Here is a 230,686-nt window from a genome sequence, read left to right as displayed (position 1 = left end):
TTTAAATCAAGACTTCCGACGACCGGTACAACTGCGACTAACAACTCACCTTTTTCACTGCTGACCAACAATGTCTTGAACACCTGTGCCGGGGCAAGACCGAGCTTTTCTGCGGCCTCCAACCCGTAGGAAGCAGCCTTGGGGTCGTGTTCATAGCTGTGCACCCGATGTTCGGCGCGAACTTTTTTCAGCAGGTCCAGTGCAGGCGTCATAAGAGCTCCAGTCGGGAATCGGACAAAGTGAATCAGGGCCGAATTTTAGGCTATTGAGCGACAAAAAGGCGCTGGAACGGGCCTCTTGGCCCCCTCTGAAGCTGAAACGGTACGCTCTTGCCTACCAATTTGTGCTCTTTGCTTACATAAAAACAAGTACCAAACCGGCAGTAAAAAGTCAGAATATGAATCACCGTTCACTTTCGACCTTTGACAGCAGTGTTTCTTGTCTATATTTTTTCGAATATGAATATGCTCGGCTTTTACACATAATCCATTACTAACCCATGAAAAGCCGGATCAATGCTTTCCGGTTTTAGTGCAGCTTCTACAGCCCCCCAGACCGACAACGTCAAAAAACAAAAAAAACGAGGTTTCAAATGACGACCGCAACCCAGCATCCCACGCTTTCCGGCCAGTGCATGGCCGAGTTTCTCGGCACCGCACTTTTGATATTTTTTGGTACAGGCTGTGTTGCGGCTCTCAAGGTAGGGGGCGCCAGCTTAGGCTTATGGGAAATCAGCATCATCTGGGGTATAGGGGTGAGCATGGCGATTTACCTGACAGCGGGCGTATCGGGTGCACACCTGAACCCGGCCGTCAGCATTGCACTCTGCCTGTTCACCGATTTTGAAAAGCGCAAACTTCCTTTCTACATCATCGCCCAGGTCGCGGGTGCCTTCTGCGCAGCTGCATTGGTGTACACGCTCTACAGCAATTTATTTTTCGATTACGAACAAACTCATCAATTGGTTCGCGGCAGCCAGGCCAGCCTGGACACGGCCTCGGTTTTCTCGACCTATCCGCACCCGGCACTCTCCACCCTGCAAGCCTTCCTCGTCGAAATGGTCATTACCGCTATTCTCATGGGCGTGATCATGGCCCTCACCGATGACAAGAATGGTTTGCCTCGCGGCCCGATGGCGCCGCTGCTGATAGGCTTGCTGATTGCCGTAATTGGCAGCTCGATGGGCCCGCTGACAGGATTTGCAATGAACCCCGCACGTGATTTCGGGCCCAAGCTGATGACGTTCTTTGCTGGCTGGGGTGAGATTTCGCTTACCGGCGGGCGCGATATCCCTTATTTCCTGATTCCGATTTTTGCACCGATCGTGGGTGCCTGCCTCGGCGCAGCCATTTATCGCGGAATGATTGCCCGCCATTTGCCTGCTGTCGAACCTCTGGCAACGCAGACCCAAGCCATCCCAGAGGTGAAAACCCAGGCTTCCTGATAGAACCGTTGAAACGGGGCTCACGAGACTACTGCCCGTACCCTTCTCGAGCCCTGAACCTATTACTTAATTCTGCAAGGCACTCAAATGACCGACATTCAGAATAAGAACTACATCATTGCGCTGGACCAAGGCACCACCAGTTCGCGAGCGATCATCTTCGATCGTGACGCAAACGTGGTCTGCACCGCGCAACGCGAGTTCCAGCAGCACTATCCGCAACCAGGCTGGGTTGAACATGACCCGATGGAAATCTTCGCCACCCAAAGCGCGGTGATGGTCGAAGCTCTGGCCCAGGCCGGCCTGCATCATGATCAAGTGGCTGCTATCGGCATCACTAACCAGCGGGAAACCACCGTTGTCTGGGACAAAATCAGCGGGCGTCCGATCTACAACGCTATCGTCTGGCAGTGCCGACGCAGTACAGAGATCTGCGAGCAGCTCAAGCGCGACGGCCACGAGCAATACATCAGCGACACCACCGGCCTGGTAACCGACCCGTACTTTTCGGGCACCAAGCTGAAGTGGATCCTGGACAACGTCGAAGGCAGCCGCGAACGTGCACGTAATGGCGAACTGCTGTTCGGCACCATCGACAGCTGGCTGATCTGGAAATTTACCGGCGGCAAAACCCACGTCACCGACTACACCAACGCTTCGCGCACCATGCTCTTCAACATCCACACGCTGGAGTGGGATGCCAAGATGCTGGAGGTGCTGGACGTCCCGCGCGAAATGTTGCCTGAAGTCAAATCGTCTTCGGAAATCTACGGCCGCACTAAAAGCGGTATCGCCATCGGCGGTATTGCCGGTGACCAACAGGCCGCGCTGTTTGGCCAGATGTGCGTTGAGCCGGGCCAGGCCAAAAACACCTACGGAACTGGCTGCTTCCTCCTGATGAACACCGGTTCCAAGGCCGTCAAATCTTCACACGGCATGCTGACCACCATTGCCTGCGGCCCACGAGGCGAAGTGGCTTACGCGCTGGAAGGCGCAGTATTCAACGGTGGCTCCACCGTGCAGTGGCTGCGCGACGAGTTGAAAATAATCAACGACGCGCATGACACCGAGTATTTCGCCAACAAGGTCAAAGACAGCAATGGCGTGTACCTGGTACCGGCTTTCACCGGCCTGGGCGCTCCCTACTGGGACCCGTATGCACGCGGCGCATTGTTCGGTCTGACCCGCGGAGTACGCGTGGATCACATCATTCGTGCAGCGCTCGAATCAATTGCCTACCAGACACGCGACGTGCTGGATGCCATGCAGCAAGACTCGGGCGAGCGTCTCAAAGCCTTGCGCGTAGATGGCGGCGCTGTAGCCAACAACTTCCTGATGCAGTTCCAGGCCGACATTCTCGGCACCATGGTCGAGCGTCCGAAAATGCGTGAAACCACTGCCTTGGGCGCAGCCTATCTGGCGGGTCTGGCCTGCGGTTTCTGGGGCAGCCTGGAAGAGTTGCGAGGTAAAGCCGTGATTGAACGCGAGTTCGAACCTACGCTTGAGGAAGCCTGTAAAGAGAAGCTCTACGCTGGCTGGAAAAAGGCCGTGAGCCGTACACGCGACTGGGAACCCCACGAAGAAAGCAACTAAGCACTTTGCAGTACGCAAGCAGCGAACACTTCAGGTGTTCACTGCTTGCGCCTGTGTTTCATGGCACCTGCGAGTAGCAGGCGACGCTTTCCTGCGGCATCATGGGCGAATTTTGCTTCGCCGCCCAAAGGAAACTCCATGAATCTGCCTCCACGCCAACAGCAGATCCTCGAACTCGTTCGCGAGCGCGGCTACGTCAGCATCGAGGAAATGGCTCAGTTGTTCGTCGTTACACCGCAGACCATCCGTCGCGACATCAATCAATTGGCAGAAGCCGATCTGTTACGTCGTTATCACGGTGGCGCAGCCTATGACTCCAGCGTTGAAAACACCGCCTACGCCATGCGCGCCGACCAGATGCGCGATGAAAAGCGCCGCATTGGCGAAGCCATCGCTGCCCAGATTCCTGATCACGCCTCGATTTTCATCAATATCGGCACCACCACCGAGTCGATAGCCCGGGCGCTGCTCAACCATAACCACCTGAAAATCATCACCAACAACCTGCATGTCGCTTCGATCCTGAGCGCCAAGGATGATTTCGAAGTCCTGATAGCCGGCGGCAACGTGCGTCGTGATGGCGGCATCGTGGGCCAGGCCAGCGTCGACTTTATCAACCAGTTCAAGTTTGACTTTGCTCTGGTAGGTATCAGCGGTATCGATTCAGACGGTAGCCTGCTGGATTTCGACTACCAGGAAGTGCGCGTTTCCCAGGCCATTATCGCCAATGCCCGACAGACCATCCTCGCCGCTGACTCCAGTAAATTTGGCCGCAACGCGATGGTTCGCCTTGGCCCGATCAGCCTGATTGATTGCCTGGTCACCGACCAGCCGCCGGTACCGGAGCTGGCGCAACTGCTCGCCCAGCACAAGATCCGGCTGGAAGTGGTGTAACACCAGCGCTCCATCTTCCCTTCAGAAGCGAGCTTGCCTCGCGATAGCAGCAACGCGGTCAGGTCAAACCCTGCGTTGCCTGAATCGCGGGGCAAGCTCGCGCCTACAGTAAATGTTCGAAATTCTTCTTTTCATCATCCTTCGATGAGTTTTTTCAATCGAAGCAGGCTGGCCGTGGGCGCATTTATCCGCTACCATTTTCGAAAATGAACATTAATGTTCGAATTCAAATAAGCGTAAAGAACGCGAGGCCTACATATGTCCCTGACCACCTTGCCTGCCACTCCCCTCTCCGAGGTTTATGATGTTGCCGTGATTGGCGGTGGAATCAACGGCGTAGGAATCGCGGCAGACGCTGCCGGTCGCGGCTTGTCTGTGTTCCTTTGCGAAAAAGACGATCTGGCCAGCCACACCTCGTCTGCCAGCAGCAAGTTGATTCACGGTGGCCTGCGCTACCTGGAGCATTACGAATTCCGCCTGGTGCGCGAAGCACTGGCCGAACGCGAAGTGTTGCTGGCCAAAGCCCCGCACATCGTTAAACCCATGCGCTTTGTCTTGCCTCACCGCCCGCACCTGCGCCCGGCCTGGATGATTCGTGCCGGCCTGTTTCTGTATGACCATTTGGGCAAGCGTGAAAAGCTCGCCGGTTCTACCAGTCTCAAGTTCGGTGCCGACAGCCCGTTAAAAGCAGAAATCACCAAGGGCTTTGAATACTCGGACTGCTGGGTGGATGACGCTCGCCTTGTAGTACTGAACGCCATGGCAGCGCGGGAAAAAGGTGCGCATGTTCACACCCAAACCCGCTGCGTCGGTGCTCGTCGCAGCAAAGGCTTGTGGGAGCTGAACCTGGAGCGGGCCGACGGCAGCCTGTTCTCGATTCGCGCCAAGGCGTTGGTAAACGCCGCAGGGCCCTGGGTCGCCAAATTCATCAAAGACGATCTCAAGCTCGACTCGCCCTACGGCATTCGCCTGATTCAGGGCAGCCACCTGATCGTTCCGAAACTGTATGACGCACCAAACGCATTCATCCTGCAGAACGAAGACCAGCGGATCGTCTTCACCATTCCGTACATGGACCAGTTCACCATCATTGGTACCACTGACCGCGAATACACCGGCGACCCGGCCAAAGTCAGCATCACCGAAGAAGAAACCGACTATCTGCTCAATGTGGTCAATGCTCACTTCAAACAACAGGTAAGCCGTGCCGATATTCTGCGCACCTACTCCGGCGTTCGCCCGCTGTGCAATGACGAGTCGGACAACCCGTCGGCGGTCACTCGTGATTACACCCTGGCACTGTCCGGCGTACCGGGCGAAGCACCATTGCTGTCTGTGTTTGGCGGCAAGCTGACCACCTACCGCAAACTGGCCGAGTCGGCCATGGCGCAACTGGCCCCGTTCTTCAGCCAGATCAAGCCAAGCTGGACCGCCAAAGCAACACTGCCGGGCGCAGAGAACATGACGACCCCGCAAGCCCTGAGCGCTGCTCTGACCAGCAAATACAGCTGGCTGGATGCTGCCATTGCCAAGCGCTGGGCTATCACCTATGGCAGCCGCTCATGGAACCTGCTGGAGGGCATGCAGGGCTTGAGCGACATGGGTGAGCACATCGGCAGCGGTCTCTACAGCCGTGAAGTCGATTACCTGTGCAGCCAGGAATGGGCACTGGATGCGCAAGACATCCTATGGCGCCGGACCAAACTGGGGTTGTTCACCACTGCCCAGGAGCAGGAACACCTGGTGCAATACATGGCCACGCTGGACTTGAAGCATCGCAAGGTCGAAGCCGCTTAAAACTTGACGCCCCCTGCAGGAGCAAGCCTGCAGGGGGACGTAGTGCACCGTTTCAACTGTCAACCGGGTACCTTCATCGCGAGCAGGTTTGCTCCTGCAGGCACCCTGCCCCATTCGGTTTTCCGAACAGCCCGACGCGCATTGATTCGGCTTTCCGGGCATTCTCTCCTAAAGCCTCTCCCTTATATATTTAAAAACCCTTATAAATCAGCTAGTTAACTATAACTCGCACGATTGGCATGACTCATGCTCTACACTCAGGGCCGAATGCTTAAACAGCGCTAAAGCCTGTTGGGTCATTCCTAGTACAAAAAGGGTCCGTAAACGGGCTCAATAAAAAAAACAATGTCGAGGAAACACCGATGCGCATCGTTCCGCAACTTTTGAGCGCAGCAATTGCTGCAGCTCTGATTAGCACTCCAGTTTTTGCAGCCGAATTGACCGGCACACTGAAGAAAATCAAAGAATCCGGCACCATCACCCTCGGGCATCGTGACTCCTCCATCCCGTTCTCTTACATCGCAGACGGCTCCGGCAAGCCGGTTGGCTACTCCCACGATGTGCAACTGGCAATCGTCGAAGGGCTGAAAAAGCAACTCGACATGCCCGACCTCAAGGTCAAGTACAACCTGGTCACCTCCCAGACCCGTATCCCGCTGGTACAGAACGGCACCGTTGACGTTGAGTGTGGTTCCACCACCAACAATGCTGAACGCGCCCAGCAAGTGGATTTTTCGGTCGGCATCTTCGAAATCGGTACTCGCCTGCTGTCCAAAAAAGACTCGCCTTACAAGGACTTCGCTGACCTGAAAGGTAAAAACGTAGTCACCACCGCAGGCACTACTTCCGAGCGCATCCTCAAGGCGATGAACGCCGACAAGCAGATGGGCATGAACGTGATCTCGGCAAAAGACCACGGCGAAGCCTTCAACATGCTTGAGTCGGGCCGCGCTGTAGCCTTCATGATGGACGACGCCCTGCTGGCCGGTGAAATGGCCAAGGCCAAGAAGCCAACTGACTGGGCCGTGACCGGTACGCCACAGTCGTACGAAATTTATGGCTGCATGCTGCGCAAAGGCGATCCAGACTTCAAGAAAGCGGTGGATGACGCCATTGTTGGGTATTACAAGTCGGGCGACGTCAATAAATCCTATGCCAAATGGTTCCAGTCGCCGATCCCGCCTAAAGGCCTGAATCTCGACTTCCCGATGAGCAAAGAGCTCAAAGAGCTGATCGCCAACCCGAACGACAAACCAGCACCTGAAGAAAAACCGGCGGCCTGATTACTGACCGCTGAGTCTCCCGGGCGTGAGTCATCGCGCCCGGGACTTGCTGACCACCTGTTGTACTGGCTTCTTACTGCATTAGAGAGCACTCGAACCCCTGGTTATCGAGCGGGTTGAGTGTGCCCGGCGACCCTGTCGGGTGAGAACGGATTCCCTGAAGCAAGTGCTTTTTTATAGACCCATCTGAGGGGAGACCCTGCATGAATTACAACTGGGACTGGAGCGTATTTTTCAAGTCCACCGGCATAGGCAGCGAGACGTATCTCGACTGGTTTATCTCCGGCCTGGGCTGGACCATCGCGATCGCTGTTGTCGCCTGGATTGTTGCCCTGATACTGGGTTCACTGCTGGGCGTGATGCGCACCATGCCGAACCGTCTGGTATCGGGCATCGCCACGGTTTACGTGGAAATTTTCCGTAACGTACCGCTTCTGGTGCAGCTGTTTATCTGGTACTTCCTGGTACCCGATCTGCTGCCTGCCAATCTGCAGGAGTGGTACAAACAAGACCTCAACCCGACCACCTCGGCTTACTTGAGCGTTGTTGTGTGTCTGGGGCTGTTCACTGCGGCACGGGTTTGCGAGCAAGTACGTACCGGTATTCAGGCGCTACCCCACGGGCAAGAAGCCGCCGCACGCGCCATGGGCTTTAGCCTGTCGCAGATCTACTGGAACGTGCTGCTGCCACAAGCCTACCGAATCATCATTCCACCGCTCACCTCTGAATTCCTCAACGTGTTCAAGAACTCGTCAGTGGCTTCATTGATCGGCTTGATGGAACTGCTGGCGCAAACCAAACAGACAGCTGAATTCTCCGCCAACCTGTTTGAGGCGTTCACCCTGGCTACGCTGATTTACTTCACCCTGAACATGAGCCTGATGCTGCTGATGCGCCTAATCGAGAAGAAAGTCGCGGTGCCCGGCCTGATGTCATTGGGGGGCAAATAATGGACTTCTTCGATTTCAGCGGGATTGTTCCTGCCCTGCCCGGCCTGTGGAACGGCATGATCATGACCTTGAAGCTCATGGTTCTGGGGGTTATCGGTGGTATTGCTCTGGGTACCGTGCTGGCACTGATGCGGTTGTCGTCGAGCAAGTGGCTGGCCAACCTGGCCGGCGCTTATGTGAACTACTTCCGCTCCATCCCGTTGCTGCTGGTCATTACCTGGTTCTACCTGGCAGTGCCGTTCGTACTGCGCTGGATCACCGGCAAAGACACCCCGATCGGTGCGTTCGAGTCGTGCATGGTGGCGTTCGTCATGTTCGAAGCCGCTTACTTCTGCGAAATCGTGCGGGCCGGCGTACAGGCCATACCAAAAGGCCAGATGGGCGCCGCCAAAGCGCTGGGCATGAGTTACGGCCAGGCCATGCGCCTGATCATCCTGCCTCAGGCCTTTCGCAAAATGACTCCGCTGCTGCTGCAACAGAGCATCATTTTGTTTCAGGACACCTCGCTGGTTTACACCGTTGGCCTTGTGGACTTCCTCAATGCTGCTCGCTCCAATGGCGATATTATCGGCCGCTCCAATGAGTTCCTGATCTTCGCCGGTCTGGTGTATTTCATCATCAGCTTTTCCGCCTCGCTGCTGGTCAAGCGTCTGCAAAAAAGGTTTGCCGTATGATCTCGATCAAGAACATCAACAAGTGGTACGGGGACTTCCAGGTACTGACCGATTGCAGTACTGAAGTCAAAAAAGGCGAAGTGGTTGTAGTCTGCGGCCCGTCCGGCTCCGGTAAATCGACCCTGATCAAGTGCGTCAATGCCCTTGAACCGTTCCAGAAAGGCGACATCGTGGTCGATGGCACTTCGATTGCCGATCCGAAGACCAACCTGCCAAAACTGCGCTCGCGGGTTGGCATGGTGTTCCAGCATTTCGAACTGTTCCCGCACATGACCATCACCGAAAACCTGACGATCGCGCAGATCAAGGTATTGGGGCGCAGCAAGGAAGAAGCCACCAAAAAAGGCCTCGAACTGCTGGAACGCGTTGGCCTGTCGGCGCATGCCCACAAGCACCCGGGGCAACTCTCCGGTGGCCAGCAACAGCGTGTCGCCATTGCCCGCGCGTTGGCCATGGACCCGATCGTGATGCTGTTTGACGAGCCGACCTCTGCCCTCGACCCGGAAATGGTTAACGAAGTACTCGACGTGATGGTGCAACTGGCCCACGAAGGCATGACCATGATGTGCGTCACCCATGAAATGGGTTTTGCACGCAAGGTCGCCAACCGGGTGATCTTCATGGACCAGGGCAAGATCGTCGAAGACTGTGAGAAAGAAGAGTTCTTCGGTGATGTATCGGCCCGTTCCGAGCGGGCCCAGCACTTCCTCGCCAAGATCCTGCAGCACTAAGCAGCACCATTCCCCGCAGGAGCGGGCTTGTCTCGCGAAGATGCGACGCGGTCAATTGGTTAACCGTGTGGCGATCATCGCAAGGCAAGCCCGCTCCTGAAGGAGATTTCTGTTAATCGGCTGCCCTTGCGCAGTGGTTGACCCAAGGCATCTGTGATGAAATGCGACCCCACTCTTTATCGCGGTGCCCCGCCATCACTTGCCGTGAAACCTCGTCTGCTCCGTCATTTGCTGCTACCGCCATTGATCCTGCTGCTAACCGTCGGGCTCGGTTATGCCGGCTATCGCATCAGCGAACACTTTGGCATCCGCAGCCTCAGCGAGAACGGCGAGCGCCAGCTAGAACTCCACGCACGCACTGTCGAGAGCGAACTCGGCAAATACACCTACCTGCCCAGCCTGCTGGAGCTGGAGTCCAGCGTTTCGCAACTGCTGGCTGATCCGACCGCGCAGAACCGGGTTACCGTTAATCAATACCTTGAAGGCCTGAACCGACGCAGCCGCAGCCGGGCAATCTATGTGCTCGACACTACGGGCCGTGTAATGGCCACCAGCAACTGGCGCGATACCGACAGCTATCTGGGTGAAGACCTGTCCTTCCGCGCCTACTTTCAAGACGCAGTACGCGGTCAGCCGGGACGTTTCTACGGGATCGGCAGTACCTCCGGCGAGCCGGGCTACTATCTGGCACATGGCCTGGAAGAACACGGCAAGATCATTGGCGTGGCGGTCATCAAAGTCCGCCTCGAAGCCCTTGAAGAACGCTGGCAACGCGCTCGCCTCGAAGCTTATGTCAGTGATGAAAACGGCATCATCATTCTGTCGAGTGACCCGACCCGTCGCCTGAAATCGGTCCGTCCCCTGACTGCCGACACCAAAGAGCGGCTGGCGCGCAGCCTGCAGTATTACTGGTGGCCGCTTAACGAACTGCAGCCACTTGAGCGCGAGCAACTGGCCGAAGGCGTAGAAACCGTCACCTTTGCCGCCAATAGCGAACTGGTCAAGGATGATAAAGAAGTCAGTTATCTGGCCCAGACCCGAAAACTGAACGACACACCCTGGGAAATAACCCTGCTGACCCCGTTGCAGGATTTGCGTCGAGCAGCCGCCAATCAGGGCATGTTGGTCGCCGTCGCCTTTGCCCTGCTGGCCTTCTTGCTGATTGCCTGGAATGAGCGGCGCAAAGTGATTGCCACCAGGCTTGCAGCCCGCGAAGCCCTGCAAGAGGCCAACAATCAGCTGGAACGCAAAATCACTGAGCGCACCGCCCACCTGCGCGCCAGCAACGAACGGCTCAAAGGCCAGATTCGTGAACGCCGCCAGGCCGAAGACACACTGCGCCACGCACAGGACGAACTGGTCCAGGCCGGCAAGCTGGCCGCCATCGGGCAAATGTCTACCAGCATTGCCCATGAACTGAATCAGCCATTGGCCGCCTTGCGCACGCTGTCGGGCAACACCATACGGTTTCTCCAGCGCGGCGACCTGAAGGTAGCGGCGGACAATCTCAACACCATCAACAATCTGGTCGACCGCATGGGCCGCATCACTGCCAACCTGCGCTCTTTTGCCCGGCGCGGCGATGATCAGGGCCAGGCAAGCCTGGAAAAGGCGGTCGACGCGACCTTGCAACTGCTGGCCGTTCGCCTTGAAGCGTCAGCTGTCGAGCTGCATCGCGACTTCAGTGATGTCCAGCTCAAGATCGATCAGACTCGACTGGAGCAAATCCTCGTCAACCTGATCGGCAATGCGCTGGACGCCATGCAAGACCAGGCAGATCCCCCCCGGCTGTGGCTGGAAGGCGAATCCGGCGACGGTAAATATCGCCTGCGTGTTCGCGATAACGGTCCCGGTATTGACCCCGAAAGCCGAAAACACCTGTTTGAACCTTTCTTCACCACCAAACCAGGCGAGCAGGGCCTGGGCCTGGGCTTGACCCTGTCGGCCAGTCTGGCCGCCGCCGCCGGAGGTAACCTCAGTGTCGAATTCCCGGCCACCGGTGGTGCCGCGTTTGTCCTCTTATTACCGCTGTTGCAACCCGCTAAGGCCGAGCCGATATGAATAACGAGCTGACCGTCCTGATTGTCGAAGACGACCCCCATGTCCTGCTCGGATGCCAGCAGGCGCTGGCACTGGAAGATATTCGCAGCGAAGGCGTGAGCAGTGCCGAACAGGCACTGGCAATGGTCGGGGACAATTTCCCCGGCATTGTCATCAGTGACATCCGACTGCCGGGAATTGATGGCCTGGAGCTGCTTAAACGGCTCAAGGCGCGTGATCGCAGTCTGCCGGTGGTCCTGATTACAGGCCACGGCGATATTTCGATGGCCGTGGGAGCCATGCGCGATGGCGCCTATGACTTTATGGAAAAACCGTTTTCTCCGGAACGGCTGGTCGATATCGCCCGCCGGGCACTGGAGCAACGCGGCTTGGCCCGTGAAGTGTGGTCACTACGCCGGCAACTGGCCGAGCGTGACTCCCTTGAAGGCCGGATCATCGGCCGCTCGCCTGCCATGCAGCAATTACGCGAATTGATCGCCAACGTCGCCGACACCTCTGCCAACGTGCTGATTGAAGGCGAAACCGGTACTGGCAAGGAGCTGGTCGCCCGCTGTCTGCATGACTTCAGCCGCCGCCAGCCCCGGCAGTTTGTTGCGCTTAACTGCGGCGGGCTACCGGAAAACCTGTTTGAAAGCGAGATATTCGGCCACGAAGCCAATGCCTTCACCGGGGCCGGGAAACGCCGGATCGGCAAGATCGAACATGCCGACGGCGGCACCCTGTTTCTCGACGAAGTTGAAAGCATGCCGCTCAACCTGCAGATCAAACTGCTGCGGGTATTGCAGGAGCGCTCGCTGGAACGCCTGGGCTCCAACCAAAGCATCGATGTCGACTGCCGGGTGATCGCCGCCACCAAGTCCGACCTGGATCAACTGAGCAAAGCCAGCCAGTTTCGCAGCGACCTCTATTACCGCTTGAATGTAGTGACGCTCGAGCTACCGCCTCTGCGCGAACGGCGCGAAGACATCCTGCAACTGTTCGAATACTTCCTGCAGCAATCATCCCTGCGCTTCGACCGGGAGGCCCCCGAACTGGACAACCAGACCCTGTCCAACCTGATGAGCCATGACTGGCCGGGCAACGTGCGCGAACTGCGCAACGTGGCAGAGCGCTTTGCCCTAGGCCTGCCGGCCTTCAAAAAATCGGGCAGCAACGCAGCCCAGGGGTTGGGTTTTTCAGAAGCGGTGGAAGCGTTCGAGCGCAACCTGCTCAATGATGCGCTACAACGCAGCGGCGGTAACCTGACCCAGGCCAGCCAGGAATTGGGCATGGCTAAAACCACGCTATTCGACAAAGTAAAAAAATACGGGCTGGCTCACTGATGGATCTGATTCTAAAAGCTGCACTGGGCGCCGCCGTGGTCATCATCCTGGCGATGCTGGCAAAAACCAGAAACTACTACATCGCAGGGCTGGTCCCACTGTTCCCGACCTTCGCCCTGATTGCCCATTACATCGTCGGCAAAGGGCGATCGCTGGACGACCTGAAAACCACCATCGTCTTCGGCATGTGGTCGATCATTCCCTACTTCGTCTACCTCGCGGCGCTCTACGTACTGGTGGACCGCATGCGCCTAGAAGCGTCACTGGCACTCGCCGCCGTAGCCTGGCTGATTGCCGCGACCATACTGGTCAGTGTCTGGGTGCGGTTGCACTGACCAGGAGTGGGTGTTCGCGATAGCAAAGCCGAACAAGCTCCCTCCCGCAGAAACCCACTCCCGCAAATATTCTGGCCCGTCCCTTGCATTTACCCCCTAAAGCCCGCCCGGCCTGACCTGGCGGCGAATACACGGGGGTAGATAACACATTGAATATTCTAGATCTTGATCACAGCCTGACTGCTCAAGCGCCTATTGCGCTGCGGTTGGCCGATGGTCGTGCCACTCGCCTTGATTTACTGGAGCTGGGCCCGAAATTGCGGCTATGGTCCAGCGAACGCAACTATCAACGCTTCATCAAAGCCTTGCAAAACCTCCCCGAACGACCGGCACACAAGCCAGAGATATTCTTCGTCGGCTCCGGTGATTACCACCATCTGACACCGGCTTTGCTGGCAGACCTTGCAGAGCCGGTCACGCTGATCCACTTCGACAATCACCCTGACTGGGTACGCTTTGCCCCCCGCCGGCATTGCGGTTCATGGATCAACCGGGCCCTGAAGCTGCCAAACATCCAGCGTATCGTCACCCTTGGCCCCTGCAGCGATGACCTGCAAAGTCCGCAGTTCAAGGGCGCCAACCTGGGGGCCTTGCGCAGCGGGGCTCTGCAATTGTTCCCCTGGCAACACGCGCCCACCAAAGTCTGGGGCCGAATCGGCGATGGCGCGGGCCATGAGCAACACGAAAATCATCTGCACTGGCGCAACCTGGCCGATCTGGACTGGCCAACCTTTATCGACGGCCTGATCCAGAGCCTGCCAACCCCCGCCGTGTGGATCACCATCGACAAAGACGTGCTGGCCAGCGAAGACGCTGCCACCAATTGGGATCAGGGCGGCATGCGCCTTACCCACTTGCTGCATGCCATCCGTGCCCTGGCCGCCAGCAAGCGCGTACTGGGAATCGACGTATGCGGCGAGTTCGCCAGGGCGCCCCACCGCAACCTGCTCAAACGCTGGGAGGCCAGGTCCGATCAGCCTGCACCAGAGCGCTGGAGTGAGGCCGACTTGCTGCGCAACTCCACCACCAACAAAGCCCTTATTTCACTGTTTGAGGAACTGTTCCCGTGACTTTGATTGTTATTGCGCTAGTAGCGTTTTCTATCGTGCTCGATGTAATCGGCCAACTGTGTTTCAAAATCGGCCTCGACCGATTACCCGAACTCGAAGGCGGCTTTCGCCTGAATGCCTTCTGGGGCCAAGTCTTCCAGGCGCCCATGCTGTGGGCGGGCATCGGCGCCTACGTGATCGAGTTTTTCATCTGGCTCGAAGCGTTGTCGCGGGCACCGCTGAGTTTGTTGTTTCCGGCCGCGGCGCTGGCGTATTGCGGAGTGGTCTACGCCGGCAAGGTGTTTCTTGGCGAGCACGTCAGCCGTCGCCGCTGGATGGGCACTCTGGTGATTACCCTCGGCGTGTTGCTGGTCTGCATCGCCGGAGCTTAGGAGATAAATCATGCAAAACACTGAACCGATGAATCAGCCACATAATGGATGGCTGCATGGCCGTCTGGGTACCGTTGTACTGTGGGCTCTGCTGATCTTCCTCGAAAGCGCTGGGCAGATCGCGACCAAAGTCGGCGGCGATCAGTTGGGCAATATGGATTTCACCCTGCAATGGCTGCAAGACGTCATGCTGAACCCCGGGGTATGGGCAGCCATTGCCTGCTATATCGGGGCATTTTTCGTATGGATGCTGATATTGCGCCGCAGCAGTCTGTCGCTGGCATTTCCACTGAGTTCGTTGGTATTCGTAGGAGTGTTGCTGGGGTCATGGCTGTGCCTGGGCGAGCACATCAGCACACTGCACTGGGTGGGCGTGGCGGTGATCATTGGCGGAATTGCCTTGCTGGCTGACGGCGAGCCGGAGCACTGAGAGATCGACCGCACAGCTGAGGGAGCCGGCGTGCCGGCCCCCTCAAAAACAAGGGTGCCTGTGCTTTAGAATTTATAACTGACCGCGGTCTGCACCGAGCCCTGATTCACATCGCCTTGCTCTCTGACGATGCTGCTGTCGGCCGCCGAGCCCACCAGGCGAACCCAGCTGACGCTGGCCACCAGCGACCAATGCTGCGCCAGCGGGAATTCCACGTTCTGGGTCAGCGTCACATTCTGGAAGCCACCGCTGGCGTGATAGGCAGAGATCCCTGAAGCCTGGGCTTCACTGGCGCTGACGCCAAAGAAAGTCGACATTTGCCGACCATCTGCAAAGTGCGCCGCCAACTGGCTGCTGCCAATAATCCCCAGCCCCAGGGGATAACCCAGCTCACCGCCCACTTGGCCCAGTAACCCGCCCTGCCCGCCGCTACCGCCTACGGCCTGGCCCAGTTGCGCATACACACGCCAGAACTCGGCAGGGCTGTATTGCACAAATCCGCCCAGCAGGGCCATATCCGATACATCGCGCAATCCTCGCAGCGAACCGTTGGCGTTACGCCCCGACAAGTAATTGATAAAGGGCCCCGCACTCCAGCCATCCGTCTTTAAGGCGCTCCAGGTCAGGCCATCGTCGGTATCAAGGCTGACATCGCCCCAGTCCACATCGAAATACGGCAACGGCACCGTCTGATAGCGACTGCCACTTGGATCGGACGGCTGATAGCCAATCCCGACCCCGACTTCTCCACTGGGACCATCCGCAGCATGTGCCCCAGCACCAACACTCAACAATGTGAGAAACAAAAAAACAGGCGCTGAGGTTTTCATTACGAAACTTCCATAAAAATTCATGCGCGCATAAATCCATTTTTTGAACATTCGGCGCAAGCACTGATGTTGTTTGTAGCAAGCTACAAAAATTGTAGCTTGCTGCTGCCTTTTTACCGCACCCCATTGCCAAAGCCCCGGCCCATGGGGCTTTGGCAAGTTGGCACAGTCCATGCTCTGTCCTGTATATGCGCAAAGTGCGCGTCTCCTCAACAGGACAATGCAGATGATGCAATGGCATATCGTGTGTGATTTCGACGGGACCATCACCCGTACCGATGTCATCGACAACATTCTTCAACGCTTCGCCGACCCCAGCTGGGAAGCGATCGAAGATCAATGGGTCAAAGGTGAAATTGGTTCGCGGGAATGCCTCAGCCGCCAGCTGTCGCTGGTTAAAGCTTCCCCAGCCGAACTGCTGGCTTATTTCGATACGGTTGAGATTGACCCGGACTTTCCGGACTTCGTTGACCACGTCATTGGCCTCGGAGCCTCTATCGAAGTGGTCAGTGACGGTATCGAACAGGGCATCGCGCGCATTCTGGCCCGTAACTACGTGAGCCTGCTGCCGATCCTCGCCAACCGCCTGCGCCAGGTCGACCACAACAGTTGGCGCATCGACTTCCCGCATGCAAGCGATGCCTGCCGTGCGGCCTCAGGCAACTGCAAATGCAAAACCACTCCCGGCGGCAAACGCGTGCTGGTGATTGGTGACGGCCGCTCCGACATGTGTGTGGCTGCAAGCGCCGATTTCGTGTTTGCCAAAGACAGCCTCGCCGACCATTGCGAGCGCAACGGCATTCCCTATGCCCGCTTCGACACATTCTCCGAACTGGCGGCCCTGTTCGCCGAATTGCCTAGCAATGCCGCCAACGCACCCCACTATTCTCGTGAACAGCAGGAACTCTTCAATCATGTCTGATATCCGAATCGCTACACCTGAAGACCAGATTCTTCTGGAAAAAGAAGCCAAGTACTGCTCGTACGGCGACACCGTTCATTACATCGAACCGCCACGTATTTTCAGCCGCTGCGAAGGCTCCTACGTGTGGGACACCAGCGACCAGGCTTATCTGGATCTGCAAATGTGGTACTCGGCAGTTAACTTCGGTTACTCCAATCCGCGCTTGAACAACGCACTGAAACAACAGATAGATACCCTGCCGCAGATCGCCAGCCAATACCTGCACAAAGGCAAGATCGAGCTGTCGGAGCGCATCGCGGTCGATGCCAAAAACAAGTTCGGCCTCGACGGTCGCGTGCACTTCAACGTCGGCGGCTCACAGTCCATCGAGGATTCGTTGAAAGTGGTACGTAACGCCACCAACGGTAAAAGCCTGATGTTTGCCTTCGAAGGCGGCTACCACGGCCGAACACTCGGCGCCTCATCGATTACTTCCAGCTACCGCTACCGCCGTCGCTACGGCCACTTCGGCGAACGTGCCAACTTCATCCCCTTCCCGTATCACTTCCGCGGCCCGAAAGGCATGACCAAAGAAGAATATGGCAGCCACTGCGTGCAGCAATTCGCCCGCTTGTTTGAAACCGAATACAACGGCGTATGGGATCCGAAAGTCGGTCAGAGCGAATATGCAGCGTTTTACGTGGAACCGATCCAGGGCACCGGCGGCTATGTGATTCCACCGATGAACTTCTACAGCGAACTCAAGCATGTGCTGGATCAACACGGCATTTTGATGGTGGTCGATGAAATCCAGATGGGCTTCTGGCGCACCGGCAAGCTGTGGTCCATTGAGCACTTCGACGTCAAACCCGACGTGATCGTGTTTGGTAAAGCACTGACCAACGGTCTCAACCCGCTGGGCGGTATCTGGGCCCGTGAGGAGTTGATCAACCCGAAAATTTTCCCGCCTGGCTCGACCCACTCGACCTTCGCCTCCAACCCGCTGGGCACTGCGGTCGGTCTGGAAATGTTCAAAATGACCAGCGAAATCGACTACGGCGCGATGGTCATGGAAAAAGGCAAATACTTCCTGGCAGGTCTGCAGGACTTGCAGAAACGCTACCCGATCATCGGCGACGTCGACGGCCTGGGCCTGGCACTGCGCTGCGAAATCTGCGGCCCGGATGGCTTCACGCCAGACAAAGCAACCCTGGACTACATGGTTGAAGAAGGCATGAAAGGCGACATCGAAATCGACGGCAAGCGCCTGGGTCTGATTCTGGACGTTGGCGGCTACTACAAAAACGTCATCACCCTGGCTCCGTCGCTGGAAATCAGCTACGCCGAAATCGATCTGGGCATCGCCCTGCTCGACCGCCTGCTGCATCGGGCCATGAAACGGTGAACAGTGCAGGGATCGATCTGGGCGAAGGCGACGCCGGTTTCGTTCTCGGCACGGGCGAGGTCGGGATCCTGTTGATCCACGGCCTCACCGGCACCCCGACGGAGTTGCGTCGGGTGGCCCAGGGGCTGGCCAAGGACGGGACGTGCACGGTGTACGTACCGACCCTGGCTGGCCATTGCGGAGACAACAGCGACCTGCAGGCCACCGGCTGGCAAGACTGGTACGAAGGGGTGCGTAAAACCTTCGCCGATGTGCGCCAGCGCCATAGCCAGGTTTTCGTCGGCGGCTTGTCGATGGGGGCCGTGATGTCGATGTACGTAGCCTCCGAGCATCCGGGGCAAGTGGCGGGCTTGTTGATGTATTCCACCACCTTGCGGTACGACGGCTGGAGCATTAACAAACTGGCATTCCTGACTCCGTTGCTGATGGCAATTCCGTTCGGCGTCCACCTGTGCAATTTTGAGGAGAAACCGCCTTACGGGATCAAGAACGAGCGCTTGCGGGCAATCGTTGAACGGCAGATGAAAGCGGGTGAAAGCAGTAATGCCGGGCTACTGACGATGGAAGGCATCACCGTGCGCGAACTGCACCGGATGAACGCCGTGGTAAAAAAACGCATGCCGTCGATCACCACGCCCGCACTGGTGCTGCACTCCATCGAAGACGACATCACCAGCCGCTGGAACGCCGATTACGTGGAGCGCCATCTGGGCGGTCCGGTGACCAAGGTTCTGCTCGACAACTGTTACCACATGATCACCGTCGATCTGCAATACCGTCGCGTGATTGAACTGAGTGCCGCCTTCATCAAGAAAAACAGCACCGTCTCACAGGAACCTGTCGAGTACCTGCAGCAGGCCTGACCCAAGGAAGATCCATGATTACAGCCCAAGCCTTTTCATCAATCCAGGCCATTAAACGCGAGGCCTGGAATGACTGTTTCCCAGGTTCTCTGGAGGATTGGGACTACATCATGGCCGTCGAAAACGCTGGCATTGAGGGTTTCGAATGGCGCTACCTGGCGCTGTTCAAAGGTTCTGACCTGATTGCCGCCGCCACCGCATTCACCACCAGCTATCGCCTCGACACCACGGTTCAGGGTATTGGTAAACGATTCACCGAAAAACTGAACCGTGCAGTGCCGGGGCTGATGCAATTGCATCTATACGCCATCGGCTCGCCGGTGACCGAACAATGCACCGCTGGCACCGCCAGCCATATTCAACCTGCCCAGCGGCCGGCCCTGCTGGCACAACTGCTTAGTCTGGCCCAGCAAGATGCCAGCCGACTGGGTATCGGCCTGATAGCGGTCAAGGATGTCTCCAGCAACGACGATGACTGGTCGCAAAGCTGCAAGGCGGCGGGGTTTCAGTCCATGCCCAGCCTTCCCAGTGCCATGTTGCCGGTGCCTTTTGGCTCGGTTGACTGTTACCTCGGCTCCCTGGGTAAATCCACCCGCAAAGACTTGCGCCGCAAATTGCGCTCGCCCGGCCCCCGGGTGGAATGGCGCAGCGCCATTGACGATGTCTTGCCCGAAATCATGCGGTTGTATGAAGCGAGCCTGGCGCGCAGCGACCTGCAATTCGAACGCTTACCACCCGCTTATTTCACAGGTATCCTCCGGCAACTTGGGGACCGGGCACTCTGCGTGCTGTATTGGCTCGACGACCAACTGGTAGCATTCAATCTGGTATTGATTAACGAACATCGGCTGATCGACAAGTTTTTCGGTCACGACCTTGAACTGACGCGCGAGTACAGTTTGTATTTCAGAAGCTGGATGGTAAACGTCGACTACTGCATCCGTAACGGGATCGAGCTATACGAGTGCGGCCAGGCCGGATACGCCAGCAAAGTTCGACTGGGGTGCAGCTTCCAGAGCAATACACTGTTTTTCCGCCATCGCAACCGACTGATCAATAACGTGCTCAAACTGGTCAAACTGTTCATCCGCCCCGACCGTCATGACCCCGCCCTTGCGGCAGCAATAAGCGAGCATTAATGCCAATCACGCCTGAATCAACGCGCAATGCCCAACCGTTCAAGGTCTCGCGCTGGACGGTTCAGCGCAAACTGGTCCTGGCTTTTTGGCTGGTCAGCGTCATCCCCACCATGATCGCTGCCGAACTGGCCGCCACCACACTGTCGCATATTTTCGACAGCAACGTGCGGGTCTGGCTGCAGGAGTCGACCAAGATCGTCAAAGACGAAATTGGTGAAATCGTTCACGACAATGCCCGCGCCGCACAGTTGTTCCTGCGCTATACCCACCCGCCCTCTTCCCATGCCGCGCTGCGCCACGACAAGCTGACCGCTGATATTGCAGGCGCGATGGACATTGACGTCGTAGCGCTGATTCGCAGCAGTGATCACAAAGTAGTTTTCAGCACGGCCAGCGAAGACATCGTTGACCAGATCAGCCTTGCGCCCAACGCAGTGCTGCAAACCATCGACGTGGGCGGCGTGCCTACAGGTACTGTGGTTTCGACTTTCCCTACCACTCAGGATGGCGAGGCCTATCAACTGCTGGTTGCCACTTATATGGACAACAGTTTTCTGACCAGCGTCGCTGACGTGCACTCCCTGGACTTGCGCCTTTATCTGTCCAATCCCGATGGCTTTTCCGAGATTTTCTCCAGTCAGCACTTTGATGACCGCCAGCCCCAGGTGCCGCATGCGATCGAACAAATATTGCGTGAAACCAAGCAGCCCAGCGAGCAATTCACCAGCCGCTACAGCGGGCTGTACTGGCCAATCCTCAACAATACCGGTGAACTGCAAGGCGTGATCTACAGTGGTCTTCTACGCCATACCAGCCTTGTCGGCCTGGTCAATCAGAGCAACCTGTTTGCACTGATTTTCCTGGTCGGCTCAATGCTTTCGCTGAGCGTTGGCTGGCTGGTTTCCGCGCGCCTGACCCGGCCGTTGCGGGGGCTGTCTGAAGGTGTGCGAGCTGTGACCGCCGGGGATTACACACGACTGGTGACAGTGTCAGGGCGCGATGAACTGGCAGAGTTAAGCAGCACCTTCAACCACATGACCGTGCGCCTGGCGCAACTGCATCACCTTGAGGCCCAGTTACGGCGCCGTGATCGCCTGCATGCACTGGGCGAAGTCGCGATGGGCCTGGCCCATGAAATTCGCAATCCCTTGGGTATTATCAAAACCGCCACCCAGCTGCTGCACCGGCGGGCCAATCTGGACGAAACTGACAAGCGCCATCTGGAGTACGTGGTCAGCGAGGTATCACGAATCAACGAACTGATCACTGACTTCCTCGACTTTGCCAAACCCAGTGCACCGGTGCGTTCAGTCCAGCCGGCACGACCTCTGGTCGAAGATATTCTGGGCTTCTGCAAGCCCGAGCTGGACAGCCACAACATCAAAACCGATATAGACGACAAAGCCCCCGGGGCGACGATTTACGCGGACACCCGGCAACTGAAACAGGCCTGCCTGAACCTGATCATCAATGCCATCGACGCCATGCCCGACGGCGGGCACCTGACATTACGCATCGCCCGTGATGACAACGATGACACTGTGATCAGCATTATCGATACCGGCCAAGGTGTTGAACCTGACATGATCGAGCGAATTTTCACGCCCTTTGTCACCACCAAGGCCTCAGGCACAGGTTTGGGTTTGCCCAAGGTTTTCTCAATCATGGATAACCACGACGGTCGTGTTGAATGCATCAGCGAGAAAGACGCAGGAACCACCTTCAACTTGTATATTCCGGCCCATGGAGGGGATGAGTCATGAGTCACAACATCCTGGTGGTCGATGACGAGCCGAAACTGTGCGACCTGCTCAGTTCGGCGCTGAGCCAGAACGAAGTGCAGGTATTTACCGCAGGCAATGGCCTGCAAGCACTGGCCATTCTGGAGCAGGAAGACATCGACCTGATCATCAGCGACTGGCGCATGCCCGGTATGGACGGCCCGCAACTGCTGGCTGAGGTCAAACTGCGTTATCCGCAACTGCCCGTCATTGTGATGACTGCCTACAGCACGGTGAAAAACGCCGTACAGTCGATGCGCAATGGTGCTTACGACTACATAGCCAAGCCCTTCGATATCGATGAACTGGATGTCTCGGTCAGCAAAGCCCTGCAGTTTCGCGACATCCTGCGCGACAACGCGCGCATGCGCGCCGAACTCGACGAACACCGACATATCGAGAACCTGATAGGTGACAGCCCGAGTTTTCGTCGGGTGCTGCACGCCATCGACTCGGTACGTGACAGCAACGCTACTATCCTGCTGACCGGTGAAAGCGGTACCGGCAAAGAGATGGTTGCCCGGGCCATCCACAAACACGGTAGCCGGGCCGACAAACCCTTTGTCGCGGTCAACTGTGCGGCCATTCCCGAGGGGCTGCTGGAAAGCGAGATGTTCGGTCATCGCAAAGGCGCATTTACCGGCGCGGTCGCCGATCGTGTCGGGCGCTTCATGCAGGCAGACAAAGGCACGTTGTTTCTCGATGAAGTCGGCGATATGCCCCTGGCACTGCAAGCCAAGATTTTGCGTGCACTGCAAGAACGGGTGATTGAGCCCGTGGGTGATCCGCGAGAGCGCAAGGTCGATGTACGGGTAATTGCGGCCACCAATAAAAACCTGCTGGAAGCAGTGGCCAACAAAGAGTTTCGCGAGGATTTGTATTACCGGCTGAATGTATTTCCGATCCCGCTGCCCGCCCTGCGCGAGCGCGTTGAGGACATCGCCCCGCTGGCGCGACACTTCGCCCACAATCTGGGGGCAACTGCGGGCAAACGGATTACCGGCTTCAGCCCAAGTGCCTTGCAGGCCATGGCCGAATACAACTGGCCGGGCAACATTCGCGAACTGCAAAACTGTGTCGAACGCGCCACCATTGTGGCCACCAGCAACACGATCCAGGACAGTGACTTGCCGCCCTACCTGTTCAGCGCCCAACCGAGCCAGGCCAGCGCCCTGCTGAGCCCGGGGCCAGCCGTACCGCCCGATCTGGAAGCGGCGCTGGCAGAGGTGGAAAAAGCCTACATCCTTGCGGCCTTGCAACAAGCCCAGGGCGTACAGGCTGCTGCTGCACAGTTGATTGGTATTTCAGAGCGCAGCTTTTGGTATCGACTGAAAAAGCTCGATATCCACGTGGATAAAATTATCCGATAAAGCCAAACCCCTGTTTCAACATCCAATGCTCGCGAGCAAGCTCGCTCCTACAAAGTTGTGCCGAGGGTTCAGGCTACTTACGCACGCAACTGCCACGCCGCCGCCATGAAGATAAAATCATCCGGTAACCCAAAGCCCTGTAGGAGCGAGCTTGCTCGCGAGCTTTCAAGATCCAATGCTCGCGAGCAAGCTCGCTCCTACAAGGTTGTGCCGAGGGTTCAGGCTACCTGCGCACGCAACTGCCGCGCCGCCGCCACCATGTTAATCAAGGCCGCTTCGGTCTCGACCCAGGCACGGGTTTTGAGGCCGCAATCAGGGTTGACCCACAGTCGCTCAGCGGGAATACGTCGGGCCGCCTTGCTCAGCAACTTGACCATCTCGGCCGTGTCCGGAACCCGTGGCGAGTGGATGTCATACACACCCGGGCCGATATCGTTCGGGTAATCGAACGCTTCAAACGCATCCAGCAGTTCCATGTCCGAACGCGAGGTTTCGATGGTGATGACATCAGCGTCCATTTCGGCAATCGACTTGATCACGTCGTTGAACTCGCTGTAGCACATGTGGGTATGAATCTGCGTTTCATCCCCGACTCCCGAAGCACAAAGACGGAAAGCCTCGACGGCCCAGTCCAGATATTCCTGCCACTGCGCACGACGTAACGGCAAGCCTTCACGAAAGGCCGCTTCGTCAATCTGCACAATCTTGATCCCGGCTTTTTCCAGGTCCACTACTTCGTCACGAATCGCCAGCGCAAGTTGTTGCGCCTGTACCTTGCGCGATACGTCTTCGCGGGGGAATGACCACATCAGCATGGTCACCGGGCCTGTCAGCATGCCCTTCATCACCTTGTCGGTCAGCCCTTGAGCGTATTTGATCCACTCTACGGTCATGGCCCGGGGACGGCTCAGGTCGCCAAAAATGATCGCCGGTTTCACGCATCGGGAACCGTAGCTCTGAACCCAGCCGTATTGGGTGAACACGTAACCATCCAACTGCTCGGCGAAGTATTCGACCATGTCGTTACGCTCCGCCTCACCGTGGACCAGCACATCCAGGCCCAAACGCTCCTGGGTTTGTACGGCATTGCGAATCTCGCTGTGCATGGCGTCGGTGTATTCACTGACCGATAACTTGCCCTGCTTGTAGGACTGACGCGCCAGACGAATCGATGCGGTCTGCGGAAACGAACCAATGGTGGTGGTCGGGAACGCCGGCAGATTCAGGCGGGCGCGCTGCACTTCAATACGGGTAGCAAACGGCGACTGACGCTGGCTGTCAGCTGCAGTAATCGCGTCGATACGCGCTTGCACGGCGGGCTTGTGAATCCGCGGCGAGTTGGCGCGGCTGGCCTGCACGGCGCGGCTTTGGGCCAGTGCCTGTTGTACTTTGGCATCCTGGGGAATATTCAGCGCATCACGCAGCACGGCAATCTCGCCGCACTTTTGCTTGGCAAACGCCAGCCAGCTTTTAAGTTCGGCATCCAGTTGGGTTTCGCGGTCCAGATCAACCGGGCTATGCAGCAGCGAGCAAGAGCCGGCTACCCAAAGGTTGTCACCAAAACGCTCTTCGGCTGCCTGCAACTGGGCCAGTGCGTTTTCCAGATCGCAGCGCCATACGTTTCGACCGTTCACCAGCCCCAACGACAACACTTTATAAGTTGGCAGACGATCCAGAATGGCATGCAACTGATCAGGGGCACGCACCAGGTCCACGTGCAAACCTTCCACGGGCAGGCTGACAGCCAGACCCAGGTTGTCTTCCAGGCCGCTGAAATAGGTGGCGACCAACTTCTTCAGCGGTGAGTACTGAAGAATGTGGTAAGCGCGCTCAAAGGCGTTTTTCCATTCCTGAGGCAGGTCCAGCGACAGAATCGGTTCGTCAATCTGTACCCATTCCACGCCTTGCTCGGCCAGACGGGAAAGAATCCCGGCGTACACCGGCAACAGGTTTTCCAGCAGCTCGAGTTTGTTGAACTCCTGACCTTTGGCTTTACCCAGCCACAGATAAGTCAGCGGGCCAATGATCACCGGCTTGACCTTGTGGCCGAGCGCCAGCGCCTCGGCGGTTTCTTCGAACAACTGGTTCCAGCTCAGTTCAAAGCGCTGATCCTGGCTGAACTCGGGCACCAGGTAGTGGTAGTTGGTATCAAACCACTTGGTCAGTTCTTGCGCATACTGACCTTTACTGTGCTCCCCCCCGCAGCAGCTCTGGCTCGCACCCCGGGCCATGCCGAACAGGGTGTCCAGGGTTGGATGGCCTTCAGCGTCGAGGGTGCTGGCGAAACGTTCGGGAATGACACCGAAAGTCAGCGAGTGGGTCAGCACCTGGTCATACCAGGCAAAGTCACCAACCGGCAGCAAGTCAATGCCGGCGTCTTTTTGCAGTTGCCAGTGGGTGGCGCGTAATTCACGACCCACGGCTTGCAGGGCGGCCTGGTCAATATCGCCTTTCCAGTACGCTTCGAGTGCTTTTTTCAGTTCACGATCCGCACCGATACGCGGGAAACCAAGATTGTGTGCCAGGGCCATAACGACATTCCTTCGTGTAAGTAATGGCACAATTATCGACACGCACCACAACATGAGACAAACTCAACGTTTTCGTGTTGATCATCAAATTTACTCATGGAGCCACCGTGCTGGAAATTCGTCACCTCAAAACCCTGCACGCTTTACGCGAGTCCGACAGCCTGGTCGAAGCGGCTGAACGTCTGCACCTGACACAATCTGCTTTATCCCACCAGTTCAAAGAGCTGGAAGAGCGCATGGGCATGCCGCTGTTCGTACGCAAAACCAAGCCGGTTCGTTTCACCAGCGGCGGTTTGCGTCTGTTGCAACTGGCCGACGCCATGCTGCCGCTGCTACGGGGCGCCGAGCGCGATATCGCCCGCTTGGTCGGAGGTACGGCCGGACGTTTGCACATGGCCATTGAGTGCCACAGTTGCTTCCAGTGGCTGATGCCCACTATCGATCAGTTCCGCGACGCCTGGCCCGAGGTTGAACTGGACCTGGCTTCGGGCTTTGCATTCGCGCCCTTGCCTGCACTGGCCCGTGGCGATCTGGACCTGGTGGTTACTTCTGACCCGCAAGAGATTGCAGGGCTGACGTACGTACCGCTGTTTACCTACGAAGCCATGCTGGCAGTTGCCAATCAGCATGCTCTGGCGAGCAAGCCATTTATCGTGCCTGAGGACTTGAGCAGCGAAATTCTCATCACCTACCCGGTGGAGCGCGACCGCCTCGACATCTTCACCCGCTTCCTGGAACCGGCTGACGTTGAACCGGCGCAAGTACGCACCTCCGAGCTGACGGTCATGATGATGCAGCTCGTGGCCAGTGGCCGCGGTGTGTGCGGGATGCCGCACTGGGCCTTGCATGAATACAGCTCACGCGGCTATGTAAAAGCCAAGCGTCTGGGTGAGAAAGGGTTGTTTGCCACGCTATATGCGGCGGTACGTGCCGACATGCTCGATGCACCTTATATGCGCGACTTTTTGCTGACGGCCAAAGACACATCGTTCTCGACCCTGGACGGGGTAAGTGCCGTTCGCTAAACCTGTAAAACCTGTAGGAGCGAGCTTGCTCACGAGCTCTTGATAACGGCTCGCGAGCAAGCTCGCGCCTACAGGTCCGGGGTGTTGGCCGGTTGTACCAGCCGGCGCATATGCACCCGGTCGTAATACTCCTCCCCTACCCGGATCGCACAGTCTTCAAGCCCCGACTGTTCAAACCCGCAGCGGCGATACAGCGCCAGCGCCCCGAGGCTGTTGGCACTCACAGTCAGTTCCAGCACTTTGATTTCAGGCTCCTCTTCGGCCAGTGACAGCACCGCCTGCACCAGGTGCTCGCCCAGCCCTTGTCCGCGAAAGGCCGGAGTAACGTACAAGCCAAACAACGTGGCTTTGTGCCGGGCGTCTTCCCATGGCTCAAAAGCCAGACCGACTATCCCGGCCAGCCGGGCATCGACAAAGGCGCCGAACAGCGTACTCAGCTCATCATCCAGCTGCCCTTGCCACCAACTCAGCGGCAACTTTTCACGGTTTGACAGGCTGGAAACAAAAGCCTGCGGGTGCAGCGCGTAGGCTTCCAGCATCAACTGGCGATAAGCGCTGGCGTGTGAGGGGTCAAGCAGTTCTATAGCCATTGAGGGTCCAGGTCATAGGGTTTTACGTTGTTCCAGCATCAATTTAACCGCCAGCCCGGCCAATACAAAGCCCATCACGTAACGCTGTACGGCCAGCCACAACGGGTTACGCACAAACCAGAAGGCGATGCCTGAAGCAAACAGCGCAATCAACAGGTTCACGGTGAAACTGACGCTGATCTGGGTCAGGCCCAACAGTACGCTCTGGGAAAACATCGAGCCATGCTCAGGGCTGATGAATTGCGGAAACACCGACAGGTAAAACACCGCTACCTTGGGGTTCAGCACGCTGGTCATAAACCCCATCAGCACCAGTTTGGGGGATGAATCCGGCGTCAGTTCCTGCGCTTCAAAAGGCGAACGGGCGCCCGGTTTTAGCGCCTGCCAGGCCATCCACAGCAGGTACAGGGCACCCGCCCATTTCAATAGTTCATAGGCCATCGGCACGGCCAGAAATACCGCCGTCAGCCCGGCAGCTGCGGCAAACATGTGCACAAAAAAACCTGCGACCACACCGAGCAGTGACGTAACCCCGGCTTTTCGCCCCTGACAGATCGAACGCGAAATCAGGTAAATCATGTTTGGCCCCGGTGTCAAAACCATCAGCAAACATGCCGCAGCGAAAATCAGCAGATCTTGAGCAGGAATCATGGTCAGTCCTTGTCAGCCAGGGGCTCAGGCAGAAGTCAGCACGCTGTCGCGATAAAAAGGCAGGATCAGATCACGGGTCAAGGGCGCCAATTCCAGACCGCCGTCACCGCACGGATCAATCCACTGCACTTCTTCAATCTCGGCAGCCGGGCTGACTGATTGCTGGATGTGCAACAGAAACAACTCGGCCTGCACTTCAAAACCCGGCTCATTGACCGCAGGTGCCGAAAAATGCCCCAGATAAGTGGCGCTGGCCGGATCAATGTTCAACGCTAGCTCCTCTTCCAGCTCTCGGGCCAGGGCATTGACCGGCTGCTCATGGGCTTCGATCTTGCCACCTGGCTGCATGAAAGCCCGGGTGCCACGCTTGCGCACCAGCAAGGTTCGGCCATCAGGGCCTATCAGTACGGCAGCGGCAATCCGGATGATTTTGGGGTTTGCGCAGAAATGTTCAGAAGACGTCACAAGAGTTGGCCAGCAGAGTAGACAGGGCCAGAAGGATCACATGGCTTCACGCCAATGCACAGACACAGATGACAGGCATAATCGAGCCATCTGTATGGACTTTCGCCGGGTATAAGACACTAAATGCCGTGCAATGGGTAAGATGCCTGATCAGCAAACCTCCAGTTCAGAGAGAGACCTGACGACACCCAAGACAGCGAGCCGACTGCAGCCGCTATATCGCCGGGGGTTTACCGCCCCGTTTCTTCTGTTCGACGCCCGCCTGAACAGACAAGCCTGAAACAGGAAACCGTATGAGCCTGTCACTGTTAAGCCGCTATGCGTTTTTTGCCTTCTGCGTAATCTTCACTCTCGCCAGCCTGCCGTTTATGCACTACGAGTGGTTATGGCCCTTCACCACTGTGACCCTGATCTTGAGTGTGCTGGGCATTTTCGACCTGCTGCAAAGCCCCCATGCGGTGCGCCGCAACTACCCGATCCTGGGCAATATCCGCTATCTGGTGGAGGCCATCCGCCCGGAGATCCGCCAATACCTGCTGGAGTCCGACAGCGATGCGCTGCCCTTCTCACGCGCCCAACGCTCCCTGGTCTATTCACGCGCCAAGAATGAAAGCGCCGACAAACCTTTCGGCACCCTGATTGACGTGTACCAGCCCGGCTTCGAGTTTATCGGCCACTCCATGCGTCCGGCCCCGCTCACTGACCCCGCCAGCTTCCGCATCATTGTCGGTGGCCCGCAATGCACCCAGCCGTACTCGGCCTCCATCTTCAATATTTCGGCGATGAGTTTTGGCTCATTGAGTGCCAATGCGATTCGCGCCCTGAACCAGGGCGCCAAGCTCGGTAACTTTGCCCACGATACCGGCGAAGGCAGCATCAGTTCCTATCACCGTGAAAACGGCGGCGACCTGACCTGGGAACTGGGTAGCGGCTATTTCGGCTGCCGGACCTCTGACGGTCGTTTCGACCCCGAGCGCTTTGCCGAGCAAGCACGCACACCGCAAGTTCGAATGATCGAAATCAAGATGAGCCAGGGTGCCAAACCGGGCCATGGCGGTATTTTGCCCAAGCACAAGGTCACCCCGGAAATTGCAGAAACACGCGGTGTCCCCATGGGCGAAGACTGCGTCTCGCCGTCGCGCCACAGTGCATTTTCAACGCCACTGGAACTGATGCAATTCATCGCCCAACTGCGCGAGTTGTCCGGCGGCAAGCCTGTCGGTTTCAAGTTTTGCCTGGGCCACCCGTGGGAGTTCATGGGGATTGCCAAGGCCATGCTCGAAACGGGGATCCTCCCCGACTTTATCGTGATCGATGGCAAGGAAGGCGGCACCGGCGCAGCCCCCGTGGAGTTCACCGACCACATCGGCGCACCGATGCGCGAAGGCTTGCTGTTCGTCCACAACACCCTGGTGGGCTTGAATCTGCGAGACAAAATCAAGCTGGGGGCCAGCGGCAAGATTGTCAGCGCATTCGATATTGCCAGCGTGCTGGCCATTGGCGCCGACTGGGCCAACTCGGCCCGGGGCTTCATGTTTGCCGTCGGCTGCATTCAGTCCCAGTCCTGCCACACCAACAAGTGCCCGACCGGTGTCGCCACCCAGGACCCTTTGCGCCAGCGGGCACTGGTGGTTCCCGACAAGGCCCAGCGGGTGTTGCAGTTCCACACCAACACACTCAAGGCACTTGCCGAAATGCTTGCGGCAGCAGGCCTGGAACATCCGGCGCAACTCTCGGCCAAACACCTGGTTCGGCGCGTGACGGCCACCGAAATCAAACTCTTCTCGCAACTGCACGTATTCCTCAAACCCGGCGAGTTGCTGACCGGCGAAATCAATGGCGAGTTCTACTCGCGCATGTGGCAAATGGCCCGGGCCGACAGCTTTGAGCCCAATGAAATTACCGTGGCCTGACAAGGACTGATCAACATGTTGAAAGTGATTGCCGAAGACTTCATCAAACCCGAACACCTTGAAACGGTGCGCCCGTGGTACGCCGAACTGGTGGAAAAAACCCGCCTGGAGCCAGACTGCATCGCTTACGACCTGTATGTGGATCATCAGGACCCGGGGCATTTCATTTTTGTCGAGCAATGGCCCGATCAGGCCGCTCTGGATGCTCACTGTCAAAGTGAGCATTTCAGGCGGTTGGTACCGCAGATCAACGCCTGTCAGGCGCGGGAATGTACGTTTATGTTTATGAGTGCTTTTTGACGACACACCTTGCCGCCAGGAACCTGCAGCCCTTGTGACATTCTGCAATATCCAACCTTTGCAATTAGCCTCCAATACCCGCACCCTGCGCGCCGCCGATGTACGGCGCGCATCATCTGTTACGCGCGCCGGTCTTAATTAAACCTTTCGTTTGAGTACTCACCGTGACGATTAACGGACGCGACCACCGCATCGATTTCTTTCGCGGGCTGGCGCTGATCTTTATCTTCTGGGATCACATCCCGCATAACCCGCTGGCTGAACTGACCGTGCGTAATTTCGGCTTCAGTGATGCCGCGGAAATCTTTGTATTCCTGGCCGGTTATGCCGCGGTACTGGCCTACGGAAAAATCGCACAGCGTGATGGTCTGCTGATCGCCGGGGTAAAAATCCTGCGCCGCGCCTGGGTACTGTATGTAGTGCACATCTTCTTGCTCGCAGTGCTGATGGGGATCGTGTTCTTTGCCAACAGTCATGTAGAGACCCGGGATCTGGTGCAAGAGATGGGCTTGCAGTACTTCTTGAGCAACCCGCAACAGGCGCTGACCGATGAGCTGCTCCTGCGCTTCAAACCCAACCTGATGGACCCGCTGCCACTGTATATCGTGCTGTTGCTCGGTTTGCCGCTGGTGCTGCCGTTGTTGCTGCGCAAAGCCCACTACGTCGTTGCCCTGTCTTTCGCGCTGTACCTGATGGCACCGGTGTGGAACTTCGCCGCTCAAGAAGGCGGGGTGTGGTTCTTCAACCCGATGGCCTGGCAGTTCCTGTTTGTTCTGGGGGGCGCCGCTGCACTTCACGGCCAGCAAACCAAAGCGCCTGAAACCCGGCCGCTGTGGCATCAACCGCTGTTTATATCGGCTGTGGTGTACCTGTTGCTCACAGGTCTGCTGGCGTTGTCATGGAAGTGGCCTCAGTTGCACGACGCCGTCATGCCGCTATGGCTGGGGGAATACCTGTACCCGATCAGCAAAACCAATCTCTCGCCGGTGCGCTTGCTGCACTTTCTGGCGTTAGCGTATGTGGTTGCCAAATGTGTGCCGCACAGTGGCTGGCTGAACAACTGGTTCGCCCGTCAAACTTGCCGCATGGGACGGTATTCTCTTGAAGTGTTTTGTCTGGGTGTGATTCTGGCGCCATTGGCCGACATGCTGAATGCACTGGGTGGTGACCGGGTCGTCATGCAGGTTTTCAGCGCACTGATGGGCGCAGGAATCATGGCCGTGCTGGCCGCATGGCTGGACTGGAACAAGCGCCTGGCCCAACCGGCCAGGTAAGCAGCACTGCGGGAGCTGGCAGAAACCTCGGTTTAACTGCTTGAGCGAGGTGCTGCCATCGCGAGGCAAGCTCGCTCCTACAGAGCTGTGGGAGCTGGGTTGCCAGCGATACAGACGCTTCGGTTTAACGAATTGACCGAGGTGATTGCATCGCGAGCAAGCTCGCTCCTACAGGATGAGCGGTGCAGGGGGAGAGTTAGCTACGGACCGCTGCCGATGTTGCTTGAGTCGGCTTCAGCTTGAACACGTAAAACAGCACCGTCAGCAGAATCAGGAACGCCGGGCCTACGAACAGGGCGATCCGGGTTTCCTCGAAGTAGGCCATCAGCCCTACAACCATCAGCAAGAAGCCCAAAGCGGCGTATGAACTGTATGGATACAGCCACATGCGGTACTTCAGGCCAGCAGCCTCCTCCGGGCTCAGGCTTTTGCGAAAGCGCAGTTGAGCCAGCAGGATCATCAGCCAGGTCCAGATCGCACCGAAGGTCGCAATCGCAGTCACCCATACGAACACTTGGCCCGGTGCCAGGTAGTTAAGCAGTACACCTAACAGCAATACGGCAATCGACAGCAGCAAAGCTTGACGCGGAACACCATTTTTCGAGGTAGTGCCAAAGTTGGCCGGGGCCTGACCGTTTTGCGCGAGGCTGTAGAGCATGCGACCCGTGCTGAAAATCCCGCCGTTGCAGGATGACAGTGCTGCGGTAATCACCACAAAGTTGATGATGCCGGCAGCTGTCTTGATGCCCAGGCGCTCGAAAGTCATGACAAACGGGCTGCCCGAGGTTCCGATTTCGTTCCACGGGTAGATCGACAGAATTACAAACAACGCGCCGACATAGAACAGCAGGATGCGCCAGAACACCGAGCCAATCGCGCTGGGGATGGTCTTTTGCGGGTTCTTGGCTTCGCCGGCAGTAAGGCCGATCATTTCGACGCCGAGGTAGGCGAACATCACCATTTGCAGGGACATCAGCACGCCCTGAATACCATTGGGCAAGAAGCCGCCATGGGTCCAGAGGTTGGAAATACCCAACGCGACGCCATCATTGCCGAAGCCGAACGCGATAATGCCGATCCCGCCGATAACCATCGCAATGATGGTGACAATCTTGATCAGGGCGAACCAGAACTCAAACTCACCGAAAGCCTTGACCGCGATCAGGTTGATCGAGCCCATGCTGATCAGTGCCGCCAGCGCCCAGATCCAGCGCGGCACATCGGGAAACCAGACCCCCATGTACACCGCAACCGCAGTGATTTCTGCAACGCAGGTCACCAGCCACAGGAACCAGTAGTTCCAGCCAGTCAGAAATCCGGCCAATGGGCCCAGGTAATCCTGGGCGTAGCGGCTGAACGAGCCGGCTACCGGGTTGTGCACGGCCATTTCGCCCAGTGCGCGCATGATCACCAGAATGGCCAGGCCACCGATGATGTAGGACAGCATGATGGCCGGACCGGCCATTTCGATTGCTTTGGCCGAGCCCAGAAACAGGCCGACACCGATGCATGCACCGAGTGCCATCAAGCGAATGTGGCGTTCGCCCAGTTCGCGTTTGAGCGGACCGCCCTGTACGGTTTCACCGTGGGGCTGGTGGTTGCCGACTGGCATAAATGTACAACCTCGTCTTGTTATTGGATGTGCATCAATTGAGCGCTCGATCAAGCCGGGTACTTAACCAGACTTGCCTCTTGATCGGCCCTGACCTTGTAGGTCGATAGACCAAAAGGGAAATGCCCTATTGAGATCGGCGGCGAGTATTGCACAGGGTTGGTACACAGTCATGCCCCGCCCAAAGACGTATTTACCTGCCGGAACGCTCTATTCCTACGCTTTGGGACTAATACCACTTAGCAATCGGGTGGCCGCACCCGTCGGGAAAATCTGTTCGTGTGGTTCTGCACAAATTTTTTCGCCTGCTTGCGCCAGCGACTACGCTTCACTCAAGCGCAGCCAATATGCGTAGGTGGATCTGTTAACTATGGGCGTACTGTGGAATTCCAATTCAAATAAAACTGCAGAGCCATCAGTAACAATGGCGGATCCTGTGCCCCCGCCAAAAAAGGGTAAATCGGGGCGTTATGGTTGGGGGTTGTTCTGGCTGCTGGTGTTCATTGCACTGGTCGTACTCGGGTTTGCCATTGCCAACGAAGTGCGCACCTCCAAACTCCAGTCCAGGGAGTTCAGCCGTTTTGCTGCCGCCCTGAGCTACTCCATGCATGATGGCCCCAGCGACGCAATGCGCTATCCCGGCGCCGGCCCTTTCGATCAGCGACTGGGCTACAGCTCCCTGGGTGATTTCCTGCCGCGCCTCTTAAAGCGTGACTACATCATCGCTCAGCAAACCCGCTTCTCCCCTGAGCTAATGAGCTACAGCCAAAAAGGCTTTTTCGTACCCTATTCGGAAAAAATCCAGGCAGGCCTTTCCATCACCGACTGTGCGGGCAGCCCGCTGTATCAATTCAACTACCCGCAGCAGCTGTACTCCAGCTTTGCCAGTATTCCGCCGCTGGTGGTTCACAGCTTGCTGTTCATTGAAAACCGCGACCTGCTGGACCCCAAAGAGCCGCTTACCAACCCCGCGGTCGACTGGCCCCGCTTTGGCATGGCCGCCTACTCCCAGGTGGCCAAGCTGCTGCACTTGCCCGGCCAGTCCGCAGGGGGCAGCACCCTGGCCACCCAACTCGAGAAGTACCGCCACTCTCCGGATGGCCTGACCGTCTCCGGTGGCGAAAAACTCAGGCAAATGATTTCAGCGAGTGTGCGGGCGTACCAGAGCGGTCCGCAAACCCTGGAAGCACGGCAAAAAGTAGTACGCGACTACCTCAACAGCGTGCCGCTGTCAGCCGTACCCGGCCATGGCGAAGTGCATGGAATGGCTGAGGGTTTGCGCGTGTGGTACGGCGCCGATTTCAATCAGGTCAATCAGCAGTTGGCCAGCACCGCCACTGACCCGAAAAGCCTGGCCGGCAAAGGCCTGGCCCTGCGCGAGGTGTTGTCACTGATGATTGCCCAGCGTCGCCCTTCACATTATTTGACCAAGGGCCACGACGAACTGGCGCAACTGACCGACAGCCACATACGCTTACTCGCACAGAATAATGTGATCGATCCCGCACTGACCGCCGCCGCCCTAGCCAGCCGTGTCACTTATCGCGACTGGCAACAGGCTCCGACGATTCAACCCATCGAAACCAACAAAGGCATCAGCCTTGCCCGCAGCCGGCTTTCGGTTCTGCTCAAACGCCCGCTGTATGACCTCGACCGTCTTGATCTGTCAGCCACCAGCACCCTGCAGGGCGACTTGCAGCAGCAAGCCAGCGACTATCTGCGCAAACTGGCTGACCCTGTCGTTGCCGGCAAGCTCGGCCTGTTGGGCCCAAGCTTGCTGACGCCTGCCAGCACGGCTCAGGTGCGCTACAGCTTCACCCTGTTTGAACTGACTCCCGACGGCGCGCGCGCGCGAGTTCAGACCGACAGCACCGACCAACCGTTTGATATCAATGAAGGCAGCAAGCTGGAACTGGGCTCAACGGCAAAACTGCGGGTCATGACCACCTACCTGCAGATCATTTCCGAATTGCATGACCGCTATGGCAGCCAGCCAAGCGCCAATCTGAAAAAAATCCAGATTACCGACCAGGATCCGCTGACTCGCTGGGCCCTGACTTACATGATCCAGAACCCCGGCGCCAGCCTCGCCAAAATGCTCGATGCGGCTCTGGATCGCCAATACTCAGCCAATCCGGGAGAAGGCTTCTTCACTGGCGGCGGCATGCATCACTTCCACAACTTCCGCAATCAGGACAACAACCGCAGCCCCTCCCTGCGCGACGCAATACGGGAATCGATCAACCTGCCGTTCGTGCGTCTTATGCGCGACGTGGTGCGCTACACCTCTTATCAGGCACCCAGCAATAATGCTGAATTGCTGCGCGACGACCAGAACCCGCGCCGTCAGGAATACCTGAGCCGCTTCGCCGACCGCGAAGGGACGACCTACATGCTCAAGTTCTGGAAAAAATACAAAGGCAAGGATTCCAAGGCGCGGCTGGAGACCTTTCTCGACAGCATGCACCCGACCGCCATTCGCATGTCCGCGGTACACCGGTATCTGTTCCCGCGCGCCGATCAAACCACCTTCAACAGGTTCGTACGCTCGCACCTGAGCAGCGACAAAATCACTGACGAACGTCTGGCCAAGCTTTACCAAAGCTACGGCCCGGGCACCTACGACCTGCCGGACCAGGGCTACATTGCCAAAGTCCATCCGCTGGACCTGTGGCTGCTGGGCTATCTGCTGAATAACCCGCAAGCCACCTTCCAGCAAGCGGTTACCGCCAGTGAGTTCGAGCGCCAGGAAGTTTACAGCTGGCTGTTTAAAAGCAAGCACCGAAGCGCCCGTGACAGCCGGATTCGCACCATGCTAGAGATCGAAGCCTTCCTTGATATTCATCAGCGCTGGCAACAGGTGGGCTATCCGTTCGACCACCTGGTGCCGTCCCTCGCCACGGCGCTTGGCAGCTCCGGGGACCGCCCGGCTGCACTCTCGGAACTGATGGGCATCATCCTTAACGATGGCGTCCGTTTGCCGGTGTTACGCATTGATACCCTGCATTTCGCTGCAGATACGCCGTACGAGACACGCTTGATAAACGACCCCGACAAAGGGGTGCGGGTGATGCCCAGCGAAGTCGCGACCGCAATGCGCGATGCCCTGTCGCAAGTGGTCGACGCGGGAACAGCGCGGCGAGTATCGGGCAGTTTCAAAGTGGACGATGGCACCCCGCTGGCCATGGGAGGCAAAACCGGTACCGGCGACAACCGGATCGAAAGCATGGGCGCCGGCGGACGAATCCTCAGTTCAAAATCGATCAACCGCACCGCCACTTTCGTGTTCTACATCGGCGATCACCACTTCGGCACGTTGACCGCCTTCGTACCCGGGCGCTCGGCCGAAGCCTTCAAGTTCACCTCGGCGTTACCGGTGCAAGTGCTCAAGGGCATGGCCCCCATTCTCACGCCCTACCTGCAACCCGGCACCCAAACCCTGTGCCAGATCCCCAAACCCATACAAACCCTCTGAACCAGCTCCCCTGCTTCCCATGGCTACCCTGGCTACCCTGCGTACCCTGGCTACCCTGCTTACCCTGCTTACCCTGCTTACCCTACAGTTTGTCGGCAGTTCATCGGCGAGTTGTCGGCGGGTTTGTCGGCAGTTCATCGGTAGGGTGTTGATAGCCTGCCAGCTGAGAATCATTACCGTTCGTCTACTGCACTTGCGCACTTCTTAAGATATATCTTAAGTTGTATCTAACTTGCAGAGAGGACTAAGAGAAATGAGAGAACATCATCCCCATCACCGCGACCATGGCGCGGGCCAGGACGGTTTCGAGAAACGCTCCGGCCGCGAGCGCGGCGGGCGCGGACCACGGGTATTTGCACCCGGCGATCTGAAATTGCTGCTGCTGGCCCTGATCGCTGAACAGCCTTGCCACGGCTACGACCTGATCCGCCAGATCGAGACCATGTTCGACGGCGCCTACAGCCCCAGCCCCGGCGTGATCTACCCCACGCTGACCTTCCTTGAAGAAAGTGAAATGATTCAGGGCGACGCTGAAGGCGGGAAAAAACGCTATTGCGTGACCGACCTGGGCCGCCAGTCCCTGAGCGATCAATCCATCGCCCTGGATGGCGTGCGTATGCGCATCGATGTCAGCAAGCGCTCACTGCGCGGCCATGATCGCCCGGCAGAAATTCACGAAGCGGTGCACAACTTGCGCCACGCCTTGCAAATGCACCACGGCCGCTGGAGCCCGGCGGAAATAGTGCGGGTCCGCGATTTGCTCAATAACACCGCCAAAGCCATCGTCGATGGCCCTGTCACTTCGCAGGAGCACGCTGAATGAATGCCACTGATACCCAGACCATTCACCGGGTCACGCATGAAATCAAACGCCGCAAACTGGAAGTGCTACGCGTGGTCGATCTGACTCCGCGCATGCGCCGCATCACTGTTGGCGGTGCGCAACTGGCAGGCTTTATCAGTCTGGGCAGCGATGACCACGTCAAACTGTTTTTCCCGCAGACAGCCGAAGAACTGGCGACTCTGGAAAACCTGGAGCTGAGTGCAGGCATGAAGAGCAAGACCATGCCCCCGATGCGCGACTACACCCCGCGTCGCTATGACCTGGACACACTTGAGCTGGACATCGATTTTGTCTTGCACGGCGACGGCCCGGCAGCCACATGGGCGGATCAGGCCAGGCCGGGGCAATGGTTGTATATCGGCGGCCCGCGAGGTTCGATGGTGGTGCCTGACATGTTCGACAGCTACCTGCTGATCGGCGACGAAACGGCACTGCCTGCGATTGCCAGGCGCCTGGAAGAACTGCCCGCCAATCGCCGCGCTCTGGTAGTGGTCGAAGTGGAAAATGCCGCTGAAGAGCAAACCTTGAACAGTGCAGCCTCAGTCGACGTGATTTGGGTTCATCGCGACGGCTCAAACAATTTGCTGGAGATCGTCCAAGGGCTGAGCATTCCCCAGGGCAAGCTCTATGCCTGGGTCGCCACCGAAACGGCGTTATCGCGCAAAGTGCGCAGAGTGTTGCTGGATACCCACGGTCTGAATGAAGAATTCGTCAAAGCTGCAGGTTACTGGCGGCTGGACAGCAGCACCGAAGACTAAACCCGCACACACCTGACCTGCAGGAGCGGGCTTGCTCGCGAGCTGTTAGCGTTTCAAAGAGCTCGCTCCTACAGCAACAGGTTTGTTCGACCCCTCCAGCGATCCAGCCCGACCACAACCAGCGCTACCAGCACAAACCCCGCCAAAATCCCGCACGCATTTACAAACACCTGTGCATAACCGAGTTTCTCAACGTCAATAAACGGATACGGATACGCACCCAGCAAGTGCCCGCGCAGCAGGATGTAAGCGAAATACAGCACCGGGTACAAAACCCATAACCCGATGTGGCGCAGGCGCAGCGTGCCTTTGGGCACGTAAAACCACCAGTACAACGCGAACAGCACAGGCATCACATCGTGCAGCAGTTCATTGGCCAGCCACTGCAGTCCCTGCGGTTGCCACAGCTGGCGCAGTAACAGGCTATACGCCACGCCCACCACAATAATGCTCACGGCAATGCCGCTGCTGACCCATGGCTGCAGGAAATACGCCTTGCCTGTGGAATTGCGCGTGCCAGCTGCAAAGGTCAGAACTGACGCGGCCAGCGTGTTGCTAAGGATGGTAAAAAAACTGAAGTAGGTCACCAGACCGCCCACCACACTCGCCCCCGACGTCCAGCGCGCAATCAGCAGCAGTTCGAGCTGAATGGCCAGCCCTGCCCATCCCAGTGTCGCGACTACCGTGCACAGCGTGCGCTGCCGGGCAGCACTCAATCTCAACGTGGCTTCTTTCATGCGCCAATCAAAGTTCGCGCTTGGTACGGGCGTATTTCACATACAGCTTCTCGACCTTTTCCCGCGCCCAAGGTGTTTTACGCAGGAACGTCAGGCTCGACTTGATGCTCGGGTCGCTCTTGAAACAGCGAATATCGATGCGCTCGGCCAGCCCTTCCCATTCGTAGTGCGCCACCAGCGCAGTAAGGATCTGTTCCAGCGTCACGCCGTGCAGTGGGTTGTTGTTGGGTTCAGTCATGCCGAGCCTTTAAGCAATAGAGGAAAGTCGCGCACCTTATCCGAGCACCTGCTCAGGGGGAAGTGCATTCGGCGGGGCACCACTTTAGCGCTGACCTGACACCGAAATGAAAGTTCCGCTTGGAGACCCTAAAGGAGATGTTATATTGTAACTATAACTTTCGAATCAAAGAGCGCTCAACGCGCCTTTCTCCCCTCTCGTTGCCAAGGAACCTGCAATGTCCTCCCCTGCTTTCCCACGTCGCCTGCGACGTCTGCGCCTGACGCCGCTGGCTACCGCCCTGCTCATCGCCTCCCCGGCCTATGCCCTCGAACTGCAACCGCAAGTGATCACCGGCAATCCTCTGGGCAGCAGCCAACTGGCCTCGCCGACCACGGTGCTGGAGGGCGACGACTTGACCCTGCAACAACAAGGAAGTCTGGGAGAAACCCTGAACAAGCAACCCGGTGTGTCTTCGTCCTACTTCGGCCCGGGCGCCAGCCGACCGATCATTCGCGGACTGGATGGCGACCGCATCCGCATCCTGCGCAACGGAGTCGGGGCGCTGGATGCCTCGTCGTTGTCATACGATCACGCTGTGCCACTGGACCCGGTCAACGTTGAGCGTATCGAAATCGTCCGCGGTCCGGCGGCCCTGTTATATGGCGGCAATGCCATCGGCGGCGTGGTCAATACCTTCGACAATCGCATCCCGACCGAAGCCATCGACGGGATTCATGGCGCCGGTGAACTGCGTTATGGCGGCGCCGCGACCACCCGCAGCAGTGCCGGCAAACTGGAAGCGGGCGACGGCACTTTCGCCTTGCACCTGGATGCCAACGCCCGCGAGTTCAACGACCTGAAAATCCCGGGCGAGGCCCGCAGCCGTCACGCACCGCAAAGTGACGATGACGATAATAAAAAGGGCCGCCTGGGTAACAGTAACGGGCGTCAGGATGGCGGCGCCGTGGGCGGCTCGTACACCTGGGATGACGGTTACGCGGGGCTGTCCTACAGCACTTACGACGCCAATTACGGCTCGCCTGCCGAGCAGGACGTACGCATCCGCATGAAGCAGGATCATTACGCCTTCGCCTCGGAAATACGCAACCTGCAAGGTCCGTTCAGCTCCGTGAAATTGAACGCCGGGTACACCGACTACGAGCACCGCGAGATCGAGGGTGGCGAAGTGGGTACCACCTTCAAGAACAAGGGTTACGAAGCCCGGGTCGAAGCACGTCACCTGCCGCTCGGGCCGTTGAACGGGGTAGTCGGCGCTCAGGTCAACCGCAACGAGTTCTCGGCGCTGGGCGAGGAAGCTTTCGTGCCCCAGACCGACACCCACAGCGGCGCGCTGTTTATTCTCGAAGAGCTGCAGGCCACTGACAGGCTGAAACTCAGCCTCGGCGGGCGCCTGGAACATACCGTGGTCGATCCGGATGCCAAGGGTAACGAGCGTTTTTCTGCCGCCGACACCTCCAAAAGCTTCACCGCCACCAGCCTGTCGTCAGGCGCCGTGTTTACCCTCACGCCCATCTGGTCGCTGGCCGCCACCCTCGGCTACACCGAGCGGGCCCCAACCTTCTATGAGCTTTACGCCAATGGCGCTCACGTCGCTACCGGCACTTATGAGGTGGGCAACGCCAACCTGTCGAAAGAGAAAGCCGTGTCCAGCGACCTGGCCCTGCGCTTTGACAATGGCACCCACAAAGGCAGCTTCGGGGTGTTTTACAGCCACTTCTCCAACTACATCGGCTTGTTGGGCACAGGTCGTACCCTGAACGACGAAGGTCAGCCCGATGCGCACGGCATTCCGGAGTACACCTACTCCGGGGTACGGGCACGTTTCACTGGCTTTGAGGCCAAGGATCACTGGACGCTAGGGGAAAGTGCCTACGGTAAGTTTGCTCTGGAACTGTCGGGCGACTACACCCGCGCCACCAACCTCGACACAGGTGAAGCCCTGCCGCGAATCGCACCGCTGCGCCTGAGCAGCGGCCTGCTGTGGGAGCTGGATCGCTGGCAGGCCCGGGTAGACATCGAGCATGCCAGCGACCAGGGCCGGGTTCCGGCCAATGAATCCGGTACCGACGGCTACACCACTCTGGGCGCCAGTGCCGGCTATCACTTTGATGTGGGCCGCAGCCAATGGCTGGCGTTCGTCAAAGGCGACAACCTGACCAACCAGACCGTGCGTTATGCCAGCTCGATTTTGCGAGACATTGCCCCCGCCCCGGGCCGAGGAGTCGAGTTCGGTCTGCGTACCACCTTCTAACGCTCTGGCCTCTGTGCCCGACCCTGCTTCCCTGAACTGCGCCTGCGCAGGGAAACAGGGTCGCCTGCATCGCTGGCATGCCAGCTCCCACAGTTAAATATCCATTTCTGCCCCGGCTCAGCACGGCCGGGGGCTCATTATTTAGACGTATTTCAAAAAAATATCTGGTACGCATATACCGCTATCAGCCTCGAACATGAGGCAAAAAGCCTCTGTGTCGAACGGTCGCAGCGCACTGTTACAGAATCCGAAATGATCCATGTCATTTAAAGTGCTGTTTCTAAACGTTTCATAGCTTTATCATTTCCCGATCGAGGCTGAATCGATTCATTACGACTTCGAATCCCCAAGTGCTAATCCTGTCGCCAAAGACAGCGCTACCCACTGCCATAGCCCTATTAATAAAGACTCACATCTCGACCATGTCTACATTCCAGATTTTGCGCAAACCCGGCGCGCGACGCCCTATTGCCGGGCAAAAGGCCTTTAGCCTGCTCGGTGGCCTGACTGTTTTGGGCCTGGCCTCCTGCGTTCAGGCGGCCCCGGCTTTTGACAGTGATTCCAAATGGATGCTTGGCGATTGGGACGGCAAACGAAGCGAGCTTGAAAAACAAGGCTACGCATTCTCCCTCGATTACGTGGGCGAAGTGGGTTCAAACCTGCATGGCGGTTATGACCATGACCGCACTGCGCGCTACAGCGATCAATTCGGCCTGGGCACGCACCTGGACTTGCAGAAAATTCTGGGTTGGGAAGATGCTGAGTTTCAGCTGACCATTACCCAGCGCAGCGGCAACAACATCAGCAATGACCGGATCAACGATCCGCGCGTAGGCGGCTTCACCTCGGCCCAGGAAGTCTGGGGCCGTGGCCAGACCACACGCCTGACACAGATGTGGTACCAGCAGAAATTTTTCGATCAGAAGCTGGACATCAAGGTCGGTCGTTTCGGTCAGGGCGAAGACTTCAACACCTTCCCTTGCGACTTCCAGAACCTTGCGTTCTGCGGCTCGCAGGTCGGTAACTGGGCAGGCAGCATTTGGTACAACTGGCCCGTCAGCCAGTGGGCGCTGCGGGTCAAATACCACCTGACGCCCGAGTTGTACGCCCAGGTCGGCGCCTATGAGCAAAACCCCTCCAACCTGGATCGCGGCAACGGCTTCAAGCTCAGCGGCAGTGGTACACAAGGCGCAGTGTTGCCGATCGAACTGGTGTGGACGCCAAAAATTAATGGCCTGCCAGGGGAATATCGAGCGGGTTACTACTACAGTAATGCCAAGGCAACAAATGTTTACAAAGATACAAATGGTCAACCGGCCGCTTTAACCGGCGAAGCATATCGCAGCAGTTCAAGCAAAAACGGGATGTGGCTGGGCGTGCAACAACAGCTCACTTCCCGCGCCAGCGACCAGTCAAGGGGGTTGAGTGTTTTTGCCAATGCCACCGCTCACGACAAGAAAACCAACGCCGTGGACAACTATGTTCAGGCCGGTCTCATCTACAAAGGCGTGTTCGATGCCCGTCCCAAGGACGACATCGGTTTCGCCATGGCCCGGGTACATGTCAACCCGGCCTACCGCAAAAATGCCCAGGCCACCAACCAGGCCCGCGCCGTCTACGATTTCGATAACCCGGACTACCTGCCACCTCAGGATACCGAGTACAGCGCCGAGCTTTATTACGGCGTGCATGTCACCAATTGGCTGACCGTTCGACCGAATCTGCAGTACATCCGCCACCCCGGTGGTGTCAGCAAGTTAGATGACGCCCTGATCGGCGGTTTGAAGATTCAAAGCTCGTTCTAAATGACGAGTTGCAACGCCCGTAATTGAAAGTTGAAACAAAGAACTTATTTCCATGAATCATCCCGCCTTGAATCGTCCTTAAAAGGCAGCCTGGGCGGGAACACCTCAAACGTAACGGAGAACCACACTATGAGCACTGATGGTGCTTTCAGTCGAGGCCGCCTGCTACCGAGCCTACTCGGTATCTTGCTGCTGCTAATGGGCCTGGCCATGTTGGTCGGGGGTATCAAGCTGCTGACGCTCGGCGGGTCGAGTTATTACCTGCTGGCCGGTATCGGCTTTGGCTTATCGGGCGCCTTGCTGATAGCCGCGCGCCGCGCGGCGCTGGGTCTGTACGCGCTGGTGCTGTTTGCAAGCACCGTTTGGGCGCTGATGGAAGTAGGTCTGGACTGGTGGCAGTTAGTGCCACGTCTGGCCTTGTGGTTTGCTATCGGCATCGTGCTGCTGCTGCCATGGTTCCGTCGTCCACTGCTGCGCGGTCAGCCAGCTCCGGTTGCTACCGGCGCGCTGGGCGTTGCCGTGGTGCTGGCCGGTGCGGCCGCACTGGCTAGCCAGTTCACCAACCCGGGCGAAATCAAAGGCCAACTGGACCGTGATGCCGTACCTGGCATGACCAACACTGCTCCGGCCATGCCTGATGGTGACTGGCAGTCCTACGGGCGTACTGCCCATGGCGACCGCTACTCGCCGCTTAAAGAAATCACCCCGCAAAATGTCCACAAGCTGGTTCCAGCCTGGACATACCGCACCGGTGACATTCCTGGCGCTGGCGATCCGGGCGAAACGACTGCCGAGAACACCCCGCTGAAAGTCAACGGCATGGTGTACGTGTGTACCCCACACAGCCAGGTGATTGCCCTTGACCCGGATACCGGCAAGGAAATCTGGCGCTTCGATCCGAAGATCAGCACCATGAACGAAGCCAACTTCAAGGGTTGGGCGCACATGACTTGCCGTGGCGTGAGCTATCACGACGAAGCGGCCTACACCAAAGTCAGCACTGAACAAAGCCCTGCCGAGCCTGCGGCCGCTACTGCCAGCAACTCGTGCCCGCGCCGCCTGTTCGTGCCGACTGCCGACACCCGTCTGATCGCCATCAATGCCGACACCGGTAAAATGTGTGAAGACTTCGGTGACCATGGCCAGGTTGACCTGCGCCACAACATCGGTGAGTTCACTCCGGGTGGCTACTACTCCACCTCGCCACCTGCCGTGACCAAAGACCTGGTTGTGATTGGTGGTCACGTAACCGACAACCTGTCCACCAACGAGCCATCCGGCGTGATCCGCGCGTACGACGTACGTACCGGCAAACTGGTATGGAACTGGGACAGCGGCAATCCGGACGACACTACGCCGATTGCTGAAGGCAAAACCTACACTCGCAACTCGCCTAACATGTGGTCGATGTTCGCAGTGGACGAAAACCTCGGCATGCTTTACCTGCCGATGGGCAACCAGATGCCGGACCAATATGGCGGCGACCGTACAGAGGACTCCGAGAAGTACAGCGCAGGCGTAACTGCACTGGACATCAATACCGGTAAAGTTCGCTGGACCCGTCAGTTCACTCACCATGACCTGTGGGACATGGACGTTGGTGGTCAACCGACCCTGATGGACATGAAAACAGCCGATGGCGTGAAACCGGCACTGCTGGCTTCGACCAAGCAAGGCAGCATCTACGTGCTGGACCGTCGCACTGGCGAAGACATCGTTCCGATCCATGAAGTGCCAGCACCTGGCGGCGCGGTAAAAGGCGACCATACCTCGCCAACCCAGCCTCGCTCGGAATTGAACCTGAGCCCGCCGACCCTGACTGAACGCGACATGTGGGGTGTAACCCCGTTCGACCAGATGTTGTGCCGGATCAACTTCAAATCCCTGCGTTATGACGGCATGTACACCCCGCCATCGCTGCAAGGTTCGATCGTTTATCCAGGTAACTTCGGCGTGTTTGACTGGGGCGGTATCTCGGTCGATCCGGTTCGCCAGATCGCCTTCCTGAACCCAAGCTACATGGCGTTCACTTCCAAGCTGATCCCGCGTGAAGAAATTGCTGCACTGGGTCCGCGTGTCAGTGAAACCGAAGGCGTTCAACCTAACGCAGGCGCTCCTTACGGCGTGGTACTTGAACCACTGCTGTCGCCACTGGGCTTGCCTTGCCAGGCACCGGCCTGGGGTTATGTGGCTGCAGTCGACCTGACCAACAACCAGCTGATCTGGAAACACAAAAACGGCACCGTGCGTGACAGCTCGCCGGTTCCACTGCCACTGCCAATGGGTGTTCCAAGCCTGGGCGGGACCTTCACCACTGCCGGTGGTGTAGCCTTCCTCAGCGGCACCCTTGACCAGTACTTGCGCGCTTACGATGTAAGCAACGGCAAGCTGCTGTGGGAAGGTCGCCTGCCTGCTGGCGGTCAAGCCACACCGATGACCTACACCGGCAAGGACGGCACCCAGTACGTGCTCGTTGTCGCTGGCGGCCACGGCTCGCTGGGCACCAAACAAGGTGACTACGTGGTAGCGTTTAAACTGGCTGAGTAACTTTACAGCCGGTTCCGAAAAAGGCGGCCATCTTGCGATGGCCGCCTTTTTTTGTGGGCGCAATCAAGCCCGGTCTGATGGCAAAACCCGCTCCAGAGACTGTCGCAGGCACGAGCCTTTGACGATGAAAATCACTTCACCTTGAAACCACTGGCTGCGCGCCCCATCTAAGACACATACCCCATTGCGCAGGTGCCCCATGAGCGACCAGCAAGAATTCCCGGACAACACAGCTGAGTACACCGATGTAGAGCACACTGAGACCGAATCAACCGAACACGCAGCGGGTACTGAACTGGCTTTGCCAGGGCAGAATCTGCCGGACAAGGTGTACATCATCCCGATTCACAATCGGCCGTTCTTCCCGGCGCAAGTGCTGCCGGTCATCGTCAACGAAGAGCCGTGGGCCGAAACCCTGGAGCTGGTCAGCAAGTCGCCGCATCATTCGCTGGCGCTGTTTTTTGTCGACACCCCTCCCGATGACCCTCGCCACTTCAACACCGACAGCCTCCCGGAATACGGCACGCTGGTGAAGGTGCATCACGCCAGCCGCGAAAACGGCAAATTGCAGTTTGTGGCCCAGGGCCTGACCCGCGTACGCATCAGCATGTGGCTCAAACATCACCGTCCGCCGTATCTGGTGGAGGTGGAATACCCGAAAGAAAATACCGCCCCCACCGATGAGGTGAAGGCATATGGCATGGCGCTGATCAACGCGATCAAGGAGCTGCTGCCGCTCAACCCGCTGTACAGCGAAGAGCTGAAGAACTATCTCAACCGCTTCAGCCCGAACGACCCGTCGCCGCTCACCGACTTTGCAGCGGCCCTGACCTCGGCCACCGGCAACGAGCTGCAAGAAGTGCTCGATTGCGTACCGATGCTCAAGCGCATGGAAAAAGTCCTGCCGATGCTGCGCAAGGAAGTCGAAGTCGCACGGTTGCAGAAAGAGATTTCGGCCGAGGTCAATCTCAAGATCGGCGAGCATCAGCGCGAATTCTTCCTCAAGGAACAGCTCAAGGTGATCCAGCAAGAGCTGGGGCTGACCAAAGATGATCGCAGCGCCGATATCGAGCAGTTCAAACAACGCCTTGAAGGCAAGACCCTGCCCCCTCAGGCACACAAACGCATCGACGAAGAATTGAACAAGCTGTCGATCCTCGAAACCGGATCGCCCGAGTACGCGGTAACCCGCAACTATCTGGACTGGGCGACATCAGTGCCGTGGGGCGTGTTCGGTCAGGACAAACTCGACCTCAAGCACGCGCGAAAAGTGCTGGATGCCCACCATGCCGGGCTCGATGACATTAAAAGCCGCATCCTGGAGTTCCTTGCCGTAGGCGCCTACAAAGGCTCGGTCAGCGGCTCGATCGTGTTGCTGGTCGGTCCGCCGGGGGTGGGTAAAACCAGTGTCGGCAAGTCCATTGCCGAATCACTGGGGCGCCCTTTCTATCGCTTCAGCGTTGGCGGCATGCGCGATGAAGCCGAGATCAAAGGCCACCGCCGCACCTATATCGGTGCCCAACCGGGCAAGCTGGTGCAGGCGCTCAAAGATGTTGAAGTGATGAACCCGGTCATCATGCTCGACGAGATCGACAAAATGGGCCAGAGCTTCCAGGGCGACCCGGCCTCGGCGCTGCTCGAAACCCTGGACCCGGAACAAAACGTCGACTTCCTCGACCACTATCTGGACCTGCGCCTGGATCTGTCCAAAGTGCTGTTCGTGTGTACCGCCAACACCCTGGACTCGATCCCCGGACCCTTGCTCGACCGCATGGAAGTGATTCGCCTGTCCGGCTACATCACCGAAGAAAAGATCGCGATTGCAAAGCGTCACCTGTGGCCCAAGCAACTGGAGAAAGCCGGCGTATCAAAAAACAGCCTGAGTATCAGCGACAGCGCCCTGCGCGCCGTGATCGATGGCTACGCCCGTGAAGCCGGTGTGCGCCAGCTTGAAAAACAACTGGGCAAACTGGTACGCAAAGCTGTGGTCAAGTTGCTGGACGACCCCAAGACCGTCATCAAGATCGGCCCCAAGGATCTCGAAGCATCGCTGGGCATGCCGCCGTTTCGCAACGAGCAGGTCATCAGCGGTACCGGAGTCATCACTGGCCTGGCCTGGACCAGCATGGGCGGTGCGACACTGCCAATTGAGGCGACACGTATCCACACCCTCAATCGCGGCTTCAAACTGACCGGGCAACTGGGCGATGTGATGAAAGAGTCGGCCGAAATTGCCTACAGCTACATCAGCGCCAACCTCCAGCAATTTGGTGGCGACCCGCGCTTCTTCGATGAAGCCTTTGTGCACTTGCACGTACCGGAAGGTGCGACCCCCAAAGACGGTCCGAGCGCAGGCGTAACCATGGCCAGTGCCCTGTTATCGCTGGCCCGTAATCAGGCGCCGAAAAAGGGCATCGCCATGACCGGCGAGCTGACGCTGACCGGGTATGTATTACCGATTGGCGGGGTGCGTGAAAAAGTGATTGCGGCACGCAGGCAGAAGATTCACGAACTGATCCTGCCCGAACCTAACCGGGGCAACTTTGAGGAACTGCCGGACTACTTGAAAGAAGGCATCACCGTGCACTTTGCCAAACGCTTTACCGACGTGGCCAAAGTGCTGTTCTGAAACTAGGGGAAATTTGGCGGCCCTCATCGCTACAGGATTTCCGTTTTCGTAGCAGTTGCCGAAGGCTACGTCCCTACGACGGCTGCGCCGCCGGACGCAGTCTCGTTTCACTCGCCAGCTGCTACAGGAATCCGGTCGTTATAACGCCCGACTACTGGATTTGCGCTTTCGTAGCAGTTGCCGAAGGCTAGGTCCCTACGACGGCTGCGCCGCCGGACGCAGTCTCGTTTCACTCGCCAGCTGCTACGGGAATCGGGTCGCTATAACGCCCGAATCCTCTGTAGTCGCTGACGAGGCACGAGGCTGCGATGGACGGCGCAGCAGGCCCATCCCTCGTCAGCGATTACGGGAAGCTACAGGAATCATGGGGTATGCTGCGCCCTTGTATTTGTCCGACCGGAGCCATCAATGCCCCACGCACGTCTTCTCTCCCTGCTCAGCCTCAGCCTGCTGACGGCCTGTGCGCACCAGCCTGCGAACAACGTGACCGTTGAAGAGCAAAGCGACTGTCCGATACAACTGCACACCGGGCAAAATTTGACCCTCTCGCTTCCGAGCAATCCCACAACAGGTTATCGCTGGGCAATTCAGGACTCCGCCGGGGGCGTTCTGCACAGCCTCGGCCCTGAGGTTTACAGCAGTACCGACGATGGCCAGTTGCTGGGTAGCGGCGGCCAGTCCACCTGGCGCTTTCAGGCGTTTGCCACCGGCAACGGGCGCCTGCGCCTGACCTCTCAGCAACCCTGGGAACCAGAAGCCGAACCCGCGCAAGCATTCGATTGCCAGATCACGGTGAACTGACATGCCATGGCTGATTCTCGCGGCCATGGGTGCCGGCGCGTACCTGTACGGCCTAAGCATGCACGCCACGCTCCTGTGCCTGATCAGCAAAGCAGTGCCGGTACTGGCGCTGCTCGGCTGGCTGCAAGATGCTCCACCCGGCCCTTATCGGCGCTGGATCAGCATTGGCCTGATGTTTTCCCTGCTCGGCGACATTCTGCTGGCCTGGCCCGTAGACCTTTTTGTATTTGGCCTGGGAGCGTTTTTGTTCGCCCACCTGGCATACCTCAAGGCCTATCTGGTGGACTGCCGCCGCCCGGCCTTGCCTGCATTGGCCCTGGCACTGCTGGCCGGCATCAGCCTGCTGAGCGTGATGGCCGGCAAGGGGCTGGGGGATTTATTGATCCCGGTGTGCATCTACGCCCTGGCCATCAGCGCCATGCTCTGGCGTGCCCTTGCCCGAGTGGGCAGCCACGTGCCCACGTGCTCGGCCTGGCTGGCAGCGGCCGGGGCGCTGGCGTTCGTCGCATCCGACAGCATGATTGGCATCAACCGCTTTGTCCTGCCATTCGATGCCGCGCCGTACCTGATCATCCTCACTTACTGGCTCGGGCAATGGGGTATTGCAGCTTCGGTGTTTGGCCAGAACAAACGCGATTACTGACGCGCCCCTGCTCTTTGAAGATGCGCGGTTTATCAGACAGACCGCGCATCCCGGCGCCAACTTGGCTAAAATGCGCGCCCTTTCAAATATTCCAGTGCCGGAACCGTCGTGAGCAAAGAACCTGACCGTATTTTCGCCCAGCCCCTGGCCCAGGTGCCGGACTTCGCCTTTAACGAGGACGTGGTGCGGGTGTTCCCGGACATGATCAAGCGCTCGGTGCCCGGCTACCCGACCATTGTCGAAAACCTCGGCGTGCTCGCAGCCCAGTTTGCCCAGCCCGACAGCGTCTTGTACGACCTCGGCTGCTCGTTGGGTGCGGTCACCCAGGCACTGCGCCGCCATGTTCGCAGCGAAGGTTGCCAGGTGATTGCGGTAGATAACTCGCCAGCCATGGTCGAGCGCTGCCGCGAATACCTCAACGCCCAGAACTCGATGTTCCAGGAGCTGTTGGCGGTTGAGGTGATCGAAGGCGACATCCTCGCGCTGGAGTTCAAGCCCGCCTCGGTGGTGGCATTGAACTTCACCCTGCAATTTATCGCCCCTGACCAGCGCCTGGCCCTGCTCGCCCGGATTCGCCAGTCATTGCTGCCCGGCGGCGCACTGATCCTCTCGGAGAAGCTGCGCTTCAATGATGCAGAGGAACACGCCCTGCTCACTGATTTGCACGTCGCGTTCAAGCGTGCCAATGGCTACAGCGATCTGGAAATCTCGCAAAAGCGCAGCGCCATCGAAAACGTCATGAAGCCCGACAGCCTCGAAGAACACCGCGAGCGCCTGCTGGCGGCCGGGTTCTCGAAAGTCGTGCCGTGGTTCCAGTGTCTTAACTTTGCCTCGTTGATTGCCTTGCCATGATTGATCTGTCCCCCCTCGCCCGGCGTCTGGCCGGCACTCCACTGGCTGCATGGGCCAACACCCTGCAAGCACAACTCGACGTCAAAATGGAGAAAGGCCACGGCGACCTGGAACGCTGGCAAAGCGCGCTGGATGCCTTGCCCGACGTAAAGCCGACCGAGATCGACCTGCTCAACGGCCTGACCCTGGACACCGACTGCGACGACGAAACCCGTGCGCAAATGCGTCAGGCACTGATGGGCCTGTCGCCGTGGCGCAAGGGCCCGTTCGACCTGTTCGGGGTGCATGTCGACACCGAATGGCACTCGGACTGGAAATGGTCTCGGGTCGCACCGCATATCAACCTCAAGCACAAACGCATCCTCGATGTCGGCTGCGGCAACGGTTACTACATGTGGCGCATGCTGGGCGCCGGTGCCCACAGCGTGATCGGGGTCGATCCGAACTGGTTGTTCTTCTGCCAGTTCCAGGCCGTGCAGCGCTTCCTGCAACAAGAAGCCGTGTGGCACCTGCCCTTCCCGTTCGAAGACTTGCCGCCAAACCTGGAAGGCTTCGACACCGTGTTTTCCATGGGCGTGTTTTACCACCGCCGCTCGCCGATCGAACACTTGCTGGCACTCAAGGATTGCCTGGTCAAGGGGGGCGAGCTGGTTCTGGAAACCCTGGTCATTGAAGGCGACGTCAATCAGGTGCTGGTGCCTGAAGACCGTTACGCGCAGATGCGCAACGTGTGGTTCCTGCCATCGATCCCGGCGCTGGAGCGCTGGCTGCGCCGTGCCGGTTTCAGCGACGTACGCTGCGTGGACGTGAGCACCACCACGGTAGAAGAACAGCGCGCCACGGAGTGGATGAAGTTCCAGTCCCTGAGCGACTACCTGGACCCGAACGACCCCGGCAAAACCGTCGAAGGCCTGCCGGCGCCGATGCGCGCAGTGATCATCGCCAGAAAATAAAAAAACCAAACGCTGTAGGAGCGAGCTTGCCTCGCGATGCAGGCTACGCGGTTCTTCTATGAATCTGCGTTGAGCCTATCGCGAGGCAAGCTCGCTCCCACAGGGATAGAGGGGGAGTTATTTGGCCCGACGGGCCCTGAAGAATTCGCTGAGGATCGCGCCGCACTCTTCGGCCAATACCCCGCCTTCGAACAGCACCCGGTGATTCAGAAAACCCTGGGTGAAGAACTGCCCCTGACTTTGCACAATCCCCGCTTTGGGCTCCAGCGCCCCGTAGACCACCCGGGCCACGCGCGAGTGCACGATCAGGCCCGCGCACATGCTGCACGGCTCAAGGGTGACGTACAGCGTGCTGCCGGGCAGACGATAGTTGCTGGCCGCCGCCGCGGCCGCACGGATGGCAACCATCTCGGCATGGGCGCTGGGGTCGCTGGCGCTGATCGGGCAATTAAACCCGCGACCGATAATTTCACCGTCTTGCACCAGCACCGCGCCCACCGGCACTTCGCCCAGCGCCGCGCCCCGGGCCGCCAGCGCCAGTGCTTCGCGCATGAAGTCTTGATCGCGGCTGCGGTCGATGATTTGCGGTTGACGCCCTTGTCGCATCAGGAAACCTCAATTGCGGCCATCAGGCCGGTTTCCATGTGGTCAATCACATGGCAGTGGAACATCCACACGCCGGGATTATCCGCCACCAGGGCCACGCGGGCACGTTCGTTTTTCCCCAGCAGGTAGGTGTCGGTGAAATACGGGATGATTTTTCTGCGATTGGACGCCAGCACCTTGAAGCTCATGCCGTGCAGGTGGATCGGGTGCTGGTACTGGGTCATGTTCTTCAATTCGAAGATGTAGCTCTGGCCCAGTTTGAGTTTGGCTATCGGCCGATCGGCGCAGGTTTTGTCCTTGATGTCCCAGGCCACGCCATTGATCTGCCACAGGCTCGGCGGCTGGTCGGGGCCCAGGTCTTCGGAGACCGAGCCGACCCATTCAAAATTGAAGTTGAGCTTTTCTGCGTTCGCCACATCAGGCTCGGCAATCGGGTTGGCGGGCAACGCCGGGGGCCACTGGCCCGGTGCATCGGTGCTGGCAACCGAACGCAGCGTGCCCAGACGCACGGGCCCGTCGCGCAACGACAACTCTTGCCCTGGCGCCGGAGCCTTGATCGCCAGACAAATACGCATGCCGGGGCCCAGCCAGTATTCCTTGCCCAAAGGCCTTGGCTCGATGGGGTTGCCGTCCAGTGCATAGATTTTGGCGTCGATGCCGGGGATGTTCAGGCGATAGGTCAAGGTGTTGTCGAGGTTGAGGATGCGCACCCGGGTGATCTGCCCGGCAGGCAAATCAATGGTCGGCACGTGGCTGCCGTTAATCGTCGACAGGCGTCCCGGTGTACCGCCACGTGCGGCTTCACGGGTGATGCTGAACGGCAGGAAACCGCCCTCTTCGTCCACGTGCCAGTTTTTAATGCTCAGGGTCCGTTCGTGCCTGAAACCGGTGGGCTCGCGCTCCTCGACAATCAGCGGCCCGACCAGCCCGCGGCCCAGCTCTTCGCTGCTGTTGACGTGGGGGTGGTACCAGTAACTGCCGGCATCCGGCACGCGGAACTTGTAGTCGAAGTATTCACCGGGCAAAACCGGCAATTGCGAGACATAGGGTACGCCGTCCATTTCCAGCGGCAGACGGATACCGTGCCAGTGAATGGTGGTGGCGACCGGCAGGTGATTGATAAAACGCACCCGCAGCCATTCTCCCTGACGAACCCGCAGCTCGGTGCCCGGTGCCGAAGGGCCGAATGCCCAGGCCTCGGTTTGATGACCGGGCACCAACTCAACGTCCAGTGGCGCAGCAATCAGCTCATAGTCGTGGCCAGCCTCGGCGTCGGCCATTTTGCCCAACCAGTAACGCGAAGCGCCTCCTGCGCCAACACCCACCACTACCAGGCCGGCCAGACCTCCGAGTATTTGTCGACGGGTAAAGGACATTGACTCAACTACCTCTCATATCCGGCGCAGGCGTGCAGCCCGCAAAAGGCGAATACGATACACCTGCAAATGCGAAACAGTAAGGGCCGCATCCTGCTTCTGCAGGAGCGAGCTGTTGAAAAGCTCGCGCCTACAGGTTGGGGGGCGTGATGCACAAATAAAAAAAGGCGGCCAACACCAGGTGTTGACCGCCTTTTTTAAATCAGACCGGTTGCCCGGCCAGACTTATTCCCACTCAATCGTTGCTGGCGGCTTGCTCGACACGTCGTAAGTAACGCGGGAGATGCCTTCGATCTCATTGATGATGCGACCGCTGACGGTTTCAAGCAGCTCGTAAGGCAGGTGTGCCCAACGCGCGGTCATGAAGTCGATGGTTTCAACGGCACGCAGGGCCACAACCCAGGCGTAACGACGACCATCACCTACCACGCCAACCGATTTCACCGGCTGGAACACCACGAATGCCTGGCTGACCTTGTGATACCAGTCGGCCTTGCGCAGCTCTTCGATGAAGATGTGGTCAGCACGACGCAGGATGTCGGCGTATTCCTTCTTCACTTCACCCAGGATGCGCACGCCCAGGCCCGGGCCCGGGAACGGGTGACGGTAGACCATGTCGTACGGCAGGCCGAGTTCCAGACCCAGACGGCGGACTTCGTCCTTGAACAGTTCGCGCAGAGGCTCGACCAGTTTGAGGTTCATCTCGTCCGGCAGGCCGCCCACGTTGTGGTGCGACTTGATGACGTGAGCCTTGCCGCTTTTGGCGCCAGCCGACTCGATCACGTCCGGGTAGATGGTGCCCTGGGCCAGGTACTTGATGTTGTCCAGCTTGCAGGATTCGGCATCGAATACGTCGATGAAGGTACGGCCGATGATCTTGCGCTTTTTCTCTGGATCGCTTTCGCCGGCCAGGTTGTTCAGGAACTGGTCCGCCGCGTTGGCGCGGATCACTTTAACGCCCATGTTCTCGGCGAACATGGCCATGACCTGCTCGCCTTCGTGCAGGCGCAACAAGCCGTTGTCCACGAACACGCACGTCAGCTGGTCGCCGATCGCTTTATGCAGCAATGCTGCAACCACCGAGGAGTCAACGCCGCCGGACAAGCCGAGCAAAACGTTGTCGGTGCCGACCTGGGCGCGGATGTTGGCGATTGCGTCTTCAGCGATTTTCGACGGCGTCCACAAGGCTTCGCAGCCGCAGATGTCGAGGATAAAACGCGACAGGATGCGGCCGCCTTGCTTGGTGTGGGTCACTTCCGGGTGGAACTGGACGCCGTAGTAACCGCGGGCATCGTTGAACATGCCGGCAATCGGGCAGCTCGGGGTGCTGGCCAGAATGCTGAAGTCGGACGGCATTCTGGTGACCTTGTCACCGTGGCTCATCCATACATCCAGACCGAACAGGCCGTCTGCGTCGATGTGGTCTTCGATACCGTCAAGCAGGCGGCTTTTGCCGACTACGTCTACGCGGGCATAACCGAATTCGCGCAGTTCGGAACCTTCAACCTTGCCGCCCAGTTGCTCGGCCATGGTCTGCATGCCGTAGCAGATACCGAAAACCGGTACGCCCAGGTCAAACACGGCTTGTGGCGCGCGCGGGCTATCGGCTTCGTGCACGGATTCCGGGCCACCGGCAAGGATGATGCCTTTAGGTGCGAATTCGCGGATCGCTGCGTCATCCATGTCGAACGGGTGCAGTTCGCAGTAAACGCCGATTTCGCGAACGCGACGGGCGATCAGCTGGGTGTACTGGGAACCGAAGTCCAGAATCAGGATGCGGTGAGCGTGAATGTCGAGGGCCATGACAAAATCTCGATTAATTTCAGAAACAACTCGGGGCTGAATCAAACAGCCCCGGTGACTTAATTCGTATCGCACCCGGGTTTTGGCCCCGGGCGCGACCACTATCAACTTACGCGATAGTTTGGCGCTTCCTTGGTGATCTGCACGTCGTGGACGTGGGATTCAGCCATACCGGCGCCGGTGATACGTACAAACTCGGGTTTGGTGCGCATTTGTTCGATGTCGGCACAGCCGGTGTAACCCATCGAAGAACGCAGACCGCCCATCAGTTGGTGCACGATTGCGGTCAAAGAACCTTTGTACGCAACGCGACCTTCAATACCTTCCGGCACCAGCTTCTCGGCACCCGCAGAGGAGTCCTGGAAGTAGCGGTCGGAGGAACCCTGGGATTGCGACATCGCACCCAGCGAACCCATGCCGCGGTAAGCCTTGTACGAACGGCCCTGGTACAGCTCGATTTCGCCCGGTGCTTCTTCGGTACCGGCAAACATCGAACCCATCATCACGCACGATGCACCGGCCACGATGGCTTTGGACAGGTCACCCGAGAAACGGATGCCGCCATCGGCGATCAACGGTACACCGGTGCCTTCAAGGGCAGCGGCAACATTGGCAATGGCACTGATTTGCGGAACACCGACACCGGCAACGATGCGGGTGGTGCAGATCGAGCCTGGGCCGATACCGACCTTGACCGCGTCGGCACCGGCTTCGGCCAGGGCCAGCGCAGCAGCGCCGGTGGCGATGTTGCCGCCAATCACCTGAACTTCAGGGAAGTTCTGCTTGACCCAGCGAACGCGATCGATCACGCCTTTGGAGTGACCGTGTGCGGTGTCGACAACCACTACGTCAACGCCTGCAGCCACGAGGGCGGCAACACGGTCGGCGGTGTCTTTGCCGGTACCCACTGCAGCGCCTACGCGCAGACGACCCTGGTCGTCCTTGCTGGCCAGCGGGTAAGCCTTGGCTTTCTCGATGTCGTTGACGGTCATCATGCCTTTGAGGGCAAATTTGTCGTCGACGATCAGTACGCGTTCGATGCGGTGCTTGTGCAACAGTTCGCGGGCTTCGTTCTTGTCGGCGCCTTCCTTAACCGTGACCAGACGCTCTTTAGGCGTCATCACTTCACGAACGGTGGCTTCCAGACGGTTTTCGAAACGCACGTCACGGGACGTCACGATGCCAACCAGGTCGCCACGGTGCAGTACAGGAACGCCGGAGATGTTGTGCAGGCGGGTCAGTTCGAACAATTCACGAACAGTGGCGTCAGCTTCGATAGTGATGGGCTCTTTAACCACACCGGCTTCGTAGCGCTTTACCTTGCGCACTTCGTGAGCTTGTTGCTCGATGGTCATGTTCTTGTGGATGATGCCGATACCGCCTTCCTGAGCCATGGCGATTGCCAGACGGGCTTCAGTCACGGTGTCCATTGCAGCGGAAACCAGAGGAATATTCAGTTCAATGCCACGGGTCAAACGAGTCTTAAGGCTGACTTCGTTCGGGAGAACCTCGGAATAACCGGGGACGAGAAGGATGTCATCGAATGTGAGTGCTTCTTGGCTGATACGCAGCATCGCTGGGGCTCCCGAGCGGGAAAATGGAAGCGCGCCATTGTACTCAAAACACCTGCATCTCTCAACGGAAACCTTTAGAGAGTTTTGCGCTAAAGGCCATGATTTATTGACTCTGAGGGCAGATTCTCGCTGATATTGCGGCCTTGATTCCTGTGGGGGCTGGCTTGCCAGCGATTCCGGCGACCCCGCGTGCCTGGGCCAGCGCAATGATGGCATCGCTGGCGAGCCAGCTCCCACAGGTTCAGAGCTCGACTTTGACCCACGCCACCGGCTGGTCGAGCCAGTCGGCAAACTCGTCAAGGAAGCTCTGTTTGAAGCCCGCCTCGGCCCAGTTGTTGAAAATGAAACCCAGGTTGGAGAATGCACACGGCTGCAAAAACAGAAAACCGTTGATGTCATCTTCATGGGCGCACAGGGGGCAAATGAAGTTGTCGGTACGGCCCGGCATCCACTCTTCCAGGCTGTCGAACAGGGCCTCACCCACTTCCTTGCGACACTCGGCACAGCCGGCCTCTTCAAGAAAACCCTTGGCCGGGGTGTATATGCAGCGCTTGGTGATGATCTCCAGACCATTGACCGGCTGACCGAATGGCAGCGCTTCAGGATGCAGCACCACGCTGGCTGCGCCCGGAGCGATGGCGTAGGCCATGCGGCTGCCGCCACGCCCGCAGGTGGTCAGCTCTTGCTCAATGATGTTCTTGCGCACCAGCCAGCGCACGATGGCCCGGGCCCGGGGTTCGTGAACCGGCAAGGTGGAGATTTTAGGAACGATGATGCTTTGCGAATTCATGGGTACGGCACATGTGTGTGAGGGAGGATAACCCGCCTCCTCGTGTAGGAGCGAGCTTGCTCGCGAGCTCTGCGTTATGTTGAAAGGCTCGCGAGCACGCTCGCTCCTACAGAGGTGAGGGCGCAGCTTAAAGCCTCACTGTGCGAGGTCAAGCACTCAGATAACGCGCTATCGGCGCAGCACCCACTATGTCGCCAGCCGGACAAAGGGCACGCGGGGCAATTGGCGACCGATCCATAACCCCAGCGCCATGGCCGGTAACAGACAAGCGGCAAGCAACAGCGGCGCACCACCGAGCTGCATCTTCAGGTACAGCGTGTAGAGATGGCGTTGTTCTTTTTTTAGGGGCGCGAGCTTAACCAGACAGGTGCAGCGATCACATTCCGCCCTTATGATGGCGCGCATGATTAAAGATCCTTTTGCACGACTCAACCTCGATCGAGAAGTCCTGACTGTCAGCCAGCTCAATGGCCGGGCGCGGGTCTTGCTCGAAGACGTGTTCAGCAATATCTGGGTAGAGGGCGAAATCTCCAACCTCGCCCGCCCCGCCTCCGGCCACATTTACTTCACCCTCAAGGACAGCGGCGCCCAGGTGCGCTGCGCACTGTTCCGCAATAACGCGGCACGGGTGCGCCAGGCACTCAAGGATGGCCTGGCGGTAAAAGTACGCGGCAAGGTCTCGCTGTTTGAAGGCCGCGGCGACTACCAGCTGATCCTGGATACCGTTGAACCGGCCGGCGATGGCGCGCTGCGGCTGGCCTTCGATGCCTTGAAAGAGAAACTCAGCGCCGAAGGCCTGTTCAGTGCCGAGCGCAAGGTACCCTTACCGGCTCATCCGCAGCGGATCGGGATCATCAGTTCGCCTACCGGGGCGGTGATTCGCGACATCATCAGTGTATTCCGCCGCCGTGCACCGCAAGTTGAGCTGACGCTGATCCCCACTGCCGTGCAAGGGCGCGAAGCCACAGCGCAAATTGTGCGGGCACTCAAGCTTGCCGATGCGCGGGGTTTCGACGCACTGATCCTGGCCCGTGGCGGCGGTTCGCTGGAAGACCTGTGGTGCTTCAACGAAGAAGCCGTAGCCCGCGCCGTGGATGCCTGCGTGACGCCTATTGTCAGTGCGGTCGGTCATGAAACCGATGTTTCGATCAGTGACTTTGTGGCCGATGTACGCGCACCAACCCCCTCGGCGGCTGCGGAGTTGCTGGCCCCGGACTCCAGCGACCTGCAACGGCGTGTCGAAAGCCTGCATCGACGCCTGGTAATGCGCATCCGCGACCGATTGATGCGTGACCGCCTGCGCCTGGACGGTCTGGCCCGCCGCCTGCGCCACCCGGGTGAGCGGCTGCGCCAGCAGGCTCAGCGTCTGGACGACCTGGACATGCGCATGCGGCGCGCCTTTGAGCGCAGCCTCAATACCCGCCGCGAACGCCTGATCCGGCTCGAAACACGTCTGGCTGCACAACATCCAGGACGGCAACTGGCCATGTTGCGCCAGCGTCTGGACAGCCTGGCCGAGCGCTTGCCACGGGCCATGCGTGAAGGCCTGAAAAGCCGTCGACTGCAACTGCAAAGCCAAATGCAGACCCTGCATGTGGTCAGCCCGCTGGCCACCCTGGGCCGGGGTTACAGCATCTTGCTGGATGAGCGTGGCAACGCCATTCGCAGCGCCGGACAAACCCGTACCGGCCAGCGCCTGAAGGCCAGGCTGGGCGAAGGCGAACTGCATGTACGCGTAGAAGACAACCACCTCACGCCTGTCACCCTTTCATTACTGGATTGATCAATGCCGCGTTTTCTCTCTGCCCTGTTACTGCTGTGTCTGACCCTCAACGCACATGCAGCTGACAGCTACATCACCCGTTTGCTGAACAAGCCGGTCCCTGGCGGTGTCGCCGTGATTGAGCTGGGTACCGGTGCCCAGGCCCCCAAGGCCAGCTATCAGGGCAAGCCGGTGCTGGTGGTCAAGGAGCAAGACACATGGCGGGCGATTGTCGGTATTCCGCTGACCGTAAAGCCCGGGCGCCAGCAGATCAGCTCCGGAGGACGCGACCTGAACTTTACGGTCGGCAGCAAGAAATACCCTGAGCAGCGCATCACCCTGAAGAACAAGCGCCAGGTCAATCCGAACCCGGCTGACATCAAGCGTATCGACAACGAACTGGCGGTGCAGATCAAGGCGTATCGCACGTTCAGCCCCACTACACCGAGCAACCTGTTGCTGGATAAACCGGTGAACGGGCCGCTGTCGAGCAAGTTTGGCGTACGTCGCTTCTTCAACGGCGAAGAGCGTAACCCCCATGCCGGGCTGGATTTCGCGGTACCCGCCGGGACACCGATCAAGACGCCGGCAGCTGGCAAGGTCATTCTGATCGGCAATTATTTCTTCAACGGCAACACGGTGTTTGTCGATCATGGCCAGGGGTTTATTAGCATGTTTTGCCACATGTCGAAGATCGATACCAAGGTTGGTCAGCAATTGGCCCGGGGTGATGTGGTCGGTAAAGTCGGCTCGACCGGTCGCGCTACGGGCCCGCATATGCACTGGAATGTCAGCCTTAACGATGCACGGGTTGACCCGGCGATTTTTATTGGCGCCTTCCAACCTTGAGCGAGTCCTTACCGGGATGATTGGCAGCAGCACCAGACGCTTAACAGCCGTCATGCAGCGCAATAATAATCACCACTACCACTAAAGCCCGCAATTAACGCTCGAATATCCATGATATTCGAGCATTTCTCTCAATGTTTTTTCGCCGCTTGCCATCCTTCAACCCAATGGTTAGGGTTGAAGCCATGAAAACCTCTCACACCCTCATTCTGCTCCGCCAGCACCGCAGCCTTTGCCTCGTCAGCGCACGACTGCAAAGCTAATCGCAGTGCCTCGCCCTTGTGCTTTGTATTTCTTCGGCTGGCCGCCTCCTGATAGTCGGCAAGCAAAATAAGGATTGCCTGATGACCATGCTCAAAGACCCGTCTTCCAAATACCGCGCCTTCCCGGTCATTGATTTACCTGACCGTACCTGGCCATCGAAAACCATCACCAGCGCGCCGATCTGGTGCAGCTCGGACCTTCGCGACGGCAACCAGTCGCTGATCGAGCCGATGGATGCGGTAAAGAAGCTGCGCTTCTGGAAGACCCTGGTCAGCGTTGGCGTTAAAGAGATTGAGGCTTCGTTCCCGGCGGCATCCCAGACTGACTTCGACTTCGTGCGCACCTTGATCGAAGACGGTCATATCCCGGACGACACCACCATTCAGGTGTTGACCCAGGGCCGTGAAGATTTGATTGCCCGCACGTTTGAATCCCTGCGCGGGGCGAAAAAGGCCATCGTTCACCTGTACAACGCGACCTGCCCGGCTTTCCGCCGCATCGTGTTCAACCAGGACAAGGAGGGGATCAAAGAAATCGCCGTCAGCGCTGCCAAACTGTTCGTCAAATATGCCGCTCAGCAGCCTGAAACCCACTGGACGTTCGAGTACTCGCCCGAGACCTTCAGTGCCACCGAACTGGAGTTCGCCAAGGAAGTCTGTGACGCCGTGATCGAGGTCTGGAACCCGACGCCCGAGCACAAGATGATCCTCAACTTGCCAGCCACCGTTGAGTGCGCAACGCCAAACATTTATGCCGACCAGATCGAATGGTTCGGTCGTCATATCAATCGCCGTGACAGCGTGCTGATCAGCTTGCACACCCATAACGACCGTGGCACTGGCGTTGCCGCCACCGAGCTGGGCCTGATGGCCGGGGCCGATCGCGTCGAAGGCTGCCTGTTCGGTAACGGCGAGCGCACCGGTAACGTCGATCTGGTAACCGTGGCCCTGAACATGTACACCCAGGGTCTGAACCCGGAACTGGACTTCTCGGACATCGATGGCGTGCGCAAGGTCGTCGAAGAGTGCAACCAGATCCCGGTTCACCCGCGTCATCCGTATGTGGGCGACCTGGTTCACACCGCGTTCTCCGGCTCGCACCAGGACGCAATTCGCAAAGGCTTCGCTCAGCAAAAGCCGGATGCCTTGTGGGAAGTGCCGTACTTGCCGATCGACCCGGCCGACATTGGCCGCAGCTATGAAGCGGTGATCCGGGTCAACAGCCAGTCCGGCAAAGGCGGCATTGCCTACTTGCTGGAGCAGGAGTACGGCATCAGCCTGCCGCGCCGGATGCAAATCGAGTTCAGCCAGGTGGTTCAGCGTGAAACCGACCGTCTTGGCCTTGAGATGACCGCCCAGCAGATCCACAGCTTGTTGCACAGCGAGTATCTGCAGGCCAACACGCCTTACGCACTGGTCAGCCATCGCCTGCAGGAAGAGAACGGCCATAGCGCAGTAGAAGTTGAAGTGTCTGCCAAAGGCGCTGGCGAGACCAATCTGCGCTGGAGCGGAAAAGGCAACGGCGCACTGGAAGCGCTGGTGGCGGGTCTGCCCGTGCAAGCCGAAATCATGGACTATAACGAGCACGCCATCGGTGCAGGCACCAACGCCAAGGCTGCGGCCTATATCGAGCTGCGGGTCAATGGTGAGCGCGCAGTGCACGGTGTGGGCATCGATGAAAACATCACCACCGCCAGCTTCAAGGCCCTGTTCAGCGCCCTGAACCGTTCGCTGAGTGAAGCACAAGCCAAGGCCGCGTAAGCGCCGGCCTGAAACGCAAAAGCCCCCAAGGTGAAGGCCTTGGGGGCTTTTTTGTGCCGGATACTCAGCCCTCTGCAGGAGCGAGCTTTTCAATGCGCAGAGCTCGCTCCTGCAGATACCGTTTAGTGCAGGTCGAACGTGTCCGCATCCAGGTTGGCCGGGAAGCGTTCGCGGTACGCCGCCAGTTCACCCGCAGTCAGGCATACCTGGAACACACCGTCTGCTTCGCCAGCACTGAGCAGCGGTTCGCCCTGGAAGTCGAAGACATGGCTGTCGCCGGTATAAACCATGCCTTTATCGTCCGTACCCACCCGGTTAACCGCAGCCACGTAGCAGAGGTTCTCGATGGCACGCGCCGGCAGCAAGCGGTTCCAGTGCAAACGACGCGCGCCCGGCCAATTGGCGGTGTACAGCAGCAGGTCGGTATCGTGCGGGTCGTAACTCCACGCCGGGAAACGCAGGTCATAGCAAATCAGCGGGCGAACGCGCCAGCCCTTCACTTCGAACTGAACCTGACGCTCGCCCGGCGTGAAATGCTCATGCTCGCCGGCCATACGGAACAGGTGGCGTTTGTCGTAGTGCAGCACCTCGCCATCCGGACGCGCCCACAGCAGTCGATTGCGATGGCTGCCGTCGGCGGCCTGGACAATCACGCTGCCAGTCACCACGGCATTGAGTTTTTTGGCCTGAGCCTGCAACCACTTGCTGGTGGGACCGTGCTCGGGTTCCGCCAGGGCTTCGGACTGCATGCTGAATCCGGTGGTGAACATCTCGGGCAAGACCACCAGGTCTGCCCCCCTGGCCTGTTCGAGCAGCTCGTCAAAGTGTGCAAAATTGGCTTCGCGGTCGTGCCAGACCAGTGTGGTCTGCACCAGGGCAACGGTTAAATCGGGTAAACCAGTTAGATCACGCATAGTTTTTCTGCTGCATCACGCAGCGTCTCCTCGCGTTTGGCGAAACACAGGCGGACCAGCCGCTGCCCTTCGGGCGGGGACTGGTAGAACACCGAAACCGGAATCGTCGCCACGCCGTGTTCGCGGGTCAGCCATACGGCCATGTCGACGTCATTGAGGTCCGGACGAATATGGGAATAGTCCACCAACTGGAAATAAGTGCCGGCCACCGGCTTGAAGGTAAAGCGCGACGGGCTCAGCAAATCACAAAACAGGTCGCGCTTGGCCTGATAAAACGCCGGCAGTTCTTCAACATGCTCAGGATGGGTCTCCATGAAGTCGGCCAATGCATACTGCAAAGGCGTAACACCACAAAAGCTGACGTACTGGTGAACCTTGCGCAGCTCTGCCGTCAGGGCCGCAGGGGCCACCACATAGCCGGTTTTCCAGCCCGTGACGTGATACGTCTTGCCGAAAGAGCTGACAACAAAGGCACGATGGTACAACTCGGGATGGGACAAAACACTGACATGGGGCATGCCATCGAACACCAGGTGTTCATAAACCTCATCGCTGATGATGTAGATGTCGCGGTCCGCAATCAGCCCAGCCAGCGTGTCCAGCTCGGCGCGGCTGATCAGGGCGCCGCTCGGGTTGTGCGGGCTGTTGAGGATGATCATTCGGGTGCGGGGCGTCAGTGCCTCTTCGAGCTTTTGCCAATCGATCGAAAAATCATCCAGCCCCAGCTGCACGTGAACACAACGCCCACCGGCCAGCTCGACCGATGGCTCGTAGCTGTCGTAGCACGGGTCGAACACAATGACTTCATCACCGGCGTGAATCACTGCCTGAATCGCGCAAAAAATGGCCTGGGTGGCGCCGGGGGTGATGGTGACCTCGGTATCGGCATCGACGTTCACCCCATAACTACGGGCAATTTTCGCCGCTACCTGCACCCGCAGGGCTGGCAAGCCGGTCATGGGCGAGTATTGATTGTGGCCACTGGCGATGTGATGTCCGACGGCATCGCGCAAGGCTTGCGGGCCATCGAAGTCAGGGAAACCCTGAGACAAGTTGAGCGCGCCGGTTTCAGTGGCGAGCTGCGACATGCGCGTGAAAATAGTGGTGCCGACATTCGGCAACTTGCTGGTAATCATGGCCGTTCCCTGTGATGTCCCCGGCTCTGACTACGGCACAGGACCTACCGAGGATAGCCCAAACGCCAGACACGAAAAAGGGCCGATCAAGGCCCTTTTTCGTTGCTGCGAGAGGTTGCGTATCAACGCTTGTCTTTGCGCTTCTTCTCGGCTTTCTTGTGGTGCGACATCATGCGGCGCTTCTTGTTGACCTGACGGTCGGTCAGCGAGTTCTTGTTGGCTTCGTACGGGTTCTCGCCACCTTTGAACTCGATGCGGATCGGTGTACCGACCAGCTTCAAGACACGACGGTAGGTGTTTTCGAGATAACGGACGTAAGACTTTGGAACCTTCTCGACCTGGTTACCGTGGATCACGATGATCGGCGGGTTGGCACCACCCAGGTGGGCATAGCGCAACTTGATCCGGCGGTTGTTGACCATCGGTGGTGCGTGCTCGCCTACCGCGTCTTCCAGGATCTGGGTCAGACGGTTGGTCGGCCAGCGGGTAACCGCTGACTTGAAGGAGTTTTGCACCGACTGGTACAAGTTCCCTACGCCCGTGCCGTGCAGAGCCGAGATGAAGTGGATGTCGGCGAAGTCGACAAAGAACAACCGACGGGTCAACTCGACCTTGACGAACTCGCGCTCGCTCGGGGTCATGCCGTCCCACTTGTTGATCGCGATGACCAGAGCCCGACCGGCCTCCAGCGCAAAGCCCAGCAGGTTGAGGTCATGGTCTACCACGCCTTCGCGGGCATCCATGACAAAGATCACCACGTTGGCGTCCTTGATGGCCTGCAAGGTTTTGACCACGGAGAATTTTTCTACTTCTTCGTGGATCTTGCCGCGCTTGCGCACACCCGCGGTGTCGATCAGCGTGTACTTCTCGTCGTTACGCTCAAACGGGATGTAGATACTGTCGCGCGTGGTGCCCGGCTCGTCATAAACGATGACCCGGTCTTCGCCCAGCATGCGGTTGACCAGCGTTGACTTACCAACGTTAGGACGACCGATGATGGCGATCTTGATGCCGTCTTTTTCACTCGGGCCCGGGATGCGCTTGGCTTCCTGACCTTCAAGAACGACTTCGGCTTCGCCTTCTTCTTCCTCTTCCGGATCTTTCGGGAAATCGCTCAGGGCGATTTCCAGCATCTGGGTGATACCACGGCCATGGGCACCGGCGATCGGAATCGCATGACCCATACCCAAGGGGGCAAATTCTGCACGTGCCAATTCAGGATCGATGTTGTCGACCTTGTTGGCGACAACGTACGAGCGCTTGTTACGTTTGCGAAGGTGTTCGCCAATCATCTGGTCAGCGGCTGTGAAACCCGCTTTTGCATCTACCAGGAACAGAACGACGTCAGCTTCTTCGATAGCCAGCAGCGACTGCTCGGCCATCTTTTCGTCCATACCATGCTCGTCACCGGAGATACCGCCGGTGTCGACCAGAATGTAGGAACGCCCTTGCCACTTGGCCTCACCGTATTGGCGATCACGGGTCAGACCGGACAAGTCGCCGACGATGGCGTCGCGAGTCCTGGTCAGGCGGTTGAACAAGGTGGACTTGCCGACGTTAGGTCGGCCCACCAGGGCGATTACGGGAACCATGCGGCTCTCCACTTCGTTATTTCAGAAAATACAAAAGCCGCTGCAAGGCAGCGGCCAGAGTTCGGAACAGCACAAATGTGCCGCAAGCCTTGCCAGGGCAAGGCTGCCTGAGACCCTAGAGCCTCAAGCATAGACGCCTTAGCGAATGGTCAGGGCTTCCAGTTTGCCGCTGTTACCAAACACGTAAATCATGTCACCGACCACCAGCGGACGCGCCCGAAGACCATCACTGTCTATGCGAGTACGGCCCACGAAACGACCATCGACCTGGCTTAGCAGATGCAGATAGCCTTCCATGTCACCGACTGCCACATAGCTGGAGAAGACTTCCGGAGCCGACAATTGACGGCGTGCCAGAGCATCGTTGCTCCATAGTGAGGTGGTCGAACGTTCATCGATGCCTTCAACAGTACCGGACGCCAGACTGACGTAGACGTTGCCAAAACCTTGGGCGACACCTGCGTAGCTGGAAGCATCACGCTGCCAGAGCACGCGACCGGTATCCATCTCCAGCGCGGCCATGCGGCCCTGGTAGCTGGCGACATACAGCGTGCCACCGGAGAGCAGCAGGCCACCGTCAATATCGACGATACGCTCAAGCTCCGAGCGGCCTTGCGGAATGGCAACACGTTGCTCCCACACCGGCACGCCGTTTCGAGTATCGAGGGCAACGACTTTACCGGTCGAAAGACCAGCAATTGCCAGGTGGTTGGTCACCAGCGGTGCACCGGTACCACGCAAGGTCAGAACACCTGGCGTGCTGTCGTAAATCCAGCGCTGGTCACCGGTTGAAGCATCCAGACCTACCAGATGGTCGTCCTGGGTTTGAACCACGACGATGTCACCATTGGTCTGTGGTGGAGCAAGCACTTCGCTGTTAACACGAGAGCGCCATTTTTCTTCACCCGTGCTGGCGTCCAGGGCTACGACGTCACCTTGCAGGGTGCCGAGCATCACCAGGCCATAGCCAACACCAACGGCGCCAGAAACAGGCAGTTCGAGATCTTTTTTCCACTGAACGTCGCCGTTCATGCGGTCCAAGGACATCACTACACCGGTCACGTCAGCCGCGTAGATGTTATTACCTTCAACAGCCGGAACCAGCATGTTGTAGGTTTTGCCCTGACCGTCACCGATCGAGCGATCCCACTGCTTTTGCAAAACGACTTCTTCTTTGAAGTCAGTCAGCTCGGCTGGCGGAAGTTCTTTTTTGCTGTTGCTGCTGCAACCCGCGGCCAAAATGACCAGAGCCAGCAATGCCGCATGTTTCCAACGCATCACTTCACGCATCTCCTTTGGCCAGGTCGTCCAGCTTGATTTGCAGGCCACCGACAGCGGCTTCGTCAGAGAGCGCTGCCTTGGCTTTTTCGTAGGCGGCACGTGCGTCGTCAGCACGACCCTGCTGTACCAGCAAGTCGCCCTTCAACTCTTCACGGCTGGCCAGGAATGCCTTGTCCGAATCGCCTTCGAGCAACTTCAGGGCATCATCAACCTTGCCCTGTGCTGCCAGAACCTGAGCCAGACGCTGACGCGCCACTTCACCCAGGGTCGGGTTTGCCGGCTTGTCGGCAATGGCTTTCAACTCGGTGGCGGCGTCATCAAGCTTACCGTTGTCCACAGCAACCTTGGCCACAAAAAGACCGCCAAATTGTGCGTAGGCCGTACCTGCGTACTCGCCTTTCAACTTGTTAGCCAGATCCGCCACACGGGCCACATCGGGCTGACCGTCAGGCGTGAGGGTGGTTTCCAGCAATTGCTGATACAGAGCCGACGCCCCTTGCGACTGGCCGCTCTGATATTTGTGCCAGGCCTGCCAGCCGAACACCACCACCAGCGCCAGCAAGCCGCCAGTGACCAGGGGTTTGCCGTTACGCTGCCACCAGTCTTTCAACTCGCCCAGCTGATCATCATCGTTACTCGACACCCCAACACTCCTTATTCGCTAATTCGGCTGATTTACAGCTTCAACCCTGCACGATGCAGGTGGCCAAGTGCTCGGAAAGAGCATCCCAGGCAATCGTTTGTTGTTCGCCCTGGCCACGCAGGGGTTTGACGCCTACTACTTGCTGGGCCAATTCGTCGTCACCCAGGATCAGCGCAAACAGCGCACCGCTCTTGTCGGCCTTCTTGAACTGACTTTTGAAGCTGCCAGCGCCGGCATTGATCTGCAAGCGCAGGTTTGGCAGTTGATCACGAACACGTTCGCTCAATGTCAGGGCAGCCAGTTCAGCAGCCTCGCCGAAAGCACACAGGTAAACATCAACCTGACGCGCGATTTCTTCCGGTACTTGCTCAAGGGTTTCGAGCAGCAGGATCAGGCGCTCGATGCCCATTGCAAAGCCGACACCCGAAGTGGGTTTGCCACCCATTTGTTCAACCAGACCGTCATAACGACCACCGGCACATACGGTGCCCTGGGCGCCCAGTTTGTCAGTGACCCACTCAAATACGGTTTTGCTGTAGTAATCGAGCCCGCGAACCAGCTTGGGGTTGATGACGTATGGAATCCCGGCAGCATCCAGACGAGCCTTGAGGCCCTCGAAGTGCACACGGGATTCTTCATCCAGGTAATCCACCAGCTTCGGTGCATCGACCAGAACCGCCTGGGTATCAGCGTTTTTGGTATCGAGCACGCGCAGCGGGTTGGATTTCAAGCGACGCTGGCTGTCTTCGTCAAGCTCGCTCAGACGCGAGGACAGGTATTCGACCAGCGCGGCACGGTAGCGCGCGCGGGCTTCGCTGGTACCCAGGCTGTTGAGCTCAAGCTTGACCGCGTCGCGGATACCCAGCTCGCCCCACAGGCGCCAGGTGAGCACGATCAGTTCGGCGTCGATATCCGGACCATCGAGGTTGAACACTTCAACCCCGATCTGATGAAACTGCCGGTAGCGGCCTTTTTGCGGTCGCTCGTGGCGGAACATCGGGCCGATATACCACAGTTTCTGAACCTGGCCGCCGCCGGTTATGCCGTGCTCAAGCACCGCACGTACGCAGGCAGCAGTGCCTTCTGGACGCAAGGTCAGCGAATCGCCGTTGCGGTCTTCGAAGGTGTACATCTCTTTTTCGACAATATCGGTCACTTCACCGATCGAGCGCTTGAACAGCTCGGTGAACTCAACGACAGGCATGCGGATTTGCTTGTAACCGTAGTTATCCAGCAAACGCGACACCGTGCTCTCAAAGTAGCGCCACAGAGGCGTCTGCTCCGGCAGGATGTCATTCATGCCACGAATGGCTTGCAAAGACTTGCTCACAGAAAATCCTTTATTCGTTTGATTAGCCGCGCGCGATAACTGCTGCGTCAGCTTCGACCTTTTCGGCCGCCTTCTGCCGGATCAGCCTTTCGAGCTCGTCCACCAGGTTTTCATTCGTTAACTTCTGCGACGGCTTGCCGTCGATGTAAATCAGGTTCGGGGTGCCGCCGGTCAAGCCCACATGAGCTTCCTTCGCCTCGCCGGGACCGTTGACCACGCAACCGATCACCGCCACATCCAGCGGTACCAGCAAGTCTTCAAGCCGCACTTCGAGTTCGTTCATGGTTTTCACCACGTCGAAGTTCTGCCGTGAGCAGCTAGGACACGCAATAAAGTTGATACCACGCGAGCGCAGGTGCAGGGATTTGAGGATGTCGTAACCGACTTTTACCTCTTCTACCGGGTCTGCCGCCAGAGAGATGCGAATAGTATCGCCAATCCCTTCGGCGAGCAGCATACCTAGGCCCACCGCAGATTTCACTGTGCCTGAACGCAAACCGCCGGCTTCAGTGATACCCAAATGCAGTGGCTGGACGATTTCCTTGGCCAGCAAGCGATACGCTTCAACCGCCATGAACACGTCCGAGGCCTTTACGCTGACCTTGAAGTCCCTGAAATTCAGGCGCTCAAGGTGTTCAACGTGACGCAGTGCCGACTCAACCAGAGCGGCAGGCGTAGGCTCGCCGTATTTCTTTTGCAGGTCTTTTTCCAGAGAACCGGCGTTGACGCCGATACGGATCGGAATACCACGGTCACGCGCAGCATCAACCACTGCACGCACACGGTCTTCGCGACCGATATTGCCCGGGTTGATCCGCAGGCAATCCACACCCAGTTCCGCTACGCGCAAGGCGATCCGGTAATCGAAGTGGATGTCGGCAACCAGGGGCACCTTGACCAGTTGCTTGATGCGGCCAAAGGCTTCGGCTGCGTCCATGTCCGGCACGGAAATGCGCACGATATCGACGCCAGCGGCTTCCAGTCGGTTAATTTGGGCAACAGTGGCAGCCACATCATTGGTGTCGCTGTTGGTCATGCTCTGTACGGCAATAGGGGCATCGCCACCTACTGGCACCGAGCCAACCCAGATTTTTCGCGATTCGCGACGTTTGATTGGTGATTCGCCGTGCATGACTTATTGACCTAACTTCAGGCGAGCAGTCTCGCCACTGGTGAAAGGAGCCACATCCACAGGCTGACCGTTGTAGGTCACCTGCGCGCCACGGGCATAACCCAGACGCAGGGTCAGTGGAGGCTTGCCGCTCAGTTCAAGATTCTCGCCCTTGCGCTTCAGGCCACCAAACAGCACTTTACCCGTGCCGTCGGTGACTTGAGTCCAGCAGTCAGCGGTAAATTGCAGAGCGACCTTGCCAGCACCCGCAACAGGTGCTGTGGCCGCGGGTGCTGCAGGCGCAGCAGCCGGCGTTGCCGGGGTTGCTGTCGGGGCAACAGCTGCCTGGGCAACCGGCGCCGGCGCAGCGCCGGACGTCAAGGGTGCAACCGGCAACACCGGCGCAGCCGTTGTGTCTTGCTCTGGAGCTGCCTCAGCGGCCACAGGTGCCTCGCCTTCAACCTTGGCCTCTGCTACAGCCTGATCTTCCGGCTCGTCGAGCGGGTGGATGCGGGTGGTACCGTCTGCGCCTTCAACTTCGACGTGTTCCGGGTTCAGACCGATCAGGTCCTTGGCGCGCATGGACGTCTGGTCCTGCCACCAGATGAAACCGCCGCCGATTACGGCGATCAGCAACAGCAAGCTGACAATACGCAAGATGGTATGCGAAACCCGCACGGGTTCTTCTATACGGCCAAGGCTGTGCACATTACTGCCGTTGGCATCAGTCCCGGTGTACAGGTCAAACTCATGGACCAGACTGGTCTGGTCCATGCCAAGCAATTTGGCATAGGCACGGATGTAACCACGCGCAAACGTATGGCCTGGCAGCTTGTCGAACGCCCCGGTCTCAAGGTTGCTCAAGGAACTGGCCGTGAGATTGAGTTTCAAGGCGACTTCAGCCAACGTCCATCCATTGTTTTCACGGGCCTGACGCAGGGTCTCACCGGGATTGACACGAGTCGCTGCTAGAACTTCGGGTTGCGCCGCTTTCATCATTGCTCCGACAGGTATTGCTGATATTCCGGCGTGCCGGGATAGAGTCGTTTTAGTTGCTGGCCATAATTGGCTGTTGGGGTGCGGTCGTCGAATACATTCGCCAGTCGCGCACCGAGCAATAGACTACGTGCATTTTGCCCGCTAAGCAGGCTAAAACGATCGTAAAAGTCACGTGCGGGCACATAATGCCTGTCTTCGTAAGACAACTCAGCCATTTCGAGCAGTGCGCGAGGCTGCTGACGGTTCAGGCGCAAGGCTTTTTCGAGCTGCTGGCGACCTGCATCCCGCAGGCCCAGCTTGAGCGAGGCGACACCCAGGTTCTCGTAGATCCGCGAACGCTCAGGGTAAAGGTTGTCGGCCAGTGCTTTGCTGAACTGGTCAGAGGCTTCCTGATAGCGCTGCTGGCCGAAAAGCAGACTGCCATAGTTGTTCAGGATGCGGGCATCGTTCGGCCGCGCCCGCAGTGCTGTGCGAAAGGCCTGTTCGGCCAGCTCAAACTCCATTTCAGACTGAAACACCAATGCCAGTGCGGCATTGGTGTCCGGGTCGTTTCTGTCGAGTTCGAGGGCTTTACTCAGGGGAATCCGGGCCTGCTCGGTCATCCCCTGCTGAAGATAACCAAGGCCCAATTGAACATAGGCATCCCGCGCCTCGTCACGCCCCTTGTCGGTAGCCATCGGGTTTGAGCCACCCGATGACACGCAGCCAGCCAAACAGCTGACCAGCCCGAAAGAAAGCGCGGCGCGCAGGATCATGGATGTCCTCTCTCAGGGAGCCGGCGAAGCGTTTGGCGCTACATCGCCTTCAGCGCTCTGCTCATGCCCGGCAACCCAGCGTTCGCTACGGCGGGTGCGGTCATTGACCTGACCGACCAGTTGCCCGCACGCCGCGTCGATGTCTTCACCGCGAGTGGTACGCACTGTCACGTTATAACCGGCTTGATGCAGCAGATCCTGGAAACGGCGAATGGCGTTATTGCTTGGACGCTCATAGCCCGAATGCGGGAACGGGTTAAACGGGATCAGGTTGATCTTACAAGGCGTGTCCTTGAGCAATTCGATCATTTCCACGGCATGCTCGACGTGGTCATTGATGTCTTTGAGCATGGTGTACTCAACGGTCAAGACACGCTTTTCGCCCAAGGTCGCCATGTAGCGACGGCAGGACTCGAGCAGCATTTTGAGCGGGTACTTTTTGTTGATCGGCACCAACTGGCTGCGCAATGCATCGTTGGGTGCATGCAGCGACAACGCCAGGGATACGTCGATGTGCTTGGCCAGCTCATCGATCATCGGCACTACGCCTGAGGTGGACAGTGTCACCCGGCGCTTGGAAATACCGTAGCCCAGGTCATCCATCATCAGATGCATGGCGGCAATCACGTTGTCAAAGTTCAGCAGCGGCTCACCCATGCCCATCATCACCACGTTGGTGATGGCACGGTCGGCAGTTGCCGGGACGCTACCAAAGGATTTATTGGCAATCCACACCTGGCCGATTACTTCAGCGGCGGTGAGATTGCTATTGAAACCTTGCTTGCCGGTGGAGCAGAAACTGCAGTCCAGGGCACAGCCAGCCTGGGACGAAACGCACAATGTGCCGCGCTTGCCCTGGGGTATATAAACTGTTTCGACGCAGCTGCCGGACTCGACACGAACCACCCATTTACGGGTGCCATCGGTGGAGATGTCCTCGCTGACGACTTCAGGTCCACGAACCTCAGCAATAGCCTTGAGCTTGTCGCGCAAGGCCTTGCTGACGTTAGTCATGGCGTCGAAATCATCGACGCCAAAGTGGTGAATCCACTTCATGACCTGACCGGCACGGAAACGCTTCTCCCCGATTGAGTCGAAGAATTTCTCCATTTGGGGCTGAGTCAGGCCCAGCAGGTTTGTTTTGCCAGTCGTTGCAATCATGTCTTCACCCTCACTCACAAGCCGATGCTTATCGAGTGGTTACTTCAGTAGCTGCGAAAAAGTAGGAGATTTCGCGAGCAGCTGCTGCTTCAGAATCCGAACCGTGAACAGCGTTGGCGTCGATGGATTCAGCGAAGTCAGCACGGATAGTGCCGGCAGCTGCTTCTTTAGGGTTGGTAGCGCCCATCAGCTCGCGGTTCAGAGCGATAGCGTTTTCGCCTTCCAGAACCTGAACAACAACCGGGCCGGAGATCATGAAAGCAACCAGATCGCCGAAGAAGCCACGAGCGCTGTGCTCAGCGTAGAAGCCTTCAGCTTCAGCTTTGGACAGTTGCTTCAGTTTGGAAGCTACAACCTTCAGGCCGGCTTTTTCAAAACGGGTGGTGATCTCGCCGATAACGTTTTTTGCAACAGCGTCAGGCTTGATGATGGAGAAAGTGCGTTGAACAGCCATGGTGTAACTCCAGAAACAGTGATTTAAGCGAAAAATTAAACCCGCGAATTATACGCGGGTTCTTGGGTATTTCATAATTACGTGCGTTGCAATTTTAGTCAGCTTCTTCGATCCACAAGCCCTGAATGGCTTCTAGGACCTTCTCTCCACCACGATCAGGGATGTCGTCGAAGTCAGGCAACGCCATGACCAAGTTGCGCAGCTTGACGAAATTCACCGTCAACGGATCGACATCCGGGTGAGCTTCGGCCAGCTGGATAGCGATTTCCTGCACATCAACCCATTTAAGGCTCATGACAATTCCTTATCAGTGCGGCGCTTCAGCGGCGTGGTTGAGCGAGTACTTCGGAATTTCGACTGTGATGTCTTCAGTGCCGACCCGGGCCTGACAGCTCAGACGCGAGGTAGGCTCCAGCCCCCAGGCCCTGTCGAGGTAGTCTTCTTCCAGCTCGTCAGCCTCATTGAGGGAGTTGAAGCCCTCACGAATCACACAATGACAAGTGGTACAGGCACAAACACCGCCGCACGCGCTTTCGATTTCGATGTGATTGTCGTGGGCCACTTCGAGAATGGTTTTGCCGGTCTCAGCCTCAACAACCATACCGTCCGGGCAATGCTCGGCGTGTGGCAGAAAAATGATCTGCGGCATCAGTTATTCCTCGATTTCATTCAGGTTGCGTCCCGACAGGGCGGCTTTAACCGTCAAGTCCATGCGTCGGGCTGCGAAGGCATCGGTCACTTGCGACAGACGCTTGGTCTGCTGCTCGATGGCATAACCATCGGTGCCTTTCAACAATTGGGCCAGTTCCTGCATTTGCAGCTCGATGACCATCCGCTCTTCGGCGTCCAGCAAACGATCGCCATCAACATCCAGCGCCGCCTGTACCGCCTCGATCAGACGCTGAGCATCGACCTGCTGCTCACGCAACACCCGTGCGACCTTGTCGTCACTGGCGTACTGGAATGAATCCTTGAGCATTTTGGCGATTTCGCCATCGGTCAGACCGTAAGACGGCTTGACCTGAATCGTTGCCTCCACGCCCGACCCCAACTCGCGGGCCGTGACATTGAGCAAGCCATCGGCATCGACCTGGAAGGTGACGCGGATTTTGGCAGCACCGGCCACCATCGGCGGAATACCGCGCAATTCAAAACGCGCCAGGGAGCGGCAATCGCTGATCAGCTCGCGCTCACCCTGCAGCACATGAATCATCATGGCCGTCTGGCCGTCTTTGTAAGTGGTGAAGTCTTGCGCGCGAGCCACAGGAATCGTGGTGTTGCGCGGAATGACTTTCTCCATCAGGCCGCCCATGGTCTCAAGACCGAGCGACAACGGAATCACGTCCAGCAACAACAACTCGCCACCATCACGCTTATTACCGGCCAGGGTATCGGCCTGAATCGCAGCGCCAATGGCAACCACCTGATCGGGGTCGATATCGGTCAATGGCTGACGGCCAAACATCTCGGCAACGGCTTCACGCACACGCGGCACGCGAGTCGAACCACCGACCATCACCACCGCCTGAACTTCATCAAGCTCAATGTTGGAGTCACGTACCGCCCGACGACAAGCCTTCAGACTGCGGGCAATCATCGGTTCGATAAGAGCATCGAAAGCTTCACGGGTCAGCTCTGCCTGCCAGTCGCCATAAGCAACAGACACGGATGAGGCATCGGTCAGCCCCTCTTTGGCAGCACAGGCAATTTGCAACAATTGGCGCTGAGTGCCCGGATCAAGATCTGCGGACAAACCTGCCTGCTCGACAATCCAGCTGGCAATGGCATGGTCAAAGTCATCGCCACCCAGCGCGCTGTCGCCGCCGGTCGCCAGGACTTCAAACACGCCGCCGGTCAAACGCAGGATCGAGATATCGAAGGTACCGCCACCCAGGTCATAGATGGCAACCACGCCTTCAGCGTGCTGATCAAGACCGTAAGCCACAGCGGCGGCAGTCGGCTCGTTGAGCAGGCGCAATACATTGAGCCCGGCAAGCCGCGCCGCATCCTTGGTCGCCTGGCGCTGAGCGTCATCGAAATAAGCCGGCACGGTAATCACCGCCCCCACCAGTTCGCCGCCCAAGGTTTTTTCAGCACGCTCGCGCAACACTTTCAAAATGTCGGCTGACACTTCTACCGGGCTTTTGGGGCCCTGAACGGTGTCAATGAACGGCATATGCGACTCACCGCCAACAAAGCGGTAAGGCAGCTGCTCGCCCAATTGCTTGACGTCGGACAGACCACGACCCATCAAGCGCTTGACCGACAGTACGGTATTGAAAGGATCGCTTGAGGCCGCCAGACGGGCAGATTCGCCCACCTCGATGCGATCTGCGTGATAACGCACCGCAGACGGCAGGATGACCTTGCCGTCAGCATCGGCCAGCGGCTCGGAAAGACCGCTGCGCAATGCAGCGACCAGCGAATTGGTAGTGCCCAAGTCGATCCCCACAGCCAGACGTCGCTGGTGCGGTTGAGGACTTTGGCCGGGTTCGGCGATCTGCAGTAGGGCCATCGTAATCAGGACTTATCTGTATATCAGGCGTGCAACCGTGGCGGCACTGGGTTAATCGTCGAGGCGCTCTTCTAACTGGCGCACTTCGTAAGTGAGCTTGTCGAGGAACTGCATGCGGCGCATCAGGCGCTCGGCCTGTTCGCGCTGCGCTGCATCATTCCAGCAAGCAGCGAAGCTGTCGTTCAACTGATCCTGAGCGACTTTGAGCCGACGCTTGAATGCAGCAATACCTGCCATATCGGCGCTGTCTTGCAAGTCTTCAAGCTCTTCGCGCCATTGCATCTGCTGCATCAGAAACTCGGGATCATGCACCGTCACTTCCAGCGGCATCTCACGCCCATTCATCGCAAGCAGGTAACGCGCGCGCTTGGGTGGGCTTTTGAGCGTCTGGTAGGCCTCATTGAGGCTGGCGGATTGCTCCAGCGCCAGTCGTTGCTCACGCTCGGAAGCATCAGCAAATCGATCCGGGTGCACACCACGCGCCAACTCACGGTAGCGCGTGGCCAACTGCTCTAGATCCAGCGTGAAGCCGGGCTGCAGTTCAAATAATGCGAAATGACAAGGAGTGCCCACGAGTAGCCTCAGATGTTGAAGCTTTCGCCGCAGCCACATTCACCGCGCACGTTGGGATTGTTGAACTTGAAGCCTTCGTTCAACCCTTCCTTGGTGAAATCGAGTTCGGTACCGTCGAGATAGGTCAGGCTTTTAGGATCAATGATCACTTTTTCGCCATGACTCTCAAAGACCTGGTCCTCACTGCCGACCTCATCAACGAACTCCATCACATAGGCGAGACCGGAACAGCCCGTGGTGCGAACACCCAGACGAATCCCCTCACCTTTGCCGCGCCCGTCAAGGGAACGACGAATATGCCGGGCCGCCGCTTCTGTCATGCTGATAGCCATCAGGACTCCTTACGAATCGCCAGTATCATCACCCTGCTCACGCCACTGCTCGCAGCGAGCAAACGGATCAGATCAAACCTTTCTTCTGCTTGTAATCGCGAACAGCCGCCTTGATGGCGTCTTCTGCGAGTACCGAGCAGTGAATTTTTACCGGTGGCAAGGCCAACTCTTCAGCCAGCTGAGTGTTTTTGATGGTCTCTGCTTCATCCAGAGTCTTGCCCTTCATCCACTCGGTAGCCAGGGAGCTGGAAGCGATTGCCGAACCGCAACCATAGGTCTTGAACTTGGCATCTTCAATGATGCCCTGCTCGTTGACCTTGATCTGCAAACGCATCACGTCGCCGCACGCCGGTGCGCCAACCATGCCGGTGCCGACATCCGGGTCTTCCGCGTCCATCTTGCCGACGTTGCGCGGGTTCTCGTAGTGGTCAATGACCTTTTCGCTGTAAGCCATGGTACTAATCCTCACTCATCAGAGAGTCACTCTTGAGGCGCTGTAAAAGCTGCTGTTCGCTGCGTTTACGGCGCCTGCCTGTGGCGACTTAAATTGTTAGTGCGCCGCCCATTCGATTTTCGAAATGTCGATGCCGTCTTTGTACATGTCCCACAGCGGCGACAAGGCGCGCAGCTTGGTAACAGCCTCGCAGACCTTCTGCGCGGCATAATCGATTTCTTCTTCAGTGGTAAAACGACCGAAGGTAAAGCGGATCGAGCTGTGTGCCAGTTCGTCATTGCGGCCCAGGGCGCGCAATACGTAGGACGGCTCAAGGGAAGCAGAAGTACAGGCCGAACCGGACGACACTGCCAGATCCTTGAGCGCCATGATCAGCGACTCGCCTTCAACATAGTTGAAGCTCAGGTTCAGGTTGTGCGGAACGCGGGCGGTCATGCTGCCGTTGACGTACAGCTCTTCAAGGTGTTCAACCTGCTTGAAGAAACGGTCGCTCAGGGCTTTGATGCGGATGTTCTCGGCTGCCATTTCTTCTTTGGCGATCTGGAACGCTTCGCCCATGCCCACGATCTGGTGGGTAGCCAGGGTGCCCGAACGCATGCCGCGCTCGTGACCGCCGCCGTGCATGGTGGCTTCGATGCGTACGCGTGGCTTGCGGCTTACATACAGTGCGCCGATACCTTTAGGGCCGTAAGTCTTGTGAGCCGAGAAGGACATCAGGTCGACTTTCAGTTTGGCCAGGTCGATTTCAACCTTGCCAGTGGACTGGGCCGCATCGACATGGAACAACACGCCGCGCGAGCGAGTCAGCTCACCAATGGCAGCGATGTCGTTGATGGTGCCGATTTCGTTGTTCACGTGCATGATCGAAACCAGAATGGTGTCATCACGCATGGCCGCTTCAACCATGGCTGGCGTCACCAGACCGTCGGTACCCGGCTCGATATACGTCACTTCAAAGCCTTCACGCTCCAGCTGACGCATGGTGTCGAGGACGGCCTTGTGTTCAATCTTGTCGGTGATCAGGTGCTTGCCTTTGGTGGCATAGAAATGCGCAGCACCCTTGATCGCCAGGTTGTTGGCCTCGGTCGCGCCGGAGGTCCAGACAATTTCACGCGGGTCGGCGTTAACCAGATCAGCAACCTGACGACGGCCATTCTCAACCGCTTCTTCAGCCTTCCAGCCAAATACGTGAGAACGCGACGCCGGGTTACCGAAGTTGCCGTCAACCAGCAGGCAGTCGCTCATTTTTTGAGCAACACGCGGATCAACCGGGGTAGTGGCTGAATAATCGAGGTAAATTGGCAATTTCATGGACTATCTCCTAAATCAGGCTGGCTGGCGCACCGTCGTTTTTATGCAATCACTCGACGGCGGACGCTTCGATCTTATCCAGGTGCGGCGCCTTGCCATTACAGCGGCGCTGATCCTGACGCTGGGCTACTTCTTGTACCTCACGGCGAGTGACAAGATCAGCCAAGCTGATACCGCTGAGAAAATCGTGGATTTGCAGGCTCAGGTCGCACCACAGGTGATGGGTGAGGCACGTGTCGCCGGCATGGCAGTCGCCAAGCCCCTGGCAACGCGTGGCATCGACAGACTCGTTCACTGCATCGATAACCTGGGCTACCTGAATACCCTGCATGTCACGCGACAGCTGATAGCCGCCACCCGGGCCACGCACACTGGAAACCAGGCTGCTGCGGCGCAACTTTGCAAACAGTTGCTCAAGGTAGGATAGGGAGATGCCCTGGCGCTCGGAAATATCAGCCAGGGACACCGGCCCGTGCTGTGCATGCAACGCCAAATCAAGCATTGCAGTAACGGCGTAACGGCCTTTTGTAGTCAGTCTCATGGACAGGTACCACGGAATTCGGAATGGAGGCGAGTATGCTATTCCCGACTATTTAAGTCAAGTATTAGACCTAGTACTTTAGTCGGGATTACCCGCAAAAGAGCGCGCGCATTGTAGCAGGGTATGCGGCGTAATGGCACACGAGGCATCAAGACCTGACGCACAAGCCTTCAGCATCCGGCTTGCCAGCGATTGCTCAGCGCAGCGCTAAAACGCATCGCCGGCAAGCCGGCTCCCACAAGGTTAAAGCAAGGCCTAGACCGCTTTGCTTTCATCCTTGCCCTTGACGCAGGCGAAGTCTTCTTCGCGCAGTTCCGGCAAGTCCTTGGCGCAATACGTGCTACCCAGATCCTTGAGCGCTCCGCACATGCCATCAAGCTTGCCATCGACCGCCTGCAGGTGATCCAGCAGCTGCCCAATCGCCCGCGCCACCGGATCAGGCATATCCTCACCGACACCGTAAGCATCAAAGCCAATCTTCTCGGCCATTGCCTTGCGCTTGGCTTCCGCCTCATCACCACCCTTGATGATGATACGACCCGGAATACCGACAACCGTCGCGCCGGCAGGCACCGCCTTGGTCACTACGGCATTGGAACCGACTTTGGCACCGGCACCGACAGTAAATGGCCCAAGAACCTTGGCGCCCGCACCCACCACCACACCGTTCTCCAGAGTCGGATGGCGCTTGCCCTTGTTCCAGCTGGTGCCGCCCAGCGTCACACCCTGATAAAGGGTCACGTCGTCGCCGATTTCAGCCGTCTCACCAATGACGATACCCATACCGTGATCGATGAAAAACCGACGCCCGACCTTTGCCCCTGGATGAATCTCGATCCCGGTCAGCCAGCGCCCGAAGTTCGATACCAGGCGCGCCAGCCATTTCCAGCCAGCCCCCCACAGCAAAGCGGACAAGCGATGAATCCAGATGGCATGCATGCCCGGATAGCAGGTCAACACTTCAAAAGCATTACGCGCAGCAGGGTCACGATGAAAAACACTTTGGATATCTTCACGCAGACGCTCGAACATCATTAATCCTTGCGCTTGAGCAACTCGCCACGAGCTGCTTTTTGAGTTTCGGTGAGAATGCCACGCAAAATGTTCATTTCTGCGCGACTGACCGAGCTACGCCCATACAGCCGACGCAAGCGCGCCATAAGATGGCGCGGCTTTTCCGGATCCATAAATTCGATGGCTACGAGCGTCTGCTCCAGATGCTCGTAGAAGCGCTCCAGCTCATCCATGGTCGCCAGCTCACCACTCTTAGTGGAAGCCACTTCCTCTTTTTCGATTTTGCTCGGTTGACCCTGAGCAGCAAGCCACGACATGCGGATCTCGTAGCTCAACACCTGCACGGCCGCACCGAGATTCAGAGAGCTGAATTCGGGATCCGAAGGAATATGCACATGGAAATGGCAGCGTTGCAGCTCTTCATTGGTCAGGCCCGAATCTTCACGACCGAACACCAAAGCGATTTCAGCCCCCTGAGCGGCCTCTTCGACCACTTTTTGCCCGCACTCGCGCGGATCCAGTAGCGGCCAGGGAATACGACGATCTCGAGCACTGGTGCCAAGCACCAGATTACAGCCCACCAGAGCATCTTCCAGGGTGGCGACGACTTGCGCATTTTCAAGAATGTCACCCGCCCCCGACGCCCGGGCATCAGCTTCATGGTGCGGAAACAACCTGGGCTCCACCAGAACCAGCCGCGACAACCCCATGTTTTTCATGGCACGCGCAGCACCACCGATGTTCCCGGGATGACTGGTATTAACCAGAACGACACGAATATTAGGCAGCAAAGGAAGTGCTCACAGGCCAACAAAAGGGAGCAAATCTTACCTAAGCGAAACGCCATAAGCTACGAAAGCTAATGCAAACCTTCATCTACCGAACTTTTCTGATAGAATATTCGGCTTTCTTTAACGACCTAGGTGAAACGTCCATGCAGCCCATGCTGAATATCGCGCTGCGCGCCGCCCGCAGCGCCAGTGAATTGATTTTCCGCTCCATCGAGCGCCTGGATACCATCAAGGTCGACGAAAAAGACGCCAAGGATTACGTCTCTGAAGTCGATCGTGCTGCTGAACAGAAAATCATCGACGCCTTGCGCAAGGCCTACCCGACACACGGCATCCGCGGTGAAGAAACCGGCATGCACCCAGGCAGCGGTGAAGGTGAAGACTACCTGTGGATCATCGATCCGCTGGATGGCACCACCAACTTCCTGCGCGGCGTTCCACACTTCGCAGTAAGCATCGCCTGTAAATATCGCGGTCGCCTCGAGCACGCAGTGGTTCTCGACCCGGTTCGCCAGGAAGAATTCACCGCCAGCCGTGGCCGTGGCGCCCAACTCAACGGTCGCCGCCTGCGTGTCAGCGGTCGCACCAGCCTTGAAGGCGCCCTGCTGGGCACCGGCTTCCCGTTCCGCGACAACCAGATGGACAACCTGGATAACTATCTGGGCATGTTCCGCAGCCTGGTTGGCCAGACCGCCGGCATCCGCCGCGCCGGTGCTGCCAGCCTGGATCTGGCTTACGTTGCAGCCGGCCGTTATGACGCATTCTGGGAGTCGGGCCTGTCCGAATGGGACATGGCAGCAGGCGCCCTGCTGATTCAAGAAGCCGGCGGTCTCGTCAGCGACTTCACCGGCGGCCACGATTTCCTTGAAAAAGGCCACATCGTTGCCGGTAACACCAAGTGCTTCAAAGCTGTACTGACTGCTATCCAGCCACACCTGCCGGCCTCGCTGAAACGCTAAGCGAAACCCGCGCACAAAAAAAAAAGCACCCCTCGGGGTGCTTTTTTTTTGACTGCAATTAGGACAAAGACCTAACAAACCTTTGACCAAACTCCAAACACGAACCTTGCGAATACCTGTAGGAGCGAGCTGTTCACCAGCAGACTCGATATCTGGAATATCCCGATGTAAAGGCTCGCTCCTGCAGCGGCATTAATTCAGGATCAACTTACCCTGCTTGTCGACGGCAATTTCGCTGCCAGGCTCGTGATCCATCCGCACCTTGCCTTCCTTGCCATCCAGCGAGTAACGCACGTCGTAACCGACAACCTTGTCACTGATGTCGTTGACCGTGTTGCAGCGCGTTTGAGTCGTGGTGTAGGTATCGCGGTTCTGCATGCCTTCCTGAACCTTGTTACCGGCATAGCCACCACCGACCGCACCGGCCACCGTGGCGATCTTCTTGCCGTTACCACCACCCACCTGATTACCCAGCAAACCGCCGGCTACCGCGCCAAGCACGCTACCGACAATCTGATGTTGATCCTTGACCGGCGCCTGACGCGTCACAGTCACATCCTTGCACACTTCACGCGGTGTCTTGATCTGTTGCGTGACCGGCTGAACAGCCAGTACCTGCGCAGACTCAGGGCCTTTAACCAGGGTGTAGGTGGCAAAAGCGCCCCCGGCGGTCACAGCCACCGCACCTAAAACAGCACCTACCAGCAAAGACTTGTTCACTTGAACCTCCAAACCATCACAGATGGGAAAAATCCCACGCTAATCCCAGCCTTGGAGCACAAAAAAAGGCGCGAGTTCAATACTCGCGCCTTTTTAGATTGCAACCCGAAGATGATTAACCGTTATGGACGGTCATCGATCTCCTTGTCAGTCACAACAGGAGGAATCAAATCCTCCGCACTCAGGTTCAGCCAGATCAACACCACGTTCGCGATGTAGATCGACGAGTAAGTACCCGCCAATACACCCACGAACAGTGCGATCGAGAAGCCCCACAGGTTATCGCCACCGAAGATCAGCAGTGCCGCGATCGCCAATAGGGTGGAGATCGAAGTTGCCATGGTGCGCAACAGGGTTTGCGTGGTCGAGATGTTGATGTTCTCGATCAGGCTGGCCTTGCGCAGCACCCGGAAGTTCTCCCGCACCCGGTCGAATACCACGATGGTGTCGTTGAGCGAATAACCAATGATGGCCAGCACCGCCGCGAGCACCGTCAGGTCGAAGGTGATCTGGAAGAACGACAGCACACCCATGGTCACGATCACGTCGTGAACCAGGGACACGATCGCGCCCACCGCGAACTTCCACTGAAAGCGGAAAGCCAGGTAAAGCATGATGCCGCCCAGCGCCATCAGCATGCCGAGGCCGCCCTGATCGCGCAGCTCTTCACCTACTTGCGGGCCCACGAATTCAACGCGCTTGATGACCGCAGGGTTAGCCGTATCGGCCTGCCCCAATGCCGCCGCTACCTTGTTGCCCAGCAGCGGATCATCACCGGGCATACGCACCAGCAGGTCGGTGGTAGCACCAAAGCTCTGTACCACAGCATCATGGAAACCTGCCGAAGCAAGCTCGGTACGCACCTTGGTCAGGTCTGCCGGCTTCTCGTAGGTCAGCTCGATGAGCGTACCGCCAGTGAAGTCCAGGCCGTAGTTCATGCCCTTGTGGAACATGCTGAACAAAGCCAGCACGGTGAGTACTACAGTGACGCCGAACGCAACGTTGCGAACGCCCATGAAGTTGATTGTACGTAACATGGCAGCCCCTTAAATCCACAACTTCTTGAAGTCCCGACCGCCATACACAAGGTTGACCATAGCGCGGGTCACCATAATGGCCGTGAACATCGAGGTAAAGATCCCGAGGGACATGGTTACCGCAAAGCCTTTAACCGGCCCGGTGCCCATGGCAAAAAGAATCCCGCCGACCAGCAGAGTTGTCAGGTTGGAGTCGACAATCGCCGTGAATGCGCGACTGAAGCCTTCATTGATCGCTCGCTGCACCGTCATGCCATTGGCAATTTCTTCACGGATCCGCGAGAAGATCAGCACGTTGGCATCGACCGCCATACCCATCGTCAAGACGATACCGGCAATGCCCGGCAGGGTCAGCGTTGCACCCAGTACCGACATCAAGGCCAGCAGCAAGACCATGTTGCCCGCCAGCGCCACCGTCGCAATCACACCGAAGAAACGGTAGATGGCGATGATGAAGATCGACACGAACAGCATGCCCCACAGCGAAGCATCAATACCCTTGGTGATGTTGTCAGCACCCAGGCTCGGGCCAATAGTGCGCTCTTCAGCGAAGTACATTGGCGCTGCCAGACCACCGGCACGCAACAGCAAGGCAAGCTCGGAAGCCTCACCCTGGCCATTCAGACCGGTAATCCGGAACTGGCTGCCCAGCGGCGACTGAATGGTCGCCAAACTGATGATCTTCTTGTCTTCCTTGAACGTCTGGGTCGGCACGTCCTTCTCGACACCGTCGACCACTTGCTTGGTGTAAGTCGTCACCGGGCGCTGCTCGATGAAGATTACCGCCATGCTGCGGCCCACGTTGCTGCGAGTCGAACGGCTCATCAACTCGCCACCGTGACCATCAAGCTTGATGTTCACCTGTGGACGACCGTGCTCGTCAAAGCCTGCCTGAGCGTCTGTCACCTGGTCACCGGTGATGATCAGACCGCGCTCGATTTGCGCGGCAGGACGATTGCCCTCGCGGAATTCAAACGTCTCAGAAGTGGCTTTGGAAGCGCCCGGCTCTGCTGCCAGACGGAACTCAAGGTTGGCCGTCTTGCCCAGGATACGCTTGGCTTCGGCGGTGTCTTGCACGCCCGGCAGTTCAACCACGATGCGATTGGCACCCTGACGCTGAACCAAAGGCTCGGCAACACCCAACTCGTTGACCCGGTTACGGACCGTTGTCAGGTTTTGCTTGATGGAATATTCACGGATTTCCGCCAGCTTGGCCGGGGTCATCGCCAGACGCAGAACCGGCTGACCATTGAGATCGGCTGTGGTTACGTCAAAGTCATTGAAGTTCTTGCGGATCAGGCTACGCGCTTGCTCACGGACAGCTTCATCAGTGAAACCCAACTGAATGGCGCCATTGAGTTGCGGCAGGCTGCGATAACGCACTTTCTCTTTACGCAGCAGGCTTTTGACATCGCCTTCGTACACTTTCATACGTGCGTCGACGGCTTTATCCATGTCCACTTCCAACAGGAAATGCACACCACCGGACAAGTCCAGACCCAGCTTCATGGGGTGAGCACCCAGACTACGCAACCATTGCGGCGTGGTCTGTGCCAGGTTCAGAGCTACGACATAGTCGTCACCCAAAGCCTTGCGTACGACATCCTTGGCTGGCAACTGGTCGTCTTTCTTGACCAGACGCAGCAAACCACCTTTGCCGTTTTGGGCCAAAGTAGCGCCCTTCACTTCAATGCCTGCATCCGTCAGTGCCTTGCTTGCACGATCCAGATCAGCTTGAGTGACCTGCAAAGCCGTGCTTGCACCCGAAATCTGGATTGCCGGGTCATCAGGGTACAGATTGGGAGCGGAATAAATAAAACCGATCGCCAGCACAGCCAGGATCAGTATGTATTTCCACAGAGGGTATTTGTTCAGCATCAATCACGCCGCCCGCTTAAAACGCGGGGCGCCTTGCGCGCCCCGTCGATTGTTAAAAGTTGAAACTTTAGATCGCTTTCAGCGTGCCTTTAGGCAACGTGGCTGCAACAGAGCCTTTCTGAATTTTCAGTTCAACAGTGTCCGACACTTCAATCACAACAAACGCATCGGAAACTTTGACGATTTTGCCGGCGATGCCACCGGTAGTTACGATCTCGTCACCTTTTTGCAGGTTACCCAACAGGGCTTTCTGCTCTTTGGCGCGCTTGGCCTGTGGACGCCAGATCATCAGATAGAAGATGACCAGGAAGCCGACCAGGAAAATCCATTCAAAACCGCCACCCATAGGGCCAGCAGCGGCAGGTGCAGCAGCGTCCGCGAAAGCGGAAGAGATGAAAAAGCTCATTAAGCACTCCAGTTGCAATGTTGTTTCTTAAAGGTCCGAAACTCAGTCCAAAGGCGGCACAGGCAGCCCGCGCTTGGCATAGAAGGCGTCGACAAAGGTGGCCAATGTACCCTGTTGAATAGACTCGCGCAAACCAGCCATGAGCACCTGATAGTGCCGTAAATTGTGGATGGTATTGAGCATGCTTCCCAGCATTTCGCCGCACTTGTCCAGATGATGCAGATAAGCGCGGGAGAAGTTCTGGCAGGTATAGCAGTCACAGGTCGGATCCAGCGGCGAATCATCATGGCGATGGAACGCGTTGCGGATCTTGATTACACCGGTATCAATAAACAGATGCCCGTTGCGGGCATTGCGGGTTGGCATCACGCAATCGAACATGTCCACACCGCGGCGCACACCCTCAACCAGATCTTCCGGCTTGCCAACTCCCATAAGGTAACGAGGTTTGTCAGCAGGCATCATCGCTGGCAGGTAATCCAGCACCTTGATCATTTCGTGCTTGGGCTCGCCTACCGACAAGCCGCCGATGGCCAGACCATCAAAACCAATCTTGTTCAGACCTTCGAGCGAACGCTCGCGCAGGTTCTGGTGCATGCCGCCCTGAACGATACCGAACAAGGCCGCCGTGTTGTCACCATGGGCATTCTTGGAACGCTGGGCCCAGCGCAACGACAGCTCCATGGAGACACGCGCCACGTCTTCGTCTGCCGGGTACGGCGTGCACTCGTCAAAAATCATCACCACATCGGAGCCCAGATCGCGCTGGACCTGCATCGACTCTTCAGGGCCCATGAACACCTTGGCGCCATCAACCGGCGAAGCAAAGGTCACGCCCTCTTCCTTGATCTTGCGCATGGCCCCCAGGCTGAACACCTGGAAACCACCCGAGTCAGTCAGGATCGGACCTTGCCACTTCATGAAGTCGTGCAGGTCGCCGTGCTTCTTGATCACTTCAGTGCCAGGACGCAACCACAGGTGAAAGGTGTTACCCAGAATCATCTGCGCGCCGGTATCGACGATATCGCGCGGCAGCATCCCCTTGACCGTGCCGTAGGTACCGACCGGCATGAAGGCCGGGGTCTCGACCACACCGCGGGGAAAGGTCAGACGACCGCGACGAGCCTTGCCATCAGTGGCAAGCAGCTCGAAAGACATACGACAGTTGCTCATGCTTGATCCTCAGGGGCCGGGGCAGGAGCCGTCGGCGCAGGATTGCGGGTGATGAACATTGCATCACCGTAACTAAAGAAGCGGTACCCATGCTCAACCGCAGCCTTATAGGCCGCCATGGTTTCGGGATAACCGGCGAACGCCGAAACCAGCATCAGCAGCGTGGATTCAGGCAAATGGAAATTAGTCACCAGGGCATCGACCACATGGAACGGCCGGCCCGGGAAGATAAAGATGTCGGTATCGCCACTGAACGGCTTGAGCACGCCATCGCGGGCTGCACTCTCCAGCGAACGGACGCTGGTAGTACCCACCGCAATCACCCGCCCGCCCCGTGCACGGCACGCCGCCACGGCATCGACCACATCCTGGCCGACTTCCAGCCATTCAGTGTGCATATGGTGATCTTCAAGACGCTCGACCCGCACCGGCTGGAATGTACCGGCGCCGACATGCAGGGTCACAAATGTCGTCTCGACACCCTTGGCGGCAATGGCCTGCATCAGCGGCTCATCAAAGTGCAGCCCTGCCGTCGGCGCAGCAACAGCGCCGAGGCGCTCGGCGTACACCGTCTGATAGCGCTCACGGTCCGAACCTTCATCCGGACGGTCGATATAAGGCGGCAACGGCATATGCCCGACGCGGTCCAGCAGAGGCAAAACCTCCTCGGCAAAGCCCAGCTCGAACAACGCATCGTGGCGCGCCAGCATCTGGGCTTCGCCACCGCCATCAATCAGGATTTTCGACCCGGGTTTAGGTGACTTGCTGGAGCGCACATGCGCCAGCACCCGATGACTGTCGAGCACCCGCTCAACCAGAATTTCCAGCTTGCCGCCCGACGCCTTTTGGCCGAACAAGCGAGCCGGAATCACCCGGGTATTGTTAAACACCATCAGATCGCCCGGGCGTAAATGCTCAAGCAAATCAGTGAATTGACGATGTGCCAGTGCCCCGCTCTCCCCATCCAGGGTCAGCAGGCGACTGTTACGGCGCTCCGCCAAAGGATGGCGTGCGATGAGTGAATCGGGGAGCTCGAAAGTGAAGTCAGCAACGCGCATGATAGGTTTCGTCTAGCAGGGCCGGGAAGTTTAACGGACTTAGTAAAAATAGACCAATAAGTTGTTGACCGACCTAAACCTCATCTCTATACTTCGCCGCCATTGAGCCCTGATGGCGGAATTGGTAGACGCGGCGGATTCAAAATCCGTTTTCGCAAGAAGTGGGAGTTCGAGTCTCCCTCGGGGCACCATCTAGCAGTATCTGCAAGTCTCTTACAGGACTCGCAGCACAGGAAAACCGGCCACTGAGCCGGTTTTTTTGTGCCTGACGATCTACCCCTGCCTGCCCTATGCGTCGTATCCCTGTCTCCCCACTTGTGTCCTGAGAGAAATACCGAACTTTGGGATACAAGAATCAAACTACCCCCCGGCGAAAATCGCCTGATCAAGCTCAAATAAGGCTAACACTGCTGTCGGCAAATTTTTCGAAGTGCAGCCGTACCGAGCTCAGTGCCTGCCCCTGCAGCCAGTCCTTGATCGACTCCACCATCGGCGGCGGCCCGCAGACGTAGATGTCCGCCGGGGCCTGGGCCAATGCTCGCGCATCCATGTGGTCGACGATATACCCGCGCTTTCCGGCCCAGGCTGCCTGTTCATCACTGACCACCGGGATGAATCTGAACTCCGGTATCTGCTGACTGAGGGCATCAAGGCGTTTCAGTTCGCACAAGTCCTGCGCGTTGCGCACGCCGTAATAGAGGTGCACGGGCTGTCCACAGCCGCCCCTGGCAGCCATCTGCTCCAGCATGCCGAGAAACGCCGACAACCCCGTCCCGCCTGCCACCAGGGTCAATGGCCGGTCGACATGGCGCAGGTAAAATGTCCCCAGGGGAGCCTCGAAAGGGATGACATCACCGACCTGGCACCGCTCGCGCAGATAATTGCTCATCACCCCGTCAGGTAGCAGTCGAACCAGAAATTCGAGGGTATTTCCTCCCGGTGCATTGGCGAATGAATACGAACGGCTCAGATCCGTACCGGGAACCCGCAACCGCGCGTATTGACCCGGCAAGTAATCCAGCCCGCCCTCCAGACCCTCGAGCATCAGGTGAAGGATGGCGGTACTGTCAGAGACCCGATCGAGCCGGCTGACTTTGCCTTGATGCTGGGTCGGGCCGGTGCTGTTACACAGGCTGGAATCAAAATCGAAGTAGAACGCCGCGTCGGATTTCACGCGAGTCTGACAACTGAGCATTTTGCGCTGGGCCAGATCGTTTGCCGACAACGCCTCATCGTCCACATAGTCTTGTGTGTATTGCCCCGAGTCGCATCGACCCTGACAGGTAGCGCACACGCCCTCGCGGCAATCCATCGGCAGCGTGATACCGCTGCGCAACGCGGCATCCAGCAACAGCTCGTTGTTCTGCACGTTGCAGAACAGTGTCTTGCCGTCAGCAAAACTGAAAGCGACCTTGTAAGTCATACGCTACCCGCAACATCAGAGGTGATAGAAGTCGAGCACCGAATTGATGGTGTCGTTGAGAAGGACCACGTGTTTGCGCCTGACTTTCCAGCTATCCCCTTGCGGGCACAGGCGATAACTGGCGCGCCCGAAGAACTGCTCGGCGACCTGCAGGCGGTAGTACAACGTATGCCAGTTGACCTGCACCTCCAGTTCATCGCCCTCTCCCGCAGGCGCGATGCGCACGTTGCTGATCAGGTGCAGCGTGCGCGGCATGGGGATGGTTGAGGCGGCCTTGCCGGTGCGCAGGCGATAGACACGATCCTCCAGACCGCCCCGGTTGGCGTAATAGATAAGCGACATGGCCTTTTTCGGATCGAGGGTGTAGATGTGCTCCGAATCCCACTGTGGCAAGTGAAACTCGCTGTCTTCGCTGAAAAAATCCAGATATCGATCCCAGTCCTGGGCATCGCACGCTTGTGCAATGGCGTACAGGAACTGCTCGACGCGGTATTGCAGTTGGGCATCCATAATCAAACCTCACGCAGCTTCAGGGCATTTTCTTCGGCCGTCTTGCGCGCCAGCCCCTCAAGCAGAAAGCGTTGCCAGTTGCCGTGCTGATTGACGTAAAGCCCCTCATGGGTGAACTCGGTGCCCGTAAGCACAGGGGAGATACCTATGGCTTCGCTGTTTGACGTGGGGCCTTCGATCCATTTGTCATGGCCTCGCGAAATGTCGCTCCAGCGTTCCAGACGTGCCTGAAAACCGCGCTGGGCCTCGCGAAACTCCACCAGATCATCCGGCGTTCCCAACCCTGAGACGTTGAAGAAATCCTCGAACTGACGAATCCGGTTCTCCCGGTCGGCGTCCGATTCACCTTTAACCCCCAGACAGAAACTGTTGATCTCGGTCTTGTTCCAGGCCAACGGCCGGATAATCCGCAACTGCGAGCTGATCTGATCGAGGAAGAACATGCTCGGGTAGATGTTCAGGTTGCGCAGGCGATGCATCATCCATTCGGCCTGGCTTTGCCCGTACTCCTCGATCAACCGCGGCATGATACTGGCGTAACCGGGGCGCACGGCCGGGTTGGGCATTTCGCTGAATAGCAGACTGTGGCCGTTGTGGAATGAAAACCAGCCGTCATCGGTTTCGGCATCACCGGCACCGAGCTTGCTGTAGTCCAGAGTGATGCTGGCGGCTGCGCCCTTCTCGGCATTGACTTGCTGGCGGTGTTGCACGGTTGCCACGTAGTTGTAGTGCACGGTACTGACGTGATATCCGTCCAGGCCGTTCTCGTTCTGCAGCTTCCAATTGCCGTCGTAGGTATAGGCGGACTTGCCCGGCAGCACTTCAAGCTCGCCGGTGGGTGACTGCGCCACCATCATGTCGAAGAACAATCTGGCGTCACCCAGGTAATCCGCGAGGCTATCGGTGGCCTGCACATTGAGGCTGATGAAGACAAAACCCTTGTAGCTCTCGATACGGGCTTTTTTCAGGCCGCGGGCGGCCTTGTCGAAACCCTCCGAGTATTCGCCAGGCGCCTTGACCTTCACCAGCCGGCCGTCACTTTTGTAGCACCAGGCATGGAAAGGACAGGTGAAGGTCGACTGGTTGCCCTTACCGACGCGGGTCAGGGTAGTACCGCGGTGCTGGCAGGCATTGATCAGGGCATTGAGCCTGCCCTCGCCGTCACGGGTGATTATCATCGGCTGGCGCCCGGCGCGCAGGGTCATGAAGTCATGCTTGTTGGCAATCTCGCTTTCGTGACAGGCGTAGATCCAGTTCTTCTCGAAGATCAGCTCCATCTCCAGATCAAACAGTTCAGGTTCGGTGAACATTTCCCGAGCGATGCGATACACACCTTCGACGGGACGGAAATCCAGACAGCCTTCAATGAAGTGTTGCCATTGGCTTGAGGTTCTTGCAGTGCTCATCATCGGGTTCCTTTTTCGAAGATCAGAAGTGGTGCACGTAGCGGACCTGTACCCGACTGCCGTCAGGGCGGTTTTCCACGTCCTGCTCGAGATAGGCGTTCACAAATAAATGGTCATTCGCCGAAAAGCTGTACATCCCGCCCGGTCCGATGGCCCAGACTTTCTCCCTGCGCCCCGAGACATCGTGACCATCGATCCGGGTGTCAGTGATCTGCTTGAGCCAGTAACCGTTGATGCCTAATCGAAAGTGGTCAGTGACGGCATAGTCCGTAGCGAAGTTGGCATGCAGCGCCTGCCCCGCCTGAATATCGCTGACATCGCCTAACGACTGCGCCGGGTCGTTATTCTTGCCGTTGTACAGGTAGTGGGCGCGGACAGAGGCCGTCCACTTCGGCGTGAACCAGTAGGTTGCCGCCCAGTAAGGATCGAACGACCACGCGTTATTACCGGGGTTGATGGCATGCTTGTCGTCGTAATCTCCGGTCGGCAAGTTGACCTGCAATTCAATGCGGTGCACGAAGCGCGGCCCGTCGGGGCCCATGACCGGATCGAACTGAATGAAGGGGCCGATCAACAGATCGCCCACGCCGGTCTGGCCTCTTAACGCTGCGTTATCCAGCCCGTCGTCGACCTTCATGCGGGTAACCACGGGTAGTACGGCGTTCAAACCCAGACTGGCGTTGCCCCAGCGCACATTGGACAGGTAGCTGAGTTGCGTCACGGCCACCTGGTAGTCCAGGTTCTCTTCAGGCAGCCCCAGGCTCTTACCATCCTTGTCCCGCAGGCGATTGGCACTGTAGTTCTGGAAGTACTCCTGCAGATACCACCCCGGCCCCGCCGGCAGACCACCGTCCATGAAGCTGGTCAGCCCGAGGTTGACCACCGGCAAGTCATAGGCATGGGCTCCCTGGGCGATCATCAAGCCAGCCCCGCACACATACATCAGTTGCGTTCTCATATGTTTCTCTCCCCTGGTTGCATCACGTGCGGCAGCGTTATTGAGCCAATCCCGGGTGCGCCGCGGCGATGCGGTACTGGCCAGCGTGAAACACCAGCGGTTCTGCGCCGCTGTATCGGTAGTGCTCGATTTCGCCGATGAAGATCAAGTGATCGCCCCCCTCGTACTGGGTGACATTGCGGCACACCAGTGTGGCGACCACGCCTTCGATCAACGGAACACCCGCCGTGCCGGGGGTATGAGGCACCCCCGCGAACTTGTCGCAGGAGGGCCGGGAAAAGTGCCTTGAAAGGCCATGCTGTTCAGCGCTGAGCACGTTGATCGCAAAATGGCTGGCGCCGCAGAAGTCGCTCAGGCTGGGGGCCGTCAGCGCCAGGCTCCAGAGCACCAGCGCGGGCTCTAGCGACACTGACGAGAACGAGTTGGCGGTCATCCCCACCTTGCGACCATCGGCGGTGCAGGTGGTGATCACCGTCACGCCCGTGGCGAACTGCCCCAGCAGACTGCGCAAATCCCTGGGATCACCGCCTTTGGCTTCGCGCAGCGAAGGGCTGGTTTCAATTTCAATACTCATGGTGTCTGCCTCAGGCAACGGTCTTATGCCGCATGCTGGTGATGGTTCTGGATGAAGGCCTGGCATTGCCCGGCATCGAACCACCAGGGTGCGAACTGCCGCGGATCGTCAAAGGCATTGGCAATGGCCGAGGCTATCGGCTGGGACTGGCTGGCAGCGCCAAGCAACTCGAGCACATGGGCAGGCGGCGGCAGGAGCATGCTGTTGGTCCACTCCACCACATGGCGGGCGTAGCCCCAGTACTGCTCGAAGGTCTGTTCCATCCATGACCGGCCGAATACTCGATCGCCGTGATCGAGGATCGATTGCAGGTACACCTTGGCGCACTTGGCCGCGTTATTAGAGCCCTGCCCGGTAATCGGGTCATTGACCACCAGCGCATCCGCCATGCCCAGCACCTGGCGCCCGGACGGCAGGGTCAGGACCGGACGACGGACCATCGGCGTGAAGCGACCGCAGAGGAAACCCTGATCGTCAGTCAGGCTGATGTCACGGCAGCGTTCGGCCTCCCATGGCAGGTACTCACGAACGATATCCAGACTTTTTTGCAAGTGCGCTTGCGGGGTCTTGATGTCCTGCCAGCAATCCATCGGACCTCCGGGAATGCCTTCGAACACCATGATTTCGCAGGGGCCGGTGGTGGTCAGCGCCGGGAACACGAAGTACTCACCCACACCAGGAATAAGATTGAATGCCACCCGCGAAAACGGCGACACCGGTGTCATCCCTTTAACGTACGTCAGGGCCAGCGCACGCTGCGGCTGGCTGAAACGGCTGCGTTCAGCATCCTGTTCGAACTGGTTGACCACCTCCCCCTTGCCGGCCGCCAGCAGCACCAGATCGTGACTGAGCGACAGGGTTTCCAGCTCGCATATCCCGACGTCCTGAATGATCAATTCGCCGCCGCGCTTGACGAATTCGTCCATCCAAACCGGCATCTTCAGACGCTGATCAACCGACTGGGCGTAGCGGTCCAGACGCGCACTCCAGCTGAACAACCGTTCCCCCGGCTGTTCAGGGTGCGGTACGGTCAGGCCAATGCCTTCAACCGCCGGGCATTGCTGCTCCCAGAAGTTGAGCCCCAGATCTCGTTCCGTCTGCAGTGAGGTATTGAACATGCACTGGCTGGACATGACTTTGCCGCTGCGGATCTGCTCACCGGTGCGATTGGTCGTCAGGGTGACGTGATAACCCTGTGCGAGCAGCCCCAAGGCGAGTTGCAGGCCGGCCTGACCGGCACCAACGATAGCGATACGACGCATGGTGGTATTCCTGTTGTGGACAATGGATGAGCGCAAGGCGCCATGATTCAACGTGGGTGAGTGCAACGCGGGCCGCTGCCGTGTCTCATTGCGCAAGACGCGGGATCGCGGGGATGTTCTGCTCAGGCCCCATGACCGAATAGCCTCCGTCAACTGCGTAGTCGGCGCCGGTCACGAAACTGGCTGCGGGTGAACACAGGAAGGTCACGACATTGGCCACTTCATGGGGCTCCCCCAGCCTCCCCGACAGGTGATACGACGCGGCCACCTGATCGGCCTTGCTGCGATTCCCCCCGCAGGCCCCTGCAATCACACGTGACCAGATCCAGCCCGGCGACACCGAGTTGACGCGAATACCGTCGGGGGCCAGGTCCAAGGCCATGCTGCGGGTCAGTTGCCTGACGGCCGCCTTGGACACTGGATAGAGCCAGCGACCGGTCTGGGCACAGCTGGCAGAGATCGAGGAGAAATTGACGATCACCCCGCCTGAGGCCGCAAGGTCTTGATGCACGGCCTGCGTCAGTACCACGGCCGACACCAGATTGACGTTCAAGGCCTGCAACCACTCCTGGCGACCGGAGGCAAAACCATCGTCTTGATAGGTACATGCCAGATTGATCAGCAGGTTGACGGGCCCCAGCGACCGGCGAACGCCTGACAGCGCTTCACTGATTTGCGCATCCTGAGTAATGTCGACCGGGAAGAAACGCGCCTGCTGACCCAGCTGCTCAGCGGCGTGCTGCCCGGCCCGGGCGTCGATGTCGAACAACGCCACGCGCGCTCCCGCCTCGATCAGGCCGCGCGCCACAGCCATTCCGATCAGCGTGGCACCGCCGCTGATCAATGCGACTTTGCCCTGCAGGGCGTCGGCACAAAAAAACTTGGACATGGGAACTCCTCAGGCACTCTTGCCGGCACTGTTCGCCCAGTTGGGCATCAGGGTGTTGGAAGGCAGGCTTTCGTCGAGCAGCTTGTTCGCCGTCTCGACGCCTGCTGCCGGTAGCCCCTCGGGATCGAGCCGGCCGATCTGCACCAGCACGCTGGCCTGGTCCCAATAGATGTGCTCATGGCAGAGTTTGGGGCCGCGAAACTTCACGACACCGAGCATGGGGATGCGCACCTTGCACCCTGTCGGTGCGATACCCGGCAGCATCCAGTCGATCTCGCTGTCGTGGGTGAAGGACATCACAAACTCATCAACGATCTGGGTCACACCCACCGTGCGCGAAATGGCCGTCAGTGCCATGTCTGCCGGGTTGCCGTGGACGAAATGGTGCTGGTAGAAACGGCTCAGCTGCGCGTATCCCACCCCGCCGGTCATGGTAGGAATATGATTGACGTAAGGCTCGGCCACCATCGTCGCCATGGTGGCAGGCACATCCCGAGTGTCGAACTCATGACGGATGTGCTCTTCCCAAAGCGCCGACAGATCGTATTCGGGCCCTATGGTTCGTCGCAGCGCCGTCACCGTGCGTTCATGGGCCATCAGCGTGGCAGGCTTGTTGAAATGATGGCCATTGGGGCGGGCGAACGCATGTTCGACGCCCGGGTACAGGTAAGTTTCGACCCCGGGGGTACGCCGCCCTGCCGCGAAAATGTCGACGCGCGCCTCAGGCGGGCAAAGCTGATCCAGCTCGGCTGCGTGCAACACCAGGCGGCGTCCTTGCAACCCTTCCAGCTCGGCCAGCGCCTTCTCGATACCCACGCCGTAGTAACCCACGGCACACGCCACTTCAGGCAATCGGCAGGCCGCCAGATACGCCAACTTGCCCCCCAGGCAATAGCCCACAACGCCCTGGGCTGTGCCTGTGCACTCCGGTAACTGACGCAGAGCCGCCAGGCTGGCGCGAATATCCTCGACACCCGCCGCTTCATCGAAAGTCTGATAAAGCCCGAACGCCTGGGCGAAGTCTTCCTCGCTGTATCCAAGCTCGATGCGAGGGGCCTGACGCCAGTACAGGTCTGGCACCAGTACGCTGTAGCCCTCCTCTGCAAGATAATCGGCCACGTCGCGCATAGCCTGATTGACCCCGAATATTTCCTGGCACAGCACCACCCCCGGGCCGCTACCACCTGTCGCAGGTGCCAGGTAGGCCTGAAACTGTCTTCCGTCTTTTGCAGTGACGCTGACATAGCGACCGTTCATGTGTGAGTCCCCAACATCATGTGAAGTTGGGGCCATCTTGCGAGCATCGAGACAGACTCACTATCCGTCTGGCGCAAGCTATGTCCGGGGGCTGCACAAAGTTGCGTACAGCAGTTTCTGCGCTCCAGGGCGCAGAAACCGGGAAAGACAAGCTGGCGTGGCGATTGCTACGCAAGACTCAAGGCCACACAAAAGTGGTCAAAAAGAAACAGCAGAAGAGCCTCAGTATCCAGATACTGCAAGCGTTATCCGGCGAGTGAAAATGTCGGGTAACGTTCTGGCCCACACTGCCTTGAAACCGTGCACAAGTGAGGTAGCCATGAATACTGAGTCGGGTGGTGCCCGTTTTGCCAACACGCCGTTATTCACCCTGCAGAATCGGCTGTTTCTGCTGCACGATCGCGAACATATCCGTGATCGGGTGGGCAACGTGTTCAAGCCTCACGACCTGAAGGTGGCGACGCCGGTACAGGACGTCAGCGCCTCGATGCACCATGTGCGGCACGGCCGACTGTCACTGAGCCGTCTGGAATACGGGGTGCCCGTAGCGATTGACCCGGGGCGGCTGGAGGACTTTTTCCTGATTCAGATTCCAACCCGTGGCAGCGCCGAAATCAATTGCGACGGCAAGCACTTCACCTCATCAACACACTGTGCATCGATCATCTCACCAGACACACCTGTGTCCATGCGCTGGGACGCCGATGCACCGCAGTTGGCACTGCGTCTGGACCGTGAAGACGTGGAAAAACACTGCGAGCTGCACCTGGGGCATCGTCTGGACAAACCTCTGAGGTTCGAACCGGCACTGTCGCTGATCACCCCCGGCGCGATCTATTTTCTACAACTGCTCAGCGTGCTTGCCGATGCCCTGGCGTGCGACGCGCACCCGGTTCATCACCCGCTGCTCCTCAACCAGTTTGAAGCGACGTTGATTAACGCCCTGATCTACGGTCAGCCAAACAACCTGCAAATAGCGCTGAGTGCTCCGACCAGCACTCGCAAAATCTCGCCGTTTTTCGTTAAGCGTGCCGAGGAGTACATCTTCGCCCACGCCCACGAGCCGCTATCGATAGAGCAACTGGCAGAACATGCGGGGGTCAGCGTCCGGACATTGTTTTCCGGATTCAGAAAATTCCGCGACATCAGCCCCATGGCATTCCTGCGCGACGTACGCATGGAGCACGTGCATCAGGAGCTGCGTAACCCGGGGAGCAACTCGGTCACCGACATTGCGCTTAAGTGGGGCTTCCCCCACCTGGGCCGCTTCGCCCAGGAATATCGAAAACACTACGGTGAGTTGCCATCCGCCACCTTTCGGTTTCGCCAGTAGTTGCATGCCGGCAAACATGAAATGCTCAAACTGAAAGAAAAAACGAACTTCGGGATACAAGAAACAACCATCCCCCTGGCTGACAGGGGTTAACGGGGCCTGGGCAACATCAATATATGTCGACCGTGATAAAACCTTGTGGACTGTAACTGCAGAAAAAAAGAAGATGCACAGCGGTTGAGTGAAATCCTCCCGGTAAACCCTGGAAAACTCTCCTCTGCTTCATATCGCAGCTTCTATTAATAGTCAGACCGCTCCGAGTCCATTCACGGCGCTCTACTGGACGGCTTTGATAACTCTACCCTCTACGATGCAGCAAGGCCTGCGTGGCCAGAACTCATGACTCCCCATTCACTGCATTCGTATCAGGACTGCACGGGGCCGGAAAAATAAACGGCCGTGCGCCCCTCCAGCGCCGCACGCGCGAAGGGCTTATTACCACGCCACAAAAAAAATATTTCTGTCGAGCGCTGTGCTCAACGGGAATAACCAAGCAAACAAATTTTTAAAGCCGTCCACTTTTTGGCGAGCCGGTTCGTTTCAGACAGACTGCGCAAGTGCCTCAACTCAGCTGTTACCGCCTTGTCCAATATAGATATTACGGATTATCTGTCTCGCGCAACGTGATTTAAACACAACTCGCCTTATGCACAAGCGCATAAAAAATATCATGCCCACCCTTATATAACGTCAAAAAAACGGCGATTGCCTCAACAACTAGCAGGCCCGCCATTGTATTGACATGGCACTTTGGCCTCGGTAATAATCCGCCCAGCTCATAGAGCATGTTGATGTAATCCCACTAATAAGTGCGCCCTTCAACATTCAGCAATCTTAAATACCGTAATAGATAGTTCCTGGACGCAATGGTTCTTTGCCGTTGCTGTAGACGCTCGTATGGTGATAACTGATTTTTTGCAATTCTTATGACCGCTTAGTTACGAGCTCACGCTGGGTAGTTGTGCTGGCTGTTTACTTGACCCCCTATTTGATGAGTAAAAGAATATGAAAAAAATCGTATTGTCTCTGGCTGCACTGTCATTGTCGGTTACTGCATACACTGCAGTCGCTGCCAGCGGTAACGTAGCCTTTACCGGTGAAATCGTGCAGTCCACCTGTAAAGTTTCCGACCGCGACCAAAACAAACAAGTTTACCTGGGCAAGTACCCAACTACCGCCTTCCCGACCTCGGGTTCTACAAGCGGTGCCAAAGCGTTCGATATCAACCTGGAAAAGTGCGAAGCGGGTGATTACACCTTGCGCTTTGATGGCAACACTCCTGCCGGCCACCCGGAACTGCTGGCCGTTACTGGCGGCGCTGCCGGTGTAGGTATTGAAGTACTGGATCACAATGGCGCCACCCTGCCAATCAGCCAGGATGTTACCAGCCCGGCGCTCGTGACAGTTGCCGCTGACGGCGCCAATCCGGGTTCTGCCACGTTTAACTTGCGCGCTCGCTACAAATCCTTCCAGGACGTGGTAACGGCTGGCCAGGCAAACTCTACTGCTACCTTCTCGATCGAATACAAGTAACTCAACCCGCTGGAGCCGTATTGGCCAAGGATGGCCTATATATGAGCGCTGAATTATTTATGAAAAAAGTACTCTTGTGTGCTTTGCTCGCCTGTTCCGCGAACACGTTTGCTGGCATTCAGGTGGATGCAACACGTGTCATTTATGACAGTGAAAGTAAATCAGCCTCACTCTCCCTCCATAACGACAGCGATGACACCTATATGGTTCAAACCTGGCTGGACACGGGGGATGCGAGTCAGGTACCAAAAAACATACCGATTATTGTGACACCACCTATTTTAAAACTGGCACCCGACAAAGATGCCATCTTGCGTTTTATCTACTCAGGTAAAGGGTTGCCACAGGATCGCGAATCCTTGTTCTGGATCAATGTGCAAGAAATCCCCCCGGCGCCGAAACAGGACAACGTACTGCAAGTTGCAATCCGTACCCGAATCAAATTGTTTTACCGGCCAGAAGCATTGAAGACTAACTTGCAAGTTCAGGCCGAGGCATTGAAATGGCAACATCAAGGTCAGACGTTAATCGTGACCAACAACGGCCCCATGCATGTAACGCTCGGCGTGCTAACCCTCAAAAGCGGTGACAAAACCTGGAAAGTAAATGCCGACATGGTCAAGCCTTACGACAGTCTGACTATGACATTGCCACCCGACGCTCAGTCCGCCAATGGCCTGTCGTTTACCTATATCAATAATTATGGTGGCCATACCGAGATTAAAAATGTCTCGTTAAATTGAGTCATGTTATTCAGGGGATAGAGAAAGTGGCACACAAGAAAACAGCAACATCCACGCTGGCAGGCAAGACCAAGATGGTTAACAGCGCAGGTTATTTTTGTATGGTGCCCTTTTTGATATCTCCTCTTGCCATGGCCACGGAGCAATTCAATACTTCCTTTATTCGTGGCAACGATAATATCGCGCAGGTGGCTGCGTTGTCCGGCAGCGACGACATCCTGCCCGGGCACTACCCGTTCGATATTTTCTTGAATGGCCAGCGCATAGACCATCGCGATGTCGAATTCAGGAAAGAAGCCGCAGACCAGCCGATAGTGCCCTGCCTGACAGCTCAAGATTACCTGGACTACGGGGTTAAACTCAGTGATCGCCAACTGCAGGCCCCCACCGACTGCTTTGCGTTGAACAAAGAAATCCAGGGCGCAAAGTTGAGCTACGACGCCGCGCTGCTGCACATGGATATCGACGTGCCGCAGTTGTTTCTGGTGCCGCGCCCACAAGGCTCCATTTCACCCAAGGTCTATGACCGCGGTATTAATGCGGGTTTCGTTAACTATAACTTCAACGGCAGCCACAACACTTACGGTAACCATCAGGCGGACAAGTCCTCGGACTACTCTTTCCTGAGCCTTAACAGCGGGCTCAACCTTGGCGACTGGCGGTTGCGCAATAACTCTACGCTTAGCCAGCAGTCAGGTGCCGGTTCCAGCTTCGATAACATTTCGACCTGGGCAGAGACCGATATTGTGGCCTTGCGCAGCCGCCTGGTAATCGGCCAGACCAACACCGACAGTAATGTCTTTGACAGTGTCCAGTTCCGGGGCGTGCAGTTGTCGAGCGCCAATGACATGTTGCCGGAAAGTCTGCGCGGCTATGCCCCGGTCGTACATGGCATGGCGCAAACCAGTGCGCGGGTTGAGGTTCGCCAGAACGGGTACACCATCTACAGCACCAACGTGCCTCCAGGGCCCTTTGCCCTGAGCGATATTTACCCGAGCACCTTGAGTGGCAACCTGGATGTCACCGTCATTGAAGCCAATGGTTCCAGAAGCAGTTTTACCGTGCCCTTTTCTTCGGTGCCCAATATGTTGCGTGAGGGGATCTGGGACTATCAGCTGACCGTGGGCAAGTATCACGATGGAACCACCCGCTATAAACCCAACTTTATGCAAGGCACCTTGTCCGTTGGCGCGCCTTACGACGTCACGCCCTACGGCGGCCTGATGGTTGCGCAAAACTATCGCTCGGCCGTGGCAGGCTTGGGTAAAAACCTGGGTAACTGGGGCGCAGTATCCTTCGATGCGTCTTACTCCGACACCGACCTGGCCAATGGTGACAGTAAGCAGGGGCAGAGCGTGCGCTTCCTGTACTCCAAATCGCTCAACACACTGGGGACCGAGTTTCGCATTGCCGGCTACCGCTACTCGACCTCGGGCTATTACGATTTCAGTGATGCAGTGGCCGAGCGTGACCGCTACGAAAACGGCGCTTACCGTAACGAGTACTACGATGAAAATGATTATGACAACCTGGGTGTTCCGGGCTGGGCCGAATCACGTCGCCGCACTTATTACACCGATAGCTTCGGCAACAAACGCCAGCGTGTGGAGTTGTCGATCAATCAGCGCCTTGGCGCCAGTTCGACCTTGTATGCCAACCTGAGCAATCAGTCGTACTGGGGCGGGACCAGTCAGGACCGAACCCTGCAGACCGGTTTCAACAGCACCTACAAAAACACCAGCTATGGCATTTTCTATCAGGACAGCCGCAGCAACTATGGCTACAAGGACCGTAGCGTCAACTTGACCGTATCGATTCCGTTCAGCTTTTTCAGCAAGGAATCGTCAGACATGACCGCCAGTTTCAATGTCGGTCACAGCAAGCAGACGGGAAATACCTACAGCACTAGCCTGAGTGCCAATGCGCTGGACGACAACCGGCTTAATTACGTCCTGCAGACCGGACATGACCAATACTCCGGGCAAACGTCCTCGGCCAACATCGGTTATCAGGGCAGCAAGGCCATGATCAACGCGGGGTACAGTTACAGCAACGACTATCAGCAGACATCATTGGGCGTGTCCGGCGGGATCGTGGCGCACGCGGGCGGGGTCACACTGACCCAGCCGCTGCAAAATACGTTCGTGCTGGTCGAAGCCGAAGATGCCAAGGGCGTGCGTCTGGAAAACCAGCCAGGCGTGGCAATTGACGGCGCCGGTTATGCGGTCATGAGCTCCGCCACCCCGTATCGACACAATCGCATCGCGTTGCGCACTGAAGACATTGGCAGCGGCCTGGACATTCCTCTGGCCGCCCGGGATGTGGTCCCCACACGCGGGGCCATTGCCCGTGTGAAGTTCGATACACACACCGGCCAAAGCCTGTTGGTACACAGCAAGATGCACGACGGCAACTCGCCCCCTCTGGGCGCAAATATATTTAGCGCGACCGGCAAAAATACCGGCACCGTGGGCACTAACGGAGATATTTATATCTCGGGTGCCTCTTCAGGTGACCGCCTGCTCGTCAAGTGGGGCTCTGAAGATGACGAAAGTTGCGCATTGCTCGTGCCTGAATTGAAAGCACTGGAAAAACAAGCCATCGGTTATCAAGAGCTGTCACTGGCCTGCGCGAAACCATAAAAGGACACTATATGTTTTTTCTGTTAAAGCATAAAAATCCGGGACTGATCGCCGGGTTAATGGTCATGATGAGTATTTTTTCGCAGACCAGCTTCGCCCTGTCATGTAAAAAGAATGGCAGTGTTCGTCAGGATATTGTGCTGGCCGAAGTTATCAAAGTGTCGACTGCCAACACAGCACCGGGTGCATTGTTGTGGCGTTCCCCTACGTTCACTTCTACGTTCCAGTGTATCGATGACAGGAATAAGCCCGAAGGCGAAAATGCCTATCTGTATTGGGACCCGAAAATGAATTTGAAAAATATTCATAACTCAATTGAAGTCGGGGTCAACTACAACAGTATCGATTACAAAATGGTCAACTCGGCGAGGCAAGATGTCGGCCCCGGAACACGCTGCCGCAAACAGGGAAGCCGCTGTTTGTCGCCTGCTCAATCACAGAGCATAACCGTGTCGTACTCGATATATATCAAGGCGACAGGTGCCGCACCGCCGGCAGGAGGGAGGATCACCAACACCGGTTCTTATTCCCTGTTCCAGGTCGATGGCGTGGGAGGACTGAACAATGTCGCCGACAGCAACTTCAATGCTTACATTTCCGGGTTAGGCAATATCCGTTTCATCTCGTGCAACCCGAAAGTTACGGTCACGGCCAATAATGGCTCGGCCGTGAACTTTGGTAGCATCCCGCGTCAGAATGCCAAAGTTGGCTATATCGAGAAGCAGGTGCCCTTTTCCGTGTCCGCCGACACCTCGGGCCCCGAAAGTGGTCAGGATTGCCAGGGTCAGGTGTTGAACGCCAGCTTCAGCTCCACTTACCCGGTGCAGGACACTACGACCATTCTGCCGAGCAGCGACAGTGGCTTCGGCATTCTGCTGTCACAACAAGAGGCGCCGACCAGCTACATTCCCATGAACACCCCGGTGGAAATGGGGCTAGTCAATGGCACTCGGGTCACCAGAAACTTTCTGGCGAGCTTGAAGTGGCTCAGCACCAGTCCAAAAGTCGGGCCCTTTCGAGCCTCTGCGAATATTGACGTTACCTTCAAGTAATTAACACCCGCACGAGAGTTAAATATGAGACCCGAAATGGGAGTCACCAGCACTTAAATACCCGCATTTTATATGTTTGGATTAAGAATTTTTCTTAAGTTATAGTGGGCGCGCCCCGCCCTAAACAATATTCACAACAAAAAACTTTTAGATGTCAAGCACCCCTACAACGGTGCCCAAGATCATCATATCTGCATGAAATAAATAGATTCCCGGTCAGCCATTCAATTCGATAATTTTTATTGCGACGTATCTTTACTGGCTGCGCAACGGATTTTCCTAACTCGCGACTCCTATAAAAATAATGCGACATCAGGAAAGCATTAAACACTCAAGGAGGAAGAAGCGCCATGAATAGCATCACCGCTTTAAAAACTGAATCTGCTGACAAACTCGAACTGTGTATTCCACAAAACCTCTATGAATCCCTCGCCTTTCTGGCCGCCCGACATGACCGCAGTATTAACGGCGAAATCAAACAAGCCTGGCTGCAATGGACCGATCAGCTGTCCGACCTCAAGGTAATACTGGCACTTTTAACGTCCCAGTATGGCAATGAATCCAAAGCAGAGGTCACCCGTATTGATCTGCGCACCCCACCCGGCAATATCAAGCATCTACCGTGCAAGTTCAAAAGTGGACAAGTTCATCAAATAACGGAACAAGCGAATATTTTAATGGTGTCGATGAATTCAGTCATTTTGAAGGCATTAACGTGGTGGGTTAATACCTGGCGACAGGTCGACAGCCTGAATGCCGGTGCCGCGGGCACTCCCCAAACCTATCCGTGCTGGTAATAAGGAGGGAGCAGTGAAGCCCTATCGTGTACTGGTGGTTGATGGCTGTAGTTCTCAGCATGAGCACTTGCTGAATGTATTCAGTCAAGCGGGTGGATTTACAGTCGAGAGCGTCCGCGATGGTGAGGGTGCGCTGGAGCGTCTGGCAGGCAATGACTACGACCTGCTTCTCAGCGATTTAGTGATGCCCGTCATGGATGGCGTGCAATTGATCCAGAAGATCGGGGCCCTGAACAATCCGCCGGCACTGGCATTGATGGGTGCCTCCTCACGTCGAATGTTGATCAGTGCCGGGCTGGCGGCTAAAAACCTGGGAATTTCAGTGGTCGGCCTGCTGTGCAAACCGATTGAGATCAATGGCCTCATGCGCCTGAAAGAGCAGATGGCGATTTTCCGTCTCAAGGGTGAGATGGACCCCGCACGTATCCTCGAAGTCGACCCGCAAAGCATCGAACAGGCCATGGACAATGGCCAGATTCAGGCCTGGTTCCAACCCAAGAAATCACCGCGTAACGGCACGATCCTCAGTGCTGAAGCCCTCGTCCGCTGGGCACACCCTGAAGTCGGACTGCTATTGCCCAAGGACTTTCTACCCGTATTGATAAGCCTGGGGCTCGAAGAGCGACTGTTATGGCTGATGCTGGAGCAAACCCTGCAAGCGCAAAGACAGTGGCGTGTGCAAGGCCGGGAAATTCCCGTATCGATCAACTTGCCCACCCATTTGCTGGACAAGCATGATCTGGTCGACCGCTTGCGCGACTATGTGGTGGCCGCTGACGCCCAGACCCACAGCATCGTGTTTGAACTGATGGAAAGCTCAACCACCGAGGAGCCGGGCAGTTACTACGCTGGCGCGTGCCGCTTACGCATGATGGGCTTTGGCTTGGCTCAGGATGATTTCGGTAAAGGCTTCAGTTCATATTTCAATCTGGTTTCCACACCTTTCAGCGAACTTAAGATTGATCGTTCTCTGGTGCACGGCTGTGCCGAAAATGAAAACCAGGCCTGCGCTCTGCGCAGCCTAGTGGAGTTGAGCCGAAAGCTGGGGCTGACGGTCGTCGCCGAAGGTGTCGAGACCCCGGAGGAACTCGCATTTCTGCGCAGTATCAAGTGCGACCAGGTCCAGGGTTTCCTCATTTGCGGCGCTATTTCATGCACCGACTTTGAAACGCTGTTACTCGAGCAAAGCTCACAGCCGTCATGGGCAGCGTTCAAATATTGACTGATCCGCAAGCCCCAAAACCCACCGCCAATCCGCAGCAGAGTGATGTTAGGTGAAGAGCAGAAAAAACAAGGCTGGCTGTTGGGGTACTCATCCTTGACCGCGCATGAAATCGAGGTGGCCATGCAGCGTCTGGCCAGGGCATTGAAAACCGGGTAGCCGGTGCCGCGCTTACTCCGCTTCCAGCGCCACCATCCAGCGCGCTTCGGAGCACAGCAAATGCTGGCGCATGGCAGTTTGCGCGGCGATCACGTCCTTGCATTGCAGGGCACGCAGAATCGCTTCGTGCTCTATGACTGCCGCATCCCAGGTGCCGGGGTTTTCCGAGTGTTCGCTCAGGTGCGATGAAATCGGGCTGTGACGCTCGTCGAACAGCGAGGTGATGATCCGCACCAGCGCCGAGTTACCGGTCATTGTTGCCAGGCGGTGATGAAACTTGCGGTCATCCGCCAGGGGCGGGCGACTGGCTTCGATGCTCGCGCGCATGGCATCGATGCAATCCTGCAGGTAGCGGTAATCGCTTTTTTTGCCGTGCAGGCAGGCCAGCACCACGGCTTCACCCTCGATCAGCGCGCGGGCCTGCATCAGTTCGTTGGGGCTCTCGCCGAGGGTCACAGTGCGTGCGCCACCCTCTTGCAGGCGCGCAGCGACGTAGACCCCCGAACCCATCCTGATCTCGATACTGCCTTCGATCTCCAGCGCGATCAGCGCCTCGCGCAACGACGGCCGCGACACCCCCAGCAACTGCGTCAGATCGCGTTCGGCCGGCAAGCGCGAACCCACCTTGAAATCGCCCTGGGCGATGTATTCACGCAGCCGGTCGGCGATTTTCTGGTAGAGCTTGCGCTCTATATGAGGAGACGAGGAGACCATCGGGGCAGAGTCCGGGAAATGATGCCGAAGGCTATCACACAGGCCCGGGCACACTGGAGAAACCTCGGAAGGCACTGACAAACCATCTCCGGATCTGCCCCGTGGCGTCGCCTCAAGTACCGACTGCACTCAACGCAACGGCAACGTCATCTCCCGGGCTCAGTACCCGTAAGGATGAGCGTGCAAGGTTCATGGTGGATCCTCAACAGTTCTGGTGCGCCGCTCAATGCTGGCTGAGCAGGACGGCCCGCAGTACCGGTTGCTCAAGGCCCGGCGCAACCCGCGCGGCGAGCTCGATCAGGGGCTGCAGGCGACGCTGTTTCTTGTCTTTATGGTTAGTGGCAATGTCGGCCAGGCGGTGTTGTAAAAACGGGTTGGCGAAGCGCTCACGCACACTGTCGACATAGCGCCGGGCGGCATCCAGCTGGCCGAGGGCAGCGAATACCGGGAGCACTTCACCGGCCCACAGGGTTTCCAGATCGGCGCGCAGTGCCGGGCTATGCATCGCCTGGTATACGGTCTCGTCATCGGGGCGCCCGTCACTGAGCCAGCGCTCGGCCAGATAGCTGTGGCCCAGATTGAGGGTGAACAGTTTGAGGCGCTCGTAATGATCGAGGTCATCGGTCAGCACAATGGCTTCGTGGCTGCAGGGCAGCGTCAGCCCCTCCTGACGCTCGATCGCCCACAGGGCATAGGGTTCGGCCACCGCCCCCACCGGCTCCAGAGCCCGGGAAACAATACGGTCGACCAACGAGTTGGCCCAACGGCAGTTCTGCGTCAGGTAAGCCTGGAATCCTTCGCCCAGCGCCCAGCTACGTGCCAGCGCCACCAGCAAGTCACGCAACACATCGCCATTGCGCGCCACCAGTTCACAGGGAAACAGCGACAGCGTGGAGCGAGCATCGTGTTGCCAGCGGTCGTGGAGCAAAACCAGAAGCTTGGCCGGGAAGCTGATCGGCGCCGCAGCCTGTGGGGCGAGCAGCGCGGACGTGTCCCGTGGATCCAACAGATAACCACGGTCACCGGTATTGGAAACCACCACCTTGACCTGTTCGACAAAGCCCTGACGCAGTGCCGGCCACTGCTCGCCAGCATGCAGCGCGTGACTGATCGCCGAAGCCTGGAGGTTTTGCTCGACCACCTGACCCTTGTCGCCCCCCTGGATCAGCACCCGGTATGGCGTGCCGCTGGCCAGCGCCGCAGTGCGGGCAGTGCTGGCCGGGCTGTCGGTGGTCTGCACCACGGCAATGCGGCCCAGGGCAGCGCCGCGCTCCAGCGCCTGGGACACGAACAGATCGACATGGGCCTGGAGAAAACGGCTGGTGCCAAACTGCAGGATCGGCGGGAATTGATGGCTATCGCTCATGGCCTAGCACTCGATAATGGCTTTGACCACGCCTTGCTGCGGGTCGAGCAAGGTGGGGAACAGATCGACCACCTCGCTGAGCGCAATGCGGTGAGTATTCAGTGCCTGATCGGGGATCAAGCCGTCGCGCAGGCATTGCTCGACGTAGCGGAAGTCTTCGACGGTGGCATTGCGGCTGCCCATCAGGGTGGCTTCGCGCTTGTGAAACTCGGGGTCGGAGAAGGTGATCGAATCACGCACCACCGAGATCATCACGTAGGTGCCGCCGTGGGCGATAAATTCGAAGCCGCGCTCCATGGCCCGGGCGTTACCGGTGGCGTCGAACACCACATCATAAAAGTCGCCCTCAGTGAGGTCGGCCAGCGCTTGCTTATCGCCCTCGCCGATTTTCACTGCGGCGTGAATGGCCAGGTGCTTGCGGCAAAAATCCAGGCGGTCGTCACGGGTATCGAGCACGGTGACTCTGGCCCCGCGCAACCCGGCGAAAATCGCCGCCGCCATACCGATGGGACCGGTGCCGACCACCAGCACCCGTTGCCCGGCCTGAAGGTTAGAGCGGCGCACCGCATGGGCACCGATGGACAGGAACTCGATCATTGCCGCCTGATCCAGGGACACCCCGTCAGCCTTGTGGATGAACGGGTGGGCGACGCTCAGGTACTGGGTAAAGGCGCCGTCGCAGTGCACGCCGAGCACCTGGATCCGGGTGCAGCAGTTGGTCTTGCCTTTGCTGCAGGCAATACAGGTGCCGCATGAGATATACGGCATCACGTAGACCACATCACCGGCCACCAGACCGCTGCCTTCGTCGCTCGCTTCGACGATGCCGGAAAACTCGTGGCCCATGACCCGAGGGTATTCAAGGTAGGGCTGATTGCCGGTGAAGATATGCAGGTCAGTGCCACACACCCCCACGCGCTTGACCCGGATCAGGGTTTCACCGGGCTGGCGCACGGGTATCGGGCTCTGGACAGCCGTGAGCGAACGCGGCTCGTTACAGATCACAGTCAGCATTTTTATTCTCCGGCAATAGCACGCGGGCTACGGGTTTTGGCCAAGGCGGACCAGGGGGCGGGAAGCGGCGGGAGCTGCAGCAACGGGAGATAGAACCAGGGCATGCGGATCTCCTCTTATTGTGTGCAGCGTGAATGCCGCCTGGATGATCACGGCTCGAAAACTACACGCCGAAAAAAATATTGGCAAGACCAATTTATAAATATTGAAAAGTGGCCTTACCAAATAAAAACGGGCGCGAGTGCGCTCGAGAGCACTCGATGCTTCTGGAGGTGGCTTTGATAAGGGCTTGGGGGGGAGCGCAGTTTCAATTTTTCATGGACGACTATTTTTCAGAGGGCTCTGATTTATTTTCGACGGTTACGGCTTCAAAGTGCAGCGCTGCTGACACCCTTGGACCTGGAGCATCAACGTGAATGGATCGCTGCCCCCGTTTTATACCCACCAACTCTCCCCGAAACTTGCGCGCACGCGAGACAACTCGTCCTTCACAGAACATCAGGCTAACGGCTTAAAAACCATAAAGCCTGGCCATTGAGATCTGAGCCAGCAGCGCTGACTGATTTGGAGCGCCGGGCTCTTCAACCGCTTTCAAAACTGATGATCAATTTGCGGTCGCACATATCCTGGACGCGACCGGATTAAATGGAGAGAAGTCATGAGTAAGGGTTATTTCATTGGCCTGGATGATAAAACCACCTGCGGCGGCAAAGTGCTGGATGGTGATAACAGGGTCACTATGTTTGGCCTCCTGCACGCCTGCGAAGGTGACCGGGTTTCTTGTGGCAAGGACGGTGGAACTTACCGGATCCGGGGTGGCATTGCCCATATCGTGAGCCATGGCAGGCATGTGGCTGGCACGCTGGACAGTTTCAGCGATTGCCCCTGTAAAGCCCGACTGATTCCCTCGATATTCTCGGCCTACTACGAGAACGAAAATACTCCACCGCAAACCACCAGAAGCACCGCACCGCCTGCGCCTTCAGCGGTTAGCAGCCCCCCGGTAGCGCCGCGCCAGTCTACTTTCGCCCCGTCGGGCCAGCCTGCTCCTAAGCTATTTAACCGCCCGCAACCCCAGGAGCCGGGCTTCTATGTCGTGCCCAAAAGCATGACCCGCGAAGCGCTGGAGGCCACGCTTTTTCCCATGCGCGATTCGGCCGTAATGCGCAAGTTTCAGGCACTCAATCCCGATTCCGGCGACATCAAGGCCGGCACGATGATTGTGCTGGGCGACCCGGATAACACCGTCTGTACCTACCAGGAAGCACAGTTGATGCAGGCGGCCCGGCACGTCAGCGAGTCCCTGGATCCGTTGACGCCGCAAGAGGCCGAATTTCTGCTGCGCCACGGTGCTGAAATCGCCAGCTTTAGCGGCCATACCTCGACCTGGCTTGGCGTCAGCGCAGTGGTAATGGAAACCCACCTGAGCAGGCTGCGCGACACCCTTCAAGCCATGGAACGCTTGCATCAGGAAAGTTATCGCCAGCATGGGCATCTAAAATCGCCGCAATTTTTCGCCGATCGTAAACACCTGCTCACCCAGCTGGATTCACACCTGCTGAACTCCACTCGCCTGCGGGGCCAGACCAGCCTGGGCGATCATCCCAAGTTGAAAACCGCCCTTGGCATTTCCAGTCGAAGCCTGGTGCACCACTGGGACAAAGCCGGATTAGCGGGGCACATTCCGGGATATGCCAACCACGTGGAGGCGACCAGTCGGGCTGCCCGGTATATGAAGACCGGCGGTTATATCGGCATCGGCATTGGCGGCGTGTCGTCGCTGCTGGCTATCCAGCAGGTGTGTAACGGCGATTCCGGGGCGGCTTGCGAGAAGGTCAAGTTTACTGAAGGGGGGAAGTTTAGTTTGTCCACCGCTGTTGGTGCTGCGGGAGGAAGGATAGGCCAATTTGCCAGTGTTCCGATATGTCTGGCTCTTGGCGTCTCTACAGGTATCGGGGGTGTTGTCTGTGTCGCAGCCATCGTAGGTACTGGCGCATGGGTAGGTACGACTGTGGGTACTTTAGGTGGCGAATACATAGGCGAGACAATTTACGAGGTTACACAACCATGACCAGTATCGACACTTGGTCGCCGTGGATTGTGATTTTTTTTATTGGGACTCCAGGTCTGCTTGCAGTTGCGGGTCTTGCGTTCAGCCTGTACCTCACCCACCGCCACCTGGACGCCATAAAAGAAGCATTGAAGAACAGCCGTTATATTTATATTTGGGGGCCGAGCCTGGGGAAACGGGGAGTGATCTGGTCCCTCCTGGAAATGTCCAAAATCACCCAAATGATCATCATGCCCAGATCATCACTTATCATCGGGGAGCTGGACCCGGGCGATCTGGAAAAATTTCCGCCCTGCCTGAGACGTCTTCTGATCATCGACATGACCATAATGATTACCTCTGTTGCCTGGATGGCTGTTGCAGCCCTGCTGATCAAGTTTAAGTGACTTGATGTGCAACGAGGCAGGCCAACTTGCCAGTGCTCCGATCTGCCTGGCGCTTGGCTTTTCTACAGGCATATTGGGTGTTGCCTGTGTTGCAGCAATAGTAGGTACTGGCGCATGGGTGGGAACGACTGTCGGTGGTGAGATAGGTGAAAGAACGGGTGAAATACTGTACGAGCAATCTTCTCGATGACAGCAGAGGAGTTTTGGAGGTCCTGGCTACTTTTCTGGCTCTTGGCGGGACCACTTTTACTTGCAGCTGTAAATTTTGCCTACAGCCTGTACCTAAGCCGCCGTCATCTGGACGCCATAAAAGAGGCCTTGAAGAACAGCCGTTATATTTATCTTTGGGGCCCGAGTCTGGGAAAACGAGGTTTGATTTGGTCCCTGCTGGAGATAGCAAAAATCACCCAGATAATCATCTACCCGAGGTCATCACTTCACATCGGCGAACTGGACCCGGACGATCTTGAAAAATTTCCTCCCCGCCTTAGACGTCTACTGAAAATAAAATCAATCATGCTGATTGTTAATGGTGTCTGGGTAGTGGCTGTTTTTGTACTGCTGAAGTTTGAGTAATTTGATGGACGACTGTTCCATCTTGAAAAAAGCCTTCGGAACGCAAAGCAGGGCCTTGGCACACTTGCGTTCCGTTGGACTTCATCCCTGCGCTCAACAGATTCAATCGCTGGCAAGCCAGGCGCCTACAGGGGGGCAGCGTTACTCAGTGTTTACTGCGCACCCTGCCCCGCCATCATCAAATCCAGATTCTGCACCGCAGCTCCGGCAGCGCCCTTGCCGAGGTTGTCGAATACAGCAGCCAGCAACACCTGGCCGGTCTGCTGGTTTTCACACACCACCAATTGCAAATCATCAGTCCCGTTCAGCGCCTGAGGATCAAGGTAGGTCAACGCTTTGGATTGCTGCAGCGCCATCACCTGGACATGGGCCGTATCGGCGTAGTGCTGCACAAGGCATTCATGCAACCGCTGCCCGTCCACGCCCGGCGCCAACAGGCGCAGTTGCAAAGGTATGGTCAGCACGATGCCCTGGCGAAAAGCACCATAGGCCGGGATAAACATCGGCCGCTCCAGCAGGCCGCTTTGTTGCTGGATCTCCGCAACATGTTTATGCGCCAGGCCCAGACCATAAACCTGAAATGCCGGCACCTGCGCGGCACCCTCCCCTTCAAATTCCTCCACCCCGACCCGCCCTTTGCCGGAATAACCCGACACGGCGTGAATGGTCATCGGGTAGTCCGCGGGCAGTAAACCGGCCTCCAGCAATGGACGCAGCAGCCCTATCGCGCCAGTGGGATAGCAACCCGGGTTACTGACCCGACGCGCCGTGGCAATACGCCGGGCCTGTTGCGGGTTCATCTCGGCGAAACCATAGGTCCAGTCCGGATGGGTACGGTGCGCCGAGCTGGCGTCAATGACCCGCACGCCAGGGTTTTCGATGCTCGCTACAGCGTCCCGTGCCGCGTCATCGGGCAAACACAAAATCGCGATGTCGCAGGCGTTGATGATTTCGGCACGACGCCGGGCATCCTTACGGTACTCGGGGTCGAGCGTGATCAAGCGCAGATCGGAACGTCCGCGCAGCCGTTGATGGATTTGCAACCCGGTGGTGCCTTGGTCGCCGTCGATGAAGATCAGAGGACTTGCCATGGAATGCTCTCGGACTCAGGAAATCAGGAGCGGCAATCTTCAGCGAGGGGCTAAGATAGGAAAAGTTGAATTTCCAAACGATGAACTTCAGATTTTCTGAACAAGGACCGCTCCAATGCGTGAAATCAGCCTGGACCGGCTGCGCACACTTGTCGCTATTGCTGACCTGGGCTCGTTTGCCGAGGCGGCCCGAGTGCTGAACCTGGCCCCGCCCACGGTCAGTCTGCATATCGCCGACCTGGAGTCGCGAGTAGGCGCCAGGCTGTTGTCGCGCACCCGCGGCCGGGTCCAGCCCTCGGCCATTGGCGCAACCCTGGTGGAACGTGCACGCGCTCTGTTGGCGGATGCGCAGCAGGCACTTGAGGACGTGCAACGACAGGTGCAAGGGCTGGCCGGACGCGTGCGCCTGGGCGCTTCCACCGGCGCCATCGCCCAGTTGCTGCCGCAAGCGCTGGAGACCTTGAATCAACGCCATCCTGCTATCGATGTGCAGGTCGCAGTGCTCACCTCGCGGGAAACCTTGCACAGGCTGGCCGAAGGCTCTCTGGAGATCGGTCTGGTGGCGCTGCCACAGACCGCGGTCAAACACTTGCGGATCGAGCCGTGGCGCCGGGACCCGGTCATGGCCTTCCTGCCGGCCCGAGGGCAATGCCCCGATGTAGTGACCCCCGCCTGGCTGGCCGCTCAGCCCTTGATTCTGAATGACAACACGACCCGTCTTTCGCGCCTGACCTCGGACTGGTTCGCCAGTGATGGGCACCAGCCCGCTCCACGTATTCAGCTGAACTACAACGATGCAATCAAGAGCCTGGTGGCGGCCGGTTATGGTGCGACCTTGTTGCCCCATGAAGCCTGCACCCCGTTGCCTGACAGCCGGATCGCCATGCGCCCGTTACAGCCCTTGTTGTGGCGCCAGCTCGGGATTGCCCACCGTGACGGTGATGTCGAGCGCTCCACGCAACATGTACTGGATGTGTTGTGGGGTTTGAGCTCGGAGCGGGCCGATGGTGTCACTTGTTAAGCATCCCCCGGTTTCTCGGGGGGCGCAGGTCCAAGGCTTTTTTTTCACGGACAGAACAGCGATGATCGCCGCCCCGCACCCCAGCACAGGAACCCGTTTCATGGAATTGCCACTGGAAACAGTCGCCCTTTTCGCGCTCAAACTGGCCTATGAGACCGAAGGCTCAAGCCCGATATTGCGCGACGACCTGGTCATGGCGGACTACGAGCGCGAGGTCTTTGCCCTGCTGGTACGCAAGGGAGATATCGCGGCCATTCAGGCCAAGCTCGATGCTTGCCTGGGCCTCGCCATGAACGCCCTGGGCGGCACCGACAAGCCCATGGGCCGCGAGCTCGGGCGCCTGTCGCTGGATGTGCAAAGCGCCCGCACGCTGGAGCAACTCAACGCCCCGCTGCTGACACTCAGGGACTACCTCAAAGACATTCTGTGATCACTGCCCCTGAAAGGTTTCAAGGTACGCCAGCAAGTTGTCGATCTTCTGCGGGTCGCTGATGCCCCAGAAAATCATCCGCGTACCGCTCACCACTTTCTTCGGCGCCTCGATGTACGCGGCCAGCTTGTCCCGCGTCCACACCACACCCGAATTTTTCATCGCGTCGGAGTACTGGTAGTCCGCCGTGGTCCCGGCTGGCCGGCCGATTATGCCGTTGAGCTGCGGTCCGAACCCGCCCCGGGCGTTTTCGCCGACGCTGTGACAGCCGCCACAGGTTTTGCTGAACAGTCTGGCTCCCGCCTCGGCATCGCCAGCCGCGACAGCGGCGGTGCCGGTGAACCCGGTTGCAAGGATCAGGGCCAGGGTCAGTAACGCTGCTGGTTTCATCGGCGGTTCCACATTCAGGTGTCAGGATCGGGCTCGCCGGCAATCTTACAGGCTCAATGTAAAACCTGCTCCGCCAGCAGGACCAGGGCAATGATGATCATCACCGCCCCGGACACCCGGCTGACGTTTTTCGCCGCCCCCGGACGGGTCTGCAACACTGCCCGGGCGCTGAACCCCACCAATAGATACACCACGGCGCAACTCACCCCATGCAACGCGCCCAGGGCCATGATTTGCGCCGGGACCGGCCATGTCGACAGCGGGTCGGTGAACTGCGGCAACAGGGCCAGAAACAGCAGAAACACCTTGGGGTTCATGCCACTGACGCACGTGCCCTTCCACACCCAGCGAAACCACGAGTCCGCCACCTGCACCTGTCCGGCCTGCGGGGTGGAAGGCTGGCGGATCATGCCAATCCCCAACCAGAGCAAATACAGGGCGCCGGCAAGGGTGAGCAGCGACATGATCAGCGGGCTTTTGGCCAGCAGCGCGCCGATACCTGCGGCCACAATCAGGGTCGCCAGCAAATGCCCCGAGAGCAGGCCCGCCACAGCCGGCGCAACCCGGCGTTCGCGCATCCCGGCAGAAATCGCGTAAGCCCAGTCCGCGCCGGGGGTGATGATGAACAGAAACGACACCGCCCAAAAGGCGGCCACTATGCTGAGAGTCACGGAATGTCTGCCTTCTATGAGCTAACCGGGAGGTTGTGCATTGCGCCGGGTCAAGCGAATGCTGCCAGTAGAAGATTAGAGAATTGCTGATAGGATTATCTTTCGTTTATCCCAACCAGCCGCGTCGCCATTAGAAGGATCTTCCGGATGGATCGAATTGATCGAAAGATTCTTGCTGAGCTGCATGCGGACGGCCGCCTTTCTCTCACTGAACTGGCGGACCGCGTCGGGCTCAGCCTCTCGCCTTGCCATCGGCGGGTGCGGGCACTGGAAGAGTCGGGGGTGATCCTGGGCTACCGGGCCCTGCTGGCGCCGAAAGAACTGGGCCTGGGCTTTTCTGCGATTGTGTTCGTGACATTGCGCGAAGTGACCCGCCAGGCAGTCGCAGACTTTGAGGCAGCCTTACCGCAGATCCCGCAAATCATCGAAGCGCAAAGGCTGTTCGGCGATCCGGACTACCTGCTGCAAGTCATCGCCAAAGACCTGCAGGCCTTTCAGCAACTGTACGACGAGCGCCTGACCTCGCTGCCCAACGTACAACGGCTGGTCTCCACCCTGGTGATGAAAAGCGTGATCCACGACCGGGTGCTGCCGCTGTCGTAGTCGCTGCCATTACCCGTCCAGCGGCATCAACCCGGCCGCTAGGGCATCCAGCAAGGCACTGACCTTGGGCAACGCCTGGCGGCTTTTTGGCCACACCAGATTGATCGCCAGGCCTTCGCTGGCCAAATGCGGCAGCACCTGCACCAATGAACCGTCGGCCAGTTGCTGCTTGATCAGCCAGGTCGGCAACTGCGCAATCCCGCACCCCGCCAGCACCGTCATTACCTGCCCCTCGCCATCACCGACGATGTATTTGGCAGACATCACCCGGCGCTCGGTCTCACCGGGCCGGCTGCCGGAAAAACGCCAGGGGCTGACCGTACCGTCTGCCCGGCCATAGGCCACACACTGATGGTGCTCCAGGTCGCGATCGGTCTCAGGTGTGCCGTGGATTTTCAAGTAAGCCGGGGCGGCGCAGAACACATGCCGTTCACGCCCCAGGTAACGATGCCCGAGCGCTGCAGGCCATACATCCGAACCACCGACCCGGACGACGATATCAACCCCCTCTTCAACCGGGTCGATAAAGCGGTCTGAAAACGAAATGTGCGGCAGCAACAGCGCATGCTCCTTCACGAATTGCAGCACTACCGGCAACGCCAGCAACCGCCCGAACGCTGCCGGCAGATCAATCCGCAGCCTGCCACGCGGCTCGGTATTTTCCGCCTGGATGGATAACTCGGCCTCCTCCAGCTCCGCCAGCACCCCGGTACAGGTCCGATAGAAAGCCGCCCCGGCATCGGTCAATGCCAAACGCCGCGTGGTGCGATTGAACAAGCGCACATCCAGCCTGCTTTCCAGCCGGGCAATACCTTTGCTGATTGCCGAAGCGCTCAGGTTCAGGCGCTCGGCAGCGGCTTTGAAGCTGCCGGCTTCGGTGACACACACAAACACATCGATGCCCTTCAAGCGCTCGGAAGAAAACATGGCCGCCCCGCATTAGTGAATTAAATTCAATCAATTCGGTAAAATGTATCGCATATATGACTAATTTTCCCCAGTAAGCTGAAGGCCAAGACCTACCTCTACCAACAGGCGCTCCCATGACCCAGCACAAACCTGTCGTTCTGATTACCGGGGCCACCGGCCAGATCGGCGGCGACACCCTGCGAAACCTGCTGAACGATGACAGCATCACCCTGGTGGCGGCCGTGCGCTCCCCGGCCAAGGCCGAGCCATTCGAGGCCCAAGGCATTCGTACGGTGATTCTGGATTTCGACAAGGAAGAAACCTTGGCCCCGGCACTTCAAGGGATTGATCGCGCGTTTCTGGTGACGGGCTACACCGTCCACATGCTGCGCCAGAGCAAGGCCTTTGTGGATCAGGCGAAAAAAGCGGGGGTGCAACACATCGTGCATCTGGGTGCCTGCGGACGGGATGACACCACCATCGGACACTGGGCCTGGCACCAGTTCGTTGAACGCTACATCGAGTGGTCAGGCTTTTCGTTCACCCACCTGCGCCCTGAATGCTTCATGCAAAATCTGCTCAGCTACGACGGCACCCAGGCAGTGAAAGAAGGCGTTATCGAGCAATACACCGGCGATGCGCGTTTCAGCTGGGTCGATGGCGAAGACGTCGCCCGCGTCGCTGCACAAACCTTGCTGCACCCGCTCAAACACGCTGGCAAGACCTACCGCCTGGGCTACGACGTGCAGTCCTACGGCGACATCGCCGCCATCATGACCCGAGTCCTGGGCCAGCCGTTCCGTTACAACGCGAAGTCACCTGACGTGTTCCTGGAAAACATGCGCGCGGCCGGAGCCGAAATGGCCTACATGACCTGCGTGCATGACAACTTCACGCGCATGGCTGCACGGCAGATTCCCGGGGTTGAAGAGACCTTCGACAACTTCCCCGGCATCACCGGCCGCCAGCCCGTGACCTGGGAAGATTTCGTGCAAAAACACCGCAGCGCTTTTGCCTATTGAGCACCTCGCACCACCCCTGACTTCAAAGCAAAGCTCGCTGGCAAGCCAGCGCCTACAGAAAAACACCGCAATCTGCCCCCCCCCCCTGTGGGAGCGGGCTTGCCCGCGATGGCAGCGCCGCTGTCTTCAAGGCAGAACTCGCTGGCAAGCCAGCGCCTACAGAAAAACACCGCAATCTGCCCCTCCCCCTGTGGGAGCGGGCTTGCCCGCGATGGCAGCGCCGCTAGTGCCCAGCAAACCGCGGCGCCTGAATCGCCCCCCCAACCCCATTTCCGGATTGCCTGACAGAAGTCTGCGATTGCAGTGGCCATCATGTGGCCGCTACTATTGAGAACTATTCGCACTAACATCTGGAAACCCGACCGGTGCACCCTCTTGCGACCCAAAAACTGGGCTTTTTTTTCAGCAGCCACCATCGCTGGCTGCTGCAACATATTCAGCGCCGCCTGCGTAATCACGCCGACGCAGAGGACACCGCCGCCGATACTTTTTGCCAGATGCTGGCGGCGCGGGTAGATCCGGACAGCATTGAACAGCCCCGGGCGTACCTGTCCACCATTGCCCGGCGCCTGATTTTCGACCGTCACCGTCGGCGCAAACTGGAAACCGCCTATCTCGATCGCCTGGCCTTGCTGCCCGAGGCCGTGGCGCCGTCCCCCGAAGAACAGTTGCAGTTGATCGAAGCTCTGGTTGCCATCGATCGGGCGATCGACGGTTTGCCGATGATCGTCAAAGCCACCTTTCTTTACAGCCAGCTGGACGGCCTGAGTTACGTGGCAATTGCGCAAAAACTGGGGCTGTCCGAACGCACTGTCAGCCGCTACATGAAACAGGCATTGCGCCAGTGCTACCTGAGCGAGGCCGGCCTGTGAGCAAGCAGCGGCTGGACCCGGTGAGCGAACAGACCATCGACTGGATGGTGCAACTGCGCGCCGGCACTCCCGACGCAATGCTGCAAGAGCGCTTCAACGCCTGGCTGGCCAAAGACCCCGCACATGTTCAGGCCTGGGACAAATTGCAGCAGCGCCTCAGCGGCTCCTTCAGCCCTCTGCGTTCACTGGATAATCGGCTGCCCGGACAAGCCGGTGAAGCCCGTCAATTGCTCTTGCAACCCCATGCAACCCGGCGCGACACGCTGCGCGCTATTGCCGGCCTGGGCCTGCTCGGTGGCGGTTTGTGGCTAGGGGCGCGCAGCCCGATGGGTGATTCGCTGCTGGCCGATCTGTCCACCGGCCGTGGCCAGCGCCAGGACTTCAACCTGGCTGACGGCAGCCGCCTGCGCCTGAACGCCAACAGTGCCGTGGACCTGAGGTTCGATGACCGACAACGGCTGCTGATTCTGCGTCACGGCGAGTTGGTGATTGAGGTGGCCGCCGATGCGGGCCGGCCCTTTTGCGTACGCACCGCAGAAGGTGAAATCCGTGCTTCGGCAAGTCGCTTTCTGGTGGCTCAGGAGCCCGCAGCAAGCCGGGTGGTGGTGCTGCAACACTCCGTGCAGGCACAGCTGTTCAACGGCATGTCCCTGAACCTGGACGAAGGTCAGTCGGCACTGCTCTATGCCCGGCAGATCGTTCCTGTGGAGGGTGACCAGCGCCGTCGCGCTGACTGGCTTAACGGCAAACTGAACGTGCTGGACGATCCGCTGGAGCAAGTGGTCGCGGCCCTGCGCCCTTACACCCGTGGTTTGGTGCGCGTTGCCCCCCAGGTTCGCGGCCTGCGGGTGCAGGGCGTCTACCCGCTCAACGATCCCGACCGGGCCTTCACCGCACTGGCTGAAACCCTGCCGATTCGCGTGGATCGTTACAGTCCGTGGCTGACCCTGATCGGGGCGGTTTAACGGCCGTGGAAAGTTTTTTTTGATAATTGTTCGCATCGGTGTCCGGTTTTGATTTCTCGGCGCACCTATCTCCTGAGACTTTCACACGATCAGGAGAATGCTGTGCTCAACCCGTGGCCCCAAACCCTTTGCCTCGCCGTTGCCCTGGCAACCATGGCCAGTCCTGCCCTGGCGCAAGACCTGAGCTTCAATCTGCCGGCCGGCAACCTGGCCAGTACCCTTAACACCATCGCCAGTCAGAGCGGCCAGATCGTGTCGCTGGAACCGGCGCTGGTGCAGGGCAAGCAGGCACCGGCGGTGATCGGCCACATGTCACCCGAACAGGCCATGGAGGCCGCACTGCGGGGCAGCGGTTTGCAATTGCGTATCACCGGGCAGGGCAACTTCAGTGTCGAACCGGCACCGCAAACCGGCGAAGCATTGCAACTGGGGGTCACCAGCATCACCGAGCGCAGCACCGACGCCACGACCGAAGGCTCGGGCTCCTACACCGCACAGGCGGTGACCATCGGCAAGGGTTCACACACCCTCAAACAGACCCCGCAATCGGTTACCGTCATCACCCGCAAAATGCTCGATGACCAGAACCTGAATACCATTGAACAGGTCATGGAAAAGACCCCGGGCATTACCGTTTATGACTCCCCCATGGGCGGCAAGTACTTCTACTCTCGGGGCTTTCGCATGACCGGCCAGTACCAGTACGACGGCGTGCCGCTGGACATCGGCAGCAGCTACGTCCAGGCCGACAGCTTCAACAGCGACATGGCGATCTACGACCGGGTCGAGGTACTGCGCGGTGCCGCAGGCATGATGAAAGGCGCGGGCGGCACGGCCGGGGCGGTGAACTTCATCCGCAAACGCGGCGAATCCACCCCTCACACCCAGCTGTCACTGTCTGCAGGCACCTGGGACAACTATCGGGGCCAGGTTGATACCGGCGGCCCTTTGAATGATTCCGGCACCCTGCGCGGCCGGGCGGTGCTGACCCAACAGACCCGGCAGTATTTCTATGACATCGGCGCACGCAAAGACCAGATCTACTATGGCGCCCTGGATTTTGACCTGAGCCCCGATACCACCCTCGGTGTGGGCCTGGCCTATGAAGATGTGGATGCCACCCCCTGCTGGGGCGGGCTGCCGCGCTACGCCGATGGCAGCGACCTGAAACTCAAACGTTCAACCTGCCTGAACACCGCCTGGAACAACCAGCGCAGCAAGCGCACCACCTGGTTCGGCGACCTCAAGCAGCAACTCAATGACGACTGGGCACTGAAGGTCGCGGGGGTCTATTCAAAAAACACCCAGGACATGGAATACGCTTTCCCCAGCGGTTCGGTACCGGTGGGTGCTACCAGCACCAGAACCCTGATGCTGGGCAGCATCTATGACTATGACCAGACTGACTATGGCTTCGACGCTTACCTGAACGGCAAATTCGAGGCGCTTGGCCAGGAGCAGGAATTGACCATCGGCGCCAACGCCAGCCGTTCGCACAAGGATGACTTTTACGCCGTGGCCGTCCTGCCCCAGCGCCAGAATGTACTCAACCCCGATCATCACCTGCCCAAACCTGATGACAGCTACTACCTGAGTCATGCCTCACGGGGCGGCCCGATGGACATGAGGATCAAACAATACGGTGTCTACTCCACGGCCCGCCTGAAGCTGGCCGAGCCGCTGACCTTCGTGCTGGGTAGCCGCGTGAGCTGGTACAAGTCCGACAGCGAGAGCGAGTCCTGGTACCAGGGCGAAGGCACGCCAGTCAGTTCCAGGGCCACCGAAACCGGCCAGGTCACCCCGTTCGCGGCCGTACTGTTCGACCTCAACGACAACCTGACCACCTATGCCAGCTACACGGACATCTTCACCCCGCAGGGCGGCTACAAAACCCTCAACGGCGAAACCCTCAAGCCATTGATCGGCACCAGCTATGAAGTGGGGATCAAGGGCGAATGGTTCGACGGACGCCTGAACAGCTCCTTCAACCTGTTCCGTACCATTCAGAAAGACGCGGCCCAGGACAATCCTCTGTGCCCGGACAGTACTTGCTCACAGAACTCCGGCAAGGTGCAGGCTCAAGGTTTCGAAGCTGAAATCAGTGGCGAAGTCATTGAGCGCCTGCAAGTGCTGGCCGGCTACACCTACACCCAGACCAAGGTTCTGGAAGATGCCAATGACGACCAGGATGGTCTGGCCTACAACACCTATGTGCCGCGCCACCTGCTGCGCGTGTGGGCCGACTATGCCCTGGACGGCTCACTGGACCGCGTCACAGTCGGCGCCGGAGTCAATGCCCAGAGCAGCAACTACCGGGTCTCACCCATCAGCGGCATCGACATCAGCCAGGCCGGTTATGCGATCTGGAACAGCCGGATCGGCTACCGCATCGATGACACCTGGTCGGTAGCACTTAACGGCAACAATCTGTTCGACAAGCGCTACTACGCCACCGTCGGCACCGAAGGCTTCGGCAACTTCTACGGCGACCCGCGCAACTTCGTGATGTCGCTCAAGGCCGATTTCTGAGTGCAGATGCCAGACCTCGCAGCCTGAATTGCTGGCAAGCCAGCTCCTACAGAAAAACACCGCAATCTCCCGCCTCCCCCCTGTGGGAGCGGGCTTGCCCGCGATGGCAGCGCCGCTGTCTTCAAGGCAGAGCTCGCTGGCAAGCCAGCTCCTACAGAAAAACACCGCAATCACCCCTCCCCCTGTGGGAGCGGGCTTGCCCGCGATGGCAGTGCCGCTGTCTTCAAGGCAGAGCTCGCTGGCAAGCCAGCTCCTACAGAAAAACACCGCAATCTCCCGCCTCCCCCTGTGGGAGCGGGCTTGCCCGCGATGGCAGCGCCGCTGGCTTCAAGGCAGCGCTCGCTGGCAAGCCAGCGCCTACAGAAAAACACCGCAATCTCCCGCCTCCCCCTGTGGGAGCGGGCTTGCCCGCGATGGCGTCGCTGCTGTCTTCAAGGCAAAGCTCGCTGGCAAGCCAGCTCCTACAGAAAAGCATCGCAATCTGCCCCTCCCCCCTGTGGGAGCGGGCTTGCCCGCGATGGCGTCGCTGCTGGCTTCAAGCCAGAGCTCGCTGGCAAGCCAGCGCCTACAGAAAAGCATCGCAATCTGCCCCTCCCCCTGTGGGAGCGGGCTTGCCCGCGATGGCAGCGCCGCTGGCTTCAAGGCAGAGCTCGCTGGCAAGCCAGCTCCTACAGAAAAACATCGCAATCTGCCCCTCCCCCTGTGGGAGCGGGCTTGCCCGCGATGGCGTCGCTGCTGGCTTCAAGGCAGCGCTCGCTGGCAAGCCAGCGCCTACAGAAAAACATCGCAATCTGCCCCTCCCCCTGTGGGAGCGGGCTTGCCCGCCACATTGGCGACGAACCCTTAACGCTGTGCGTCAATTGTTCAAGACGTCGATAAAGGGGCGCACATCCTGCAAATGGTCTAGACGTAATGCCTCAATCCAAAAAGAAAAACTCAAGGAAGACGTTGTGATCAAACCTCTCGCACTCGCTGTCAGCGTTGCCGGCGCCCTGCTGTCAACCTCAGGCCAGGCCTATGACTACGGCGAATACGCTGGTGACACCCTCGACAAGCTGATTCATGACTACCCGGGCCGCTATCGGGGCACGGCCAATTTCGCCGGGGCGGCCGACTGGATGCAAAGCCGGATGGGCGACGCCTACAGCATCTCCCGCCAGGATTTTTCCTGGGGCGCCGGTAACAGCCGCAGCTCGCAAAACGTCGTGGCTTATGCCCCAGGCAGACTGGCGCAATACGTGGTGGTCGGCGCCCACTTTGATACCTACTTCGGTCGCCCTGCCCTGCAAGGGGTCGACGACAACGGTTCGGGCGCCAGCGTGCTCACCGAAATCGCCCGCAATCTCAACGGCCTGCCGCTGGAGTACGGGCTGCAGGTGATCGGCTTTGGCGCCGAAGAAGAAGGCCTGCAAGGATCCAAGGCCTTTGTGAACAGCCTGAGTACCAGCCAGAAGGACAACATGCTGGCCATGATCAACCTCGACAGCCTGATCACCGGCGACATGATGTATGCCCACTCCGGCAAAAACAGTGCGACCAACCCGGGGCTGGCGGCACTGCGCGAACATGCGTTCAAGTTGGCCAAAGAGCTCAATATCGACCTGCATACCAACCCCGGTCTGGACGCAGCCTACCCTGCCGGCACCGGTTGCTGCAGTGATGGCGAATCCTTTGAAAAACTGAATATTCCGGTGCTCTACATCGAAGCCACCAACTGGGAACTGGGGGACATGGACGGCTACACCCAGACCGACAACCCGGCAATCCCCGGCGGAGCGACCTGGCATGATCCCAAAAAAGACAATGAAACCGTGCTCACCGATGCCTTTGGCCAGGAGCGTATCGAGCAGCGCCTGCGCGACTATTCGCGCCTGCTCAGCCGTCTGGTGCTGGAGCTGACCAATGCCGACCTCATGGCGTCAACGGCGTCTGGCGGGGCCGTCGCCCGGGCGATGCAGGACAGTCTGCAACGTCAGCACCAGGCTCAGGTAAACCTGCTGGACCGGCGCTGGCTGACCTTGCAGTCGGCCACTCGTGAGGCGGGCACCTTTGATGGCGAAATAGGCATTGATGGCGAGTACACCGCAGACAGTGGCCCCTTCCACGAAGGCCGGCGACTGGGCCTGCATGCTCTGGGAGATTATCAATTGACCCCGAGCCTGACCCTGGGCGCCAGCCTCAGTTACCTCAATGGCCGCGACAAGCTGGAACATGGCGGCAAGCTCGACAATGACAGCTGGCAGGCGGCGATCTATGCCTTGCTCAACGACGGCGGCCCGGCATGGCTGGCAGGCGACCTGAGCGCCGGGCACAGCAGCTTCGACAGCAAGCGCAATCTGCTGATCCAGGCCAACGGCGGCCCGGTGCTGCTGAGTCAGAAGCTGACCGGTGAAACCGATGCCCTCAGCCTCGGTGCGCGGGTTATCGGCGGCTATGACTTCGACGTCGGCCCGATCAAAAGCGGTCCTTTCGCCGGGCTTGATTACAGCCATTACCGGATCGACAAGTTCCACGAAAAACAGGAGCTGCGTACTGCCCTCACCTATGAGGAGCAAAGTTTCGACTCCCTGCAGGCCAGCCTCGGCTGGCGTGTACGGGGCAGTTTCGACCTGCCGGCCGGCATGAGCCTGCAGCCGTACGGCGACATTGCCTGGGTCTGGGAAATGGGTGACGGACGTCTGGACGACATCCTGTTGACCAGCCTGGCGGACGGAAAAGCCCGAGGGGCAAAACTGGGCAGCGTCGACAAGAGCTATGGTCGGGCCCAGGTCGGCAGCCAGTTGGCGATCACCCCGCAACTGGGGCTTTACGCCGAAATCAATGGCCGCCTTGGCAATGATGAGGGCAGCCAGACCGGCTACTCCCTCGGCGCTCAATGGCTGTTCTGATTCACCATTGCACTGCCTGCAGGAGCGCGTTGCGCGCCTGCAGGCCAATGCCCTGATCAGCCCAGCTGTTGGCGCATGGCCATTTCCACGCCGCGTATTTCTGCCAGCCCCTTGAGGCGACCGATCAACGAATAGCCCGGGTTGCTCTTGCGGTGCTGGTCATCCAGTAACTGGTGCCCGTGGTCCGGGCGCAACGGCAGCCGTGGACCGCCTTCGCGTTCACGTCGCAGATCCTCTTCAACCAGCGCACCAATCACCCCGACCATATCGACGTCGCCGCCCAGGTGGTGAGCCTCATGGAAACTGCGCGGGTCAGCCTCACGGCGGGTTGAGCGCAGGTGAGTGAAGTAAATGAACGGCGCAAACTGCTTGGCCATCGCCACCAGATCGTTGTCTTCACGCACACCATAAGAGCCGGTGCAGAAGGTCAGGCCGTTCGCCGGGCTTGGCGCGGCATCCAGCAACCATTGCGCGTCTGCCGCCGTGGAAAGAATGCGCGGCAAGCCCAGCAACGCCCGCGGTGGATCATCCGGGTGGATCGCCATGCGCACACCCGCTTCTTCAGCGACCGGAATCACTTGCCGCAAGAAGTGCCCCAGATGCTCACGCAACTTCGTCTCGTCGATATCGGCATAGGTGCGCAGCAAGGCACGGAAATCTTCCAGGCTGTAATGCTCTTCGGCACCCGGCAGACCGGCAATCAGGGTGTTGACCAAGGCCTCGCTGCGGGCCGGGGTCAACGCTTCGAAGTAGGCTTTGGCCTGCTGGATATCCTCTGCGCTGTACTCGGCCTCAGCTCCCGGACGCTGGAGGATGAACAGATCGAAAGCGGCAAATGCGGTCTGATCAAAACGCAGTGCCCAGCCGCCATCTTCCAGCTCCCAGGCCAGATCGGTACGGGTCCAGTCCAGCACCGGCATGAAGTTGTAGCAGACGATATCGATGCCGCAGATCGCCAGGTTGCGCACGCTCTGCTGATAGTTGGCGATGTACTCGTCACGTCGGCCACAGCCGCGCTTGATGTCTTCATGCACCGGGATGCTTTCTACCACCGACCAGGTCAGACCGGCGGCTTCGATCATCTGCTTGCGGGACGCGATCGCCTCCACCGGCCACACCTGGCCATTGGGAATATCGTGCAACGCGGTGACAATACCGGTGGCCCCGGTCTGTCGCACATCAGCCAGTGAAATCGGGTCTTTGGGGCCGAACCAACGCCAAGTCTGTTCCATGTCCATCTCCCTTCTTGTTAGTTATGTGCTGCAAAAGTTTTTAAATGCTTGCCCATGCCGGTTCGCTCCAACGCGCTATAGGCACGCTGCACCGCATCACGAAAGGCCGGGCGAGCCGACAGCGCGGCCGGGAACACCTGCTCCAGGTCGAGAAAAGCGTCTACCCGCAAGGTGCCGTCAAAGCGTCCGGCAATATCGGCAAAGGTGGCGCTCAACGGATCGTCGATTACCTGCGCCTCGCGGCCCGGCAACGGTTCGGTGCAATAGCGGATCCAGGCCGCAACACCCAGTGCGATGCAATCAATGCTGCGCCCCGCATCCAGTAGTTGCCGGGCGCCCTGCAACCAGCGCTGCGGCAGTTTCTGCGAGCCGTCCATGGCGATCTGCCGCAGCCGGTGTTGCAGGCTGTCATTGGCAAAGCGCGCGCACAGGTCGCGGGCATAACCGGCGACATCGATGCCCGGCGGCATGTCCAGGGTCGGCGTCGCCTCTTCGGCCATATAGCGGCGGATAAACAGCGCCAGATCTGCATCACTGATGGCCTCGAATACCGACTCATGACCGGCCAGCAAACCGATGTAGGCCAACAGCGAGTGACTGCCGTTAAGCAGGCGCAACTTCATGGTTTCGAACGGCCGTACATCAGCCACCATCTGCACGCCCTCTTCTTCCCAGTCCGGGCGTCCGAGGGGAAAGTGGTCCTCAATCACCCACTGGCTGAAGCTTTCACACACCACCGCCGCACGGTCATGGCAGTCGAGTTGTTGCTCAAGGCGGCTGAACGCCCGGGCATCCATCGCGGGAACAATGCGGTCGACCATGCAACCGGGAAACGCCACCTGCTCTGCGATCCACTGCGCCAGGCCGCTGTCCTGAGGCGCTGCCAGGCCAGTCACGGCCTGGCGGGTGCGCTGGCCGTTGTCCGGCATGTTGTCGCAGCACAGCACGGTGAACGGCGGCACCCCGGCGACATAACGGCGGCGCAGGGCTTCCAGCACAATCCCCGGCGCGGTCCGTGGCGTTCGGGGATGGGCAAGGTCGTGGACAATCGCCGGGTCCTGGACTTGCAATTGACCGGTGGCGGGGCTCAGGCAATAGCCTTTTTCAGTCACCGTCAGGGTCACTATCCGGGTGCCCGGAGCGGCCATGTGCTGCAACAGCAACTCCAGTTCAGCCCCGCCATCGCCCACGTACAGCGCTTCACGCACTACCGTGATGTCGCGTAACGTCACCTGTTCACGGTCACGGTACTCGGCCACGCAATAGCGCCCTTGCTGCTCACGCAACAGTTCGACCAGCGCGCGATTGGAACGCAGGTTGGCACTGCACAACCCCCACTGGCTTTGGCCGTGGCGATTGAGATGACGCTGCAGATAGACCGCCTGATGAGCGCGGTGAAACGCTCCCAGGCCCAAATGCACAATCCCGACCCCGGCCTCGGCAGCCACCGAGGGAACGCGTTGAACGACAGGCATCGTTTCTCTCCTTAGTGGGGCTGAGTCAGGGCCGGGCGAGGCACCACGCTGTCCGTTGGTACTCCATCAGACACGGCCAGAGGTTTTACATAGCGCGCCACACAGACGGCGCCGATGATGGTCAGCAGCCCCGCCAGCAGGAAGGCACTGGTGAACGAGCCGGTGAACTGCACCAGAAAGCCGGTGAGGGTCGGCCCGATAATGCCCGAGGTATTGGCCAGAAAATGCATGAAACCGCTGACACCGCCGACGCGTGCGGCAGGCACCGTGTCCTGGATGATTGCCCAGTAAATCGCACCGGTGAGGTACAGGAAGAATACCGCCAGTGCTACCAGAATGACCGCCGGATACAGGGTTTTGACGATCCCTGCGAAGCCGATGCAAATGGCGCAGGCCAGCAGGCACGTCACCAGCACCACTTTGCGCGAAAACATCATTCGCCCGGTTTTCTTGAACACGTAGTCGGAAATGAAACCGCCCAGCGCCAGGCCCAGGAAGCCGAGTAACCAGGGAATGACCGTGGCGATGCTCATCTCCTTGACGTTTAGGCCGTGGGCCATGGTCAGGTAGCTGGGGAACCAGGTCAGAAAGAAGAACAGCGTGTAGTTATAGGAAAAGAACGCCAGCGAGGTGAACAGCACCGTCGGTTGCTTGAGGTAATAGCGCAACGGATGCACCGGCAACGACGCGACCTCGCTCAGGCCTTCACCCTCTGCAATCTCTTCGGCGACCTTGCCGTCCGGCTTGTCCTTGACGAACTTGTACCAGACCGCCGCCCACACCAGCCCCATCAACATGATGATGATGAACGACACTTTCCAGCCGTAGCTGATGGCGATAAAGCCCACCACCGGCCCGGAAATGGCACCGCCCAAAGGCGTGCCGGACATCGATGTGCCCAGTGCCCGCGCCCTTTGTTTGGGCGTGTACCAGTTGTTGACCATCTTGCTCGTGGTGACGCTCAGCGGTCCTTCACCCATGCCGAACAGGATGCGGATAAACACCAGGGAGGCGAAGCCGATGGTCAGGATGGTCAAACCGCTGAACAGCGACCACAGCACCATGGCGATCAGTAGCGTGGTTTTTGCACCATAGCGGTCAGCCGCCCAGCCGCCGATAAAGTTGAACGCCGCGTAGCCGACGAAAAAACTGCTGAAAATCATGCCCATTTCACCCGTGGTCAGACCGTAGTCTTTCTGGATGAACGGGGCCGCCACGGATAATGCAGAGCGATCCAGGTAGTTAATGACGCCTGCCAGGAACAGCATGATGATGATTAATGTACGGCCTTGACCAAACATTGGAACCTCCCGCTTGTTGTTTTATTCGGTGAGGGTGCCCGTGATCGGGCACGTGTATCTAAAACTGCTGTGGGAGCGGGTTTGCCCGCCCCTACCCTTTGATGAGTAGCCGCCAGTCAGTGATGGTCACTGTTGACTTGCACCAATACTTTTCGGGTCTGCTCGGGGTGGTTCTCGATCATCGCGATGGCCGCCGGCATCTCATCGAACTGGATGCGATGGCTGATCATTTCCTGAACCTGCAACTTGCCACTGGCGATCAGTTCAATCACCCGCGCGAACTTGCGGTTGTTGAGGCGCGAGCCCACCAGCGTCAATTCTTTCTTGATCATTTCCAGCTGCACCAGATCGGTGGGCGTGGTGCTGAAACCGAGCAGGCCGATACGGCCCGCAGGCGAGGCCAGACGCACCATTTGCGGCATCAGCGCCGGAATGCAGGCAGCATCGACAATCAGCGGCACACCTTCGCCCCCGGTCACTTCTCGCATCGTCGCCTCAACATCGACGTCCTTGCCATTGAGGGTACGGGTGGCACCCAGAGAGCGTGCGTTGGCCAGCCGCTCGTCAATCACATCGGTCACGGTGATGTCGGTCAGCCCCAAGGCCCGGGCCATTTGCACCAGGGTCAGGCCGATGACTCCGGCGCCGTAGATCAACAGGCTGTCGCCGGGGTGCGGCTGCATGCGATCGAGCACGTTGAGGGCGATGGAGTAAGGCTCCACCAGCGCGGCATGGCTGAGCGACATGCTGTCCGGCAGGCGATGGACATTGCTCTGCGGCACACACACCTGCTCGCTGAAGCCGCCGTCGCGGTGCACTCCGATCACTTGCAAGCGGGTACACACGTTGGGCCGATTGATACGGCAGGGGTAGCAGGTGCCGCAACTGATAACCGGGTCGATACACACACGGTCGCCAACCTTGATGTGCTCCACGTCTGCGCCAACTTCACTGACCACGCCGGAAAACTCATGGCCGGTTACCCGGGGGAATTTCACGAAGGCGTTCTGTCCGTGAATGATGTGCAAGTCCGAGCCGCAGATGCCGGCGTAGGCCACATCGACCTTGACCTCGCTGCGTCCCGGCTGCGTGATCGCGACCTGGGCCAGGCCGAATTCAAAAGGTGCTGTTACTTGAAACGCTTTCATCGGATAACTCCTGCCCGGACGCAGCGTCCAGATTTTTATAGTTATTAAACAGTCGTGCAAAAAGCTTTCGATGCCGCTTACCAGTGCCAGAGCGTGCCGTCTTCAAGGCGATTGACCGGCAGGCTTGCCCGTTTGTAGGGGTACTCGGCGGCCAGTTCTTCATCAATGTCCACGCCATGCCCCGGGGTTTCACCAGGGGTGAAATAACCGTCTGCAAAATGGTAGGCGTGAGGGAAAACTGCGTCGGTCAGCGGGTCGTGGGGCATGTGTTCCTGAATCCCGAAGTTGGGCACCCAGGTGTCGAAATGCAGCGCTGCGCCCATGGTCACCGGCGACAGATCGGTGGCGCCATGGAAGCCGGTGCGCACTTGATAGAGCGCGGCAAAATCGGCAATGCGCCGCACATGGCTGATACCGCCGGCGTGGACCAGAGTGGCGCGGATGTAGTCGATCAGTTGTTCCTGAATCAGCTCGCGGCAGTCGTGAATCGAATTGAACACCTCACCCACCGCCAGCGGCGTGGTGGTGTGCTGACGGATCAGGCGAAAGGCTTGCTGGTTCTCGGCCGGGGTACAGTCTTCAAGCCAGAACAGATTGAACGGCTCCACCGCCTTGCCCAGTCGCGCGGCTTCAATAGGCGTGAGGCGATGATGGACGTCGTGCAGGATGTGCAGGTCGTCACCAAAACGCTCACGCACGGCGGCGAACAGCTTGGGCACATGATTGAGGTACTTGGCGGTGTCCCACACATGCTCGGCAGGCAGATCGCTGTCGGCCGGTTCATAACGCTCGCCGCTGCGTTTAGCGACGCCATAGGTGGTGGCGATGCCCGGAATCCCGCATTGCACCCGTACCGCCTTGTAGCCCAGTTCCACATGGCGGGCGACTTCTTCCAGGCAACCGTCGATGTCCTTGCCAGTGGCGTGGCCGTAGACCATCACCCGTTCGCGGCTCTTGCCACCGAGTATCTGGTAGAGCGGCATGTTGGCGGCCTTGGCCAGGATGTCCCACAGCGCCACGTCTACGGCGGCAATGGCGGTCATGGTCACCGGGCCACGGCGCCAGTAGGCACCGCGATACAGGTATTGCCAGATGTCCTCGATGCGCCGGGCATCACGGCCAATCAACGCGGGCAGCACGTGCTCCTGCAGGTAGGCGACCACCGCCATTTCCCGGCCATTCAAAGTGGCATCACCGATACCGTAGAGCCCTGAATCGGTGACGATCTTGAGGGTAATCAGGTTGCGACCGGGGCACGTGACAATCACCCGCGCTTCAATAATTTTCATTCGATCAAGCCTCGGCGATAGAAGAAAAAGACGGCATGTGCAGACTCGGCATGGCTGCCACGGGGATCAGCGCACCTTGATGCTGAACCACCCGGGCCGCCAGTTGGTGCCCCCAGCGCGCAGCCAGTTGCGGCGTGCCGCCCTGCAAGCGGCACGCGAGGTAAGCGGCGCTGAAGGAGTCACCTGCCGCGGTGGTATCGACAATCCGCGGCACCCGCTCGGCGGGCACCTCGAAACGCCCGGCCGCGCACTGGATGACACACGGCGCTGCACCACATTTGAGTGCCACTTCGCCCACCCCGAACCCGACATAGGCCTGGAACAGCGCCTCGTGATCGGCATAACCGAACAGGGCGACGTCGTCTTCCCAGGTAATCAGGGCCAGATCTGTGAGGCGCAGCATGTCGCTGTAAACCTGGCGCGCAGTCTGCGTGTCGGGCCACAAATGAGGACGGTAGTTATTGTCGAAAACGATGCGGGTGCCTGCCTGGCGCGCCTGGCGCAAGGCATCCATCAGGCGCTCGCGGCCGCCGGGCGTGAGAATTGCCAGGCTGATGCCGCTCAGATAGACATAGTCGTAACCGGCCAGCGCCTGCAGTAGCGCATCCGCTTCAGGACCGTCGAATACACGCCGGGCTGCGGCTTCGCCACGCCAGTACACAAAGCGTCTTTCGCCCTGTTCATCGGTCTGGATGAAGTACAGCCCCGGCAGAGCATCCTTGATCACACGCACATGCTGGTCGCCGACGCCTTCGTCCCGCCACAACTGGCGCATGGCGACGCTGAAAGAGTCTGCGCCGATGGCGGTTATGTAGTCCGTAACCATCGCGCTACCCGCGCTCAGACGAGAGAGGTAGACCGCCGCGTTTAGCGTGTCACCGCCGAACGTCTGGGTGTATAGCGCGTCCGGTTCAGCGCGCATCTCGATCATGCACTCGCCTACCAGCGCCACCCTTGGGGGACGGGCTGAGGGGGACTGTCCAAGCGTTACCGTCATCACTGCGCGCCTTGTTTTTATAGGGGTCGCTTTGCGTGAGTGCAGCATGTGCCGCACTGCACATTTGTTATTTTCGAAACGGCGTTTCATTTAACTCTTTGAGCCCGAGTTTAATCAGATTTCATGCACCGTCAAGAAAAATGAAACAGCGTTTTGATTCCCTCGGGTATATCCTTGGGTTTTTAACATTTGCGTTGGAGCCTCCATGGACAACAGCACCACCCAGAACAATGAACTGGTCTCGGCCGTCGGCCGGACCATGGCCGTGCTTGAAGCCCTGGCCGAGCATCCCGAGGAAAGTGGCGTTTCCGAAATCGCGCAAAAACTGGAGATGTCAAAAAGTACGGTTTACCGCTTTTTGCAGTCACTCAAGGCGCGTGGCTATGTGGTCCAGGATGCCGAGGACCGCTACCGGCTCAGCGTCCGGCTCTTTGAACTGGGGGCGCAGGCCCTGCCCCATCTGGATATCGTGCGCGAAGCCGAACCGGGTATGCGCCGCATCAATGAATTGACCGGCGAGACCGTACACCTGGGCATCCTCGACGAAGGCAGCATCGTCTACGTGCACAAAATCGACTCCAAATACAATCTGCGCATGTACTCGCGTATCGGTCGGCGTGCACCGCTGTACTGCACGGGCATCGGCAAAGTACTGATGGCCTGGCTGGAAGAAGATGAGTTGCTGGCGCATTTGCAGGAAGAAAGTTTCGAGCGTCGCACAGCCAATACGCTGACCAGCATCGAGGACTACCTCAAAGAACTGGCGCTGGTTCGAGAACAAGGCTATGGCGAAGACCATGAAGAATTCGAAGACAACATGCGTTGCCTGGCAGCCCCGATCAAAGACCGCTTCGGTCACGTCATCGGCGGCATGAGCGTGTCCTTTCCGTGCTTCCGCTTCCGCGAAGAACTGAAACAGGACTACGTCAAACAACTGATGGAGGCGTCACAACAAATCTCCAGCCAGCTGGGATGGCATCCGGAGTAACTGTTACCCGCCGCTCCCACCGGATGTGCTGATGTTCACTCTGGCAAAACTCTGTGGGAGCAGGCTGGCCTGTGATGACATAACGAGAGGGGTTGTGTTTAACGTGCCCTCGCTGCGCGCTAAACGCCTGCTAATTGATCAGGCGTTATTTCATTACCTCCCCGATCGACTGAACCCAAAACATGGCCCATCGATTTTTTGCAGTCGAAAGGGAGTGTTTAAACATGTCGACGCATCAGCAATGTAAAACTAATTTAAAAAAACCGCCGTAGGCACAAAGCCCCGCAAACAACTATCGATTTGTAGCTGTGCATTATTATGCCAATGCAAATTTTAATAGAGTGTGTGAAGCAGAACCGGGCATGCATCGCATCATTAATTGACCGGCGAGACTGCACACCCGAGCATCCAAGAAGAAGGCAACATCGCCTAAGCGCACAAGATCAACTCAAAAATCTGCACATTTGCTCGCATATCAGCGACGTAATTCCTATTTAATGACTACAGTTTTTTAGGAAAATTCTTACAGAACCCCCCAAGGGCGCTGTAGTAGGATTCGGACCGCGCAAAACAAACCAACGCTTGGATTTTCTGAAGCCGCACACACCAATGCTGAATACGCTTACGCGGATAACGTGCAAAACAGCATCGCAGCTCACTTTAACATCCCAGCTTCATATTTTAGGCGTGAAGAAAAATACCTTACCGTGCAGAGGTCAGCTGTGAATGTAATATTTGATTTCGACCATACACTGCTCCCTGAAGAAAGCATTGTAGAGATATTAAAGCTATCGTTTCAATCGCGCAGCAACCGAGACTTTCTACTTTCAAAACTTGCCTGCACAGCACCGAGAGCACTCGCAGGCGTGGCGACGTTCAAAGAATTATTTTTCCTTTATCGAATGACGACCCGAATCCGCCAGTCACATATTCAGCAATATATTCTGAGCAGAGCTCATGCGCCAGATCCGAAAATGGCCCAACTTATATATCAACTTAAAGAAGATGGAGTTCATATTTTCATCCTGTCAGGCAGTTATGAAGAATTAATAAAACCACTGGCTGCCCAGTGGGGCATCAAGCCAGAAAATGTAATCGCAAACCGATTTTACTGGTGGGGGAAACGCATCATCGGCGTACGGCGCTCCCCTTTCTTGTCAGCCTCGCGCAGCCGGCCCGTCGTCGTAAATACTTTGAACAGTCAATATAGACTCCTTGGGCCCACTGTTTTAGTGGGCGATGGCCAAGTGGACAGAGCAGTCTGGCATTGCGGCCTGGTGGAGTGCGTTGCGCAAGATGAATATTACGTTAATGCAAATTTGAATATCGGTAACAATAGGGCGCACGTCTCGCGTATTGAAAACATGTATATGCTAATCACGAAGTTGCTGGCTACCGCTCCTCAACCAACAACAACGTAGGCTCCAAAGAAACCGGTACTAAAGCCGCAGGCAGGGTCGCCCTCCTGGCAGACAAGTGCTTGAGGGCGCCTGCGCTTTAATAACCGGTACCGTTAAACAAAACGGGCTTCACGCAGATTTATATATTCATGAGCTTTGCCGCAATGGCATTCCAGCCCGCGGGCTCGTTGATCATGCTTTTGTAGTCATGCTCCGAACAGAACAGCCCTTGGAACGTATGTTTGGCCATGATTTCTTTAATGATCAGCGTCGCCGGGCCCAGCCCGGTGTTACCTGTCCGGGCGTCGAGAGCCTGACTGCGTACCTGGGAAGTTATTGCCGCGCCAAGCATCATTTTTCGTTGTTCAAGCTTTTCGATACTGTCCGTTCGAAAAGCGGTACTGACATTAAATTCCGCCATTGTTGTGCCATGGCCCTTTTGTTCAAGAAATGCCGCCCATTGCAACTCCATTGCCGCGATCTTGCACAGGGCTGCGTACTTGTTGCTGACCCCTTGCCTGGCCAGCTCAAGCTGCACGTTAATCATGATCATGGGGATCTTTCCTACCAGACCGATGCCGGTAAATGAGAGCAGAGTCGAGGTGGTCGACAAGGCGGTTTCTGTTCCCCGAAATGCCAGCTTTACGAGCTTTACTTCGATAGCCAGTTGCAACCACTTAATGGCATCGCCGACTTGTTCGTCGCCCACTGCAAAGGGTTGATAGGCCGCGAGCAATTCTGAAAGCCTGCGCAGATGTATCGCTGTCGAGGTGGTTGCAGAGGCATGCCGGGCTACTGAGAAGGGTGCGGGAACTGGCGAGATGGCAGGGGCCAGTGCGCCAAGTCCAAGACCGGTAGAAGCCACGCCCAAACCCTTAAGATTGCGATTGGCAAGCATTCTGGCTGTTTTAGGGGAACCCCCCATATCGCCGTTTTGGACAAAGTAAGGGTTCATCTTCAACCCGCTTTGGGCACAGACCTTCATATAACTTCTTGCCAGACCTATTGCCGATGTTGCCGGATGCAAGCCGGACAGACCGGCAAGAATGGCAAATAACATGTCCTCTTTAGATTGCTCTGTGTGCGCTGTTTCACGTACTTGTTCTGCTAGGGATCCGTACATTTTTTATCTCCACGACCGGGCATCAGACAGGATTTCACAGGTAGTTAATCCGCAAATGTCTTTGCTGTTTATTGATAAAAAACAAACAGCGGTACCTGCTGCCTGAAGCAAGTACCTCCTTGACGGGACGGGCCGGTAAGTTTGCAAACACTCTTCCGGAGTGATTTGCCACGTGTGCCATTTTTTAAATAAAACCAGCCTGCGGGCACACTATGGCAATGACTCCTAGCTGTCTTTAGGATATTTCCTAGTTAAATTCCTAATGCCGGACGGGTAGCAAAACTGCTCTTGCGAATATTGCTGTGTAGTGCCCGGAGCCAGCGTCACGCGCCCAGAGCGCGCTCAATCGCAAAGTTGCTCCATGACTGGCTGACGGGCATCAGTTCAAGGCTATTGATATTGATGGACTCGATAAAAAGCTCGCGAGGCAAGCTCGCTCCTACAGAGGGGCGAGCGTTTGTAACGGTTTTATCGCGCCAGGCCGCGCAACAGGGTTACGGTCTGCTCGAGGACAATGTTCATCAACATGGCATAGCGCTGCGGCGTCAGCACATCCCAGTCCAGGGCCTTGAGCGAGCTGTTACGGGTCAGGTGGAATGGCAGCAACTGCCCGGTCAGGGCCATGGAGCGCAGGATGCATTCCTCCTGGCTCGCATGGGGCCCCATCAACCGCGAGATGATGCCGCTGGTCACGCCAATAAGACGCTGGCCAATACGCTGACTGATCATCTCTTCGCCCGCACTCGGGCCTAACCCGGCCTGCTCGCGCGCGTAAAATTTGCGCCAGCTGTTGGTCCGGTTAGACACCAGCATGAACTCGGCAATTTTGCTCTGGATCGAGCAAAAGGTTTCAATCAGTTGCTCGGTGTCGGGCCGCGCACCCAACTGCGCCTGAGCCTGTTCGATGGTCGGCGCCAGGAAGGCCCAGATCTGTTCCACCATGTATTCGATACAGGCGTTGTAGAGCCCTTCCTTGCTTTTGAAATAGTAATTGAGCGCAGGGGCATTGACCCCCGCCAACTCGGCAATTTCACGAGTCGATGCCCCCTCGTAGCCCTGCTCGCCGAACAGCGTCAACGCCGCTTCGATAATCCGCGCACTGGTTTCATCGCCACAGCTGTAGCCGCCTTCGCTGGCTGGTCGGCGCCGGTGAATAGTGCTCATGGGGTTCTCCTTGATCGATGAAGACGCGAGTGTGCCTCAATTTATATCGGTTGACATAATTTTACCGATCGCAATAATTGTTACAACTGCTAACAATTGAGACAACCATGACCGCACATCAGCCGCTTGAACCACCCACTCAACTGCAGCAACCGCGCAAGCCGCTGAAAACAATGCTCCTGGCTGGACTCGGTCTGACCGCGCTGATCGGCGCCGCCCTGCTGGGGGCTCACTGGTGGAGCGTCGGGCGCTTTATCGAGAGCACCAACGATGCCTACCTGCAGGCAGACAGTCTGAGCGTGGCGGCCAAGATCTCGGGCACGGTAAGTGAGGTGTACGTCAGCGATAACCAGACTGTCAGCGTCGGCCAGCCTCTGGTGCGGCTCGATGCGAGGCCGTATCAGGCAGCCCGGGAGAAGGCCGAAGCAGCCATCCGTGCCGCCGAAGCCGACATCGCCCGGGGCGAGGCCGAGCTGGAACAGCACAGCGCCTCGATTGCCCAGGTGCAGGCGCAGCTCGAAGGTGAAACGGCCAACGAGCAATACGCCGCCGCCCAGGTACAACGCTATGCGCCACTGGCCCGCAGCGGCGCCGAAACCCACGAGCGCATGGCCGAGCTACGCAATGCCCTGCGCCAGGCCAGTGCCCAGAGAGCCGCGCAGGCGGCTGCTTTGAACGTAGCGCAGCGCCAGTTGCAGACCCGCCGCGCCACCATCGAACAGGCCCGCGCGCAGTTGGCCAGCGCCCAGGCCAGCACCCGCCAGAGCCAACTCGATGAGCAGGACACGCTGGTCTACAGCACGCTGGCCGGACGCGTCGGCAGCCGTTCGGTACGCGTAGGCCAATACCTGCAGCCCGGCACGCGGCTGATGAGTATCGTGCCGCTCAATGAGCTGTACCTCACCGCCAACTTCAAGGAAACCCAGATCGAGCGCATGCACCCCGGCCAGTCGGTGGCGGTGCATATCGATGCCTGGCCGGACACGACGTTCGGGGGTGTTGTCGAAAGCCTGTCACCCGGCACCGGTTCGCAATTCGCGCTGCTGCCTTCCAACAATGCCACCGGCAACTTCACCAAAATCGTGCAGCGGGTGCCGGTGCGGATTCGTCTGCAAGCCGCCCCTGATACCTCGATTGAGTTGATGCCCGGGTTGTCGGCCACGGTCGATGTCGACACCCGGGGCACCCCCGTCGCCGCAGCACAACCCCGTGGCTAACCCCGGCGCTGGTGTCGCAGCGTTCAACCCGCCCCTGACCAATGCCAGCACCAGCGACTGGATTGTGGTGATCGCAGGCGCCCTGGGTGCGTTGATGGCCACCCTCGACATTTCGATCACCAATGCTGCGCTGCCGCAGATTCAAGGACAGATCGGCGCCTCGGGCACTGAAGGCACGTGGATCTCGACCGGCTATCTGATGGCTGAAATCGTCATGATTCCGCTGACAGCCTGGCTGACCCGGGTGTTCGGTCTGCGCAATTTTCTGATCGGCAACGCGATCCTGTTCAGCCTGTTTTCAATCCTCTGCGGTCTGAGCGAAACCTTGCCGCAAATGGTCATCGGCCGGCTTGGCCAGGGCTTCGCCGGCGGCGCCATGATCCCCACTGCGCAAGTGCTGGTGGCGACCCGCTTGCCGCGCCATCAAATGCCCATCGGCATGACCATGTTTGGCCTGATCGTGCTACTCGGGCCGCTTCTGGGGCCGGTGCTGGGCGGCACCCTGACCGAGAACTTCAGCTGGCGCTGGTGTTTCTTTCTGAACATTCCGGTGTGCGCACTGCTGCTGGTCATGCTCAGCCAGGGGCTGAAAAAAAGCCCGGCTGACTGGCAGGCGCTGTTCAAGGCTGACTGGCTGGGGATTATCGGCCTCACGGTGGGCCTCAGTGCCCTGACCGTGGTGCTGGAAGAAGGCAATCGCGAGCGCTGGTTCGAGTCCACTCACATCATCGTCCTGAGCCTGCTGGCCGTCGCCGGCATTGCGCTGTTGCTGGTGGCGCAGAAGCTGACGAAAACTCCGATTGTGCGCCTCAAGCTGCTGCTCAACCCGCGCTTTGCCAGCGTCATCGCGATTGTCTTTGTGGTCGGCTGCGGCCTGTATTGCGTGGCTTTTTTGCTGCCGCAATTTCTCAGCAATATCGCCGGTTTCAACGCCCAGCAATCGGGTGCGGTGATGCTGATGTCGGGTCTGCCGGCCTTTGTGATGATGCCGATTCTGCCGCGCCTGATCGGCCGCGTGGATACCCGCATCATGGTGATGCTCGGCCTCGGTTGCCTGGCCAGCAGTTGCTTGCTGGCCATGGGGCTGACGGCCGACAGCGTGGGCGACAGCTTTACCCGCACCCAACTGTTGCTGGGGCTGGGCCAGGTGATGGCGATGATGCCGCTCAATCAGGCGTCCATGAGCTGCGTGCCGGCCCATGAAGCCGGCGAAGCAGCCGGTATCTACAACATGGCGCGCAACCTTGGCGGCTCGGTGGGGCTGGCCCTGCTGGGGACCTTTATCGAGCGGCGCAACAGTTTCCATGACGACACCTTGCGCGATGCCGTCACCGTGCAATCGGTCGAAGCCCAGACTCACCTGGCTGCAGCCACCCGGGGGTTTTTCGCCGCCCATGGCGACCTCGCCCATGCCCGGCTTCAGGCCTTGGGCCAACTGGCCAGTGAGATCCAGGTGCAGGCGCAAGTGATGACCTACAGCGAAACCTTTTATGTACTGGGCATCGCGTTGCTGCTGTGCCTGCCCATCGCCCTCTTTCTGAAAAAGCCGCCTGCCGGTACGCCTTTGAGCACAGGACACTGACCATGATTGCTTGCAAACCCTTGAGCCTGTTGTGGCCACTGTTGCTGGCCGGATGCACCCTGGGCCCGGATTACACCAGGGCGCCCGACAGCCAGGTGCAAGGCCAGGCATTTCAACGTCAGGTGCCCGGCACGCTGGCACGTACACCCGGGGTTGCCGACTGGTGGCGCGGGCTCAACGACCCGGTGCTCAACCAACTGATCGACAGTGCCTTGAACAACAGCCCGGACGTGCAGGCAGCCCAAGCCCGGCTGCGTCAGGCCCGCGCCGGGCTGTCGGAACAACGCAGTGATGCACTGCCCAAAAGCTCTGCCACCGCCGCAGCGCTGTATAGCGGATCGGGGGCTAAAAATACCGCGGTCAGCCATCTGTACCTGAGCGGCTTCGATGCCAGCTGGGAGCTGGACCTGTTCGGTGGTAACCGCCGGGCAATTGAGGCTGCCAGCGCCGAAGCCGATGCAGTGAATGCCGACCTGGCCGATGTGCAGGTGCAACTGGCCGCTGAAACGGGCCAGGCCTATATCGGCCTGCGCGATCAGCAACAACGGCTGCGCATTGCCCGCCAGTCCGAGCAGCTGGAACGCCAATTGCTGGACTTTACCGAGCAGCGACTGAACCGCGGTACCGCCTCGGAACTGGACCGCGAGCGCATCGCCACCCAGGTCGAAACCACCCATGCGGCCTCTATTGCTCTGGAGCTGGAAGTGATCGAGTCCCTTGATCAACTGGCCCTGCTCGGCGGCCTGCAACCCGGCGCACTGGACACTCGCCTGAGCACAGAACAGCCTCTGCCCGCCCTGCCGGCAACGGTCAATGTCGGTGATCCGGCGCAGTTGCTGCAGCAACGTCCGGACATCCGCGCCGCCGAACGACGCCTGGCCTCAAGCACGGCACAGATCGGTGAGCGCCGGGCCGCGGCCTTCCCCAAGGTCAGCCTGTTCGGATCTTTGAGCTTCAGCGCCAGCGAACCTGGACACTTGCTGCGCAAAGACAACCTGAGCGGGCTGGGGGTGCCGTATCTGCAATGGAACTGGCTGGATTTTGGGCGCGTGCGGGCGCAGGTCAAACAGGCCGAAGCCGGACGCGACGAAGCGCTGGCCAACTACCGCAGCAGCGTGCTCAGTGCCCTGCGTGACGCCGATGTAGCACTGGCCCGTTATGGCAATGAGCGCCAGCGCCGGACCACTCTGGGCCGCGTCGAAAGCAGTGCCGTGCATGCCTCGCAACTGACCGAGCAACGTTATCGCGCGGGCACCAGCAGCGTGCTCGACTGGCTCGACGCCGAGCGCACCCGTTACCACGCAGAGCAGGACCGGATTCACAGTGACGGGCAACTGATCAAGGACTATATAGCGCTGCAAAAGAGTCTTGGGTCAGGGTGGCGTTCCGCCGATTGACCCAGAGATATCCATGCGCTCCAGCCAGCATGATGAACCGCTGCAGGTTCAACTGTGCAGCGCCTTTGTCACCGCCATGCTGGAGGGACGTTTGCCCGCCGGAACACGTCTGGAGTCCAAAAAAAAGCCCCGCACTTCTTTCGAAGGCGGGGCTTTTTCTATCTGGCCAACTCAGTGCGCGTAAGTCAGTAGCAACTCGGACGGCACTTTGAAATCCAGGGACATCATGACGCTAAGCGCGGTGATGGTGAAGATCGAGAACACGAACAGCTTGCGTGCCCAGACCTTGTCGTCGACCGCCTTGTAACCGGTCCACGCCATGTACAGCCAGTACATGCCCATCGCGGCAGCCACGGCCATGTAGCTCATGCCGGCGTAACCGCCGAGGGTGAGCATCAGGGTCGCGATCAGGAACGCGAGGATGTAGAGCAGGATGTGCTTCTTGGCAACCTTGATCCCGCGCTTCACTGGCAACACCGGAATCGATGCGGCCAGGTAATCGTTGAAGCGGAAAATCGCGATGGCGTAGGAATGCGGCATCTGCCACAGGCTGAACATCACCAGCAGGGTCAGTGCGGCCATGTCGAAGTTATTGCTGACTGCGACGTAGCCGATAACCGGCGGCATTGCACCCGACAGACTGCCTATCAGCGTGCCGTGAACCGACTTGCGCTTGAAGTACAGGCTGTACAGACCGACGTAGATCACAAAGCCGATCGCCGCGAACAGTGCCGCCAGCGGGTTGGCTACGCGATACAGCAGTACCAGGCCGGCAACCCCCAGCAAGGTGGCGTAGATCAACGCCACTTTGAGGGAGATCAAGCCTTGTACCAGTACGCGGTTCTTGGTGCGGTCCATCTTGATGTCGATGTCACGGTCGATGCAGTTGTTGAACACGCAACCCGACGCGACCACCAGTGAGGTGCCGATTACCGCGGCCAGGAAGTGGGCAAGATCAAAGTGCCCCTTCGAGGCCAGGAAGAACCCGCCTGCCACAGAAAGCACGTTACCGAAAATGATCCCCGGTTTGGTGATTTGGATAAAGTGCTTAAAGGACATCGGGTCTTACCTCACTTCGCCATCATTTCGGTGTGGATGCTGAACATGATCCACAGGGACAAGCCCACCAGCAGCACGATAACCATCGCGGCAAATACCAGCGCCGTGACGTTGTTGCGTTGCGCGGCCGAGCGGTCCAGGTGCAGGAAGTACACCAGGTGAACGACTACTTGCACCACGGCGAACAACAGCACGATCGCCAGGGTGGTCATTTTCGGCAGGCTCGGGTACATCACCAGGCCGAAAGGAATGACAGTCAGGATTACAGACAGGATGAAGCCAATCGCATAGGACTTCACGCTGCCGTGGTTGGCGCCGTCGGAATGTGCGTTAGCCATTACAAAGTCCCCATCAGGTAAACAACGGTGAATACGCAGATCCACACCACGTCCAGGAAGTGCCAGAACAGGCTCAGGCAGCTCAGACGGGTCTTGTTGGTCGACGTCAGGCCATTTTTCTGCACCTGGTACATCATGATCGCCATCCAGATCAGACCGCTGGTCACGTGCAGACCGTGGGTACCGACCAGGGTGAAGAACCCGGACAGGAAGCCTGAACGGCTAGGGCCGTAGCCTTCGGAGATCAACATGTGGAACTCGTTGATTTCCATGCCGATGAAGCCGGCACCCAGCAGGAAGGTCGCACCCAGCCAGAACAGCACTTGCTGTTTCTTGCCCTTGAACAACGCCAGCATGGCGAAGCCGTAGGTGATCGAGCTGAACAGCAACAGGGCGGTTTCACCCAGTACGTAAGGCAGCTCGAAGATGTCGTGGCCCGACGGGCCACCCGCTACGTTGTTAACCAGAACTGCATATACCGCGAAGATCGACGCGAACAAAATGCAGTCGGTCATCAGGTAGAGCCAGAAACCGAATACGGTAGTCTCGCCCGCGTCGTGGTGTTCCTCGTGCTCATGGTCGTGACCATGAGCGTGTCCAGCAGTGGTCGCTAAGTTCGACATGGTTTAAGCCTGTTCCAACTTGGTTTCAACACGGGTAGCCGGGATTGCTTTGGCGGCTACCAGACGCTTGTGCTGCTCGGCCTCGATACGCTCAATGGTCTCAACCGGCACCATGTAGCCCTGGTCGTCACGGGCAGCGTGGGCAACGAAGACCACAACAGTGCCTACCAGACCAACGATTGCCAGCCACCAGATGTGCCAGATCATTGCGAAACCGAACACGGTCAGCAGAGCACCCATGTACACACCGGTAGCGGTGTTGTTAGGCATGTGGATCGGCGAGTACTTGGCCGGAGCCTGGTACGCAGTACCGTTTTCCTTGGCTTCGGTGAACGCGTCGATACCGTCTACTTTTGGCACTACAGCGAAGTTGTAGAAAGGAGGTGGCGACGAAGTCGACCATTCCAGGGTGTGGCCATTCCATGGATCGCCGTGCTCGCAGGCGTTCTCTGGCAGCTTGCGGTCACGAACGCTGACGTACAGCTGGATCAGCTGGCAAGCGATACCGATTGCAATCAAGGCTGCGCCGAACGCTGCAACGTACAGGTAAGGCACCCACTCAGGGTTGGTAGTGGCATTCAGACGACGGGTCATGCCCATGAAGCCCAGTGCATAGAGCGGCATGAACGCAACGAAGAAGCCAACACACCAGAACCAGAACGCTGCCTTGCCCCACTTCTCGTTCAGTTTGAAGCCGAACGCTTTAGGGAAGAAGAAGCTGAAACCAGCGATGTAACCGAATACTGCGCCGCCGATGATCACGTTATGGAAGTGAGCAATTACGAACAGGCTGTTGTGCAGTACGAAGTCAGCACCCGGGATGGCCAGCAGTACGCCGGTCATGCCGCCGATCGCGAAGGTCACCATGAAGCCCAGGGTCCACAGAACCTGGCTGGTGAAACGCAGACGACCTTGATAGATGGTGAACAGCCAGTTGAATAGCTTCACCCCCGTCGGGATCGAAATCAGCATCGTCGCCAGGCCGAAGAAGGCGTTGACGCTGGCCCCCGAACCCATGGTGAAGAAGTGGTGCAGCCAAACCATGAAGCCCAGGATCGAGATCGCGCCGCTGGCGTAGACCATCGAGTGGTGACCGAACAGACGCTTGCCGGTGAAGGTCGAGATGACTTCAGAGAAGATCCCGAATGCCGGCAGAATGAGGATGTATACCTCAGGGTGACCCCACGCCCAGAACAGGTTGACGTACATCATTGGATTGCCACCAAGTTCACTGGTGAAAATGTGGAAATCCATGTAACGGTCAAGTGTCAGCAGTGCCAGGGTAGCGGTCAGGATCGGGAACGAAGCCACGATCAGGACGTTTGCCCAGGTGCAGGTCCAGGTGAAGATCGGCATGTCCATCAGCTTCATGCCAGGGGCACGCATTTTCAGCACGGTCGCCAGGAAGTTAACCCCGGTTAACGTCGTACCTAGCCCCGATAGCTGTAGCGCCCAGATGTAGTAATCCATCCCCACGCCAGGGCTGTACTGCAAGCCCGACAGCGGTGGATAAGCTACCCAGCCGGTCTTGGCGAACTCGCCGACGCCCAGCGACAGGTTGACCAGCACAACGCCGGACACCAGCAGCCAGAAGCTCAGGGAGTTAAGGAACGGATAGGCCACGTCACGTGCGCCGATCTGCAGCGGCACTGCAAGGTTCATCAGGCCGGTGAAGAATGGCATCGCCATGAAGATGATCATGATCACACCGTGAGCGGTGAAGATCTGGTCATAGTGTTCAGGCGGCAGGTAGCCGGGCGAACCCTCGGTGGCCATGGCCAGCTGGGTACGCATCATGACGGCGTCGGCAAAGCCGCGCAGGAGCATGACCATGGCGACGATGATGTACATCACGCCGATTTTCTTGTGGTCGACTGACGTTAGCCATTCGGTCCACAGGTAGGTCCACTTCTTGAAATAAGTGATTGCTGCAAACAGTGCCAGACCACCGAGCGCGATCATGGCAATAGTGACCATGACAATCGGCTCGTGGAACGGGACCGCTTCCCAACTTAATTTACCAAACATCGTTTACTCCTCTGCCCCGGCAGCTGAATGCGAACTCGTGTCCACCCCATCGGTCCCGGCCACTTCTTTCTTCTCGTGTTTCACCGGCTTGCCTGGATTCATACCTTCGTACTTGTCGACGATTTTCTGAAACAGGTTCGGGGTGACCGAGGAGAAGAGCTCAACGGGGTTGTTCTGACTTGGCTTGGACAGCGCTTCGTATTCAGCTTGTTCAAGCTGTTTAGGTGATGCTTTGACTTCACTTACCCAGGCATCAAAGTCAGCCTGAGAAGTCGCGATCGCTTTGAATTTCATGCCCGTGAAGCCAGCACCGCTGTAGTTGGCAGAGATGCCTTGCAGCTCAGCGTTGTGGTTGGCAATCAAGTGCAGCTTGGTCGTCATACCGGCCATGGCGTAGATCTGACCGCCCAGGCCTGGAATGAAGAACGAGTTCATGACCGTGTCGGAAGTAACGCGGAAATTAACTGGAGTGTTGGCCGGGAACACGATTTTGTTGACGGTGGCGATACCCTGTTCCGGGTAGATGAACAGCCACTTCCAATCCATTGCCACCACGTCGATGGTAATCGGCTTGACGTCAGACTCCAGCGGGCGATACGGATCCAGCGCGTGGGTCGACTTGTAGGTCAGGATGCCCAGGGCGATGATGATCAGGATCGGCACAGTCCAGATTACGACTTCGATCTTGGTCGAGTGCGACCATTTTGGTGCGTAAGTAGCCTTGGTGTTCGACGCACGGTATTTCCAGGCGAAGATAAAAGTCATCGCAATGACCGGAACCACGACCAGAAGCATCAGCAGTGTTGCGGTGATGATCAGATTTTTCTCTTCGATCCCGACCTGCCCCACCGGATTGAGCAATGTCCAATCGCAACCTCCCAGCAGCAGCGTGCCGAAAAGTGGCAATAAGCCAAGGAGTCTGGGGTACCTTTTTTTAGTCATCTCACGACCTCTAAAACAGCTTGCACAATGCAGTTGGTTTTTTTCGCCAACACTTCGCCCTGCCAAGGGTTGGCTCTTTTCCGGAATTGCATGTAGCCCTGCACTATCGCCATCTGGCGAATAGGCAAATCCCGGGTTAGCAGTGGTTTCTTATTCGATACGTGGTCAATGGCCTTGTTACAGACCAATTCCATTTGGTGCGGAACTTAGAAGGGTTGCCAGTACCTGGGAGTCGCATGGGACGCCTGTCATGAACTGCCCAGTCGCCCTTCAACTTCCCGCTTGGGCTCAGGGACGAGCAGGCTGGACGTTCAGTGCGGGCGATTGTAGTTAGGTAGCTCCCTATAAACCATGTCTCATCCAGAAATAATTCTTCTCGGCTACGGTAACAATCACTCTCGATTGTTACCTTGCGCACCTGAAAACCTCCCCCTCACACACCTGTAGCACGCCATTGGCACAGCGGGTAAATGCCCCTTTATGGAGCACGCCGGCCGGGCTGCCAACCCGCCTGAACGCCCAAATAAAAAGGGCTACAGCGGTTTTTCATGGAGTCACGGTGGAACCTTTTCAAGCCCCCCATGGCTCATCAAACCGACGGCTGCCGCTTCTACCCCGCGCGGAGTTTTTTCTGACCCGAATCACTCCCGGCCACAGGGTGCGACCACTTATCCGTGACAATATGTCGCAGTGTCGCACCCCCTGTTTGCGGGGCCTCATCACAGGCTGTTGACATTTGAGCACGGACAAAAAATCGCCCCGTACTTCAAGACAGAAGTACGGGGCGATCACTCTGACTCAGGCCGATTTGTTGCGATTGCGATAAATTCCCAGTGGTACCAGCACGGCGGTCAGCACAAAGGCCACCAGCGCCCATTGCGCCAGCGACAGGCCAAACACCGGCGGGTATGGGGTGGAGCAGAACCCGTCGACCTGAAAGCCCAGCGGGAAGAGGGTCGCCAGCGGCAGACCATCCACGATCGGTTGCAGCACATCAATGCCGCAGCTCACCGCCGGGTTAGCCAGGATAAAGACGTGCCGCGCCGCAGCTACGATTCCGCCGATGGCACTGAGCACCACCAGCACTTCAAACACCGTCATGCTGCGCCGGGTAGGCATCGCCGCACCCATAAAGGAAAAGATCGCGATCAGCAGCAGGGCATAACGTTGCAGGATGCACAGCGGGCAAGGCGCCTCGCCGAGCACGATCTGCATGTACAGCGCGCCGCCGATCAGTGCCAGGCAGATCAGCCCCAGCAGGACCAGAAAGCGCTTCTCCGGGCCCAATCGCATCATGTCATCCGTCATCCCGCATCCTTTTGCCTGAGTATGAAAAACCCGCAGTTTACACCCAGACCTGCCCCTCTGTAGGAGCGAGCTTGATCGCGAGCTTTATAAACAGCTCGCTCCTACAGCAATGGGTCGCGCCTACAGGGCTGCTGCCGGACCAAAGAATTCGTAGCGGCTTTGGTTCTCAGGCACGTCCAATGCCTTGAGCTGACGCTTGACCGCTGCCATGAAGCCTTTAGGGCCCAGGAAGTAGGCATCCAGATCACGATCGGCAGGCAACCAGCGGGCCAGTACGTCTTCGGTCAACAGGCCGACGTGGTCTGCCGGCGCGCCCTGTTCGGCGTAGCAATAGAAGCGCTGCAACTGCGGGTGCTGCGCCGCCAGGTCGTCGACCCAGGTACGAAATGCATGCACGTCGCCATTGCGGGCGCAGTGGATAAAGTGGATCGGGCGCTGTGTGGCCAGTGCGGCCTCCAGCATGGGCAGGGTCGGGGTTATGCCCACGCCGCCGCTGATCAGTACCAGGGGTTTGTCACTGGGGGCCAGGGTGAACTCGCCTGCAGGCGGGAACAGTTCCAGGGTGTCGCCGACGTGCAGGCGATCATGCAGGAAGTTCGAGACCACCCCGCCTGCCTCACGCTTGACGCTGATGCGGTAGTGTCCGGCCTGGGCCAGAGCCGACAGCGAATAATTGCGACGCACTTCCTCACCATCAATGATCAGCTTGAGGCCTATGTACTGGCCTGGCGCGCAATCAAGAATCGCTTGCTGATCCACCGGGCGGAAGTAGAACGAGGTGATTTCGGCACTCTCCTGAACCCTGGAGACCAATGTGAATTCACGCCCGCCACGCCAGCCACCGGGCGCTGCAGCCTTTTCGTCGTAGATCGCAGCCTCGGCACCGATCAGGATGTCGGCCAGCTGGTTATAGGCCGCGCCCCAGGCTGCCAGTACTTGCGGGGTAGCGATATCACTGCCCAGCACCTCTTCGATGGCGCGCAACAGGCAGCTGCCGACGATGGGGTAATGCTCGGGAAGAATTTGCAGGGCAACATGCTTGTTGATAATTCGGGCCACCAGGTCGCCCAACTGGTCGAGCTGATCGATGTGCCGCGCATACATCAAGACACCGGTGGCCAGCGCTCGCGGCTGATCACCACTGGCCTGGTTGGCCTGATTGAACATCGAACGGACTTCAGGATGCTCCGAGAGCATCATGCGGTAGAAGTGGGTGATCAAGGCTTCACCGCCGCTTTCTAGCAGCGGCACAGTGGATTTAACGATGGCACGATCCTGAGCAGTAAGCATAAGGTTGACTCCTGAGCACGTAGACTAATACCCGTTACCTATCAGTATTCGTGCCAACAAATAAATCCTTTAAAAACAATAGTTTAAAAAAAAGATTGTCATTTTGACCCGCCCTGCACTAGAGTCATATCGACTAGATGAGGTCAATATGACTGCAAAATCCCTGCTAACTGCCCTGCTGCCCCTGGTGGCCGACCTGTCCCGGGATCTGCCCGAGGGCGAACGCTACCGGCGCCTGCTGCAAGCGCTGCGTGCCGTGTTGCCGTGCGACGCCGCCGCCCTGTTACGGCTGGACGGCGAATGGCTGGTGCCGCTGGCCGTTGACGGTTTGAGTCTCGACACGCTGGGTCGGCGCTTCAGAATCAGCGAACACCCGCGCTTTGAAGCCCTGCTCAGCAGCCCGGGGCCAACGCGTTTCCCCAGCGACTGCGAACTGCCCGACCCCTATGACGGCCTGGTCGACGGCCTGTCCGAACACCTTGAAGTGCATGACTGCATGGGCTGCCCGTTATTTGTCGAGGAGCGGCCATGGGGCCTGCTGACCCTCGATGCCCTGGACTGCAAACGCTTTGAACCCATCGACCTCGATGACCTGCAGGCCTTTGCCAGCCTGGCTGCGGCCACGGTCAACGTGGCCCGGCGTATCGAGCGTCTGGCGTCACGGGTCGAAGATGAGCAGCAAAAGGCCGAACTCTATCGACAGGCCCACGGCGCACCGAATAAAGAGTTGATCGGGCAAAGCAAACCCCACAAACGTCTGCTCGAAGAAATCGCCCTGGTGGGCGGCAGCGACCTGACCGTGCTGATCACGGGCGAAACCGGGGTCGGCAAAGAGCTGGTCGCCCAGGCGATTCATGCCGCTTCGCCCAGGGCCGAAAAGCCGCTGATCAGCCTCAACTGCGCCGCCCTGCCCGACACCCTGGTTGAAAGCGAGCTGTTCGGCCATGTGCGTGGCGCCTTCACCGGCGCGACCCAGGACCGACGGGGCAAGTTTGAACTGGCCAATGGCGGCACCCTGTTTCTGGATGAGGTGGGCGAGCTGTCACTGACGGTGCAGGCCAAGCTGCTGCGCGTGCTGCAAAGCGGGCAGCTACAGCGGCTGGGGTCGGATCAGGAGCATCAGGTCGATGTGCGGCTGATCGCCGCCACCAACCGCGATCTGGCTGAAGAAGTGCGTGCCGGCCGTTACCGTGCCGATTTTTACCATCGCTTGAGTGTTTATCCGCTCAAGGTGCCCGCCCTGCGGGAACGCGGGCGCGACGTACTGCTGTTGAGCGGTTTTTTCCTGGAGCAGAACCGTTCACGCATGGGGCTGGGCAGCTTGCGCCTGAGCCCGGATGCACAGGCCGCCCTGCTGCATTACGACTGGCCGGGCAACGTGCGTGAACTGGAGCACTTGATCGGCCGCAGCGCACTCAAGGCCCTTGGCCGTTGCAATCCGCGGCCACGGATCCTGACATTGACCGCAGCCGATCTGGAATTGCCCACGACCAGCACCGAGCCTGCAGGGGTCAAGCCCCAGGCCGTGCCGGACGCCGTGGGCGACTTGCGCCTGGCCACCGAGAACTATCAGCGCCAGCTCATCAGCGCCTGCCTTGAGCGTCATCAACACAACTGGGCCAGTGCGGCCCGGGAGCTGGGGCTGGACCGCGCCAACCTGGGGCGGATGGCCAGGCGGCTGGGGTTGAAATAACCGGCCCCGTAGCAGCTGCCGAAGGCTGCGTCCGATTGCGCAGCAATCGTAATTAGCGCTATTACGACTTGTCTTAAGGGCAGTGAGTTGAGATTTTACGGCGGCTACGCCACCGGACGCAGCCTTCGGCAGCTGCTACGGATCGTTATCAACCCATCCCGCTCAAGCTCGACTCGTTCAGGTCGATAACCCCGTATCACTGCCCCCCTTCCAGAAGGTTTTTATGTCATCGAACAACGCTCGCGCAGATTCACTATCGCTTCTGCTGTTCACTTTGCGCAGCGGCAAGCTGATGGCGATCAATCTGTTGAAGGTCAGTGAAATCATTCCCTGCCCCGCGCTGACCAAAATGCCCGAGTCGCACCCCCACGTGAAAGGCGTTGCGGTCCTGCGCGGCGCATCGCTGACAGTGATCGACCTGAGCCGTGCCATCGGCGAGCAACCGCTGCTTGATCCCGAAGGCGGCTGCCTGATCGTGACCGATGTCAGTCGCTCCAAACAGGGGCTTCACGTCCAGGCTGTGAGCAAAATCGTGCACTGCCTGAGCACCGACATTCGCCCGCCACCCTATGGCTCGGGCAAGCGCTCGTACATTACCGGGGTAACCCAGGTCGACGGCGCGCTGGTGCAGGTACTGGATATCGAAAAGGTAATTCATGGCATCACCCCCGCCAGGGTTGAAGCCCTCACCGAAGCCCTGAGCCGCGAAGACAGCAAACTGCTGGCCGGCGCCCGGATTCTGGTGGTCGATGACAGTCAGGTCGCGCTGCAACAGTCGGTGATTACCTTGCGCAACCTGGGACTGCATTGCCACACGGCACGCAGCGCCAGGGAGGCCATCGAGCGGCTGCTGGAGCTGCAGGGTACGCCGGAGCAAATCAACGTCGTGGTATCAGACATCGAAATGTCAGAGATGGATGGCTATTCCTTCACCCGTACCGTGCGTGAAACCCCGGACTTCGCACATCTTTATGTGCTGCTGCACACCTCGTTGAACAGTGCGATGAACAGCGAGAAAGCACGCCTGGCCGGAGCCAACGCGGTGCTGACCAAGTTCTCGTCACCAGAGCTGACCCAGTGTCTGATTCTGGCTGCTCGTACCGTTGCCGAGCAGGGTTATTGAGTTCGATGAGCGAGCACTGTCTGCTGTTGCGCAAAGACCTGAGCCAGCCCCCGGAGCCAGCGCAGTGGCCAGATGAGGTCACCCTGGTAACGCTCAATGCGGCGTTGCTGCACCCCGTGCATGACTTGCTCGTTCAAGGCTATGCCCGTGGCGAAGGCAGTGTGCCGCCGTTGCAAGAGTGGCAGGACTGCCTGCGCCATGACGCCGAATACGATCCGCAACTGTGCTTTGTGGTTCTGCTCGAAGGCGAGGTAGTGGCGGTTGCCCAGGCCTGGACCAGCGCCTACCTCAAGGATTTGGTGGTGCATCCCCGACAGCAGGGCCGAGGATTGGGCGGTGCGCTATTGCGCCATGTTTTTGCAGTTTTTCGCCAACGCAATGAAGCCTGGGTTGACCTGAAAGTCATGGCGCACAATCAGCGGGCCCTGCGCCTGTACCAAAAACATGGCATGACGCTGGTTCAACGGCTGGCGCTGTAGGAACTCAGCGCTTGCCCATGGTGCGACGGGTGCCGTGCGGCGGAGCGCCCGGGGTTTTGTCGTGACCGCCCAGGCCGCTTTTCTGGTAGTAAGCCTGGCCTTCAGCCTTGGCCTTGGCGAACTCGGAAGGTTTGAACGGAAAGGTGAATGCAGGAATTACCGGCTTTTTCGGGGTGTCGAGGCCGGTTTCGCTATCGACCTGCTCAGTGCCCACGGCATCAGGAGCGGTCGTTGGTGTAGGAGTAGTCATGAAAGCTCCGAAATACGGGGAAAAATCAGGCCAGATGGCGCAAGACCGCGCAGTATACCTGCCTGACCTTCCCCGCGGAGCACTCAGCGGTAGGAAATAGTCACCACGCCTTTTTTCCCCGACGACAGGCTTGCACCGGGGTTTTGCGGATTTTTCAGCTCGGTGAAAGACATGGAATACAGAGGGTCACTGCCACGGCCTTTGCGCAAGGCCATATTCATGGCGATGACCACACCCGGCGCGACTTCAATCAGTTGGCCTGTCTCACCGTAGTCCACTTGACTGGCCAGCCCCAGCTCGTAGGCCGGCTCGACAATAGAGCCATGAAACTGAATCTGGCCACTGCCGATCAGGGTCTGAGCCTGAGTCGGGTTGGAAAGGAGGAAAATCGAGCAAGCTGCAAAACCCAGCGCCAGGTTTTTCATAATGACCGCCCCTTGAATGGGAACGCGTAGGTGCTCCCTTTAAAGAACTATCGACGCCGGGGCGGTTTACTTAACCGCCGCAACACTATTTTTATCTGCCTGTCCGTAATGTCAGTTTGCGGTCACTTTATTGACCGGGTTGACCGGCTATAACCTTAACGTCCCCTAATTCCACGCACACGGCGTCTATCCGGCATGCGCACTCAAACAAAAAAAATCTTGCTGGGCACGCTTGTGGTTGCCCTGATCGGTTGCGGTGTCTGGTGGTCGGCTCGCCCGGCCCCCGGCAAACCCGCCGCCGGCACGGCGATTCCGGTCCGGGTGGTTCAGGTTACCCAGCAAGATGTGCCGCATTATGTCAGCGGCATAGGCGCTGTACTGTCGTTGCACAGCGTGATGATTCGCCCGCAAATCGACGGCATCCTCACCCGGCTGCTGGTCAAGGAAGGCCAGACCGTCAAGGCGGGTGATCTGCTGGCAACCCTGGATGACCGTTCGATCCAGGCCAGCCTCGATCAGGCCAAGGCCCAACTGGGGCAAAACCAGGCCCTGCTGCAAGTCGCCCTGATCGACCTCAAGCGCTACCAGCTGCTCAGTGTCGACAACGGCGTGTCCAAACAAACCCTCGACCAGCAACAGGCCCTGGTCAATCAGCTCAAAGCCACCGCGCAAGGCAATCAGGCCTCGATTGCAGCGGCGCAGGTGCAATTGTCGTATACGCAGATTCACTCGCCAGTGACCGGCCGCGTAGGGATTCGCGCGGTCGACCCGGGCAATTTCCTGCGTGTCAGTGATAGCCAGGGGCTGTTTTCAGTCACCCAAATCGACCCGATTGCCGTGGAGTTTTCACTGCCCCAACAGTTGCTCCCCACCTTGCATAACCTGCTGAATGCCAAAGACCCGGCGCTGGTCAAAGCCTTCGTTGGCGACTCCAGCCACAGCGGCACGCCCTTGGGCGAAGGCCGCTTGAGCCTGATCGACAATCAGGTTTCAGCAACCACCGGCACGATCAAGGTCAAGGCCCGGTTCGACAACCCCGACTACAACCTGTGGCCCGGCCAACTGGTGAATATCGAAATTCAAACCGGCCTTTCGCAAAATGCTTTAGTGGTACCGCCTCAGGTGGTGCAGCGCGGCCTGGACAATTATTTCGTGTACCGCACCGTAGGCGACAAGGTCGAAACCGTGCCGGTACAACTGCTGTATCAGGACACCGGGCTGAACATCATCAGCGGCGTCAACCCGGGCGACACGCTGGTCAGCGATGGCCAGTCGCGACTCAAACCGGGATCACGGGTTGAAGTCTTGAGCGAACCGGAGCTCACCAGCGTTCAACCGGTGCAACCATGAACAGTGGCCGCTCGCTGTCTGCCTGGTGCGTCGATCACCCGATCGCCACGGTGCTGCTGACCTTCGCCTTGGTGCTGTTGGGGCTGATCGCCTTCCCGAAGCTGCCCGTCGCGCCCTTGCCCGAAGCGGAGTTCCCGACCATTCAAGTGTCGGCACAACTGCCCGGCGCCAGCCCCGATACCATGGCGTCGTCGGTGGCCACGCCCCTGGAAGTGCAGTTCAGTGCCATCCCCGGCATGACCCAGATGACCTCCAGCAGCGCGCTGGGCTCCACCACCCTGACCCTGCAGTTCACCCTCGATAAAAGTATCGATACCGCTGCCCAGGAGGTACAGGCGGCGATCAATACCGCGTCCGGCAAATTGCCCAAGGACATGCCCACCCTGCCGACCTGGAAGAAGGTCAACCCGGCGGACAGCCCGGTGTTGATTCTGAGTATCAGCTCGATGCAGATGCCCGGCACCGAACTCAGCGATTACGTCGAAACCCTGCTGGCGCGTCAGATCAGCCAGATCGACGGTGTCGGCCTGATCAACATCACCGGTCAGCAACGCCCGGCGATCCGGGTCCAGGCCTCGGCTGACAAGCTGGCCGCCATCGGCCTGACCCTGGCCGATATCCGCCTGGCGATTCAGCAAACCAGCCTCAACCTGGCCAAAGGTGCGCTGTACGGCCCCTCGAGCATTTCTACCCTGTCCACCAACGACCAACTATTCGATGCCGACGAGTACAGCCAGTTGATCGTCTCGTACAAGGACGGCGCCCCGGTGCAGCTGCGCGATGTGGCACGGGTGATCAACGGCTCCGAGAACGACTACGTGCAGGCTTGGTCCGGGCATCAGCCGGGGCTGAACCTGGTGATCTCGCGCCAGCCGGGCGCCAACATTGTCGAGACCGTGGACCGTATTCAGGCTGCCCTCCCTGCCCTGCAGGCCATGCTCCCGGCGTCAGTGGAAGTCACGGTACTGAGTGACCGGACCAAAACCATCCGCGCCTCGCTGCATGAAGTGGAAATCACCCTGCTAATTGCAGTGCTGCTGGTGATCGCGGTGATGGCGCTGTTTCTGCGCCAGTGGTCGGCAACCCTGATCGTCTCGGCAGTGCTGGGGGTGTCGCTGATTGCCAGTTTTGCCCTGATGTATGTGCTGGGCTTCAGCCTCAACAACCTGACGCTGGTGGCGATTGTGGTGGCCGTGGGGTTTGTGGTCGACGATGCGATCGTGGTGGTGGAGAACATCCACCGCCATCTCGAAGCGGGCGAAAGCATGCGCGATGCGGCGATCAAGGGCTCCAGCGAGATTGGTTTCACCGTGGTCTCGATCAGCCTGTCGCTGGTCGCCGCCTTTATTCCGCTGCTGTTCATGGGCGGGGTGGTGGGCAGGCTGTTCAAGGAGTTCGCCCTGACCGCGACCTCGACCATTTTGATCTCGGTGCTGGTATCACTGACTCTGGCGCCCACGCTGGCAGCGCTGTTCATGCGCTCGCCGGTGCACCACGCCGACGCCCGGCCCGGCTTTGGCGAACGCCTGCTGGCGCTGTATGACAAGGGCCTGAAACGGGCGCTGGCCCATCAGAAGCTGATGCTGGGGGTTTTCGCGGTGACGCTGGCGCTGGCCATTGCCGGCTACGTGCTGATCCCCAAGGGGTTCTTCCCGGTGCAAGACACCGGCTTCGTGCTGGGCACCAGTGAAGCGGCGTCGGACATTTCATTTGCCGACATGAGCAAAAAGCATCTGGAGCTGGCCAATATCATCAGTGCCGACCCGGCGGTGCAGGCCTTCTCACATTCGGTGGGGGTGACCGGCAGCAACCAGACCATCGCCAACGGCCGCTTCTGGATTGCCCTCAAGGACCGCAGTGATCGCGACGTGTCGGCCAGCGAGTTTATCGACCGCATTCGCCCGCAACTGGCCAAGGTGCCGGGGATCGTGCTGTACCTGCGCGCCGGGCAGGACATCAACCTCAGCTCGGGCCCCAGCCGCAGCCAGTATCAGTACGTGCTCAAGAGCAATGACGGGCCAACGCTTAATACCTGGACCCAGCGCCTGACTGAAAAACTGCGCACCAACCCGGCCTTCCGCGACCTGTCCAACGACCTGCAACTGGGCGGCAGCATTACCCACATCAGCATCGACCGGAACGCCGCCGCCCGCTTCGGCCTGACGGCCACCGATGTCGACGAAGCGCTGTATGACGCGTTTGGCCAGCGTCAGGTCAATGAGTTCCAGACCGAGACCAACCAGTACAACGTGATTCTGGAAGTCGACGCACAGCAGCGTGGCAAGGCCGAAAGCCTGAACTATTTCTACCTGCGCTCACCGCTGACGGGCGAGATGGTGCCGCTGTCGGCCGTGGCCAAAGTCGATGCGCCAGTCAGTGGCCCGCTGTCGATCAGTCATGACGGCATGTTCCCGGCGGCCAACCTGTCTTTCAACCTCGCCCCCGGCGTGGCGCTGGGTGATGCGGTGCTGATGCTCAATCAGGCGAAAAATGACATCGGCATGCCAAGCACCATCAGCGGTAATTTCCAGGGCGCGGCGCAAGCCTTCCAGAGTTCGCTGGCCAGCCAGCCGTGGCTGATTCTGGCGGCTCTGGTGGCGGTCTACATCATTCTGGGGGTGCTGTATGAAAGCTTCGTGCACCCGCTGACGATCATTTCGACCCTGCCTTCGGCCGGCCTCGGAGCGCTGGTGATGCTGTGGATCTGCGGCCAGGACTTTTCGATCATGGCGTTGATCGGGCTGGTACTGCTGATCGGCATCGTCAAGAAAAACGGGATTCTGATGATCGACTTCGCGCTCGACGCCCAACGCGCTCGCGGGTTGAGCCCCGAAGAGGCGATCTATGAAGCCTGCCTGACGCGTTTCCGGCCGATCATCATGACTACCCTTGCTGCCTTGCTTGGCGCCCTGCCGCTGATGCTCGGCTATGGCACCGGTGCCGAACTGCGCCAACCACTGGGGATCGCCGTGGTTGGCGGGTTGCTGGTGAGCCAGGCGCTGACGCTGTTTACCACGCCGGTCATATACTTGTGGCTTGAACGATTGTTCCAGCGTTCCAAACCCGCCAGCTTGCTGGCGACGAATCACTGAGGCGGGTCATGCGAGTCCTGATAATTGAAGATGAAGAAAAAACCGCTGATTACCTGCATCGCGGCCTGACCGAGCAGGGCTACACGGTGGATGTTGCCCGTGAGGGCATCGAGGGTTTGCACCTGGCGCTGGAGAGCGATTACGCGGTGATCGTGCTCGATGTGATGCTGCCGGGCCTGGATGGTTTCGGCGTGCTGCGGGCACTGCGCGCGCGCAAGCAGACACCGGTGATCATGCTGACTGCCCGCGAGCGGGTTGAAGACCGGATTCGCGGTTTGCGCGAAGGTGCCGACGATTATCTGGGCAAGCCGTTTTCATTTCTGGAACTGGTGGCCCGCCTGCAGGCCCTTACCCGGCGCAGCGGCGGCCACGAACCGGTGCAGGTCACGGTCGACGACCTGTGGATAGATTTGATCAGTCGCAAGGCCACCCGCGCCGGAGCCCGTCTGGACCTGACGGCCAAGGAGTTTTCGCTGCTCAGCGTGCTGGCGCGGCGCCAAGGGGAGATCCTGTCCAAAACCTCCATCGCCGAGATGGTCTGGGACATCAACTTCGACAGCGACGCCAACGTGGTCGAAGTCGCGATCAAACGCTTACGCGCCAAGCTGGACGGACCATTCGAGCACAAGCTGCTGCACACCATCCGCGGCATGGGCTACGTGCTGGAGCGGCGCGGTGTTTAAGCGGCCCAATCGCCTGAACTCCATCGCCCTGCGTCTGAGCGCGATGTTTACCCTGGTCGCCCTGCTGGTGTTCGTGCTGATCGGCGGGGCGCTGTACCAGCAAGTCGACAAGGGTATTGGCCGTCTGCCCGAGGCCGAGCTGGATGCGCGCTACAGCGTGCTTGAGTCTTCGATCAATCGTTATGGAAACCCCGATCACTGGGCCAAAATCAGCGCCAAGCTCAAGCTGCTCAGTGAAGAAGACAAGCGCCTGCGGTTTTGGGCCATCAGTGGCGACCCGGAGTATGAGTACGGCAATCCCGAGGCGCCGGTACGTGAGTTCGCCAGCGGCCCGACCGGGATCCGCGACCTGTACCTGCCCGGCCAGACCTACCCGTTGAAGGTGCTGATCAGCCAGATTCCGGCCAGGGAACAACGACCGGCCCTGCGCTTCCTGACCGCCATAGACACCGAAACCTTCCGCCAGACCCAGCACCATTTGCTGGTGGCGTTGATCAGCCTGGCGTTTATCGGTGTGGTACTGGCCTCACTGCTGGGTTACTGGGTGGCCCGCATCGGCCTCAAACCCTTGATCAAACTCTCCGAGGAAGCGCTGAAACTGGCACCGCCGCGCCTGTCCGGACGCCTGCACCTGTCGCCACTGCCACCGGAGCTGGATCAACTGGTGAGCGCCTTCAACTCAACCCTGGAACGGGTCGAACAGGCTTATACACGGCTGGAGTCGTTCAATGCCGACGTGGCCCATGAACTGCGCTCGCCGCTTACCAATCTGATTGGCCAGACTCAGGTAGCGCTGACCCGTGGGCGTTCTGCCGAACATTACTTTGAGGTGCTGCAATCCAATCTTGAGGAACTGGAGCGGCTGCGCAGCATCATCAACGACATGCTGTTTCTGGCCAGTGCCGACCAGGGCAGCAAGGCCAGCAAGCTGACCCGCGCCTCACTGGCGGACGAAGTGGCAACGACCCTGGAGTACCTGGAGTTCATTCTTGAAGACGCGCGGGTCGAGGTGCGGGTCAACGGCGATGCCCAGGTCAATATCGAGAAGGCCCACCTGCGTCGGGCACTGATCAACCTGCTGAGCAATGCCGTACAGCACACAGAGGCCGGGCAACGGATTGAGGTGCAGATCGACCAGAGTGCCGAGGGCGTGACCATCAGCATCAGCAACCCGGGCGAACCGATTGCCGATGAGCATTTGCCACGGTTGTTCGAGCGTTTCTATCGGGTTGATGCCTCGCGTCACAACAGCGGGGCCAATCACGGGCTGGGGCTGGCGATCGTCAAAGCCATCGCGCAGATGCATGGCGGGGATGTGTTTGTGTACAGCGGCGAAGGGCGCAATACCTTTGGCCTGTTTTTGCCGGTTTGAGGCCCCGAGCCTATTGTGGGAGCCAGCTTGCTGGCGATGCAGGCACACCGGTGTCACTGACGTGATGCCCTCGCTAGGCCAGCTCCCACAAGACTCAGCAGTGCCTGAATACTCAATGTGTCTACCCTGCACCTCCCCGGGTTTGTTACCCAAAACGCAAAAGTTCTTGTATGAAACAGGGCTTTTTCACTGGCCACGATGGCTATAAATTGCTGACACCACACAGAACTTGCTCAGCAAGAAGGTCCTTGAAATGTCCAGCAGTATGGGTATGGCCAGCGTTTTCGTCATGTCGTCTTTGTTGTTGTCGCCCTTGGCCATGGCGGAAGAATCACCCGCGTTCGTCGCACAAAATGCGGCCCGCGCAGCGTCTTTTGATCAGGCTCAAACTGAACTGGCAGCTCGTCATCAAAACGACGCCAAGCCCGAGCAAATACAGGCTAAATCCAGCGTTTCGGATGAATCGAAAGACAGCTGAGCAAACACCTGAAGACTTCCCTACCCAGTGAGTCACGCGCGACACATGTGACTAACTGTTTCAAAAGCCGCTATTATAGCGGCTTTTTTTTGCTCTTTAATTAAGGCGCCTGCTCCTTTGGCGCCCTGTGACGGGCAGCGTAATCATCGAGAACTACAACAACTTTCGGCCCTAAAAAGGAGCTCCAACCTGGTGAAGCATTCACTCAAACTAAGTCCTTTATTCATTGCCCTGGCTGCAACGATCCCCGCTTTCGCCCACGCAGACGACGAAGCGTCCAAAGACGGTTTTATTGAAGGCTCCAGCCTCAAAATTCATACCCGAAACTATTACATGAACCACGATATCCGCAGCCCCCATGCTGACGACAGCAAGGAATGGGGCCAGGGCTTTATGGGGAAATTCGAGTCGGGCTTCACCCAGGGCGTAGTCGGTTTCGGCCTGGATGCCTATGGCATGCTCGGACTGAAGCTGGACGGCGGTGGCGGCACCGATGGCAGCAGCATCCTGCCCGTCAGTGACGGCAACGGCAAAGCGCCAACATCCTTTTCATCAGCCGGTGCCGCGCTGAAGATCCGCGCGTTTGATACCGAGCTCAAGGCCGGTGATCTGTTTTTGACCAACCCGGTTATCGCCGGCGGCGAAACCCGCATGCTGCCCCAGACTTTTCGCGGCGTCAGCCTGACCAACCACAGTTTTGACGGCTGGATGTTCGAGGGTGGTCAGGCCAGCTTCAACAAACCCTACAACCAGAGCGGCATGCGCCGCCTGACGACCACCTACGGCAACCTTGACGACCAGACCAGCAAACACCTGACCTGGGCCGGCGCGTCGTGGAGCGGTATCCCCGAAATCACCAGCAACCTGTATGCCGCCCAGCTCAAGGATGTGTGGGACCAGTACTACTACGATCTGGATTACACCTACGCCGTGTCAGACAGCATCAGCCTGAATCCGGGGCTGCATTACTATCACACCCGGGACAGCGGTAAAGCCCTGCTGGGGGATATCAACAACAACACATTCAGCCTGCATCTTGCGCTCTCTATGGCCGGACACAAGTTCACCACGGTGCTGCAGAAGGTCAATGGCAACACGCCGTTTGACTACATCAACCAGGGCGACAGCGTTTACCTCGACAACTCGCAGCAATATTCGGACTTCAACGGCCCGAACGAGCGCTCCTGGAAGCTGCAATACGAATATGATTTTGCCGGTCTGGGGATTGCCGGCCTGACGTCCAGCATCTCGTACTCGCGCGGCGAACTGGACCTGACCAAGGCTGACGCCAATAGCATCGGTTATGGCAACTGGTATAACCCCCAAGGCAAGGATGCCCATCACTGGGAGCGCGACCTGGGTCTGAAATATGTGATTCAGGATGGCAAGGCCAAAGACCTGGCGGTGAGTCTGCGCTGGGCAACCAACCGCGGCAACGATGCCTACCAGACAGTTGATAACGATGTAGACGAATACCGCGTGATCATCGACTATCCTGTCGATGTGTTTTAAATTATGAGCATAAGGCCAGCCTCTAGGCTGGCCTTATGGCAATAGGTCGCAACCTTATGTCTGGGCACGAAACGCATCAGTGAGGGTAAGGCCATTCCACACTCCCGGCGCACACATATCATCACCCGGCGCATGCTGTTCGGGGCAACAACACTCTCAGTGGTTGCCATGCTCAGTATCGTTGGCTATTTGCTGGTCAGGGAATACCGCAATACCGAGCAAGACGCCACGCGTTCGGCGTTGAACCTGGTGCAATTGATCAATCGCGACATTCGCAACACCTTTTCGCTGTATGACTCGGCGCTCACCAGCCTGATCGATTTACTGCAAAGCCAGGAACTCTCCTCTCTTGCCCCCCGAACCCGGCACGCCCTGCTCTTTGCCAGAGCCAGTGAGGCACCGTCCAATGCCGGATTTTTCGTACTGGATGCCGAAGGCAAGCTGATCGCCAGCTCCGGTGCGGCCATGCCCGTGCCTGATAAGGCCCGCGAGCAGCCATGGTTCCAGGCGCACATCAATGCTGTAGACGACGAAATCTTCATCAGCCGCCCCTTCCACTCCAGCCAGGACCCCAATGAGTGGAACGTTATCCTTAGCCGCAGGATCTCAGGTCCGGAAGGTGCATTTCGGGGGGTAGCGGTAGGTCAGATCAAATTGAGCTATTTCCAGAACATGTTCCGTGGCCTGGACATCGGGCCGACCGGCAACATCAGCCTGGTCAGCGCCGACGGCTTTCTGTTGACCCAATATCCCGGGTCAGCGCAAACCTATATCGGCCAGAATCTCAGCCAGGCCCCCAACTTCATTCGCTTCCTGAAGGAGCGACATGGCAGCTTTACTGCCATGTCCGGGATCTATCATCAGGAGCGCCTGTACAACTTCGCCCAGGTTCGCGACCTGCCGCTAGTGGTGGTGGTTGCGGTCTCGACCTCAAGTATTTTCGACAACTGGCGGCACACGGCCCTGCTGATCGGCAGTGCCACCCTTCTGTTGTGTCTGGGCCTGTTGTGGCTCACCTGGCTCCTGACCCGCGAGTTGCGCTTGCGTCATCAGGCCGAACGGGTACTTGCCGAACTGGCAGCAACCGACCCGCTGACCGGACTGGCCAATCGCCGGACACTGGACACAGCCCTTGATCTGGAATGGCGCAGAGCACAACGCTCGGGCAGTCCTGTTTCGCTGATGATGGTTGATATCGACAACTTCAAGGACTTCAATGACTCCCACGGGCATCAAGCCGGCGATGAAGCAATACGTCGCGTTGCCCAGGTCATCAAATCCCATACCCGACGCCCCGCCGACCTGGCAGCCCGTTATGGCGGCGAAGAGTTTGCCGTGATCCTGACCGAAACCGGGGCCACCGGCACCCGCCTGCTGGCTGAAAAGATTCGTGCCGCCGTCGAGGAGATGGAGCCTGTCATCGCGAACCACAAGAAACTGACTGTCAGCCTGGGCACTTGTAGCCGCTATGCAAAACCTGGCGATGACCCGCAAGCGCTGATCAGCACTGCCGACAAGGCACTTTACCAGGCCAAAAAAGGCGGCCGGAACCGGGTAGTGAACATCAACGAGACCGGGCTGAACGCATTGCGGCCCAAGCCGCACGCCTGAAGATTCCCCCGAGGCAGCAGACCTTAATGCTCGCGAGCAAGCTCGCTGCTGCAGAGTGTGTACAGCACCCACAAATTTCAGCGCAAAAAAAAGCCACCCGAGGGTGGCCTTCAAAAACTAGAGAAAGAAGTTTTACTTAAACTGCCGCAACCGGACGCATGTACGAGATCGGTGCTGTGCTGGCGTCTTCAAAGGTCACGACTTCCCATGCATCTTTCTGTTCAATCAGCTTGCGAAGCAGCTGGTTGTTCAGAGCATGGCCAGACTTGAAGCCCTTGAACTCACCAATCAGGCTATTGCCCAACAGGTAGAGGTCGCCAATAGCGTCGAGAATTTTGTGCTTCACGAATTCGTCTTCATAGCGAAGACCGTCTTCGTTCAGTACTCCATTGGCATCGACCACGATCGCGTTTTCAACGCTACCGCCGAGTGCGAGGTTGTGCTTGCGCAGGTACTCGATGTCACTCATGAAACCGAAAGTACGCGCGCGGCTGACTTCTTTTACAAACGAAGTGCTGGAAAAATCCACGGTTGCGCTTTGGGTACGGTTACGGAAAACCGGGTGATCAAAATCGATCTCGAAGCTCACCTTGAAGCCTTCGAAAGGGACGAAAGTGGCGCGCTTGTCGCCATCTTCCACTGTCACTTCACGCAGGATACGGATGAACTTCTTCGGCGCGTCCTGTTCTTCCAGGCCGGCAGATTGAATCAGAAACACGAAAGGTCCGGCGCTACCGTCCATAATCGGGACTTCAGACGCGGAGAGTTCGACGTAGGCGTTATCGATGCCCAGGCCAGCCATGGCCGAGAGCAAATGCTCTACCGTGTCTACTTTGGTATCGCCGTTGACCAACGTGGTCGACATCGTTGTCTCGCCGACGTTTTCCGCGCGGGCAGGAATCTGCACAACAGGGTCAAGGTCTGCACGACAAAACACGATGCCGGTATCCACAGGCGCAGGCTTGAGGGTCAGATAGACCTTCTCACCGGAGTGCAGGCCGACACCTGTGGCACGGATAATATTTTTCAGGGTGCGTTGTTTAATCATGGCATTGGCCGCTTCAGCGCAAATTGCGAACTGGTATCAACAAAGGCTGGCGATAATAGCAGACCGAACCTTTGCTGAATACCAATCACCTTAATCCCCCTGATTGATTTCATTAATCAGCCTGTCGACGCAGGAAAGCCGGGATGTCCAGGTAATCCAAATCGTCTTGTGGGTTGAGCTTGGCAGCAGTGGTCGCGCCTTGCTGGGCCTGATTACGCATTACGGTAGGACGATCCAGGTCACGGTAGTTCACCGCTGGCTGCTCCTGACGCTCGGTACGGGCTTCCTGACGAGCAGACGCCGTGTGTGCCGAAGAGGCTGCGTAAGAGGCTTGAACACTGTTGTCGATAACCTTGACCGGCTTCTCGATTTTAGCGCCCAGACCGGTCGCAACCACGGTCACATGCAGCTCGTCGCGCATGTCCGGATCGATAACCGTACCAACCTTGACCATGGCGTGCTCGGAAGCAAAGGCTTCGATGATGCTACCCACGTCGGAGTACTCACCCAGAGACAGGTCAGGACCGGCGGTGATGTTCACCAGGATGCCGCGTGCACCTTCCAGGTTCACGTCTTCGAGCAACGGGTTGCGGATCGCCGCTTCCGTTGCTTCACGTGCACGGTTCGGACCGCTGGCGCAGCCAGTGCCCATCATCGCCATGCCCATTTCGCTCATCACGGTACGTACGTCGGCAAAGTCGACGTTGATCATGCCCGGACGCTTGATGATGTCGGAGATACCGCGAACGGCACCGGCCAATACGTCATCGGCCTTGGCGAAAGCCGACAGCAGGCTGGCGTCCTTGCCCAGGATGGTCAGCAGTTTTTCGTTCGGAATCGTAATCAACGAATCGACGCTTTCGGACAGCAGACGAATACCTTCGTCAGCAATCTGCATGCGCTTGCGACCTTCAAACGGGAATGGACGAGTCACCACCGCAACGGTGAGGATCCCCATTTCCTTGGCCACTTCGGCAATGATCGGCGCAGCACCGGTACCGGTACCACCGCCCATGCCCGTGGTGATGAACACCATATTGGTGCCCTGCAGCACTTCAGCGATGCGCTCTCGGTCTTCCAGAGCGGCCTGACGACCGACCTCAGGATTTGCACCCGCACCCAGGCCTTTGGTCACACCGGTGCCCAATTGCAGGATGGTACGAGCGCCGATGCTTTTCAGCGCTTGCGCGTCAGTGTTGGCGCAGATGAATTCCACGCCTTCGATGTTGCTCTTAACCATATGATTAACAGCATTGCCACCGCCACCACCAACACCGATAACCTTGATTACCGGGCTTTGCGGGATGTTGTCTACGAGTTCGAACATTTTCCCTCTCCTTTCATTTCTCTAGTTTTTTCGCCTACTTCTACTGCTTTGAATCTTTTACTGCTCAAGCTTTAAAAGTTGCCCTGGACCCAGCGCTTCAGGCGCTCAAGCACAGGGGCTTTTTGTTCATCACTGCTGTAGTTGTCGCGGTTGCTGATACCCGACATGGAGATGCCGTCTGACTGCTTTTGCAGCCCGTACAGCAACAAGCCCACAGCGGTGGAGTAAATCGGATTGCGCACAACATCGGACAAGCCCTTGAAGCTGTGCGGTACGCCCAGACGAACCGGCATATGGAAGATCTCTTCGGCCAGTTCGACCGCGCCTTCCATTTTCGAAGTACCGCCGGTCAACACGATGCCAGCCGGGATCAGGTCTTCGTAGCCGCTGCGACGCAACTCGGCCTGAATCAGGGTGAACAGCTCGTCGTAACGCGGCTCGACCACTTCGGCCAGGGCCTGACGGGACAGTTCGCGCGGTGGACGATCGCCAACGCTCGGGACTTTGATGGTTTCGCCGGCACCGGCCAGTTTGGCCAGGGCGCAGGCGTAACGGATCTTGATTTCTTCGGCGTACTGGGTTGGTGTACGCAACGCCATCGCGATGTCGTTAGTCACCTGGTCGCCCGCAATCGGGATCACGGCCGTATGACGAATGGCGCCTTCGGTGAAGATCGCGATATCGGTAGTACCGCCACCGATGTCGACCAGGCACACGCCCAGTTCTTTTTCGTCGTCGGTCAGCACCGAGTAAGCCGACGCCAGTTGCTCGAGGATGATGTCGTCCACCTCAAGGCCACAGCGGCGTACGCATTTCTCGATGTTCTGTGCTGCATTCACCGCGCAGGTGACTACGTGCACCTTGGCTTCCAGACGTACGCCCGACATCCCCAGTGGCTCACGAACGCCTTCCTGGTTATCGATCACGTAGTCCTGGGGCAAGGTGTGCAGCACGCGCTGGTCTGCCGGAATCGCAACAGCCTGGGCAGCGTCAAGGACGCGCTCAAGGTCGGCGGAGCTGACTTCACGATCCCGAATCGCCACGATGCCGTGGGAGTTCAGACTGCGGATGTGATTGCCGGCCACACCGACGAACGCTGAGTGAATCCGGCAACCGGCCATCAGCTGCGCTTCTTCAATGGCGCGCTGGATCGATTGCACGGTGGACTCGATATTCACCACCACACCTTTCTTCAGGCCACGGGACGGATGCGTGCCAATACCGACGATTTCGATCGTGCCGTCTTCACCGACCTCGCCCACCAGCGCCACCACCTTGGAGGTGCCGATATCGAGACCAACGATCATTTTTCCGCTTTGCACGTTTGCCATGGGTCCTGCCTCTTCTTAATTCTTCGCGACAGCGGGTTGGGCTATCGTCGGTGCCACAGGTTCCCGCCAGCCGACGGCCAATCCGTTGGCATAACGCAAATCAATGCGCGCTATGTTTGTAATCTGTTCTTTCAGCGTTTTTTCATAGATGGCTATGAAGCGACGCATTTTTTCTACCAGGTGATCGCGCCCCAACAGCAACTCGATCCCGGGCCCTGCACTGCCGGCTCCGGTGGTCAGGAACCAGCTACCGCGTTCACGCAATTCCAGCCGGGCAATGGAGAAGCCCATCGGACGCAACATCTGGCTCAACACCTGATACTGCTGCATCACTTGCTGCTGAGCCCGTTGTGGGCCGAACAGCTGCGGCAAGTGTTCGTAATTGGCCAGCTCACGCGGGGTGAATGCCTGGCCCTGGTTGTTCAACAGCGCTTCATCACCCCAGCGGGCTACCGGCAACTGCTCTTCGAGCCGGATCACCACCTGGTCCGGCCAGACGCGACGGACCTCGGCGTGGGCAATCCAGGGCATCTGTTCAAGCTCGGTCCGCATGCCTTCCAGATCGACCGTGAAGAAGCTCGCCGCAACATAAGGGGCGATGCGCTGCTGTACGGCCTGCTGGCTGATATAGGTCAAATCACCCTGCACGTTGATGTTGGTAATCGGCCGGTCGGCGTACGGCATCAAGCGCTGTGCGCCTTCGTAGGTGCCATACCCCAGCACCACCAGCAACACGGGCCAGAACAATGCTTTCAAGAAGCCAAAATTGGCTTTTGGCAGGCGCACTGACATCGGCTCTTTAGCCACCATCCGGCTGGCACCCCGAGGTACCGGCTTGCGGCCGGGAACGGGTTGCTGATGACGAAGCGATGCGCCTTGCATGTTTTTAACCTCGAGCCTCGACGCTGGCTGCCAGAATCGACAGCACCAGCTGTTGAAAATCCAGACCGGCAGCACGGGCCGCCATCGGCACCAGGCTGTGATCGGTCATGCCCGGAGCGGTGTTGACTTCGAGCAACCAGAATTGGCCATCGGTGTCTTGCATCACGTCCAGACGGCCCCAACCGGCGATACCTATCGCCTCACAGGCTTTCGCCGTGAGGTCCATGAGTTCTTGCTCCTTGGTGCTATCAAGCCCGCACGGGATCCGATACTGAGTATCAGAGGACACGTACTTGGCGTCGTAGTCGTAGAACGAATGCGGGGTGCCCAGTGCAATAGGTGGCAGCACTTGGTCACGCAGGGTGGCGATGGTGAACTCGGGACCGGTGATCCATTGCTCAACCAACACTTGCGAGTCGTACTTACTGGCCTCTGTCCACGCAACGATCAACTCGTCAGCGCTGTTCACTTTGGCCATACCGATACTTGAACCTTCATGTGCCGGTTTGACGATCAAAGGGAAGCTCAGTTCCTTCGCCGCAGAAATACAATCGGCTTCGCTGCTCAGCACGGCATGACGCGGGGTCGGGATACCCAGGCTGTGCCACACCTGCTTGGTGCGCAACTTGTCCATTGCCAGCGCCGAGGCGAGGATGCCGCTACCGGTATAGGGAATGCCCATGTATTCGAGCAAGCCCTGGATGCTGCCGTCTTCACCGCCGCGACCGTGGAGAATGATAAAGGCACGGTCGATTTTTTCGTGCGTGATCCGGGCGATGAAATCGTCGCCGACATCGATACCGAAAGCGTTCACACCCGCACTTTGCAGCGCCTCGAGCACGGCATTGCCGGACTTCAGGGACACTGCGCGCTCAGCGCTTTTTCCACCAAACAACACGGCAACACGACCGAAGTCGGCAGGGGCAATAGTCGAGAACAGATTGGCGTAGGCAGCGGTCATTTCAACTTCCCCTCGCTGGCTGCGACAACGGCACCGGCGAACAACGGACTGTTAATGAGTTGTGGTGCCAGACGGCCGATATCGCCCGCCCCTTGGCACAACAGGATGTCGCCGGCACGCAGCAGCGGCTTGACGATCGGCGCCAGCTCAACGCCACGCTCGATGTAGATCGGGTCCAGCTGGCCACGCTGACGGATGCTGTGGCACAGCTGACGGCTGTCAGCACCCGGAATCGGCTCTTCGCCGGCCGGGTAGACTTCCATCAACAGCAGCACGTTGGCGTCGGCCAGCACCTGCACGAAATCGTCATACAGATCGCGGGTACGGCTGAAGCGATGCGGCTGGTAAACCATGACCAGGCGACGATCCGGCCAGCCACCGCGCACCGCTTTAATCACGGCCGCGACTTCGGTCGGGTGGTGACCGTAGTCATCCACCAGCATCACGTGACCACCGTCTACCGGCAGCTCGCCGTAAACCTGGAAGCGCCGGCCTACACCCTGGAAGCCGGACAGCCCCTGGACGATGGCCTCATCGCTGATGCCTTCATCAGAAGCGATGCAAATGGTCGCCAACGCATTCAGCACGTTGTGGTTGCCCGGCATGTTCACCGACACATCCAGCGGCTCGCGTTCCGGACGCAGCACCGTGAAGAAGGTTTGCATGCCTTGCTGGCGAACATTGATCGCACGCACGTCGGCGGCTTCGCTGAAGCCGTATGTGACGGTCGGACGCTTGACCAGCGGCAGGATTTCACGCACCACCGGATCATCCAGGCACAGCACGGCCAGACCGTAGAACGGCAGGTTGTGCAAAAACTCGACGAAGGTTTTCTTCAGTTTGTTGAAGTCGCCTTCGTAGGTCGCCATGTGATCGGCGTCGATGTTGGTCACCACCGCAACCATCGGCTGCAGGTGCAGGAAGCTGGCATCGCTTTCGTCAGCTTCGGCAATCAGGTATCTGCTCGTTCCAAGCTGTGCATTGGTGCCCGCTGCATTCAGGCGACCACCGATCACGAAGGTCGGATCAAGGCCACCGGCCGCGAACACCGAGGCCAGCAGGCTGGTGGTGGTGGTTTTGCCGTGGGTACCGGCTACGGCGATGCCGTGGCGATAACGCATCAGCTCGGCCAGCATTTCGGCACGAGGCACCACCGGAATACGGCGTTCCAGCGCAGTTGCGACTTCGGGGTTGGAGGTGTTCACCGCACTGGACACGACCAAAACGTCGGCATTGGCAGCGTTCTCGGCGCGGTGACCGATAAAGATGTGCGCTCCGAACGATTCAAGTCGCTCGGTAACAGGCGATGCATTCAGGTCGGAGCCCGACACTTCATAACCCAGGTTCAGCAACACCTCGGCAATGCCGCACATGCCCACGCCGCCGATTCCGACGAAGTGAATACGACGGATACGGCGCATTTCCGGTTGCGGCATGGCTTTCTGATTCTCAACCATTGGCCACCTCCAGGCAGATATCTACGACGTTGCGGGTTGCATCAGGTTTGGCCAGGCGGCGAGCGTTGGTCGCCATGCTGTTCAGTCGTTCCGGTTGCATCAAAACCTCTGTCAGGCGTGCAGCCAGTTCGGCTGCGCCAGTTGTCGCTTGCGGCATCAGGAAGGCAGCACCCTCGCGAGCCAAAAAGTCGGCATTACGGCTCTGATGGTCATCAATCGCGTGGGGCAAAGGCACCAGCAGCGATGGCAGACCGGCCGCAGCCAGTTCACTGACGGTCAGCGCGCCTGCGCGACAAACCACCATGTCGGCCCAGCCATAGGCTTGGGCCATGTCTTTGATAAAAGGCTGCACTTGAGCCTCTACACCGGCCGCTGCATAGCGCTCGGCGGTAATTTGATCGTGCTGTTTGCCGGCCTGATGAAACACTTCAGGACGCACCTGGGCCGGTACTTTGGCCAGTGCTTCAGGCAACAACTTGTTCAATGGCTCGGCCCCCAGGCTACCGCCCAGCACCAATAGGCGCGCCTTGCGGCCTTCGAGTGCAGCACGTGGAGCCAGGGTGAACAATTCAGGGCGGACCGGGTTGCCGGTACTGCGCAGCTTGTCCGATACCGCGAAAGTTTCGGGGAAGGCTTCGCACACACGGCTCGACATCGGCACCAGCAAACGGTTGGCGGTACCGGCCACGGCGTTCTGCTCGTGAATGATCACCGGCACACCGCAGGTCCGGGCGGCCAGGCCACCTGGGCCGGTCACATAACCACCAAAGCCGAGCACGCAGACCGGCTTGAGCTGACGAATGATTTTTCGCGCCTGGAACATCGCCTTGAGCAACACAAACGGGGCCTTGAGCAGCGACAGTTTGCTCTTGCCACGCAGGCCCGCCACGTTGATCCGGTGCAGGGTAAAACCTGCCGGCTCTACCAGCTCGTTCTCGATGCCACGCGGGGTTCCAAGCCAGTGCACGGTGTAGCCGCGGGCTTCGAATTCTCGCGCACAGGCCAAAGCAGGGAACACATGCCCGCCGGTGCCGCCTGCCATGATCAGCACATTAGCGCCCATGGTTCGGCTCCTCTGCGAAGTCACTTTCTTTGAAATCGGTCTCTTCGCTGCCCAGGTGGGTTCGACTCTCCCACTCGATCCGCAGCAACAAGCCCATGCACACGCAGCAAATAACCAGCGAACTGCCGCCATAGCTGAGGAATGGCAAGGTCAGACCTTTGGTTGGCAGCAAACCGACGTTTACCCCGATGTTGATCAGGAACTGACCAATCCACAGGAACGACAAGCCGTATGCCATGTAGGCCGCAAAATATTGCTTGGCCCGCTCGGCCCACAGGCCGATGTACATGCCGCGTACGCAGACGAATACAAACAGGGCCACGGTCAGCAAGGAGCCGACCACACCCAGCTCTTCAGCCAGCACCGAGAACACAAAGTCGGTGTGGGCTTCCGGCAGGTAGAACTGCTTCTGTACGCTGTTGCCCAGACCGACCCCAAACCACTCGCCGCGACCGAACGCGATCAGGGCCTGAGTCAGCTGGTAACCGGAGCCGAACTGGTCGGACCACGGGTCGGTAAAGGTGATCAATCGCGCCATACGATAAGGCTGCGCCTGGACCAGCACGAATACCGCACCGACCGCCAATGCCACCATCAGCGCAAAGCGGAACAGGCCGACACCGCCCAGGAACAACATCGCCGCCGCTGCGCCCATCATTACGACGGTGGCCCCGAAGTCAGGCTCCATCAGCAACAGACCGGCCATCGGCAGCAACACGATGAAAGGCTTGAAGAAGCCCATCCAGCTTTCACGGACTTCTTTCTGCTGGCGGACCAGATAACCGGCCAGGTAGATCACCACGAACACCTTGGCGACTTCAGAGGGCTGTACGTTAAAGAAGCTGAAACCGATCCAGCGCATCGAACCGTTTACCTCACGGCCAATGCCCGGCAGCAACACCATCACCAGCAAGCCGAACGCACCAATGAGCAACATCCAGCCCATTCGCTGCCAGGTCGCAATCGGCACCATCATGGTCAGCACGCACGCGCCCAAACCGAGCGCGATGTAAAACAGATGGCGGATCATGTGGTACAGGGAGTTACCCGACTGCAAGGCGGCAACTTCTGACGATGCCGAGGTAATCATCACCAGACCAAGACCGAGCAACGCCAGGCAACCGGCGAGAAACGCGAAGTCCAGGTCAACGCCACGGCCCGTGATCAGCGGCGAAGGATAGGGTTTGAGAATGCCGAAGATCATGTCAGGGCCTCCACTGCACGCGCAAACAGATGGCCACGCTCTTCATAATTTTTGAACATGTCGAAACTGGCGCAGGCCGGGGACAGCAATACTGCGTCACCGGAGTGTGCCAACGAACGGCTGCGCGCAATGGCCTCGTCCAGCGAGCCGACACGCACTTGCGGCACGGCATCGCCCAGGGCATCCGCGATCAGGCCTGCATCACGGCCTATCAGGACCACTGCGCGGCAATACCTGGCCACAGAGTCACGCAGGCCGCTGAAGTCAGCGCCCTTGCCATCACCGCCGGCGATCAAGACCAGCTTGCCGTCCATGTCCGCTCCCAGGCCTTCGATGGCAGCCAGTGCGGCGCCCACGTTGGTGGCCTTGGAGTCGTTGTAGTAGCTCACACCATCGAGTTCGCGCACCCACTGGCAGCGATGCTCAAGGCCGGTGAAGCTGCGCAGGCTGCTCAACATGGCGTCGAACGGCAGGCCCACGGCATGCCCCAGCGCCAGTGCCGCCAGGGCATTGGCCTGATTGTGGGCACCGCGTACTTTCAGCTCGCGGACCGGCATCAGGTTTTGAAATTCGAAGGCGAGGTATTTTTCGCCGTTTTCTTCACGCAGGCCGAAGGCCTTGAAGTCGGGCACGCCCAGACCGAACGTCCAGCACGGCAGCCCTTCGCTCATCAGTGGACGGGTCAACGCGTCCTGGCGGTTGACCACAACCTGCCGGGCACCGCGAAAAATCCGGTGTTTGGCCAGGTGGTAGGCAGGCAGGCCGCTGTAGCGGTCCATGTGGTCTTCGCTGACATTCAGCACAGTGGCCACTTCGGCACCCAACTGGTCGGTGGTTTCCAGCTGGAAGCTCGACAGTTCCATTACGTACAGCTCGATGTCATCGCTCAGCAGATCCAGCGCCGGCGTGCCAAGGTTACCGCCGACGGCGACCCGCTTGCCGGCAGCCGCAGCCATTTCACCGACCAGCGTGGTCACGGTGCTTTTGGCGTTGGAACCACTGATTGCCACGATAGGTGCCTTCGCGTTACGCGCGAACAGCTCGATGTCACCCGACAGCTTCACGCCACGGGCAGCCGCGGCCTGCAGGGCCGGAGTCGCCAATGCCAGGCCGGGGCTCACGTAGAGCTCATCGGCACGGCACAGGAATTCGACATCCAGTTCGCCACAACGCACTTCCACGTGCGGATAGTCACGGCGCAGCGTGGCCAGCTCCGGTGGATTTTCCCGCGTATCCGCCACGGCAAAGGACACGCCGCGTTGCGCCAGAAAGCGCACCAGGGACATGCCGCTCTTGCCGAGGCCGACAACGATGCGGAAGTGGTCAGAAGCGATCAGAGACACAGGTTCTACCTCAGCTTCAGCGTGGCAAGGCCGACCAGAACCAGAATCACGGTGATGATCCAGAAACGGACAATCACACGCGGCTCGGGCCAGCCCTTGAGTTCAAAGTGGTGATGGATCGGCGCCATGCGGAATACCCGCTTGCCGGTCAACTTGAAGGACGCTACCTGGATCACCACGGACAGGGTTTCCATCACGAACACACCGCCCATGATGAACAGCACGACTTCCTGACGCACGATGACCGCGATGGTTCCCAGGGCTGCGCCCAGCGCCAGTGCGCCGACATCGCCCATGAAGACTTGTGCGGGGTAGGTGTTGAACCACAGGAATCCGAGACCGGCACCGATCAGCGCGCCGCAGAACACAATCAGTTCACCCGCGCCCGGGACATACGGGATCAACAGGTAGTCGGCAAACTTCACGTTCCCCGACAGGTAGCAGAAGATGCCAAGGGCTCCACCGACCATAACGGTCGGCATGATCGCCAGGCCGTCCAAGCCGTCAGTCAGGTTGACTGCGTTGCTCGAACCCACGATCACAAAGTAGGTCAGCACCACAAAGCCGATGCCCAACGGGATGCTGGCGTCCTTGAGGATGGGCAGAATCAGCGTGGTTTCGACGGCGCTGGGTGCCGTCATATAAAGAAAGATTGCTGCGCCCAGACCAAACACCGACTGCCAGAAATACTTCCAGCGGCTCGGAAGGCCACGCGAGTTTTTCTCGATCACTTTGCGATAGTCGTCGACCCAGCCAATAGCCCCGAACAGCAGGGTCACGATCATCACGACCCACACATAGCGGTTGCTCAGGTCGGCCCACAGCAAAGTGCTGATGGTGATCGCCGACAGAATCAGTGCGCCGCCCATGGTTGGCGTACCGGACTTGGACAAATGCGATTGCGGACCATCGTTACGGACCGACTGGCCGATCTGACGGTTTTGCAGGGTGCGGATCATCCACGGCCCCAGACACAGAGACAAGGTCAACGCCGTCAGTACTCCGAGAATCCCGCGCAGGGACAAGTACTGGAAGACTGCGAAGCCCTTGTAGAACTGTTGTAGATACTCCGCTAGAAGCAGCAGCATTAATGTTTCTCCCCGCTGGAACCGCACAAAGCCGCAACGACGTTTTCCATCGCTGCGCTGCGCGAGCCCTTGATCAAAATAGTGGTGTTTGTTTCGTGCTCAGCGCGAAGCGCCTTGATCAGGTCAGCCTGATTGGCGAAGTGACGAGCCTGGTGTCCAAATGCAGTGACGGCATGAGCCATCATGGGTCCCACCGCATAGAGCGCTGAAACTTTGTCGGCGGCATATGCGCCTACTTCACGATGTCCTTGCTCCGCCCACTCACCTAACTCGCCAATATCTCCGAGCACCAGGACGGTGCGGCCGGAAAAGGCGGCGAGTATATCAACGGCAGCGCACATTGAGGTGGGGTTTGCGTTGTAAGTGTCATCAATAATTCGCAAACCGTCGGCGGTCAGTTGAGCCACTGCACGACCTTTGACCGGCAGTACCGCTTGCAAGCCGCTGGTTATGCCAAACAGCGAGACGCCCAGGGCATGCGCGGCAGCCGCGCCGGCCAGAGCGTTGGCAACGTTGTGCGTGCCCAACAGGTTGAGTTGAACGTGGGCAACACCCAACGGGCAGTGCAAATCAAACGCAGGGCAACCGCGCGCATCGCGGGTCAGATTGCTCGCGTAAAAGTCTGCGTCAGGATTGGTCAGGGCGAAACTGAGTACCTTGCGGCCAGCAGCCCGGGCCTGCCAGATGCCAAAAGCCTTGTCGTCCAGATTGAGGACGGCGATGCCATCTGCGTCCAGTCCTTCGAGAATCTCGCCCTTGGCCTCGACGATTTTTTCCGGCCCGCCGAACTCGCCAACGTGGGCGGTGCCGGCATTATTGAGCACGGCAACATGGGGTTTGGTCATGCCGACGGTGTAAGCGATTTCACCCAGACGCGAAGCACCCAGTTCAATCACTGCCGCGGTGTGTTCCTGCGTCAGCTCAAGCAGGGTCAGCGGCACGCCCAGGTCATTATTCAAGTTGCCTTTGGTCGCCAGCACCGGACCACGGGTACGCAGGATGCAGGCGAGCATTTCTTTAACGGTGGTCTTGCCACTGGAACCGGTGATGGCGGCAACCGGCTTGTCGTAACCGGCACGATTGAGCGCACCCAATTGGCCCAATGCAACGCGTGCATCCTTGACCACCAGTTGCGGCAAAGCAGACTCAGGTACTTCGCGCTCGACCAGGGCCGCGACCGCGCCTTTGGCAGCCACTTCATTCAGATAGTCATGACCATCAAAACGCGGGCCGGTCAGGGCGATAAACAGCTGACCCTTGCTGATCGCACGACTGTCGATGCTGACACCGTTGAAACGGCTATCGGCAGAAACCAGCCGGCCATCCAGCGCATCGGCTACTTCGCTCAGCAATAGAGGCTTAAGCATTGGCAGCCTCCCAGGCATTCAGGGCATTTTCGGCTTCTACAAGGTCAGAGAAGTCATGGCGCTCGCCATTGATTTCCTGATAGTCCTCGTGACCTTTGCCGGCCAGCACGATCACATCGTCTGCACTGGCACCAGCAATGATTTGCGCGATGGCAGGGCCACGCCCTGCGACAAAATTGATGCCTTCAGGTGAATCAAAACCTGCACGGATGTCGTCGAAGATTTGCGCGGGTGCTTCACTACGCGGATTGTCATCGGTGACCAATACGCCATCGGCCAAACGCTCTACCACTTCTGCCATTAATGGACGCTTGCCGCGATCGCGATCGCCGCCGCAGCCGAACAGGCACAGCAGCCGGCCTTTGGCATGCGGGCGCAGAGCGAGCAATACTTTTTCCAGCGCATCCGGGGTATGGGCGTAATCAACCACCACCAGCGGCCTGGTACCGCCACCCAGTCGCTGCATGCGACCCACAGGGCCTTCAAGCTTTGGCAACACGGCGAGGATTTCATCCAGCGCGTAGTCCAGGCCAAGCAAGGCGCCGACCGCAGCCAGTACGTTGCTCAGGTTGAAACGGCCCAGCAGGCTGCTGCGTAAATGGTGCTCGCCTTGTGGCGTGACCAATAGGGCGCGCACACCATCGTCGTCGAAGGTCGCTTCGCGGCAGTACAGGTAGGCGCTGCTGTCTTCGAGGCTGTAACTGATCAGGCGCGAATCATGTTTTTGCGCCGCCAGCTGGCGACCGAAGTCATCGTCCAGGTTAAGCACGCGGCAACCCAGATCAGACCAGGCAAACAGCTTGGCCTTGGCCTCGGCATAAGCCTGCATCGTGCCGTGATAATCCAGATGATCGCGGGACAGGTTGGTCAGCACTGCGACATCAAATGCCAAAGCGCTGACGCGGCCTTGATCCAGCCCGTGGGATGACACTTCCATCGCCACGGCTTTGGCCCCGGCTTTCTTCAGGTCGGCCAACATGGCTTGCACGGCAATCGGGTCCGGGGTGGTATGGCGACCGCTTTGCAGCGCGCCATAAAATCCTGTCCCCAGGGTGCCAACGATGCCGCAATGCTGCCCCAGCAGGTCCAGCGCTTGCGCGACCAGTTGGGTAACGCTGGTTTTGCCGTTGGTGCCAGTGACGCCGACCAGGTTCAAGTGATGGCTCGGGTCGCCATAAAAACGACCGGCGATTTGTGACAGTTGCGCAGCCAACCCCTTGACCGGAATCAGCGGTACGGCAGTGATCGGCAATACGTCCGCGCCCTCCACTTCATAAGCAACGGCAGCTGCGCCACGCTTAAGGGCGTCAGCTATATGCTCGCGCCCATCCAGTTTGCCGCCCGGCACGGCGAGGAACAGGTCGCCCGCCCGCACATTGCGGCTGTCGAGGGTCAGCTCACGAATCATCAAATCATGGCCGGCGTGGGGGAAAATCTTGTTCAGGCTCAGGGACATTAGCCGCGCCCTCCTTTGGCTGCTGCAGCGGTCGCGGCTGCTTGTTGCTCTGCAGCCGTCGGCAAGTTATCCGGGGTCACGTTCATCAGGCGCAGGGTGCCGGACATCACTTTGCTGAATACCGGAGCCGAAACCAGACCACCGAAGTAACCCGCCTTGCTTGGCTCATCGATCACTACAACGATTGCGTAGCGCGGGTCGCTCATCGGACCGAACCCGGCAAACAGGGAACGGTAAGAGTTCACGGCGTAGCCCTTGACGCCGCCGGACGAGGTTTTACGTGCAGTACCCGACTTGCCGCCCACGTGATAGGCCGGCACTTTGGCACGCCATACACCGCGCGGGTTCTCGATAACTTCCTGAAGCATGCCCTGAACGGTCTTGGCGACCTGCTCAGGCATGACTTGTGTGGCTTGCGCCGGCTTGTCTGACTTGAGCAGGGTCAGCGGGGCAAGCTTGCCGTTGTTGGCCAGCGCCGAAAATGCATGAACCAGCTGGATCGCCGTTACCGACACACCGTAGCCATAAGACAGGGTCGCGGTTTCAGCCTTGCGCCACTCCCGGTAGTTCGGCAGGTTGCCGACGCGCTCACCCGGGAAACCCAGGCCTGTGTCCTGGCCCAGACCCATTTTGGCCATCTGGCGGAAAATCGCTTCACCACCGATATCGAAGGCAACTTTACTCATGCCCACGTTACTGGAGTTGATCAGAATGCCCGTCAGATCGAGGACCGGGCCTTCAGTGCGCGATACGTCACGAATGGTGTATTTGCCCAGTTGCAGCGTACCCGGGTAGACCTCAACCTTATCGGTTGGCTTCCAGCGCCCGGTTTCCAGCGCAGCACTCATCGAAATCGGTTTAACCGTTGAGCCAGGCTCGAACACATCGATCATGGCGCGGTTACGCATCATTGCCGGCTGCAGATTGCGACGGTTGTTGGGGTTGTAGGTCGGCTGGTTGACCATGGCCAGAATCTCGCCGGTCTTTACATCCATGATCACCAGGCTGCCGGCCTTGGCACCGTTCTCGACCAGTGCATTGCGCAATTCACGGTTGGCCAGATATTGCAGGCGCAGGTCAATTGACAACGCCAAGGTCTTCCCTGCCTTGGCGTTTTTTGTGACCTGGACGTCTTTGATCAGGCGCCCGCGTCTGTCCTTGATAACTTGTCGCTTGCCCGGCACGCCGGCCAGCCACTCGTCATAGGCCAGCTCGACACCCTCACGGCCTTTATCGTCGATATCGGTAAAGCCGACCATGTGCGCGGTGACTTCACCAGCCGGGTAAAAGCGGCGGAACTCTTCAATGCCATAAACACCCGGCACTTTAAGGTCGAGCACCGACTGGCCCTGCTCGGGGGTCAGCCCGCGGACCAGATAGATGAATTCTTTATTGGCTTGCTGCTCAAGGCGCGCCGTCAACACTTTGGGGTCTTGCCCAAGCGCGTGCGCCAGGGCTGGCCAACGATCCTTGGCAACCTGCATTTCCTTGGCATTAGCCCATAACGTGGTCACCGGCGTACTCACGGCCAGAGGCTCGCCATTACGGTCGGTAATCAGGCCACGGTGTGCCGGGATCTGGATGTGTCGCAGACTGCGCGCATCACCTTGCCCCTTGAGGAAGTCATGGTCGATCACCTGCAAGTAGACAATTTGGCAGGCAATCGCACCCACCAGCAGCGCCAGCAGTGCCAGCACTACACGAAAACGCCACGGATACAGTGCGCCTTCGAGTTTGATCATGGCGCCACCATCCGAACTTCTGCTGCGCCAGGAATGCGCATTTTCAGTTGTTCGCTGGCCAGGGTTTCGATACGGCTATGGGCAGTCCAGGTGCTTTGCTCGAGGATCAAGCGACCCCACTCGGCCTGCGCCTTGTCACGCACACTCAGCTCACCGTACAGGGTATTGAGTAATTGACGGTTCCAGTGCGCGCTATAGGAAACGCCAACGGCTGAAACCAGTACGGCAATAAACAGCAGCAGCATGAAAAAACTTCCGCCGGGAAGTGGTTTGGCGAAGAGCTTGTTCAACGAAGCTTCTCCGCGACGCGCATGACAGCGCTGCGCGAGCGCGGATTGGCTTTGAGCTCTGCTTCGGATGCGAACTGTGCCTTGCCATGGATTTTTATAATGGGATCAAAGCTGGTGTGCTGAACCGGCAAGCCACGAGGCAGATTGTCGGGTTCACCTTTGACCAGATCACGCATGAACAATTTAACGATGCGGTCTTCCAGGGAGTGGAAGCTGATTACCACCAGCCGACCGCCGACTTCCAGCGATTGCAGTGCCGCTTCGAGGCCGGCCTTGAGATCACCCAGCTCGTTATTTACGTGTATGCGCAGGCCCTGGAAGGTGCGGGTTGCAGGATGCTTGCCCTTTTCCCAGGCCGGGTTGGCCACTTTAAGTACTTCAGCCAGATCGCCAGTGCGCTCGAACGGGGTAATGGCACGACGCTCAACCACAGCACGGGCCATACGCCCGGAAAAGCGCTCCTCGCCATATTCCTTGAATACGCGGGCGATTTCGTCTTGGGATGCAGTGTTTACAAATTCAGCGGCGCTGATCCCCTCGTCCGGGTTCATGCGCATGTCCAGCGGACCGTCGTTCATGAAGCTGAAGCCACGCTCCGGGTCATCAAGCTGCGGCGAAGACACGCCCAGATCGAGGAGAACACCATTGACCTTGCCGGCCAGGCCGCGGGCGGCAATCTCGGAGCCCATCTCGGCAAAGCTGCGTTGCACAATGACAAAGCGGCCGTCTTCGGCCGCTAGCGCTTGCCCTGTGGCAATCGCTTGAGGATCTTTATCAAACCCGAGCAAACGCCCCTCAGGGCCGAGCTTCTGGAGTATCAGGCGGCTATGTCCGCCGCGACCGAAGGTGCCATCCAGATAGCATCCATCAGGACGTACGGCGAGAGCCTCTACGGCTTCGTCAAGCAGCACGGTGATGTGGTTGAAGTCGCTATCTATAGTCACAGGATTAAATCACGCAGTTCTTCAGGCATCGCGCCCGGTTGTTGAATGGCTGCAAGGTCAGCGGCAGAAACAGCTTCCCAGGCATCCTCGTCCCACAGTTGAAACTTGTTTAGCTGGCCAACTAACATCGCGCGCTTATCCAACTTGGCATATTCACGCAAACGCGGCGGTACCAGAAAACGACCACTGCCATCGAGCTCAAGGTCGACGGCATTACCAATCAGCAGACGTTGCAAACGGCGGTTTTCTTCACGCAACGAAGGCAACGCCCGAAGCTTGGTTTCTATCAATTCCCACTCATCAAGCGGGTACACACATAAGCAGGGGTCTACCGCATCAATGGTCACGATCAGCTGCCCGGAACTCCTCGAAATCAACTCGTCGCGGTACCGGCTCGGCATTGCGAGACGACCCTTGGCATCGAGACTGATTGCGTTAGCTCCGCGAAACACGAGGCGTCACTCCCAAAATTAGCGTTTTACGTCAAAAAAACCCACTTTATGCCACTTTTCGCCACTTGCGCACACTATAGGAATGCGCCCACCACACCGTCAAGGAGCGGCCAACAGGAAAATCCTTACATAACTGAGATTTAGGAGGGTAAATAGACGTACAGCAATAAGCGGAGGGATTTTTTGACTACCGATGCGCAACAAACTCAAAGCCCTGGACTTCAAACTTAAAGTAGTTTGTTAAGAGTAAGAACTTTTTGGCATTACACATCGGAATTTTCTTGCGAATACAACGGGGAGATGAAGCGGCTGTTTCCTGAAGCGATCTGCTTGCAGCGCAAGCAGAAGAAAAAGGTGGAGAGTCGATCTGTAAGCCGGGTTCTGTCGTGAACAGTCATTCGTCTACGATGGCCATCACTGGACATCTTTAGCAACCTACCCGGTTCCAGCGCGGGCCACGCCTTGGAACCCTATTTGGTCTTGCTCCAAGTGGGGTTTACCTAGCCACGAACTGTTGCCAGTCGTGCGGTGCGCTCTTACCGCACCTTTTCACCCTTACCGGCGCCGAAGCGCTTAGGCGGTTATTTTCTGTGGCACTTTCCGTAGGCTCACGCCTCCCAGGCATTACCTGGCACTTCGCCCTATGGAGCCCGGACTTTCCTCCCCCCCCTAATTTTCATAGGAGGCAGCGACTGTCCAATCGACTCTCCGGCGCGAAGATTAACTGTACAGAGCGTATAGAACAAGCGTTAAAAGCCAGATGGCTATTTGATTCAACCCGCCCAAAGCCTTTGGCTACAAGCTCTACAAGCAAGCAAGTATCAAAAGGCCGCTACCCACCCTGTCCAATTAATCAACTTTTTGCTTTTCGAGGGCCACTTGATACAACACATTCTTGCGCTCACCGGTTATTTCAGCTGCAAGTGCGGCGGCACGCTTGAGCGGCATTTCCTTTAGCAATAAATCAAGAATGCGCATCGCCTCGCTGCTTACAGCCTCTTCTGTTTGAGGCGCAGTCCAACCCGCAACCAGCACCACACACTCACCACGCTGCTGGTTACTGTCGCCCTCTACAAAGGCACGCAACTCGGACAACGGCAAACCTTTGAGGGTCTCAAATGTTTTGGTCAGTTCACGCGCCAGCAAGGCCGGGCGGTCCGGGCCGAAGACCAGTTCCAGATCTTGCAGACACTCGAGGATACGATGCGGCGCTTCGTAAAAAATCAGGGTGCGAGGTTCTTCCTTGAGTAACTCAAGGCGCGAACGACGCCCAACCGCTTTAGCCGGCAGGAACCCTTCAAAGATAAATCGATCAGATGGCAGACCTGCAGCCGACAGTGCTGCAATCAGGGCGCAGGCCCCCGGAACAGGAATAACCCTGACGCCGGCCGCACGCGCCTGACGCACCAGGTGATAACCCGGATCGGAGATTAGCGGTGTCCCTGCATCGGATATCAGGGCGACATCTTCACCTGCCAGCAAGCGCTGAATAAAGCGACTGCCTTCATCACGCTCATTATGTTCGTGACAGGCACCCAAAGGGGTGGAGATACCAAAATGCTGCATCAAACGCAGGGAGTGACGAGTGTCTTCGGCCGCAATCAGCGAAACGTCACGCAACACTTTGAGCGCGCGCGCACTGATGTCGTCCAGGTTACCGATGGGCGTCGCCACCACATAAAGCGACCCGACAACGGAATTCATAGCACCTGGAGCAGTCAAAACGCACACCTCATGAGAGTCAAAGGCGCCATTGTAGCGCGTAGACACCTCGTGAACGCACCCTCCAGTCTGACTGCAGAGGGCTTGCAAGCAAAAAAATCACCGCTACAACCCGCATAACTCATCTAAATTTAGGCTTTATTGTCTGTAACATCGCGCCCCGGCCAGTGCTTGGGTACACTTCCCACTCTTTTGATCGAGTATCAGGAACACTACATGATCGCTTGCCTGCGGCTGTTCACTGCCCTCTGCCTTGCTGCCCTGTTGGCGGCTTGTGCCAGCTCGCCCTCGTCCAGCCTTGGCGAACTCCCCCGGACCCCGGATGCCAGCCTTGAACAGCTGCTGCAACAGGCGTCGCAAACCCAAAATCCGGAAAAAGCCGCTTTGTTGCGCTTGTCGGCGGCCGACCTCGCCATGCGCCAAAAGAATGATCAGCGCGCAGCGCAGATTTTGGCCCAGGTCCCACTGGATCAGCTCAAACCAGCGCAGCAAGTATTTGCCAGCACGCTGGCAGCCGAACTGGCAATGAACCGCAATGATCCCAAAGCAGCATTGGCCGCCCTGAATCACCCGAGCGTGTCACGCATTGGCGAGTTGCCCAACGATTTGCAAGTGCGCACACATACAGTCCATGCCCGCGCTCTTGAAGCTGACGGCCAGACACTGGCTGCAGCACGCGAACGTGCGGCGATGAGCCCGATCCTGACCGGCGACGCGGCCAACAGTAACAACGAAGCCATCTGGACATTGGTCGCCGCATTACCGGTCGATCAATTGCGCGCGCAGAGCAACGATGTGATGGGCGGATGGATGTCCCTTGCACTGGCAGTGAAGAGCGCCGGTACTTTGCAGGATCAACAGAACGCCATTGACCAGTGGCGTGCACAGAACCCCAATCACCCGGCTTCGATCCAACTACCTGCTCCACTGATCAAGCTCAAAGAGCTGGCCAGCCAGCCATTGACCAAAATCGCCGTACTGCTACCACAGGATGGCCAGTTGGCCGCTGTCGGCAAAGCCCTGCGCGACGGCTTTATGGCTGCTCACTACCAGGCACAGCAAGCTGGAGCAAACCCGCCGAGCATTCAGTTTTATGACAGCTCGCGCCTGACATCACTGGATGATTTCTATCGCACTGCACAGGCCGATGGCGTGCAACTGGTGGTTGGCCCGCTGGAGAAGTCTCTGGTCAAGCAGCTTAATGCACGCCCACAACTGCCTATCACCACACTGGCACTAAATTACAGCGATGGCGCCCAAGGCCCAGCGCAACTGTTCCAGTTTGGCCTGGCAGCTGAAGACGAAGCCCGCGAAGTAGCCCGCCGCGCCCGCGCCGACGGCTTGACCCGCGCTGGCGCCATGGTGCCCAAAGGTGAATGGGGCGAGCGCGTGCTCAATGCGTTCCGCCAGGAATGGGTCGCCCATGGCGGTTCCATCGTCGGCATTGAATACATTGATAAACCCGTAGCCCTGGCACAGCAGGTTGGCGATCTGGTGCAACTGCGTAAAAGTGCAGGCGAGCCTATGCAGTTCCTGTTTTTGGCTGCCACACCCCAGCAAGCCCAGCAGATCAAACCGACCCTGAACTATCAATACGCAGGCGACCTGCCGGTTTACGCCACTTCCCACGTTTTCAGTGCGAGCGGCAATCAGGATCAGTACAAAGACATGAATGGCGTACGCTTTTGCGAAACTCCATGGCTGCTGGAACCGGGCAACCCGTTGCGCCAGCAAGTGGCCGCGCAATGGCCCCAGGCCGGTAGCAGCCTGGGCCGCCTGTACGCCATGGGCGTTGACGCCTATACCCTGACATCGCGCCTGGGCCAGCTCAAAGCCCTGCCAGACAGCAGGATCGACGGCCTGTCCGGCAGCCTCAGCATGAGCCCGTCGCAGCATGTCGAGCGCCAGCTGCCATGGGCCGAGTTTGTTAACGGCCAGGTTCAGCGCCTGCCCGACACCCCGAACTGATGCCCGACCGCTCAAGCCTGAAAACAGGCAAGGATGCCGAGCGCATGGCGCTGCGGCATCTTGAGCAACAGGGTTTACGCTTGCTGGCACAGAACTGGCTATGCAAGCGCGGCGAGCTGGATCTGGTCATGCTTGACGGCGATACAGTAGTATTCGTCGAAGTTCGTTACAGAAAGCATGCGCAATGGGGCGGAGCATTAGCCAGCATTGACGCACGCAAGCGGCAGAAGCTGATACTTGCAGCTCAGTATTTTTTACAACGCGAGTCGCGCTGGGCCAATCACCCGTGCCGATTTGACGTCGTGGCAATGGACAGCGCAACACCTCACTTGAACTGGCTACGGAATGCCTTTGACAGCTAGCAAGCTGCCAGGCCTATTCCAGCACCCTTTTATTAAACGATTTTGCTTTGCTTTGCGGGCTGAACATTTTTGTGCCGGGAAGTCTCCCAGGAACACTTGGGTTACGCCCGACCAGCCGCCCTACTTAAGGTCACATAGATGGACATGCAATCCCGGATTCGCCAGCTTTTTCAGGCCAGCATCGACACCAAGCAGCAGGCGATGGACGTTCTTGCACCTCACATCGAGCAAGCGAGCCAGGTGATGGTCAACGCATTGCTCAACGAAGGCAAAATGCTTTCATGCGGTAACGGCGGCTCTGCAGGCGACGCACAGCACTTTTCATCAGAGCTGCTCAATCGCTTTGAACGCGAGCGGCCCAGCCTGCCCGCCATTGCACTCACCACTGACACTTCGACGATCACCTCGATCGCCAACGATTACAGCTTCAATGAGATTTTCTCCAAACAAATTCGCGCCCTGGGCCAGCCAGGCGATGTCTTGCTGGCCATTTCAACCAGCGGCAACTCAGCCAACATCATCCAGGCAATTCAGGCGGCGCATGATCGCGAAATGATCGTGGTTGCCATGACGGGTCGAGATGGCGGCGGCATGGCTTCACTGCTGCTGCCAGAGGACGTGGAGATTCGCGTCCCTTCCAATGTCACCGCACGTATTCAAGAAGTCCACCTGCTGACGATCCACTGCTTGTGCGATCTGATCGACAGCCAACTGTTCGGGAGTGAAGAATGACTTTAAAACGCCTCAGCCTGGTTGCCCTGACCCTGTGCCTTGGCTTGACCGCCAGCTGCAGCTCAGTACTGACAGCCACCCGCGACACGCCGATCGAAGATGATCGTGGCACGCGCACGTTCGGCAGCAAGATCGACGACTCGTTGATCGAAACCAAGGTCGCCGTGAACGTAGCCAAGGCCAACCCGGATCTGGACACAGGCTCACACATCGTCGTGACCAGCTACAACGGCATCGTATTGCTGGCTGGCCAGACCCCTCGCGCCGACCTCAAGGCCCAGGCCGAGCAAGCAGCAGCCGCTGTGCAGCGAGTGAAGAAGGTCAACAACGAACTGCAAGTCATGGCACCGTCTTCGATCCTTGCACGCAACAATGACGCGTGGCTGACGACCAAGATCAAAACCCAGATGCTGACCGACAACGCGATTCCGGGCTCGCGGATCAAAATCGTCACTGAAAACGGCATCGTCTACATGCTTGGCCTGGTGACCAAGCAGGAAGCAACCCGCGCAACCAATCTGGTGCAGGGCGTTTCCGGAGTACAGAAAATCGTGAAGCTGTTTGAGTACATCGACTGACCAAACGATTGCCTCGCGATCTTATAAAAATCAGACACAAAAAAGGCGACCCTTGCAGGTCGCCTTTTTGTTACTTGACCACTTTCAGGCTTGGCCGACCCGTAGGTCTTGGCGGCTCAGTACCTGGCGGCGGCCCATCGTCATCCGGCTCGACCTCGTCATCGCCATCTACAGGCTCTTCCAGATCAAACACCATGCCCTGACCATTCTCACGGGCGTAAACCCCCAGAATTGCCGCAATAGGCACGTACAACGTGTGTGGCACACCACCAAAACGCCCTTCAAAGCTTACTGCTTCGTTGTCCATGTGCAATTGACGCACGGCGGTGGGCGAAACATTCAGGACAATCTGCCCGTCACTGGCAAAACCCTGAGGTACTTGCACCTTCGGGTAGTCAGAATTAACCAGCATGTGCGGAGTGCAATCGTTATCAACAATCCACTCATAGAGCGCACGCACCAGATAAGGTCGACTTGAATTCATCAAGGGCTCCTAAAGCCTTAGCGCATGTCGCGTTCAACGCCAGACAAGCTTGCCTGGAAAGTCTCACGCGCAAACTGGCGCTCCATATAGTCAAGCAGCGGCTTGGCCGGCCGCGGCAATTCAATACCCAAAATAGGCAAGCGCCAGAGTATCGGCAATAGACAGCAGTCGACCAGACTTAGCTCCGTGCTGAGGAAAAAAGGTTTGTCTGCAAACAATGCAGACACACCTGTCAGACTCTCACGCAGCTCTTTACGCGCCTGAACCCGTGCAGGCTCCTTGGTACGCGAATCAAGAATCAGATCCACCAGCACGCACCAGTCACGCTGGATGCGATGAATCAGCAGACGGCTATTGGCCCGCGCTACCGGATATACCGGCAACAGCGGCGGATGCGGATAACGCTCATCCAGATATTCCATCACCACCGTCGACTCCCACAACGCCAGGTCACGATCGACCAGGGTTGGCAGGCTGCCATACGGGTTCACTTCGATCAGCTTCGGCGGCTGACGGCCCGCCTCCACACTGATGATCTCGGCGCTGACACCTTTCTCGGCGAGCACAATGCGTACTCGATGGGAATAGTGGTCGGCGGGGTCGGAGTAACAGGCCAACCGATTGGTCACGCCCATGGCGGTCCTCCTCGCTTGTTGAAATTATCAGGAGCGGAAAAACGAACGCGCCCAAGGAATGTCTCCGGTAACCGCAGAACCCGGACGGGCAAGGTCTTGCAACCTTGCCCGCCACTCATCCTGCACTGTTACCTTTTCAGAGACACCCTCGGGCGCGCACGATTAACAGCAATGCGTGTAACGATATCAGTGCACATCTTTCCAGTATTCGCGCTTGAGCAGATAAGCGAATACGAAGAAGAAGGCCAGATAGAGCAGTACGTAGGTACCGATGCGCTGATGCTCCAGCTTCACCGGGTTGGCCGAATAGGCCAGGAAGGTCACAAGGTTCTTGATCTTCTCATCGAACTGCTCTTCAGTCAGCGTGCCGGTTTTAGGCAAAACTGTCAGCTGGTCGCATGCTTCATGTGTCAAAGGCGTGCCAGTGAGCGGATCATACTGCTTCTTGCCGTCTTCGACGATCTGTACTTGCTTGCAACCTACAACCTGACGCCCTTGCAACGGTGCCAAAACGTTCGGCATCCCCACATTCGGGAAGACTTTGTTGTTCACACCCCAAGGGCGTGACGGGTCTTCGTAGAAAGAGCGCAGGTAGCTATACAGCCAGTCAGTACCACGAACACGCGCCACCAGGGTCAAGTCTGGCGGTGCAGCACCGAACCAGGCCTTGGCATCTTCAGGCTGCATGCCGATGTTCATGTGGTCGCCAATTTTGGCGCCGGTGAACACCAGGTTCTCAAGCATGAGGTCATGGGGGATCCCCAGATCATCGGCAACACGCTCGTACCGCTGGAACTTCGCACTGTGACAGCCCATGCAGTAGTTGGCGAACGTACGGGCGCCGTCCTGCAGGGCCGCCTTGTCAGAAACATCGATGTCGACCTTGTCGAGCTGAACACCCTGTTCCGCCGCAAAGGACAACACAGGCATCACCGCCAGCATCAATACAGCAAATAGCTTTCTCATCAGCCAGTCACCCTTTCCGGAACCGGTTTGGTCTTCTCAAGCCTGGTGTAGAACGGCATCAGAATGAAGTAGGCGAAGTACAGGAACGTACAAACCTGCGACAGCAATGTACGTTCCGGAGTCGGTGCCAATACACCCAACACGCCCAGAATCACGAACGAGATGCAGAACACCCACAGCCATATTTTGCTCAGCCAGCCCTTGTAGCGCATGGACTTCACCGGGCTACGGTCAAGCCATGGCAACACGAACAGCATGGCAATTGCAGCCCCCATGGCGATTACACCAAGCAGCTTGTCCGGGATCGCACGCAAGATGGCGTAGAACGGAGTGAAGTACCAGACGGGTGCAATATGCTCAGGCGTTTTAAATGCGTTTGCCTGCTCAAAGTTAGGTTTTTCCAGGAAGTAACCACCCATTTCCGGGAAAAAGAACACAATTGAACAGAAGATAAACAGGAACACCACCACACCGACGATATCCTTCACGGTGTAATACGGATGGAAAGGAATGCCATCCAGCGGTACGCCGTTTTCGTCTTTATGCTTCTTGATGTCCACGCCGTCAGGGTTGTTGGACCCCACTTCGTGCAAGGCCAGAACGTGCAGCACAACCAGACCCAGGATCACGATAGGCAAGGCTACTACGTGCAGGGCGAAGAAACGGTTCAGGGTAATGCCGGAGATCAGGTAGTCACCACGGATCCACTGAGTCAGGTCGTTACCGATAACCGGAATCGCACCGAACAGCGAGATGATCACCTGAGCGCCCCAGTAGGACATTTGCCCCCAAGGCAGCAGGTAACCCATAAAGGCCTCTGCCATCAGGGCCAGATAAATCATCATGCCGAACAGCCAGACCAGCTCACGCGGCTTCTGATACGAACCGTAGAGCAAGCCACGGAACATGTGCAGATACACCACAACAAAGAATGCTGACGCACCGGTTGAGTGCAAATAGCGCAGGATGGAACCGTATTCGACGTCACGCATAATGTATTCGACGGAGGCAAACGCCTCTTCTGCCGACGGCGTGTAGCTCATTGTCAGCCACACACCGGTGACAATCTGGTTGACCAGAACGAGCAATGCGAGAGAACCGAAGAAATAGAAGAAGTTGAAGTTCTTCGGAGCGTAGTACTTGCTGAGATGGTCTTCCCACATTTTGGTAGCGGGGAAGCGGGCATCAATCCAGTCCATGAACTTGCTCATTACGCGCTCTCCCCTTCAAGGCCAACGACAATCACATTGTCACTGCCCTCAACATAGTAGTAAGGCGGTACCGGCAGGTTCAGTGGAGCAGGTTGCGACTTGTAGACGCGGCCGGCCAGGTCATAGTGCGAGCCATGGCAAGGGCAGAAATAACCCCCAACCCAATCCTTGCCCAGGTCAGCAGGAGCAACCTCGGGACGGAAAGTAGGCGAACATCCCAAATGAGTGCAAATCCCAATCAACACCAAAACTTCTGGCTTGATAGACCGCCATTCGTTTTTTGAGTTTTCAGGTTGATCGGATTGATTGGAGTCAGGATCAGCGAGCTGTCCTTCAATCTTCTTGAGATTTGTCAGGATCTCCTCAGTGCGGCGGACAATGAATACCGGCTGACCACGCCATTCAGCAATCATCTGCTGTCCTGGCTCGATCTTTGCAATATTCACTTTCACCGGTGCGCCTGCGGCTTTCGCCTTGGCACTGGGAAACCACGACCCCACGAACGGGACCGCCGCCCCCACCGCTCCTGCAGCACCCACCACGGATGTGGCTGCTACGAGGAAGCGACGCCGGCCGACATTTACGCCGTCATTGCTCATTCAGTCCTCTCCCATCAGCTTTGTGGCCTGTTAAATCAGGCATCTACTAAGTAAAAATCTGAACTTATAAAAATTTTGCAGAATGGTAATGAAAAGCCCCTACTCTGACAAGGTAATTACCGCTCTGGGTCGGCTACAAGCCTTGTAGTATAGGCATTTGCTGAATGTGGCAAGTTGTCACACCAATAATTCACCACCCATAAAAAAAGCCCAGCTCCTAAGGAGACTGGGCTTTTTTGAACGAAGCTGCGAATTAACGCTTCGAGTACTGCGGACGCTTACGCGCTTTACGCAGACCGACTTTCTTACGTTCAACTTCACGAGCATCGCGAGTTACGAAGCCTGCTTTGCGCAGAGCGCCACGCAGAGTTTCGTCGTACTGCATCAGTGCGCGAGTGATACCGTGGCGGATTGCGCCAGCCTGACCACTTACACCACCACCGATCACGGTGACGTAGATGTCGAATTTCTCGACAGTCTCAGTCAGTTCCAACGGCTGACGAACTACCATGCGGGCAGTTTCGCGACCGAAGAAATTCTCCAGAGTGCGGTTGTTGATCGAGATGTTACCGGTACCTGGACGCAGGAAAACGCGTGCGGTTGCGGTTTTACGACGGCCAGTGCCGTAGTTTTGAGTCGCCGACATAATGAACTATTCCGTTAAAACTTCAGTTCTTGGGGCTGCTGAGCAGTATGAGGGTGAACAGCGCCCGCATAGACTTTCAGCTTACGGTACATGTCGCGACCCAGCGGGTTTTTAGGCAGCATGCCTTTAACCGCGGTCTCGATCACGCGTTCAGGAGCTTTGGCGATCAGCTTTTCAAAGTTGATCGACTTAATCCCGCCCGGGAAACCGGAGTGAGAGTAGTACATTTTGTCAGTGGTTTTAGCACCAGTGACACGAATCTGCTCGGCATTGATAACAACGATGTAGTCACCGGTGTCAACGTGCGGAGTGTATTCAGGCTTGTGCTTGCCACGCAGACGGCTCGCGATTTCGGTGGCCAGACGACCCAGTGTCTGGCCAGCAGCGTCGACGACAAACCAGTCGCGCGTAACTGTTTCCGGTTTAGCAGTAAAAGTTTTCATTCTTTATAGCCTCAGGGGCCGCCCTGTAAATTAGACGGCGGATCTTACTGAATAGTGCGTACTTTGACAAGTCAAAGGCAGCCGGATACAGACGCTATCGGGGGCTCGGGTCAGCGCGTCCGTTCAACGGCAAGATTCTTCGGCAGGCGGCGCATCACTTCCACCGCAGAAAGAGGTCGGCAATTATCCAGATTGCGAAACAAAATACAACCTGCTTTTATGATTCTTTACCCGAAGGAGTCACCGATGGACTACCGCCAGCTAGGCCGCACCAATTTGAAAGTCAGTGCAATTGCTCTCGGAACCATGACGTGGGGCGAGCAGAACACGCAGGATGAAGCCTTCGCCCAGATCGAGTATGCGAAAAACGCCGGTATCAATTTCATCGACACCGCCGAAATGTATCCGGTACCGCCCAAGGCAGAAACTTACGCCAGCACCGAACGCTACATCGGCAACTGGTTCAAAACCCGGGGCGATCGCGCCGACTGGATCCTGGCCAGCAAGATCGCCGGCCCCGGCAATGGCATCGACTACATTCGTGACGGCCAGCTCAAACACAACCGCACTCATATCGTCCAGGCACTGGACGCCAGCCTCAAGCGCCTGCAAACCGACTGGATCGACCTCTACCAACTGCATTGGCCAGAGCGCAGCACCAACTTCTTCGGGCAACTGGGCTACAAACATAACGCCGACGAAGACTTCACCCCGCTCGAAGAAACCCTTGAAGCGCTGGACGAGCAGGTCAAGGCCGGAAAAATTCGCCATATCGGCCTGTCCAACGAAACACCATGGGCCACCATGAAATTCCTGCAACTGGCTGAAAGCCGGGGCTGGCCACGCGCCGTTTCGATCCAGAACCCTTACAACCTGCTGAACCGCAGCTTTGAAGTCGGCCTGGCTGAAATTGCCATTCGCGAACAATGCGGCCTGCTCGCCTACTCACCCCTGGCGTTCGGCATGCTCTCAGGCAAGTACAGTGGCGGCGCGCAACCTCCAAAAGGCCGCCTGAGTCTCTACAGCCGCTTCTCGCGCTATTCAAACCCGCAAGCAGTGACTGCCAGCGAGCGCTACGTGGCGCTGGCTCGCGAACACGGCCTGGACCCGGCGCAAATGGCGCTGGCATACGTAACGCAACAGCCCTTCGTGACCAGCAACATCATCGGCGCCACGACGATGGAGCAGCTTGCCAGCAACATTGGCAGCTTCGACCTGAAACTGTCGGATGAAGTGCTCGCAGGCATTGAAGCCATCCACAAGGACCAGCCAAACCCGGCACCCTAGCCGCGCCGCTTGCGCAGGCTGCGTTCGATTGCGAAGCGATCGTAAACCTGAAAGCGCGGTTTTCCTGGAGGACCGCGCAACCTGACTTTACGAAGGCTTAACCAACGGACGCGGCCTGGGACAACTGCTACGGAGTTCGCGCTAGCCCCTTACCCCTAGACACACAGGATAAAAAATAAGACGATCCAGCCGTAAGTTGACCAATTTCACCTATAAGAATAATCAAATCATGTCTAACCAACTCTCCACGCCCCTGCGGCGCGTCAGCATCTTGGCCATCGATCAGGTATTTGCCTCAACCCTGATGCAGGCCAAGGACTTCTTTCATCTCGCCAGCCTGCGCCATGGCAAAAAACTGGGCCTGGGTCTCATCGCCGGATTCGAAACCCGACTGGTCAGCCCCGACGGCAACCCCGTCAGCAGCTTCAGCAACGTAGTGATCCCCGTCGATGGCGCCCTGGAAGACACTGACATCATTATCCTCCCGGCCTTCTGGGACGACTTTGACACCCTGTGCCAGCGATATCCGCAAATCCTGCCCTGGCTACGTGCGCAGCATGCCCGCGGTGCAGTCTTGTGCGCAGAGGCCACCGGAGCCTTCTGGCTGGCTGAAGCCGGGCTGCTGGACGGCAAGGAAGCCACCACCTACTGGCGGTTTTTCAATAGCTTCGCCGAGCGCTTCCCGCGGGTTCACCTCAATCAGGACAAGCACCTGACCGACGCCGACAACCTCTACTGCGCCGGCGGCCCGACCTCAGCCTGCGATCTCTATATTTATCTGATCGAACGTTTTTGCGGGGCCAACATCGCCCAGGCCGTGGCCCGCGACATCCTCTACGAAGTGCAGCGCAACTACGCGCCCGGACGCATCGGTTTTGGCGGACAAAAGCTGCATCAGGACGTGATAATCCTGCAAATCCAGCACTGGCTCGAAGAGCATTTTGCAGACAAGTTCCGCTTCGAAGACGTAGCCCGGGAACATGGCATGAGCATCCGCAATTTCATGCGCCGCTTTCAGATGGCAACAGGTGACAAACCCTTGCACTACCTGCAACGTCTGCGCATAGAAACCGCCAAGGGCCTGCTCTCGGCCACCCGCAAAAGCATCAAGACCATCAGCTACGACGTGGGCTACGACGATGCGAGCTTCTTTGCACGGCTGTTTCGTCAGCACACCGAACTGTCACCCAATCAATACCGGCAACAGTTCCAGCAGGCCGCCTGACCTGTAGCCAGCCTCTCTATGGCCGCAGCCCGACTTCTGCATGGATCGCGACAGATAAAAAAGGCCTGCAATGCAGGCCTTTTTTTGATACAGCGCTCGACTACGGCTTGTGCGCCCGCGTCAGGTATTCATGGGACTGCATCTCAAGCAGTCGGCTCAGGGTGCGCTGGAACTCGAAGTTCAGACGCCCGCCCTTATACAGATCCTTCAGCTCAACTTCAGCCGAGATAATCAGCTTTACGCCCCGGTCATAGAACTCGTCGACCATGTTGATAAAACGTCGCGCAATGTCGTCGCTTTTAACGTCCATTTGCTCCACGCCGCTGATGATCACCGCGTTGAAAATCTTCCCCAGCTCGATGTAGTCGTTCTGGCTGCGCGGACCATCACACAGTTCGCGGAAATCGAACCAGGCCACGTCATCACAGGTACGTACTGCGCGAATGGTGCGGTTCTCAATGATCAGATCGTCATTCTCGATCACCTTGGAAGAGTTATGCGTCAACGCTTTAAAGCTCTCGCGCAGGCACTTCTCGGAAGCCTCGTTAAGCGGAAAATGGTAAAGCTCGGCCTGCTCCAGGTGGCGCAGACGGTAATCGACGCCACTGTCGACGTTGACGATGTCGGTGTTCTGCTTGATCAGTGCAATCGCCGGCAGGAAGCGCGCACGTTGCAGGCCGTCCTTGTACAGGCCGTCCGGCACGATGTTCGAGGTCGCGACCAGGGTCACGCCATTTTTGAACAATTCTTCCATCAGGGTGCCGAGGATCATGGCATCGGTAATGTCCGACACAAAAAACTCGTCAAAACAAATCACCCGCGCCTCATCGGCGAAACGCTTGGCAATGATGGTCAGTGGATTCTTTTCACCATTGAGGGTGCGCATTTCTTCATGCACACGCTTCATGAAACGGTGGAAGTGAGTACGCACCTTCTGCTTGAACGGCAGCGCATCAAAGAACGTATCGACCAGATAGGTTTTACCCCGGCCCACACCGCCCCAGAAATACAGACCCTTGACCGGCGTCTGTTCTTTTTTGCCGAACAGCTTGCCGAACAACCCCGGCTTGCTCTGCGAGGAGGCAACCAGGTCGTCATACAGACGCTGCAGATGGCGCACGGCGTTTTCCTGCGCGGCATCGTGGAAGAAGTCCGGGCGTTTCAGATCAGCTTGATATCGTTCTAGAGGCGTCATAATTCGTTAGCAAGGCAACAAAAACGGGCCGCCACTGTAGCGACGGCCCTTGGGAATGGCAATCAACCCTGAGTCGAAACGCCGCACTTTTTAATCCTGCGCGGGCACCAGCGCCACACGCAACGCTTCGATTGCCGCGTCACGGGCCGCGCTATCGGCGAATGCCGGGCTGTCGGCGACGCAGGCGTCATGCAGCCAGACGCTGAAGCTCAGGTCCTGAGGACGAATATCAAGTGCCTCGCCCGCTTGCAGCTGTTTGGTCACCTGACCGGCGGCTTTGCCATCAGCGAAGTTGCGCGACAACAACAATTGCTCGCCATCGGCAGCCAGCAGACGGAAACGGAAGCTGCCATCTTCGTCACGGAAGCTGACGAAGCGTGGGCCCTTGGCCGCTTTCTTCTTGCTGGACGTGGCAGTCTGGGCAGCACTGACAAACGAACGCAGACCGACCGCTTCACGCAGCTCGGCCAGAAACGGGGTCGCGGTTTTGCGGGCTTTCTGGGCACCGGCCAGCAGGATGTCTTCCATATCGGACGGGCGTGACATCAGTTCGTGATAACGCTCGCGAGACTCGCCCAGGTCGGCGTCCAGCAGCTTGAACAGACGCTCTTTGGCTTCACCCCAGCCCAGACCTTGCAACAACTCGCCACGGAACTCTGCGCACTGCTCAGGCGAAGAGAACGCCTGATACAAGGTGAACAGGTGCGAGTTGTCCGGATCTTTGGCTTCGCCCGGCGCCCGGGAGTCGGTGACGATCCGTGAAATCGCGCTTTTCATGTCTTTAGCACTACTGAACAACGGAATGGTGTTGTCGTAGCTTTTAGACATCTTGCGGCCATCTAGGCCCGGCAAGGTGGCGACGCTTTCTTCAATCACGGCTTCAGGCATGGCGAAAAAATCCTTGCCCTTGCCGAACAGGTGATTGAAGCGCTGACCGATATCGCGGGCCATTTCAACGTGCTGGATCTGGTCGCGACCGACCGGCACCTTGTTCGCGTTGAACATCAGGATGTCTGCAGCCATCAGCACCGGGTAGCTGAACAACCCCATGGTGATCCCCGCATCCGGGTCTTCGCCGTTTTCCAGGTTCTTGTCCACCGAGGCCTTGTAGGCATGGGCGCGATTGAGCAAACCCTTGGACGCCACGCAGGTCAGCAACCAGGTCAGTTCCGGGATTTCCGGGATGTCTGACTGGCGATAGAACGTCACACGCTCAACGTCCAGCCCGGCTGCCAGCCAGGTCGCAGCGATTTCCTGACGCGAGCGCTGAATGCGCTGCGGGTCATCGCATTTGATCAGGGCGTGATAGTCCGCCAGGAAGTAAAACGAGTCGGCATTGGTGTCCAGGCTGGCCACGATCGCAGGGCGAATCGCTCCGGCATAGTTGCCCAGATGCGGCGTGCCGGTGGTGGTGATACCGGTGAGGATACGGGTACGAGTGGTCATGGGTAATCGCTTATCAGGCTGCAATCAATTCGAAAGGCGTGGCGCTACCAACTCTTTGAGCTCGGGCAGCTTGCCGTGAAAAAAGTGCCCGCATTCTGCCACTTTAAGCAGCTCATGGGGGCGTGACAGCGCGTTTGACCAGTCATAGACCAGTTGCGGGTCGATGACTTCATCGGTTTCTGGCTGGATCACGGTCACCGCACACGCTTGCGGCAAATCGTCTTCGGCACGCAAGCGCATCACCGCAGGCGCCACCATGAACAAGCGCGAAAGTTTCTCGCCCCGGGCTTCAAGCCGGCCGCCAAGGCTGGCGGCAACAAAACCGCCAAACGAAAATCCGAGCAAGGTGATCGGCAATTCCGGGTGCCGGGCACGCAGCCACAGGGCCGCCGCCAGCGCATCGTCGACTTCGCCTGTGCCCATGTCATGAACACCTTCGCTGGCACCCGTACCGCGATAATTAAATCGCAATGTAATCAGGCCAGCATCACGGGCAGTGCGTTGCAGGGTCGAAACCACTTTATTCATCATCGTCCCCCCCTGAACCGGGTTGGGATGACACAGCAGCGCAAGGCCTTTGGGCTCAGGCAAATCGAGGTACAAGGCTTCCAGTTGGCCGACAGGGCCATCAATTACTACAGGGGTTTCGCGGGTAAGCAAGAAGGAACTCCGTGACCTCAAACTGGGTCGACTCGTCTAGCTGATAGATTCTGTCTGGCATATTTGCGAGTGCATCGCGGTATACAGCGCAGGTCCGAGCCGTTAACGTAAAGCAAAGCCGTTTATAGAGGAAGGACTCGTGGAACACTCGCTCTTGATTTGGTTATTGCCGACTCTAGCCCTGGTTGCAGGTGTCGCCATTGGTTTTCTGATCGCGCGTCTACTGCCAAATGCCGCGCCTAACAGCACGCAGTGTCAGCTGGACGACATTCAGAAACGTTTTGACAGTTATCAAAGTGAAGTGGTTACCCACTTCAACAGCACCGCCAATCTGGTGAAAAAACTCACGCAGAGCTACCAGGACGTGCAAGACCACCTCGCCGAGGGCGCCAACCGTTTGGCCCTGGACGAGCAAACTCGCCAACGTCTGCTGGCCGCCCTGCACTCTGACGCGCCTCAACCGCATCGCGAGCGCATCACCCCGCCGCACAGCACTGAGCCGCCACTGGATTACGCGCCAAAAACCCCGAACGCCCCCGGCATGCTCGATGAGCATTACGGCCTGAAGAAGTAATTCATCGGGTAAAGCGCTCAACAAAAAGCCCCGTGACCGGTAAGGATCACGGGGCTTTTTTTGTCCTGCAGGAACTGGCTGGCTCCTGCACGACAAGGTCTTAAGGGTACTGCTGAACCTGACCTTGCTGCTGGTAGTTCACGCCCGGAATCGGTGCCAGGGTGATCTGAACGCGGCGGTTTTGAGCGCGGCCGTCAGGCGTGGCGTTGCTGGCGATCGGGTCGGCCGGACCTTTACCGCTGACCGACAGGTACTGACCGCTGACCCCTTGAGAGGTCAGATAAGTCGCCACACTTTGCGCACGCTGCTGGGACAACTGCATGTTGTAGTTGTAGTTCCCGGTGCTGTCCGTGTAGCCCACGATCTGAATCAGGTTCTGGTTATTGAATTGCTTCAGCGAATTGGCCAGGTTGTTCAGCGGCTGGTAGAAGCTGGGAGCGATGTTCGCCGAGCTGGTGGCAAACGTAATATTGCCCGGCATCACCAGGGTGATGTTGTCGCCCTGGCGCTGAACTTCAATCCCGGTGTTGGCCGTGCTTGCGCGCAATGCAGCTTCCTGCTTGTCGGCATAGTAGCCATAACCTGCGGCCCCCAGACCTGCCACGGCGGCACCGATCAATGCCCCTTTGCCGCGGTTGTTATGGTCGATGGCAGCACCGGCAACAGCACCGGCCAAAGCCCCCAGACCACCATAGGTAGCGGTTTTGCTCATGCCTGAAGAGGCCTGACCCTGATTGTCATACGGGTTGGGCGAGGCGCAGCCTGCCAGCAAGGCAATGGCACTTGCGGCAATAATCAAACGACGCGAGGTGAACATGGTGAAGCTCCTGTCAGTCTTGGAGGCAAAGGTCGTTGGCATCGGACCTCTGTAGGGCGTTGGAACGCGACCAACGGTAAAAATTCCTCAGGCCGCTCATATTCATACTCCACAAACGATAGTCGCCTGATCGCCTGCCCACAAACCGATGCACCCTGCCCGCACAAATTTTACTTTTTAGGCAATTTGCTGCCGACAGGAATATGCAGATAAGACATCACACTTTCTGTCAGCTCTGTCGCCAGTTTGACTGCCTCCTTGTTACGCGCCATGACGCCCGCCACCAGACCTTCGATCAAGGCCAGCACGGCGATACTGGAGCTGGTCAGCACCGGGTGGTCAGCCGGAGCGAACAGTACATGCCTTGCAATGCTGCTCAGAGGCGAGGCTGGCGAATCGGTAATGGCCAGCACCGTGGCACCGCGTTCATTGGCGAAACGCGAAAGCTGCAGAGTATCGATGGAGTAACGCGGCAGAGAGATCGCCAGTAAAACGTCCTGATCGGTGATCGCAGCCAGGCGATAGGCCGCGTTTTCATTACCGCCTTCCATACTGATAGCGGTGGCATCGGCACAAAACGGAGTCAGGGTCGAGGCTGCGAGGCCAGCGAAGTAAACACTGTTTCCAAAACCCAGAATGTAGATTTTGCGCGCCTTGATCAGATGGCTGACAAACGCTTCAAAGGTGTCCGGATGGTTGTTGGCCGCCGCCGTGGCCAGATTGCTGCTGGCACTCTGAATCTGCTCATGCAGGCCAAACGCACCGTCGGGCCGATGGGCCAGTTCATTGCGCAGCTTGTCGACGGGCGATACCACTTGTTGCAGTGTCGCCACCAGTTCGGCCTTCATCCCGCTGTAGCCGCCCAGATTCAAGGCCTTTGCCAGGCGGTTGACTGCCGCTGGCGAGGTACGGGTCTCGTGTGCCATCTCCTCAATCGTCAGCGTTGCGGCGCGCAGCGGATGACGCAGGATAAAATCGGCGACCTTACGCAATGAAGGCTGCAACTCGGGCACGATCTCAGCCAGCTTGCGCATCACCTGGGCGGCATAGATCGTGGTGTCTTTGGATGGGTTCGGCATATCCGGCTCAACATTCCCTGTGGATAAAAAAGGGGCGGCGCCCAAAACCGGTCCATGCAGGAGCAAGCCTGCTGGCGGTACAGCCCTGTACAGACTGCCCTGGTTTCTAACGACCGCAGTGTATCCGAAGCTGTCGCCGGCTATTTCAAACTGCCGCAAAGAAACTGCTGCAGGCGCTCGGACTGAGGATTGGCCAGTACCTTGCGCGGCTCACCACACTCCTCAACCACCCCTTGATGCAGGAACACCAACTGGTTGGAAACCTCACGAGCGAAGCCCATTTCGTGAGTGACCACCACCATGGTCCGCCCCTCCTGCGCCAGGTCCTGCATCACTTTAAGCACGTCCCCCACCAGCTCGGGATCGAGGGCCGAAGTCGGCTCGTCGAACAGCATCACTTGCGGCTCCATGGCCAGGGCACGGGCAATTGCCACCCGCTGCTGTTCACCGCCGGACATATGGGCCGGCCAGGCATTCATGCGGTGCGCCACGCCGACCTTGTTCAAATAATATCCGGCCTTCTCCCGAGCCTCGCTCTTACTCATGCCAAGCACATGCACCGGCGCCTCCATGACGTTTTCCAGCGCATTCATGTGCGACCACAGATTGAAATGCTGAAACACCATCGACAGCCGCGAACGCATGCGCTGCAACTGGTGCGGATCGGCGGCCTGAAGCCCGCCCTGCCTGCTATTGACCAGCCTCAACGGTTCGCCATCGAGCACGATACTGCCGCTACTCGGCTGCTCCAGCAGGTTGATACAGCGCAAAAAAGTGCTTTTTCCTGAACCGCTGGAGCCGATGATACTGGTCACATCACCCGCCCTCGCCTGCAACGAAACACCCTTGAGCACCTCATGGGAGCCGTAGCTTTTGTGCAAATCCTGAACTTCAAGTTTGTACATGACATCCACTCTCTGAGGGTCAGTCGCTGAGCAAGCGACCTTGGCGAATAAGGGTATTGCCGGCAACTTTGGCCAGCCACAAACCGGGCTGGGCAAAGCGCAGGCGCTCGCGGGCATAGAGGATGCCGTCGGTGCTGGCGCGCACCACGCTGTGGCGATCGGTAAGCGGATCCATCACTTCAAACAGCGGATCGCCCACTTTGACCCGTGCCCCGAGCGGCTGCACAAAGCTCACCACCCCCGGGTGCGGGGCGTAGGCATACTGGGCGCCCGCAAACGGCGTGGCCTCACAACATTCGACCGGCGCATCGGGCCACTCACCGCTGATCAGCCCCTGCTCGGCCAGATAGCCGAGGATCGCCTCGGCACTCTCCACGCACGGCCCGGACTCGGTGTCGGCCATGCCGCGCAACTCAATGGTGGCGGCGATACAGGCCATCGCAATATCGGCCTCGGGGAAGCGCTCGGCCAAGTGCAACCAGGGGATCGCGCAGGCTTCATCAAACGCACTGCCACCCGCCTCTTCAGCCAGCAAGGCTGCGCCTGCGTGCAGCCGGGCAGCCAGCGAACGCAAGCGCGGCCAGTTTTGCGGCAAGGCATACAGCAACATGATCGACTCAAAATCACAGTGCAGGTCCAGTACCACATCGGCGTCACAGGCATGGCGCAGCAACAGGCAACGCAGGCCATCAAGCTCGCAGGCCGGCTCCGGCTGCTCGCTCAATACATCCAGCATGGCCCGGCGGATGAGCACCGTATTGGCACCAGCATCGCTGCCCAACTGACCGGCTACCCGCGCCGCCACGCCGTCGGCCAGCGCCGGAAAATCGCGATTGAAATTCTTGCCGCTGGAAAACTCAAAACGCCCCTGATGAGTCGCCTGGAACATCTGGGCAATCCCGATGGGGTTGGCCATCGGCACCAATTCGATCACCCCGTTCAAACGGCCTTGTTCTTCAAGCTCCAGCAGGCGTCGCTTGAGCTCCACCGCAACCCGCATCCCCGGCAACTCATCGGCATGCAAAGAGGCCTGGATATAAGCCTTGCGCCCGCCCTGGCCAAAACGAAACAGCGAAAGATGGCGCTCTGTGCCCGAGGCACTCCACGGCAACAGGTATTTAATATGCTCCATAACACGCCCCTTAATGTTTGCGCGGTGCCTGGTACGCCAGCCAGCGGCGCTCGGCCAGCTTGAACAGACGCGTCAGGATAAAGGTCAGGATCAGGTAGAAAACCGCCGCCGTAATGAACGCTTCAAACGGCAGGTAATAACGTGCACTGACCGTACGTGCGGCCCCGGTGATATCGACGAGGGTGACAATCGAAGCCAGGCTCGTGGTCTGCATCATCATCAGCACCTCGTTGCTGTATTGAGGCAATACCCGACGCAACGCCGAGGGCAGGAGAATCCGGCGATACAAGGTCGCTCGCGACATACCCATGGCTTTGGCCGCTTCGATTTCACCGTGGGGGATGGACTTCAGACTGCCCGCCAGCAACTCCGCACTGTAGGCGCCGGTATTGATCGCAAATGCCAGGCACGCGCAAAAGGTGGCACTTGAAAGGTATGGCCAAAGCACGCTTTGGCGCACAGTTTCAAACTGAGCCAAGCCGAAATAGATCAGAAACAGCTGCACCAGCATCGGTGTGCCGCGAATGACATAGGTGTAAAGCCAGGCCGCAAAGTTGATCAAAGGCGATCGCGAGACTCGCATCAGCGCCAGCGGAATCGCCAGCATCAGGCCAAAAAACAGGGAAATCAGCAGTACTTTGAGAGTCACCAGGGCGCCACCGAAATACAGCGGCAGGTTTTCCCAGATCACGTTGTAGTCAAGAATCATAAGGTGCTCCCAATCACAGCTCGACGGCTTTTATGCTGGCCGAGTAGTGGTTTCCCAGAAAGCGCAGCACCAGCAATGACACGCTGGTCAGCATCAGATACAGCCCCGCTACCGCGAGAAAAAACGTAAACGGCTCATGGGTCGCATCGGCTGCACTCTTGGCTTTGAACATCATGTCCTGCAGACCGATGACCGAAATCAACGCCGTGGACTTGGTCAGCACCAGCCAGTTATTGGTGAACCCCGGCAATGCAAACCGGACCATTTGCGGTACCAGAATTCGCCAGAACACCTGCCCATTGCTCATGCCATACGCCAGCCCCGCCTCGATCTGCCCTTTGGGGATGGCCATAAAAGCGCCGCGAAAGGTTTCCGAGAGATAGGCCCCAAAAATGAAGCCCATGGTGCAGACCCCGGCAACAAAGGGATTGATATCGATATAGTCAGTGGAACCCAGGGCCAGAGCGATGCGATTCACCAGGTCCTGGCCGCCATAGAAGATCAACAGAATCAACACCAGATCGGGAATACCCCGGATCACGGTGGTATAGGCCTCGCCCGACCTTGCGAGCCACTTGACCGGTGACAAGCGCAACGTCGCGCCGATCAGGCCCAGGACTATTGCCAGAGCCATGGAGGTCAAGGCCAGGTTCACGGTCAGCCAGGCACCCTCGAGAATGCTCGATCCGTAGCCATGGAGCATGATGAAGTTCCTTGAGCGTGCGCCAAAAAATGCGCGAAACAAGCCCCGGCCGCCCCCATGAGGAAGCGGCCTCAGGGAGGCGGTTTACTTACCTTTGACCGTAGATGTCGTACGTGAAGTACTTGGTCATCACTTGCTCGTACTTGCCGTTGGCGCGGATGGCATCAATGGCGGCACTCAAACGGTCGGCGTTGGCCTTGTCGCCCTTGCGCACGGCAATGCCTGCGCCGCGACCGAAGAAAGCAGGGTCGTTGATGTCCGGTCCGACAAGGGCGTAACCCTGGCCCAGCGGGGTTTTGATGAAACTTTCATCGGTGTAGATGATGTCTGCGAGCGTGGCGTCCAGACGGCCCGAAACCAGGTCCAGAAACGCTTCACTCTGGGTCGAGTAGCGCACCACCACGACCCCGGCAGTCTCAAGCTTCTGCGTGGCAAAACGGTCGTAGGTCGAAGATCGCTGCACCCCGACGCGCTTGCCCTTGAGATCAACCAGCGGATCGTTGATCACGTTGCCCGCTTTCATCGCGAACTTGCCGGGCGTGTGGTAGTACTTTTTGCTGAAATCAACGGACTTCAGGCGGTCTTCGGTAATCGACATGGAAGACAGCACCGCATCAACCTTGCGCACTTTGAGCGAAGGAATCATGCCGTCAAACTCCTGGACCACCCAGGTGCATTTGATTTTCATCTCTTCACACAGCGCGTTGCCAATGTCGTAGTCGAAACCGCTGATTTCGCCTTCCGGGGTTTTCATCGAAAACGGAGGGTAGGCCGCTTCGATACCGATACGCAGAGGCGCGTCGTCGGCGCGGGCCACAAAGCTGAAAGCGCACAGGGCCAGTGCACCTAGAAGTACTGTCTTGTTCAAATTGTTGACTCCTGAAGGGCATTCGGGGGAAACACTCGCCATCCAAGCTGGCGCGCAACGTCAGTCCGTCGACTGTGTGCGGCTATAGATGACACGTATTATTTCAGAAATCAACTTAGTGAAAATATTTATATCAAAGCCGACAGCCGATCACGCCTAGATACGGCCCGGCACCTAAAACTTCACCCCCACACTCAGCGTCATGAAATCGCGGTCGCTGAGCGTGCTGTAACGCCCGCCAAAGAAGTTGGTGTACGACAGACTGCTGGTGTAGGTGTTCTGGTACTCGGCATCAACCCCCACGCTCACCGCCTTGCGGCCTTGTACAAAGGTATTGTCGGGGCCCGGCGAATAACCGCTGACGTCGTGGGACCACGCCAGATTGGGTTTGAGGTTGAGACTGGTAAACACGTTGTTGTAGGCCCATTCAGCCCGTGCGCGATAGCCCCATGAATCAGACGTGGTAAAGCCGTCGTTGCCGGCGCTTCCAAATACCGGATCACGGCCGTAGCGCAGCCCCGAATCGCCCTCCAGGCCTGCCACGTGGGTCACGCCGACCTCGCCAATCAGGGTCAGCCGGTCGGCGCCCATGGCATTGTCGAAGATGTGGGTCACAGACGTCTGAAACTGAGTGATCTCCTTGCGCCGATATCCCTGGGAATCAGCACCCGGAGTAACACTCAGCGGCGATGCATCGGCCAGACCCGGCAACAGGGTCACGTTGGCGTACAGCAAGTCATTGCTGTTGAGCTGCACCGGCGCATTTGGTCGATAACTCAGCTCGCCTTTCCACACTGAGCCTGTGGATAAGGTGGTGGCGAAACTCACCCCGTAGAGGCGGATATCTTCGGGATATTCGACGTAATAGCTGGAGTTACCGGCAACAATCATCGGAGCCAGCCCGCCTGCAGCCGAAGCGGCGTTATAGACCGACTGCCCCGCCGCACGCCCGCTCAGAATCGGATCGCGGCTGTGGTAGTTCATAAAGTAGGCGCCAAAATCGGTATCCAGCGGCTCGAACACATAGTGCATGGCCACGCCGAATTGCCCGCTGTTGCGCGCATCGCGGTCAGCTGCGCGGCGCACCAGCACGCCCTCACCATTGACCTCGACACCCGCTGAAGTCAGGGCTGCCAGATCAGCCACATTCAACGCCGAGCGCTTGCTCATCACCCGATAATTGCCGTCGCAGCCGTCGGCAGTCACGTCGGACTGCGAGAAAAACGTCCCGCAGTTATCGGTTTCTGACTGCTCCCAGTCCAATTGATAAAAGGCCTCGGCCGACAGGTTGTCGGTGAGATTTTGCGAGATATAAAACAGGTTGACCGGCACCAGGCCGTCTTGGTATTCGCTACCCGGGCGACGATAGGCCGCGACATCGGTCGGGTTGATGGCATTGATCCCGCCGCCGATAAACGCGCTTTCCCCCCAATTGACCACCTGCTTGCCCAGGCGCACCGCGCCGGGCTGATCGGCAATCGCGTAGTTGTGATAGACAAACGCATCCAGCAGCTGCGTACCGGCAGACTGGGCCGAGGCTTTGCGCCCGCTGTCGCTGACCGGCTTGAACGGGCGACTGTCATCCTGCAGTTCAAAGTCGTACCAGTACTTGCCCCGGACATACAGGCCGCTGTCGCCGTACTTCAGCTCCAGTCCGTGGATGCCGGTAAAAATCTTGGAGAAGGTTTCGCCGCGCTTGAAGTTGAGGCGACCATCGTCCGAGATTTGCGATTGCCCCTTGCCGCCGTTATTGGCACCGATCAGGTTGTGATCGGCCTTGGCGGTAGACCAGCTGGCGCCGATGGACAGCTCGGAATCGATCTGGCCTTCGACCTCGCCAATGTTAAAGCTCACGCCCCAGGCGGGCCCGGCGAGCGTCGAGACAAGGCAGACTGCCAGCGGCAGTTTGACTTGGCGCCAGAACCGGTTGACTGAGGACATCGATACTTCTCCGTGGGCACGCACAATGAGCCGCAAGGATGAAGGAAAACCAGAAATTGACAAGATCGTCGGCAGCGAACTTGCTCGCGAGGCCGGCAACCCGGGCTGTCTGACAGCCCGGGCTTGTGCGACGCGGGCAAGCCTGCGGCTGCAGGGCCCCGCTACCCGATGGGAGTGAACAGGCTTTTTATGCGTAAAAACATCAATTCATTTCAGTAAACGCAAGCTTCACACCCAGAGCCACCAGCACCGCGCCCATGGTGCGGTCAAACCAGTGGCCCATGCGGGCAAAGCCGGTGCGCACGCGCTGATGGCTGAACAGCATGGCCACCATGCAAAACCACAGCCCAGTCGCGAACGCCAGGTACACGCCATAACCGGCCTGAATTGACAGCGGTGTATGCGGGTTGATGACCACGGTAAACAGCGACAGGAAAAACAGCGTGGCTTTTGGGTTCAGCCCATTGGTCACAAAGCCCGACGTGAAGGCCCCGCGCGCAGTGCGCTCGCCAACCGGCAAAGAAGCGGCCACGGCTGCCGGATCCGCAGGCTTGGCGCGCAAGGCCTTGATCCCGATGTACAGCAGGTAGGCAGCTGCCAGCCATTTAAGGGCGTTAAACAACACAATCGACTGCGAGACAATGATCCCGATCCCCAGCAGCGAGTAGCCGACATGGACGAAAATTGCCGTGCCCACACCGAACGCGGTAAACATCCCGGCGCGGCGGCCGTGGGTCACGCTTTCACGCACCACCACGGCAAAATCCGGCCCGGGACTGGCCACCGCCAGCAGATGAATCAGGGCAACGGTCAAAAATTCTGTCCAGTACATGCACGGCTCCATTACAAATTGTTTCTTCTGTTAGGCTCGCCACATTACGCCTTCACTCGACAGCACAAAAGGTACAGTTGATGACGAACACTCAGCGCGCAGTATTCCTGGATCACACTTCACTGGACCTGGGCGACCTCGACCTTGCCCCTCTGCGCCAGTGTTTCAGCGAATTGCAGCTGTGGTCGGACACCGACGCCGATAACGTGATCGAGCGTCTGCAAGGCGCCAGCGTGGCCATCAGCAACAAAATCCTGCTCAACGCGCGGACTCTCGCGGCCTGCCCCGAACTGAAGCTGATTCTGGTTGCGGCCACCGGCACCAATAACGTTGACCTGCAAGCGGCCCGCGCCCAGGGCATTACCGTCGCCAACTGCCAGGGTTATGGCACACCCTCGGTGGCCCAGCACACTCTGGGGCTGTTGCTGGCGCTGGCCACCCGCCTTGTCGACTACAACAAAGCCGTGACTGCGGGGCAGTGGCAGCAGGCCAGGCAGTTCTGCTTGCTGGACTTCCCGATTGTCGAACTCGAGGGCAAGACCCTGGGCCTGTTCGGTCACGGTGAACTGGGCAGCGCTGTGGCCCGGCTGGCCGAAGCATTCGGCATGCGCGTCTTGCTGGGCCAGATCCCCGGCCGCCCGGCCCGTGCAGACCGTCTGCCACTGGATGAACTGCTGCCACAGGTCGACGCCCTGACTTTTCACTGCCCGCTCAACGAACACACGCGCAACTTTATTGGCGCCCGTGAACTGGCCCTGCTCAAGCCGGGAGCATTCGTGGTCAACACCGCCCGCGGCGGCATGATTGATGAACAAGCCCTGGCCGATGCCCTGCGCAGTGGCCATTTGGGCGGTGCGGCCACGGACGTGCTGAGCGTTGAACCGCCACGCGACGGCAATCCGCTGCTGGCCGATGACATCCCGCGCCTGATCATTACCCCGCACAGCGCCTGGGGCAGCCGCGAAGCACGCCAGCGAATCGTCGGCCAACTGACGCAAAACGCCGAAGCCTTCTTCAACGGTACAGCGCTGCGGGTCGTCAGTTGATAGACTGCGGCCCTTTTTGAGGAGCAGATTATGGATCCGCGCAGTGAAGTACTGCTTCGTCAGCCTGAATACTTTCAAGGCTCGTTGCTGTTGGTAGGTTTGCCGGCTGACGAATTGCTCGGCGAACTGCCAAATGCCCATGGCTGGTGCTGGCACGCTGGCGACCAGGCCACCCTCGATGCCCGCTTTGAAGGACGGGTGCATTTCGGCATTGAACTGCCAGAGCGCGCGTTTGATACCGCCGTGGTGTTTCTGCCCAAGTCCAAGGAACTGGCCGATTATCTGCTCAACGCTGTGGCGGCTCGCCTGCCCGGCGCGGACGTTTTTCTGGTGGGTGAAAAGAAGGGCGGCATCGAAGGCGCATCCAAACAGCTGATCCCGTTTGGCAAGCCGCGCAAGCTCGACAGCGCGCGCCACTGCCAGTTGTGGCAAGTCACGGTGCTCAATGCGCCAACTGCTCCTGTGCTCGCCGACCTCGCCCAGCATTACGAGTTGCCGCTGGCCGAAGGCCCGTTGAAAGTTGTCAGCCTGCCGGGCGTGTTCAGCCATGGCCGTCTGGACCGCGGCAGTGCCCTGCTGCTGGAACACCTGGACAAACTGCCCAGCGGCCACGTGCTGGACTTCGGCTGCGGCGCCGGGGTGCTGGGTGCGGCAGTCAAGCGGCGCTACCCGTACAACACCGTCACCTTGCTCGATGTGGATGCCTTTGCCACCGCCAGCAGTCGTCTGACCCTCGCCGCGAATGGCCTGGAAGCCGAGGTCATTACCGGAGACGGAATTGATGCGGCGCCGATGGGGCTGAACTCGATCCTGAGTAATCCGCCGTTTCACGTCGGAGTCCATACCGATTACCACGCCACAGAAAACCTGCTGCAAAAAGCAGTCAAACATCTGAAAACGGGTGGCGAACTTCGTCTTGTGGCCAATAGTTTCCTGCGCTACCAGCCACTGATCGAAGAGCAGTTCGGGCACTGTACGGTCAAGGCCCAAGGCCAGGGTTTTCGGATTTACAGCGCCAAACGCCGCTGACAGAAAAGAAAAATAAGGGCTTGCCGGATCGGATTTGCCTAGGCAGAATCCGCTCCGTCCTAGGGGAGTAGTCTCCCACGAGCACCACGCTCGTCCGGCATGCATCAACATACTTGGTCAACAGACCATGGTGCATGCGACCCAGGTGTCCGCACAGACGGACCGGGGTTTGACAAGACCTATGACACGAACACCTTACCCGGGGCGGGGAGGCTGTACGTGTCATAGCCGTGTCGACCCGCCCCTGGAAAACTACCTGATGATGCTTGATTCCTTACTCGTTCCTACCGCAATCGTTGCCTTGGCCGAAATCGGCGACAAGACGCAACTGCTCGCGCTCATTCTCGCAGCACGCTTTCGCAAACCCTGGCCGATCATCGCCGGCATCGTGGTGGCGACCCTCGCCAACCATGCGGCAGCCGGTGCCGTGGGCGCCTGGTTCAGCACGTTCTTCACCGATGTGATGTTGCACTGGGTGCTCGCCGCGAGCTTCACCGCCACGGCGCTGTGGACCCTGGTCCCGGACAAGATGGACGACGATGAGGCCAGTACAGCTCGCAAGTACGGCCCATTCATCACCACCCTGATTACCTTCTTCATCGCTGAAATGGGTGACAAGACCCAGGTGGCGACCGTGATGCTGGCTGCGCAATACCCGGATCTGTGGCTGGTGATTATCGGCACCACCCTGGGCATGCTGATTGCCAACGTGCCGGTGGTATTGGCGGGTAACTTTGCGGCCGACAAACTGCCGCTGACCCTGATTCGCCGACTGGCCGCGACTGCGTTCTTCGTGCTGGCGATAGTGGCGGTGTACAAGGCCATGGCTATCAGTGGCTGGGTGTAACGGCCACTAATTGCAGCAGGAACTGACTTGCCAGCGATGCAGACCTAATAGATGCAATCGCTGGCAAGCCAGACTCCCACAAGCAAAGCCCAGTCGAAACCTTGCTGCAATGGGATGCAATATCTGGATTGTGGGAACTGACTTACCTGCGATGCAGACCCCATAGATGCAATCGCTGGCAAGCCAGACTCCCACAAGGAAGCCCGGTCGAAACCTTGCTGCAATGGGATGCAATATCTGGATTGTGGGAGCTGACTTACCTGCGATGCAGACCCCATAGATGCAATCGCTGGCAAGCCAGACTCCCACAAGGAAGCCCGGTCGAAACCTTGCTGCAATGGGATGCAATATCTGGATTGTGGGAACTGACTTGCCTGGGATGCAGACCCCATAGATGCAATCGCTGGCATGCCAGACTCCCACAAGGAAAGCCCAGTCGAAACCTTGCTGCAATGTCTCAATTGTGGGAGCTGGCTTGCCAGCGATGCGAACACTGCGGTCTGACTGTCAAACCGCATGGATACAATCGTTGGCAAGCCAGACCCCTGCAGAGAAAGCCCGGCCTGAAACCTTATCAGGTCTTCGGCGCTTGCTCGTACAAGGGCAGCACTTTGGGGATAGCGGCTTGCAAGGCGGCAATACGACTGCTGGAGGCCGGGTGAGTGCTCATGAATTCAGGCGGCGCGTCTTGGGATTCCTTGGCCATTTTCTGCCACAGGGTAATCGCCGCATTCGGGTTGTAGCCCGCCCTGGCAGCCAGTTCCAGGCCAATCAGGTCGGCTTCGTTTTCATTGCTGCGGCTATTGGGCAACGTCAGGCTGTAGTTGACCACTGTATCGGCCAGTTGCAGGCTGTCCTGCCCCAACCCCAACAATGCGCCTGCGCCCTGCTTGGCAATCTCGACACCATAGGCTTTGGACATGGATTCGCGCCCGTGCTCACGCAAGGCGTGGGCAATTTCGTGCCCCATGATCGCAGCGATTTCGTCGTCACTGAGCTTGAGCTGATCAATGATCCCGCTATAGAAGATGATTTTGCCGCCAGGCCCGCAATTGGCGTTGAGTTCGTCGCTCTTGACCAGATTGACTTCCCAGTTCCATTGCGCGGCATCCGGGCGAAAAACCGGGGCCTGGGCAATCAGGCGGTTGGCAATCGCCTGCAAGCGCTTGGCATTGGCGCTGGTCTTGTCCAGTGCACCTTTGCTGTTCGCCTCTGAGACGGTCTGCTGGTAGGACTGCGCATACATCTGATCCACTTGCTGGCTCGACAGCATGCTGAACATGTACTGCTTGCGTTCAATCCCTACCGCGCCACCACTGGTGGTATTTACCGCCTGGCAACCTGCGAGCAATACCCCGGCGCCCACCGCGCACACTACCGCTAACTTACCCATCGAAACTCTCCATAAAGATGGCCCGCATCGTATCTCAACCCGGTGTCAGGCACTCGGGTGCATTGAGTTTTGGATCATTGACCAGATTGGCCAGCGGCCGTTCACGCAATGGCATTTGCGGGCTGGCGAGCAATGCCTGGAGCACTTGCAGCGGGGTTTCAGGATCGAGCCAGGCCTGTTGCCCGGCCTCATCCAGAATCAGCGGACGGCGCTGGCTGGCGGCAGCCTGAGTAATCACCGCAGTACTGAGCCACACATGCCCCTGAACCGGGTAGGCCTCCCAGATGCCGGCAAAAAACAGCGAAGCGCCCTCCCCCGGCGTCAGCCAATAGGGGCGTTTACGCGTAGTACCACGCCATTCGTAAAAACCGTTGGCCGGGATCAGGCAGCGGCGCTGGCGCAAGGCATCGCGAAACATCGGTTGCTCGGCCACGGTTTCGGCCCGGGCATGGGCCGGGGTGCGCGACAGGTCGGTCAGCCACGCCGGGGTCAACCCCCATCGCGCCCGTGCCAGTTCACGCTGACCAGGCTCGGCACCTGCACGCAGGATCAACACCGAGTCATTGGGTGAAATGTTCCACTGGGCCTGCTGATCGGCCGGAAAGCCGGGCAAGGCTGCAAATGCAGGGTTCCAACGAAACAGGGCAAAACGTCCACACATGGGGCAGCACAACTCTTCTATATAGATGCGGTAAAAAAACGCTCACTGATCAGCAGACCAGTACATCCGGGAAGCTTTCGGGCTCATCGCCCGCCACGGGTGACGCCGCATTGTACGCATCGATCAACGCCCGCGCGTATTGCGCCTGATCATCGGCCACCGTCAAACCCAGCAACCCGAGGGCCGGCAACTCGCCGGTCCCCCCAACCAGATCACGCCCGTCGAGCCGGGCCTCAACACCTTCGCTGGCAAGCATGCCCAGCAATAGCTCGGCTTCCATCAGATTCTGCGGCTCGTAGATGCGTCGCATGGTGGTCACCCGTCACTCGTTCTCGCTGCGTACATCAAGCATCCATTCATGACCGTCGGTTTGAAGATGGAACACAATCGGCCGGCAACACACAGGGCAATCTTCAACATAGGTCTGATCGCCACCCGAGAGGTCGAGCACGGCTTCTGCCTGCTCACCGCAATAAGGGCAATCGTAGTGTTCAGTCTCAAGCATCGCGGTCTCCAGAGTGACTTGTGCGTATAATCGCCGTCTATTTGCAGGGCTATTATTTTTGTCCTGCCCTGTGTACTAACCCTAGCCGTTTCCAACAAGAGAGCATGATGGGCGAATTCGATACCATCCGACCTTACGACGACGCCGAAGTCCCAGCAGTGCTGGCCCGGCTGCTCGGCGACAAGGCGTTTCTAGATATCCTGACCCACTTTCGCTTTCCGCGCCTGGCCGGCGCTTTCGGCTGGCTGCTAAAACCCCTTATAGCGCATCGCCTGCGTAAAGAGTTCGCGAGCGTTACTTCTGTCGCCACCTTGCAGGACAAGGTCGAAGTCTATGTCGACCGAACCATCGAGCATGCGACCGATGGCGTGACCTACACCGGTGTCGAACAGTTGAAGGCCGGCAACGCCTATCTGTTTCTGGCCAACCACCGCGATATCGTGATGGACCCGGCCTTCGTCAACTACGCGGTTTATCACGCAGGCCTGCCTACGCCGCGGATCGCCATTGGCGACAACCTGCTGCAAAAACCCTTTGTCAGCGATCTGATGCGCCTCAACAAGAGCTTCATCGTGCATCGCTCCATCACCGGGCGCCGTGAAAAGCTGGCGGCGTATCAATTGCTGTCGGCCTATATCAACCATTCAATCCGCAACGACTGCCAGTCGATCTGGATTGCACAGGCTGAAGGCCGCGCCAAGGACGGTGATGACCGTACTGATTCGGCCATCCTCAAAATGTTCCACATGAGTCGCAAAAACGAACCGTTCGCCGAGGTCATTCAGTCGCTGAACCTGACCCCGGTATCCATCAGTTACGAATACGACCCCTGTGACCAGGCCAAGGCTCGCGAGCTGTATATCCGCGCCACCACGGGCACTTACAGCAAAGCACCGGGCGAAGACGACACCAGCATTGCCAACGGCATTACCGGCTACAAGGGCCGCGTGCACGTGAACTTTGCGGCGCCGATTACCGAGCCGTTCGAGGACAGCAAATTGCTGGCTACCGAAATGGACCGGCATATTCTGAGCGGCTACCGGCTGTTCCCCGCCCATTACCTGGCGTATGCGCAATGGGCCGAAGCCGACCCGCAATTGCAGGTCCCGCCGGCCGCGCAAGTGTTCCCGGCAGAGGAGCTGGCAAAGGCCCAACAGGAATGGCAACGCCGCCTGGACGCCTGCCCGGCAGAGCACCGCCCGTATCTGGTACTGCAGTATGCGATGCCGGTGCGCAATCAGTATCGGGTCAAGGCCGGGCTGCCTCTGTAACCCCCCCACCTTTGTGTAGGCGCGAGGTTGCTCGCGAGATTTTAAAAGCTTGCGCCTGCAGGCAGGGGTAATTTGCGCTGTCACCGTATCGTCATGTTGAGAGGCCACTCTGTGGCCCCTCGACACCGACACGGAGCCTGTCATGTTGCACGCAGAAAACCAGGACCGCCTCTACCTCATCGCCCCCAGCGACGAGCAGCAGGCATTGATCGAAGGTCTGGCATTTAACGTTCAGGACCACCACTGGCTGGTCTACTGCGCGTTAAGCGGCCACACCCATGCCGACTTGCCCGAACTGGATTTGCTCACCGGCGTCAGTCGCCTTGAGCTGTATGCCGAAGCCGCTTAAAGCCTTCGCGCATAAAAAAGCCCGAACTCACAGAGTTCGGGCTTTTTGTTTTACCGCCATTACTCGCCCAGCAGACGACCAATAGTCGGGTCTTTAAACACTCGGGTCAGGGCATCACTCAGTACATCACTCACCAGCTTGGTGTTGGTTTCCTGATTGGGCGCCATGCCAAAGCGCTGATCCAGCGACGCGCCGTAACGGCCACTGTAAGTACGGCCGCCATTCTTCACATCAGAACGGAATGTCGCGCCGATGGTAGCCTCGGTGACGTACATGGTGTCCTTGGGCGATTGATATTTCAGTTCGGCCAGGGTGACGGTCAGGGTTGGCGCATTCATCGCATTGGACGTAGGGGTGTAGCCCAGCAAACGCACAGCGGCTTCAGCCTGTGCTTGCAGCTTGGGGATCACATCAGCACTGCTGACGCTGATTGCGCTGGTCTCAGGGTACATGCCGCCCCGGGTGCCCAGTGTTGGCCCCGGACGACCGTCCACCACACGCACCACCACCGGCTGACCACGACCCACTGGCGCCAGTTGTGCGGTCAGCTTGGGTTGCGGGCTGAGTTGTTGCGGGCTGTGGGCACAGCCGACCAGAGTCAAACTGGTCACAGTAATCAAACCGAACAACAGGCGTTGCAACATGCTCATCTCTCCAGGACTGGGTAAAACAGGGCGCCAGTATAGCGGTGCTCTGCGCTCGCTAACTAGCCGCTTGCTGTCACCCCCTTGTCATGGCCTGGACATGGTGCTGTCACCTCGACCAGATAGGGTTTGCCTTACTCACTCCAGAGGTGCCCGCCCATGAACAGGCTATGGTCATTGCTCGGCTTTACTGCCCCGCATCGCAGCTTCACCCGACTGGACAGCGCGGGTCGCTGCCAGGCATTCAAGCAATGCCAACAACCACCCGTCGGCGATAGCTGGGTCGAAATCAAAGAAATCCGCCTTAACTGGTTACACCAGGTACTACCCGCCAGCGCCCGTATCCCCACGCGTGCAACGCATTCGGCGGTGCAACCGTTGTTAGGACTTTGACTGGCGAACCAATAAAAGTCATTTAACAGGATCAATTGCCCGCGTTTCTTCGTTACAATCTCCCCCCGATTATAAGGACGTCTCCTGATCGGGCCTCGCAGCACCGCTAATGCGCTTGTATTAGCTCCCCGGCACCGCCCACAGAGAGTCGCCCACACAGATCATGTGAAGCTGGCGAGCTTGCTGTTCTCTGCGTAAACCACCGCCTTCACCCGATCTGCCAGAGCTGCCATTGGCCGGCCACTGCTTTTTTCCCGTTATGCCGTTTGCGGCATGCCATTCACGGGTCAGATGCCAGGCTTGCGGCAGCCCTTTTTTGAGGTTCACGTCTTCAAAAGAGCGTGAAAAAAAAACGGGTTTCACAACTTCACAAGAGTGTGGCGAGCAAATGAAAAGTTTTGCGTCTGAACATGCACCATTAGCGTCTGAAACAGTCCCACCAAGCAGGACAGTCGCGAGCTACTGCGCACACGACTGAAAGCCTGTCCGCTTACGGATTTGGTTGCACAAACGGACGCTCTAGACCTTAAGTCGAATTGCCTCCCGGGTACTGAAATGCGTTCATATGAACCCTGAAGGCCCTGGTCGGAGCGTGCGCTGAAGCTGCAAGAAATTGCGAAGAATCGGACATGGCGATCCTGGCCATGAGTGACCCGAGGCCCTGACTCAAACATGCCTCGGAACACCTGGCAGCTATGCCGTCAATTTGGTGCCGTAGATTTTGGAGACGCGTTAATGGCGCATAACGAAGCAGTCGACGTAGTACTGGTTGGAGCGGGCATCATGAGTGCCACCCTCGCCGTACTGCTCAAAGAGCTCGACCCCGGCCTGAAGCTGGAAGTTGTTGAGCAGATGGACTCGGGTGCCGCGGAAAGTTCCAACCCGTGGAACAACGCAGGCACCGGTCACGCTGGCCTTTGTGAATTGAACTACACGCCCCAGGCGGCAGATGGTTCGATCGATATCAAAAAGGCTGTGCACATCAATGCCCAGTTCGAGGTATCGAAGCAGTTTTGGGCCTATCTGGCGCAAAAAGGGACCTTCGGCTCATGCAAGTCCTTTATTAGCCCGGTGCCTCACCTGAGCTATGTCGAAGGCGAAAAAGGCGTGTCCTTCCTGAAAAAACGTTTTGAAGTGCTGAGCAAGCACCATGCGTTTTCAGACATGGAATACACCGAAGACAAAGCCAAAATGGCCGAGTGGATGCCATTGATGATGCCGGGCCGCCCTGCGGACCAGGCCATTTCGGCGACCCGCGTGATGCACGGTACCGATGTCAACTTTGGTGCCCTGACCCAGCAACTGCTCAAACATTTGGGCAGCGCACCGGACACGCAGATCAAGTACAGCAAAAAAGTAACCGGCCTCAAGCGCAATGGCACTGGCTGGACGGTGAGCATCAAGGACATCAACAGCGGTAACACCCGCCACATCGATGCAAAATTCGTGTTCCTGGGCGCCGGTGGCGCGGCATTGCCGTTGCTGCAGGCTTCCGGCATCGAAGAGAGCAAAGGCTACGGCGGTTTCCCGGTAAGCGGGCAGTGGTTGCGTTGCGATAACCCGCAAGTGGTCAAGCTGCACCAGGCCAAGGTTTACAGCCAGGCTGCAGTGGGCTCGCCACCGATGTCAGTGCCGCACCTGGACACCCGCGTTGTCGATGGCAAAAAGTCGTTGCTGTTCGGACCTTATGCCGGCTTCACCACCAAGTTCCTCAAGCACGGCTCATTCCTTGACCTGCCGATGTCGATTCGTCTGGGCAACATCGGGCCAATGCTCGCTGTCGCACGCGACAACATGGACCTGACCAAATACTTGGTCAGCGAAGTGCGCCAGTCGATGGAACAACGCCTGGAGTCACTGCGCCGTTTCTACCCGCAGGCCAAGGCCGAAGACTGGCGTCTTGAGGTTGCCGGGCAACGGGTTCAGATCATCAAGAAAGACCCGAAAAAAGGCGGCGTGCTGCAGTTCGGCACCGAGCTGGTTGCAGCCCGGGATGGCTCGCTGGCCGCTCTGCTGGGCGCGTCTCCGGGTGCTTCGGTAACCGTATCGATCATGCTCGACCTGATCGAACGCTGCTTCGCACAAAAGGCCACTGGCGAATGGGCGACCAAGCTCAAGGAAATATTCCCGGCACGGGAAAGCGTCCTCGAAACCGACGCTCAGCTGTACCGCGAAATCAGTACCCGCAACTCCGAGTTGCTGGAACTGATTGAGCCGAACACGGCTGGCACCAGCATCGCGTAACGTCTGCGCCTGAAAAAAAGCCCGTCCCCCTTTTGGGGGGACGGGCTTTTTTGTGGCTCCAACAATGCCTGGCACTTGTAGTCGCTGCCGAGGTACGAGGCTGCGACTACATCAACCGCGTGCGTTGTCGATAAGCTCAATGTAATCGGCGGCGTGGCGCTGATCCTTGATGATGTCTACAAACGTCTGACCGTGCTCATCCTTGCCATCCAGGTCGTATCCGGCTTCCTTGAAGAAGGTCAGGAAACGCTCGAAATCGTCGATGCGCAGACCGCGATAGGCTTTGATCAGTTTGTGCAGCGAGGGCGAAGTGGCATCCACGGGCTCGAAGTCCAGGAACAATTTGATCTGCTCATCGCCGATCTCATCACCAATCAACTGTTTCTTATCTTTACGCATGTCCGACTCCAGCCTGCTGATACTTCACGGGGCCCGCAGTTTACCCAAGGCTCAACGCGCGCGCACGCTGCCGGTGTGCAAGTCGGCCCAAACATGGCCATTGGCGTACGTCAAAAACTGGCAGTAGACCGTGTCGTTACGCAGCAAATCCATCACCACCCGGTATTGGGACAGCGGATAAGTAAGGGTCAGCGTCCGGGATTTACTGTCAAACGTGGGCTTTTTCAGGCTTTTGCTTTCACCATCAAACGAAATCAGGACCTGGCGCACGGTGGCCCCCTGACTCATCGGCTTGCCTTTCAAACGCACCAATAAGGGCGAAGTCACCGGGATCGGCTGCTGATTGGACTGGCGCTGACTGCCCACCACCACGGAATACGAGGTCACCATCATCAACTGCTGTTGCTCGGGCTGCTCGGCACGCAGCTGAAGGTCATCGGCTGGCAGAAACTGGGCATGCAGAGGGGGAATAACGGCGGGGGCCGCAACCACGGGCAAGCTGGCCAGCATCAGGCTCAGCGCGGCACAGCGAAGAAAAAGACTCATGTCGGGCTCCAGAACGCGGGGAGCCGCACTTTAGCATGCTGGCGCAGCGGGAGACGCTCAGCGCCTCCCGGCCGACCCTCTAGCGGGCTATCAACTGCCCTTCCTGAATCCGCACATGCCGTGGATGGAACCGCGCCAGACTGCTGCGATGCCCCACGCTGACAATGCTCAGGCCCGGCAATTGATCGATCAGGGCTTGATACAGCATGGCTTCATCCTCCTCATCCATCGCCGAGGTCGATTCATCCATATAGAGCCATTGCGGGCGATACAGCAGCACCCGGGCAAAGGCCAGCCGCTGTTGCTCGCCCCCGGACAGCAGACGCTGCCAGTGATTGACCTCGTCCAGTTTGGGGATCAGATGCTCCAGGCGGCAGGTACGCAGCACTTGTTCATAACGCTCGGCCGGATAAGTATCGCCGGTCTGTGGATAACTCAGCGCGTCACGCAAAGTGCCTATCGGCAAGTAAGGTTTCTGCGGCAGAAACAGCGCACGCTCCTGCGGCAGGCGGATCACCCCGCTGCCTTGCGGCCAAAGCCCGCCCATTGCACGCAGCAAGGTACTTTTACCGCTGCCGGAACGACCGCTGAGCATCAATCGCTCACCCGGGGCCACTTGCAGGCTGGCGTCATGCAGCAAATGGCGGCCATCGGCCAGGTCCAGGCTCAGCTCGTCAATCTTCAAGGCTTGCCCCTGGGCCTGTAGATCAATTGCAGGCGGACGCTGCTCATTGTCGGTCATGGCCTGCCGGAAACTCAGCAGACGGTCACAGGTAGCGCGCCATGCCGCCAGGGTCACATAGGCGTCGATAAACCAGCTGAAATTCTCTTGCACGTTGCCGAAGGCCGAGTTGATTTGCATCAGCTCACCCAGCTCGATTTTCCCGGCGAAGTAGCGCGGTGCCGCAACGATAAATGGAAAGATAATGGCGATTTGCGAGTAGCCCGCGGTGAAGAACGTCAGGCGTTTTTGCACCTTCATCTGGGTCCAGAAATTCTGCCAGACTTTATTGAAACGGGTGCTCAGGCGCTCATGCTCGCTGGATTCGCCGTTGTACAGAGCAATACTCTCGGCGTTTTCACGTACCCGAACCATCGAGAAACGCAGGTCAGCCTCGAAGCGTTGTTGTTGGTTGTTCAGACCAATCAGGCGTCGACCGATCAAGTGCGCCAACCAGCTGCCGACGGCGGCATACAGCAGTGCACACCAGAACATGTAGCCGGGAATAGTGATGCCGAACACTTCGATGCTGCCGGAAACACCCCACAAAATAATCGAGAACGAAACCAGGCTGACCACTGTACGGATCAAACCCAACCCCAAGGTCAGAGTGCTGTCGGTGAACGAGTTGAGGTCTTCACTGATTCGTTGGTCAGGGTTGTCGGTGTAACCGCCCTGCTCCAGCTGATAATAATTTTTGTGCGCCAGCCAGCGCGCAAAATGCTGCTCGGTCAGCCAGCGGCGCCAGCGAATGGTCAACATCTGGGTCAGATACAGCCGGTATACCGCGCCGACAATCCCCACCGCGGCAATGATTCCGAAGTAGCCGATCAGGCTCCAGAACGCTGCGCCGTCCTTTTTTTCCAGCGCGTTATAGAAGTCCTTGTACCAGTGGTTGATCCACACTGAAATGCCCACGCTGACCAGCGACAAGGCAATCACCGCGATCAGCAACAGCCAGGCTTTGGCCCGCTCTTCACTGCGCCAGTAGGGTGTGATAAGGCCCCAGACCCGAGGTATGAAATCTCCACGCACAGCATCATTCACTACAGAAGCCTCAGCGTTCTGATTCATCGTTCAGCCTCGGTTGGAGTAAAGAGCACTCTGCAGACCGGTCAGGACAACCGGCCTGTAACGCTTTGACACGTCTTGATACAGGTTAGGGGCTGTAGCCGTTTCGTTGCAAGCCGCAACGCAATGGCTACAGCTCCTGTTCAGCGTCGCACCGGACGCTTCTGCAATTTGCGCTGCAACGTGCGTCGGTGCATGCCCAGAGCACGGGCCGTAGCGGAGATGTTGCCTTCATGCTCGCCCAGTACGCGCTGGATGTGTTCCCACTGCAAACGGTCAACCGACATCGGATTGTCTGGTACCAGGGTTTCGAGGTCGGCATGCTGGGAGAGCAAGGCTGCCAGAACGTCGTCAGCATCGGCCGGCTTGCAAAGATAGTTGCAGGCACCGCGCTTGATCGCTTCAACCGCGGTAGCGATGCTGGAGTAACCGGTGAGGATCACTACCCGCATTTCCGGATCGAGCTCAAGCAACTTGGGCAGCAATACCAGCCCGGAGTCACCCTCCATTTTCAGATCCAGCGCCGCATAATCAGGCAGGTCCTGCTGCGCCAGGATCAGTCCTTCTTCCGCGGAGCCTGCAGTGCTGACGCGAAAGCCGCGACGGGCCATAGCCCGTGCCATGACGCGGGTAAACGTAGCGTCGTCATCCACCAGCAACAAATGCGGCAGTTCTTCGCCTTCGACCTGAATTTCTTCACTCATTTTCGTTTCCTCGGGCGACACGCGGCAGGCGCAGCTCGGTGAGCGTGCCGCCATCCTCATGACTGTAGAGTTTTACCGAGCCGCCGGCGCGTGTAACGCTGGCTTTGCTCAAGAATAGGCCCAGGCCGAAGCCTTTGCCCTTGGTGGTAAAAAAAGGTTTGCCGATTTGCTCGGCGATGGCCAACGGTACACCCGGGCCGTGATCGCGAATACTGATAGTCAGATCCACGGCGTCCCAGTCCAGGCAAACCTCAAGCCCTTCGGGGCAGGCATCCGCTGCATTGTTTAACAGATTGAGCAGGGCCTGGGTCAGATCGGGAGGCGGTGCCAGACGCGGGACCGGAGCGTGCCCGAGGCATTGAAAACGATAGGTCGCCTCAGGGCGCATCAAGTGCCAGCGGTTCAACGCCTCGTTCAGCCAGTCGGTTACCTCCTGCTCTTCAATGGCCAGACGACGATTAGCCTCGGCGGCCCGGACCAACTGCTGCAAAGTCTCTTTACACAGTTTGACCTGGTCCTGCAGCACACTCAGGTCGTCCTGCAACTCGGGGTCCAGGTGGTCGCGGCGCATCTCTTTAAGCAACACACTCATGGTCGACAAAGGCGTACCCAGCTCATGGGCCGCACCGGCCGCCTGGGTGGCAACTGCAAGCAATTGCTGGTCGCGCAGGCCTTCTTCGCGGCGCAGGGCCCGCAGTTCTTCCTGACGACGCAGTTCATGGGCCATTTTCGTGGCAAAGAAAGTAATCACTGCCGCCGACAACGCAAAGCTCAGCCACATGCCGTAAATCTGCAGCTTTTCACGGAAGAAGGCCCCCGCATCCAGCGGATAGGACTGCATCATCAACAGGGTATACAGCGTCAGCGCAATGCCCGAAAGCACCACGGAAAAGCGCCAGGGCAGCGTCACCGCCGCAATCGTCAGAGGCACCAGATAGTACGAGACAAACGGGTTGGTCGACCCGCCCGAGAAATACAGCAATGCGCTGTGGATAAACAGGTCGCAGGCCAGCTGCAATGCGTATTCCAGCTCTGTCACCGGCCAAGTGGTACGCAGCCGGATAGCCGTGAACGCACACAGCAGCATGGAAAAACCGAGCGTGACACACAGCTGAAACCAGGGCAGCGGCAACAGATCGAACGCGTAGGCAATACCGACTGAACCTGCCTGGGCGGCCAGCACCAGAGTGCGGATAAGGGTAAGACGCCAGAGGTTCTGGCGTGTTGCTGACAATAACTGTACGGGGGCGAGCATGAGCTCTCCTGATGAGCGCTGCAGGCGGATCGCCGGGAGTATAACCAAGCAGGCGGCCTGACAGACAGAAGTGCGGCAATGGGCCACAGTGTATTTTTCAGAAATACGGCTAGCGGACCACTCACCCTGTAGGAGCCAGCTCTTCTCTGTTACGCAAAGGCTCGCGATCAAGCTCGCTGCCACAGGGGCAGGAAGATGTATTGAAAATGTAACTGGGCGAACTGATGGCCACTCTTTACAGTCTTATGGGTCTGACGCAGCTGACCCGCCAGGCCTGCGTTCCCCATCCAAGGAGCCTTTATGTCAACTTTCCAGCCCACTGCTGCCCTTTTGACCCTCAGCATCGGCGCACTAGCCAGCCTGCCGGCTCTGGCTGAAGACGTTCATTACAATCAGATCTCCTTACGCGCCGAGGCCAGCCAGGAAGTACCCCGCGACCTGATGATCGTGACGCTGTACACCGAGGCACAGAACACCGACTCGGCCAAGCTGGCCGCAGAAATCACCACTGCGATGAACACCGCCATTGGCCAGGCCAAGCAAGTCAAGGATGTGACATTGCGCCAGGGCAACCGTAACAGCTACCCCATCTACGACAATAAGACCCAGAAGATCACCGGCTGGCGCGAACGCGCTGAACTGCGCCTGGAAAGCACTGACTTTGCCGCACTGTCCAAGCTGACCGGCGACCTGATGCAAACCCTGAAAATGGGCAACATGCAGTTCACCGTCGCTAACGCCACTCGTAAATCCAGTGAAGATGCATTGCTCAAAGATGCCGTAAACGCATTCAAGGCACGCGCCCAACTGGCGACCGAGGCACTGGGCGGCAAGGGTTACAAGATCGTCCACCTGAACCTCAACACCAACGGCTACCCGCAACCCTTCATGCGCAGTGCAATGATGATGAAAGCGGGCGCCCCGGCGATGGATGCGGCGCCGACACCCGACGTCGAAGCCGGCACCAGCGAAGTCAGCATGAGCGCCGACGGTCTGATCGAAGTCCAGATGCAGTAAGCCGCCAACGCCCCACCCAAAGCCCTTGCAGCGCTCATGCCTCAAGGGCTTTTTTGTGTCTGGAGCAATGGCCCGCTGAAACATTCCAATGAAGATAAGGACATCGCCTACACACTCAATCGCCAGGAGCTGACATCTATTGCCCCCAAGAGTCTAGATAAGTAACACCCCGCCCCATATCAGTGCAGAGCGGTGTGCCGAATGTCGCATACATGTAACTAATTGAGTCGAACACCGGGACGCAAACGATCAAATGCGTCATAACTTATAGATTAGCGACATTCTTGTACGATCGTTCCACGTTTTGCCCGTTAGGCTGCCAACGCATATTGCATTGGGTATGGGCTGTGCATAAGTATCGCCGGGTCGGCCCATAAGGCCGCCCTCAAACCAAAAATGACAAAAATCATGAGGTCACCATGTTCAAACACGCGGTCATTCCGTTTTTAGTGGGCGCCAGCCTGCTGGCCAGTGCACCTTTTGCCCAGGCGGCGACCAATCTGGTGTTTTGCTCCGAAGGCAGCCCGGCCGGTTTTGACCCTGGCCAGTACACCACTGGTACTGACTTCGATGCATCGGCCGAAACGATCTACAACCGGCTGAGCCAGTTCGAACGTGGAGGTACCAACGTTGAGCCCGGCCTGGCAACCAGCTGGGACATTTCGCCGGACAACCTGACCTACACCTTCCATCTGCGCGACGGGGTCAAGTTTCACACCACCCCTTACTTCAAGCCGACTCGCGACTTTAATGCCGACGACGTGCTCTTCACCTTCAACCGCATGCTCGACAAAGACATGCCGTTCCGTAAGGCCTACCCGACCGAATTCCCTTATTTCACCGACATGGGCATGGATAAAAACATCGCCAAGGTGGAAAAAATCGATGACAAGACCGTCAAGTTCACCCTGAACACGGTCGATGCTGCGTTTATCCAGAACATGGCGATGCACTTTGCATCCATAGAGTCTGCCGAGTACGCCGACAAGCTGCTCAAGGAAGGCAAGCCTTCCGATATCAATCAAAAGCCGATCGGTACCGGGCCTTTTGTATTCAAGAGCTACCAGAAAGACTCCAACATCCGCTACACAGGGAACAAGGAATACTGGAAGCCTGAAGACGTCAAAATCGACAACCTGATCTTCGCCATCACCACTGACCCGTCAGTGCGCATCCAAAAACTGAAAAAGAACGAATGCCAGGTCACTATTTATCCGCGCCCGGCTGACCTCGCGGCACTCAAAGCCGACAAAGACCTACAGATGCCCGAAAAGCCGGGGTTCAACGTCGGCTATATCGCTTACAACGTCATGGACAAGATCAAGGGCAGCAACGAACCCAACCCGATGGCCCAGCTCAAGGTGCGACAAGCACTGGACATGGCGGTAAACAAACAGCAAATCATTGATTCGGTGTATCAGGGGGCGGGGCAATTGGCGGTTAACGCAATGCCGCCCACCCAGTGGTCTTATGACGACACGATAAAGGACGCGCCCTACAACCCTGAGAAAGCCAAAGAGCTGCTCAAGGAAGCAGGCATCAAGGAAGGCACCGAGATCACCCTTTGGGCCATGCCGGTTCAACGCCCCTACAACCCCAATGCCAAGCTGATGGCTGAAATGCTGCAGTCGGACTGGGGCAAGATCGGTATCAAGGCCAAGATCATGACCTACGAATGGGGCGAGTACATCAAGCGCTCCAAAGGCGGGGAAAACGGAGCAATGCTGATTGGCTGGAGCGGTGATAACGGTGACCCGGACAACTGGCTCGGCACGCTGTTTGGCTGCGATGCCATTGAAGGCAACAACTTCTCCAAGTGGTGCAATCCAGAGTTCGACAAGCTGATCAAGACTGCCAAGGCCACCACCGACGTGGCTGAACGCACCAAGCTGTACAAACAGGCGCAACACCTGCTCAAAGAGCAGGTGCCGATGACACCTATCGCACACTCGACGGTGTACCAACCGATGCGCAGTACTGTCCAGGACTTCAAAATCAGCCCCCTTGGCCTGACGTCCTTCTACGGCGTAGGCATCAGCAAGTAAAAGCACTGGCGAGTGCGGCCTGCACGGCGCACTCGCTTGTCTGCCAGGACGATGGAAATCCCCCTCATCTGAAAGCCACTGCGTACTGAAGCAGAGGCTATAGGACGTCGAGACGTTTCCTACAAGATTGTCAGGCCTGACGCATTTACGCCTGCACGCCGACGCCCTAACGTCGACGTACAGCGAGTCCATTGCCCAGGTTGCAGCTCTCTGGCTGAAGCTACCGAACCACTGAACCGTCCCGCCCAAGGCGCGCGTTCAGGGACCGAAAACAAGAAAAAGGATTGGGAACGCCATGCGCAACCCATTGGTTTTATCTGTGCTATTGAGTGCCGGCGTACTTGCCGGCAGCCCGCTTGCAAACGCCGCCAACAGCCTGGTGTTCTGCTCCGAAGGCAGCCCGGCCGGTTTTGACACCGCGCAGTACACCACCGCCACCGATAACGACGCGGCCGAACCCATATACAACCGTCTTGCCGAGTTTGAAAAAGGTGGTACCGCTGCCGGTCCGGCACTGGCCACCCGCTGGGACATTTCCGAAGACGGTCTGACCTACACCTTCCATCTGCGCGACGGCGTCAAGTTCCACACCACCAAATGGTTCACCCCGACCCGTGACTTCAATGCCGATGACGTGCTGTTCACCTTCAACCGCATGCTCAGCGCCGACCATCCATTTCGTAAGGCTTACCCGACCGAGTTCCCGTATTTCACCGGGATGAGCCTGGACAAGAACATCGCCAGCGTCGAGAAAACCGATCCAATGACCGTGGTCATGAAGCTCAACTCGGTGGATGCGGCATTCATTCAAAACCTGGCCATGAGCTTTGCCTCGATCCTGTCGGCCGAATACGCCGAGCAGTTGCTCAAGAGCGGCAAGCCCAGCGATATCAACCAGAAACCTGTCGGCACCGGGCCGTACGTGTTCCAGCGTTATCAAAAAGACTCGAACATCCGTTACGCCGCCAACAAGGATTACTGGAAACCGGACCAGGTCAAACTCGACAACCTGATTTTCTCGATCAACGTCGATGCTTCTGCGCGCATGCAAAAGCTGCGTAAAAACGAGTGTCAGGTTTCGCTGAGCCCCCGTCCTGCCGACATCGCCGGCCTCAAGGCCGACCCAAAATTGCAGGTTATTGAAAAGCCCGGTTTCAACCTCGGCTACATCGCCTACAACGTGCAACACAAACCTTTCGACCAGCTGCAAGTGCGTCAGGCGCTGGACATGGCGGTCAACAAGGACGCCATCCTCAAGGCGGTCTATCAGGGCGCAGGGCAAAAAGCGGTCAACGCCATGCCGCCGACCCAGTGGTCCTATGACGAGACCATCGTCGACGCGCCCTATAACCCCGAAAAAGCCAAAGAGCTTCTCAAGGCCGCCGGGGTCAAGGAAGGCACCGAAATCAGCCTGTGGGCCATGCCGGTCCAGCGTCCGTATAACCCGAACGCCAAACTCATGGCTGAAATGCTGCAGGCCGACTGGGGCAAGATCGGGTTCAAGGTCAAGATCGTCAGCTATGAATGGGGCGAGTACATCAAGCGCACCAAAAATGGCGAGCATGACATCAGCCTGATTGGCTGGACCGGCGACAACGGTGACCCGGACAACTGGCTCGGCACCCTGTACAGCTGCGATGCCATTGGCGGCAACAACTACTCCATGTGGTGCAACAAGGAGTACGACACCCTGGTCAAGAACGCCAAGATCGTCACCGATCGCGACCAGCGAACAGTGCTCTATAAACAAGCCCAGCAGTTGATCAAGCAACAGGTGCCCATGACTCCGATTGCGCACTCGACGGTCAACCAACCGCTCAGCGCCAAGGTCGAAGGTTTCAAGGTCAGCCCGTTTGGTCGCAACGCCTTCTCGGGCGTGAGTCTCAACGACTAGCAACTCCAATTCGCACACTCTCGGCAGGCCACCTCCTGTGGCCCGCCGAAGTGTTGCCAATCGTGCGTCATGCAAACGTTTGCAAGCTTCAAAATGAGCCAAAACAGCCGATTCAAAGAAAAAAGAACGGCAATAAAAAAAGAAACCAAGGAGCCTCAACCATGAAACTAACAAGCAGCGCATTGCTGGCCTTGTCCATCAGCAGCCTTACGGCGATGGCAAATGCCGAAGAGTTCATTGCGACCCAATTGAAATCAGGTGCCAGCGCTCAAAGCGAAACCAAAGGTTTCGTCGAAGAACAGACACTGGGCGGTACTACCCGCAACTGGTACGCCAACGAGCTCAAACGCCGTAGTGATCGCTTCACCTACAACGACCACGGCACACGGGAAACCACCCCGCGCCGGATCAACTGGGTGCAGGGCAGCATCCTCGACTACAAGTCGGGTTTCACTGAGGGCACCATCGGCTTCAGCACTCAGGTCGCCGCTTACAACGCCATCGCGCTGGATCGGGACGTCAAGGATATTGCCGGGCCAAACAACCGCACTTTGACCCGCAGCAATGGCGATGCGGTCGGCCAGTGGAGCAAGCTGGGCCTGGCCAACATCAGCGCACGCATCTCCAACACCACGCTGACCGCGGGTCGACAGAACTTCAGCAGCCCGACCATCGATGTGATCGGTAACCGTGCATTGCCTTCCAGCTTCCAGGGGGTGGCATTGCACAGTGAAGAGTTCAATAACCTGTCCTTCGACGCCGGCTCCTTCGATCGCGTATCTCCACGTACCGAACAAAGCCTGAGCAAATTTCGCAGTGAATACGGCGCAACCGGGGTAGAAACCGACCGCGCCAGCGTGGCCGGCCTTAACTACCAGCCGTTCAAAAATCTGAAAACCACGTTGTATGCCACCCATGTCGAAGACTTCTGGAACCAGTACTACTTCGGGGCCGTACACGACATCGGTGACAACGCAGTATTGGGACTGAACACCAACCTCAACTACTACAAGACCCTCGACACCGGCAGCAAAGCCCTGGGCAACATCAACAACGACGCTTACAGCCTGGCCTTCGCCCTGACCCACCAGGCACATACCCTTTCGTTGTCATTCCAGCAAATCGTCGGTGACGAGTACTTCGACTACCTGCATGAAACCAACGGCATCTACCTGGCCAACTCCTTGCTTTCGGACTTCAACGGCCCGAACGAGAAGTCGCTGCAACTGGCTTACAGCATCAATATGGCGCAGTACGGCATCCCGGGTCTGAAGTTCAATGCCTACCACGCTCGTGGCTGGGATATTGACGGCACGAACTACAAGGGCACCGCCTATGACGTCAAGAACATGAATGGCGAAACCCACTACGAGTACAGCGTTGGCACGTCCTATGCAGTCCAGAGCGGGCCACTCAAGGCCACTGCGATCCGCGCGTCGTATACCACTCACCGCGCCAGCAAAAACCAGTCTGACGGCAACATCAACGAGTTCCGCCTGGTCACAACCATTCCATTCAACATCCTTTAATCACCCGATTAAAAAATAAAGGCTGCGGCTGATCCTGACATCAGCCGTAGCCCTCAAGCTGGCTCAACCGATTGGAGAAGGGTTGCTATGAAAAAACGTCCACTACGCACCGCCCTTGCCGTGGCACTGCTCAGTACAGCGGTCAGCGTTTCGGCCAAAAACCTGGTGGTCTGCACCGAAGCCAGCCCTGAAGGGTTTGATATCGTTCAATACACCACAGCCGTGACAGCCGACGCCTCTGCCGAAACCGTGCTCAACCGCCTGGTAGACTTCGCCCCCGGAACCACCGATGTTGAACCGGCCCTGGCCGAACGCTGGGACATCAGCCCCGACGGGCTCGAGTACACCTTCTACCTGCGCCCTGGCGTGAAGTTTCACAGCACCGACTATTTCAAACCGACCCGCACCCTCAATGCCGATGATGTGCTCTGGAGCATTCAGCGCCAGCTGGACCCGAATCACCCGTGGCATAAACTTTCGCTGGTCGGCTACCCCTACTTTGAAAGCATGGGCTTTAAAGACCTGCTCAAAAGCGTCGAAAAAGTTGACGACATGACCGTCAAGATCACCCTCAACCACGCTGAATCGCCGTTTTTGCGCGACATTGCCATGCCGTTCAACTCGATCTACTCCGCCGAATACGCCGATCAGTTGCTCAAGGCCGGCAAGACCGCCGAGCTGAACAGCAAACCGATTGGTACCGGGCCGTTCATTTTCGTGCGCTACAACAAGGACGCACAGGTGCGCTTCAAGGCCAACCCGGATTACTTCCGCGGCAAGCCGCCCAGCGATGTACTGATCTTCGCCGTCACCACCGACAGCAACGTGCGCCTGCAGAAACTCAAGGCCAACGAGTGCCAGATCGCGCTTTACCCCAAGCCCGACGAGGTCAAGAACATCCGCAAGGACCCGAACCTCAAGGTGGATGAGCTGGCGGCACTCATGACCAGTTACATTGCCATGAACTCCAGTCACAAATACCTGAGCGATGTACGGGTACGCAAAGCCATAGACATGGCCTTCGACAAACAGACCTACCTCAACACCGTGCACGGTGAAGGCAACGCATTGATTGCCGTTAACCCCTACCCGCCGACCATGCTTGGCTTCAACAAGGACGTGCAAAACCCGCCCCG

General features: G+C 58.2%; 211 protein-coding genes, 1 tRNA gene, 1 other RNA gene, 1 pseudogene and 1 riboswitch (2 of these 215 cut by a window edge). Of the genes and pseudogenes, 92 read left to right on the top strand and 122 right to left on the bottom strand.

Annotated features, from left to right (window positions below; genetic code table 11):
• A protein-coding gene (gene ybaK, locus ACP7BO_RS02720) for a Cys-tRNA(Pro) deacylase (protein ID WP_426208499.1) crosses the window boundary here: on the bottom strand, positions 1 to 212 show its 5' portion. The gene continues 259 nt to the left of window position 1, outside the view; the window shows 212 of its 471 coding nt (coding positions 1–212); it begins with the start codon at positions 210 to 212; its stop codon lies off the left edge, out of view.
• 380 nt (positions 213 to 592) lie between these two features.
• Between ybaK and ACP7BO_RS02715 the strand changes: the two genes are divergently transcribed.
• The 14 genes from ACP7BO_RS02715 (at position 593) to ACP7BO_RS02650 (ending at position 14,955) form a co-directional block, all read left to right on the top strand.
• On the top strand, positions 593 to 1,444 hold the full coding sequence (locus ACP7BO_RS02715; RefSeq protein WP_397455861.1) for an MIP/aquaporin family protein: 852 nt from the start codon (positions 593 to 595) through the stop codon (positions 1,442 to 1,444).
• An 87-nt stretch (positions 1,445 to 1,531) separates the two neighbouring features.
• Positions 1,532 to 3,037 carry a glycerol kinase GlpK gene (glpK, locus tag ACP7BO_RS02710; protein ID WP_060690882.1) on the top strand — a complete coding sequence of 502 codons (1,506 nt, stop codon included), beginning with the start codon at positions 1,532 to 1,534 and terminating at the stop codon, positions 3,035 to 3,037.
• 138 nt (positions 3,038 to 3,175) lie between these two features.
• Positions 3,176 to 3,931 (top strand): DeoR family transcriptional regulator, encoded by a 756-nt coding sequence (locus tag ACP7BO_RS02705; protein ID WP_060690881.1) that lies wholly within the window; start codon positions 3,176 to 3,178, stop codon positions 3,929 to 3,931.
• A 258-nt stretch (positions 3,932 to 4,189) separates the two neighbouring features.
• The gene (gene glpD, locus ACP7BO_RS02700) at positions 4,190 to 5,728 is read left to right on the top strand and encodes a glycerol-3-phosphate dehydrogenase (protein WP_426208496.1); all 1,539 of its coding nucleotides are present in this window, start codon (positions 4,190 to 4,192) and stop codon (positions 5,726 to 5,728) included.
• Between the two features lie 362 nt (positions 5,729 to 6,090).
• Entirely contained in the window at positions 6,091 to 7,011 is a 921-nt protein-coding gene (locus ACP7BO_RS02695) for a glutamate/aspartate ABC transporter substrate-binding protein (RefSeq protein ID WP_060690879.1), read from the top strand.
• 203 nt (positions 7,012 to 7,214) lie between these two features.
• Positions 7,215 to 7,961, top strand: coding sequence for an amino acid ABC transporter permease (locus tag ACP7BO_RS02690; RefSeq protein WP_060690878.1), 747 nt, complete (start codon positions 7,215 to 7,217; stop codon positions 7,959 to 7,961).
• Positions 7,961 to 8,635, top strand: coding sequence for an amino acid ABC transporter permease (locus ACP7BO_RS02685; protein WP_060690877.1), 675 nt, complete (start codon positions 7,961 to 7,963; stop codon positions 8,633 to 8,635). The genes ACP7BO_RS02690 and ACP7BO_RS02685 overlap by 1 nt, the downstream gene beginning before the upstream one ends.
• The gene (locus ACP7BO_RS02680; protein WP_060690876.1) at positions 8,632 to 9,366 is read left to right on the top strand and encodes an amino acid ABC transporter ATP-binding protein; all 735 of its coding nucleotides are present in this window, start codon (positions 8,632 to 8,634) and stop codon (positions 9,364 to 9,366) included. Before ACP7BO_RS02685 ends, ACP7BO_RS02680 begins: the two co-directional genes overlap by 4 nt.
• A gap of 156 nt (positions 9,367 to 9,522) precedes the next feature.
• Positions 9,523 to 11,427, top strand: coding sequence for a sensor histidine kinase (locus tag ACP7BO_RS02675; RefSeq protein WP_073508908.1), 1,905 nt, complete (start codon positions 9,523 to 9,525; stop codon positions 11,425 to 11,427).
• Positions 11,424 to 12,749 (top strand): sigma-54-dependent transcriptional regulator, encoded by a 1,326-nt coding sequence (locus ACP7BO_RS02670; protein ID WP_073508909.1) that lies wholly within the window; start codon positions 11,424 to 11,426, stop codon positions 12,747 to 12,749. Before ACP7BO_RS02675 ends, ACP7BO_RS02670 begins: the two co-directional genes overlap by 4 nt.
• 8 nt (positions 12,750 to 12,757) lie before the next feature.
• Positions 12,758 to 13,084: a GlpM family protein gene (locus tag ACP7BO_RS02665; RefSeq protein ID WP_171970561.1), complete on the top strand. Its 327-nt coding sequence runs from the start codon at positions 12,758 to 12,760 to the stop codon at positions 13,082 to 13,084.
• A 149-nt stretch (positions 13,085 to 13,233) separates the two neighbouring features.
• Positions 13,234 to 14,154, top strand: coding sequence for an arginase (locus tag ACP7BO_RS02660; RefSeq protein ID WP_426208492.1), 921 nt, complete (start codon positions 13,234 to 13,236; stop codon positions 14,152 to 14,154).
• Positions 14,151 to 14,525, top strand: a complete 375-nt coding sequence (locus ACP7BO_RS02655; RefSeq protein WP_060690871.1) for a transporter — start codon at positions 14,151 to 14,153, stop codon at positions 14,523 to 14,525. Before ACP7BO_RS02660 ends, ACP7BO_RS02655 begins: the two co-directional genes overlap by 4 nt.
• 10 nt (positions 14,526 to 14,535) lie before the next feature.
• The gene (locus ACP7BO_RS02650; protein WP_426208490.1) at positions 14,536 to 14,955 is read left to right on the top strand and encodes an EamA family transporter; all 420 of its coding nucleotides are present in this window, start codon (positions 14,536 to 14,538) and stop codon (positions 14,953 to 14,955) included.
• A gap of 65 nt (positions 14,956 to 15,020) precedes the next feature.
• Here the strand turns inward: ACP7BO_RS02650 and ACP7BO_RS02645 are convergent, their stop codons facing one another.
• Complete coding sequence (locus ACP7BO_RS02645; RefSeq protein WP_426208488.1) at positions 15,021 to 15,785, bottom strand: MipA/OmpV family protein; 765 nt, start codon at positions 15,783 to 15,785, stop codon at positions 15,021 to 15,023.
• A gap of 226 nt (positions 15,786 to 16,011) precedes the next feature.
• Here ACP7BO_RS02645 and ACP7BO_RS02640 point away from each other — a divergent pair, with 226 nt between their 5' ends.
• From ACP7BO_RS02640 to ACP7BO_RS02615, 6 genes are read left to right on the top strand one after another with little or no spacing between them, the layout of a single operon-like run.
• The gene (locus ACP7BO_RS02640) at positions 16,012 to 16,707 is read left to right on the top strand and encodes an MtnX-like HAD-IB family phosphatase (RefSeq protein ID WP_060690869.1); all 696 of its coding nucleotides are present in this window, start codon (positions 16,012 to 16,014) and stop codon (positions 16,705 to 16,707) included.
• Positions 16,700 to 18,094 carry an aspartate aminotransferase family protein gene (locus ACP7BO_RS02635; protein WP_060690868.1) on the top strand — a complete coding sequence of 465 codons (1,395 nt, stop codon included), beginning with the start codon at positions 16,700 to 16,702 and terminating at the stop codon, positions 18,092 to 18,094. Before ACP7BO_RS02640 ends, ACP7BO_RS02635 begins: the two co-directional genes overlap by 8 nt.
• Positions 18,091 to 18,957 carry an alpha/beta hydrolase gene (locus ACP7BO_RS02630; protein WP_426208485.1) on the top strand — a complete coding sequence of 289 codons (867 nt, stop codon included), beginning with the start codon at positions 18,091 to 18,093 and terminating at the stop codon, positions 18,955 to 18,957. Before ACP7BO_RS02635 ends, ACP7BO_RS02630 begins: the two co-directional genes overlap by 4 nt.
• 14 nt (positions 18,958 to 18,971) lie before the next feature.
• Positions 18,972 to 20,096, top strand: coding sequence for a GNAT family N-acetyltransferase (locus tag ACP7BO_RS02625; protein WP_397455854.1), 1,125 nt, complete (start codon positions 18,972 to 18,974; stop codon positions 20,094 to 20,096).
• The gene (locus ACP7BO_RS02620) at positions 20,096 to 21,859 is read left to right on the top strand and encodes an ATP-binding protein (protein ID WP_426208483.1); all 1,764 of its coding nucleotides are present in this window, start codon (positions 20,096 to 20,098) and stop codon (positions 21,857 to 21,859) included. Before ACP7BO_RS02625 ends, ACP7BO_RS02620 begins: the two co-directional genes overlap by 1 nt.
• Entirely contained in the window at positions 21,856 to 23,247 is a 1,392-nt protein-coding gene (locus tag ACP7BO_RS02615; RefSeq protein ID WP_060690864.1) for a sigma-54-dependent transcriptional regulator, read from the top strand. Before ACP7BO_RS02620 ends, ACP7BO_RS02615 begins: the two co-directional genes overlap by 4 nt.
• 218 nt (positions 23,248 to 23,465) lie before the next feature.
• On the opposite strand, the gene metE is transcribed toward ACP7BO_RS02615, so the two are convergent.
• Complete coding sequence (gene metE / locus ACP7BO_RS02610; protein ID WP_426208480.1) at positions 23,466 to 25,778, bottom strand: 5-methyltetrahydropteroyltriglutamate--homocysteine S-methyltransferase; 2,313 nt, start codon at positions 25,776 to 25,778, stop codon at positions 23,466 to 23,468.
• A gap of 107 nt (positions 25,779 to 25,885) precedes the next feature.
• Here metE and metR point away from each other — a divergent pair, with 107 nt between their 5' ends.
• A complete protein-coding gene (gene metR, locus ACP7BO_RS02605; RefSeq protein WP_060696843.1) occupies positions 25,886 to 26,803 on the top strand; it encodes a transcriptional regulator MetR in 918 nt (305 codons plus the stop codon).
• A 68-nt stretch (positions 26,804 to 26,871) separates the two neighbouring features.
• Here metR and ACP7BO_RS02600 read toward each other — a convergent pair whose 3' ends face one another.
• From ACP7BO_RS02600 to ACP7BO_RS02590, 3 genes are read right to left on the bottom strand one after another with little or no spacing between them, the layout of a single operon-like run.
• Positions 26,872 to 27,393, bottom strand: a complete 522-nt coding sequence (locus tag ACP7BO_RS02600; RefSeq protein ID WP_060690862.1) for a GNAT family N-acetyltransferase — start codon at positions 27,391 to 27,393, stop codon at positions 26,872 to 26,874.
• Between the two features lie 12 nt (positions 27,394 to 27,405).
• Positions 27,406 to 28,044, bottom strand: a complete 639-nt coding sequence (locus ACP7BO_RS02595) for a LysE family translocator (RefSeq protein ID WP_426208477.1) — start codon at positions 28,042 to 28,044, stop codon at positions 27,406 to 27,408.
• A gap of 24 nt (positions 28,045 to 28,068) precedes the next feature.
• A complete protein-coding gene (locus tag ACP7BO_RS02590; protein ID WP_426208475.1) occupies positions 28,069 to 28,509 on the bottom strand; it encodes an NUDIX hydrolase in 441 nt (146 codons plus the stop codon).
• Positions 28,510 to 28,802: 293 nt separating this feature from the next.
• Here ACP7BO_RS02590 and ACP7BO_RS02585 point away from each other — a divergent pair, with 293 nt between their 5' ends.
• The 3 genes from ACP7BO_RS02585 to ACP7BO_RS02575 all read left to right on the top strand — a co-directional run bounded on the left by ACP7BO_RS02585 (position 28,803) and on the right by ACP7BO_RS02575 (position 31,996).
• Complete coding sequence (locus ACP7BO_RS02585) at positions 28,803 to 30,422, top strand: FMN-binding glutamate synthase family protein (RefSeq protein ID WP_426208473.1); 1,620 nt, start codon at positions 28,803 to 28,805, stop codon at positions 30,420 to 30,422.
• 15 nt (positions 30,423 to 30,437) lie between these two features.
• Entirely contained in the window at positions 30,438 to 30,722 is a 285-nt protein-coding gene (locus tag ACP7BO_RS02580) for a putative quinol monooxygenase (protein ID WP_426208471.1), read from the top strand.
• A 164-nt stretch (positions 30,723 to 30,886) separates the two neighbouring features.
• A complete protein-coding gene (locus ACP7BO_RS02575) occupies positions 30,887 to 31,996 on the top strand; it encodes an OpgC family protein (RefSeq protein WP_397455847.1) in 1,110 nt (369 codons plus the stop codon).
• Between the two features lie 196 nt (positions 31,997 to 32,192).
• Here the strand turns inward: ACP7BO_RS02575 and ACP7BO_RS02570 are convergent, their stop codons facing one another.
• On the bottom strand, positions 32,193 to 33,608 hold the full coding sequence (locus tag ACP7BO_RS02570) for an amino acid permease (protein ID WP_397455846.1): 1,416 nt from the start codon (positions 33,606 to 33,608) through the stop codon (positions 32,193 to 32,195).
• Between the two features lie 370 nt (positions 33,609 to 33,978).
• Between ACP7BO_RS02570 and ACP7BO_RS02565 the strand changes: the two genes are divergently transcribed.
• The 3 genes from ACP7BO_RS02565 to ACP7BO_RS02555 all read left to right on the top strand — a co-directional run bounded on the left by ACP7BO_RS02565 (position 33,979) and on the right by ACP7BO_RS02555 (position 38,685).
• Complete coding sequence (locus tag ACP7BO_RS02565; protein WP_426208469.1) at positions 33,979 to 37,083, top strand: transglycosylase domain-containing protein; 3,105 nt, start codon at positions 33,979 to 33,981, stop codon at positions 37,081 to 37,083.
• 253 nt (positions 37,084 to 37,336) lie between these two features.
• Positions 37,337 to 37,906, top strand: coding sequence for a PadR family transcriptional regulator (locus ACP7BO_RS02560; protein ID WP_426208467.1), 570 nt, complete (start codon positions 37,337 to 37,339; stop codon positions 37,904 to 37,906).
• A complete protein-coding gene (locus ACP7BO_RS02555; RefSeq protein ID WP_426208465.1) occupies positions 37,903 to 38,685 on the top strand; it encodes a siderophore-interacting protein in 783 nt (260 codons plus the stop codon). Before ACP7BO_RS02560 ends, ACP7BO_RS02555 begins: the two co-directional genes overlap by 4 nt.
• Before the next feature lie 68 nt (positions 38,686 to 38,753).
• Here the strand turns inward: ACP7BO_RS02555 and ACP7BO_RS02550 are convergent, their stop codons facing one another.
• Positions 38,754 to 39,422 carry a Pr6Pr family membrane protein gene (locus ACP7BO_RS02550; protein WP_426208463.1) on the bottom strand — a complete coding sequence of 223 codons (669 nt, stop codon included), beginning with the start codon at positions 39,420 to 39,422 and terminating at the stop codon, positions 38,754 to 38,756.
• A gap of 7 nt (positions 39,423 to 39,429) precedes the next feature.
• Entirely contained in the window at positions 39,430 to 39,660 is a 231-nt protein-coding gene (locus ACP7BO_RS02545; RefSeq protein WP_003443274.1) for a VF530 family DNA-binding protein, read from the bottom strand.
• 217 nt (positions 39,661 to 39,877) lie between these two features.
• Here ACP7BO_RS02545 and ACP7BO_RS02540 point away from each other — a divergent pair, with 217 nt between their 5' ends.
• The 8 genes from ACP7BO_RS02540 to cmoB all read left to right on the top strand — a co-directional run bounded on the left by ACP7BO_RS02540 (position 39,878) and on the right by cmoB (position 52,144).
• On the top strand, positions 39,878 to 41,914 hold the full coding sequence (locus ACP7BO_RS02540; RefSeq protein WP_426208461.1) for a TonB-dependent receptor: 2,037 nt from the start codon (positions 39,878 to 39,880) through the stop codon (positions 41,912 to 41,914).
• Positions 41,915 to 42,336: 422 nt separating this feature from the next.
• Positions 42,337 to 43,719, top strand: a complete 1,383-nt coding sequence (locus ACP7BO_RS02535) for a carbohydrate porin (RefSeq protein ID WP_171970688.1) — start codon at positions 42,337 to 42,339, stop codon at positions 43,717 to 43,719.
• 129 nt (positions 43,720 to 43,848) lie between these two features.
• A complete protein-coding gene (locus tag ACP7BO_RS02530) occupies positions 43,849 to 46,266 on the top strand; it encodes a glucose/quinate/shikimate family membrane-bound PQQ-dependent dehydrogenase (RefSeq protein ID WP_397455840.1) in 2,418 nt (805 codons plus the stop codon).
• 199 nt (positions 46,267 to 46,465) lie between these two features.
• Positions 46,466 to 48,895 carry an endopeptidase La gene (gene lon, locus ACP7BO_RS02525; RefSeq protein WP_397455839.1) on the top strand — a complete coding sequence of 810 codons (2,430 nt, stop codon included), beginning with the start codon at positions 46,466 to 46,468 and terminating at the stop codon, positions 48,893 to 48,895.
• A 408-nt stretch (positions 48,896 to 49,303) separates the two neighbouring features.
• Positions 49,304 to 49,696, top strand: a complete 393-nt coding sequence (locus ACP7BO_RS02520) for a protease inhibitor I42 family protein (protein ID WP_397455838.1) — start codon at positions 49,304 to 49,306, stop codon at positions 49,694 to 49,696.
• Position 49,697: 1 nt separating this feature from the next.
• Positions 49,698 to 50,339, top strand: a complete 642-nt coding sequence (locus ACP7BO_RS02515) for a lysoplasmalogenase (protein ID WP_397455837.1) — start codon at positions 49,698 to 49,700, stop codon at positions 50,337 to 50,339.
• 108 nt (positions 50,340 to 50,447) lie between these two features.
• Positions 50,448 to 51,191, top strand: coding sequence for a carboxy-S-adenosyl-L-methionine synthase CmoA (gene cmoA, locus ACP7BO_RS02510; RefSeq protein WP_426208457.1), 744 nt, complete (start codon positions 50,448 to 50,450; stop codon positions 51,189 to 51,191).
• Positions 51,188 to 52,144, top strand: a complete 957-nt coding sequence (cmoB, locus tag ACP7BO_RS02505; RefSeq protein ID WP_073508921.1) for a tRNA 5-methoxyuridine(34)/uridine 5-oxyacetic acid(34) synthase CmoB — start codon at positions 51,188 to 51,190, stop codon at positions 52,142 to 52,144. Before cmoA ends, cmoB begins: the two co-directional genes overlap by 4 nt.
• A 117-nt stretch (positions 52,145 to 52,261) precedes the next feature.
• Here the strand turns inward: cmoB and tadA are convergent, their stop codons facing one another.
• From tadA to ACP7BO_RS02475, 6 genes and pseudogenes are all read right to left on the bottom strand, one after another.
• Complete coding sequence (tadA, locus tag ACP7BO_RS02500) at positions 52,262 to 52,750, bottom strand: tRNA adenosine(34) deaminase TadA (protein ID WP_397455835.1); 489 nt, start codon at positions 52,748 to 52,750, stop codon at positions 52,262 to 52,264.
• Positions 52,750 to 54,126 carry a multicopper oxidase family protein gene (locus tag ACP7BO_RS02495; RefSeq protein WP_426208455.1) on the bottom strand — a complete coding sequence of 459 codons (1,377 nt, stop codon included), beginning with the start codon at positions 54,124 to 54,126 and terminating at the stop codon, positions 52,750 to 52,752. Before ACP7BO_RS02495 ends, tadA begins: the two co-directional genes overlap by 1 nt.
• Before the next feature lie 225 nt (positions 54,127 to 54,351).
• Positions 54,352 to 55,929 carry a glutamine-hydrolyzing GMP synthase gene (guaA, locus tag ACP7BO_RS02490; protein WP_060690843.1) on the bottom strand — a complete coding sequence of 526 codons (1,578 nt, stop codon included), beginning with the start codon at positions 55,927 to 55,929 and terminating at the stop codon, positions 54,352 to 54,354.
• A gap of 104 nt (positions 55,930 to 56,033) precedes the next feature.
• The gene (guaB, locus tag ACP7BO_RS02485; protein ID WP_060690842.1) at positions 56,034 to 57,503 is read right to left on the bottom strand and encodes an IMP dehydrogenase; all 1,470 of its coding nucleotides are present in this window, start codon (positions 57,501 to 57,503) and stop codon (positions 56,034 to 56,036) included.
• A 241-nt stretch (positions 57,504 to 57,744) separates the two neighbouring features.
• Entirely contained in the window at positions 57,745 to 58,293 is a 549-nt protein-coding gene (locus tag ACP7BO_RS02480) for a hypothetical protein (RefSeq protein ID WP_060690841.1), read from the bottom strand.
• Positions 58,294 to 58,479: 186 nt separating this feature from the next.
• Positions 58,480 to 58,578, bottom strand: a pseudogene (locus tag ACP7BO_RS02475) (sulfite exporter TauE/SafE family protein); the annotation flags it as partial.
• A 118-nt stretch (positions 58,579 to 58,696) separates the two neighbouring features.
• Between ACP7BO_RS02475 and xseA the strand changes: the two are divergent.
• The 3 genes from xseA to leuA all read left to right on the top strand — a co-directional run bounded on the left by xseA (position 58,697) and on the right by leuA (position 62,928).
• On the top strand, positions 58,697 to 60,076 hold the full coding sequence (xseA, locus tag ACP7BO_RS02470) for an exodeoxyribonuclease VII large subunit (protein WP_397455832.1): 1,380 nt from the start codon (positions 58,697 to 58,699) through the stop codon (positions 60,074 to 60,076).
• A 3-nt stretch (positions 60,077 to 60,079) separates the two neighbouring features.
• Complete coding sequence (locus tag ACP7BO_RS02465; protein ID WP_426208451.1) at positions 60,080 to 60,904, top strand: peptidoglycan DD-metalloendopeptidase family protein; 825 nt, start codon at positions 60,080 to 60,082, stop codon at positions 60,902 to 60,904.
• Between the two features lie 344 nt (positions 60,905 to 61,248).
• Positions 61,249 to 62,928, top strand: coding sequence for a 2-isopropylmalate synthase (gene leuA, locus ACP7BO_RS02460; protein WP_397455830.1), 1,680 nt, complete (start codon positions 61,249 to 61,251; stop codon positions 62,926 to 62,928).
• A gap of 122 nt (positions 62,929 to 63,050) precedes the next feature.
• Here the strand turns inward: leuA and ACP7BO_RS02455 are convergent, their stop codons facing one another.
• The 21 genes from ACP7BO_RS02455 to trmJ form a co-directional block, all read right to left on the bottom strand.
• A complete protein-coding gene (locus ACP7BO_RS02455; RefSeq protein ID WP_426208449.1) occupies positions 63,051 to 63,842 on the bottom strand; it encodes an amidohydrolase in 792 nt (263 codons plus the stop codon).
• Positions 63,830 to 64,978 (bottom strand): pyridoxal phosphate-dependent aminotransferase, encoded by a 1,149-nt coding sequence (locus ACP7BO_RS02450; protein WP_426208447.1) that lies wholly within the window; start codon positions 64,976 to 64,978, stop codon positions 63,830 to 63,832. The genes ACP7BO_RS02455 and ACP7BO_RS02450 overlap by 13 nt, the downstream gene beginning before the upstream one ends.
• Positions 64,979 to 65,100: 122 nt before the next feature.
• A complete protein-coding gene (gene der, locus ACP7BO_RS02445) occupies positions 65,101 to 66,570 on the bottom strand; it encodes a ribosome biogenesis GTPase Der (protein WP_003443342.1) in 1,470 nt (489 codons plus the stop codon).
• A gap of 138 nt (positions 66,571 to 66,708) precedes the next feature.
• Positions 66,709 to 67,860, bottom strand: a complete 1,152-nt coding sequence (gene bamB / locus ACP7BO_RS02440; RefSeq protein WP_060690833.1) for an outer membrane protein assembly factor BamB — start codon at positions 67,858 to 67,860, stop codon at positions 66,709 to 66,711.
• A complete protein-coding gene (locus tag ACP7BO_RS02435; protein WP_426208444.1) occupies positions 67,853 to 68,494 on the bottom strand; it encodes a tetratricopeptide repeat protein in 642 nt (213 codons plus the stop codon). The genes bamB and ACP7BO_RS02435 overlap by 8 nt, the downstream gene beginning before the upstream one ends.
• A 40-nt stretch (positions 68,495 to 68,534) precedes the next feature.
• Positions 68,535 to 69,824, bottom strand: coding sequence for a histidine--tRNA ligase (gene hisS / locus ACP7BO_RS02430; protein WP_060690831.1), 1,290 nt, complete (start codon positions 69,822 to 69,824; stop codon positions 68,535 to 68,537).
• A 22-nt stretch (positions 69,825 to 69,846) separates the two neighbouring features.
• A complete protein-coding gene (ispG, locus tag ACP7BO_RS02425) occupies positions 69,847 to 70,956 on the bottom strand; it encodes a flavodoxin-dependent (E)-4-hydroxy-3-methylbut-2-enyl-diphosphate synthase (protein WP_003443351.1) in 1,110 nt (369 codons plus the stop codon).
• A gap of 3 nt (positions 70,957 to 70,959) precedes the next feature.
• Positions 70,960 to 71,931: a RodZ domain-containing protein gene (locus ACP7BO_RS02420; RefSeq protein WP_426208441.1), complete on the bottom strand. Its 972-nt coding sequence runs from the start codon at positions 71,929 to 71,931 to the stop codon at positions 70,960 to 70,962.
• On the bottom strand, positions 71,931 to 72,689 hold the full coding sequence (pilW, locus tag ACP7BO_RS02415; protein WP_426208439.1) for a type IV pilus biogenesis/stability protein PilW: 759 nt from the start codon (positions 72,687 to 72,689) through the stop codon (positions 71,931 to 71,933). Before pilW ends, ACP7BO_RS02420 begins: the two co-directional genes overlap by 1 nt.
• Positions 72,690 to 72,701: 12 nt before the next feature.
• Positions 72,702 to 73,850 carry a 23S rRNA (adenine(2503)-C(2))-methyltransferase RlmN gene (gene rlmN, locus ACP7BO_RS02410; protein ID WP_060690828.1) on the bottom strand — a complete coding sequence of 383 codons (1,149 nt, stop codon included), beginning with the start codon at positions 73,848 to 73,850 and terminating at the stop codon, positions 72,702 to 72,704.
• Between the two features lie 28 nt (positions 73,851 to 73,878).
• On the bottom strand, positions 73,879 to 74,304 hold the full coding sequence (gene ndk / locus ACP7BO_RS02405) for a nucleoside-diphosphate kinase (protein WP_003443361.1): 426 nt from the start codon (positions 74,302 to 74,304) through the stop codon (positions 73,879 to 73,881).
• A 94-nt stretch (positions 74,305 to 74,398) separates the two neighbouring features.
• Positions 74,399 to 74,599, bottom strand: a complete 201-nt coding sequence (iscX, locus tag ACP7BO_RS02400) for a Fe-S cluster assembly protein IscX (protein ID WP_048385877.1) — start codon at positions 74,597 to 74,599, stop codon at positions 74,399 to 74,401.
• 12 nt (positions 74,600 to 74,611) lie between these two features.
• On the bottom strand, positions 74,612 to 74,953 hold the full coding sequence (gene fdx, locus ACP7BO_RS02395) for an ISC system 2Fe-2S type ferredoxin (protein WP_397455827.1): 342 nt from the start codon (positions 74,951 to 74,953) through the stop codon (positions 74,612 to 74,614).
• Between the two features lie 3 nt (positions 74,954 to 74,956).
• Positions 74,957 to 76,819, bottom strand: a complete 1,863-nt coding sequence (hscA, locus tag ACP7BO_RS02390; RefSeq protein ID WP_003443367.1) for a Fe-S protein assembly chaperone HscA — start codon at positions 76,817 to 76,819, stop codon at positions 74,957 to 74,959.
• A 51-nt stretch (positions 76,820 to 76,870) separates the two neighbouring features.
• On the bottom strand, positions 76,871 to 77,392 hold the full coding sequence (hscB, locus tag ACP7BO_RS02385) for a co-chaperone HscB (protein WP_060690825.1): 522 nt from the start codon (positions 77,390 to 77,392) through the stop codon (positions 76,871 to 76,873).
• An 8-nt stretch (positions 77,393 to 77,400) separates the two neighbouring features.
• Complete coding sequence (gene iscA, locus ACP7BO_RS02380) at positions 77,401 to 77,724, bottom strand: iron-sulfur cluster assembly protein IscA (protein WP_003443371.1); 324 nt, start codon at positions 77,722 to 77,724, stop codon at positions 77,401 to 77,403.
• A 67-nt stretch (positions 77,725 to 77,791) separates the two neighbouring features.
• The gene (iscU, locus tag ACP7BO_RS02375; protein WP_003443374.1) at positions 77,792 to 78,178 is read right to left on the bottom strand and encodes a Fe-S cluster assembly scaffold IscU; all 387 of its coding nucleotides are present in this window, start codon (positions 78,176 to 78,178) and stop codon (positions 77,792 to 77,794) included.
• Between the two features lie 96 nt (positions 78,179 to 78,274).
• The gene (locus ACP7BO_RS02370; RefSeq protein ID WP_060690824.1) at positions 78,275 to 79,489 is read right to left on the bottom strand and encodes an IscS subfamily cysteine desulfurase; all 1,215 of its coding nucleotides are present in this window, start codon (positions 79,487 to 79,489) and stop codon (positions 78,275 to 78,277) included.
• A gap of 49 nt (positions 79,490 to 79,538) precedes the next feature.
• Positions 79,539 to 80,030 (bottom strand): Fe-S cluster assembly transcriptional regulator IscR, encoded by a 492-nt coding sequence (gene iscR, locus ACP7BO_RS02365; protein ID WP_003443378.1) that lies wholly within the window; start codon positions 80,028 to 80,030, stop codon positions 79,539 to 79,541.
• Positions 80,031 to 80,285: 255 nt separating this feature from the next.
• Entirely contained in the window at positions 80,286 to 81,062 is a 777-nt protein-coding gene (cysE, locus tag ACP7BO_RS02360; RefSeq protein ID WP_397455826.1) for a serine O-acetyltransferase, read from the bottom strand.
• A 2-nt stretch (positions 81,063 to 81,064) separates the two neighbouring features.
• Entirely contained in the window at positions 81,065 to 81,835 is a 771-nt protein-coding gene (trmJ, locus tag ACP7BO_RS02355; RefSeq protein WP_397455825.1) for a tRNA (cytosine(32)/uridine(32)-2'-O)-methyltransferase TrmJ, read from the bottom strand.
• Positions 81,836 to 81,978: 143 nt separating this feature from the next.
• Between trmJ and suhB the strand changes: the two genes are divergently transcribed.
• Positions 81,979 to 82,794 (top strand): inositol-phosphate phosphatase, encoded by an 816-nt coding sequence (gene suhB, locus ACP7BO_RS02350; protein ID WP_060690821.1) that lies wholly within the window; start codon positions 81,979 to 81,981, stop codon positions 82,792 to 82,794.
• A gap of 192 nt (positions 82,795 to 82,986) precedes the next feature.
• Here the strand turns inward: suhB and ACP7BO_RS02345 are convergent, their stop codons facing one another.
• The 6 genes from ACP7BO_RS02345 to queA all read right to left on the bottom strand — a co-directional run bounded on the left by ACP7BO_RS02345 (position 82,987) and on the right by queA (position 89,066).
• Complete coding sequence (locus ACP7BO_RS02345) at positions 82,987 to 83,514, bottom strand: glycine zipper 2TM domain-containing protein (protein WP_060690820.1); 528 nt, start codon at positions 83,512 to 83,514, stop codon at positions 82,987 to 82,989.
• 122 nt (positions 83,515 to 83,636) lie between these two features.
• Positions 83,637 to 84,551 carry a protein translocase subunit SecF gene (gene secF / locus ACP7BO_RS02340; RefSeq protein WP_060690819.1) on the bottom strand — a complete coding sequence of 305 codons (915 nt, stop codon included), beginning with the start codon at positions 84,549 to 84,551 and terminating at the stop codon, positions 83,637 to 83,639.
• Between the two features lie 9 nt (positions 84,552 to 84,560).
• Entirely contained in the window at positions 84,561 to 86,429 is a 1,869-nt protein-coding gene (secD, locus tag ACP7BO_RS02335) for a protein translocase subunit SecD (protein WP_060690818.1), read from the bottom strand.
• A gap of 67 nt (positions 86,430 to 86,496) precedes the next feature.
• Complete coding sequence (gene yajC, locus ACP7BO_RS02330) at positions 86,497 to 86,835, bottom strand: preprotein translocase subunit YajC (protein WP_003443398.1); 339 nt, start codon at positions 86,833 to 86,835, stop codon at positions 86,497 to 86,499.
• A 42-nt stretch (positions 86,836 to 86,877) separates the two neighbouring features.
• Positions 86,878 to 87,993 carry a tRNA guanosine(34) transglycosylase Tgt gene (tgt, locus tag ACP7BO_RS02325; protein ID WP_060696840.1) on the bottom strand — a complete coding sequence of 372 codons (1,116 nt, stop codon included), beginning with the start codon at positions 87,991 to 87,993 and terminating at the stop codon, positions 86,878 to 86,880.
• An 11-nt stretch (positions 87,994 to 88,004) separates the two neighbouring features.
• Complete coding sequence (queA, locus tag ACP7BO_RS02320) at positions 88,005 to 89,066, bottom strand: tRNA preQ1(34) S-adenosylmethionine ribosyltransferase-isomerase QueA (RefSeq protein WP_060690817.1); 1,062 nt, start codon at positions 89,064 to 89,066, stop codon at positions 88,005 to 88,007.
• Positions 89,067 to 89,172: 106 nt separating this feature from the next.
• Here queA and ACP7BO_RS02315 point away from each other — a divergent pair.
• Positions 89,173 to 89,257, top strand: a tRNA-Leu gene (locus ACP7BO_RS02315).
• Between the two features lie 200 nt (positions 89,258 to 89,457).
• On the opposite strand, the gene antC is transcribed toward ACP7BO_RS02315, so the two are convergent.
• The 8 genes from antC to ACP7BO_RS02275 form a co-directional block, all read right to left on the bottom strand.
• Entirely contained in the window at positions 89,458 to 90,489 is a 1,032-nt protein-coding gene (antC, locus tag ACP7BO_RS02310; protein ID WP_426208432.1) for an anthranilate 1,2-dioxygenase electron transfer component AntC, read from the bottom strand.
• A 15-nt stretch (positions 90,490 to 90,504) separates the two neighbouring features.
• Positions 90,505 to 90,999: an anthranilate 1,2-dioxygenase small subunit gene (gene antB, locus ACP7BO_RS02305; protein WP_426208430.1), complete on the bottom strand. Its 495-nt coding sequence runs from the start codon at positions 90,997 to 90,999 to the stop codon at positions 90,505 to 90,507.
• Positions 91,000 to 91,001: 2 nt separating this feature from the next.
• Complete coding sequence (gene antA / locus ACP7BO_RS02300) at positions 91,002 to 92,405, bottom strand: anthranilate 1,2-dioxygenase large subunit (RefSeq protein WP_426208428.1); 1,404 nt, start codon at positions 92,403 to 92,405, stop codon at positions 91,002 to 91,004.
• A 22-nt stretch (positions 92,406 to 92,427) separates the two neighbouring features.
• Entirely contained in the window at positions 92,428 to 93,363 is a 936-nt protein-coding gene (locus ACP7BO_RS02295) for a SphA family protein (RefSeq protein WP_426208426.1), read from the bottom strand.
• A 37-nt stretch (positions 93,364 to 93,400) separates the two neighbouring features.
• On the bottom strand, positions 93,401 to 93,937 hold the full coding sequence (locus ACP7BO_RS02290) for a flavin reductase family protein (protein WP_426208424.1): 537 nt from the start codon (positions 93,935 to 93,937) through the stop codon (positions 93,401 to 93,403).
• 23 nt (positions 93,938 to 93,960) lie between these two features.
• Positions 93,961 to 95,199 carry a styrene monooxygenase/indole monooxygenase family protein gene (locus ACP7BO_RS02285; RefSeq protein ID WP_426208423.1) on the bottom strand — a complete coding sequence of 413 codons (1,239 nt, stop codon included), beginning with the start codon at positions 95,197 to 95,199 and terminating at the stop codon, positions 93,961 to 93,963.
• Positions 95,200 to 95,284: 85 nt separating this feature from the next.
• Complete coding sequence (locus ACP7BO_RS02280) at positions 95,285 to 96,088, bottom strand: SDR family oxidoreductase (protein WP_426208421.1); 804 nt, start codon at positions 96,086 to 96,088, stop codon at positions 95,285 to 95,287.
• Between the two features lie 9 nt (positions 96,089 to 96,097).
• Positions 96,098 to 97,345: a dienelactone hydrolase family protein gene (locus ACP7BO_RS02275; protein ID WP_426208419.1), complete on the bottom strand. Its 1,248-nt coding sequence runs from the start codon at positions 97,343 to 97,345 to the stop codon at positions 96,098 to 96,100.
• Positions 97,346 to 97,664: 319 nt separating this feature from the next.
• Between ACP7BO_RS02275 and ACP7BO_RS02270 the strand changes: the two genes are divergently transcribed.
• The 7 genes from ACP7BO_RS02270 to ACP7BO_RS02240 all read left to right on the top strand — a co-directional run bounded on the left by ACP7BO_RS02270 (position 97,665) and on the right by ACP7BO_RS02240 (position 106,667).
• Complete coding sequence (locus tag ACP7BO_RS02270; protein ID WP_426208417.1) at positions 97,665 to 98,678, top strand: AraC family transcriptional regulator; 1,014 nt, start codon at positions 97,665 to 97,667, stop codon at positions 98,676 to 98,678.
• A 1,005-nt stretch (positions 98,679 to 99,683) separates the two neighbouring features.
• A complete protein-coding gene (locus ACP7BO_RS02265; protein WP_426208415.1) occupies positions 99,684 to 100,211 on the top strand; it encodes a fimbrial protein in 528 nt (175 codons plus the stop codon).
• 41 nt (positions 100,212 to 100,252) lie between these two features.
• On the top strand, positions 100,253 to 100,954 hold the full coding sequence (locus ACP7BO_RS02260) for a fimbrial biogenesis chaperone (RefSeq protein WP_426208413.1): 702 nt from the start codon (positions 100,253 to 100,255) through the stop codon (positions 100,952 to 100,954).
• A gap of 104 nt (positions 100,955 to 101,058) precedes the next feature.
• On the top strand, positions 101,059 to 103,596 hold the full coding sequence (locus ACP7BO_RS02255) for a fimbria/pilus outer membrane usher protein (protein ID WP_426208909.1): 2,538 nt from the start codon (positions 101,059 to 101,061) through the stop codon (positions 103,594 to 103,596).
• 11 nt (positions 103,597 to 103,607) lie between these two features.
• Entirely contained in the window at positions 103,608 to 104,648 is a 1,041-nt protein-coding gene (locus tag ACP7BO_RS02250) for a fimbrial protein (RefSeq protein ID WP_426208412.1), read from the top strand.
• Between the two features lie 350 nt (positions 104,649 to 104,998).
• Positions 104,999 to 105,445 carry a hypothetical protein gene (locus ACP7BO_RS02245; protein WP_426208411.1) on the top strand — a complete coding sequence of 149 codons (447 nt, stop codon included), beginning with the start codon at positions 104,999 to 105,001 and terminating at the stop codon, positions 105,443 to 105,445.
• 13 nt (positions 105,446 to 105,458) lie between these two features.
• On the top strand, positions 105,459 to 106,667 hold the full coding sequence (locus ACP7BO_RS02240) for an EAL domain-containing response regulator (RefSeq protein WP_426208409.1): 1,209 nt from the start codon (positions 105,459 to 105,461) through the stop codon (positions 106,665 to 106,667).
• A gap of 171 nt (positions 106,668 to 106,838) precedes the next feature.
• Here the strand turns inward: ACP7BO_RS02240 and ACP7BO_RS02235 are convergent, their stop codons facing one another.
• The 3 genes from ACP7BO_RS02235 to ACP7BO_RS02225 form a co-directional block, all read right to left on the bottom strand.
• Positions 106,839 to 107,540, bottom strand: coding sequence for a FadR/GntR family transcriptional regulator (locus ACP7BO_RS02235; protein WP_426208407.1), 702 nt, complete (start codon positions 107,538 to 107,540; stop codon positions 106,839 to 106,841).
• A gap of 223 nt (positions 107,541 to 107,763) precedes the next feature.
• On the bottom strand, positions 107,764 to 108,906 hold the full coding sequence (locus ACP7BO_RS02230; protein ID WP_426208405.1) for a mannitol dehydrogenase family protein: 1,143 nt from the start codon (positions 108,904 to 108,906) through the stop codon (positions 107,764 to 107,766).
• A 3-nt stretch (positions 108,907 to 108,909) separates the two neighbouring features.
• A complete protein-coding gene (locus tag ACP7BO_RS02225; protein ID WP_397455823.1) occupies positions 108,910 to 109,920 on the bottom strand; it encodes a zinc-binding alcohol dehydrogenase family protein in 1,011 nt (336 codons plus the stop codon).
• A 658-nt stretch (positions 109,921 to 110,578) separates the two neighbouring features.
• Between ACP7BO_RS02225 and ACP7BO_RS02220 the strand changes: the two genes are divergently transcribed.
• The 3 genes from ACP7BO_RS02220 (at position 110,579) to ACP7BO_RS02210 (ending at position 112,953) form a co-directional block, all read left to right on the top strand.
• Positions 110,579 to 111,991, top strand: coding sequence for a PAAR domain-containing protein (locus tag ACP7BO_RS02220; protein WP_426208403.1), 1,413 nt, complete (start codon positions 110,579 to 110,581; stop codon positions 111,989 to 111,991).
• A complete protein-coding gene (locus ACP7BO_RS02215; protein WP_073510306.1) occupies positions 111,988 to 112,377 on the top strand; it encodes a hypothetical protein in 390 nt (129 codons plus the stop codon). The genes ACP7BO_RS02220 and ACP7BO_RS02215 overlap by 4 nt, the downstream gene beginning before the upstream one ends.
• Positions 112,378 to 112,563: 186 nt before the next feature.
• Positions 112,564 to 112,953 carry a hypothetical protein gene (locus ACP7BO_RS02210; protein ID WP_426208401.1) on the top strand — a complete coding sequence of 130 codons (390 nt, stop codon included), beginning with the start codon at positions 112,564 to 112,566 and terminating at the stop codon, positions 112,951 to 112,953.
• A gap of 152 nt (positions 112,954 to 113,105) precedes the next feature.
• Here ACP7BO_RS02210 and argC read toward each other — a convergent pair whose 3' ends face one another.
• Complete coding sequence (gene argC / locus ACP7BO_RS02205) at positions 113,106 to 114,044, bottom strand: N-acetyl-gamma-glutamyl-phosphate reductase (protein ID WP_426208399.1); 939 nt, start codon at positions 114,042 to 114,044, stop codon at positions 113,106 to 113,108.
• Positions 114,045 to 114,159: 115 nt separating this feature from the next.
• On the opposite strand from argC, the gene ACP7BO_RS02200 reads away from it, so the two are divergent.
• Positions 114,160 to 115,065 (top strand): LysR family transcriptional regulator, encoded by a 906-nt coding sequence (locus ACP7BO_RS02200; RefSeq protein WP_426208397.1) that lies wholly within the window; start codon positions 114,160 to 114,162, stop codon positions 115,063 to 115,065.
• A gap of 100 nt (positions 115,066 to 115,165) precedes the next feature.
• Complete coding sequence (locus ACP7BO_RS02195; RefSeq protein ID WP_397455820.1) at positions 115,166 to 115,495, top strand: hypothetical protein; 330 nt, start codon at positions 115,166 to 115,168, stop codon at positions 115,493 to 115,495.
• Here ACP7BO_RS02195 and ACP7BO_RS02190 read toward each other — a convergent pair whose 3' ends face one another.
• Both ACP7BO_RS02190 and ACP7BO_RS02185 read right to left on the bottom strand, forming a co-directional pair.
• Positions 115,496 to 115,885 carry a c-type cytochrome gene (locus tag ACP7BO_RS02190; protein WP_397455819.1) on the bottom strand — a complete coding sequence of 130 codons (390 nt, stop codon included), beginning with the start codon at positions 115,883 to 115,885 and terminating at the stop codon, positions 115,496 to 115,498.
• A gap of 53 nt (positions 115,886 to 115,938) precedes the next feature.
• The gene (locus ACP7BO_RS02185; RefSeq protein WP_397455818.1) at positions 115,939 to 116,556 is read right to left on the bottom strand and encodes a LysE family translocator; all 618 of its coding nucleotides are present in this window, start codon (positions 116,554 to 116,556) and stop codon (positions 115,939 to 115,941) included.
• 147 nt (positions 116,557 to 116,703) lie between these two features.
• Here ACP7BO_RS02185 and ACP7BO_RS02180 point away from each other — a divergent pair, with 147 nt between their 5' ends.
• Positions 116,704 to 117,159: an Lrp/AsnC family transcriptional regulator gene (locus ACP7BO_RS02180; RefSeq protein WP_397455817.1), complete on the top strand. Its 456-nt coding sequence runs from the start codon at positions 116,704 to 116,706 to the stop codon at positions 117,157 to 117,159.
• Positions 117,160 to 117,168: 9 nt separating this feature from the next.
• On the opposite strand, the gene ACP7BO_RS02175 is transcribed toward ACP7BO_RS02180, so the two are convergent.
• Positions 117,169 to 118,086, bottom strand: a complete 918-nt coding sequence (locus ACP7BO_RS02175; protein WP_397455816.1) for a LysR family transcriptional regulator — start codon at positions 118,084 to 118,086, stop codon at positions 117,169 to 117,171.
• A gap of 116 nt (positions 118,087 to 118,202) precedes the next feature.
• Between ACP7BO_RS02175 and ACP7BO_RS02170 the strand changes: the two genes are divergently transcribed.
• The 5 genes from ACP7BO_RS02170 (at position 118,203) to ACP7BO_RS02150 (ending at position 126,344) form a co-directional block, all read left to right on the top strand.
• A complete protein-coding gene (locus ACP7BO_RS02170) occupies positions 118,203 to 119,090 on the top strand; it encodes an SDR family oxidoreductase (protein WP_426208393.1) in 888 nt (295 codons plus the stop codon).
• Positions 119,091 to 119,455: 365 nt separating this feature from the next.
• On the top strand, positions 119,456 to 119,962 hold the full coding sequence (locus ACP7BO_RS02165) for a sigma-70 family RNA polymerase sigma factor (protein WP_003443479.1): 507 nt from the start codon (positions 119,456 to 119,458) through the stop codon (positions 119,960 to 119,962).
• Complete coding sequence (locus tag ACP7BO_RS02160; RefSeq protein ID WP_426208391.1) at positions 119,959 to 120,927, top strand: FecR domain-containing protein; 969 nt, start codon at positions 119,959 to 119,961, stop codon at positions 120,925 to 120,927. The genes ACP7BO_RS02165 and ACP7BO_RS02160 overlap by 4 nt, the downstream gene beginning before the upstream one ends.
• Before the next feature lie 102 nt (positions 120,928 to 121,029).
• Positions 121,030 to 123,456, top strand: coding sequence for a TonB-dependent siderophore receptor (locus ACP7BO_RS02155; RefSeq protein WP_426208389.1), 2,427 nt, complete (start codon positions 121,030 to 121,032; stop codon positions 123,454 to 123,456).
• Positions 123,457 to 124,406: 950 nt separating this feature from the next.
• A complete protein-coding gene (locus ACP7BO_RS02150) occupies positions 124,407 to 126,344 on the top strand; it encodes an autotransporter domain-containing protein (RefSeq protein WP_426208387.1) in 1,938 nt (645 codons plus the stop codon).
• A gap of 56 nt (positions 126,345 to 126,400) precedes the next feature.
• Here ACP7BO_RS02150 and uxuA read toward each other — a convergent pair whose 3' ends face one another.
• The 6 genes from uxuA to ACP7BO_RS02120 form a co-directional block, all read right to left on the bottom strand.
• Positions 126,401 to 127,576 carry a mannonate dehydratase gene (gene uxuA, locus ACP7BO_RS02145; RefSeq protein ID WP_426208385.1) on the bottom strand — a complete coding sequence of 392 codons (1,176 nt, stop codon included), beginning with the start codon at positions 127,574 to 127,576 and terminating at the stop codon, positions 126,401 to 126,403.
• Positions 127,577 to 127,593: 17 nt separating this feature from the next.
• A complete protein-coding gene (locus ACP7BO_RS02140) occupies positions 127,594 to 129,051 on the bottom strand; it encodes a mannitol dehydrogenase family protein (RefSeq protein WP_397455812.1) in 1,458 nt (485 codons plus the stop codon).
• Between the two features lie 11 nt (positions 129,052 to 129,062).
• Positions 129,063 to 130,352, bottom strand: coding sequence for an MFS transporter (locus tag ACP7BO_RS02135; protein ID WP_397455811.1), 1,290 nt, complete (start codon positions 130,350 to 130,352; stop codon positions 129,063 to 129,065).
• A gap of 116 nt (positions 130,353 to 130,468) precedes the next feature.
• Positions 130,469 to 131,500 (bottom strand): Zn-dependent oxidoreductase, encoded by a 1,032-nt coding sequence (locus ACP7BO_RS02130; RefSeq protein ID WP_426208381.1) that lies wholly within the window; start codon positions 131,498 to 131,500, stop codon positions 130,469 to 130,471.
• 77 nt (positions 131,501 to 131,577) lie between these two features.
• A complete protein-coding gene (manD, locus tag ACP7BO_RS02125; RefSeq protein ID WP_060690786.1) occupies positions 131,578 to 132,789 on the bottom strand; it encodes a D-mannonate dehydratase ManD in 1,212 nt (403 codons plus the stop codon).
• A gap of 4 nt (positions 132,790 to 132,793) precedes the next feature.
• Positions 132,794 to 133,786, bottom strand: coding sequence for a sugar kinase (locus tag ACP7BO_RS02120; protein ID WP_397455809.1), 993 nt, complete (start codon positions 133,784 to 133,786; stop codon positions 132,794 to 132,796).
• Between the two features lie 205 nt (positions 133,787 to 133,991).
• Here ACP7BO_RS02120 and kdgR point away from each other — a divergent pair, with 205 nt between their 5' ends.
• Both kdgR and ACP7BO_RS02110 read left to right on the top strand, forming a co-directional pair.
• Positions 133,992 to 134,774 (top strand): DNA-binding transcriptional regulator KdgR, encoded by a 783-nt coding sequence (gene kdgR, locus ACP7BO_RS02115; protein WP_397455808.1) that lies wholly within the window; start codon positions 133,992 to 133,994, stop codon positions 134,772 to 134,774.
• Between the two features lie 635 nt (positions 134,775 to 135,409).
• Positions 135,410 to 136,195 carry an HAD family hydrolase gene (locus ACP7BO_RS02110; RefSeq protein ID WP_426208378.1) on the top strand — a complete coding sequence of 262 codons (786 nt, stop codon included), beginning with the start codon at positions 135,410 to 135,412 and terminating at the stop codon, positions 136,193 to 136,195.
• Between the two features lie 118 nt (positions 136,196 to 136,313).
• Here the strand turns inward: ACP7BO_RS02110 and ACP7BO_RS02105 are convergent, their stop codons facing one another.
• Both ACP7BO_RS02105 and ACP7BO_RS02100 read right to left on the bottom strand, forming a co-directional pair.
• Positions 136,314 to 137,297, bottom strand: coding sequence for a hypothetical protein (locus ACP7BO_RS02105; RefSeq protein ID WP_426208376.1), 984 nt, complete (start codon positions 137,295 to 137,297; stop codon positions 136,314 to 136,316).
• A gap of 468 nt (positions 137,298 to 137,765) precedes the next feature.
• The gene (locus ACP7BO_RS02100; protein WP_397455806.1) at positions 137,766 to 138,461 is read right to left on the bottom strand and encodes a CerR family C-terminal domain-containing protein; all 696 of its coding nucleotides are present in this window, start codon (positions 138,459 to 138,461) and stop codon (positions 137,766 to 137,768) included.
• 107 nt (positions 138,462 to 138,568) lie between these two features.
• On the opposite strand from ACP7BO_RS02100, the gene ACP7BO_RS02095 reads away from it, so the two are divergent.
• From ACP7BO_RS02095 to ACP7BO_RS02085, 3 genes are read left to right on the top strand one after another with little or no spacing between them, the layout of a single operon-like run.
• Positions 138,569 to 139,678 (top strand): HlyD family secretion protein, encoded by a 1,110-nt coding sequence (locus tag ACP7BO_RS02095; protein WP_426208374.1) that lies wholly within the window; start codon positions 138,569 to 138,571, stop codon positions 139,676 to 139,678.
• Positions 139,671 to 141,260: an MDR family MFS transporter gene (locus ACP7BO_RS02090; RefSeq protein WP_397455804.1), complete on the top strand. Its 1,590-nt coding sequence runs from the start codon at positions 139,671 to 139,673 to the stop codon at positions 141,258 to 141,260. Before ACP7BO_RS02095 ends, ACP7BO_RS02090 begins: the two co-directional genes overlap by 8 nt.
• A 2-nt stretch (positions 141,261 to 141,262) precedes the next feature.
• A complete protein-coding gene (locus tag ACP7BO_RS02085; RefSeq protein WP_426208371.1) occupies positions 141,263 to 142,657 on the top strand; it encodes an efflux transporter outer membrane subunit in 1,395 nt (464 codons plus the stop codon).
• 171 nt (positions 142,658 to 142,828) lie between these two features.
• Here ACP7BO_RS02085 and cyoE read toward each other — a convergent pair whose 3' ends face one another.
• The 7 genes from cyoE to hmpA all read right to left on the bottom strand — a co-directional run bounded on the left by cyoE (position 142,829) and on the right by hmpA (position 150,245).
• On the bottom strand, positions 142,829 to 143,716 hold the full coding sequence (cyoE, locus tag ACP7BO_RS02080; RefSeq protein WP_426208369.1) for a heme o synthase: 888 nt from the start codon (positions 143,714 to 143,716) through the stop codon (positions 142,829 to 142,831).
• A gap of 11 nt (positions 143,717 to 143,727) precedes the next feature.
• Positions 143,728 to 144,054 carry a cytochrome o ubiquinol oxidase subunit IV gene (cyoD, locus tag ACP7BO_RS02075; protein WP_003443534.1) on the bottom strand — a complete coding sequence of 109 codons (327 nt, stop codon included), beginning with the start codon at positions 144,052 to 144,054 and terminating at the stop codon, positions 143,728 to 143,730.
• Positions 144,054 to 144,677, bottom strand: a complete 624-nt coding sequence (locus tag ACP7BO_RS02070; protein WP_060690778.1) for a cytochrome o ubiquinol oxidase subunit III — start codon at positions 144,675 to 144,677, stop codon at positions 144,054 to 144,056. The genes cyoD and ACP7BO_RS02070 overlap by 1 nt, the downstream gene beginning before the upstream one ends.
• A gap of 3 nt (positions 144,678 to 144,680) precedes the next feature.
• Positions 144,681 to 146,705 (bottom strand): cytochrome o ubiquinol oxidase subunit I, encoded by a 2,025-nt coding sequence (gene cyoB, locus ACP7BO_RS02065; RefSeq protein WP_426208367.1) that lies wholly within the window; start codon positions 146,703 to 146,705, stop codon positions 144,681 to 144,683.
• Between the two features lie 3 nt (positions 146,706 to 146,708).
• Entirely contained in the window at positions 146,709 to 147,647 is a 939-nt protein-coding gene (cyoA, locus tag ACP7BO_RS02060; RefSeq protein ID WP_060690776.1) for a ubiquinol oxidase subunit II, read from the bottom strand.
• Positions 147,648 to 148,445: 798 nt separating this feature from the next.
• Positions 148,446 to 148,955 carry a disulfide bond formation protein B gene (locus tag ACP7BO_RS02055; protein ID WP_397455799.1) on the bottom strand — a complete coding sequence of 170 codons (510 nt, stop codon included), beginning with the start codon at positions 148,953 to 148,955 and terminating at the stop codon, positions 148,446 to 148,448.
• 120 nt (positions 148,956 to 149,075) lie between these two features.
• Positions 149,076 to 150,245 carry an NO-inducible flavohemoprotein gene (gene hmpA, locus ACP7BO_RS02050; protein ID WP_426208364.1) on the bottom strand — a complete coding sequence of 390 codons (1,170 nt, stop codon included), beginning with the start codon at positions 150,243 to 150,245 and terminating at the stop codon, positions 149,076 to 149,078.
• 148 nt (positions 150,246 to 150,393) lie between these two features.
• Here hmpA and norR point away from each other — a divergent pair, with 148 nt between their 5' ends.
• The 3 genes from norR to ACP7BO_RS02035 all read left to right on the top strand — a co-directional run bounded on the left by norR (position 150,394) and on the right by ACP7BO_RS02035 (position 153,540).
• On the top strand, positions 150,394 to 151,938 hold the full coding sequence (gene norR / locus ACP7BO_RS02045) for a nitric oxide reductase transcriptional regulator NorR (RefSeq protein ID WP_426208362.1): 1,545 nt from the start codon (positions 150,394 to 150,396) through the stop codon (positions 151,936 to 151,938).
• Between the two features lie 223 nt (positions 151,939 to 152,161).
• Positions 152,162 to 153,061 carry a chemotaxis protein CheV gene (locus tag ACP7BO_RS02040; RefSeq protein ID WP_060690771.1) on the top strand — a complete coding sequence of 300 codons (900 nt, stop codon included), beginning with the start codon at positions 152,162 to 152,164 and terminating at the stop codon, positions 153,059 to 153,061.
• Positions 153,062 to 153,066: 5 nt separating this feature from the next.
• Entirely contained in the window at positions 153,067 to 153,540 is a 474-nt protein-coding gene (locus ACP7BO_RS02035) for a GNAT family N-acetyltransferase (RefSeq protein WP_426208359.1), read from the top strand.
• Between the two features lie 4 nt (positions 153,541 to 153,544).
• Here the strand turns inward: ACP7BO_RS02035 and ACP7BO_RS02030 are convergent, their stop codons facing one another.
• Positions 153,545 to 153,790 carry a hypothetical protein gene (locus ACP7BO_RS02030; RefSeq protein WP_029612219.1) on the bottom strand — a complete coding sequence of 82 codons (246 nt, stop codon included), beginning with the start codon at positions 153,788 to 153,790 and terminating at the stop codon, positions 153,545 to 153,547.
• 83 nt (positions 153,791 to 153,873) lie between these two features.
• Positions 153,874 to 154,215 carry a hypothetical protein gene (locus ACP7BO_RS02025; protein ID WP_426208357.1) on the bottom strand — a complete coding sequence of 114 codons (342 nt, stop codon included), beginning with the start codon at positions 154,213 to 154,215 and terminating at the stop codon, positions 153,874 to 153,876.
• A 195-nt stretch (positions 154,216 to 154,410) separates the two neighbouring features.
• On the opposite strand from ACP7BO_RS02025, the gene ACP7BO_RS02020 reads away from it, so the two are divergent.
• From ACP7BO_RS02020 to ACP7BO_RS01990, 7 genes are all read left to right on the top strand, one after another.
• Positions 154,411 to 155,565, top strand: coding sequence for an efflux RND transporter periplasmic adaptor subunit (locus tag ACP7BO_RS02020; RefSeq protein ID WP_397455794.1), 1,155 nt, complete (start codon positions 154,411 to 154,413; stop codon positions 155,563 to 155,565).
• Positions 155,562 to 158,657, top strand: a complete 3,096-nt coding sequence (locus ACP7BO_RS02015; RefSeq protein WP_426208355.1) for a multidrug efflux RND transporter permease subunit — start codon at positions 155,562 to 155,564, stop codon at positions 158,655 to 158,657. The genes ACP7BO_RS02020 and ACP7BO_RS02015 overlap by 4 nt, the downstream gene beginning before the upstream one ends.
• 8 nt (positions 158,658 to 158,665) lie before the next feature.
• The gene (locus ACP7BO_RS02010; RefSeq protein WP_060690766.1) at positions 158,666 to 159,340 is read left to right on the top strand and encodes a heavy metal response regulator transcription factor; all 675 of its coding nucleotides are present in this window, start codon (positions 158,666 to 158,668) and stop codon (positions 159,338 to 159,340) included.
• Complete coding sequence (locus ACP7BO_RS02005) at positions 159,333 to 160,712, top strand: heavy metal sensor histidine kinase (protein ID WP_426208353.1); 1,380 nt, start codon at positions 159,333 to 159,335, stop codon at positions 160,710 to 160,712. Before ACP7BO_RS02010 ends, ACP7BO_RS02005 begins: the two co-directional genes overlap by 8 nt.
• 271 nt (positions 160,713 to 160,983) lie before the next feature.
• Positions 160,984 to 161,190 carry a hypothetical protein gene (locus ACP7BO_RS02000; protein ID WP_397455790.1) on the top strand — a complete coding sequence of 69 codons (207 nt, stop codon included), beginning with the start codon at positions 160,984 to 160,986 and terminating at the stop codon, positions 161,188 to 161,190.
• 192 nt (positions 161,191 to 161,382) lie between these two features.
• Positions 161,383 to 162,702 (top strand): OprD family porin, encoded by a 1,320-nt coding sequence (locus ACP7BO_RS01995; protein WP_397455789.1) that lies wholly within the window; start codon positions 161,383 to 161,385, stop codon positions 162,700 to 162,702.
• Positions 162,703 to 162,870: 168 nt separating this feature from the next.
• Positions 162,871 to 164,313: a diguanylate cyclase gene (locus ACP7BO_RS01990; RefSeq protein ID WP_426208351.1), complete on the top strand. Its 1,443-nt coding sequence runs from the start codon at positions 162,871 to 162,873 to the stop codon at positions 164,311 to 164,313.
• Positions 164,314 to 164,449: 136 nt separating this feature from the next.
• On the opposite strand, the gene lpxC is transcribed toward ACP7BO_RS01990, so the two are convergent.
• The 18 genes from lpxC to rsmI form a co-directional block, all read right to left on the bottom strand.
• Positions 164,450 to 165,361: a UDP-3-O-acyl-N-acetylglucosamine deacetylase gene (lpxC, locus tag ACP7BO_RS01985; RefSeq protein ID WP_003443572.1), complete on the bottom strand. Its 912-nt coding sequence runs from the start codon at positions 165,359 to 165,361 to the stop codon at positions 164,450 to 164,452.
• A gap of 112 nt (positions 165,362 to 165,473) precedes the next feature.
• Positions 165,474 to 166,688 (bottom strand): cell division protein FtsZ, encoded by a 1,215-nt coding sequence (gene ftsZ, locus ACP7BO_RS01980; protein WP_060690762.1) that lies wholly within the window; start codon positions 166,686 to 166,688, stop codon positions 165,474 to 165,476.
• A 71-nt stretch (positions 166,689 to 166,759) separates the two neighbouring features.
• Positions 166,760 to 168,019: a cell division protein FtsA gene (gene ftsA, locus ACP7BO_RS01975; RefSeq protein ID WP_003443600.1), complete on the bottom strand. Its 1,260-nt coding sequence runs from the start codon at positions 168,017 to 168,019 to the stop codon at positions 166,760 to 166,762.
• A gap of 15 nt (positions 168,020 to 168,034) precedes the next feature.
• Positions 168,035 to 168,901 carry a cell division protein FtsQ/DivIB gene (locus ACP7BO_RS01970; protein WP_397455787.1) on the bottom strand — a complete coding sequence of 289 codons (867 nt, stop codon included), beginning with the start codon at positions 168,899 to 168,901 and terminating at the stop codon, positions 168,035 to 168,037.
• A 4-nt stretch (positions 168,902 to 168,905) separates the two neighbouring features.
• Positions 168,906 to 169,862, bottom strand: a complete 957-nt coding sequence (locus ACP7BO_RS01965) for a D-alanine--D-alanine ligase (protein ID WP_060690760.1) — start codon at positions 169,860 to 169,862, stop codon at positions 168,906 to 168,908.
• Entirely contained in the window at positions 169,859 to 171,319 is a 1,461-nt protein-coding gene (murC, locus tag ACP7BO_RS01960) for a UDP-N-acetylmuramate--L-alanine ligase (protein WP_073509502.1), read from the bottom strand. The genes ACP7BO_RS01965 and murC overlap by 4 nt, the downstream gene beginning before the upstream one ends.
• Positions 171,312 to 172,382 (bottom strand): undecaprenyldiphospho-muramoylpentapeptide beta-N-acetylglucosaminyltransferase, encoded by a 1,071-nt coding sequence (gene murG / locus ACP7BO_RS01955; protein ID WP_397455786.1) that lies wholly within the window; start codon positions 172,380 to 172,382, stop codon positions 171,312 to 171,314. Before murG ends, murC begins: the two co-directional genes overlap by 8 nt.
• On the bottom strand, positions 172,372 to 173,586 hold the full coding sequence (gene ftsW / locus ACP7BO_RS01950) for a putative lipid II flippase FtsW (protein WP_060690757.1): 1,215 nt from the start codon (positions 173,584 to 173,586) through the stop codon (positions 172,372 to 172,374). Before ftsW ends, murG begins: the two co-directional genes overlap by 11 nt.
• Complete coding sequence (gene murD, locus ACP7BO_RS01945; RefSeq protein ID WP_426208346.1) at positions 173,583 to 174,929, bottom strand: UDP-N-acetylmuramoyl-L-alanine--D-glutamate ligase; 1,347 nt, start codon at positions 174,927 to 174,929, stop codon at positions 173,583 to 173,585. Before murD ends, ftsW begins: the two co-directional genes overlap by 4 nt.
• Before the next feature lie 5 nt (positions 174,930 to 174,934).
• Positions 174,935 to 176,017, bottom strand: coding sequence for a phospho-N-acetylmuramoyl-pentapeptide-transferase (gene mraY, locus ACP7BO_RS01940; RefSeq protein WP_426208344.1), 1,083 nt, complete (start codon positions 176,015 to 176,017; stop codon positions 174,935 to 174,937).
• Entirely contained in the window at positions 176,017 to 177,384 is a 1,368-nt protein-coding gene (locus ACP7BO_RS01935) for a UDP-N-acetylmuramoyl-tripeptide--D-alanyl-D-alanine ligase (RefSeq protein WP_426208342.1), read from the bottom strand. Before ACP7BO_RS01935 ends, mraY begins: the two co-directional genes overlap by 1 nt.
• Positions 177,377 to 178,840, bottom strand: coding sequence for a UDP-N-acetylmuramoyl-L-alanyl-D-glutamate--2,6-diaminopimelate ligase (locus ACP7BO_RS01930; protein WP_426208340.1), 1,464 nt, complete (start codon positions 178,838 to 178,840; stop codon positions 177,377 to 177,379). Before ACP7BO_RS01930 ends, ACP7BO_RS01935 begins: the two co-directional genes overlap by 8 nt.
• Positions 178,840 to 180,582 (bottom strand): peptidoglycan D,D-transpeptidase FtsI family protein, encoded by a 1,743-nt coding sequence (locus tag ACP7BO_RS01925; protein WP_060690753.1) that lies wholly within the window; start codon positions 180,580 to 180,582, stop codon positions 178,840 to 178,842. The genes ACP7BO_RS01930 and ACP7BO_RS01925 overlap by 1 nt, the downstream gene beginning before the upstream one ends.
• On the bottom strand, positions 180,579 to 180,872 hold the full coding sequence (ftsL, locus tag ACP7BO_RS01920) for a cell division protein FtsL (RefSeq protein WP_003443637.1): 294 nt from the start codon (positions 180,870 to 180,872) through the stop codon (positions 180,579 to 180,581). The genes ACP7BO_RS01925 and ftsL overlap by 4 nt, the downstream gene beginning before the upstream one ends.
• Positions 180,869 to 181,816: a 16S rRNA (cytosine(1402)-N(4))-methyltransferase RsmH gene (rsmH, locus tag ACP7BO_RS01915; protein WP_397455782.1), complete on the bottom strand. Its 948-nt coding sequence runs from the start codon at positions 181,814 to 181,816 to the stop codon at positions 180,869 to 180,871. The genes ftsL and rsmH overlap by 4 nt, the downstream gene beginning before the upstream one ends.
• Complete coding sequence (gene mraZ, locus ACP7BO_RS01910; RefSeq protein ID WP_048359172.1) at positions 181,813 to 182,268, bottom strand: division/cell wall cluster transcriptional repressor MraZ; 456 nt, start codon at positions 182,266 to 182,268, stop codon at positions 181,813 to 181,815. The genes rsmH and mraZ overlap by 4 nt, the downstream gene beginning before the upstream one ends.
• 354 nt (positions 182,269 to 182,622) lie before the next feature.
• Positions 182,623 to 182,976: RNase P RNA component class A (gene rnpB, locus ACP7BO_RS01905), an RNA gene on the bottom strand.
• Positions 182,977 to 183,117: 141 nt separating this feature from the next.
• A complete protein-coding gene (gene rsmI, locus ACP7BO_RS01900) occupies positions 183,118 to 183,972 on the bottom strand; it encodes a 16S rRNA (cytidine(1402)-2'-O)-methyltransferase (RefSeq protein WP_426208336.1) in 855 nt (284 codons plus the stop codon).
• Positions 183,973 to 184,206: 234 nt separating this feature from the next.
• Here rsmI and ACP7BO_RS01895 point away from each other — a divergent pair, with 234 nt between their 5' ends.
• From ACP7BO_RS01895 to ACP7BO_RS01880, 4 genes are all read left to right on the top strand, one after another.
• A complete protein-coding gene (locus ACP7BO_RS01895) occupies positions 184,207 to 185,958 on the top strand; it encodes a penicillin-binding protein activator (RefSeq protein ID WP_397455780.1) in 1,752 nt (583 codons plus the stop codon).
• Positions 185,958 to 186,320: a YraN family protein gene (locus ACP7BO_RS01890; protein WP_426208334.1), complete on the top strand. Its 363-nt coding sequence runs from the start codon at positions 185,958 to 185,960 to the stop codon at positions 186,318 to 186,320. The genes ACP7BO_RS01895 and ACP7BO_RS01890 overlap by 1 nt, the downstream gene beginning before the upstream one ends.
• 138 nt (positions 186,321 to 186,458) lie before the next feature.
• Positions 186,459 to 187,052: a phosphoheptose isomerase gene (locus ACP7BO_RS01885; RefSeq protein WP_060690747.1), complete on the top strand. Its 594-nt coding sequence runs from the start codon at positions 186,459 to 186,461 to the stop codon at positions 187,050 to 187,052.
• Entirely contained in the window at positions 187,049 to 187,630 is a 582-nt protein-coding gene (locus ACP7BO_RS01880) for a BON domain-containing protein (RefSeq protein WP_426208332.1), read from the top strand. Before ACP7BO_RS01885 ends, ACP7BO_RS01880 begins: the two co-directional genes overlap by 4 nt.
• Positions 187,631 to 187,700: 70 nt before the next feature.
• Here ACP7BO_RS01880 and ACP7BO_RS01875 read toward each other — a convergent pair whose 3' ends face one another.
• From ACP7BO_RS01875 to rplM, 7 genes are all read right to left on the bottom strand, one after another.
• Positions 187,701 to 188,114, bottom strand: coding sequence for a ClpXP protease specificity-enhancing factor (locus ACP7BO_RS01875; protein ID WP_060690745.1), 414 nt, complete (start codon positions 188,112 to 188,114; stop codon positions 187,701 to 187,703).
• A gap of 17 nt (positions 188,115 to 188,131) precedes the next feature.
• The gene (locus ACP7BO_RS01870; protein WP_060690744.1) at positions 188,132 to 188,749 is read right to left on the bottom strand and encodes a glutathione S-transferase N-terminal domain-containing protein; all 618 of its coding nucleotides are present in this window, start codon (positions 188,747 to 188,749) and stop codon (positions 188,132 to 188,134) included.
• Between the two features lie 186 nt (positions 188,750 to 188,935).
• Entirely contained in the window at positions 188,936 to 189,715 is a 780-nt protein-coding gene (locus ACP7BO_RS01865; RefSeq protein WP_397455777.1) for a cytochrome c1, read from the bottom strand.
• Complete coding sequence (locus tag ACP7BO_RS01860) at positions 189,715 to 190,926, bottom strand: cytochrome b (RefSeq protein WP_060690742.1); 1,212 nt, start codon at positions 190,924 to 190,926, stop codon at positions 189,715 to 189,717. The genes ACP7BO_RS01865 and ACP7BO_RS01860 overlap by 1 nt, the downstream gene beginning before the upstream one ends.
• Positions 190,926 to 191,525 (bottom strand): ubiquinol-cytochrome c reductase iron-sulfur subunit, encoded by a 600-nt coding sequence (petA, locus tag ACP7BO_RS01855; protein ID WP_060690741.1) that lies wholly within the window; start codon positions 191,523 to 191,525, stop codon positions 190,926 to 190,928. The genes ACP7BO_RS01860 and petA overlap by 1 nt, the downstream gene beginning before the upstream one ends.
• A gap of 253 nt (positions 191,526 to 191,778) precedes the next feature.
• Positions 191,779 to 192,171: a 30S ribosomal protein S9 gene (gene rpsI / locus ACP7BO_RS01850; RefSeq protein WP_003216038.1), complete on the bottom strand. Its 393-nt coding sequence runs from the start codon at positions 192,169 to 192,171 to the stop codon at positions 191,779 to 191,781.
• 14 nt (positions 192,172 to 192,185) lie between these two features.
• Positions 192,186 to 192,614 (bottom strand): 50S ribosomal protein L13, encoded by a 429-nt coding sequence (rplM, locus tag ACP7BO_RS01845; RefSeq protein WP_048359182.1) that lies wholly within the window; start codon positions 192,612 to 192,614, stop codon positions 192,186 to 192,188.
• A gap of 246 nt (positions 192,615 to 192,860) precedes the next feature.
• On the opposite strand from rplM, the gene ACP7BO_RS01840 reads away from it, so the two are divergent.
• Together ACP7BO_RS01840 and ACP7BO_RS01835 are read left to right on the top strand one after the other, a co-directional pair.
• Positions 192,861 to 193,901, top strand: a complete 1,041-nt coding sequence (locus ACP7BO_RS01840; protein ID WP_426208328.1) for an NADP(H)-dependent aldo-keto reductase — start codon at positions 192,861 to 192,863, stop codon at positions 193,899 to 193,901.
• 304 nt (positions 193,902 to 194,205) lie between these two features.
• Complete coding sequence (locus ACP7BO_RS01835) at positions 194,206 to 195,126, top strand: GlxA family transcriptional regulator (RefSeq protein WP_171970565.1); 921 nt, start codon at positions 194,206 to 194,208, stop codon at positions 195,124 to 195,126.
• 100 nt (positions 195,127 to 195,226) lie between these two features.
• Here the strand turns inward: ACP7BO_RS01835 and zapE are convergent, their stop codons facing one another.
• From zapE to ACP7BO_RS01820, 3 genes are all read right to left on the bottom strand, one after another.
• Positions 195,227 to 196,321 (bottom strand): cell division protein ZapE, encoded by a 1,095-nt coding sequence (gene zapE / locus ACP7BO_RS01830; protein WP_426208326.1) that lies wholly within the window; start codon positions 196,319 to 196,321, stop codon positions 195,227 to 195,229.
• A gap of 90 nt (positions 196,322 to 196,411) precedes the next feature.
• Complete coding sequence (locus tag ACP7BO_RS01825) at positions 196,412 to 197,767, bottom strand: tryptophan--tRNA ligase (RefSeq protein ID WP_397455774.1); 1,356 nt, start codon at positions 197,765 to 197,767, stop codon at positions 196,412 to 196,414.
• A gap of 24 nt (positions 197,768 to 197,791) precedes the next feature.
• Positions 197,792 to 198,427 (bottom strand): alpha/beta hydrolase, encoded by a 636-nt coding sequence (locus tag ACP7BO_RS01820; RefSeq protein ID WP_397455773.1) that lies wholly within the window; start codon positions 198,425 to 198,427, stop codon positions 197,792 to 197,794.
• A 139-nt stretch (positions 198,428 to 198,566) separates the two neighbouring features.
• On the opposite strand from ACP7BO_RS01820, the gene ACP7BO_RS01815 reads away from it, so the two are divergent.
• Positions 198,567 to 199,001, top strand: a complete 435-nt coding sequence (locus ACP7BO_RS01815; RefSeq protein WP_426208323.1) for a YhcB family protein — start codon at positions 198,567 to 198,569, stop codon at positions 198,999 to 199,001.
• 100 nt (positions 199,002 to 199,101) lie between these two features.
• Here ACP7BO_RS01815 and ACP7BO_RS01810 read toward each other — a convergent pair whose 3' ends face one another.
• The 9 genes from ACP7BO_RS01810 to ACP7BO_RS01770 all read right to left on the bottom strand — a co-directional run bounded on the left by ACP7BO_RS01810 (position 199,102) and on the right by ACP7BO_RS01770 (position 207,987).
• The gene (locus ACP7BO_RS01810) at positions 199,102 to 199,818 is read right to left on the bottom strand and encodes an OmpA family protein (protein WP_003443708.1); all 717 of its coding nucleotides are present in this window, start codon (positions 199,816 to 199,818) and stop codon (positions 199,102 to 199,104) included.
• Between the two features lie 170 nt (positions 199,819 to 199,988).
• On the bottom strand, positions 199,989 to 200,897 hold the full coding sequence (locus ACP7BO_RS01805; RefSeq protein ID WP_060690735.1) for a MurR/RpiR family transcriptional regulator: 909 nt from the start codon (positions 200,895 to 200,897) through the stop codon (positions 199,989 to 199,991).
• A 140-nt stretch (positions 200,898 to 201,037) separates the two neighbouring features.
• Complete coding sequence (locus tag ACP7BO_RS01800) at positions 201,038 to 201,802, bottom strand: ABC transporter ATP-binding protein (RefSeq protein ID WP_397455772.1); 765 nt, start codon at positions 201,800 to 201,802, stop codon at positions 201,038 to 201,040.
• Between the two features lie 19 nt (positions 201,803 to 201,821).
• Entirely contained in the window at positions 201,822 to 202,934 is a 1,113-nt protein-coding gene (locus ACP7BO_RS01795; protein WP_397455771.1) for a succinylglutamate desuccinylase/aspartoacylase family protein, read from the bottom strand.
• 10 nt (positions 202,935 to 202,944) lie between these two features.
• A complete protein-coding gene (locus ACP7BO_RS01790; protein ID WP_426208320.1) occupies positions 202,945 to 203,643 on the bottom strand; it encodes an ABC transporter permease in 699 nt (232 codons plus the stop codon).
• A 13-nt stretch (positions 203,644 to 203,656) separates the two neighbouring features.
• Positions 203,657 to 204,346: an ABC transporter permease gene (locus tag ACP7BO_RS01785; protein ID WP_426208318.1), complete on the bottom strand. Its 690-nt coding sequence runs from the start codon at positions 204,344 to 204,346 to the stop codon at positions 203,657 to 203,659.
• Positions 204,347 to 204,434: 88 nt separating this feature from the next.
• The gene (locus tag ACP7BO_RS01780) at positions 204,435 to 205,214 is read right to left on the bottom strand and encodes an ABC transporter substrate-binding protein (protein ID WP_073509492.1); all 780 of its coding nucleotides are present in this window, start codon (positions 205,212 to 205,214) and stop codon (positions 204,435 to 204,437) included.
• A gap of 174 nt (positions 205,215 to 205,388) precedes the next feature.
• Complete coding sequence (locus ACP7BO_RS01775) at positions 205,389 to 207,155, bottom strand: DUF1302 domain-containing protein (protein WP_426208316.1); 1,767 nt, start codon at positions 207,153 to 207,155, stop codon at positions 205,389 to 205,391.
• Between the two features lie 202 nt (positions 207,156 to 207,357).
• Positions 207,358 to 207,987 carry a LysE family translocator gene (locus ACP7BO_RS01770; RefSeq protein ID WP_426208314.1) on the bottom strand — a complete coding sequence of 210 codons (630 nt, stop codon included), beginning with the start codon at positions 207,985 to 207,987 and terminating at the stop codon, positions 207,358 to 207,360.
• Between the two features lie 80 nt (positions 207,988 to 208,067).
• On the opposite strand from ACP7BO_RS01770, the gene ACP7BO_RS01765 reads away from it, so the two are divergent.
• The 3 genes from ACP7BO_RS01765 (at position 208,068) to ACP7BO_RS01755 (ending at position 210,909) form a co-directional block, all read left to right on the top strand.
• Positions 208,068 to 209,033: a 2-hydroxyacid dehydrogenase gene (locus ACP7BO_RS01765; protein ID WP_397455767.1), complete on the top strand. Its 966-nt coding sequence runs from the start codon at positions 208,068 to 208,070 to the stop codon at positions 209,031 to 209,033.
• A gap of 30 nt (positions 209,034 to 209,063) precedes the next feature.
• Positions 209,064 to 210,062, top strand: coding sequence for a methyltransferase (locus tag ACP7BO_RS01760; protein WP_426208312.1), 999 nt, complete (start codon positions 209,064 to 209,066; stop codon positions 210,060 to 210,062).
• Between the two features lie 49 nt (positions 210,063 to 210,111).
• A riboswitch (yybP-ykoY riboswitch) is annotated at positions 210,112 to 210,233 on the top strand.
• A 91-nt stretch (positions 210,234 to 210,324) separates the two neighbouring features.
• Positions 210,325 to 210,909 (top strand): TMEM165/GDT1 family protein, encoded by a 585-nt coding sequence (locus tag ACP7BO_RS01755; protein ID WP_060696833.1) that lies wholly within the window; start codon positions 210,325 to 210,327, stop codon positions 210,907 to 210,909.
• Between the two features lie 574 nt (positions 210,910 to 211,483).
• Here the strand turns inward: ACP7BO_RS01755 and ACP7BO_RS01750 are convergent.
• Genes ACP7BO_RS01750 through ACP7BO_RS01735 form a run of 4 tightly spaced genes read right to left on the bottom strand, consistent with a single transcriptional unit; the run spans position 211,484 to position 213,468 of the window.
• The gene (locus ACP7BO_RS01750; protein ID WP_060690725.1) at positions 211,484 to 212,302 is read right to left on the bottom strand and encodes a M48 family metallopeptidase; all 819 of its coding nucleotides are present in this window, start codon (positions 212,300 to 212,302) and stop codon (positions 211,484 to 211,486) included.
• 34 nt (positions 212,303 to 212,336) lie between these two features.
• On the bottom strand, positions 212,337 to 212,963 hold the full coding sequence (locus tag ACP7BO_RS01745; protein WP_060690724.1) for an SOS response-associated peptidase: 627 nt from the start codon (positions 212,961 to 212,963) through the stop codon (positions 212,337 to 212,339).
• A gap of 49 nt (positions 212,964 to 213,012) precedes the next feature.
• On the bottom strand, positions 213,013 to 213,273 hold the full coding sequence (locus tag ACP7BO_RS01740; RefSeq protein ID WP_397455766.1) for a putative signal transducing protein: 261 nt from the start codon (positions 213,271 to 213,273) through the stop codon (positions 213,013 to 213,015).
• Between the two features lie 12 nt (positions 213,274 to 213,285).
• A complete protein-coding gene (locus ACP7BO_RS01735) occupies positions 213,286 to 213,468 on the bottom strand; it encodes a CPXCG motif-containing cysteine-rich protein (protein ID WP_060690723.1) in 183 nt (60 codons plus the stop codon).
• Positions 213,469 to 213,572: 104 nt separating this feature from the next.
• Between ACP7BO_RS01735 and ACP7BO_RS01730 the strand changes: the two genes are divergently transcribed.
• Both ACP7BO_RS01730 and ACP7BO_RS01725 read left to right on the top strand, forming a co-directional pair.
• The gene (locus ACP7BO_RS01730) at positions 213,573 to 214,739 is read left to right on the top strand and encodes a 1-acyl-sn-glycerol-3-phosphate acyltransferase (RefSeq protein ID WP_060690722.1); all 1,167 of its coding nucleotides are present in this window, start codon (positions 213,573 to 213,575) and stop codon (positions 214,737 to 214,739) included.
• A 142-nt stretch (positions 214,740 to 214,881) separates the two neighbouring features.
• On the top strand, positions 214,882 to 215,088 hold the full coding sequence (locus tag ACP7BO_RS01725; protein WP_048359204.1) for a hypothetical protein: 207 nt from the start codon (positions 214,882 to 214,884) through the stop codon (positions 215,086 to 215,088).
• Between the two features lie 59 nt (positions 215,089 to 215,147).
• Here the strand turns inward: ACP7BO_RS01725 and ACP7BO_RS01720 are convergent, their stop codons facing one another.
• Positions 215,148 to 215,732, bottom strand: a complete 585-nt coding sequence (locus ACP7BO_RS01720; protein WP_060690721.1) for a YajG family lipoprotein — start codon at positions 215,730 to 215,732, stop codon at positions 215,148 to 215,150.
• Positions 215,733 to 215,891: 159 nt separating this feature from the next.
• On the opposite strand from ACP7BO_RS01720, the gene ACP7BO_RS01715 reads away from it, so the two are divergent.
• Positions 215,892 to 216,125 (top strand): hypothetical protein, encoded by a 234-nt coding sequence (locus tag ACP7BO_RS01715; protein ID WP_426208307.1) that lies wholly within the window; start codon positions 215,892 to 215,894, stop codon positions 216,123 to 216,125.
• 120 nt (positions 216,126 to 216,245) lie between these two features.
• Here ACP7BO_RS01715 and ACP7BO_RS01710 read toward each other — a convergent pair whose 3' ends face one another.
• Complete coding sequence (locus tag ACP7BO_RS01710) at positions 216,246 to 216,488, bottom strand: hypothetical protein (RefSeq protein WP_426208305.1); 243 nt, start codon at positions 216,486 to 216,488, stop codon at positions 216,246 to 216,248.
• Between the two features lie 372 nt (positions 216,489 to 216,860).
• On the opposite strand from ACP7BO_RS01710, the gene mqo reads away from it, so the two are divergent.
• Positions 216,861 to 218,369, top strand: coding sequence for a malate dehydrogenase (quinone) (gene mqo / locus ACP7BO_RS01705; RefSeq protein ID WP_397455765.1), 1,509 nt, complete (start codon positions 216,861 to 216,863; stop codon positions 218,367 to 218,369).
• Positions 218,370 to 218,480: 111 nt separating this feature from the next.
• Here mqo and ACP7BO_RS01700 read toward each other — a convergent pair whose 3' ends face one another.
• From ACP7BO_RS01700 to ACP7BO_RS01680, 5 genes are all read right to left on the bottom strand, one after another.
• A complete protein-coding gene (locus ACP7BO_RS01700; RefSeq protein WP_060690719.1) occupies positions 218,481 to 218,768 on the bottom strand; it encodes a PA4642 family protein in 288 nt (95 codons plus the stop codon).
• A gap of 51 nt (positions 218,769 to 218,819) precedes the next feature.
• On the bottom strand, positions 218,820 to 219,314 hold the full coding sequence (locus tag ACP7BO_RS01695; protein WP_397455764.1) for a hypothetical protein: 495 nt from the start codon (positions 219,312 to 219,314) through the stop codon (positions 218,820 to 218,822).
• A gap of 79 nt (positions 219,315 to 219,393) precedes the next feature.
• The gene (locus ACP7BO_RS01690; RefSeq protein WP_397455763.1) at positions 219,394 to 221,109 is read right to left on the bottom strand and encodes an ABC transporter ATP-binding protein/permease; all 1,716 of its coding nucleotides are present in this window, start codon (positions 221,107 to 221,109) and stop codon (positions 219,394 to 219,396) included.
• Between the two features lie 140 nt (positions 221,110 to 221,249).
• Positions 221,250 to 221,810, bottom strand: coding sequence for a response regulator transcription factor (locus ACP7BO_RS01685; RefSeq protein ID WP_060690716.1), 561 nt, complete (start codon positions 221,808 to 221,810; stop codon positions 221,250 to 221,252).
• Positions 221,803 to 223,065 (bottom strand): ATP-binding protein, encoded by a 1,263-nt coding sequence (locus ACP7BO_RS01680; RefSeq protein WP_060690715.1) that lies wholly within the window; start codon positions 223,063 to 223,065, stop codon positions 221,803 to 221,805. Before ACP7BO_RS01680 ends, ACP7BO_RS01685 begins: the two co-directional genes overlap by 8 nt.
• 300 nt (positions 223,066 to 223,365) lie before the next feature.
• Here ACP7BO_RS01680 and ACP7BO_RS01675 point away from each other — a divergent pair, with 300 nt between their 5' ends.
• From ACP7BO_RS01675 to ACP7BO_RS01655, 5 genes are all read left to right on the top strand, one after another.
• On the top strand, positions 223,366 to 224,082 hold the full coding sequence (locus ACP7BO_RS01675; RefSeq protein ID WP_426208301.1) for an SIMPL domain-containing protein: 717 nt from the start codon (positions 223,366 to 223,368) through the stop codon (positions 224,080 to 224,082).
• Positions 224,083 to 224,501: 419 nt separating this feature from the next.
• A complete protein-coding gene (locus ACP7BO_RS01670; RefSeq protein ID WP_397455761.1) occupies positions 224,502 to 226,127 on the top strand; it encodes an ABC transporter substrate-binding protein in 1,626 nt (541 codons plus the stop codon).
• A gap of 295 nt (positions 226,128 to 226,422) precedes the next feature.
• Positions 226,423 to 228,021 (top strand): ABC transporter substrate-binding protein, encoded by a 1,599-nt coding sequence (locus ACP7BO_RS01665; RefSeq protein ID WP_426208299.1) that lies wholly within the window; start codon positions 226,423 to 226,425, stop codon positions 228,019 to 228,021.
• 161 nt (positions 228,022 to 228,182) lie between these two features.
• Complete coding sequence (locus ACP7BO_RS01660; RefSeq protein ID WP_060690711.1) at positions 228,183 to 229,550, top strand: OprD family porin; 1,368 nt, start codon at positions 228,183 to 228,185, stop codon at positions 229,548 to 229,550.
• A gap of 87 nt (positions 229,551 to 229,637) precedes the next feature.
• A protein-coding gene (locus ACP7BO_RS01655) for an ABC transporter substrate-binding protein (protein WP_397455760.1) crosses the window boundary here: on the top strand, positions 229,638 to 230,686 show its 5' portion. It continues 547 nt past the right edge of the window; 1,049 of the gene's 1,596 nt are visible here — the first part of the coding sequence; it begins with the start codon at positions 229,638 to 229,640; its stop codon lies beyond the right edge, outside the window.

This window comes from Pseudomonas sp. TWR2-1-1, from assembly GCF_049897045.1.
GTDB classification, from domain to species: Bacteria; Pseudomonadota; Gammaproteobacteria; order Pseudomonadales; family Pseudomonadaceae; genus Aquipseudomonas; species Aquipseudomonas versuta.
This window is presented reverse-complemented; position numbering and strand designations above follow the sequence as displayed.

Excerpts from the sequence above, each read along its gene's own strand:
- ACP7BO_RS02715 (WP_397455861.1), top strand. The coding sequence starts at position 593 with ATGACGACCGCAACCCAGCATCCCACGCTTTCCGGCCAGTGCATGGCC.
- glpK (WP_060690882.1), top strand. The coding sequence starts at position 1,532 with ATGACCGACATTCAGAATAAGAACTACATCATTGCGCTGGACCAAGGC.
- ACP7BO_RS02705 (WP_060690881.1), top strand. The coding sequence starts at position 3,176 with ATGAATCTGCCTCCACGCCAACAGCAGATCCTCGAACTCGTTCGCGAG.
- glpD (WP_426208496.1), top strand. The coding sequence starts at position 4,190 with ATGTCCCTGACCACCTTGCCTGCCACTCCCCTCTCCGAGGTTTATGAT.
- ACP7BO_RS02695 (WP_060690879.1), top strand. The coding sequence starts at position 6,091 with ATGCGCATCGTTCCGCAACTTTTGAGCGCAGCAATTGCTGCAGCTCTG.
- ACP7BO_RS02690 (WP_060690878.1), top strand. The coding sequence starts at position 7,215 with ATGAATTACAACTGGGACTGGAGCGTATTTTTCAAGTCCACCGGCATA.
- ACP7BO_RS02685 (WP_060690877.1), top strand. The coding sequence starts at position 7,961 with ATGGACTTCTTCGATTTCAGCGGGATTGTTCCTGCCCTGCCCGGCCTG.
- ACP7BO_RS02680 (WP_060690876.1), top strand. The coding sequence starts at position 8,632 with ATGATCTCGATCAAGAACATCAACAAGTGGTACGGGGACTTCCAGGTA.
- ACP7BO_RS02675 (WP_073508908.1), top strand. The coding sequence starts at position 9,523 with ATGAAATGCGACCCCACTCTTTATCGCGGTGCCCCGCCATCACTTGCC.
- ACP7BO_RS02670 (WP_073508909.1), top strand. The coding sequence starts at position 11,424 with ATGAATAACGAGCTGACCGTCCTGATTGTCGAAGACGACCCCCATGTC.
- ACP7BO_RS02650 (WP_426208490.1), top strand. The coding sequence starts at position 14,536 with ATGCAAAACACTGAACCGATGAATCAGCCACATAATGGATGGCTGCAT.
- ACP7BO_RS02645 (WP_426208488.1), bottom strand. The coding sequence starts at position 15,785 with ATGAAAACCTCAGCGCCTGTTTTTTTGTTTCTCACATTGTTGAGTGTT.
- ACP7BO_RS02640 (WP_060690869.1), top strand. The coding sequence starts at position 16,012 with ATGATGCAATGGCATATCGTGTGTGATTTCGACGGGACCATCACCCGT.
- ACP7BO_RS02635 (WP_060690868.1), top strand. The coding sequence starts at position 16,700 with ATGTCTGATATCCGAATCGCTACACCTGAAGACCAGATTCTTCTGGAA.
- ACP7BO_RS02625 (WP_397455854.1), top strand. The coding sequence starts at position 18,972 with ATGATTACAGCCCAAGCCTTTTCATCAATCCAGGCCATTAAACGCGAG.
- ACP7BO_RS02620 (WP_426208483.1), top strand. The coding sequence starts at position 20,096 with ATGCCAATCACGCCTGAATCAACGCGCAATGCCCAACCGTTCAAGGTC.
- ACP7BO_RS02615 (WP_060690864.1), top strand. The coding sequence starts at position 21,856 with ATGAGTCACAACATCCTGGTGGTCGATGACGAGCCGAAACTGTGCGAC.
- metE (WP_426208480.1), bottom strand. The coding sequence starts at position 25,778 with ATGGCCCTGGCACACAATCTTGGTTTCCCGCGTATCGGTGCGGATCGT.
- ACP7BO_RS02600 (WP_060690862.1), bottom strand. The coding sequence starts at position 27,393 with ATGGCTATAGAACTGCTTGACCCCTCACACGCCAGCGCTTATCGCCAG.
- ACP7BO_RS02595 (WP_426208477.1), bottom strand. The coding sequence starts at position 28,044 with ATGATTCCTGCTCAAGATCTGCTGATTTTCGCTGCGGCATGTTTGCTG.
- ACP7BO_RS02585 (WP_426208473.1), top strand. The coding sequence starts at position 28,803 with ATGAGCCTGTCACTGTTAAGCCGCTATGCGTTTTTTGCCTTCTGCGTA.
- ACP7BO_RS02580 (WP_426208471.1), top strand. The coding sequence starts at position 30,438 with ATGTTGAAAGTGATTGCCGAAGACTTCATCAAACCCGAACACCTTGAA.
- ACP7BO_RS02570 (WP_397455846.1), bottom strand. The coding sequence starts at position 33,608 with ATGCCAGTCGGCAACCACCAGCCCCACGGTGAAACCGTACAGGGCGGT.
- ACP7BO_RS02565 (WP_426208469.1), top strand. The coding sequence starts at position 33,979 with ATGGGCGTACTGTGGAATTCCAATTCAAATAAAACTGCAGAGCCATCA.
- ACP7BO_RS02560 (WP_426208467.1), top strand. The coding sequence starts at position 37,337 with ATGAGAGAACATCATCCCCATCACCGCGACCATGGCGCGGGCCAGGAC.
- ACP7BO_RS02555 (WP_426208465.1), top strand. The coding sequence starts at position 37,903 with ATGAATGCCACTGATACCCAGACCATTCACCGGGTCACGCATGAAATC.
- ACP7BO_RS02550 (WP_426208463.1), bottom strand. The coding sequence starts at position 39,422 with ATGAAAGAAGCCACGTTGAGATTGAGTGCTGCCCGGCAGCGCACGCTG.
- ACP7BO_RS02545 (WP_003443274.1), bottom strand. The coding sequence starts at position 39,660 with ATGACTGAACCCAACAACAACCCACTGCACGGCGTGACGCTGGAACAG.
- ACP7BO_RS02540 (WP_426208461.1), top strand. The coding sequence starts at position 39,878 with ATGTCCTCCCCTGCTTTCCCACGTCGCCTGCGACGTCTGCGCCTGACG.
- ACP7BO_RS02535 (WP_171970688.1), top strand. The coding sequence starts at position 42,337 with ATGTCTACATTCCAGATTTTGCGCAAACCCGGCGCGCGACGCCCTATT.
- ACP7BO_RS02530 (WP_397455840.1), top strand. The coding sequence starts at position 43,849 with ATGAGCACTGATGGTGCTTTCAGTCGAGGCCGCCTGCTACCGAGCCTA.
- lon (WP_397455839.1), top strand. The coding sequence starts at position 46,466 with ATGAGCGACCAGCAAGAATTCCCGGACAACACAGCTGAGTACACCGAT.
- ACP7BO_RS02520 (WP_397455838.1), top strand. The coding sequence starts at position 49,304 with ATGCCCCACGCACGTCTTCTCTCCCTGCTCAGCCTCAGCCTGCTGACG.
- ACP7BO_RS02515 (WP_397455837.1), top strand. The coding sequence starts at position 49,698 with ATGCCATGGCTGATTCTCGCGGCCATGGGTGCCGGCGCGTACCTGTAC.
- cmoB (WP_073508921.1), top strand. The coding sequence starts at position 51,188 with ATGATTGATCTGTCCCCCCTCGCCCGGCGTCTGGCCGGCACTCCACTG.
- tadA (WP_397455835.1), bottom strand. The coding sequence starts at position 52,750 with ATGCGACAAGGGCGTCAACCGCAAATCATCGACCGCAGCCGCGATCAA.
- ACP7BO_RS02495 (WP_426208455.1), bottom strand. The coding sequence starts at position 54,126 with ATGTCCTTTACCCGTCGACAAATACTCGGAGGTCTGGCCGGCCTGGTA.
- guaA (WP_060690843.1), bottom strand. The coding sequence starts at position 55,929 with ATGGCCCTCGACATTCACGCTCACCGCATCCTGATTCTGGACTTCGGT.
- guaB (WP_060690842.1), bottom strand. The coding sequence starts at position 57,503 with ATGCTGCGTATCAGCCAAGAAGCACTCACATTCGATGACATCCTTCTC.
- ACP7BO_RS02480 (WP_060690841.1), bottom strand. The coding sequence starts at position 58,293 with ATGAATTCGCAAAGCATCATCGTTCCTAAAATCTCCACCTTGCCGGTT.
- xseA (WP_397455832.1), top strand. The coding sequence starts at position 58,697 with ATGATTAAAGATCCTTTTGCACGACTCAACCTCGATCGAGAAGTCCTG.
- ACP7BO_RS02465 (WP_426208451.1), top strand. The coding sequence starts at position 60,080 with ATGCCGCGTTTTCTCTCTGCCCTGTTACTGCTGTGTCTGACCCTCAAC.
- leuA (WP_397455830.1), top strand. The coding sequence starts at position 61,249 with ATGACCATGCTCAAAGACCCGTCTTCCAAATACCGCGCCTTCCCGGTC.
- ACP7BO_RS02455 (WP_426208449.1), bottom strand. The coding sequence starts at position 63,842 with ATGCGTGATCTAACTGGTTTACCCGATTTAACCGTTGCCCTGGTGCAG.
- ACP7BO_RS02450 (WP_426208447.1), bottom strand. The coding sequence starts at position 64,978 with ATGATTACCAGCAAGTTGCCGAATGTCGGCACCACTATTTTCACGCGC.
- der (WP_003443342.1), bottom strand. The coding sequence starts at position 66,570 with ATGGTTCCCGTAATCGCCCTGGTGGGCCGACCTAACGTCGGCAAGTCC.
- bamB (WP_060690833.1), bottom strand. The coding sequence starts at position 67,860 with ATGCGTGAAGTGATGCGTTGGAAACATGCGGCATTGCTGGCTCTGGTC.
- ispG (WP_003443351.1), bottom strand. The coding sequence starts at position 70,956 with ATGCACGGCGAATCACCAATCAAACGTCGCGAATCGCGAAAAATCTGG.
- ACP7BO_RS02420 (WP_426208441.1), bottom strand. The coding sequence starts at position 71,931 with ATGAAAGCGGCGCAACCCGAAGTTCTAGCAGCGACTCGTGTCAATCCC.
- pilW (WP_426208439.1), bottom strand. The coding sequence starts at position 72,689 with ATGATCCTGCGCGCCGCGCTTTCTTTCGGGCTGGTCAGCTGTTTGGCT.
- rlmN (WP_060690828.1), bottom strand. The coding sequence starts at position 73,850 with ATGATTGCAACGACTGGCAAAACAAACCTGCTGGGCCTGACTCAGCCC.
- ndk (WP_003443361.1), bottom strand. The coding sequence starts at position 74,304 with ATGGCTGTTCAACGCACTTTCTCCATCATCAAGCCTGACGCTGTTGCA.
- iscX (WP_048385877.1), bottom strand. The coding sequence starts at position 74,599 with ATGAGCCTTAAATGGGTTGATGTGCAGGAAATCGCTATCCAGCTGGCC.
- fdx (WP_397455827.1), bottom strand. The coding sequence starts at position 74,953 with ATGCCGCAGATCATTTTTCTGCCACACGCCGAGCATTGCCCGGACGGT.
- hscA (WP_003443367.1), bottom strand. The coding sequence starts at position 76,819 with ATGGCCCTACTGCAGATCGCCGAACCCGGCCAAAGTCCTCAACCGCAC.
- iscA (WP_003443371.1), bottom strand. The coding sequence starts at position 77,724 with ATGGCTATCAGCATGACAGAAGCGGCGGCCCGGCATATTCGTCGTTCC.
- iscU (WP_003443374.1), bottom strand. The coding sequence starts at position 78,178 with ATGGCTTACAGCGAAAAGGTCATTGACCACTACGAGAACCCGCGCAAC.
- ACP7BO_RS02370 (WP_060690824.1), bottom strand. The coding sequence starts at position 79,489 with ATGAAATTGCCAATTTACCTCGATTATTCAGCCACTACCCCGGTTGAT.
- iscR (WP_003443378.1), bottom strand. The coding sequence starts at position 80,030 with ATGAGACTGACTACAAAAGGCCGTTACGCCGTTACTGCAATGCTTGAT.
- cysE (WP_397455826.1), bottom strand. The coding sequence starts at position 81,062 with ATGTTCGAGCGTCTGCGTGAAGATATCCAAAGTGTTTTTCATCGTGAC.
- suhB (WP_060690821.1), top strand. The coding sequence starts at position 81,979 with ATGCAGCCCATGCTGAATATCGCGCTGCGCGCCGCCCGCAGCGCCAGT.
- secF (WP_060690819.1), bottom strand. The coding sequence starts at position 84,551 with ATGTTACGTACAATCAACTTCATGGGCGTTCGCAACGTTGCGTTCGGC.
- secD (WP_060690818.1), bottom strand. The coding sequence starts at position 86,429 with ATGCTGAACAAATACCCTCTGTGGAAATACATACTGATCCTGGCTGTG.
- yajC (WP_003443398.1), bottom strand. The coding sequence starts at position 86,835 with ATGAGCTTTTTCATCTCTTCCGCTTTCGCGGACGCTGCTGCACCTGCC.
- tgt (WP_060696840.1), bottom strand. The coding sequence starts at position 87,993 with ATGTCTTTCGAGCTGCTTGCCACTGATGGCAAGGCTCGTCGCGGTCGT.
- queA (WP_060690817.1), bottom strand. The coding sequence starts at position 89,066 with ATGCGCGTTGCTGACTTCACTTTCGAGCTCCCCGATTCACTCATCGCA.
- antC (WP_426208432.1), bottom strand. The coding sequence starts at position 90,489 with ATGACTTACAAGGTCGCTTTCAGTTTTGCTGACGGCAAGACACTGTTC.
- antB (WP_426208430.1), bottom strand. The coding sequence starts at position 90,999 with ATGGATGCCCAACTGCAATACCGCGTCGAGCAGTTCCTGTACGCCATT.
- antA (WP_426208428.1), bottom strand. The coding sequence starts at position 92,405 with ATGAGCACTGCAAGAACCTCAAGCCAATGGCAACACTTCATTGAAGGC.
- ACP7BO_RS02295 (WP_426208426.1), bottom strand. The coding sequence starts at position 93,363 with ATGAGAACGCAACTGATGTATGTGTGCGGGGCTGGCTTGATGATCGCC.
- ACP7BO_RS02290 (WP_426208424.1), bottom strand. The coding sequence starts at position 93,937 with ATGAGTATTGAAATTGAAACCAGCCCTTCGCTGCGCGAAGCCAAAGGC.
- ACP7BO_RS02285 (WP_426208423.1), bottom strand. The coding sequence starts at position 95,199 with ATGCGTCGTATCGCTATCGTTGGTGCCGGTCAGGCCGGCCTGCAACTC.
- ACP7BO_RS02280 (WP_426208421.1), bottom strand. The coding sequence starts at position 96,088 with ATGTCCAAGTTTTTTTGTGCCGACGCCCTGCAGGGCAAAGTCGCATTG.
- ACP7BO_RS02275 (WP_426208419.1), bottom strand. The coding sequence starts at position 97,345 with ATGAACGGTCGCTATGTCAGCGTCACTGCAAAAGACGGAAGACAGTTT.
- ACP7BO_RS02270 (WP_426208417.1), top strand. The coding sequence starts at position 97,665 with ATGAATACTGAGTCGGGTGGTGCCCGTTTTGCCAACACGCCGTTATTC.
- ACP7BO_RS02265 (WP_426208415.1), top strand. The coding sequence starts at position 99,684 with ATGAAAAAAATCGTATTGTCTCTGGCTGCACTGTCATTGTCGGTTACT.
- ACP7BO_RS02260 (WP_426208413.1), top strand. The coding sequence starts at position 100,253 with ATGAGCGCTGAATTATTTATGAAAAAAGTACTCTTGTGTGCTTTGCTC.
- ACP7BO_RS02250 (WP_426208412.1), top strand. The coding sequence starts at position 103,608 with ATGTTTTTTCTGTTAAAGCATAAAAATCCGGGACTGATCGCCGGGTTA.
- ACP7BO_RS02245 (WP_426208411.1), top strand. The coding sequence starts at position 104,999 with ATGAATAGCATCACCGCTTTAAAAACTGAATCTGCTGACAAACTCGAA.
- ACP7BO_RS02235 (WP_426208407.1), bottom strand. The coding sequence starts at position 107,540 with ATGGTCTCCTCGTCTCCTCATATAGAGCGCAAGCTCTACCAGAAAATC.
- ACP7BO_RS02230 (WP_426208405.1), bottom strand. The coding sequence starts at position 108,906 with ATGAGCGATAGCCATCAATTCCCGCCGATCCTGCAGTTTGGCACCAGC.
- ACP7BO_RS02225 (WP_397455823.1), bottom strand. The coding sequence starts at position 109,920 with ATGCTGACTGTGATCTGTAACGAGCCGCGTTCGCTCACGGCTGTCCAG.
- ACP7BO_RS02220 (WP_426208403.1), top strand. The coding sequence starts at position 110,579 with ATGAGTAAGGGTTATTTCATTGGCCTGGATGATAAAACCACCTGCGGC.
- ACP7BO_RS02215 (WP_073510306.1), top strand. The coding sequence starts at position 111,988 with ATGACCAGTATCGACACTTGGTCGCCGTGGATTGTGATTTTTTTTATT.
- ACP7BO_RS02210 (WP_426208401.1), top strand. The coding sequence starts at position 112,564 with ATGACAGCAGAGGAGTTTTGGAGGTCCTGGCTACTTTTCTGGCTCTTG.
- argC (WP_426208399.1), bottom strand. The coding sequence starts at position 114,044 with ATGGCAAGTCCTCTGATCTTCATCGACGGCGACCAAGGCACCACCGGG.
- ACP7BO_RS02200 (WP_426208397.1), top strand. The coding sequence starts at position 114,160 with ATGCGTGAAATCAGCCTGGACCGGCTGCGCACACTTGTCGCTATTGCT.
- ACP7BO_RS02195 (WP_397455820.1), top strand. The coding sequence starts at position 115,166 with ATGGAATTGCCACTGGAAACAGTCGCCCTTTTCGCGCTCAAACTGGCC.
- ACP7BO_RS02190 (WP_397455819.1), bottom strand. The coding sequence starts at position 115,885 with ATGAAACCAGCAGCGTTACTGACCCTGGCCCTGATCCTTGCAACCGGG.
- ACP7BO_RS02180 (WP_397455817.1), top strand. The coding sequence starts at position 116,704 with ATGGATCGAATTGATCGAAAGATTCTTGCTGAGCTGCATGCGGACGGC.
- ACP7BO_RS02175 (WP_397455816.1), bottom strand. The coding sequence starts at position 118,086 with ATGTTTTCTTCCGAGCGCTTGAAGGGCATCGATGTGTTTGTGTGTGTC.
- ACP7BO_RS02170 (WP_426208393.1), top strand. The coding sequence starts at position 118,203 with ATGACCCAGCACAAACCTGTCGTTCTGATTACCGGGGCCACCGGCCAG.
- uxuA (WP_426208385.1), bottom strand. The coding sequence starts at position 127,576 with ATGGAACAGACTTGGCGTTGGTTCGGCCCCAAAGACCCGATTTCACTG.
- ACP7BO_RS02140 (WP_397455812.1), bottom strand. The coding sequence starts at position 129,051 with ATGCCTGTCGTTCAACGCGTTCCCTCGGTGGCTGCCGAGGCCGGGGTC.
- ACP7BO_RS02135 (WP_397455811.1), bottom strand. The coding sequence starts at position 130,352 with ATGTTTGGTCAAGGCCGTACATTAATCATCATCATGCTGTTCCTGGCA.
- ACP7BO_RS02130 (WP_426208381.1), bottom strand. The coding sequence starts at position 131,500 with ATGAAAGCGTTTCAAGTAACAGCACCTTTTGAATTCGGCCTGGCCCAG.
- manD (WP_060690786.1), bottom strand. The coding sequence starts at position 132,789 with ATGAAAATTATTGAAGCGCGGGTGATTGTCACGTGCCCCGGTCGCAAC.
- ACP7BO_RS02120 (WP_397455809.1), bottom strand. The coding sequence starts at position 133,786 with ATGACGGTAACGCTTGGACAGTCCCCCTCAGCCCGTCCCCCAAGGGTG.
- kdgR (WP_397455808.1), top strand. The coding sequence starts at position 133,992 with ATGGACAACAGCACCACCCAGAACAATGAACTGGTCTCGGCCGTCGGC.
- ACP7BO_RS02105 (WP_426208376.1), bottom strand. The coding sequence starts at position 137,297 with ATGTACGGATCCCTAGCAGAACAAGTACGTGAAACAGCGCACACAGAG.
- ACP7BO_RS02100 (WP_397455806.1), bottom strand. The coding sequence starts at position 138,461 with ATGAGCACTATTCACCGGCGCCGACCAGCCAGCGAAGGCGGCTACAGC.
- ACP7BO_RS02095 (WP_426208374.1), top strand. The coding sequence starts at position 138,569 with ATGACCGCACATCAGCCGCTTGAACCACCCACTCAACTGCAGCAACCG.
- ACP7BO_RS02085 (WP_426208371.1), top strand. The coding sequence starts at position 141,263 with ATGATTGCTTGCAAACCCTTGAGCCTGTTGTGGCCACTGTTGCTGGCC.
- cyoE (WP_426208369.1), bottom strand. The coding sequence starts at position 143,716 with ATGTCCTTTAAGCACTTTATCCAAATCACCAAACCGGGGATCATTTTC.
- cyoD (WP_003443534.1), bottom strand. The coding sequence starts at position 144,054 with ATGGCTAACGCACATTCCGACGGCGCCAACCACGGCAGCGTGAAGTCC.
- ACP7BO_RS02070 (WP_060690778.1), bottom strand. The coding sequence starts at position 144,677 with ATGTCGAACTTAGCGACCACTGCTGGACACGCTCATGGTCACGACCAT.
- cyoB (WP_426208367.1), bottom strand. The coding sequence starts at position 146,705 with ATGTTTGGTAAATTAAGTTGGGAAGCGGTCCCGTTCCACGAGCCGATT.
- cyoA (WP_060690776.1), bottom strand. The coding sequence starts at position 147,647 with ATGACTAAAAAAAGGTACCCCAGACTCCTTGGCTTATTGCCACTTTTC.
- ACP7BO_RS02055 (WP_397455799.1), bottom strand. The coding sequence starts at position 148,955 with ATGACGGATGACATGATGCGATTGGGCCCGGAGAAGCGCTTTCTGGTC.
- hmpA (WP_426208364.1), bottom strand. The coding sequence starts at position 150,245 with ATGCTTACTGCTCAGGATCGTGCCATCGTTAAATCCACTGTGCCGCTG.
- norR (WP_426208362.1), top strand. The coding sequence starts at position 150,394 with ATGACTGCAAAATCCCTGCTAACTGCCCTGCTGCCCCTGGTGGCCGAC.
- ACP7BO_RS02040 (WP_060690771.1), top strand. The coding sequence starts at position 152,162 with ATGTCATCGAACAACGCTCGCGCAGATTCACTATCGCTTCTGCTGTTC.
- ACP7BO_RS02035 (WP_426208359.1), top strand. The coding sequence starts at position 153,067 with ATGAGCGAGCACTGTCTGCTGTTGCGCAAAGACCTGAGCCAGCCCCCG.
- ACP7BO_RS02030 (WP_029612219.1), bottom strand. The coding sequence starts at position 153,790 with ATGACTACTCCTACACCAACGACCGCTCCTGATGCCGTGGGCACTGAG.
- ACP7BO_RS02025 (WP_426208357.1), bottom strand. The coding sequence starts at position 154,215 with ATGAAAAACCTGGCGCTGGGTTTTGCAGCTTGCTCGATTTTCCTCCTT.
- ACP7BO_RS02020 (WP_397455794.1), top strand. The coding sequence starts at position 154,411 with ATGCGCACTCAAACAAAAAAAATCTTGCTGGGCACGCTTGTGGTTGCC.
- ACP7BO_RS02015 (WP_426208355.1), top strand. The coding sequence starts at position 155,562 with ATGAACAGTGGCCGCTCGCTGTCTGCCTGGTGCGTCGATCACCCGATC.
- ACP7BO_RS02010 (WP_060690766.1), top strand. The coding sequence starts at position 158,666 with ATGCGAGTCCTGATAATTGAAGATGAAGAAAAAACCGCTGATTACCTG.
- ACP7BO_RS02000 (WP_397455790.1), top strand. The coding sequence starts at position 160,984 with ATGGCCAGCGTTTTCGTCATGTCGTCTTTGTTGTTGTCGCCCTTGGCC.
- ACP7BO_RS01990 (WP_426208351.1), top strand. The coding sequence starts at position 162,871 with ATGCTCAGTATCGTTGGCTATTTGCTGGTCAGGGAATACCGCAATACC.
- lpxC (WP_003443572.1), bottom strand. The coding sequence starts at position 165,361 with ATGATTAAACAACGCACCCTGAAAAATATTATCCGTGCCACAGGTGTC.
- ftsZ (WP_060690762.1), bottom strand. The coding sequence starts at position 166,688 with ATGTTCGAACTCGTAGACAACATCCCGCAAAGCCCGGTAATCAAGGTT.
- ftsA (WP_003443600.1), bottom strand. The coding sequence starts at position 168,019 with ATGGCAAACGTGCAAAGCGGAAAAATGATCGTTGGTCTCGATATCGGC.
- ACP7BO_RS01970 (WP_397455787.1), bottom strand. The coding sequence starts at position 168,901 with ATGCAAGGCGCATCGCTTCGTCATCAGCAACCCGTTCCCGGCCGCAAG.
- ACP7BO_RS01965 (WP_060690760.1), bottom strand. The coding sequence starts at position 169,862 with ATGACCGCTGCCTACGCCAATCTGTTCTCGACTATTGCCCCTGCCGAC.
- murC (WP_073509502.1), bottom strand. The coding sequence starts at position 171,319 with ATGGTTGAGAATCAGAAAGCCATGCCGCAACCGGAAATGCGCCGTATC.
- murG (WP_397455786.1), bottom strand. The coding sequence starts at position 172,382 with ATGGGCGCTAATGTGCTGATCATGGCAGGCGGCACCGGCGGGCATGTG.
- ftsW (WP_060690757.1), bottom strand. The coding sequence starts at position 173,586 with ATGATCTTCGGCATTCTCAAACCCTATCCTTCGCCGCTGATCACGGGC.
- mraY (WP_426208344.1), bottom strand. The coding sequence starts at position 176,017 with ATGCTGCTGCTTCTAGCGGAGTATCTACAACAGTTCTACAAGGGCTTC.
- ACP7BO_RS01935 (WP_426208342.1), bottom strand. The coding sequence starts at position 177,384 with ATGCTTAAGCCTCTATTGCTGAGCGAAGTAGCCGATGCGCTGGATGGC.
- ACP7BO_RS01930 (WP_426208340.1), bottom strand. The coding sequence starts at position 178,840 with ATGTCCCTGAGCCTGAACAAGATTTTCCCCCACGCCGGCCATGATTTG.
- ACP7BO_RS01925 (WP_060690753.1), bottom strand. The coding sequence starts at position 180,582 with ATGATCAAACTCGAAGGCGCACTGTATCCGTGGCGTTTTCGTGTAGTG.
- rsmI (WP_426208336.1), bottom strand. The coding sequence starts at position 183,972 with ATGAATTCCGTTGTCGGGTCGCTTTATGTGGTGGCGACGCCCATCGGT.
- ACP7BO_RS01895 (WP_397455780.1), top strand. The coding sequence starts at position 184,207 with ATGATCGCTTGCCTGCGGCTGTTCACTGCCCTCTGCCTTGCTGCCCTG.
- ACP7BO_RS01890 (WP_426208334.1), top strand. The coding sequence starts at position 185,958 with ATGCCCGACCGCTCAAGCCTGAAAACAGGCAAGGATGCCGAGCGCATG.
- ACP7BO_RS01885 (WP_060690747.1), top strand. The coding sequence starts at position 186,459 with ATGGACATGCAATCCCGGATTCGCCAGCTTTTTCAGGCCAGCATCGAC.
- ACP7BO_RS01880 (WP_426208332.1), top strand. The coding sequence starts at position 187,049 with ATGACTTTAAAACGCCTCAGCCTGGTTGCCCTGACCCTGTGCCTTGGC.
- ACP7BO_RS01875 (WP_060690745.1), bottom strand. The coding sequence starts at position 188,114 with ATGAATTCAAGTCGACCTTATCTGGTGCGTGCGCTCTATGAGTGGATT.
- ACP7BO_RS01870 (WP_060690744.1), bottom strand. The coding sequence starts at position 188,749 with ATGGGCGTGACCAATCGGTTGGCCTGTTACTCCGACCCCGCCGACCAC.
- ACP7BO_RS01865 (WP_397455777.1), bottom strand. The coding sequence starts at position 189,715 with ATGAGAAAGCTATTTGCTGTATTGATGCTGGCGGTGATGCCTGTGTTG.
- ACP7BO_RS01860 (WP_060690742.1), bottom strand. The coding sequence starts at position 190,926 with ATGAGCAAGTTCATGGACTGGATTGATGCCCGCTTCCCCGCTACCAAA.
- petA (WP_060690741.1), bottom strand. The coding sequence starts at position 191,525 with ATGAGCAATGACGGCGTAAATGTCGGCCGGCGTCGCTTCCTCGTAGCA.
- rpsI (WP_003216038.1), bottom strand. The coding sequence starts at position 192,171 with ATGTCGGCGACTCAAAACTACGGCACTGGCCGTCGTAAAACCGCAACC.
- rplM (WP_048359182.1), bottom strand. The coding sequence starts at position 192,614 with ATGAAAACTTTTACTGCTAAACCGGAAACAGTTACGCGCGACTGGTTT.
- ACP7BO_RS01840 (WP_426208328.1), top strand. The coding sequence starts at position 192,861 with ATGGACTACCGCCAGCTAGGCCGCACCAATTTGAAAGTCAGTGCAATT.
- ACP7BO_RS01835 (WP_171970565.1), top strand. The coding sequence starts at position 194,206 with ATGCAGGCCAAGGACTTCTTTCATCTCGCCAGCCTGCGCCATGGCAAA.
- zapE (WP_426208326.1), bottom strand. The coding sequence starts at position 196,321 with ATGACGCCTCTAGAACGATATCAAGCTGATCTGAAACGCCCGGACTTC.
- ACP7BO_RS01825 (WP_397455774.1), bottom strand. The coding sequence starts at position 197,767 with ATGACCACTCGTACCCGTATCCTCACCGGTATCACCACCACCGGCACG.
- ACP7BO_RS01810 (WP_003443708.1), bottom strand. The coding sequence starts at position 199,818 with ATGTTCACCTCGCGTCGTTTGATTATTGCCGCAAGTGCCATTGCCTTG.
- ACP7BO_RS01805 (WP_060690735.1), bottom strand. The coding sequence starts at position 200,897 with ATGCCGAACCCATCCAAAGACACCACGATCTATGCCGCCCAGGTGATG.
- ACP7BO_RS01800 (WP_397455772.1), bottom strand. The coding sequence starts at position 201,802 with ATGTACAAACTTGAAGTTCAGGATTTGCACAAAAGCTACGGCTCCCAT.
- ACP7BO_RS01795 (WP_397455771.1), bottom strand. The coding sequence starts at position 202,934 with ATGGAGCATATTAAATACCTGTTGCCGTGGAGTGCCTCGGGCACAGAG.
- ACP7BO_RS01790 (WP_426208320.1), bottom strand. The coding sequence starts at position 203,643 with ATGATTCTTGACTACAACGTGATCTGGGAAAACCTGCCGCTGTATTTC.
- ACP7BO_RS01785 (WP_426208318.1), bottom strand. The coding sequence starts at position 204,346 with ATGCTCCATGGCTACGGATCGAGCATTCTCGAGGGTGCCTGGCTGACC.
- ACP7BO_RS01775 (WP_426208316.1), bottom strand. The coding sequence starts at position 207,155 with ATGTCCTCAGTCAACCGGTTCTGGCGCCAAGTCAAACTGCCGCTGGCA.
- ACP7BO_RS01770 (WP_426208314.1), bottom strand. The coding sequence starts at position 207,987 with ATGTACTGGACAGAATTTTTGACCGTTGCCCTGATTCATCTGCTGGCG.
- ACP7BO_RS01765 (WP_397455767.1), top strand. The coding sequence starts at position 208,068 with ATGACGAACACTCAGCGCGCAGTATTCCTGGATCACACTTCACTGGAC.
- ACP7BO_RS01760 (WP_426208312.1), top strand. The coding sequence starts at position 209,064 with ATGGATCCGCGCAGTGAAGTACTGCTTCGTCAGCCTGAATACTTTCAA.
- ACP7BO_RS01755 (WP_060696833.1), top strand. The coding sequence starts at position 210,325 with ATGCTTGATTCCTTACTCGTTCCTACCGCAATCGTTGCCTTGGCCGAA.
- ACP7BO_RS01750 (WP_060690725.1), bottom strand. The coding sequence starts at position 212,302 with ATGGGTAAGTTAGCGGTAGTGTGCGCGGTGGGCGCCGGGGTATTGCTC.
- ACP7BO_RS01745 (WP_060690724.1), bottom strand. The coding sequence starts at position 212,963 with ATGTGTGGACGTTTTGCCCTGTTTCGTTGGAACCCTGCATTTGCAGCC.
- ACP7BO_RS01740 (WP_397455766.1), bottom strand. The coding sequence starts at position 213,273 with ATGCGACGCATCTACGAGCCGCAGAATCTGATGGAAGCCGAGCTATTG.
- ACP7BO_RS01735 (WP_060690723.1), bottom strand. The coding sequence starts at position 213,468 with ATGCTTGAGACTGAACACTACGATTGCCCTTATTGCGGTGAGCAGGCA.
- ACP7BO_RS01730 (WP_060690722.1), top strand. The coding sequence starts at position 213,573 with ATGATGGGCGAATTCGATACCATCCGACCTTACGACGACGCCGAAGTC.
- ACP7BO_RS01725 (WP_048359204.1), top strand. The coding sequence starts at position 214,882 with ATGTTGCACGCAGAAAACCAGGACCGCCTCTACCTCATCGCCCCCAGC.
- ACP7BO_RS01720 (WP_060690721.1), bottom strand. The coding sequence starts at position 215,732 with ATGTTGCAACGCCTGTTGTTCGGTTTGATTACTGTGACCAGTTTGACT.
- ACP7BO_RS01715 (WP_426208307.1), top strand. The coding sequence starts at position 215,892 with ATGAACAGGCTATGGTCATTGCTCGGCTTTACTGCCCCGCATCGCAGC.
- mqo (WP_397455765.1), top strand. The coding sequence starts at position 216,861 with ATGGCGCATAACGAAGCAGTCGACGTAGTACTGGTTGGAGCGGGCATC.
- ACP7BO_RS01700 (WP_060690719.1), bottom strand. The coding sequence starts at position 218,768 with ATGCGTAAAGATAAGAAACAGTTGATTGGTGATGAGATCGGCGATGAG.
- ACP7BO_RS01695 (WP_397455764.1), bottom strand. The coding sequence starts at position 219,314 with ATGAGTCTTTTTCTTCGCTGTGCCGCGCTGAGCCTGATGCTGGCCAGC.
- ACP7BO_RS01690 (WP_397455763.1), bottom strand. The coding sequence starts at position 221,109 with ATGAATCAGAACGCTGAGGCTTCTGTAGTGAATGATGCTGTGCGTGGA.
- ACP7BO_RS01685 (WP_060690716.1), bottom strand. The coding sequence starts at position 221,810 with ATGAGTGAAGAAATTCAGGTCGAAGGCGAAGAACTGCCGCATTTGTTG.
- ACP7BO_RS01680 (WP_060690715.1), bottom strand. The coding sequence starts at position 223,065 with ATGCTCGCCCCCGTACAGTTATTGTCAGCAACACGCCAGAACCTCTGG.
- ACP7BO_RS01675 (WP_426208301.1), top strand. The coding sequence starts at position 223,366 with ATGTCAACTTTCCAGCCCACTGCTGCCCTTTTGACCCTCAGCATCGGC.
- ACP7BO_RS01670 (WP_397455761.1), top strand. The coding sequence starts at position 224,502 with ATGTTCAAACACGCGGTCATTCCGTTTTTAGTGGGCGCCAGCCTGCTG.
- ACP7BO_RS01665 (WP_426208299.1), top strand. The coding sequence starts at position 226,423 with ATGCGCAACCCATTGGTTTTATCTGTGCTATTGAGTGCCGGCGTACTT.
- ACP7BO_RS01660 (WP_060690711.1), top strand. The coding sequence starts at position 228,183 with ATGAAACTAACAAGCAGCGCATTGCTGGCCTTGTCCATCAGCAGCCTT.